This is a genomic window from Actinopolyspora alba (genome assembly GCF_900112765.1).
In the GTDB taxonomy this organism is placed as follows: Bacteria; Actinomycetota; Actinomycetes; order Mycobacteriales; family Pseudonocardiaceae; genus Actinopolyspora; species Actinopolyspora alba.
Window position 1 is genome coordinate 56,299 of sequence record NZ_FOMZ01000009.1, and the last position, 183,087, is coordinate 239,385.

A 183,087-nucleotide genomic window follows, 5' to 3' on the forward strand; every position below is an offset into this window, starting at 1 on the left:
TGATCGGCTCGCTGACTCCGCAACCAGATTGCAACAGGTACCGGGGTTGGGCGACTACCTCTCGGGACAGCAGCTGGCGAACAAGTTCTGGCAGAAGGCAGCTAACGGTTCCACCGGAGCGGCGGATCTGCTGGGACAGTTCGCGGATGAGCTGCGGCGTAAGGCGGAGCTGTTTCGGCAGGCCAAGCAGCACTACATTGCCACCGACGAACAGATCAGTCGAGACTTGAATCGGGGTATGCAGCAGTGAACAGGTTGTCACGGTCTTTGGTGGCCACTGTTGCCGGTGTCGTGTTGCTCGGTGTGACCGGTTGCTCGCCCGGTGGTCTTGCCGATGATTCATCCGAGACGACTGGTGCCAAGCCTTCTGACGAGGTACTCGCTGGGGTAGATCCATGTGGTTTGTTGTCGGATGAGGAATTGAAATCATTCGGTTTGGAAACGCAAGGGGGGACCAGGAATGAACTGCCGTGGGCTCCGGGGTGCTACTACGCCGGAGAGCCGGTTTCTGCTCGGTTGGAAAAGAACACGCGTCAGACTGTGGCTTCCTCGGAGAAGAGATCTACATGGGCCAGGTTCGATCGAACTCAGGTGAACGGCCGCGATGCTGCGAGTGCTATTCCCAAGGGTGCCACTAAAGCTCGGGCTTGTGTTCTCATGTTCGATGCTGGGCAAGGATTGATCCAGATCCAGACTCGTGAAATCCGTCTCCCCGATGACGTCGACGAGTGCGCCAAGGCGTTGGAGATCGCGAAGAAGGTAGAGCCGAACGTTCCGGAACCGGCGTAAGGGGGCGCTGTCATGGGATTCGGATCCTGGTTGGACGAGAAGATGGGGTCGGCGGACGAGGCCATCGGCGACGTGATGAAGGACCTTCCCGGGGCCATCAATGACATCCCGGGAACGGTGCGCGACGACGTCGGCAAGTTGCTCGGCTACGACACGCGTGCCGAGAACCGGCAGCAGGAACAGGCCGAGGCCGCCGAGCAGCAGGGCGAGCAGCAGCGGCAGGAGCTCGAAGAGCGCAATCGGAAGCTGGACGCCCCGGCCGGGTACGACCCGCCGTCCATCAAGCAGCACGAGAACTGGCAGTCCTACGATCACAAGAAGATCTACGACACCAATCAGAACACGCTGAGTCACTCCGATGCGAAGGCAGTGGGCGAGGCCTGGCGCGATATCGGCGACAAGCTGAACGAGCTCGGTGGAAGGCTGCATGATGACTCCGCCAAGGCGATCGACAGCGGCTGGTCCGGGCAGGCAGCCGAGACGGCCAAGCGGTCCGCGCTGCCACTGGCCACCTGGGCCAGTGGCAGCGGCGAGTGCTTCCGGATGACCGGTAACAAGATCGAGCAGGCCGGTACGGCAGCGGGCCAGGTCAAGGAGATGGTGCCGCCGCCGCGCGACTACAACGTGAGTCGGTCCGTGATCGCGGGTATAGCGGGCGGGCCCGGTGGCGCGGGGCAGGACGCGAAGCGCCAGCAGCAGGAACGCCAGCAGGAGGAGCGCCACGCCCAGGAGACGATGAACCGGGTGCTGAGCGCGACCTACCAGGACGTGGACTCCACCGTTCCCACCTACCGGCAGCTGAACGGCGATCCCGCCACCCCGCCCTCGACTCCCTCCGGCAACGAACCACCGGCGGTGCCGCCCGCCGTGCCACCGGGGCGTACCGGCCAGGGCAACGTGCCCGGTGGTTATTCCGGTGCCGGTCCGGCCAACGGCGGTTCCGGCGGGGGCGTTGGATCCGGTTCCGGGGGAACCGGCAACGGCGGTTCACTGCCGGGCCAGAACGGGAGCGGCTTCGGACCGGGACAGTCCCCGGGCTCGGGTGACTACTCCAACGGATCCGCCGGCAGCGAGTCGGCATGGACCTCCGGACCCGGTGGCTCCGCGACCCCGGGCGGCCCGGGAGCCGCCGGCGGTACCGGTGCGGGTGGTGGCGCCGGACGAGGCGCGGGCGGCGTCGGAGGTGTCGGCGGAGTCGGCGGCTACGTCGGTGGGGGAGCGGGTGGCGGAACGCCCTCCACCTCGGGACGTGGCGGCAGCACGCCGGGCTCGGGGGGCCGTGCGGGGAGTTCCCCGGTCCGGGGTGGCTCGTCGGCCCCCGGAACCGCGGCGACCGGCGCCACCTCGGGGCGTGCCGGAGGCGGACGCGCGCCGATGGCGGGCGCGCCCGGCGGGCGCGGTCAGGGCAGCGAGGAGGACCAGGAACACGAGCGTCCCAGCTGGCTGGAGGAGTGGGAGGACGTGTGGTTCAACGACATGCCCAGAACCGCCCCACCGGTCATCGAGTGACAACAGCGACGGTGCGCCCGGACCGCCACGGAATCCGGGCGCACCCTGGCAAGAGAGGAACACCGTGGCCGTCTCCGGCCGTTGGCAGCTGCACCCGCTGCACCTGTACTTCTTGCACAGCTATCTCGGGCTGGACGATCTGACGCTGCCGCTGGAAGTGGAGCCCTTCACCCACACCCGGCAGCAGTTCGCCGAGGTGGGCAAGCGTGAGTACGAAACCATGCGTTCCGAAGGGCTGATCGTCGACGACGAGGTGGAGCCCGGCCTCGCGCACGCGTTGGCCGTGCTGGCGAAGCCCTACCTGTGGGTCGACTCGATGTGGTTGCCGAGGTTCGGCGAGCACCCGATGTGGCGCGCGGTCGCCGCGGTGACCGTTGGCAATCGGGTGGTGCTCGGCGTACAACCGCCGGGGGAGACCGAACGCTACGGTGGTCCGCTCACCGTCGAACTCCACGACCGAGTGAGCCTGTCCCAGGCGCTGCTGCCCACGCTTCCCCCGGCGCCGCCCGGTAACCAGGGGCCGGTGCGAGTCCCCGAGAGTTCCTTCCCCAGGCAGGACTCCGAAGCGGACTCCGAGTCGCACGGTTTGCTCCGTCCCGCCGCGGGTTCCTCCGGTGGTGGCAGCGGCGACCGGCAGTTGGCGCTCTACCGCGCGCTCGGTGCGGCCGAACACCTCCGGGCGGGACAGCTCGCCGCGAACGTCCGGGACCGCAACGGCCGTGTCACCCGCTCCCGGGTGGTGCGCTGGTTCGACAACGCCGAACCGGACGGACGGTATCTCGACCACAACGAGCGGGGCAACACCGGGGAGCGGGTATACGCGCTCACCCCGGTGGACGCGCGGGCACTCGGCGGCAAGATCGAGGAGCTGGTGGCCGAGATCCGGTGAGCCGTTCGGCCCCTACGAGCCGTCACCACGGGAGTCCTCATCGCTGGAGCCGTGGCCACCGGAGCGCGCGGTGCACGGGTTCGTTCAGTGCTTGCCACCAGGTAGCAGCTCGTTGAGAAACTCGGTCGTCCGGCGGTAGTTCTCGTATGCCTCGGGATCCTCCGGCCCGCCAGCCTCGATCATCTCCTCATAGGCACGTGCCCGGGCGGAGATGGTGCTGTGCAGCAGCAGCGCCTGCTGACGGAACCCGTCGAGGAGATCACGCAACAGGGTGCTGCCCATGCCGATCTCGTCCAGTCTGTCCAGCTCGGGCTGTTGCTCCGGGTGCATCCGCTCGGCCAGCAGCCGCCAACCCGCCGAATGGCTGCGCAGCATCTCGCCGTAGTCGCGGTTACCGGCGTCCTGCGCTTCACCGGCATCGGTACCGGAAGGCGTGATGTCGTCCTGTTCATCCCCACCGGCTGCCTCGTCCATTCCCCGATCGTGCCACGGAATACGGCTGCGCGGCGATCGTGGTTGTCCGCGAATCCTTCCGCGCTCCGGCCTCGCCATGGTTCGGACGATGAAGCCTCGCTACCAGGTGAGGCGTTCGAGCAGTTCCGCGGCCAGTAACAGGGCCAGTCCGAAACCGGCGCACGGCAGCGCCATCAGCACGATCCTGCCGAACTGCCGCTTCGACACCACCGCCAGCAACAGGATCACCAGCACGACCAGCATGGTGCACACCAGAAATACCGGATCGGCGCTGAGCGTGGGATAGAGCTCCCGCGCGGCGTCGCCGAACAACAGCCCGATGGCGGTGGTAGTGGCGATCGCGGCCGACCAGCCCTCCCGTCCGATGTGTCGGAAGACCGTCCCGCAGGCGACACCCGCCAGTACCGCGACAGCCAGCCAGGCGGCCATTCGTTTCGGATCGACCGAGTACTCCGCCCCGGCGTACTCCAGCACGTACACCCACTGCTTGCCGAGATAGAACACCAGCACACCGCTAAGCAGCGCGGTCGACGCCCGGCGGACCGCCGTTCGCAGCGTGTGCCCCGCAGTGGTCGTCACTCCCAGCACGATCCAGATCAGGAAGCCGTGCGCCAACCACTCCAACCCGGCCACGTAGTAGGAAACCGCGGCCAACCCGCCGGAGAACATTCCCGACACCACGATTCCCAACTGGACACCCGTCGATTTCGCGAGCGAACGATCGGAATGCGTTTCTTCGCGTTCCGCGACTGTGGCTGGCACTGCTCACTCTCTCGGACGACCGGCACCGAACAGCAACGAATGCTACCGGATAGCGGGAACCGAGGCCGTGACCAGTCACTTCCGCGCGGGCGACACGCCGTCGCCGCACGGTCCGGTGTCCGACCGATCGCGCGAGTCCGCCACGGGACAACCGGTAGGCACCCGGCACAGCTCGATCGCTCCAGTCGCGCGCCGTATGCGATCACTCACTTCGGAGTGACGATCTCGTGGGACGTCGGTAATTTCCCGGGCCGCAACAGCGCTGTGTCGTTTTTCCTGGGGGCGCGATATGGGGAGTTCCGCGGGTGGTGGTCGTTACGCCGTCCATCCCGAGGAGTTGACGAAGATCGGCGGGAGATCCGCGGATCTGGGTGAGAGGTTGCTCGAACTGAAGCGTGCCACGGCCGAGGACTCCGCCGCGGCCGTTCGGACCCACGGTGGCTGGGCGTTCGCGGCCGCGCTGGAACGGGTGCAGTCCAGCTGTGAGCACAACGTCGAGGGGCTCGGCCGCTGGCTCGACGACATGGGGGACAGGCTGGCGGCCGCGGCCCGGAACTACGAGGAGACCGACGAGTGGGCGGTCGCGAAGCTCCGAGGGGTGGGTGTCTGAGCGCCGTGGACTACCGACAGCTGACGAAAGCCGAGCCTTCGGCGATCAGCCGAGCCGCCGAGGCGTGGAGATCGCTGGTCGAGAAGTACGACAAGGTTCTCGGTGACTTCGACGCCGAGGTGCGGGACCCGCTCGACAACGAGGAGGCCTGGCACGGTGAGGCCAAGAACGCCGCAACCGGCCACGCCGAGCACATCCGCGAGAAGATGCGCGAGTACCTCGACAGGATCGAGTCGGTCCCCGAGACGCTGGAACGGGCGTCATCCGAGATCGAGACCTGCCGGGCGCGCCTGGAGCGGCTGTCCGACGAGATCAACGAGGGCGAGCACTGGACGATCCACCCTGACGGTCGGATCGAATATCCCGATGACCAACAGGCCCGCTACGAGTCCTACGCCGCCGAGATCGAAGGGTTGCTGTCCAAGGCGGAACAGGCGGATCAGGACGCGGCAGGCGCGCTCGGCGAAGCCGACGACTCACTCGGCTATCTCGATGAAGTGCTGCGCGAGGAACGTGCCGAACAGGAACAGGCCGCCAAGCAGGCGGCCAAACTGGCCGCGAAGCCGCCGGACGAACTGGACTTCGCGGAAGGCGAGCGACTCGCCCGCCTGCTGCGGGAGAACGGGCAGGACCCCGCGTTCGCGGGCGAGTTCCTGGAGCGGGTGCGGCCGAAGCAGCTGCTCAAGCTGACCGATCACCTGCAGGACATGGGGATGACCCACTGGGACGGCCACCACGGGGAATCCGGCCCGAACCGCTCCGAGCTGATCGGCGAGCTGCAGCGGAACCTCGGCGAAACGCTGGCGGCCGGTACGAGTGAGAGCGGCAGACGGTATCTCGGCGAGGACCTGCACGGTGACGGGGCGGGTGACGAGCTCGAGAACCGTGCCGAGACCTACGGCAAGCGGCTCGTGCGGGCGTCGGAGAACTGGGACACCGGTTTTCTCGGCTTCGGGGACCACGAGGACACCGGCTACCGCGCGCTGGGGATGCTGCTGCACAGCGGCGAGTACTCCGCTGACTTCCTGAACCCGGTAGGGGACGCGATGATCGAGTCCGACAAGGAGGACACCTTCGACCGCGTCCAGAGCAACGACCTCAACCACGTCGACGATCGCGGCCGAGGCGGTGACCCGCTCGTGGGGCTGATGACGGCGATGGAGCACAGCCCCGACGCCGCCGGTTCGTTCTTCGACCCCGCGCGGGACACCGGGCACATGAGTTATCTGATCGAGCGGGACTGGCCGGTCGACACCTACGACCACGCCGAAGGCCCGGGCAGCGACTACACACCCAACGAGCGGGAAAAAGGACTGGGGCACGACGTGCTGGGCAAGGCACTGGAGTCGGCGACCCTCGGCGAGCAGCAGGGCACCGCGGAAGGGGCCCGCGTGATGTCGGGGTTGGTGCACGAGTTGGCCAACACCGAGCAGTCGATGGAGAACCCCGGCAAGGGAACGGTGCCGGACTCGATGCGTGACAGCGTCGGCCGCATGCTCGCGCACAACATGGACGCGGTGCACGACTCCGGGGCCGTGTCCCCCAACAGCAGTGGTTCGCTGGACCTGGACGGTGACGACCCGAAGTGGGCGAAGGGCACGACCGGGGAGATGAGTCCCCGGTTCAGCCAGGGCGAGGTGTACAAGGTGATGGGGTCGGCTGCCTACGATCCCGAGGCTTACGCGCGGATGCGCGACGCCAACATGGTGCACACCGGACAGCGGCTCGACGAGATCGCGGGCGATGACGGTCGGTCGATGGGTGATCGGCGGGACCACATGGCAACGGTGGCGAAGGAGTCCGCATCCGTGTTCGGCGCGCTGGACGAGGCGCGTACCTACGCGGTGGACGAGGTCTACGACGGCAAGGACGCCGACTACAACGCGAAGATCGACGCGGGCGGCACGCTGGCCTCCTGGGCCGTCACCGGAGCCGGCAGTGCCGTGGCTGGGCCCGCGGGTTCGATCGGTGGCGCGGCGGGTGGTGAGGCCGTCAACCAGATCACCGAGCAGCTCAAGCAGGACAGCTCCAACATCGTGACCAGGGAAACCGCCGAGATCAAAGAAGACGGTCCCAGTGATGCGAGCGACTTGCTGAACCAGTCCTTGTGGCAGCACCGGATGTGGCTGGAGAGTGAGTCGCCGCCGCCCGTCAGTCCCGAGTCACCCGAGCAGAGCGGCAATCCGCAGCGGATCATCGATTCCGACGGAAAGATGTCGGATGGCTACGAAGATTGGGTAAGACAGGAAAGACCTTACGAAATCGATCACAAGGGCGTGCAGAACACTTACCAAGCCGGGGCCGGAATCTACGCCGATGCCACGGGTAACCGCCAGGTACGGGTGAGCGAGACAGAATGACGATTGGTCGGATGTGCTGGTTGCGATGGTTGGCCGGTTCGCTCGCCTGCTTGGTGGTGCTTGCTGGTTGTTCGGGGGCGGGTGCGGACGAGAGTGCGCCGCCGACGTGGGTGAGCACTCCGCCGCAGCACCTGTCCTGTGACGGGTTGGCCGATCCAAGGTTGATGGTGGATGTGATCCAGGCCGCGGACCTGGGTGAACCCGACCCCGATGACTCCTTCGCCGAGGTGAAAGCCGAGGAGCCTTCCCTGAGCTGCGACGCGGTTGATCACGATGATCTACAGCTCAGTATGTACCAGGCAAAGAAAGTCTATCTGGCCAGTTGGTTCGATCCGCCGAATCCATTGCTGATTCCCATCGGTGATTTACCGGGTTTCGTTACGCACGACTACGCAAGACTGTATATTCCGTGTACTCGTGATTCAGAGACGGTCACGTTGAACAGTTGGGTCAGGATCTCGAACTCCGAGCTGGACAACCCTGATGCGCGGTTGGCGATGGCGCGGTTGTTGGTGGACATGACGAACAAGGCGCGTGCGCGGTTCGGGTGTGCGGAGTCGGCGAACGCGCTGTCGTTGCCGAGTGAACTGCCGGATATCCCTGAATTCGGGATGGACAATGCGAAACCGGTGAGTGAGAAGTGGGACAGTGACACGGCATGTCCCCCCGCGATGCGGTCGTTTCTGCCTTCCTACGGCAGTGCTCACAAGAAAGTCTGGGCAATGGGGACGCCGCTGCCCAGTAAGTTGATCAGTGTTTGCGACGTCCGAGTCGGGGAAGGGGATTATCTGACCGTCGATGAAGTGTCCGGTCGCCCCAAGGTGGCGTTCGTGACTTACAAGGGAATCTTTGCGAAGATGCGGCATGAGCTGCCCGAGTATTCCCGAGCGGAGTACGACGTGATGTGCCACGGCGAGCCGGTGTCGTATCGGATTTATTCCCCCAGCGAGGACGATTCCAGCCGGTGGAGTGAACAGCTTTCCGATAAGCAGGGGAACAATGTTCTGCTGGACCACTTCGCCCGCGCTGCCGCCGAGCGGGCCGGGTGCCCGCTGCCGGAGTGACGCGATCGCAACCTCGAAACCGTTCGTTTGGCGGCGCGACTCCACTCGCGGGCTCCCGGCTCGGGAGCCCGCGAAGTCCTGACCGGTGAGTCGCTATCCCCGTTCCGGGGAGTTCCCTCCCCGGCGGTCGCGTTCTCCCGCGATCGCCACCTGTCCGAGGCAGATGCCGCCGTCGTTGGTGGGAACGTTGGAGTGCAGCAGCACGCGGAAACCGCGTCGCCGCAGCGCGTCCACGGCCCGCCGCAGCAGCAGCGTGTTCTGGAACACCCCACCCGACAGCGCCACCTCGCCGACACCGGTGGCATCCCGCAGTCGCTCGCACAGCCGCGCGATCAACTCGGCGACTCCGTTGTGGAACCTGCCGGCGATGACCTCGCCACGCTGCCCCGCACGCAGTTCGTCGACCACCGCACGGACCAGTTGTCCCGCGGGAACCGAAAGCGGCGGACTCGCGGCACCGGCAGCCACCGGATCCGGCAGCGTCCCGGAAGCCGGCAGCGCCACGGGGTAGTGGCCACGCTCCTCCCGGTCCGCGAGCTGTTCCAGCTCGATGGCCGCCTGCCCCTCGTAGCTGACCGCGTCCCGGATTCCCAGGATCGCGGCGACCGCGTCGAACAGCCGACCCGCGCTGGAGGTCCGCGGCGCGTTCACCCCGCCCTCGCACATCCGGGTGATGACCGAGAGCTGTGGTTCGTTGCGTCGCAGCACCTCCAGCCCGCCCGGCGGTTCGGTTCCGTAGCACGACAGCAACTGCGACACCGCCATCCGCCACGGTTGTTTCACGGCTCGGTCCCCGCCCGGCATCGGTACCCGCTCCAGGTGTGCCAGTCGCCGGAAGTCCGCCAGATCGGCGAGCAGGAACTCCCCGCCCCAGATCGTCCCGTCGGTGCCGAACCCGAGCCCGTCGAAGGCCACCCCAAGCACCGGACCGCTCTCACCGTTGTCGGCCAGGCAGGAGGCGATGTGCGCGTGGTGGTGCTGCACCCCCACCAGCTCCACGTCCTCCCGCTCCGCGGCGTACTTGGTGGACAGGTACTCCGGGTGCAGGTCGTGGGCCACCACTTCCGGGGCGATGTCGAACAGCCGCTCGAAGTGCTCGATCCCCTCGGTGAACGACCGCAGCGTCTCGTAGTTCTCCAGGTCACCGATGTGGTGCGAGACGAAGGCGTTCGACCCCTTGGCCACGCAGAACGTGTTCTTCAGTTCGGCACCGCAGGCCAGCACCGGGCGCGGGAGTTCCCGCCGCAGCCGCACCGGCTCCGGGACCAGGCCCCGGGAGCGCCGCACCGGCAGCTCCCGCCCATCGAAGGAACGCACCACCGAGTCGTCGGTGCGCATGTGAATCCCTCGGTCGTGGCCGAGGAACACGTCCGCGATCTCGGCCAGCCGTTCCCGCGCCTCGGCGTCGCGGTAGGCGATCGGTTCGTCGGAAAGGTTCGCGCTGGTCAGCACGATCGGCCCCGTGGCCGCCAGCAGCAGGTGGTGCAGTGGGGTGTAGGGCAGCATGACCCCCAGCTGCCGATTGCCGGGAGCCACCGCCTCGGCCACGGCGGCGTCCGGACGCCTGTCGAGCAGCACGATCGCTCCGCGTCGTGACTCCAACAGCTCCCGCTCGTGCTCGTCGATCTCGCACAGTGTGCGTGCCCACGCCACATCGGGGGCCATGACGGCGAAGGGCTTCTCCTCGCGGTGCTTGCGCTTGCGCAACGTCGCCGCGGCGTCCGGGTTCGCCGCGTCCACCGCGAGGTGATAGCCCCCCAGCCCCTTGAGCGCCACGATCTCGCCGTCGCGCAGCGCGGCAACGGTTCGGTCCAGCGGATCGCCGGGCAGCACGGCTCCGGTCGAGTCGGTCAACCGGAGTTCGGGCCCGCAGGCCGGACAGCACACCGGCTGCGCGTGGAACCGCCGATTGGTCGGGTCGTGGTACTCGGCCGCGCAGTCGGCGCACATCTCGAACGGGGCCATCGTGGTCAGCGGCCTGTCGTAGGGCACGTCGGTCACGATGGTGAACCTGGGGCCACAGTTCGTGCAGTTCAGGAACGGGTAGCGGTAGCGGCGGTCGCCCGGGTCACCCAGCTCGGCCAGACAGTCCACACAGGTCGCGCTGTCGGCGGAGACCAGGGTGGCCCGCTGCCCCGAGGAGTCGCTGAGCGCGATCTCGAACGTCTCGTCGCCACGAGGCTCGATCGCGGTGGCGGTGATCTCGTCTACCACAGCCAGCGGCGGTGCCTGCTCCGACAGCGCCGTGCGGAATCGCTCCAGGAGCGAAGGCGGTCCCTCGGCGAACACGAACACCCCGTGCACGTCGTTTCCCACGAAACCGGTCAGCCCCAGCTCGCGGGCCAATGTGTACACGAAGGGACGAAATCCGACACCCTGCACCACACCCGCTACCCGGATGCGCTCGCGAACTCGATCGTCCACTCGTTCAGTCTGCGCGTCCGGCGGGTGCGCGGCTACTCGAACTGCCCCGCGTGTCCGCACCCGTTCGGGCGCCGGTTCCGCCGCCTACGTGCCGTGCCGCGGGCCGGGGCCGGTGCCGAACCGGACGGGCCGGTGCGGAACCAACGGTGGAAACCGGGTCCGCGACGCCCGTCCTCGTCGGATGTGTGACACATCTCCTCCCCAGTGGGGTGACCGGCCGGTAGGGTCTGGCGCATGGTGGCGCCGTCGTTACTCGCGACCAGCGATCTGCACGTATCGCACCGCGACAATCGCCCGGTACTGGACGAGATTCGGCCTCACACCGACGAGGACTGGCTGATCGTGGCGGGCGATGTCGCCGAGACGACCGAAACGATCGGCTGGGCGCTGGGCAAGCTGCGGGAACGGTTCTCCCGCGTGATCTGGGTCCCGGGCAACCACGAGCTGTGGACTCCGCCCGGTGACGATGTGCGTGCCAGGGGAGTGGAGCGCTACGACCACTTGGTGCGGATGTGCCGGGAGCTCGACGTCACCACGCCGGAGGACCCCTACCCGGTGTGGCGCGACGAGCAGCGCTCGGTGGTGGTCGCGCCGCTGTTCGTGCTCTACGACTACAGCTTCCGGGCGCCCGAGTTCGACGCCGAGCAGGCCCTGGCACACGCCTACGACACTCACGTGGTCTGCACCGACGAGGTGATGCTGCACCCCGATCCGTACGAGTCGCGCACCGAGTGGTGCCACGAGCGGGTGAGGCAGACCCTGCCGAGGCTGGAGGCCATCCCGGAGCACCTGCCCACGGTGTTGATCTCCCACTGGCCGCTGCACCGCGATCCCACCAGGCGGTTGTACTACCCCCAGTTCGGCATCTGGTGCGGCACCGAGCTCACCGCCGACTGGCACCTGCGGTTCCGCGCCGTGGCCGAGGTGCACGGCCACCTGCACATTCCGGTGACCGACCGCATCGACGGTGTCCCCTTCGAAGAGGTCTCACTGGGTTACCCCCGGGAGTGGCGCAGGCGCGGTGGCCCGGGCGATCCGTTGCACAGCATCCTGCCCGCCGCGCCCGAGCGGACCTTCGAGGAACTGGTGAGGGCCCACCGGTGATCGAACGAATCCTGCCGGAAGCGGCCGCTTCCTCCGAGGTCTTCGGCGACGACCCCCACGCGCGACTGTTGCCGGCGGAGGAGCAGTACGTCGCCAGGGCGGTGGAGAAGCGCAGACGCGAGTTCACCCTCGCCCGGAGCTGCGCTCGGCGCGCGCTCGGCGAACTCGGTCACCCCGACTTCGCGGTGCACAGTGGCGAGCGGCGCGAACCGTTGTGGCCGCGGGGCGTGGTCGGCAGCATCACGCACTGCGAGGGCTACTGTGCCGCCGCCGTGGCACCGGCCACCGAGGTGTGCTCGTTGGGCATCGACGCGGAGACCGACGAGGTGCTGCCCGATGGCGTGCTCGGGCAGGTCACCGTGGAGCGGGAACGCGAGTTGCTGGCCGGGTTGCCCGCCGGGGCCAACTGGGACCGGTTGCTGTTCAGCGCGAAGGAGAGCGTCTACAAGGCGTGGTTCCCGTTGACCGGCCGCTGGCTCGGCTTCGAGGACGCCTTCGTGCGGATCGATCCCTCGGGGGAGTTCAGCGCCGAGCTGATCGAAGCACCCGCACCGAGCTCGGCGGGTGAGCTCACCGGCTTCTCCGGCCGGTTCCGCTTCGAATCCGGCCTGGTGATCACCGCCGTCACCGTCTTCCCCGGCTGATCCGTCGGCGTCGATTTCTCGCGAAATCGCCGCGCCATCGACGCGGGCCGAACACCCACCACCTCGGAATCGGCACCGTCGCTGGTTCTCCCGCGCGGCTCTCGCGAGGAAGGCCCGACGTGGCGTAGGTGCCTACTCGATGTCGGGCCTCCCGCAGCGAGAGCCGCGCGAGAGGTTCCGCCAGGTGACCATCCGGGCGAGTCCCCTGCAAATTTCCCAACGAAAGGAGTGGAAATGACTTCTACCGCTGACCTGGCCGACCGCGACGGCGACGAGGTGCGCAGCTGCGACCTGCAGTTTCGGAGCTTCGGCAACCACGAGGTGTTCTCCGGGCCGATTCGCACGGTGCGGTGCTTCCAGGACAACGCGCTGCTCAAGAAGATTCTCTCGGGGCCCGGTGCGGGCGGGGTGCTGGTGATCGACGGAGCGGGTTCGGTGCACACCGCGCTGGTCGGTGACCTGATCGCCGAACTGGGGCGCTCCAACGGATGGAACGGGCTCGTCGTCAACGGCGCGATCCGGGACTCCGCCGTGATCGACGGGATGGAGTTCGGGGTCAAGGCGCTGGGGACCAACCCGCGCAAGAGCTCCAAGTCCGGCACCGGTGAGTCCGACGTCGTCGTCGAGTTCGGCGGGATCGACTTCGTACCCGGCGAGTACCTGCTCAGCGACCACGACGGGGTGGTGGTCAGCCGGACCCCGCTGGATTGACCGGGTTCGTGCGGTTCGGTCCTCGACGCTGCCCGGTCGACGGACCCCTCGCGGGCCTCTCGTTCCGGGCGCCCCGACATCGGAGCGGTCGCTCCGGCTGCCCGAACCGACTGGTGATCTCGGGGAAAACTCGTACCGTGATTCGAGGGGCCGTCTCAAGGCCGTTCGGGAGCCGAGGCTCGACCGAAACCGGTTCCGTGACCCGGGGCCCTCGACATCGCCGGCGGGACGCGAGGTGCCCGATGATCACGAATCCCAAGTTCGTGGTGCTCTACGTGACCGACCAGCAGACCGTGCTCGACTTCTGCACCCAGAAGCTGGGGTTCGAGGTCAGGACCGACGTGCCCTACGGGGATGGCCACCGTTGGATAGAGGTGAGCGTGCCGGGTGCCGAGACCTACCTGGTGCTCGCCGAGGGGGATCCGCGGGTGCGTGATCTCGTGTTGCAGCGGTTGGGCGAACTCAGCCACGTCTGGTTCGACTGCGACGACCTCGACGCCACCTTCGACGAGTTGAAGGCCAGGGGAGTGCGGTTCCCGACCGAACCGCGCACGGCGCCGTGGGATCCCGAAGGCAGAACCCGCTGGGCGCAGTTCGCCGATCCGGAGGGAACGCTCTACGGGCTCACCGAACGCGGGGCGTGATTCGACGCCGACAGTGCTCGGCCGCTGCCCCCGGCGGGCGCCCGCCGCCCCGGCGGTGCCGGGGCGGCGACGCGTGCTCGAAAGCCACGACGGAGCCCGCGGGGACGAGTTCTCGTCACGCGCTCTCAGTCGCCCAGAGCGGAGTCCTTGGCCGCTTCGCGGTCCAACAACCACAGCGTCCGGTCCCGCCCCCGGGCACCCGCCGCCGGGATGTCGACCGGATCAGCCCCGCTCAGTGCCCGTGACACCGCCTCGGCCTTGCCCGCTCCCGTGGTCATCAGCCACACCTCGGAGGCGGACGCGATCGCGGGCAGGGTCAGTGAGATCCGCGTCGGCGGTGGTTTCGGGCAGTCCCGAACAGCCACCGCGGTGCGCTCGCGTTCGCGCACGTAGGGCGTGTCGGGAAACAGCGAGGCGGTGTGCCCCTCCTCGCCTACACCCAGCAGCAGCACGTCGAACCGGGGGACCCCATTGTCCGAATCCGTGCCCGCCAGGGTGCGCAGCACCTCGGCGTAGTGGTCCGCCGCCGACTCGGCATCAGCGCCGAACCGGCCGTCGGACGGGGCCATCGGGTGTACGCGCCGCGGGTCGAGCGGCACGTGATCCAGCAGTGCCGCACGCGCCTGGGTCTCGTTGCGCTCGCCGTCGCCGTCGGTCAGGAACCGCTCGTCACCCCAGAACAGGTTCACCGCGGACCAGTCCACGGCCGAGCGGGCGGTCGAGTCCCGCACCCGTTCCAGCACGCCGATCCCGGTGCGCCCGCCGGTCAGCACCACCGAGGCGACACCGCGGGCCGCCTGGGCGTCCACGATGCTGGTGAGCAGCCTGGCGGCCGTCGCCTCAGCGAGCACCTCCGCGTCCGGGTGGACGATCATCTCGTTGTCACTCATCATTGTTGCCCCGCCGAGACCGGTTCCGCCTGTTCCTCGTTCTCGGAGCCCTCGCCCCGCACCACGTTCGAGAGCCCCCGTAACGTGCTCTCGTAGATCTCGTCCGGGCCGAGTCTGCGCAGCTCCTCGGCCAGGCAGTCGCGTACCGCCCTGCGGTGCAGCGTCACCCTGCGGTCCTGCTGGCCGGGTTGGGTGAGGTAGCCGATCTTGCCGTCGGGCCGGACCACCTCCACGTTCCCGCTCGGACGTTCCAACACCGCGGAGACGATGCCCGGACCCCGGTGGACCTCCCGGCGCACCGGGATACCGAGACTGGCCGCCAGCCAGCCCGCCAGCAGATCCGTCGAGGGCGAGTCGGACTCGCCGCTGACGACCGCTCCCTCGATCGGCTCGAACGGTGGCAGGTCCAGCGAGGCAGCCAGCAGGGCACGCCACGAGGTGAGCCGGGTCCACGCCAGATCGGTGTCGCCGTCCACGTAGGAGCGCACCCTGGTGCGCAGCGCCTCGATCGGGTCCGGTTCGGCGGCGGCGTCGGTGATCCGCCGATGCGCCAGTTCCCCGATCGGGTCCTTGGCCGGGAACTCGGGGGCGTCGTTGGGCCACCACACCACTACCGGGGCGTCCGGCAGCAGCAGCGGCACGACGGAGCCCGCGCCCTCCTCGGCGAGCGGGCCGTACAACCGCAGCACCACCACTTCCGAGGCCCCGGCGTCGCCGCCGATGCGGATCTGGGCGTCCAGCCGGGCCGCGGCCTGCCTGGCACCCTTGGCGACCACGATCACCCGCGCCGGGTGCTCCCGGCTGGCCTCGTTGGCCTCCTGGATCGCCTCCTCGGTCTCTGTTCCGTCCCCGGTGACGATTACCAGCGTCAGCACCCTGCCGAGCGCGACGGCACCACCGGACTCGCGCAGCTCGACCATTTTCTTGTTGACCTGCGAAGTGGTGGTGGAGGGCAGATCGACGATCACGGCCGCCTCCAGACGCGTCCAGTGCGGGCCAGCATCGACTCCGCCGACGGTGGCCCCCAGCTTCCTGCCTTGTACTTCTCCGGATATCCGTGCTCGGCCCAGTAGTCCAGGATCGGGTCCAGGATCTGCCAGGACTTCTCCACTTCCTCGTTGACCGGGAACAGCGACGGCTCACCGAGCAGCACGTCCAGCAACAGCCGTTCGTAAGCCTCCGGGGAGGACTCGGTGAAGGAGTGGCCGTAGCCGAAGTCCATCGTCACGTCCCGCACCTCCATCGAGGTGCCGGGAATCTTCGCGCCGAACCGCATCGTGATGCCCTCGTCCGGCTGCACCCGGATCACCAGGGCGTTCTGGCCGAGTTCCTCGGTCATGGTGTCGTCGAAGGGCTGATGCGGCGCCCGCTTGAACACCACGGCGATCTCGGTGACCCGCCTGCCGAGGCGTTTGCCCGTGCGCAGGTAGAACGGCACACCGGCCCAGCGGCGGTTCTCGATCTCCAGCGTGATCGCGGCGAAGGTCTCCGTCTTGGAGTCCGCGGCGAAACCGCCCTCCTCGTGCAGCCCGGGAACCTGCTGGCCGCCCTGCCAACCGCCGGTGTACTGCCCTCGGGAGGTGGTGTCGGCGAACGGGCCGACCGGCTTGGTGGCCGAGAGCACCTTGCTCTTCTCGGCGCGCAGGTCGCTCGGCGCGAAGGACAGCGGTTCCTCCATGGCCGTCAGCGCCAGCAGCTGCAGCAGGTGGTTCTGGATCACGTCCCGGGCCGCGCCGATGCCGTCGTAGTAGCCGGCACGACCGCCGAGCCCGATGTCCTCGGACATGGTGATCTGCACGTGGTCGACGTAGTGGGCGTTCCACAACGGCTCGAACAGCTGGTTGGCGAACCGCAGCGCCAGGATGTTCTGCACCGTCTCCTTGCCGAGGTAGTGGTCGATGCGGAACACCGAGTCCTCGGGGAAGACCTCGTTGACGATCCGGTTGAGCTCCTGGGCGCTCTCCAGGTCGTGCCCGAAGGGCTTCTCGATGACCACCCGTCGCCACTGGTCCTCGGTCTGCTCGGCGAGCCCCGAGTTGGACAGGTGGGTCAGCACCGTCGGGAACATCGAGGGCGGTACCGAGAGGTAGAACGCGTGGTTGCCACCTGTGCCGCGCTCCGCGTCGAGCTGTTTGACCGTCGTGGTCAGTCGTTCGAAGGTGTTCGGATCGTCGAAACTGCCGGAGACGAACCGGATCCCCTCGGCCAGCCGGTCCCAGACGGCCTGGTGGAACGGCGTGCGCGCGTTCTCCTTGACCGCCTCGTAGACCACCTCGCCGAAGTCCTGGTTCTCCCAGTCGCGCCTGGCCACTCCCGTCAGGGCGAATCCCGGCGGCAACAGCCCCCGGTTGGCCAGGTCGTAGATGGCGGGCATCAGCTTCTTGCGGGACAGATCCCCGGTGACGCCGAAGATCGTCAGCCCAGCCGGACCCGCGATGCGCGGCAACCGCTTGTCACGCGGATCGCGCAGTGGATTGTGCTCGGGGGAGCTCACGTGTTTTCCTTTCCTGCCGCTCGCGCCTCAGCCCGCCGTACGCAGATCCTGCACCGCTTTGACCAGCTCCACCAGTCCGGTGGTGCGGTCCGTGAGGTGCAGCCGGAGCACCGGCCGGTTCCGCTGTGCGAGAACCTGGCCGTCCCCGAGGGCCTGGGCACGTTGCAGCCCCGAGAGGGTGTACGGGCGTCCCGGAACCTCCATGTCCTCACCGACCGCGCCGGTCACCTGCAAAAACACCCCGTTCTGGTGACCGCCCTTGTGGTACTGGCCGGTGGAGTGCAGGAAGCGGGGACCCCAGCCGAAAGTCGTCTGCAGCCCGCTGCGGCGAGCCAGTTCGGGACGCAGCACGCTGATCGAGGCGTCGTCGAGCCGATCGAGGTAGGCCTGTACCGCGAGGTAGCCGTTCGCGGGGGCCGCGTTGATCAGCGCCCGCAGCGCCTCGGCGACACTGCCGACGCCGGGGGAGAGCCACTCACCGGTCGCGTGGATCTCGATGGACCCGTCCACGGCGGCCGGGGTGGCCACGGGGCCTCCCGACGGCCCGTCCAGCAGGCCGCGTGCCGCCTGCTTGGCGGCCTCGACGTCGGGCTGGTCGAACGGGTTGATGCCGAGCAGCCTGCCCGCCAGTGCCGTGGCGAACTCCCACAGCAGCATCAGGCCACCCAGCGAGCCGTGCGTGCCCACCGCCGCGGCACCGGCCGCGGGGCCGATGGCCACCGGTGTGGCGTCGTCGCCCGCCGTGGTGAAACCGGGCGCTTCCACGTTCTCCACCGGCACGGGGAGCAGCCCGATCCCGGACTTGCCGGTGGACTCGGCGATCAGCTGTTCGACCCAGTCGGCGAAGCCCACTATCCCGGATCCGCTGTCGGCGAGTACCACCTTCTCCGCTCCCGACCGGTGGGCGGCCGACAGTGCGGCGGCCAGGCGGATCGCGGGGTTCGACTCGTCGTCGGCACTCACCGAGGGGAAGACCGATTCGGCGTCGTCCAGCAAACCGGCGACGTCGGCACCCGCCAACCCGGCGGGCACCAGGCCGAAGGCGCTCAGCGCCGAGTAGCGTCCGCCGACGTTCGGGTCCGCGGTGAACACCTTGCGGTAGCCGGACTCCTCCCCGGTGGTCTGCAGCGGGGATTCCGGGTCGGTGACCACGATCATGCGCCGCGCGGGGTCGATGCCCTCATCGGAGAACGCCCGCTCGAAGATGCGCCGGTGGCTGTCGGTCTCCACCGTGGTGCCGGACTTGGAGGAGACCACCACCACGGTGCGCTCCAGTTCGCCCTCCAGGGCGTCGCGCACCTGGGCCGGATCGGTGGTGTCCAGCACGACCAGCGCGGTGCCGGCCGTGGCCGTGATCACCTCCGGAGCCAGCGAGGAGCCGCCCATGCCCGCCAGCACGACCCGGGTCAGCCCTTCCTCGTAGAGCTCGGCGCGCAGTGCGTCGATCTCGGCGACCAGGCCGCGCGAGGTTTCGTGCAGAGTGGTCCACGACAGCCGGATCGATGCCTCCGACTCGGCCTCCGGGCCCCACAGCGTCGGATTCTGCGCGGCGAGTTCGCTCGCGGCACGGTCGTTGACCAGCCGCTGGACCAGGGGCTCGGCCTCCCGTGCCAGCGAAGGATCGGCGATCTCGGCTGAGGTTTCAGTCGTCATATGGTTCCTTCGCGTTCGATCGTCAACACACGACGAGACGGATGGTGCACACGTTTACAGGCGGCCGCCGGTTCGTGAGGCCCTTTCACGAGCGAGGGTGTGGTTCGGGAGGGGATTCCCGGCACCACCGCCGTGTTCCGGCCGGTCGTCCGTGCCGAACACCCACTCGTCAGGATTCCTCGATCCGACCGGGCGGCCGCCTGCGTTCGCGTGGTTTTCACCCGTGCGGGGAGTGGTCCTCACACGGGTGAGGCACCGTTACCGAGCCTGCTCGAGCTGCTGCGAAACCGTCCGCAGCAACTCGTCCCAGGACTTCTCGAACTTCTCCACGCCTTCGCGCTCCAGCACGGTGTAGACGTCGTCGAGGTCGATGCCGATCTCGGACAGCGAGTCGAACACCTGCTGCGAGGCCCCGGCGGTGCCGCTGACCGTGTCGCCCAGGATGTTGCCGTGGTCGGCGACCGCTTCCAGGGTGGACTCGGGCATGGTGTTGACCGTGTTCGGCGCCACCAGCTCGTCGACGTAGCGGGTGTCGGAGTAGGCGGGTTCCTTGACACCGGTCGAGGCCCACAGCGGCCGCTGCCGGTGTGCTCCGGCCTGTTCGAGGGCCTGCCAGCGCTGGCCGGTGAAGACCTCCTCGTAGGCCGCGTAGGCCAGCCGGGCGTTGGCGATGGCCGCCTTGCCGTACAGGTGTTCCGGTCCGTCCAGCTGCTTCAGTCGCTTGTCGATCTCCGAGTCCACGCGGGAGACGAAGAACGAGGCGACCGAGAAGATCCGGCTGATGTCGTGCCCGTTCTCCCTGGCCCGCTCCAGACCGGTGATGAAGGCGTCCATGACCTCGCGGTAGCGCTGCACCGAGAAGATCAGCGTGACGTTGACGCTGATGCCCTCAGCCAGCGTGCGCGTGATCGCGGGCAGTCCCTCCACCGTGGCCGGGATCTTGACGAACAGGTTGGGGCGGTCCACCGCCTTGGCCAGTTCCAGGGCCTCCTTGACCGTGCTCTCGGTGTCGTGGGCCAGCCTCGGGTCGACCTCCAGCGAGATGCGACCGTCCTCACCACCGGTGGCGGTGTGCACCTCGCGGAAGACGTCCGCCGCGTCGCGGATGTCCTTGGTCATCAACTCGCGGACGGCCTCTTCCACCCCGGCACCCCGGCCGGCGAGTTCACGTACCTGGTCGTTGTAGTCCGCCGCGTTGGACAGCGCGCTCGCGAAGATCGTGGGGTTGCTGGTGACCCCGACCAGGTTCTTGTTCGCGATCAGCTCGGCCAGATTGCCCGAGTTGATCCGCTGCCTGGACAGGTCGTCCAGCCAGATGGCCACGCCGGCGTCGCTGAGTGCCTGCAGATTGCTGTTGCCGCTCACTAGTTACCTCCGTCGTTCGCAGCGGTTGCGGTTCGGCCGGGTGCGACCGGTCTCAGTTCGACCGCGCGCTGCTCAGGCTCCGTCGGGCTGCGGCGACCACGGCTTCGGTGGTGATGCCGAACTTCTCGAACAACGTCTTGTAGTCGGCCGAAGCACCGAAGTGCTCCAGCGAGACGATCTCGCCGCTGTCACCCGTGAAGCGGTACCAGGGTTGCGCGATGCCGGCTTCGACAGCGACCCGCGCGCGCACCGCGGCCGGCAGCACCCGCTCCCGGTAGCTCTCCTCCTGCGCGTCGAACCACTCGACGCACGGCATCGAGACCACGCGAGTGGGGACGCCCTCGTTCTCCAGGATCCCGCGGGCCTCCACAGCCAGCTGCACCTCGGAGCCGGTGGCGATGAGTACCAGCTCCGGTGTACCCGAGGAGGCATCGGCCAACACGTAGCCACCCCGTGCGACACCCTCGCTGTCGGTGCCCTCCAGCGTCGGCACGCCCTGGCGGGTCAGCGCCAGCCCGGCCGGTCCCTCGGGCCGTTCCAGCACGCTCTTCCAAGCGGCGGCGGTCTCGTTGGCGTCGGCCGGGCGCACCATCGACAGGCCGGGGATACCGCGCAGGCTCGCCAGCTGCTCCACCGGCTGGTGGGTCGGTCCGTCCTCGCCCAGTCCGATCGAGTCGTGGGTCCAGACGTAGATGGTGGGAACCCGCATCAGCGCCGCGAGCCGCACCGCGGGCCGCATGTAGTCGGAGAAGATCAGGAAGGTGCCGCCGTACGGCCGGGTGCCGCCGTGCAGCGCGATCCCGTTGAGCAGCGAGCCCATGGCGTGCTCCCGGACGCCGAAGTGCAGCGTGCGGCCGTGGGGCTGCGCCTGGAACATCTCCGTGGAGATGCTCTCGGGGCCGAACGAGTCGGCGCCCTTCATCGTGGTGTTGTTGCTCTCGGCCAGGTCGGCCGAACCGCCCCACAGCTCGGGGAGCACGTCCTTGAGCGAGGCCAGCACCTCGGCGGACGCCTTGCGGGTGGCGATGCCCTTGGCGTCCGGTTCCCAGCTGGGCAGCGCGTCCGCCCAGTCGGCGGGCAGCTCACGGGAGCTCAGCCGGTCGAGCAGCGCCTTGCGCTGCGGGTTCTCCGCCGCCCACGAGTCGAAGGCGATCTGCCACTTCTGGTGCGCGGCCCTGCCCTGCTCGGCGACCGTGCGGGTGTGGGCGATCACCTCGTCGGCCACCTCGAAGGACTTGTCCGGGTCGAAGCCCAGCGCCTTCTTGACCTCGGCGACCTCCTCGCCGCCCAGCGCGGCGCCGTGGGACTTGCCGCTGTTCATCTTGTTCGGGGCCGGGTAGCCGATCACCGTGCGCAGCACGATCAGGCTCGGGCGGTCGGTCTCGGCGCGCGCGGCTTCCACCGCGTCCAGGAAGCCTCGCACGTCCTCGCCGCCGTCGACGGTGACCACGTGCCAGCCGTAGGCCTCGTAACGCTTGGCCGTGTCCTCCGACAGGGCGATGTGCGTGTCGTCCTCGATGGAGATCTCGTTGGAGTCGTAGATCACCGTGAGGTTGCCCAGCCGCTGGGTCCCGGCCAGGGAGGACGCCTCGGAAGTGACACCTTCCTCGATGTCACCGTCGGAGGCCAGCGCGTAGATCTGGTGGTCGAAAACGCTCTCGCCCGGCTCGGCGTCCGGGTCGAACAGGCCGCGCTCGCGCCGGGCGGCCATCGCCATGCCGACCGCGTTGGCCAGTCCCTGGCCCAGCGGGCCGGTGGTGGTCTCGACACCGGTGGTGTGGCCGTACTCCGGGTGTCCGGGTGTGGCCGAGTCCCAGGTGCGCAGCGCCTTGATGTCTTCCAGCTCCATCCCGTATCCGCACAGGTAGAGCTGCAGGTACAGCGTCAGGCTCGAGTGCCCGGCGGAGAGCACGAAGCGGTCCCGGCCGATCCAGCTCGCATCGTTGGGATCGTGGCGCAGTACCCGCTGGAACAGCGCGTACACGGCCGGGGCCAGGCTCATCGCGGTACCGGGGTGGCCGTTGCCGCACTTCTCGACCGCGTCGGCGGCCAGCACGCGGATCGTGTCCACGGCGCGTTGGTCCAGCTCGGTCCAGTCCTCGGGAACTCGTTTGGTGGTCAAACGGGCAAGGTCGTCTGTGACGGACACTCCTCGCGGCTCCAGTTTCCCTCGCGCGGTGAATCCGGTCGAACTTGACCGATTCGTTCCGCTGTTATCCCTCGTCCAACGTGCAGCGTAATCCTGTTGCGTGCTCGGTGTCGCGACCCGTCCGCCTCGTGGATGCGTTCGATGCCTCACCCCCGTCCGTGTGAACACGCGAAACGTGCTATCCGTGTTCGGATTATCACTCGGAGTGATTAATTGATGGGGTGTCTTCGTCAGGTAAACCGGTGGAGCACGGATTCGTTCACCGCGAACAGGACGCGGGTGCCGCGGTTCGGGCGAACTCACTCCGCTTCGGCTGAGCACTCCGCTTCGGGGCAGTACTCCGGTTCTTCCCGCTGCTGCCTGCGCGCGCGGGCCCGTCGAACGAGCACGAGCCCCGCGATCCCGACGGCCAGCACGCCGAACACCACCCAGCTGGCGTTGCCGAGTATCGCCCCCACACGTTCCAGCGAGGCTCTGGCCAGCGCACCCGTGGACACGTAGACCAGCGACCACAGCGCCGCCGCGGACAACGAGGCCAGCAGAAAGCGGTTGTAGCGCAGTTGCGAGACCCCCGCCGCCGCGGGTGTGAAGGTCCTGACTATCGGCACCAACCTGGTCAGAAAGATCGCCAGCCCCCCGTGCCGGTCCAGCGTGGCGGTGGCCTGGTCCCAGCGTCGCACTCCCATGCGTCGCACGATCGAGGTGGAGCGCATCGCCGGGCCGTAGCGTCTGCCCAGCAGGTAACCCACGTGGTCACCGCCGGAGCCGCACACGGTGACCACCAGCAGCATCACACCGAGCAGTGCCCGGTTGTCCACGGAGGCACCGGCGATCAGCACGCCGGTTTCGCCGGGGATGAACATCCCCATCCCCAGGCCGGACTCCGCGAACGCCATGGCCCCCGCGACGGTGAGGAGCAGCTCGTCGGGAAGTGACGAAAGCGTGTCCAACACGTCGGAGACCAGCGGCATACGTGTGCTCCAGAACTACGTAGTGATCGCGCGGGAGTTTCCCGCACGATCCTACACAGCCGCTCTTTCGATTCAGTTTTTCAGTAGGGGTTCGCTGTCCCGGTTTTCGTGGCCGTTTCCGTGACGGAACCCCGCGCGGGGTAGCGGGGTCGACTGCGCCGGCAGCAGATGCGTCCCCGTCCGGTCCGTGGTGACGCACAACGAGCAGACGACGTCCTCGTGCGTCGGGCAGGCCAGCACGTCGGGCCGTTCGAAGTCCTGCTCGCACACGTGGCAGCGGTACGCGGTCGCCACGGGGGTGCCCGTACTGTCGAACCTGGGTTCGGGGATCCCGTCGTCGGTGCGCCGCAGGTAGAACCTCCCCCTGGTGGCGATGGCGATCACCGGGGGCAGCACCAGTGCGAGCAGCACCGCCGCGATCGGCGAGTAGGGCTGCAAGGCGGAGCCCAACGCCCCGAAGTACATCGCGATCGAGATCGCGCTCGCTGTCGAGAACGAGATCACTCCGACCGGGTTGATCGGGTGCAGCATCCCCCTGCGGTACTCCGGCACCCGCGGCGAGAGACGCAGCAGGTACTTGTTCAGCACGATGTCCGAGGCGACCGTGACCACCCACGCGATCGCGGTGTTGGCGTAGAAGCTCAGCACCGAGTTCAGGAACGCGAACATGTTCGCCTCCATCAGCACCAGTGCCACGGCGAGGTTGCCGAACACGAACACGTTGCGTCCCGGATAGCGACGCGTGAGCCTGGTCGCCGAGTTCGTCCAGGTCAGCGAGCCGGAGTAGGCGTTGGTGACGTTGATCTTGATCTGGCTGACCACGACCAGCACCACGGCCAGCGCCACCGCCAGCCATCCGGGCAGGAACAGCCCGTAGACGCCGAGGAACTGCTCCACGGGTTCGGTCGCCGCGGAACCGGCCAACCCCAGCACGAAGAACGCCAGAAAAGCCCCGGTCGCCTGTTTGAGCGCGCCGAGCACCACCCAGCCCGGCCCGGCCGCGACCACCGAGATCCACCAACGCCGCGAGTTCTCCCGGGTCTTGGGTGGCATGAAGCGCAGGTAGTCGACCTGCTCGCCGATCTGGGCCATCAGCGACAGCGCCACCCCGGCACCGAGCAGCACCGCGGCGACGCTCACGCCGCCCGAGCCGTCCCGTCCCGCGAAGGCCAGCCATTCCCCCAGGGAACCGGGATCACTGAGCACCAGGTAGACCATCGGAGCGACCATCAGCAGCAACCACACCGGCGTCGTCCAGACCTGCAGTTTGCTCAGGGCCGACATGCCGTAAACCACCAGTGGGATCACGATCAGCGTGGTGATCAGGTAGCCGAGCCACAGCGGGATCCCGAGTCCCACCCGCAGCCCCTGCGCCATGATCGCACCCTCGGTGGCGAAGAAGATGAAGGTGAAGCTCCCGAAGATGACGCTGGTCAGCACCGAGCCGTAGTAGCCGAACCCGGATCCGCGAGTGACCAGGTCGAGGTCGATGTTGTAGCGCGCGCAGTAGTACGCGATGGGCAGCCCGGTGGTGAATATGATCAGCGCGGCCACCGCTATGCCCAGCAGCGCGTTGCTGGTGCCGTGCGTGAGCCCGATGCCGGCTCCGATGGAGAAGTCGGCGAGGTAGGCGATGCCGCCGAGCGCCGTGGTCGCGACCACGGGAGGACTCCATCGCCGATAACCGCGCGGGGCGAACCGCAGGGTGTAGTCCTCGAGCGTTTCGTCGGCCGCTCGGGTGGTCGTGCTCGCGTCGCTGGTCTGCCGCGGCAATACGCACTCCTCTCACCGTTTCGTCTTCCCGGCGGGCTGAGCCGGGTGCGGCGGGATTCTGGTGCGTTTCTGTTGCGTGGTGACTCCGAACGTGTTTCCGGAGTGTTTTCCCGTCGCGTTCCCCCGCGCGAACGCACGGTGTGCGTACTCGGGAGCTCCGGAACGGTCGGCCGGTGTTCGTCGGCAGGGCCGTGAAGTTACTTCCGGTGTTTACGCGGCAATTACGTCCCGGAAAAGCGAGCAGGATTCACTCGGGGGTGACGTCGAATTCCCAGTTCCGGAGGCAGTGATGACCACTATTCACGAGCAGCTCGGCGGCGAGCCCCTCATGCGCGAAGTCGTCTTCCGGTTCTACGAGAAGGCACTGGCCGATTCCCGGCTGGCCGGGTACTTCCACCGGGTGGATCTGAGCCTGCTGCGGGAGCACCAGGTCCGGTTGTTCACCGCCGCGCTCGGTGGTTCCGGAGCGGTCGTCGAGTCGGACACCACCTCGGAGGAGGGGATCCACCACGACGAGTACGACCTGGTGATCGGGCATCTCGCGGATGCGCTGCGGGAGAGTTCCGTGCCGGAGCCGCTGCTCACCGGAACCCTGTTCGCCCTCGCGCCGTTGGCCAGGGATGTGATCACCGTTCCCGCGGTGACCACGTGAGAGCTCCGTCCGGTTCCGCCGAGCGGAGCGTTGCCCATGGGTGAGACGGCGTCCGCCGGGACGGGTCCGCCCCCGTCCCGGCGGGAACGCGATCATGGTTCCAACAGGACCTTTCCGGTGGTCCGGCGCCCTTCCAGCGCCTCGTGGGCGTCCGCCGCATCGGCCAGCGGATAACTGCCCCCGATGCGGATCCGCAGTTCGCCGCGTGCGATCAGGTCGAACAGCTCACCGACCCGCCAGTCCAGCTCCGCGCGGTCCAGCATGTGGTGCGCCAACGTCGGCCTGGTGAGAAAAACCGAACCCGCCGAGTTGAGCCGCTGCGGATCCACCGGCGGCACCGGGCCGCTGGCGGCGCCGAACAGCGCCAGCGTGCCGCGCGGACGCAGCGAGGCCAGGCTCGCGTCGAAGGTGTCCCTTCCCACCCCGTCGTAGGCGACGTGCACCCCGACTCCGCCGGTCAGTTCCCGCACCCGCGAGGTCACGTCCTGCTCGGTGTAGCGAATGATGTCCTCGGCCCCCGCCTCGCGTGCCAGCCGTTCCTTCTCCGGAGTGGAGACCGTGCCGATCACGTGGCCGCCGCGCAGCGTGATCAGTTGCGTCAGCAGCAGCCCCATCCCGCCTGCCGCCGCGTGTACCAGCGCGATCGTGCCCGGCTTCACCACGTGTGTGGAGGCGGTGAGGTAGTGCGCGGTCAGGCCCTGCAACATCGCGGCCGCGGCGGTGCGCTCCCCGAGCGTGGTGGGCAGTGCCACCGCTTTGTTCGCGGGTACCACAGCGCGCTCGGCGTAGCTGCCCGGAACCATGGCCCACGCCACCCGGTCGCCGATCTCGAATCCGTTCACACCGGACCCCACGGACAGCACGGTCCCGGCGCCCTCGGAGCCCGGCGTGAACGGCAACGACACCTGGTAGATCCCACCGCGCTGATAGGTGTCGATGAAGTTCACCCCGCTGGCGGTGATCCCGACCAGCAGCTCTTCCGGGCCGGGGTCGGGGTCCGCCACGTCGACGGTGTGCAGCACTTCTGGGCCGCCGTGCTCGGTGACCTGGACAGCGCGCATGTGCCGGCCTCCTGATCCGTGGTTTCGCCTGGCAGTTCCGTGGCGTTCGATCATGCCACGAGAACTCCGTTCGGCACCGCTCAAGTTGATTTCGGCGGCATGTCCCGACCATTCGCCGGGTGGTGTGGCTCACGCGTCGCTCCGTCATCGGCCGGGCTACCGTTACGATCAGCCTCGTGACTACGCAGCAGACTGGTGAGACCGCGCCGACGCGGCCCCCGAAACGTGCCGTGGCCACCGCCGCCGAGTTCGTCTCCCGACACGGCGGTTCGGCACGTGCCGTGGTGGAGAACCTCGGCAAGGGCGGGGCACGGATAGTGCTCATCGGCCAGGACGGCGCGCTCGGCGACGTGCTGGTTCCCGACCCGACATCGGGTGAGTCGGTCGTCGAGGCCGTGGAAGGTCTGGAAAGCGGTGACTGGGACTCCGACACCGCGGCGGCGTTGACGATCGGACCCGCCCACCGCAGGAAGATGGCGGGGGCGCGCGCGAGGTGACCACCGATCCGCACCGCGCCGGTGGCCGTCCTCGCGTGCTGCTGGCGACCTACTCCGACATGCCCGAGTCCCACGAGGACGAGCGGTCGTTGTCCGCCGCGCTCGACGAACTGGGAATCGACAGCCGCTGGGCGGTGTGGGACTCCCCGGCCGAATCCTTCGAGACCGCGGACCTGGTGGTGCTGCGCAGCACCTGGGACTACACCTCGCGGATGAAGGAGTTCGTGGACTGGTGCGAGTCCGTACCGACGTTGGCGAACCCGGCGCGGGTGGTGCGCTGGAACAGCGACAAGCGGTACCTGGCGGAGCTCGCCGAGGCCGGGGTGCCGGTCACTCCCACCCGGGTCGTGGAGCCCGGTGATCGTGCGCGGGGCGACAACAACCCCGAGCTGCCGGATCGGGAGTTCGTCGTCAAACCCACGGTGGGCGCCGGTTCGTGGGGCGCGGCGCGGTTCCTGCCCGAGCAGCGCGAACGGGCTCTGCTGCATCTGCGTTCGTTGCACGATGAGGGCATCCCGGCGCTGGTGCAGCCCTATCAGCCCGTGGTCGATCGAGAGGGTGAGACCGCGCTGGTCTTCTTCGGCGGGGTGTACTCGCACGGCTTCGTGAAGGGACCGCTGCTGGACCCGGCCGATGACGCGACCGGTTCGGCGGGCCTCGGCAAGGGGCCGTTCGCCACCGATCCCGCTCCCGAGCTGCGGCGGGTCGCCGAGGACGTGCTCGACGCCACCGGAGAGCTGTTGGGCGTGGCGCGGTACGAGTTCCTCTACGCGCGCGTGGACCTGGTGCGTGGCGAGGACGGCGAGCCCATGCTGCTGGAGCTGGAGCTGATCGAGCCGCGGCTCAATTTCCTGCTCGCCGACCGGGCGGCTCCGCTGCGCTTCGCCTCGGCCGTGCGCGCCGAGCTCGCGCGCCGTGCTGCCTGACCCGCACCGGGCCGCCTGACCCGCGCACTCCGTCCGGATCGTCACGGGATCGGGGGCCTCTCACCCCGGTCCCGCGTAAATTTCTCGCGAAATCGCCGTGCCGGGAGGTGTCTTGCCTCGTGTGTCGGTTCCACCTAAGGTTTCAGTGTCGAGCGAAACCGATCACGGTGCTTCCGTGGTCCGGATCCGGAGGCGAGCAGACCAGTGGTCGAGTACACCCAGCGCACGGACCGCCCCGCCATGTCGGAGTGGATCGAGCAGATGGCGGCCTACTTCGAGTCCACCGAAGGGATGCCGCTGATCGCCGGGCGAGTCCTCGCCTTCCTGCTGATCTGTGATCCGCCGGAACGCACCGCCGCGGAACTCTCGCACGCGCTCAGTGCCAGTACCGGCTCGATCAGCACCAACGTTCGGTTCCTGGTGCGGCTGGGGATCGTCTCCAAAACCACCCGGCAGGGCCGAGAGGCCGCGCTCTACCGGGTGGAGGAGCATCGCTGGCCGGAGCTGGTCAGCGCCCGGATGCACCGTATGGTCGAGCTGGAGGGCCTGATCGACTCCGGGCTGCGCATGTTCAGCGGACAGGGGGAACGCGCCCGCAGACTGCGGGCGGTACACGAGTTCTACCAGTGGCTGTCCGAGGAGATCCCGGAGCTGTGGCGCCGCTGGGAACGGGACTCCCGCAGGCGGAGCTGATCCGACAGGCTTCCGGACCTCACCACCGCGACGCGTCAACCCCGCGACAGCAGGGTCGTTCAACCACCCACCGGTTCGCTCGCGACGTGGACCGAGCGCGGCTGCCGCCGGTTGGGGGCCGGACCCCGGTAGCGGGACTCCGCCCAGAGCAGGGAGACCGTCGCGATCACGACCGTGGCCCCGAGGACGTGGGCCACCACCAGTCCCTCGGGGACGCCGGTGACGTACTGCACCGAGCCGATCACTCCCTGCGCGAGCACCACGAGGCAGGCGGTGGCGTAGGCACGCAGCAGGCCACGAGTCGGCGAGGTGCCGCGCAGCCAGAACCCGAACACCGCCAGCAGGCAGAGATAGGCCATCACCAGCAGCCCGTGCAGCTGGGTCAGCAGCGGAATGGACATCGGCAGCCGCGGCGTGCTCGGGTCACCGGCGTGCGGACCCGCCGCCGTGACCAGCGTGCCCGCGAACAACATCGCGGCCGCGACCGCTGTCAGCGCCACCAGAACGCCGCGCATCCTGCCGATGACGACCGGATACGGTTTCTCGTCACCCTCGCCCGCTGCCTTGACCAGCAGCCCGGAGATCCAGATCAGTACCGCCGATGCCATGAAGTGCAGCGATACGCTCCACCAGCGCAGATCCAGCAGCACCGTCATACCGCCGATCACGGCCTGCACCGGAACGCCGATCAGCACCAACCCGGCCAGCAGTCGTAGTCTCGGTCGGACCGGGCGCACTCGCCACGCCAGCAGCAGACAGATCAGTGCCGTGGCCGCGACGACCCAGGTCAGCAGTCGGTTGCCGAACTCGACGGCTTGGTGCAGCGGCGCGATATCGGCGTGCGATACCGGCACCATGCTGCCGGGGAAACACTGCGGCCACGTCGGACAGCCCAGTCCCGAGCCGGTGACACGCACGACCGCGCCGGTTACCGCGATCATCATCTGGGTGACCAGTACCGCGACGGCCGAGGCGCGAACCAACCGGGCGGAGGGACGGGTTATTCGTTCTGGCAACGACAGGGTCGGCACGGAACGATGGTAGGCACACCAGGGCGTCGCCCGACGCGGGGGACCGCGCGTCGGTGTCGCACGCCACGGTGGTGACTCCCGCCGGACGGGGGCCACCACCGCGAGAGTGCGGAGCCCCGCGGAGTCAGTGCTCGAAGAGCCGCTTCGGCACCGCGCCTGCCTCGTGGAGCCGTTTGCTCAGTGCGCCGCCGTGTTCGAGCAGCTTGGAGAACTCCGAGGTGTCGAGCGCGCGCCACGGTTCCAGCGAGGCCACGTCGGTGGTGTCCTCGATCTCGTCGAGCAGTCGCTCACCGGCCGTTGTCACCGCTCCGGAGGAGTCCAGCAGGCCCCGGTCGGCCAGTTCCAGTTGTGCGTCGGTCCACTGTTCCTCGGACCAGGCCCGGGTCTGTTTCAACGTCGCGGCGTTCATCCCTCGTCCGGCGGCGCTCTGCAGCACGGGTGCCTGCAGCGGGCCGAGTCCCGCCTGTTGCAGTACGGCGATGTGCGCGTCGCCCCGGAACTCCCGTAACAGTGTCAGGGCGTGCCACAGGCGCAGGTGCGGTTCGTCCGGGTACTCGATCTCCGCGTGTCCGGCGAACAGTGGTTTGCCGGCGGGCGAGCACCTCTCGGCGGCCTTGGCGGCGAGCCGTCCGGCTTCGTCGACCGCCTCCGAACGGACCGCTTCCTGTCCCAGCATTCGTTCCAGGGCTCCGGAGACCGCGCGGAACCGTGCGGCGACGATGTCCTCCGGATCGGCGATCGACCAGGCGGCGGGAATGTGCTGCCGCACCAGTTCGGGGTTGAAGTTGTAGAAGGTGGCGGCCACCAGGTTCGCCCCGACGGCGCCCATCGGGGCGGCGCGGCTCGCGAAGTAGGCCCTGCTCCAGGAGTCGATCCCGAGCTCGGACATTTCCCGTTCCAGCTCGGGAGCGAAGTAGATCATGGCGTGCGGTAGGTCGAGCGCCTTTTTGGCCCGGCGTGCGTGTTGGGTTTCCATGGCCCGCACTCTAGTGATCTCCGGACCGGAGCTGGGATCAACTGAGGCGGGTGGTGCGCACCGCCAGGGCTCCGGCGACGGCTCCCCAGCACAGCAGGACCAGCAGTGATCCGGCGGTGGGCGCCGTCCCGTCGGCGAGGCAGGCGCCGAGCGCTTCGGCCAGGGCGCCGGAGGGCAGGTACTCGGCGAGCGAGCTCATGAAGCCGGGCAGGTGCCGGGCGGGGATCGCGAGTCCGCCCGCCAGCAGCAGCGCGAACCAGACAGTGTTGGCCACGGCGAGCACCGTCTCGGCCCGCAGCGCGCCACCCACGAGCACTCCGCCCGCACCGAAGACGAGTGTTCCCAGGATCAGCACCGGGACCGCCGTCGCCACGCCGGCCCCGGAGGGGTGCCAACCGAGCACGAGGGCGGTACCGCCGAGGACCACGGTTTGCAGTGCCACGACCAGCAGGGCGGCGAGCACGCGGCCCGCGATCAGCACCCAGCGGGGGAGGGCGGTGGCGCTGAGGCGTTTGATCACGCCGTAGCGGCGGTCGAATCCCAGTGCGATGGCCTGCCCGGTGAATCCGGTGGACATCACGGCCAGCGCGAGTATCCGCGGGGTGACCGAGTCGACGCGTGGCTGTTCCACCAGACCGATGTCGAGGGTACTCATCCCGATCAGCAGCACGAGCGGGATCAGCAGGGTCAGCAGTGCCTGTTCCGGGTGCCGCAGCGTCAGCAGCGATTCCGCCCGCGTCTGGGTGAGCAGCATCCGCAACGGATTGGCCCGTCCCGGGGAGGGGCGGAAGGTTCCCGGCGCGAAGGTGGGTGTCCGGGTGGTCCGTTCCGGTGTGTTCGCGAGTCCCTCGTACGCGCTGTCGGAGCTTTCCTGTCGTGTCAAGCGCGCAACTCCCGTCCGGTCAGTTCGAGGAAGACGTCCTCCAGGCTGCGTCTGCCGATCCGCAGTTCGTCGGCCATCGCGCCGTGCCGGGCACACCACGCCGTCACGGTGGAGACGGTCTGCGGGTCGATGTGACCCCGTACCAGGTACTGTCCCGGCCGCACTTCCAGGGCGGAGCACCCCTCCGGCAGCGCGGTCAGCAGCGGTTCGAGGTCCAGTCCGGGGCGGGACCGGAAGTGCAGTTCGCGGTGTTCCTCGTCGCCGGAGGTGAGTTCTTCGGGGGTGCCCCGTGCGAGCACGCGGCCGTGATCGATGATCATTACCCGGTCGGAGAGGGTCTCGGCCTCGTCCATCAGGTGGGTGGTCAGCAGCACACCGACCCCGTCGGCGCGGAGCGCCGACATCAGTTCCCAGACCAGGTTGCGCGCGTGGGCGTCCATTCCCGCGGTCGGTTCGTCGAGGAAGACCAGTTCCGGTCTGCCGACCAGCGCGCACGCCAGTGACAGTCGTTGTTGCTGTCCGCCGGACAACCGCTTGTAGGGGGTCGTGCGCACTCCGTCGAGTCCGAGAATGTCCAACAGCCAGGACGGATCGAGCGGTTCGGCGCAGCAGGCGGCCACCAGGCGCAACATCTCCTCGGTGCGCACACCGGGGTAGGCACCGCCGCCCTGGGGCATCACCCCGATGCGGGGGCGGAGTCGGGCACTCTGGTCGACCGGATCGAGTCCGAGCACTCTGACCTGCCCGGCGTCGGGACGCAGGAAGCCTTCGCAGATCTCCACGGTGGTGGTCTTGCCGGCGCCGTTCGGGCCGAGCAGGGCCAGCATCTCACCGCGCGCCAGGTGCAGGTCGATCTCGGACACGGCGGTGTTGCCGCCGAATCGTTTGGTCAGCCCCCGTGCCCGCACAGCGGCGGAGTCGACGTCTGGGTTCACGCTCCATCAGCGTAGTAGGGGCTGTCCGCTCCGGTTCCGTAGGTGCTCGTTTGGCGGGAGAACCGGCAGCGGTGTGAGTGGAGAGAGCGGCCGTTTCGGCGCCCGCGGCGCCGAAGGGCTTCCTCCCCGGTGTGATCGGGTTCTAGTGGGATTCCACCGTGGCCCGGTTGCGGCGGGTGGGCAGCAGCCGCGGCACCCTGCCGCGGGTGAGCGGCAGGATCACGGCGAACGCGATCAGGGCGGCGATGACGGCGAACGGGATCATGTAGTAGCGCAGTACGTACCCGGCGCCCGTCGGGGGTACCAGCAGCGCGACCGAGGCGCTGATGGCGATGGTGACCACCCGGAACCGCGAGTCGTTCGTGGACACCGCCAGCGGGGCGAGCGCCCACAGCAGGTACCAGGGGTGCAGCACCGGGCCGAGCAGCGCCACGGCTCCCAGGGTTATCCCCAACCCGGTCAGGGGTTCGATCCGGCCGCGGAAGGAGGTCCACAGCAGTCGTAGGCACACCAGTGCGCTGATCCCGTAGCCGATCACCTTGGTGATGCTCAGCATCGCGTCGGTGTGGTTGCCGAGCCGCAGCAGCATGCTCACGCCGCCGCCGCCGAACATGCCGACCGCGGTCATCGGTGCCAGCCATGTCTTGATGCGGTTCGGCACGTCGAAAGTTTCGAGCCAGCCCAGGCCCCAGCCGCTGGTCACCGTGATGACTGTCATGGTCGCGAGGAACACGGCGACCATCGCCGCGGCCACGAGCAGCAGGTCGGTGAGTCGGCCGCCGCGTCGGCGCGCCAGATACATCCCGAGGAAACCGAGGGCGATGAAGGCAGGGGGTTTCACGGCTCCCGCCACGACTATCACCACCGACCCGACGACGAGTCCCACCGGGCGCGGCAGCCGCAGTCCCAGCTCGATGCCCGCCAGCATCAGGCCCATCAGCAGTGCCTCGTTGTGCATACCGCTGACCACGTGGAACAGCACGATCGGGTTGGCCGCGCACAGCCACAGCGCGCACACGGGTGGCACGCCGCAACGCCTGGCGAGGTGGGGAATGGCCCAGACGGCCAGCGCCAGCGACAGCAGCATCACCACTCGCCACAGCAGCACGCCGAACACGATGTTCTCCCCGACGATCGCCGCGATGCCCCTGCCGAACATCAGGAACAACGGCCCGTAGGGGGCGGGGGTGTCCCGCCAGATGTTGGGGACGTTGCCGGTCAGTGGGTTGTCCACGCCCAGCGCCTCGGAGGGGCCGAACTCGTAGGGGTCGGCGCCGCTGGCCGCCACCGCGCTCTGCGCGAGGTAGGCGTACATGTCGCGGCTGAACAGCGGTGGGGCTATCGCCAGCGGAAAGCCCCACATGACTATGGTGCGGCCGAGCTGGGTGTGCGAGACGAGGCGGCTCCGCCCCGGCAGCGCGAGCCTGCCCAGCCACAGCCAGCCGATCACGACCATCAGCATGCCCAGCCAGGCGCAGGCCATCGCCACGGTGGGCATGCGGGCGGGCAGGCTCAGCACGCGGATTCCGGAGATCGGGTTGTCCACCGGTGCCGCTCCCGCTCCGAGCGCGGCGAACGCGAGCAGCAGGGCACCTGTGGTGCCGAAGCGGCGTACGAGTGCCAACTGGCGGCGTTCGCTCCGGTCGAGTGGCCCCGGGACGTCGTTCGTCGTCGGTGTGATCGTGGTCGTTCCGGCGTCCTCCCGTGTTCGGTCCCGCCGGCCGGAGTCGCTCCTGTCCGAGTCGCCTGTGTCGGTCGCTTCGCCTGCCGCCATGTTGACCGAGCCTAGCCACTCGACCGACGGGTGCGTGGCAAGGGCGAGTGGTGCGTTCGGGCAACCGGGTTGTGAGACAACTCATGTGCTCGGACCTGCCCGCTGCCTTGCCGCTCCAAATTAGGTAACATCAGTGTTGTGAAAAACGTCGGAACCTCCCCAGCGGGCGCGGCGGTCGAGTGGGCCGCCGGCGAGCCGGACTCTGCGCGGCAGGGTGCGGCTCCGAGCGCCGGTGACGGGCGGACCCGGCAGCTGGTCGCCCGGACAGTGCTCGAGCAGGGCCCCGTCACGGCGGCCGGGATCGCCGAGCGGCTCGGCCTGAGTCCGGCGGCGGTGCGCAGGCATCTCGACGCGCTGGTCGCCGATGGTGAGGCGTGGATCAGGGAGTCCTCGTCTCGCGGCCGTCGGGGGAGGGGACGTCCGGCTAAGCTGTTCCTGTTGACCGAGAGCGGCCGGGCACGGTTCGGCCACGCCTACGACGATCTCGCCGTCTCGGCCTTGCGGTTTCTGGCCGAACAGTCCGGCGAGCAGGCGATTCGCTCGTTCGCCGAACGGCGGATGGCCGCTCTGGTCGAGCACCACCGTGACGCGTTGGCAGCGAGTGGGACCGTCGCCGAACGGGCCCAGGTATTGGCTGACGCGCTCACGCGGGAGGGCTATGCCGCTTCCGCGCGAACCGTCGGGTCAGGGGAGCAGCTTTGCCAGCACCACTGCCCGGTGGCGCATGTCGCTGCGGATTTTCCGCAGTTGTGTGAGGCCGAGACGGAGGCGTTCGCCGAAGTTCTCGGCACCCACGTGCAGCGGCTGGCCACGATCGCCAACGGCGACGCGGCCTGCACCACGCACGTTCCGCACGCACGATCGGACGACCGTACGGCGAGCCGTCCGGAAACCGATCACAACGCTGTCGCTTCGGGGTCCGCGCCGCGGAGTCCGGACCGACAGGACACTGCCCCGAGTCCTCATGGAGGGGAGCCCGTATGACTGCCGCTGCGGAGCAGCGCACACCCACCACGGTGCCCAGTTCCGAACCAATGTCGCAGGAAGAGACCATTGCCACGCTCGGCAACTACGAGTACGGCTGGTCCGACCCGGACGTCGCGGGCGCGAACGCGCAACGCGGCCTCAACGAGGACGTCGTCCGGGAGATCTCGGAGCGGAAGGGCGAGCCCGACTGGATGCTGCAGGCTCGGCTGAAGGCGCTCGGCCTGTTCGAGCGCAAGCCCACGCCTGCCTGGGGCGCCGATCTCTCGGATATCGATTTCGACAACATCAAGTACTTCGTGCGTTCCACCGAGGAGCAGGCCCAGACCTGGGACGATCTGCCCGAGGACATCAAGAACACCTACGACAGGCTGGGTATCCCCGAGGCGGAGAAGCAGCGGCTGGTCGCCGGTGTCGCCGCGCAGTACGAGTCCGAGGTGGTCTACCACAAGATCCGCGAGGACCTCGAGGAAAAGGGTGTCAAGTTCCTCGACACCGATACCGCGCTGCGGGAGCACCCCGAGATCTTCGAGGAGTACTTCGGCTCGGTCATCCCGGCCGGTGACAACAAGTTCTCCGCGCTCAACACGGCGGTGTGGTCCGGCGGCTCGTTCATCTACGTGCCCAAGGGCGTGCACGTCGACATTCCGCTGCAGGCCTACTTCCGGATCAACACCGAGAACATGGGCCAGTTCGAGCGCACCCTGATCGTGGTCGACGAGGGTGCCTACGTGCACTACGTCGAGGGCTGCACCGCGCCGATCTACTCCACCGACTCGCTGCACTCGGCCGTGGTGGAGATCGTCGTCAAGCGCAACGCCCGTTGCCGCTACACGACCATCCAGAACTGGTCCAACAACGTCTACAACCTGGTCACCAAGCGTGCCAAGGCCGAAGAGGGCGCCACCATGGAGTGGGTCGACGGCAACCTGGGCTCCAAGGTGACCATGAAGTACCCGTCGGTGTTCCTGATGGGCGAGCACGCCAAGGGCGAGGTGCTCTCGGTGGCCTTCGCCGGTGAGAACCAGCACCAGGACGCGGGCGCGAAGATGGAGCACATGGCGCCGCACACCTCCTCCTCGATCGTCTCCAAGTCGATCGCGCGCGGCGGTGGGCGCACCTCCTACCGCGGGCTGGTCAAGGTGGCCAAGCGCGCCAACCACTCCGCGTCCAACGTCAAGTGCGACGCCCTGCTGGTGGACAACATCAGTCAGTCGGACACATACCCGTACGTGGACGTCCGGGTCGACGACGTGACGATGGGCCACGAGGCCACCGTGTCCAAGGTCAGTGACGATCAGCTGTTCTACCTGATGCAGCGGGGGCTGACCGAGGACGAGGCGATGGCCATGGTGGTGCGCGGGTTCGTCGAACCGATCGCCCGCGAACTCCCCATGGAGTACGCCCTGGAACTGAACCGTCTGATCGAGCTGCAAATGGAAGGGGCCGTCGGCTGATGACGGAGTCGACTCTCGAAACGTCCGGCCGGAACGGCCTCGACGAGCGCGATCCGCAGAACTCCGCGGTGCCGCCGCGGAGTTCCCGCGGGCACCGCTTCACCTCCTACGACGTGCGTGCCTTCGAGGTGCCCGGTGGACGTGAGGAGGACTGGCGCTTCACGCCCATGAAGCGGTTGCGCGGACTGCACGACGGCTCGGCCGAGGCCACCGGTTCGCTCGATGTGGAGGTCAGCGGGGACTCCGCCGTGAAGGTGGAGACCGTGGACCGCTCCGACGAGCGGCTGGGCACGGCCGGAGCTCCCGCCGATCGGATCGCCGCCCAGGCGTGGAGCTCGTTCACCGAGGCCACCGTGGTCACGATCCCGAAGGACACGCAGGCCGCCGGCCCGGTCACCGTCACCGTGCACGGCCCGGGCCAGGATCGGATCGCCTACGGACACCTGCAGATCCGGGCCGAACCGCTGTCCGAGGCCGTGGTCGTGCTGGACTACCGCGGTTCCGGGATCATCGGCGACAACATCGAGATGATCGCCGAGGACTCGGCACAGCTGTCGGTGGTGACCATCCACGACTTCGCCGACGACGCCACCCAGGTCTCCTCCGAGCACGCCTACCTCGGCAAGGACGCGGTGTTCCGCCACTTCGCCGCCTCGCTGGGCGGCGACCTCGTGCGGGTCAACACCAAGGTGACCTTCGGTGACCGCGGCGGCGACGCCGACGTGCTGGGGGTGTACTTCGCCGACAGCGGTCAGCACCTGGAGCACCGGCTGTTGATGGACCACGCGCAGCCGAACTGCCGCAGCAACGTCACCTACAAGGGGGCGCTGCAGGGCGATTCGGCCCGCTCGGTCTGGATCGGTGACGTGCTCATCCAGGCGGCGGCCGAAGGGACCGAGACGTTCGAGCTGAACCGCAACCTGGTGCTCACCGAGGGAGCGCGTGCCGACTCGGTGCCCAACCTGGAGATCGAGACCGGTGAGATCGCCGGGGCGGGTCATGCCAGCGCGATCGGGCGTTTCGACGACGACCAGCTGTTCTACCTGCAGGCCAGGGGGATTCCGTACGACCAGGCACGCAGGCTGGTGGTACGCGGCTTCTTCGGCGAGCTCCTGCAGAAGATCACGGTCGACGAGGTCCGCGAGCGGCTGGAAGCCGCGATCGACAAGGAACTGGCGGCGGTCGGAGCATGAGCCGGCCACGGCCGGAACGCTCGGCGTTTCGGCCGCCCGCCCACCGCCGCTGACGCGGCAGCAAGACACAGCTTTTCGCGCAACCACCTGGAGAAGACGAACACGATGGCCACCCTGGAGATCAAGGACCTGCACGCCGAGGTCGAAACGGAGGAGGGCTCGAAGGAGATCCTCACCGGCGTGAACCTCACCGTGCGCTCGGGCGAGATCCACGCCTTCATGGGACCGAACGGTTCCGGCAAGTCCACCCTGGCCTACGCGATCGCCGGACACCCCAAGTACAACGTCACCTCGGGCTCGGTGCTGCTCGACGGTGAGGAGGTCCTGGAGATGAGCGTCGACGAGCGCGCTCGCGCGGGCCTGTTCCTCGCCATGCAGTACCCGGTCGAGGTTCCGGGCGTTTCCATGTCGAACTTCCTGCGCAGTGCTGCCACCGCCACCCGGGGCGAGGCCCCGCAGGTTCGGCACTGGGTCAAGGAGGTCAAGCAGGCGATGAGCGACCTCGAGATCGACGAGTCGTTCTCGGAGCGCAGCGTCAACGAGGGTTTCTCCGGCGGTGAGAAGAAGCGTCACGAGATCCTGCAGCTCGACCTGCTCAAGCCGAAGTTCGCGATCCTCGACGAGACCGACTCCGGTCTGGACGTGGACGCGCTGCGCGTGGTTTCCGACGGCATCAACCGCTACACCGAGAGCGGTGACAAAGGTGTCTTGCTCATCACCCACTACACGCGCATCCTCAAGCACATCAAGCCCGACTACGTGCACGTGTTCGTCAAGGGCCAGGTCGCCGAGTCCGGCGGTCCCGAGCTGGCCGACGAGCTCGAGGAGTCCGGCTACGTCCGCTTCACGGAGAAGAAGGAGGCAGCCGCGCAGTCATGACCGTTGAGCCTCCCGGTGTCCGGGGGTCGGACACCACGCAGACAGGTGCGGGCACCGCACCGGCACCGCTGGACGTGGCGGCGCTGCGCGCCGACTTCCCGATCCTGCGGCGCACGGTGCGCGACGAGCGTCCCCTGGTGTACCTGGACTCCGGGGCGACGTCGCAACGCCCCACCCAGGTGCTCGACGCGGAGCGCTCCTTCGTGGAGACCTCCAACGCGGCGGTGCATCGTGGTGCTCACCAGCTGGCCGAGGAGGCCACGGACGCCTACGAGGGTGCGCGTGCCAAGATCGCCAGGTTCGTCGGTGTGGCGACGAACGAGATCGTGTTCACCAAGAACGCCACGGAGGGTGTCAACCTCGTCGCCTACGCCATGAGCAACGCGGCGACCGCCGGTCCGGAGGCCGAACGGTTCCGGATCGGCCCCGGTGACGAGGTCGTGGTCAGCGAGATGGAGCACCACGCCAACCTCGTGCCGTGGCAGCAGCTGTGCCAGCGGACCGGTGCGACGCTGCGCTGGTTCGGGGTCACCGACGAGGGCCGGTTGGACCTGTCGGAGCTGGACGCCCTGATCAACGAGCGCACCAGGGTGGTGGCGGTGACTCACCAGTCGAACGTGCTCGGCACGGTCAACCCCCTGGAAGCCATCGTGGATCGGGCGCACCGCGTCGGCGCGTTCGTGGTGCTCGACGCGTGTCAGTCCGTCCCGCACGGGCCGGTCGACTTCGCCGCGGCCGGTGTCGACTTCGCGGTGTTCTCCGGGCACAAGATGCTCGGCCCGTCGGGCATCGGGGTGCTCTACGGCAGGCACGAGCTGCTTCGGGCCATGCCGCCGTTCCTCACCGGCGGATCCATGATCGAACTCGTGCACATCGACCGTTCGACCTTCGCCGAACCGCCGCAGCGCTTCGAGGCGGGCGTTCCGATGACCTCGCAGGTGGTCGGCCTCGGCGCTGCCGTGGACTATCTGTCCGTGGTGGGAATGCAGCGGGTGTCCGCGCACGAGCACCGGCTGGTCGAGCGTGCGCTGCGCGAGCTGTCCGCCGTGGAAGGGGTACGCATCATCGGCCCCGTGGACACCGAGAACCGTGGTGGTGCCGTGTCCTTCGTCATAGACGGGGTGCATCCGCACGACGCCAGCCAGGTGATGGACGACCAGGGCGTCGAGATACGAGTGGGCCATCACTGCGCCTGGCCGCTGCACCGCAGGATGGGTGTGCCCGCCACGATCAGGGCCAGTTTCTACCTCTACAACGAGTTGGACGAGGTGACCGCTCTGGTGGATGCTGTCCGCGAGGCCCAGCGTTTCTTCGCGGTGACACCGACGGCAGGCTGAGGATGTGGTGATGCAGCTCGAACAGATGTACCAGGAGATAATCCTGGATCACTACCGGAATCCGCACCGGCACGGCCTGCGGGAACCGTTCGACGCCGAGTCGTTCCAGGTCAACCCGACCTGTGGTGACGAGGTGACGTTGCGGGTGCGGTTGGTCGGCAGTGGTACGGAGGCGACGGTGGCCGACGTCTCCTACGCCGGACAGGGCTGCTCGATCAGTCAGGCTGCCACCTCGGTGCTGACCGACCTGGTGGTGGGCCGTCCGTTGCAAGAGGCACTGGACAAGCAAGCGGTCTTCACCGAGTTGATGGAAGGCCGCGGCCAGGTCGAACCCGACGAGGACGTCCTGGAGGACGGAGTCGCCTTCGCAGGGGTCGCCAAGTACCCGATGCGGGTCAAGTGTGCACTGCTGGGTTGGATGGCATTCCGGGACGCTGTATCGCGTGTTGTCGATGAGGTGGGAGCGTCATGACCAGTACCGAGAAACAGACGCAGGAGCAGCGGGGCACCGCCGCCCCCGAGGACGGTACCGAGGTGGTGCGCGGAGTCGAAGGCATGCCGGAGCCCCCGGCCGCCACGGCCGAACTGGCTGCCGTCGAGGACGTCGAAGAGGCCATGCGGGACGTCGTCGACCCCGAGTTGGGGATCAACGTGGTCGACCTCGGCCTGGTCTACGGTGTCCAGGTCGAGCAGGACAACTCGGCTTCGATCGACATGACGTTGACCTCGCCGGCGTGCCCGCTCACCGACGTGATCGAGGAGCAGGCACGTTCGGTGCTGACCGGCGGTCCCAACGGTGGTCTCGTCAACGATTTCCGGATCAACTGGGTGTGGATCCCGCCGTGGGGTCCGGAGAAGATCACCGAGGAGGGGCGTGAGCAGCTCAGGGCACTGGGCTTCACCCTCTGATCGAGGTTTTCCGGTCGGGGTGCTCGCTTGGCGGAACCTCCCGCCGGCTCTCGCTCCGGGACCCGAGCGCTCCGGGACGACTCCGGAGCGGTGGTCCTGCGGACGTACATCGGGGACGTCGGTTCACGGGTCGGATCCCGTCGAACCGGCGTCCTTCGTTCGTGTGGTCGGCCTTCGTTCTCGTGGTCGGCCGGGGGCTGCAGCGGGAGTCGGGCGGGACTCCGTCACGACCCGCCGCGGGGCTCGGAGGAAGCGGTCCTACCGGCCGGACGAGCCGGTGCCTTCCGCCTCGTGGGCCGTCAGTGGCTTGGCCAGGTTCTCCAGGCTGGAGCGTTCGGCGCGTACGCCGAGCGTCAGCTCGGCGATCCCGCCCAGCAACATCACGGCGGCACCGATCAGGAATGCCAGGGTCACGTTCCCCACCCGCTCGGTTTCGATGAGCTGGCCGAACAGCAGCGGCCCCGTGATTCCGCCGACCGCGGTGCCGACCGCGTAGAAGAACGCGATCGCCAGTGCACGGGTCTCCATCGGAAACACCTCGCTGACGGTGAGATAGGCGGCGCTGGCACCGGCGGAGGCGAGGAAGAAGATCCCCACCAGCAGCGCCAGGAACGTCCAGCGGTTCAACATCCCGTAGAGCAGCAGCATCGCCAGCGGCACCGTCAGCAGTGCCGAGCCGATGTAGGATCCCGCGATCATGGGAATCCGGCCCACCGTGTCGAACAGCCGGGACAGCAGCACCGGGCCGGTGAAGTTGCTCAGCGCGTAGATGACGATGAACACCGGCACGATCGTCGAGGAGACGCCGAAGAACGTGCTCAGCAGGGTTCCGAGGTTGAAGGTGAGACCGTTGTACAGGAACGCCTGGCCGATGAACAACGCGAGGCCCAGCACCGCACGGCGGGGGTAGCGCCGGTAGGCGGTCTCGGCGATCGTGCGGAACGGGATGGATCGCCGCTGCCTAATGGTGATCGATTCGCCGGGTTCTTCCAACCGGCTGCCGCTCCGTTCGGCCACGTCCCGCTCGATGCGGTCCACGATCCGTTCCGCCTGTTCCTGGTAGCCGTGGATGAACAGCCAGCGCGGGCTCTCCGGGACGTTTCTGCGTACCAGCAGAATGCCCAGGCCCAGCACCGCCCCCACACCGAAAGCCACTCGCCAGCCGACGGCGGCGTCGAACACGGCCCGGTTGAGGAAGAAGACCGCTGTTGCCGCACCGCCTGCCGCGCCGAGCCAGTAAGACCCGTTGATGATCAGGTCGATTCGGCCGCGTACTCGTGCCGGGATGAGTTCGTCGATGGCGGAGTTGATCGCGGCGTACTCGCCGCCTATTCCAGCTCCGGTGACGAACCGGGCCAGGTAGAAGTACCAGGGGGCGAAGGCGAACGCGGTGGCCACCGTGGCGATCAGATACACCAGGAGAGTCAGCAGAAACAACTTCTTGCGGCCGAACCGGTCGGTGAGCTGGCCGAAGAACAGCGCCCCCAGACAGGCCCCGAGGACGTAGATCGCGGCGGCGATGCCGATCTGTCCGGAACTGATGGGGATACCGCTGTCGGACTCGGTCAGCCGGGACGCCACGGATCCGACCATGGTGACCTCGAGACCGTCGAGGATCCACACGGTTCCCAGCCCGATCACCACCCGCCAGTGGAATCGGGACCAGGGCAGCCGGTCCAGCCGTGCCGGGATGTGAGTTCGGATCGTCCCCAGTTCGATCGCCATCGCCCACGGGGATTACCCGCGCAGGTCGCCGGGTATGCCTCCCACATGATCGGATGTCGAGTGCTGGGGCATCGCTATCGTTTCCGCGCGGTCGACGCGGAGTTGAGGTGGTACTGCGAGCGCGGCTGCGGAGCCGGCGCGAGCAAGCGGTACCCCACAGCCGAGCTGGCCGCGCGTTATGCCACCGCGTTGGACCGGGAGGATCGCGCCGCTCTCGGTGAACGCGCTCCGTTGCTCGGGCTGTTGCCGCTGCGGTTGTGGCGGTCACTCGGCCGGAAGCGGCAGGGGAGTCGTTCTCCGACCGCGCGGAGCTGATCAGTGGCCGTCCCGGTGACGGGCCCCGGGGGCACCCGGACGTGGTGGAGGTGGGTCCGGATCGCGGGTGGGAAATCCCGGCTCGCCCTGCTCGGGGATGTCCTCGCGGGAACCGCGCAACACGTCGACCCGGTCCGAACCGATCCGCGACATCACCCAGCTGGAGCCGGTCAGCGACTTCGCGTGCTTCTTCAGCGGGACCAGCAGCCGCGAGGCGTCCTGGTAGGAGGTGGTTCCGGTCTGCGTGCACACCAGCGTGGAAAGCGAGAGGGTGACGTCGATGCCTCCGGCGCGTCTGGGCGGGTCCAGCACCATCCGCGCCAGGTTCACCAGATCGTCCAGATCGGCTACCAGCAGGAAGTCGTCCCCTCCCACGTGCCCCACCCGCACCGAGCCCAATGAGGTCGCCGCGTCGGTGAGCGTTCTGCCGACCGAGCGGATCAGCTCGTCACCGGCGGAGAACCCGGCGGTGTCGTTGACCGTCTTGAACCCGTCGATGTCCAGCCAGCTCAGTGCGAACACCTCGCCCGCGGCGATGCGGCCGTCCACGTCGCGTTGGATCGCGTCGCTGCCCGGAAGTCTGGTCAGCGGATTCAGCGCCGCCGCCTGCTCCGCCTTGAACTCCGCCATGCCGCGGATCAGATGCACCGCGCGCACGGTTCCCAGGCACCTGCCCGCCTCGTCCACCACGATCGCGTCGTCGTGCACCCGGGTGTGGTCGGCCCCACTGACCAGGGTCAGTGCTTCCATCGCCGTGGTGGCCGTGTTCACCAGCCTGGGTTCGTCGGCCAGGCGTGCCGCCGGGCGTTGCGCGTGCAGCGCGTGACCGTAGGGGCCGGTTACCGCCAGCAGGAACCGGTTGCGGTCTATCGAGTACTCGGGGCGGTTGTGCTCGTCCACCAGCACCACCCCGCTGATCTCGGGATGGTCCGCCAGCACGCCGCGTACCGAGTCCGCCGTGGCGTCCCGGGAGAGCATCGTCGCGGGGGACAGGAATTCGGTCACCCGGGGGCCCGCGGGGGTCGGTTTCGAGCCGCCGTACGACTCGTCGCTCTCGGCCACTGCCTCGGGGATCTGCAGTGAGGTCGGTGGACGCCGTGCCGCCGAGGCCAGCAGGTTGCCCTGGACCACTCGCACACCCGCCGCGCGCAGCGCTGCCAGCTGCTCCTCCCGCTCCGCTCCCTCGGCGATCAGAATGGCGCCGGTGGCGTTGCACAGTCCCTGCAGCGATTCCAGCAGCGCGGCCTGCCCCGCGTTGTCGGGAAGCCCCTCGATGACCCCCTTGTCGAGTTTGATCGCGTCCGGTGCCAGCTCGGCCAGCAGCGTCAGCGGTATGTCGCCGTCGCCGACGCCGTCCACCGCTATCCGGTAGCCGTGCGAACGCAGGTTCGCCACCTCCGAACGCAGTTTCCGCCCGTCGAGTCGGGAGAACGGCGGCGCGAGCTCAAGCGTGATCTCCGTGGCGCGTCGCCCCACCTCGGCCAGTTTGTCGTGCAGCGCGCGCAGTCGGTGCGACTCGTGCGTCACGGTTCCGCCGAAGAGGTTCAGGTGCAGCGGCAGCAGCGACTGCTGCTCGTGCGCACGGTCCACGGCGGAGACCGCCAGATCCACGTCCAGCTCTCCGACCCGTTTCTGCCGGGCGGCCTCTCGGAAGAAGTCCGTGATGTGTCCGTCGGCGGGGCGGGCGAGCGCCTCCACGGCGACCACCGCGCCCGTACGGATGTTGATCAGCGGCTGGAAGGCGAACCGCACATCGTTGGCCGGTCCTAGCACGTGATCGATGTTGCCGGGATTCATGTCGTCTCGGCGAGCCCGTTCACCAGCTGTTCAATGACATGTAAGCGCTCCTGTCCGTCGTCCTTCGACAACATAGCGCGTTCGCTCGTGTCGTGGCAGCAAGCGCGAGCTGAGAATGTGGTAACCGGCACAACACGATGACCAGGGGTGGGCACGCGGCGTAGCGAACTGCTCCGTTCGGCTGGCGGAACGTGTCCGCCAGGTGCGGCGTCGTGCTTGGTCGAAGGTGAGGGGCTCCCGTGGTGAGACCGCTCGCGAGGCGAAACCAGCCACGCGGCCGATTCCGCGCGGGCGCCGGCTTCGTGCGAGCGACTGGGCGTGCCGAACACCGCTCCGGGGTTGGGCCCGTCAGGAAGCCGGACCGGCCAGCCCGCCCACGACCAGTCGTCGTCGCAGCCACCAGGGGGATCGTTTGAACAGCTCGGTCATGGCCTCGCGGCACTCCCGGGGTGAGGCCAGTGGCGTCAGGAACGCCCGCTGTTTCCGGGGCGGCATGTCGAAGAACACGTCGAAGAAGCCCGGAACCATTCGCGGCGGCATCGCCAACAGTCCCTCGGCCGCGCACAACCGCAGCCGCCGTGTGGTCAGTGCCGGAAGTGGCCACAACACCGCGCGGGCGGCACGAGCCGCTGTGACCGGATCCCGCTCCAGACCGTCGCTCAGGGCCGCGGCCACGAGCGGCGCCAGCTGTAGCACACCGGCGACGCTGAAACCCGTGGTCGGGTGTATCAGGCCCGCGGCGGCGCCGAACGGCACCGTCGCGAACGGGACGGTGCGCCGCCGCTCGGGCACCGGATCGTCCAGTCGGAACCGCACTCGTTCCTCGGGCGTCCGGCCGGGTGCGGTCACCCCCGCCGCCCGCAGCCGGGCCCACAGCCGTCGACGCAGCGTCGCCAACGGAAGCCCCGGACGACGTGCCAGGGCGGTCTCCTCCAGCAGCGTTCGGTCACCCGGCAGCGGGACGGCGTAGAGGAAGCTCGGCCACGGATCGTCGTTCGAGGGTGGCTGTCGCCAGTCCATGAACACGCCCCGGTCCACACCGACCAGTCGCTCGGCGTGCTCGTTGGGAAGCACCGCGCCCACGGCGGTCTGTTCGCTGGCCAACCGGTCCACACGTCCACCCGACAGGACCCGGTTGCTGCCCGACGCGTCCACCAGTACCGCCGCGCGCAGTTCGCGCCCGTCCCGCAGCCGCACCGTGCGTCCCGCTGTGTCGTGCTCCACCTCGCCGACCGTGCCGGTGACCTCGCGGATCCCGTCGCGGTGCAGCAGCCGCCGCAGCGCCGGGTTGTCCAGCACGCAGTACTCGCCGTGCAGCAGATGCGGTCGCGTTCCCACCGCGGTCGTCCTGCTCGTGGTGCGGGCCAGCGCGGTTTCCGCTACCGCGGTGGGCAGCTCGTCCCGCCAGCAGGCATAGGTGTTCGGCCACGGTCGTCGCGGCGCGGGGTCGACGAGCGTGACCCGCAGTCCGGTGTCGGCGCAAGCCGCGGCCAGCGCTCTGCCCGCCGGGCCACCTCCAACCACCAGCACGTCCACCATGCGTCCATCAGATCACGGCGATTCGCGACGGGGCAGCCGGTGGTGGGCGCGCTAGCGTTGCGGTATGGAGCCCCAGCCGCCGTCCGGGCGAACCGCGCGGAGCGGCCACCTCGTTCGCACCGCGGCGGAGCCCGCTCACGTCGCCCAGCCGTACGATCTCGCGGCGAGCCCGTTCCGGGCCGACCGGGACCGCATATCCGGCTCGGCGTTCTTCGCCCGCCTCGGCGGCGTGACCCAGGTCGTCAGTCCGAGCGGATCCGGACTGTTGCTGCACAACAGGTTGACGCACAGTCTCAAGGTCGCCCAGGTGGCCAGGGCCGTCGGGGAGAGCCTGTTGGGTGATCCGGAGAGTCGGGCCGCCGTGACGCGGCTCGGCGGATGTGATCTCGACGTGGTGGAAAGCGCGGGCCTGGCGCACGATCTGGGGCATCCGCCGTTCGGCCATCTCGGCGAGCGGGTGCTGGATCGGATCGCGCGGGAGCGCTTCGGGCTCGTCGACGGTTTCGAGGGCAACGCGCAGACCTTCCGGATCGTCAGCAGCATCGACGTGCGCGGTGGCGGCGGGGACGGTCTCGACCTGACAGCCGCGGTGCGGGCGGCGCTGCTGAAGTACCCCTGGACCCGGCTCGCGGCACCCGATCCGCGTTCGCTGCCGTTACCGCCTCGGGGCGCGTCCGAACCGGAGGACGCGCCCGGCACCGGTGCCGCCAAGTTCTCCGCCTACATCACCGAGCTCGACGACATGCTGGACTGCCGGGCCCCGTTCGCAGCGGCGCTGGCGGGCTGGCAGCAGACCGTCGAGGCATCGGTCATGGACACCGCCGACGACATCGCCTACGCCATCCACGACCTGGAGGACTTTCACCGGGTGGGGATCCTGCAGCACGCGACGGTCTCCACCGAACTGACCGAATGGCTCGGCAGGGCGGCGGAACTGGCGAGGTTCGACGACGCCGAGTTGCGAAGCCGATCCGAATCTCCGGGGTACTCGCTGGAGAGCCTGCGCAGGCGCCTGCATGTCAAGGACTCCTGGATCGCCGCCGACGACGCCTTCGTCGGGGCGGTCAAGAAGGTGCAGTCCGACCTGGTCACCAAACTGCTGGAACAGCCGTTCGACCGTTCCAAGCAGGCCGAGCGTGCCGTCGCGGCCTTCTCCGGAACCTGGACGCGTCGACTGGTGCGTGGCGTGCGGGTGGAGCCCGATCCGACCACGCGTTCCGGCCACGTCGTGCTGGACCGCGAGCAGTGGCACGAGGTGCAGATACTCAAGTTCGTGCATCGCCGGTTCGTGCTGCAGCGCCCCGATCTCGCGCTGCACCAGCGCGGTCAGGACCGGTTGTTGAGCAAACTGGTGCAGGCGCTGGACGAGTGGCTGATCGACCGTAGCGAGTCCGCGAGGCTGCCGCACCGGTTGCGCGATCTGTTCGAGCACGCCGCCGTCGAGCTCGACGCGGTCCGGCGTGACGATCCCACCTCGCTGCTCCCGCACTCCGAGCGGTCCTCGTCCGAGTCCCCCGACCGGGAGCAGCTCGAACGGATGGCTCGGGGGCGGGCCGTCATCGACTTCGTCGCCTCGCTCACCGACGAGCAGGCAGCCGCCCTGCTGGAATCGCTGTCCGGCCGCACCACGCAGCTGTGGTCCGACACCTTCGTGCTCTGAGTGGCCCGTTCTCGGACTCCTCGGTTCCGGGAAGGCACGAGTGGACAGTATGATCCCCGAACCGTGAGCAGCAGGGTGCGGCAACTACCCGGCGGCGGTAGAGCGGTGGAGGTGGAACCGGATCGGCTGGCCGGTTGGTTCGAGCGGTTCGGGCGGCGCCACGAGGGGGTGGCCCGGACCTCGGAAGCGGCCGACGTCGTACGAGTGAGCGCCGTCGACGGTGCGGAGGCCGTGGTGCGGGTTCCGTTCGGCGGACTGGCAGAGCCGGGTGGTGCGGCCGAGGGGCTCGCGATATCCGGACTGCTCGAACACGTCTCGCGTTCACGACGGCTCGGCCTGATCCTGGTGCGGCACGGTGCCCACAGCATCGGTGTGGTGCTGGACGGCGAGGTCGTGTCCTCGACCACCGATCGCCACTACGTGCAGGGGCGGACCAAGGCCGGTGGCTGGTCGCAGAAGCGCTACGCGCGCAGGCGGGCCGGGCAGTCGCGCAAGGCGGTGAGTTCGGCCGCCGACGCCGCGGCGGAACTGCTGCTTCCGGTGCGGCGGGAATTGGACGGCGTCGTGCTCGGTGGCGACCGCGCGGCGCTGGACGAGCTGGCAGCTGATTCCCGCCTGGCCGAAATGCTGGCCGCGGCCGAGCCGCGCGTGCTGGACACTCCCGAGCCGAGGCTGGCGGTGTTGCGCGAGGCCGCCGAACGTGCGGTCTCGGTCGAGGTGGAGGTCCGGGAACCGCGGTAGTGGGTCTCCGCCGCCGGGCGGGCTCGGCAACGCGGGTGAACAACCAGAGCAGCTGTCGAAACCCCGTCGCCCGGCCGGTATGATTGCGGTGGTTTGTGATCGCTTTCCGTCGCGGCGCGTGTGGTGGACGGACATCGGTCGTCGTGCCCGGTGTGCCGAGGTCGATGGGGAGTTCCCGCCGCGTGACCGGATGGTTGCGGTCCCGTGGGCCGTGGCTTGCCCGTGGTGCGCCCCACACACGTGGGCGCCGCCGCGTGCCGTTCGCGCCGTGAAGTTTTCCGCTGTCGTGGGGAGTCGTCCCGCGCGGAAGCGACCGAGGCGGTTCACGGTCGCGTGGCCGCCGGAAGACGGTGCGCACTGACAAGCACGTTCGTCGATATGTCTCGATCCGGAGTTTGCGTTGATCTCTGCCAGTGGCCTCGAACTCAGGGCCGGTTCCCGTATCCTCCTCGCGGATACCTCACTGCGTGTTCAGCCCGGTGATCGAGTCGGTCTGGTCGGTCGGAACGGCGCCGGCAAAACCACCACGTTGCGCGTGCTGGCCGGTGAGGGCGAGCCCTACGGCGGCGAGATCACCAGCCACGGCGAGATCGGTTACCTGCCGCAGGATCCCCGGGAGGGGGATCTGTCGGTCACGGCCAAGGATCGGGTGCTCTCGGCTCGCGGGCTGGACCGGATCCTGCGCGACATGGAGAAGACGCAGTCCGAGATGGCCGAGTTCGTCGACGACTCCGCGCGGGACAAGGCCATCCGCAAGTACGGCAAGCTGGAGGAGCGGTTCGCCGCCCGTGGGGGTTACGCCGCGGAGGGCGAGGCCGGGCGCATCTGCAGCAATCTCGGCTTGCCCGACGGTGTGCTGCAACAGCCGCTGAGCACGTTGTCCGGTGGGCAGCGCAGGCGTGTCGAGCTGGCCAGAATCCTGTTCGCCGCTTCGGAAACCGGTCCCGGCGGTGCCTCCAACACCACGCTGCTGCTCGACGAACCCACCAACCACCTCGACGCGGACTCGATCAACTGGCTGCGGGACTTCCTCAAGGTCCACGACGGTGGCCTGGTGGTCATCAGCCACGACGTTGAGCTCATCGACGCCGTGGTCAACAAGGTCTGGTACCTGGACGCGGCGCGCGGCGTCGCCGATGTCTACAACATGAGCTGGCAGCGTTACCAGGAGGCCCGCGCCGACGACGAGAAGCGCAGGCGCCGGGAGCGGGCCAACGCCGAGAAGAAGGCGGCCACCCTCAAGGCGCAGGCGGACAAACTGGGGGCCAAGGCGACCAAGGCCGTGGCCGCGAAGAACATGGCGCGGCGTGCCGACCAGATGATCGCCGAGCTGGACGAGGACCAGCCCACCGAGCGGACCGCCAAGATCAGGTTCCCTTCGCCCGCGCCCTGCGGCAGTACACCGATGACGGCGCGGGGACTGTCAAAGTCGTACGGCTCGCTGGAGATCTTCAGCGGGGTCGACCTCGCGGTGGACCGCGGGTCCAAGGTGGTGGTGCTCGGGTTCAACGGTGCGGGCAAGACCACGTTGCTGCGGCTGCTGGCAGGCATGGAGACGCCGGACGCGGGCGAGGTCCAACCCGGCTACGGCCTGCGGATCGGCTACTACGCGCAGGAGCACGAGACGCTGGACACGAACGCGACCGTCTGGGAGAACATCCGCGCGGTCGCGCCCGACACCTCCGAACAGGAGCTGCGCACCTTGCTCGGCGCGTTCCTGTTCGCGGGTGAACAGTTGCAGCAGCCGGCCGGAACCCTCTCCGGCGGGGAGAAGACGCGGCTCGCGCTCGCCGGGCTGGTCTCCAGCGCCGCCAACGTGCTGCTGCTGGACGAGCCGACCAACAACCTCGATCCGGCCAGCCGGGAGCAGGTGCTCGACGCGCTGCGCAGCTTCACCGGTTCGGTGGTGCTGGTCACACACGATCCGGGAGCCGTGCAGGCGCTGGAGCCGGAGCGGGTGATCCTGCTTCCCGACGGCAGTGAGGACCACTGGTCCGAGGAGTACATGGACTTCGTGCAACTCGCCTGAAGGCGGCTCTCCGCGCGGGTCGCCGGGGCGGAGCGCAGGGGCTCTCCCGTTCCGCTCCGGGCGCACGCACGAGGTCGGTCACGGTTCGGGGCATCCGCCGCGACTCGGGCTCGGCCGACGGGGTTCGCTCACGCGCCGTCCCGTTCGATCATTCGGACTGTACCGATTCGGTTCGGTGAATGCCGGACGTGGCGCGGTTCATTCTCGTGTCCGCGCTCTCACTGAACGGAAGCGCGTGTGTCGGAAACGAAATGTTGATCTTGTTTTGTGTCCCGCAATACCTGATTTCCATGATCAATAGGAATATATCCGCCCGTTGGGCGGGATCTGTTGGCAAGGTCGTCTGGCGTTTCCGGCTTTCCTGTTCGATCATTGGCCTGACAGGGGTCGCGAGCGGCCCGACCTGTTCTACGGGGAAGGCGGGGACACAGTGGTTGATCTGAAGAAGGGTGCGCGAATCACCGGAAGCGCACGAGACAAACTGGCCAGTGACCTCAAGAAGAAGTACGAGAAGGGGGCGAGCATTCGTTCCCTGGCGGAGGCGACCGGTCGTTCATACGGTTTCGTGCACCGCGTACTGGTCGAGTCCGGAGTGCAATTGCGGGGGCGCGGTGGTGCGACCCGCTCCAAGAAGAAATAGGTATCCACGGCTGCGGCGTGCCCGGCACGCTGTCGGCACCGGGCACGCCGTGTCCGAACGGTCCGTACCACGCGGCCTCCGATCGCGGCACCATGATCGGTCTTCTAGGGTGGTTGTCATCCCGACCGCTGGTGTGTAGCGACGGAGGACCCGTTTGACGGAATCGGCAATTGATCCCGGTGTACTGGATCGTGGGCACGTTCGACTGATGTTGCGCGGTTCCCGCGCGACGATCGTTCTCGATCGACCGGATCAACTCAACGCGCAGACGCCGGACACCTGGAAGGCGTTACGCGAAATCGGACAGAACCTCGCACCCGAGGTGCGCGTCGTCGTTGTCCGGGGGGAGGGGAGGGCGTTCTCCGCCGGGTTGGATCGGCGACTGTTCGAATCCGAACAGGTCGACGGTGCACCCGGGCTGTTGTCGCTGGCCTCCAGCCCGGTTGAGCAGGGTGACGCCGAGATAGCCGCGTTCCAACAGGGATTCAGTTGGTTGCGTGATCCCGAGCGGGTGACGATCGCGGCGGTTCGGGGGCACGCCATCGGCGCGGGTTTCCAACTGGCACTGGCCTGTGACATGCGTGTGCTGGCCACCGACGCCAAGCTGCGCATGGCCGAGACCAGTCTCGGTCTGGTTCCCGACCTCGGGGGCACGTTGCCGCTGGTTCGGGCCGTCGGTTACTCCAGAGCCGTCGAGATGTGCCTGACCGGGCGGGAAGTGGACGCCGATGAGGCCTCCCGGATCGGGTTGGCCAACTCGGTGGTCGAACCCGAGCATCTGGAGGACGCGACCGATCAGCTCGTCGAGGCGATCATCCGGTCGCCCACCGGGGCGGTACGCGAGACCCTCGCGCTGTTGTCCCAGGCGGAGGAGGCCGAGGATCCCGAGCAGCAGTTCGCCGCGGAACGAGCGGCCCAGCTGCGCAGGCTGCGGGAGCTGATGGGTGGTTCCGGCGGCGAGTAGAGCTCCGGCGGAATCAGCTGTTCGGACGGTGCGGGCCGTGGAAAGGGAGTCGGGCACGGGCCGCACCGGGCCGCGCCTCGGGTTGAGCGCGCCCACAGCGGCGACCGGCTCCACCGGGGCGGCACCGGGTCGCGACGGTCCTGCCCGTTTCGGTCTAGACCAGTCGCGACACCGGTGGGGAGTCGATTCATGACCACTCCCGGCGTGCTCGCCGGTTCAGCGCAGCCGCGGTACGCGCTTGCCGTAGTGCTCCAGCCGCTCGGCGTTGGCCTCGTCACCGCCGGGAACGTTGGAACTGCGCCACCACGGCAGCGAGATGCCGGCCTCACTGGCACGTTCGTACGTCTCGACCATGAGCAGATTCCACAGGAACACGTTGGCCAGTGACGACCCCGGTGCCGTCGCCGGTCGCTGCTCCGGGTGTGTGATGTCGCCCGCGGGCACCATGGTGTCCAGCACGACCGTGGCCTGATCCGCCAGTGTGCCCGCCTCCGTGCGTCGCGGGGCTCCCGCTGCCGCGGCGGGTGAGGTCACCGCGATGACCTGTGATCCCTCACGGCGTGCCGTGGCCGCCAGTTCCACCGGATAGGGGTTGATCCCCGAGTTGGAAAACACCACGAGCACATCGGTGCCGCCGCGCAACCCCGATTCCCGGAGCACGTCTTCGGCGAGTCCCTCGCGCCGTTCGGTGGTCGTGCTGGTCGCTGCGCCGTGCAGCGGGAGCAGATCGGGGTGGTACAGCGGGCGAACCGCGGCCAGTCCTCCTGCTCGGTAGAAGCTTTCCAGTACACCGGCAAGGGAGTGCCCCGCACCCGCGGTGAACACGAGACCGTCTGCCTCGACGCAGTCGATCAGCGTTTTCGCCGCCTCACCCAGTGCGGCCCTGTTGTGCTCGGCCGCTCGATCCAGGTCCTGCAGGCTCCGTTCGGCGTGCTTGCGTGCGTGCGAACCGTCCGTCATGCCGTCCTCTCGGCTGGATTCTGGTGTCGTGAGCCGATAATCGCAGCGGAATCCCCGAGGCTGTGCCATGTGTGACAGATCACTCCTAGCTGGGTGCCTCGGGATGTGTGCCGCGAACCCGGCGCCGGTCGTCGGAAACCGGGAGCCGAGCCGTGCGCGGCGTTGTCCACCGTTCGGTGATTTCCGCCGGTGCCGTATCGGATCACTGCGTGTACCCACGGTAATCTCTCGAGCGGCCCCGGAGCCGACCGACATCGCTTTCGATCACCGGCCCGTTCGGTCGTACCCCGAGGCTGGCAGCATGATCGCAACAGCTTGGTGGGTTCTAACGGGTGCCACCAGGGAAACGGGTACACGGATTGGAACACGGAAGGCATGTCGAATCCGCCGTCACACGACGAGCCGACCGCGCCGGGGAACCTCGCGGAGATCTTCGCCCGCTTGACGGACGTGCCGTTGGACCACGTGGACAAGCTGCTCGACACCACCGAGTCCGTCTACGCGGACCTCAACAGGGTGATGGAACATCCGTACTGGGCGGATCTGGTGTTCCACCAAGGGGCCGCGCTGCGGGCGTTGCGAGAGGCCCGGGCCGAGCTCGACGCCTTCCGCGCCGAAGCCGTCGGAGCGCGCAACACCGAACTCGGGATCACGGTCGCCACCGGTGTGATCGGTGACGAACGGGAGTACGCCGAACGCGACGAGCGCAAGCGTGAACTGGTGGAAAAGTTGCTTCGGCCACCGCGACAGGGCCGAGCCTGCCAGCTCTACGTCTGGGACCGTCCGTACGAGAACGAGGAGGAGCCCGGCCCCTACAGCGGGATTCGGGTCGTGACCTCGGCCGACGACGAGATGGGAGTGCTCAACTACACCGAGGAGGACGAGGAGGGGCAGCTCTCCTCCTGGCAGACCCGTAGCAGTGATCCCGATCCACAGGCCCCCGTGCTGCGTTTCGACCTCGGTAGCCCGCTGGCCTTTCCCGCCGACTCGGTGCTGGGGTTCGCCGAGCTCCGCGCGGCGCTGGACGAGTTCGTCAGCACCGGTGCCCGTCCCGAGTCGGTCCACTGGCAACAGGCTCGCTGGGGACGGTAGTTGGCTCCGGTCGTCACTACCCGTTGTCGGACCTCCCGGAGCGAGAGCACTCGGGAGGCTCCGCCGGGCGAGTAGCTCGACAACCCGGCCGGAAGACTCCGATCAGCCGTAGAGCTCCTGCACGGCTCGGGAGGCCACGGTCGTGATCACCTTGAACGTTTTCATCGCCGTGGTCATGTCGGCTGCCTCGAAGTCCACCGCACGAGCGCCGGTTCGTTCCACAGTGGGAATCAGTTCGACGGCATCGGCGAGGTGCGTACCGGTGAACTCGAGTTCGATCCGGTGGGCCGAGGTTTTCGGGGTGCCGCGTCCCGCCTGCCGCATGGACAGCTCGGCGGCGGAGCTGATGTCGGCGGCGGTGCGTTCCGGCGGCGAGCAGACCGCCGCGTACCTGCTCACGCACTCCTTGACCGCGACCGTGTGGCTGCCCGGGGTGTATTCCCGCGCGTCCGAGCAGGTCAGATCATCGCCGGTGACCAGCAGTACCGGCACCCCGTACTCGGCGGCCAGCGCCGCGTTGAGCCTGCCCTCGCTCGCGTGCGCGCCGTTCAGCCACACCCCGAGCAGTCCGTTCTCCATGTAGGTGTGTGAGAGGACGCCGTCGGCACCCGCGCCGGTGTGGTAGCCGAGGAACACCACTCCGTCCACGCCCGAGTCGATTCCTTCCATCATCGACAGTGGTTTGTGGCGTCCGGTCAGCATGCGCGCACGCGTGTCGAGTCGCTCCAGCAGCAGGTGCCGTTGGATCGAGTGCGCCTCGTTGACCAGCGTCGCGTTCGCGCCACCGGCCGCGAGCCCGGCCACGCAGGCGTTGACGTCGCCGGTGAACAGCTCTCGGAACCGTTGCCAGGCTTCGGTGCCCGCCACCACGTCGTCCGTGCCGGTGACACCGGTGGCGCCTTCCATGTCCGCAGAGATCAGGATCCGCACGGTCGTCCACCCTAGACGCCCGGCGCCGTCCCGGGCACTCCCGAACCGCGCGTGGCGTTTCGGCGTGCTCGCCACGCCGAACCGGTGAATCATTGACCGGGAACCGTTTCGAGTGGTTCGTTCGTCACGAAGAGCGAAAGGGTGATCACAGTGGGTGTGAGATCTTCAGGGGCTCGGAGAGCGGCCCCACGCGCCCTGCTGCTGATCCTCACGCTGCTCCTCGCGGCGCTGGTGCCCGCCTTCGGGAAGCACGAGCCCGCTACCGCCGCTGATTCCCCGAACGGGGGAGGGGTCACCCTTCGGGTCGGTATCCAGCAGGAATTCGACTCGCTCAACCCGTTCCTCGGGTTCAGCCTCGCCTCGACCGACGTGTTCCGGTTGATCTACCCCACTCTGACCACCTACAGCGCCGAGGACTTCTCGGTCGTACCGGAACTCGCCACCGACTGGAAGTCCTCCGAGGACAAGCTCACCTGGACGTTCCACATCAGGCGGGGAGTGCACTGGTCCGACGGAAGGCCGGTGACCGCCCACGACGTGGCCTACACCTTCAAGCGGATGATGAACGACCCCGCCGCGGCCACGGCCAACGGCAACTACGTGGACAACTTCAGCTCGGTGACCGCTCCCGACGATCGCACCGTGGTGATCCGCACCGAGAGTCCACAGGCCACCATGCGCTCCATCGCCGCCCCGATAGTCCCCCGCCACGTCTGGTCGAGGATCGACAACGTGGCCGAGTTCGCCAACCAGCGGATGCCCGTCGTGGGAAGCGGTCCGTTCGTGGCCACCGAGTACCGTCCCCAGCAGTATCTGACGCTGCGCGCCAACGAGGACTTCTGGCGTGGCGCTCCCACGGTCGACCGGCTGCGGTTCGTCAACTTCGAGAACAGCGACGCCGCCGTGCAGGCGCTGCGCAAGGGCGAGATCGACGTGGTCCGCGATCTCACGCCCACCCAGTTCGACGCGCTGCGCGGCACCGACGACATCCGCCGGGTACGCGGCAAGGGGCGGCGGTTCTTCGAGATCGTGCTCAACCCGGGTGCCGCCAACAGCGCGGGCGATCCCATCGGGACCGGGCATCCCGCGTTGCGCGACGCCCGTGTGCGCAGGGCCATCGATCGGGCCATCGACCGTGAACGCCTCGTCGAGCGGGTGCTCGGCGGTTACGGAACCGTCGGCGCGGGGTACCTGCCCCCGATATTCGAGGACTACTACTGGACCCCTCCGCCGGAGGCGAGACGCCCGTTCTCGATCGAAGCGGCCAACCGGGCGCTGAACGAGGCGGGCTATCCCCGCGGTCCCGACGGGGTTCGCCGCGGCCCCTCCGGGAGGGCCCTGGACTTCGAGTTCGTGCTGCACGGTGACTCGCCCACCGACGCGCTGGTCGGGAAGTTCGTCAAGGAGTGGCTGTCCCGGTTGGGAATCCGGGTGAGGCCACAACCGGTTTCGGACAACCAGGTCAACCAGCGCACCACCGCCGGTGACTTCGACATGGTGGTCAGCGGGTGGTCGGTCAATCCGGACCCGGACTACGTGCTGCGACTGCAGACCTGCGGTGCCAGGCCCAAGCCTGGTGGCGGCGGTCTGCCCGACAGTTTCCTCTGCGACCGGCGCTATGACGAGCTCTACGCCCAACAGCTCGCCGAGTTCGACCACTCCCGACGGGTCGACCTGATCCGAAAGGCGCAGCGCCGGTTCCACCGGATGGCCACCGGGTTGATCCTGTTCTACCCCAACACGCTGGAGGCGTACCGCTCCGACCGTTTCGCGGGATTCGAGCGGCAGCCGTCCGAAGGCGGGGTCATCACCGCGCAGCAGGGCTACTGGGGCTACTACGGAGCCCGTCCCACCGAACAGGCGCGAACGGCCTCGGGTGGTGCCGGATATCGCTCGGCGGCCTTCGTCGTCGTCGGAGTGCTACTGCTCGGCGCGATCGTGGTCGTGTCCGTGGCGGCGCGTCGTCGACGTACAGCGGAACACCGGGAATAGGCCATGACGGACACTCGTGACGAACTCGAGACCCGCGGCCCCGCGAGTGGGCCGCCACCACTGCTGCGGTTCGTGGCCGCGAAGGTCGGCGGGGGTGTGGTGAGCCTGTTCCTGGTGGCAGTGCTCGGTTTCTTCCTGTTCCGGGTACTGCCGGGCGATCCGGCTCGCACCATGACCAGGTCCACACCGGTCAGCGCCGAACAGCTGGCGGCGCTGCGCCACCGCTTCGGCCTGGACCAGCCGTTGTACCTGCAGTTCCGCGACTTTCTGCTGAACCTGCTGCACGGCGACCTGGGGACGTCCTACATCTACAACCGCCCCGTCGCGGAACTGATCGTCGAGCGGATCGGTCCCACCGTGCTGTTGGTGGGCACCGCCACCGTGCTGGCGGTGCTGGTCGGGCTCTGGATGGGAACCCGTGCCGCCTGGCGGCAGGGCGGTGCGGTGGACCGGTGGTTCACCTCGGTGGGGTTGACGTTGTGGTCGGTACCCACCTTCTGGCTCGGACTGCTGCTGCTGATGGCCTTCGGGGTCGGCGTCGGTCCGCTTCCCGGGTTGTTCCCCGTGGCCGGCATGTCCTCTCCCGACGTTCCGCCGGGCGTGGTCGCCCGGGTGCTGGACGTGGCCCACCACCTGGTGCTGCCGTGCCTGACGCTCGTGGCGGTGATCTACGCGCAGTTCATGATGGTCATGCGCACCTCGCTGCTAGAGGAGATGGGTGCCGAGTACCTGACCACCGCCCGTGCCAAGGGACTGCGCGAGGATCTGGTGCGGCGCAGGCACGCCGTGCCGAACGCCCTGCTTCCCACCGTGACGCTGATCTTTCTGCACCTCGGGCTGGTGGTGGCCGGGGCGATCACGGTGGAGACCGTCTTCTCCTGGCCCGGACTCGGGTTGCTGACCTACGAGGCGCTGCGGGTGCCCGATCTGCCGTTGTTGCAGGGAACGTTCATTGTGCTGGCAGGGAGCGTGATCGTGATGAACGTGCTGGCCGAGCTGATCTACCGACTCCTCGACCCGAGGGTGCGTGACTCGTGAGCGCCCCGCCGAACCCCACCGGAGTGACGGGGCGTCGGGTGGCCGCCCTGGCCGAGGGATGGCGTGTCTACCGCGCCGACCGGGGCGGGCTGTTCGGCCTGGCCGTGCTGCTGTTGGTCGTGGGGCTGGCCCTGCTGGCGCCGGTGCTCACCCGGTCCGAGGGGCTCGACGTCACCAGGGTGCGGGGGGAGCCGCTGCGACCGCCGAGCGCGACGAACTGGTTGGGAACCGACGAGTCGGGGCGTTCGGTGCTGCTGCTGACCTGGTGGGGAGCCCGGATGTCGCTGCTGGTCGGGTTGTCCGCGGCGGCGCTGTCGATGGTGATCGGAACAGTGGTTGGGTTGCTGGCCGCCCACTTCGGTGGCTGGGTCGCCACACTGCTGCTGCGGGTGACCGATTTTTTCCTGGTACTGCCCGCGCTGGTGCTGGCCATAGCCCTGTCCACCGTGCTGTCGAGGGGAGTGTTCACCATCGTGCTCGCCATCGGGGTGACCTCCTGGCCGCAGACCGCCCGACTGGTGCGGGCACAGACGCTCACGGTGGAAACGCGTCCCTACATCGAGCGAGCCAGAGCACTCGGCGGGGGACATCGGCATCTGCTCGGAAAGCACGTGCTGCCCGCTGTGCTGCCGCTGGTGTTCGCCACCACCACGCTCACCGTGGCCAGCGCGATCATCGCCGAGTCGACGCTCTCCTTCCTGGGGCTGGGGGATCCGTCCATGATCTCGTGGGGATCGATGCTCAAGTCCGCCATGGACACCGGAGCCGTGACGGCGGGTGCCTGGTGGTACCTGCTACCACCCGGTCTGGGCATCGCGATCGTGGTGCTGAGCTTCACGTTGTGCGGCCGTGCGCTGGAAACCGTGCTGAATCCGAGACTGCGGGGAACACGCCGATGAATCCGATACTGCGTATGGACGGGGTTTCGGTCACCTATCGCGGTTCCGTACGGCCGCGACAGGCCGTGATCGACGCGAACCTGACGTTGGAACCCGGCGCCACGCTGGGACTGGCGGGCGAGTCCGGTTGCGGCAAGACGAGCCTCGCGCTGGCGGTGCTGCGGCTGTTGCCGCGTTCGGCCGACGTCGACGGCACGATTCTGCTCGACGGTCAGGACATCGAGCGACTCACCTGGGGCGGGTTGCGCGCCGCGCGGTGGGCGAGTGCCTCGGTGGTTTTCCAGGGGGCCATGCACGCGCTCAATCCGGTTCGCACCATCGCCGACCAGATAGCCGAACCGATCCGGTTGCACTCCTCCGAGCGTCTCTCGGCGGCGGTGTCGCGCGCCAGGGTGGTCGAGCTGTTGGAGCGGGTCGAGATTCCCGCTCGGCGTCGCGACGCCTATCCGCACGAGCTGTCCGGTGGGCAGCGACAGCGTGTGATGATCGCGATGGCCCTTGCCTGCGAGCCGCGCCTGATCATCGCGGACGAGCCCACGACCGCGCTGGACGTGGTGGTCCAGTCGCAGGTGCTGTCCCTGTTGCGGCGCCTGGTCGCCGAGCGCGGCATCGCGTTGTTGATGATCAGTCACGACCTCTCGGTACTGGCGGCGAGCTGTCGGCGGCTGGCGGTGATGTATCGGGGACGGCTGGTGGAGGAAGGTCCCGCTCACAGGCTCGCGAGCGCTCCGGAGCACGAGCACACCGGAGAGCTGGCGGCGGCGTTTCCCACGATCGGTGATACCGCCTCCCGCTATCAGGGGGCCGGTGAGCCCGTCGGGGCGGCCGGTTCCACCCGGCGACCGCTGCTGTCGGCCGAAGGGGTGAGCGTGGAGTTCACGGACCGCCATCGCAACCGGGTACCGGCGGTGCGCGAGGTCGATCTGGACGTCACCGGTGACGAGATACTCGCACTGGTCGGTCAGTCCGGTTCCGGGAAAACCACGCTGGCCCGCACCCTGCTCGGACTGCGGCGCCCCGATACCGGGGTGGTCCACTACGACGGGCGCCCGATTCCCACTTCCGGGCGGCGACTGCGGGACTTTCGGGGCAACGTGCAGCTGGTGCTGCAGGATCCCACGGGCGCGTTGAACCCCCGTCACACCGTTTACGAGGCGGTGGCGGAGGGATTGCGGGTGCACGGCGGAGCGGCCGACGAGGCGGCCCGTGTGCACGAGGCGCTGGAAGCGGCCGAGCTGCGGCCCGCCGAGGAGTTCGCCGGGCGGTTCCCGCACGAGCTGTCCGGTGGGCAACGGCAGCGTGTCGTCATCGCGGGTGCGTTGGTGCTGTGTCCGCGGGTGCTGGTCGCCGACGAGCCGGTCGCCTCGTTGGACGCCACGGTGCGCGGTGAGATCCTGGCGCTGCTGCTGCGGCTGCGGCGCGAGCGAGGTGTGTCCAGCCTGGTCATCACGCACGATCTCGGGCTGGCGTGGAACATAGCCGATCGGGTGGCGGTGATGCGGGCAGGTGCGATAGTGGAGACGGGACCGGTTGAGCGGGTTCTGATCGATCCCGAGCACGAGTACACCACGGAGCTGCTCGCGGCGGTTCCCTCGTTCGAGCGAAGTGTTTCTTGAACGCTCGTTTCCGGCATTCCCCCGGTCGCGGTGTACCTGTCTTCGAAGTGCTCGACCGAAGGACGAGCGGGTCAGCGTGTTCGTCGTGCGCTCTCAGCCCAACGAGTCCACTATCGCGGGACGTTCCGGACGGTCCATCCGGACCAGTCGATCCGCCAGCAGGTCGGGGCGGATCTCCCGCTGGTAGTCGTCGAAGGCGGGCAGCTGCCACTCGTTTTCCGCGGCGACCCGTCGCAGCAGTACCTTCTCGGACATCCACAGGTGTACCGCGAAATCCGTTTCGAGTCCGCCGCCGAGCAGGAACGGGCCGTCGACGACCACCACACCGCCCTCGGTGAGGCGCACGCGCTCCATGCGCGGGGAACGGTCCAGTTCCGCATCCCACAGGGCGGGGAGGACGAGACCGCTGCCTCCCGGCCGCAGCGGCGTGAGGACCTCCCTGGTCAGGGCGCCGAAGTCGAACCAGTCGAACCGGAAGGAGTCCGGGTCCCCGCGCCCCCGCTCCAGCCGAAGCGAGGCCGGACGGACGTAGTCCCACAGGCGTACCCGCAGGACGTGCCTTCCCCGCAGCCGCAGCTGTTCGGCGAGCGAATCGGCCAGCTCATTCGTGCCGGTGAGGGGATGTCCGTCGAGCGCCACCCTGCACCAGGGTTGTCGGGTGCCCTCGTGCAGCACCTCGCTCAGCTCGACGGCCAACAGCTCCCGACTGGTGGAACGTACCCGCATTCCTCGTACCACCGCCCCTCGCGAGGTCGGCCCGCCGCCGGGCCACGATTCAGCCGGTTCCGGTCCCGTCGAGCGTGAGGGTGCCCGCCTCGGCGTCGAGCTCGGCGCTCACCCCGAGCGGCACCGTGAGCTGGCCGTCGCAGTGACCGAATCCCAGTTCCCACAACACCGGTACACCGAGATCACCCAGGATGTCGAGCAGCGTCGCACGTACGCCCTCGACCGGTCCGCAGTCCTGCCAGGAGCCCAACACCACCCCGGTGGTCGTCTCGAACCACCCCGCCCGTTTCAGCTGGGTGAGGTACCGGTCGAGTTGGTAGGGCTGCTCGGTCACGTCCTCCAGCAGTGCCAGCCCGGGATTCGGTGGTTCGGGCAGCTCTCCGGAGCCGAGCAGTCCGGCCAGCACGCTCAGGTTGCCGCCGTGGGTCACCCCTGCCGCGCGCCCACTCCGCAGCGCAGCCGAGTGCGGGCCGCTCAGACGCGTCCCCGCCGGCTCGAACAGGGCGCGACGCAGGTGCTCGCGGGCGGTGGCGTCCTCGGTGAAGGCCCTCGTGGCGATCATCGGCCCGAACAGCCCGGCCATTCCCAGCCGCGGGCCGATCGTTTCGTGCAGCGCCGTCGCGTCGCTGGAGCCCACCAGAAGCTTGCCCGGGGCCCGTTCCATGGCTGGCCAGTCGAGCCGCGGCAGGATCCGCACACTGCCGTAGCCACCGCGTGCGCACAACACCGCGCTGATCTCGGGGTCGCACCACGCTCGTTCCAGGTCCGCTGCCCGATCGGCGTCCGAACCGGCCAGGTAGGCCAGCCGGGGATGCCGGTCCCTCACGTGATCGCCGACTCTGACCCGCAGCCCCCACGATTCGAGCAGCTCGACACCGGTTCGCAGTTGCTCCTCCGGCACGGGGCCCGCGGGGGCGACCACCGCGACCGTGTCCCCGACGCGGGGAGGGGGAGGAATGATGCGTGCTGCTGTGATCGTCGGCATGACCTCATGGTGCACCGCTCGGGGCGTGGCGAGGTGTGCACGGCCACGTCACTTTCGGTCCCGGTTTTGCTACGTTTGGTGACAGATACCTCTCGGGGTGTGTCCGAGCGCCGTTCGGTTCGTGGCCGTGCGGAACGGTGACTGTTGTTCGCGGGCGGCGAACATCGTCCCGGTGGGGTGGTCGCGGGCCGATCCGCCCGGCGGGTGAGATCGATATCGACGCTGCCAGGGACGATCCCCTTTCGTGCGAGAGGGGAAGGGGCTGCATGATCAGCAGCGCTGTGACTTAGTGTCGAGGGTGTCATGGCTCGTGTCATCCACGTATTCCGTCAGCCCGACCGTTTCATCGTGGGAACGGTCGGTGAGCCCGGCGATCGCACCTTCTATCTGCAGGCCACCGAGGACTTGCGGACGGTGAGCGTTCAACTGGAAAAACAGCAGGTCTCGGTGCTGACAGAACGCATCGACGCCCTGCTGGAAGAGGTGCAGCGCCGGTTCGACACCGAACTGCCCTCCGAACCACCGGACGAACTGGTCGACTCCGGCCCGCTGGAGGTGCCGGTAGAGGAGGAGTTCCGGGTCGGCACCATGGGGCTCGGTTGGGATGCCGAGACCGAGGCGGTCGTCGTGGAACTGCTCGCGGTCACCGAGGAGGAGGTCGACGAGTCCGTCGTGCTCGACGACACCGACGAAGGACCGGACGCGGTTCGGGTGTTCCTCAGCGCGGCGCACGCGCGCGCCTTCGCGGAGCGCGCGCAGCGAGTGATCGAGGCGGGCCGGAAACCGTGCCCGCTCTGCTCGGAGCCGCTCGATCCGGAGGGCCACATCTGCCCACGGCAGAACGGTTACCGCCGTTCGGAAGAGGAGTAGCGGGTCGTGCTCGCCGACGACGTCGCTGTCGAGCTGCTGCGCGAGGGGAGCCTGGAGGTCCGGGGCCGTCTCGTCGAGGCCTCCAACGCCACCCTGCTGTGCACGGTGGAGAACGACGGGTTGCGAGCCGATTGCGTCTACAAGCCGGTGCGTGGTGAACGGCCGCTGTGGGACTTTCCGGACGGCACACTGGCCGGTCGTGAGGTCGCCGCCTATCTGCTTTCCGAAGTGCTCGGATGGCATCTGGTGCCGCCGACGCTGTTACGGGACGGCCCCCACGGGCCGGGCATGGTGCAACTGTGGGTGGACACCGAGCAGGAGTCCGAGCTGGTCGACATCCGCACTCCCGAGGAAGTGCCCTCGAACTGGCTGACCGTGCTGCACGCGCGGGACGACCAGGGGGAGCCGGTCGTGCTCGCCCACTCCGACCACGACGAGCTGCGTAAGCTGACCCTGTTCGACGTGGTGCTCAACAACGCGGACCGGAAGGGCGGTCACGTGTTGTGCACCTCGCGGGGGCGGGTGCTCGGTATCGATCACGGTGTGAGTCTCAACGCCGATGACAAGCTGCGCACCGTGTTGTGGGGTTGGCTCGGGCAAGCCCTCCACGGGACGGAGGTCCGCTCCCTGGAACGGTTGCGCGCTGAGCTGGACGGCGAGTTCGCCGCCGGATTGGTCGAGCACATAACCCCGAAGGAAGTTCAGGCCCTGCGGGACCGGATCGACCGGTTGCTGCGGGACGGGGTGTTCCCGGCGCCCTCCGGCGAGTGGCCCGCCATACCCTGGCCCCCCTTCTGAGGACAGCGACAGCGGTTGCGTGCCTGGTCGGGTAGCCGGCACGTGAGTGGGCGCCTCGCGGCGATTTCGCGAGAAATTGACGCCGACCCTGCCGCACCGCCGTACTGGCGCGGCGATTTCGCGAGAAATTGACGTCGGAGGCCCCTGGGCGGGAAAGCTCCGGCCCGTCACGGGTCACTCAACCGTGGCGGCTAGGGTCGGACACATGCAACCCTGGTCATCGGTTTCCGTGCCCAGCCTGCCCGGTACTGCGCATCCGTTGCGACTGTTCGATACTGCCACCGGCGAAGTGAGACCGGTCGGTACCGGTTCTGGGGTGCGGATGTACGTCTGCGGCATCACTCCCTACGATGCGACCCATCTCGGTCACGCCGCCACATACATCGCCTACGACCTGGTGCACCGCATCTGGTTGGACAACGGCAGTGATGTGCACTACGTGCAGAACGTCACGGACATCGACGATCCGCTGCTGGAGCGTGCCACGCACGACAACGAGGACTGGATCGTGCTCGGGATGCGCGAGACCGCGCTGTTCCGCGAGGACATGGCCGCCCTGCGCGTACTGCCACCGCGGGACTTCGTCGGAGCGGTGGAGTCGATCCCGGAGATCGAGCAAGCCGTGACCAAACTGCTTTCCTCCGGTGCGGCCTACCGGGTCGACGACGAGTTCCCGGACGTCTACTTCCGGCACGACGCCACCGGCAGGCTCGGGTACGAGTCCCGTTACAGCGGAGCCGAGATGACAGAGGTGTTCCCGGACCGGGGTGGCGATCCGGACCGCCCGGGCAAGGAGCACCCGCTCGACGCTCTGCTGTGGCGCATGGCTCGCCCGGACGAACCCTCCTGGGACTCCGAGCTCGGTGCGGGTCGTCCCGGCTGGCACCTGGAGTGCTCGGTGATCGCGCTGAACAGGCTCGGGATCGGGTTCGACCTGCAGGGCGGCGGCTCGGACCTGGCCTTTCCGCACCACGAGTTCAGCGCCGCGCACGCGGAAGCGCTGACCGGACAACACCCCTTCGCGGGCCACTACTCGCACGCCGGGATGGTGGGACTGGACGGGCAGAAGATGTCCAAGTCCAAGGGCAACCTCGTGTTCGTCTCCCGGCTGCGTGGCGATCGAGTGGATCCGATGGCCATCAGGTTGGCGTTGTTGAGCGGTCACTACCGTGCCGATCGTTCGTGGAACGCCGATCTGCTCACCACCGGCGCTGCCAGGCTTTCCCGCTGGAAGCAGGCGGTGGGGCTGTCGGAGGGGCCCGCCGCCGACTCGACTCTCGACCGGTTGCGGGAACGGCTCAGCGACGACCTCGACACCGAAGGGGCGCTGCGAGCCGTGGACGCCTGGGTCGACGAGGCGCTGTACGAGGGGGGCGAGGACACGACCGCGCCCTCGACGATTCGCCGTGCGGTGGACGCCCTGCTGGGCGTGGCCCTGTAACCCCGCCGTCCTCGGAACCGGGGAACGGAAGTACGTTCGGCGCCCCCGCCGCGGGGGCGCCGCTTCCGGCTCCGGTTCGGAAATCCCGTCGGGCGCGGTGGCCGGCGCGGATATCCACGACTGGCGGATTTTCGTCGCCGGGCGGCATTCTCCGTTTCCGGCGGCAATAGGAACCCGCTCCGTGGCCCCTTCCTGCGATTCTCACGGCATTCCGCGGTTGTCGACTTCGGCGTGTGCGACACGTTTCCGAGAGTTTCCTCGGTCTCGCCCCGGTTGCCCTGTACCGCGACGGTACCGCGTGTCGTGGTGCGGGTGTGCGATGTTTTCGCCGCTCACGCCGGTACTTCTCCCGACAGGTCGGGTCGGGCCGGGCGAAGAGATGGTGGTAGCGACATTCGACTCGGGTTTTTGTTCCGGTGAGCTGGGAAAATGCTCTTGACCGTCGAATTTTCGGTAATATGCGACAACCACCGGCCACCCCGACCGGCCAATAGGAACACAACGTAGACTTCCGCCAACCGATCTGATTGGATCTCGTGACACGAGTCCGCACGAAGCCCGGATCGGTAATAGGTGCTTTGGTTGCGAGGTGGGATGGTGAGTCGGGTATGGGAGATGCTCGAACGCTCGCGCAGATCGTTACGGGACGGTGCGGCGAGACAGCGGTTGGAGGGATCGACCAGACAACTGCTGCAGCGTTCACGGGACACCGTGGCGCAGATTATCGGCCCTTCGCCTTCGCGTGAGCCGAGTTCGCAGGATGTGTTGGCGGGGGTCTGCTCCAGTGTCGCCCTGCGTGATCTGAACCTTGTGGACTCGCTGCTCGAACAACTGGAACAGATGGAGTCCGAAGAGGACGACCCGGAGTCGTTGGACCGTCTCTACCGGCTCGACCACCTGGCCACCCGGCTGCGGCGCAACGGTGAGAATCTCCGTGTGCTGGCCGGGCGGGACGCCGGTGGTGCTAAGCCGGAGACGGCTTCACTGGTCGACGTGATCCGTGCGGGTATGTCCTCCATCGAGCACTACAACAGGGTGGAACTCGGCAGGGTGACCGAGCTCGGCGTGGTCGGGTTCGCCGCGGACGACGTCAGCAGGTTGCTGGCGGAATTGCTGGACAACGCCACGGCGCATTCCCCGCCGAATTCGTCCGTGACCATCAGCGCGCATCTGACCGAACAGGGCAGCATGATGGTGCGTGTCGAGGACGCCGGTATCGGCCTCCCCGCCGCGAGGCTCTCCGCGCTCAACGAGCGGCTCGCGAGTGCCCCGGTGCTCGACCGCAACGCGGTGCGCCACATGGGGCTGGCCGTGGTGCGCAGAATCTCGGGCAAACACGGTATTCGGGTCTGGTTGGCGCGTCGTGCGCCAAACGGGACGACCGCTTCGGTGCTGCTGCCGCACTCCCTGGTGCACGAGAACGCGACGCCCGATACCGGCGTGTCACGGCAGGTTCCGGTGTCCGAGGAACCGGCGATCCCGAACATGCGTTCCGCACGGGCGAACGCGGAGCCGCGGGCGAACGCGGTCGCCGAAACCCCGTCCGAAACCACGGAGGCCGGTGTGGAGACTCCGGCGGTGGCGGCCGAACCCGTCTGGCCCTCCGAGGAGCAGGCCGCGGCGCAGCAGGACCAGTCACAGCCCGCCACCACGGCCAACGGGTTGCCACGCAGGGTTTCGCAGAGTCTGAAGGGCTCCTCCGGCGGAAGCAGCGGCTCCGCCGTGCCCGCCCCGGAACCCCACTCCGACGACACGGAACGCGACATCCGCGAGAGCCATCAGCAACTGCTCGCGGACCTGGGAGATTTCGCCGAAGGCGAGCTGGAAGCCAGGCAGCACAACGAAAACGACGATGCCGAGAGGCCACAGCAGTGACGGCTGCAGAAAACAATGCCCAGTCCGCGAATTTCGACTGGCTGGTCGACGATTTCGTGCACCGGGTGCACGGCGCCACCCACGCGTTGATCCTGTCGGCGGATGGCTTGCCACTGGCCGCTTCCTCATCGGTCACCTCCGATGAGGCCGAGCAGCTCGCGGCGATCTCCAGCGGCATGCTCAGCCTGGCGCACCACGGTTCCTCGTTGTTCGAGAAGGGTGATTGCGAACAGATCATTCTCCGGCTGCGGCACGGATACTTTCTGTTCATGGGGATCGGTTCCGGCGCCGGACTCGCCGTACTGACCTCGGCCGAGGCGCAGATGCGCGTAGTCGCCTACGAGATGACCCAGTTCGTGGAAAACACCGGGCACGCGTTGACACCGGAGGTCCGTGCCGACTTAAGGCGCGTCGTAACCGCGCGAAGGCCGCGTGACTGATCGGTTAAAGGAAGACCCATGGTCACACACTCACAGAACCAGCGGGAAAGCCGCAGTAGCCGGGTGCGGCCCTACGCGCTCACGCACGGACGGACCCGAACCCGGCACCAGCTTCTCGTGGAAACGATGATTTCGGCGTCGGACTACGACACCGAGCTCGCCGAGAAGTTGCTTCCGGAATCCCGGTCGGTTTACGAGCACGCCCGACGGCCGATATCGCTGGCCGAACTCTCCGCCTCGCTGAACATCCCGCTCGGGGTGATACGAGTGCTGGTCAGCGACTTGGCGACGGAAGGGGCGATCGTCATTCATCCCACCGGACAGGCTTACAGTTACGATCACAATATCCTCGAGAGGATTCTCGATGGCCTCAACAAGCTCTCCGCGTGACCACTCCGAGCTGATGCTCTCGGCGAAGATCGTGGTCGCGGGTGGATTCGGAGTCGGCAAGACCACATTCGTATCGTCGGTCTCCGAGGTCGCTCCCCTGAACACCGAGGCGTGGATGACCGAGGCCAGCGAAGGCGTGGACGATCTCGATCCCGCCGGGGAGAAGACGACCACCACCGTGGCGATGGATTTCGGGCGTATTCAGCTGCACCCGGATCTGATGCTCTACCTGTTCGGGACCCCCGGACAGTCCCGTTTCTGGTTCCTCTGGGACGACCTGGCCAGAGGCGCGCTGGGCGCGGTCGTGCTGGTCGACACCAGACGGATAGCGGAGTCGTTCGCCGCGATCAACTACTTCGAGCACGACTCGGACATCCCGTTCGTAGTGGCCGTCAACCTCTTCGAGGGAACGTTGACCCACGAGCTGGAGGAGATCCGCGAAGCACTCGCGATCGCTCCGGACGTCCCATTGATCACCTGCGACGCACGTGATTCATTGTCCACTGTAGATGCTTTACGGACGCTGGTTACCCACACGATGCGGTTGAACGTGACGCACGGCGCCGCGTGATTCGTCGCCGTGTCCCGTGTGGACCGGTGTCGTCGTGGAGGGGTCTCGTCGGGTGAAAGGAAGGGTGCGATGCGCAAGATCCTCATAGTCGGAGCCGGCCAGGCCGGGTTACAGACCGGTCTGTGCCTGCTGGAACACGGCTATGACGTCACGATCATGTCCGCGCGAACGCCGGAGGAGATCCGTGGTGGTCGTGTCATGTCGACACAGGCCATGTTCCACACCGCGTTACAGCACGAACGGGACTACAAGCTCAACCTGTGGGAGGGACGCGCACCGCGGATCCAGGGATTGGGCGTCTCCATCGCGGCCGAGGACGGCACCAGGGCACTGGACTGGGTCGGCATGCTGGACGACTACGGGCAGTCGGTCGACCAGCGGGTCAAGATGGCAGGTTGGTTGGAGCTGTTCGAGGACAACGGCGGCAAGGTCATCTTCCACGGGGTGACGACCTCGGATCTGGACTCGCTGACCAGGCACTACGAACTGGTGCTCGTCGCGGCGGGCAAGGGTGAACTCGTCCAGCTGTTCGGACGAGATCCCGACCGCTCGCCCTACAACACCCCGCAGCGCGTGCTCTCGGTCAGCTATGTCTACGGTGCGGATCGTCGGCCGGAGCACCCGGACACGGACGCGGTGCGGTTCAACGTGGTCCCCGGCGTGGGTGAGCTGTTCGTCATTCCCGGCCTGACGCTGAGCGGGCCCTGCGAGATCCCGTTCTTCGAGGGCATACCGGGTGGCCCCTTGGACTGCTGGTCGGACAGACCGGCCCCGGGCGAGCACTGGAAGCGCATGCTGGAGCTGATGCGACAGTACGTCCCCTGGGAGTACGAGCGCTTCAAGCACGCCGAGCTCACCGATTCGCAGGCGACCCTCTCCGGAGGTTACGCACCGGTGGTGCGTAACCCCGTGGGCGAACTGCCGTCGGGAGGCGTCGTTCTCGGTATGGCCGACGTCGTGGTGGCCAACGACCCCATCACCGGTCAGGGATCCAACAACGCGAGCAAGTGCGCCGCGTCCTACCTCGAGAGCATCCTGGAACGGGGCGGCGAACCGTTCGACAGCGACTGGATGAGGCGAACCTTCGAACGCTACTGGTCCGTGGTCGAACCGGCCACCACCTGGACCAACGCGATGCTGCAGCCCCCGCCGGCGCACGTGCTCGACATCTTCTCCCGTGCCGAGCGCAACGCGACCATCCGGAAGCGATTCGTCAACGGCTTCGACGATCCGGCCGACTTCGGCAACTGGTTCCTCGATCCGGAACTGGCCGAGCAGTACCTGCGCGAGGTCGACGGCTGAGCGGTCCCCGCTCCCGATGCGACGGCTCGGCCGGGCCCCACCCGGCCGAGCACGCGGGGCCCGCTCCGGCTACGGGTTCTTGCTCGGTCCGGCGGGACCCTTACCGCGTCCTCCACCTTCCCCGGGGCCGCCGGGGCCCCTGCGGCGAAGGTAGCGCTCGAACTCCGCCGCGATCGTCTCACCGCTGGTCTCGCTCAGCGTGTTCTCGGCGTCGCCACGTTCCTCCAACGCCCGCACGTAGTTGCGAACGTCCTCGTCCTCCTCGGCCATCTCGCTGACGGTGTTCTCCCACTCCTCGGCCTGCTCGGGCAGATTGTTGAGCGGGACCTCCAGGTCCAGCGCCTCCTCCACGCGGTGCAGCAGCGCCAGGGTGGCCTTCGGCGAGGGTGGTTGCGAAACGTAGTGCGGAACCGCGGCCCAGAACGAGATGGCCGGGATACCGGCCTGTACGCAGGCGTCCTGGAAGATGCCGAGGATGCCGGTGGGGCCCTCGTAGCGGGAACGTTCCAAGCCGAACCGACTCGCGGACTCGGCGTCGTAGGCGCTGCCGGTCACCGGGATCGGCCGGGTGTGCGGGGCGTCGGCCAGCAGTGCCCCGAGGCTGACCACGGTGCTGGCGCCCGCCTGCTCGATGTGGGAGAGCAGTTCGGTACAGAACGCGTTCCAACGCATGTTCGGTTCGATGCCGTGTATCAACACCACGTCCCTGCTGCAACCGGGTGGACGGCACACCGAGAGCCTCGTGGTCGGCCAGGAGACCTCTCGCGTCACACCGTCGACCAGTTTGACGGTGGGCCGGGACACCTGAAAGTCGTAGTAAGGATCCGGATCGATCTCCGTCCAGCTGGTAGCGTCCCAGGTGAGCTGGAGGTGTTCCACGGCTGTACTGGCGGCGTCGCCGCCGTCGTTCCAGCCCTCGAAAGCACAGATTATGATGCTGTTCTCGAGGGTGAAACCGGCAGGTGGGGCAGGTACGGACACATGGCGAGGGTACTACCCACCTCGTGCGCTGTCGGAGATGATGGACACCGAGTGCTGTACCCGCTCGGTAACCGCCCTCGTGGCTGTGCTCACATCGCGTACTGCGCACCGTGAACGAGCCAGTAGGCTGGACGCATGTGTAACGATCTTCGACGGTCGTCCTGCCCGGGCCGTCCCGGAGCCTGGTCCCGGGAACGGGCGGGAGGCCCGCTTCGATGACCGAAACCGATCCTCGCGCCGCCGAGTCCCAGCGGTCCGCTGTTCCGGAGTTCCCCGCCGCCGTGCTCTTCGACATGGACGGCACCCTGGTCGACTCCGAGAAGCTCTGGACGGTCGCCATGGACGACTACGCGGCGGCCAACGGCGCCGAGATCAGCGATGCCGCGCGTGCGCGCATGGTCGGTTCCAACATGTCCCGCAGCATGCGGTTGCTGCTCGCCGACATCGGCATGTCCACCGGCCCGGCCGACATCGAGGCGGCGGGGCAACAGGTGATCGAGCGGATGGCCGAGATGCTCGACAACGATCTCACCTGGCGTCCCGGCGCCGAACAGGCACTCCGTCGGGTCAGTACCGACGGTGTTCCGGTCGCGCTGGTGACCTCCACCATCCGGTCGCTGACCGATATCGCGCTGCGAACCATCGGTGCCGAGATGTTCGACGTCACCGTCTGCGGTGACGAGGTGGACGGCTACAACAAGCCCGATCCGGAGCCCTATCTGCGCGCGTGTCGCGAACTGGGCGTGGACCCGGCACACTGCGTCGCGATCGAGGACTCCCCCACCGGGGTGAGCTCTGCCGTGTCGGCGGGGTGCGCGGTGCTCGGAGTGAGCTGCGAGGTCCCACTGGAGCCCGAACTCGGGTGCATCATCCGGGACTCCCTGGAAGGGCTCGACACCGCTGAGCTCGGTACGTTGTTGCATCGCGGCTGAGCTCGCCGCGTCCGGCACGCCGGGCGGTGTTCGGCCGAGCGTGGCGGGATGCAAGGATCACCGGTCGTGAAGACCTTCGACGAGCTGTTCAGTCAGCTTCAGCAGCGCGCGCACAGCCGGCCCGAGGGATCCGCCACGGTTGCCGCCCTCGACGCGGGGATCCACTCGCAGGGCAAGAAAGTCCTGGAGGAGGCGGGGGAAGTCTGGTTGGCCGCCGAACACGAGTCCGACGAGCAGCTCGCCGAGGAAGCCTCCCAGCTGCTCTACCGGCTGCAGGTGATCCTGCTGGCGCGGGGCCTCTCCCCCGAGGACGTCTACCGCTATCTGTGATCGAGGTTTCCCGCCCGGGTGCCGAGGGTGCTCGGGGTGGCGGAACCTCTGGCACGTCTCGTGAGCGGGTGCCCCGACATCGGGTAGCGGTGCGTTCCGGTGAGGTGATCGGATCGTGATTCGAACAGCACATACAGCGCGTGTCGCGGCGGATAATGGTGTCCGGAAGACGCCAAGTACTAGCGGGAGGACCCATGGGTGTGGTCCCGGTGGACTCCGCGCCGCCGAAATGGCAGCTGTACGCGGGGATGCCCTGCTGGATCGAGTTGATAACTCCGGATCTCGACCGGGCATGCGAGTTCTACACGGCACTGTTCGGCTGGCGGTACGAACAGCGCCGGGCATCGGACGGCAGTGAGCATCTGATCGCCACGCACGACGACTTTCCCGTCGCGAGCCTGCGCGCGGCGGGTGAGGACGTGGCCGGATGGCGGTTGTTCCTGGCCACAGGGGACTGTCGAACAGCCTGCGAGCAGGCCGAGAGCAACGGTGCCACCGTGACCGTGCCGCCCGGCCATCTCAGCGGTATCGGCACCAAGGCCGTGCTCACCGATCCCTCCGACGTCGAGTTCGGACTGCTCGAACCGGAGGACTCCTGGCAGTTCGACGTGGGACTGCCCGCCACCCTCATGTGGGCGGAGCTGCTCACCATCAAGGCGCAGACGGCCGATCTGTTCTTCCAGGAGCTGTTCGGCTACACCGCCACGCAGTTCGGCACCGAGAACCAACTCGACTACTCGGTCTGGTACCTGGGTGAGGAGTCGGTGATGGCTCGCGTCAGCATGCTCCGTGATCACATCAACGGCGAGACCGAGCCGCACTGGTTGATCTATCTCGGTGTCGACTCGAACATCGGCACCGACGAGACGGTCCGGCGTGCCATCGCCGCGCACGGCAGGGTGCGGGCCAACCCGTACGACTCTTCCCTGGGCAGAATGGCTGTGTTGCGTGATCCCACCGGGGCGAGGTTCGCGCTGGTGGACGCTTCGGAGGCGTCACGCGGCCACGGGATTCCCGGCAACTACGATCCCTACGAGGACTGACCGGGCTTTCCGGCTCCGGATGCCGAGCGGTTCCAGCCGCGGAAGGCCCGACACCGAGCGCCCGCACGATGTCGGGCCTTCCGCGCGGAAACGCACTCGGGCGAGGATGAGTCGCGTTCGCGCTCCCGGTCGGACTCGGGCCCGCCGGACTCGGGCGGGAATCTCAGAGTCGAGTGGGAAGCAGGGCCTGCGCACTTTGTCCGACGGGTCCGGCGGCGTCGTGCAGCGTGGTCCGGGTCAGCCCCGCGCCGTCCGGACCGAGCGTCATGCGCGCGTCGAGCCCCACCCACTCGCCGTGTGGTTGCCGGGCCAGGTGCACCGTGAGATCGGTGTTGGCGAACGCCCACCGTTCGAACGGCAGACTGCTCGATACGCCGCTGGCGCAGTCGGCCACGGCGAACAGTCGCTGCAACGGGCTCGGCTCCTCGCCCGCCACCAGCGGCATGCGCTGCCTCGCCCACACCTCCGCGTGGCCCGGTTCCGGTGTCGCGGTGCTCGCCGTACGCCACTCCAGTGCGTCGGCGTAGCCGCCCGCCCAGCCTGCCGGTAACGGCATCGCGGGGCACTCGGCCGGATCCGTGAGCCGCCGCGCGTCGTCGCGGGCTACGTCGGCGGTGTCGGAGCGCAGCATCCGCCAGGCCCGTGCCGTGGCCGCGATCCGCCCCGAGGCCGCGATCTCGGCGGTGACCAGCTCCACGGAGCGTCCCGGACGCGCGACCTCCGCCCGTACCGTCACCTCGTCCACCGGCACCGGCCCGAGCACGTCCACACTCACCCTCCGGACGGAGCGGCGTTCGTCGGGTTCACAGCACTCGATGCCGCGTACCAGCAGTGCCGCCACCGGCCCCAGATGCTGAGCCTTGTCCGACCAGGGCCCGACGGTGTGCTCCGTGGCGCGGAAGACACCGTGGTCGAGCTGTTCGTAGAACACTTCCTCCGTCGCTGCCAACGCGGTTCCCTTCGCCGTTTCGTCATCCCGCCGTGTGATCCGTTTCGCACGGCCGTTCTCGCTCGGACTGCTGCCGGAGTTCAGGCGCCGTGTTCGGCGGAAGCGGCGGTTCGTCGTTCCGGTTCCGGCCAACCGGGGTAGGGCGGAGCCGTCCCACCGTGTGCGGGGCACAGCGGTTTGAAGTCGCAGAAGTCGCACAACCGGGACGGCGTGGGGCGGAAGTCGCCGCTGCGTCCCGCGCGCAGGATGGCCTGCCAGATGGCCTCCAGCGTCCGCTCGAACCGACGCAGCTCCGCCTCGTCGGGCGTGTAGGCCAGCGACTGTCGGTCCTTCAGATACATCAGCAGCAGCTGTCGGGGCAGCTCTCCTCGGGTTCGCCACAGCACCAGGGCGTAGAACTTCATCTGGAACAGCGCCTTGTTCTCGCCTATCTGCCGGGGCGCGGCACCGGTCTTGTAATCGACCAGCCGCACCTCCCCGGTGGGGGCGACATCGACCCGGTCGATGAATCCCCGCAGCAGTACACCGCTGTCCAGCTCGGTCTCCACCCGCATCTCGCACGCCTCGGGGTCGAGCCGCCGCGGGTCCTCCAGCTCGAAGTACGACTCGAGCAGCTCGCCGGTGGATTCCAGCCACTCGGTCAACTCGTGCTCGTCGGCGAACAGCTCGGCCAGCTCGGGCTGCTCGGCGCGCAGTTCCCGCCAGGCGGGCGTGAGGAGTTCGGCTGCCGTGGCACGGTCCCGCCGCGCGGCGGGCAGCTGGAACAGCCGTTCCAACACCGAGTGCACCACGGTGCCGCGTGCCTGCGCCTTCGTGGGGGTTTCCGGAAGTCGGTCCACCGCGCGGAACCGGTACAGCAGCGGGCACTGCTTGAAATCGCTCGCGCGGGACGGTGAGAGCGCCGGACGACGCCCACCGGATCCCCCGCGCGCGGAACTCGCGAGCTCGCCGCCTGTTTCGTTCCGGGCAGATTCCGCCATGACCGGCAACCCTAGTAGGGCTTCGTGGTCCCGGTTCGCCGAGGTGCTCACGTGGTGGGACTCCTTCCCGCTCTCCGCACGGCAGGATCCGTGCCGGGAACCCGGCCGGTAAGCCGGTCCTGCCACACCGGAGCGTTCGCATCGGAGACGGCTCTCGGAGGAGTACCGGGAACCACGACACGCCGCGTTCCCGGCACCGTGATCCGCTCGTTGTCGTCGCGGCGTTCTAGGCTGCTCGTATGGCCACCACCGAGGAGAGGCGAGCGGGTTCCGGCGGTGCGGGGCTGCGGCTCTGCCGGGTCGTCGGGGTTCCGGTACTGCTGTCCCCGTCCTGGTGGTTGGGCGCCGTCCTCATCGTGCTGCTCTACACCCCGCTGGTGCGCGGTCTGCTGCCGCACGCGGGGATATGGGCGAGCGCGTTCGTCGCTGCCGCGTTCACCGTGTTCCTGGCCGGTTCGGTGCTGCTGCACGAGCTCGGGCACTGTCTCGTGGCGCTGCGCCTGGGCCTGCCGGTGCGGCGGGTGCGGCTGTTCCTGCTCGGCGGGATATCCGAGATCGCCCGCAGCCCTCCCACCGCGTTCCGCGAGGGGCTGATCGCGGCGGCGGGCCCCGTGGTGTCGCTGGTGCTCGCCGGTTTCACCGGGATCGGCTGGTTCGCGCTGCAGCCGCACGGTGCGGTGTGGCTGCTGGTGGCGCAGACCTGCGTGGCCAACCTCGCGGTCGGGGTGTTCAACCTGCTCCCCGGGCTGCCGCTGGACGGCGGCAGGATGCTGCGTGCGGTCACCTGGCGGCTGACCTCCGATCGGCACCGCGGAACCGTCGCGGGGGCTCTGGGGGCGGTGGTCGTCGCGCTCGGGCTGCTCGGGTGGGCGGTCGGTGGTGCGCTGAGCGACGCTCCCGGGCGGTGGTTGCGGCTGGCGGTGTGTGCGCTGATGGCCTGGTTCGTGCTCGCAGGGGCGTACTCGGAGTACACCGCCGGGCGGGGAGAGCGCTGGCCCAGCGGGGCGGTGTTGGCGGACCTGTTGCGGCCCGTGCTGCAACTGCCCGCGGAGAGCCCGGTGGGCGACGCGCTGTCGGCCGCCGCGGGACGTGGCGTGGTGCTGGTGCGGGCCGACGGGGTGGCGGTGGGCCTGCTGGACCAGTCGCGTGCCGCCCAGCTGGCCGCGACCTCTCCCGGAGAGCCCGCCGAACGGGCGTCCGAGGAGGTGCTGCCCGAGACCGTGCTGCTGCACGACGAGTCCCCTGAACAGGTGTTGCACCGGCTGCGCACTGTGTCGGCGGAGCAGCTCCTGGTGGTCGACTCCGAGGGCAGACCCTGCGGCGTGTTGCGCCGTACCGCCGTACGGGACGCGGCACGGCGCTACGGGCCGCAGTCCTGACCCCCGGCCCGGTGCTGTTCCGCCGCGGGGCCTCAGCGGCAGGGGCGCAGCTGTAGGGACGTACGGCGCGTCTGGCAGGATGAGCCGCCGTGTCCGCATCGGTCCAGTGGACGCATTCGCGGGAGGTTCGCACAGGTGAGCAGTGTCAGCGGTCCGTTCGAGGCGGGAGACCGCGTTCAATTGACCGATCCCAAGGGTCGGCGTAAGACGATCGTGTTGCAGTCCGGCGGCGAGTACCACACCCAGCACGGTGTGCTGCCGCACGACGAGATCATCGGTCGCGACGAGGGGTCGGTCGTCAGCTCCAACGGCGGAACCTCCTATCTGGCGGTCCGCCCGTTGCTGTCCGACTACGTGCTGTCCATGCCGCGCGGGGCGCAGGTCATCTACCCCAAGGACGCCGCGCAGATCCTGATGTGGGGCGACATCCGGCCCGGAGCCAGGGTGCTGGAGGCCGGTGCCGGTTCGGGCGCGTTGACCTGTTCGCTGCTGCGCGCGGTGGGCGACGGCGGTTCGGTGGACTCCTGGGAGGTGCGCCAGGACCACGCCGACCACGCGGAGCGCAACGTCGAGCGGTTCTTCGGCGAGCGGCCGGACAACTGGACGCTGCGGGTCGGCGACGTCACCGAGTACGACGGCGGCGAGGTGGACCGGGTCGTGCTCGACATGGTCTCGCCGTGGGAGGCCCTGGAGACGGTGCACCGCGCTCTCGTGCCCGGTGGTGTGCTCGTGGTGTACGTGGCCACCACCACCCAGCTGTCCACGGTCACCGAGGCGCTGCGCGAGCAGCAGGGCTGGACCGAGCCGCAGTCCTGGGAGACGCTGCTGCGGCCGTGGCACGCGGTGGGCATGGCGGTGCGCCCCGAGCACCGCATGGTCGCCCACACAGCGTTTCTGCTGGTGACGCGCAGACTGGCCGACGGGGTCACGCCGCTGCGGGTGCACCGCAGGCCGAGCAAGGGCTGACCCCCACCCGAGTGGCCTTCGTGTGGTCACCGGGTGACCAGCTCCGACTTCCCGGTCCTGGCTTATCGGCTGGGAAGTCGGAGCGGGGTCGCGGTTTCAGCCGGTGGGCTGGGCGGCGCCGTCGCACATCTTCCACTCGCCGTCCTCGACCACCATGTCCATCTCACCGCCGATGTTCTCTTCGGTCGACCGCGTGCCCGTCGGCCCCTCGACCTTGATCACCATGTTTCCGGTCATGCTGGCCACTGCCGTGGTGTCGGACTTTCTGGTGACCTTTTCGAGCTCGACGTTGAACTCCATCTCGTTGAAGACCTGGGTCGCTTGCTCCTGGCTGAGCCCTCGATTCTTGAACGACTTGATCAGGTCTTCCCTGTTGACGTCGTTGAAGGGGTTGTCCTGATCACTTAGTGTGTTTTCACAGGTCATCGAGGCCAGTGCGGGGAAGTCCTTCCCCTTGATCTTGTTCACGTACTCCTGCGCCACGTCCTCCGGGTCGCCGGGGCCGCCGAGCACCACGAACAGCAGGGCGACGATCCCGCCGATGACGACGACTCCCACCCCGGCGCCGCCGAGGATCCAGGGGAGCTTGGACTTCCGCTGCGGCGGTGGGTACGGACCGCCAGGCTGCGCGTAGGGCGGGTAGGCGTTGGGATCGCCCGGGAAGCCCTGCTGCGGCTGTCCCCACGCCTGCTGCTGTCCCCAAGCTTGTTGCTGCCCCCATGCCTGCTGCGGACCGCTCTGCGGATACTGCCCACCGGGCTGTTGGCCCCACACGGGCTGCCCGCCGGTCTGGGGGTACTGCCCGCCGGTCTGGGGATGCTGGCCACCCGGTTGCTGCCCGTAGGGATCCTGGCCGTACTGCTGTCCCCAGGCCGGTTGCCCGCCGCTCTGGGGGTACTGCCCGCCCGGCTGCTGTCCCCAGGCCGGTTGCTGGCCGAGCTCGGGGTGGTAGCCGCCCTGCTGCCCCTGGTTCTGCTGCCAGGGGTCGTTCGGATCGGGATGCTGCGGTGGGTGGGTCATTTCTCCTCGCCTTTCGAAATCGTTACTCCTCGTGGAGCGGTGCGGTCACTGTTCACCGCTTCGGGAACGTCGCACCGTTGCCGTCTCAGTCGTCGTTCCGCGTCAACGGGTCAGGTCGCAGAGTCGCCATCGGCCGTCCTCCCATCGCAGGCCGAGCGGTTGATCGACCCGATAGGACGCACTGCCCGCGGAGTAGGTTCCGGTGACCCGGACCGTCGCGCTGTCGCCTCGTGCACTGATCTCCCCCAGGTTCAGGTCGAACTCGCCCGCGCTGAGCTGTTCGAGCTGCCGGAGCAGCTTCGCGCGGTTCGCCGAACACAGTTCCGGTTCGAGCGATTCGAATCGGCCGTCGTTGATTCTGTCCAACAGGTTCGCGGCGGCGGGGCGGGGGTCGTCCGGCCCGGTGAAGAACAGGAAGTAGCCGCCCGTGGCGGCCCCGGCGAGCAGCGCGCCGAGCAGCGCCGGAAGTACCCATCGCCGTCGTGAGCGGTGTTCGGTCGGCGGAGCGGTCTCGAACGGTTCCGGGGACTCGTTCCGGGGCAGACCGCGGTTGAACGCGGGATCGCCCCAGTCCGGCGGTGGTGGTGGAGTGCCGGGAACGTGTCGTTCCGAGGGAGGTGGTCCCCGATGGCCCCGGGGCAACGGTTGCCCGACGGGTGGTTCTCCCGGGGCGGAGTGTTGCCACGAGGCGGACGGCTCGGCCCGGTGATCTCCGGTTCCGTTCTCCGGTCGCCGGGCCTCTCCACCGGGTCCGGATCTTCGTGGCGGCTGGGTCATCGGGGCCTCCCGAGGCACGTGCCCTTCCGTGCGGTTCCGAAACAGGCTCCTGCGGCGGGTACTCGCGCAGCAGCGGTACTCAAGTAGATCAGAGCAGGCCGCTTCGGAGTCGGGTAGTGGTCGGCGGTTGTCCGTGGCTCGTTCCTCCCGAGCAGTGGGACTCCCGTGGTTGGCCGCACGATCGTGTCGGGATCACGAATCGGTTACCACACGGATGCCCGTGTGCGCTCCGTGCGGTGCGGTGATCGCGACAGTAGGTGTGCGAACAGGCCACGCGATCGGCGTCGACGAGGAAAGTCTCTCCCGAACGGACCAACGGGACGAAACGCACCGTGGTCATCCGGCGAACCGCGTAACGAATCGCAACAATGCCGGAGTGGCTCAGTTCATGTGATGCGGCCGATTCGTGTGGCACGCTGGGCCGTCTAGCGGGATTCGACGACCTCGCGTTGTCGTTGATCGCCGGTACCGTGGTGGTACGAACACGGGAGGAGGGTGCCGATATGCAGCACGACCGTCCCGACAACCGGCCTGAAGAGGGCGTTGGCCAGGGAGCCCGCGGCAGTGCGGAAACGAACAAGCAGATCCGCGAGCTGGAGGACGAGGTCGCCTCGCTTCGAGACAGGCTCAACGAGTCCCCGCAACAGGTGCGGTTGTTGGAGCAGCGGCTTGCCGAGGCATCCGAGAGAGTGAGCCAACTCACCGAACGGAACGCCAAGCTCACCGAGACCCTCAAGGAAGCGCGGAGCCAGCTGACCGCGCTGCGCGAGGAAGTTGACCGACTCGCTCAGCCACCGAGTGGGTACGGCGTTTTCCTCAGCCGTTACGAGGACGGCACGGTCGACGTGTTCACTTCCGGCAGGAAGATGCGTGTGGCCGTGTCACCCAACGTGAATGTGGAGGAGTTGCAACTCGGCCAGTCGGTGCGCCTCAACGAGGCGTTGACTGTGGTCGAGGAGGGAACGTTCGAACGTACCGGCGAGGTTTGCACCTTCCGTGAGATGCTTCCGACCGCCGAAACGGATCAGCCTCGACGGGCACTGGTGACCGGCCACAGCGACGAGGAACGCGTGGTGTGGCTGACGCCGCCCATGGTCGAGTCCGGCCTGAAGTCCGGTGACTCGGTCCTGGTGGACAGCAAGGTCGGCTACGCCTACGACACGGTTCCCAAGGCCGATGTCGAGGATCTCACGCTGGAGGAGGTGCCCGATGTCGGTTACCAGGACATCGGTGGCCTCGGTGGTCAGATCGAGGAGATCCGGGACGCCGTCGAGCTGCCGTTCCTGCATTCGGAGCTCTACATCCAGTACAAGCTGGCACCTCCCAAGGGTGTGCTGCTGTACGGACCACCCGGTTGCGGCAAGACCCTGATCGCCAAGGCGGTGGCCAACTCGTTGGCCAAGAAGGTCGCCTCGTCCCGAGGCGACGAGGACGGTCAGGCCAAGTCGTACTTCCTCAACATCAAGGGTCCCGAACTGCTGAACAAGTTCGTGGGCGAGACCGAGCGCCACATCCGGCTGATCTTCCAGCGTGCTCGGGAGAAGGCGTCCGAGGGCACACCGGTGATCGTGTTCTTCGACGAGATGGACTCGATCTTCCGCACCAGGGGGAGTGGAGTCTCCTCCGATGTGGAGACCACCATCGTTCCCCAGCTGCTCAGCGAGATCGACGGTGTGGAGGGCCTGGAGAACGTCATCGTCATCGGTGCCTCCAACCGGGAGGACATGATCGATCCGGCGATCCTGCGTCCCGGCAGGCTCGACGTCAAGATCAAGATCGAGCGGCCCGACGCCGAATCGGCCAAGGACATCTTCTCCAAGTACCTCACCAGCGACCTGCCGATCCACGAGGAGGATCTGCGGGAGTTCGGTGGCGATCAGCCGTCCTGTGTGGACGCGATGATCCAGACCACGGTGGAGCGGATGTACGCCGAGACCGACGAGAACCGCTTCCTGGAGGTCACCTACGCCAACGGGGACAAGGAGATCCTGTACTTCAAGGACTTCAACTCCGGTGCCATGATTCAGAACATCGTGGACCGTGCGAAGAAGGCGGCGATCAAGTCCGCCATCGACACGGGGCAGCCCGGCTTGCGGGTGCAGAACCTGCAGGACGCCATCGTCGACGAGTTCGCCGAGAACGAGGACCTGCCCAACACCACCAACCCGGATGACTGGGCACGTATCTCGGGGAAGAAGGGTGAGCGCATCGTCTACATCCGCACCCTGGTCAGCGGTAAGAACCAGGAGTCGGGCAAGGCGATCGACACCGCCACCAACACCGGCCAGTACCTGTAGTCGTACCGGTTCCTCCGGTCGTCCGAGTACCCGCAGTCGGCAGTACCAGCGGTCGACGGTCAGCCGTGTCACCGTGTCGGAGGGCCGGTCTTCGACACCTGGCCGGTGATCAAGCGGGCCACTTGACCAACCTGGCCATTGACCCAAACGGGGCGTCACTCGTTCGAGTGGCGCCCCGTAGCTGTGTCACGGCGCGGTCGGCGTCACCGGTGTCGTCATCGACGCGGGGCCGATAGGTTACGGCGCATGACGGATGCCTCGACCGGTCCGGTGGACCGTTTCGGTGTCGGATTGGCCGCCCTGGGCAGGCCCGCCTACATCAACGTGGGACGTGTCGACGTGCTGCCCGAGAATCGCACCGTCGATGCCATGCGTACCCGGACCAGGCAGGTGCTGGACGAGGCGTACGAGGCGGGGATCCGCCGGGTGGACACGGCACGTTCCTACGGCAGCGCCGAGCAGTTCCTGGCCGAGTGGCTGCGCGACCGCGGCCACGAGGACGTGGTCGTGTCCAGCAAGTGGGGCTACGCCTACGTCGCCGAATGGCGTGTCGAGACCGAGGTCCACGAGATCAAGGAACACTCGTTGGAGCGCTTCCGGCAGCAGTGGCCCGCCAGCCGTGAAGCGCTGGGTGAGAACCTGAAGCTGTACCAGGTGCACTCGTTGACCACCGACAGCCCACTGTTCGAGGACACCGAGTTGCAGCGGGAGCTGGCCCGGCTGCGGGACAGCGGAGTGCTGCTGGGAATCTCCACGACAGGAGCTGACCAGGCTGCCGCGATCGAGGCGGCCTGGGAGTTGCGGGTGGGCGGTGAACAGCTGTTCGGTGCCGTGCAGGCCACGTGGAACTCCTTGGAACCGTCGGCGGGCAGGGCGCTGTCGCACGCCCACGAGGGTGGTTGGCGGGTGCTGGTCAAGGAGACCCTGGCCAACGGCAGGCTGGCCTCGCGGCCGCCGGAGCCGCTGGCCGCGGTGGCGGGCAGGCACGGTGCCGGTGCCGACGCGGTCGCCCTCGCGCATGTGCTGGCTCAGCCGTGGGCGGACACGGTGCTGCTCGGTGCGGCGAGCGTGGGGCAGCTGCGCAGCAACCTGGCCGCCCGCTCGGTCTCGCTGAACAGGCGTGATCTCGACGAGCTGGCGGCCGTCGCCGGGGACCCGGCGACCTACTGGGGAGAGCGTTCCGCCCTACCCTGGGACTAGGAACTTACACGCGATCGAGTTGCTCGAGCGGTTGCTTGGCGGAACCTCTCGCACGGCTCTCGTTGCGGGTGCCCCGACTTCGGGTAGCGGCCTACACAACGTCGGGGCCGTCCTCACGAGAGCCGCACGGGAGAACCCGCTGGTGGTCGGGCTGCGTGCGTGGTCGTTTCGGTGCTGTCGCACCGAGGGCGCGTCGATTTCTCGCGAAATCGCCGGGCCGCTTCGGCGCCCCTGGAGGTTCCGCCACCCGCACCTCTCGCGGGCCGAGGTGGCTGCGCCTACTGGCCGGTCACTTCAAGAGGAGTTCTTGCGGGGTTGGGCCCGCAAGTGGGCGCGCTCGCCCTGCTTGCCGAACAGGCTGAGGAATTCCACGGAATCCTCGGTGGCGCTGCCGAACCAGTGCGGTGTGCGGGTGTCGAACTCGGCGGCCTCGCCGGGGGAGAGCTCCAGGTCGTGCTCGCCGAGCACGAGCCGGAGGCGCCCGTTGAGCACGTAGAGCCATTCGTAGCCCTCGTGGCTCCGCGGATCGGGAACGGCGGGGCTGCGGCTGGCAGGGATCACGAGCTTGTACGCCTGGATGCCGCCCGCGCGGCGGGTCAGCGGCAGCATGGTCATGCCGTGCCGGTTGACCGGCCGCAGGTGCACGCGCGGGTCGCCGGTGGGCGGGGCGTCCACGAGTTCGTCGAGCGTCACACCGTGCGCCCTCGCCAGCGGGAGCAGTAGTTCGAGGGCCGGTCTGCGCTCGCCCGATTCCAGGCGGGACAGCGTGCTCACCGATATACCGGTCGTCTCCGACAGCTCGTTGAGCGTGGTTTCGCGCTGTCTGCGGAGCGCTCGCAGCCGGGGACCGACCGTGTCGAGCGTCTGATCGAGGTCGTCGTCCATACCCGCAGTTTGCCATTGCGGCAACAAAATTTGCAGATGTTGCCCGTGGATTCGCATGGTGGTCGCGGAGGTGGTGGTAATGACCGACGAATCGGGTAAGCGCTACGAGGTGGCGGTGATCGGGGGCGGAGCCGCCGGTTTGAACGGGGCGCTGACGCTCTCGCGGGCGCGGCGCTCAGTGGTGGTGATCGACTCGGGCGAGCCGCGCAACGCCCCGGCCTCCGGGGTTCACGGGTTGCTCGGGCGCGAGGGGATCCCTCCTGCGGAGCTGCTGGAACGCGGCCGGGAGGAGGTGCGCGATCACGGTGGTCACCTGCTCGCGGGCGAGGTGGGGTCAGTGGTTCGGGACGGCGCCGGATTCGACGTGACACTGCTCGACGGTTCTCGGCTCAGTGCCCACCGGTTGCTGGTGACCACGGGCCTGGTCGACGAGCTGCCCGAGGTGGCCGGGCTGCGGGAACGCTGGGGCAGGGACGTGGTGCACTGCCCGTACTGCCACGGCTGGGAGGTTCGGGACCGGGCCATCGGCGTGCTGGCCACCGGACCGATGTCGGTGCACCAGGCGTTGCTGTTCCGCCAGTGGAGCTTGGACGTCAAGTTCTTCTCCCACACTCGGCCCGCGCCCACCGGCGAGGAGGCGGAACGGCTCGCGGCACGCGGCATCGAGGTGATCGAGGGCGCTGTCGACTCGTTGGAGCTCGGTGAGCGTGGGATCAGCGGGGTGCGACTCGTCGGCGGCACCGTGGTCGGCCGCGAAGTGCTCGCGGTCGCGCCACGGATGACCGCGCGTGCCGCGTTCCTGGCCGAGCTCGGGCTGGGTGCGGTGGAGCACCCGGCCGGGGTCGGGGAGTACGTTCCGTCCGACGCGGCCGGTGCCACCGATGTCGACGGAGTGTGGGTCGCGGGCAATGTCACCGATCCGTCGGCCCAGGTCGGTCCCGCTGCCGCGGCGGGAGCCAACGCGGCGGCACGCATCAACGCCGACCTGGTCGAGGAGGAGATCACCCGTGCGGTCGCCGTTCGCGGGGACCCGTTCTCCCCGGAGTCCGAGGCCCGTGGCTGTGAAGTGGTAATGGGCGAACGCCGCCACGGTCTGTGAGGTGGGGGAGTCCTGTGAACCGGGAAAACCTCGTGAATCGGGAACGGGGCCTCGTGGTCGAGCGGTTCTAAGCGGGCGCGCCGGGAAGAGCGTTGCCGGCGGCATCGTCGGGGGCATCCCGGCTGATCGTCGGGAGGACCTCGCGCAACGCCGCACGCAGCACAGTGCCGGCCCGCTCCGGTCCGGGGGAGTGCTCGGCGGTGTGCTCCACGGCCACCCGCAGCGCCGTGTTGACCATCGCTGCCTCCGTCTTCACGCGCAGCTCGTCGGCCCGCCTGCCGGTTCGGTGGGCGATACCCGCGGCGAACGCGGGTTCCGCGTCCCGGTGGGCCTGCAGCCACACCGTCCTGATCTCCGGCTCGTCCTCGGTCAGTCGGACCAGCGCCAGCATGGTGTCCACGTCCGCGTTCTCGTCTGCCCCGGCGTGCCCGCGCAGTCGGTCGGGCAGTGCTTCGCCGGGTGCCCAGTCGGCCAACGCTCGGGCGACGTCGTCGATCCCGTTGGTCAGCAGTGGGCGTATGAAGCTCTCCTTGCCCGGACCAGGGCAGTAGCGCCACAGCGTCCGAATCGACAACCCGGCCGCTTCAGCTATCTCATCTGCCGAGGTCTCGGCGACCCCTTTGCTCGTGAACAGCCGCACCGCCTCGCGTGCGATGTCCATACGCGTCGCCGCCTTGCGGCGCTCGGTCAGCGGCGGGCGTCCGGTGCGCCTGTTGGACGTCTCCTGCTCGCTCGACATCCTGAGTTTCCTCCTCGTGCGGCGGTCAGCCGATTCTAGGCCGTTCATTTTTCGGCGCGTAATGTAAATCTGGCACAATGTGCCTAGAAGTATCGAACGGTTCGGGCCGCGTCGGTCGTTCGGCGGGCCCGGAACGGGCTGGAAAAGGAGTTCGGGATGAGTGGAACCGGCCTGGAAGGGCGTTGCGTCGTGGTCACCGGCGCCGGATCGGGTATCGGGCGCGCCGCCGCGCTGCGGTTCGCCTCGGAGGGAGCGCGGATACTCATCGCGGACCTCGATGCCGAGGGTGCCTCGGCCACCGAGCAGCTGATCCGGGAACAGGAGGGCACCGCGACCACCGTGATCGGCGACCTGGGCGATCGGACCGTGGTCGACGAGATCGTCTCCACCGCGGTGGAACGGTTCGGCGGTCCGGACGTGCTGGTCAACAACGCGGGCATCATGGACAGCTTCGCGGCGGTGGCCGATCTGACCGACGCCGAGTGGGAACGAGTCCTGCGGGTCAACCTGAGCGCTCCCTTCCTGCTCACCCGCGCGGCGCTGCCGCACATGCTGGCCAAGGGCAGCGGCGTCGTGGTCAACACGGCCTCGGAGGCTTCCCTGCGGGGCAGCGCGGCGGGGGCCGCCTACACCTCCGCCAAGCACGGAATCGTCGGACTCACGAAGTCACTGGCCGTCATGTACCGCGACAGCGGTATCCGAGCCAACGCGATCGCACCCGGCGGTACCGCGACCGGCATCACCGTCGACGCCGATCCCGAGGCGCTCGGCCCCAACGTTCTCGGCAGCTACGGCAAGAACATCGGTCGCGTCGCCGAGGCCGACGAGCAGGCATCCGCCATCGTCTTCCTGGCCTCGACGGCCGCCAGCAACATCAACGGAGTGGTGCTGCCGGTGGACAACGGGTGGTCCGCCGTCTGACGTGGGCTCTCGAAGCTCGCTACTCGATGTCGGACGTCCCGGGGTGAGGGCAAGCGGGAGGTTCCGCCAAGCGAGTAGCTCGACAACCCGACCGGAAAACTTCGATCAACTTTCCCGGAAGTCGAACCACTCGATGAGGAACTGCCTGCCGTCCGGGACGAACGGCCATTCCGGATCACGGGTGTATTCCCACAGCTCGGTCAGCGGCATCCACCAACCAGCGGCTATTTCCTCCGGTTGGTGGATCACCGGCCCGTCCCAGCGGATCTCGTACACGAAGGCGTGAAATCGCACCGGCCCTCGTTCGTGGCTGGTCCGGAACAGGAAACGCGGCTCCGCGTGGATTCCCAGCTCCTCGGCCAACTCCCGCCGGGCTGCCTCGTCCGGAGCCTCACCGGCCGCCACGACGCCACCCGCCCAGCAGTCGTACATGGCCGGGTAGACGTCCTTGTCCGCGGTGCGGCGGTGCACGTAGACCTTCGTCAGGTCCGTGGAACGCACCAGCACCGAGGTGGCCGCGTGCCACAGCCCCTCGGAGCGCATCCGCGCTCGTGGGGCCGAACCGACCACCGAGCCGTTTCGGTCGTAGACGGCGACTCGTTCCGTTCCGAGGGTCACCACCCGAGGATGTCAGTTCCGCTGTCGGCGCCGGGCGAACGTCCTCTCGCGGTGACCGCATCGAGCCGGTGGCGGCAGTGAGCGAGCCGGTACCGACAGCGGGCGCGGTCCCACCGTCGTTGCCCGCACACGGCACCGGAATGTGACCGCTACAGGGAGTCGTACACCGCGTTGAACCCGTAGGCTGAACACCATGCGTCGGATCATGGGAACCGAGGTGGAGTACGGGATCACCGTGCCGGGAGACGCGACCGCGAACCCGGTGCTGACCTCCACCCACATCGTGCTGGCCTACGCGGCGGCGGCCGACATCCCCCGAGCGCGGCGCGCTCGGTGGGACTACGAGGTGGAATCGCCGTTGCGCGACGCCCGCGGCTTCGACATGGGCGCCTCGACGGCACCGTCGAACGGTTCGGAGGGTGACGATCTCGGTGCGGCCAACGTCATTCTCACCAACGGTGCGCGACTCTACGTCGACCACGCCCACCCGGAGTACTCCGCTCCCGAGGTGACCAATCCGCGTGACGCCGTGCTCTGGGACAAGGCCGGGGAGCGGGTGATGGAGGAGGCCGCGCTGCGCGCCGCCAGCGTACCGGGGACCACCCCGATCCAGCTGTACAAGAACAACATCGACGGCAAGGGTGCCAGCTACGGCACCCACGAGAACTACCTGTGTGCCCGCGACACCCCGTTCACGGCCGTCATCGCCGGACTCACTCCCTTCTTCGTCTCCAGGCAGATCATCTGCGGTTCCGGTCGGGTGGGCATCGGCCAGGTGGGGGAGAAACCGGGCTTCCAGCTCTCGCAGCGCGCCGATTACGTCGAGGTCGAGGTGGGCCTGGAGACCACCCTCAAACGCGGCATCATCAACACCAGGGACGAACCCCACGCCGATGCCGACAAGTACCGCAGGTTGCACGTGATCCTCGGCGACGCCAACCTCGCCGAGACGGCCACCTACCTCAAGCTCGGCACGACCGCCCTGGTCCTGGACATGATCGAGTCCGGACGTCGTTTCGACGATCTCCGGTTGGCCGATCCGGTCAAGGCGGTGCACCAGATCAGCCACGACCCGAGCCTCAATCAGAAGGTCGAACTCGCCGACGGACGACATTTCACCGGTCTTGACCTGCAGCGGGCCTATCACGAGCGGGCGGTGGAGTACGTCGAGGCGCACGGCAGCCACACCTCGGGCGAGGTGGTGCGCACCTGGGGAGAGGTCCTCGACCTGCTCGCGCGCGATCCGATGGAGTGCGCCGACCGGCTCGACTGGCCCGCCAAGTTGAAACTGATGGAGAACTACCGCAGCCGGGACAACCTCGGCTGGGGCTCGCCGCGGTTGCACATGATCGACCTGCAGTACGCCGACGTGCGCATGGACAAGGGACTCTACAACCGGCTGGTCAGCCGTGGTGCGATGCGTCGCATCCTCGCCGAGGAGGAAGTCCGCGAGGCCGTCACGACACCGCCGGAGGACACCAGGGCCTACTTCCGCGGTCGGTGTCTGGAGCGCTATCCGAACGAGGTCGCCGCCGCCTCCTGGGACTCGGTGATCTTCGACCTGGGGCGCGAGTCGTTGGTGCGTATCCCGACCCTGGAGCCGCTGCGGGGTACGAAGGCACACGTGGGTGAACTGCTGGAGGCTGCTTCCAGCGCGGAGGAGCTGGTGGACTCCCTCACCGGCGGGTGATGTCGGGGCACCCGGTCCGATGACCACTCGGTCGCGGGAGCTTCGGAGCGCGACAGATCCAAAACGGCCACCTTTGGATCTGGGCGTGCGGCCGATTGACTAGGTAGTGTTCACACCAGGATGTTTTGTTGCCCGTCCGGCCCGGGGTGTTGTCGGGTCCGCCCGGTGGAAGCCGCGGTGCCGGTTTCGGGCAGGCATCCTCGATGAGACCACCGGGAGGCGAGATGTCCCAGGAAAAGGTTGAGCGGCACGGCGGCGGAGACGAAGGCGACGAGGAACAGAACGGTGCCGAATCCGCTGGTCAGGAGCGTCGGGAGAAGCTCGGCGAGGACGTGGACACCATTCTGGACGAGATCGACGACGTCCTGGAGGAGAACGCCGAGGACTTCGTCCGGGCCTACGTCCAGAAGGGTGGCCAGTAACCCGGAAGGGTGGCCAGTAACGGGGTCCCGCGGGACGGTTCGCCCGGCCGCTCCCGGCTGACGCCGGGACAGTCCGAACCGCCCCGGTGGGACTCCCGCTTCGCGGTCAGCGTCGGCCGGCACCGGGCCGACCGGCGCGACCGTGCACGGCCTAGAGTGTGCACAACCGATCATGTGACGCCAGTTACTTCGAGCAGGAGACGATGTCGCCCATGGAATCCAGCTCGACTCGGAGCCATCCGGGTCAGGCGCTGCCCCCCGAGTACTTCACTCCCGGATCCTCCTCGTTCACGGACTTCCTCCGAGCCGCGGCCCCCGAGATGCTGCCGCGGGCCGCGGACAGCACCGAGGGCTCGATGGACGTGCCGCACGGGACGACCATCGTCGCGCTGACCTTCCGGGGAGGTGTGCTGCTCGCGGGAGATCGTCGTTCCACGATGGGCAACATCATCGCCCAGCGGGACATGGACAAGCTCTACGTGACCGACGACTACTCCGCGGTGGGTATCGCGGGTACCGCCGGTATCGCGCTCGAGATGGTGCGGCTGTACGCCGTCGAACTCGAGCACTACGAGAAGATCGAGGCTGTTCCGCTCTCGTTGGACGGTAAGGCCAACAAGCTCGCGACCATGTTGCGCGGCAACCTGCAGGGGGCGATGGCCGGGCTCGCGGTGGTCCCACTGTTCGTCGGTTTCGACACCGCTGCCGAGGACCCCGAGCGGGCGGGGCGCATCGTCACCTACGACATCACCGGCGGACGCTACGACGAGAGCGCGGGCTACAACGCCGTCGGCTCTGGCTCGCTGTTCGCCAAGTCGGCGTTGAAGAAACGCCACGATCCTGATGCCGATGTCGACTCGGCCGTGCGCAACGCGATCGAGGCGCTCTACGACGCGGCCGACGACGACAGCGCGACGGGTGGGCCGGACGTGGCCAGGAAGATCTATCCCACGGTGGTCACGATCACCGGTGCGGAGGGGGCTGTCCGGATGTCCGAGGAACGCACCGCCGCCGTCGCCGAGGAGGTCGTCGCGGGCAGGCAGCAGAATCCCGGAGGCTGAGGCCGAGAGCCCGCGCGGGGCAGGATCGCCACGACCGGGGGCACGGTGTATTCCGGCCGGCCCGGTGTCCGTCGCCGCGTGCGAAGCAAGCGCCATGTGCCAAGTCGGTACAGCACGATTCGAGCCAGGAGTGCACAACCGTGACGATGCCCTTCTACACCTCGCCAGAGCAGCTGATGCGCGAACGCTCCGAGCTCGCCCGCAAGGGTATCGCTCGGGGGCGTAGCGTGGTGGTGCTCAAGTACGCGGGCGGGGTGCTGTTCGTGGCCGAGAACCCCTCGACCACCCTGCACAAGATTTCCGAGATCTACGATCGCATCGGCTTCGCCGCGGTGGGGCGGTACAGCGAGTTCGAGAACCTGCGCATGGCAGGTATCAGGATGGCCGATGTCAAGGGGTACTCCTACGACCGGCGTGACGTCACCGGTCGGGCACTGGCCAACTCCTACGCGCAGACGCTGGGGGCCATCTTCACCGAACAGGTCAAGCCTTTCGAGGTGGAGATCTGTGTAGCCGAGGTGGGGAGCACACCGGAGGCGGACCAGCTGTACCGGTTGACCTACGACGGTTCCATCGTCGACGAACCGCAGTACGTGGCGATGGGTGGGCAGGCCGAGACCGTCACGTCCGCGTTGAAGGACTCCTTCACCGACGGCATGGAACTCGAACCCGCCGTTCGTGAGGCGGTGCGCGCCCTGATGGCCGGCGGCGAGGGATCCCGCGAGTTGGGAGTCGGGCAGTTGGAGGTGGCGGTACTGGAACGGTCCAGGCCGCACCGCACGTTCCGTCGCATCACCGGTGCGGCACTGCGTCAGCTGCTTCCCGACGAGTCCGAGCAGTCCGGCTCGGGAGCGGACTCGGAGCAGTCGGAAAACGGCGGCTCACCCGAGTGACGGGCCGGTCCCGGGCGGCCCGAGCCGGGGACTCGGCAGTGTCGTGACGAGCGGAACCGGTGGTTTCGGTGTTCGGTCCCCGAGCGCCGGAACCCCGCTTCCGGCTCGCGTGCGGCCACGTTGTGTGGTGGTTTCGGCCGAATTTTTTCGCGTCCGACCCCGAACGGCGGACCGCCGAGTTCGACGAAGACGCCTACTGTGGAGGCATGCAGCGGAGGATCTTCGGCATCGAGACCGAGTTCGGGGTGACCTGTACCTTTCACGGGCAACGCAGGCTCTCCCCGGACGAGGTTGCCAGATACCTGTTCCGGAAGGTCGTTTCGTGGGGCCGTTCCTCGAACGTTTTCCTGCGCAACGGCGCGAGACTCTATCTGGACGTTGGTTCGCACCCCGAGTACGCGACGGCCGAGTGCGACGACCTCGTCCAGCTCGTCACCCATGACAAGGCGGGTGAGCGCATACTGGAGGATCTGCTCACCGATGCCGAGCGGAGGCTGGCCGACGAGGGCATCGGCGGGGACATCTTCCTGTTCAAGAACAACACCGACTCGGCGGGCAACTCCTACGGTTGCCACGAGAACTACCTCGTGGGGCGTTCGGGGGAGTTCTCCCGCATCGCCGACGTGCTGTTGCCCTTCCTCGTCACCCGACAGTTGATCTGCGGCGCGGGCAAGGTGCTGCAAACCCCCCGCGGCGCGGTCTACTGCCTGTCCCAGCGGGCGGAGCACATCTGGGAGGGGGTGTCCAGTGCCACCACCCGTTCCCGCCCGATCATCAACACCAGGGACGAGCCGCACGCCGACGCGGAGCGCTACCGCAGGCTGCACGTGATCGTGGGCGACTCGAACATGTCCGAGGTCACCACCCTGCTGAAGGTGGGCACCGTCAACCTGGTGCTGGAGATGATCGAGCAGGGTGTGCAGTTCCACGACTTCAGTCTGGACAATCCGATCCGTGCGATCCGGGAGATCAGCCACGATCTCACCGGAAGGCGCCCCGTGCGGCTGGCCGGTGGCCGCGAGGCGTCCGCGCTCGACATCCAGCGGGAGTACTACGGCCGCGCGGTCGAGTACGTGGCTCGTCGCGGTTCCGACCCCATGACGGACCGGATCATGGACCTGTGGGGCAGGGCGCTGGACGCCGTGGAGTACCAGGACTACTCGCTGATCGACCGGGAGGTCGACTGGGCCATCAAGCATCGCCTGTTGGAGCGCTATCGCGACAAGCACGGACTGGAGCTGTCCAGCCCGCGCATCGCGCAGCTCGACCTGGCCTACCACGATCTGCGACGCAACCGGGGTCTGTTCGAGATGTTGCAGCGCAAGGACCTGGTGGACCGTGCCACCAACGACGGTGACATCGAGGCGGCCAAGGACACCCCACCGCAGAGCACCAGGGCCAAGCTCCGCGGTGACTTCATCGCGGCCGCCCAGACGGCCGGCAGGGACTTCACCGTCGACTGGGTGCACCTCAAGCTCAACGACCAGGCGCAACGGACTGTGCTGTGCAAGGACCCGTTCCGCGCGGTGGACGAGAGGGTGGAACGTCTGATCAGCTCGTTGTGATTCGTTCGTGTCCGATCCGCGTGGCCGGACGCGTCGAGGTCGCCGCGACGGAAGGGTGGGCATGGACTATTCGGAGTACCGCGAACACGACGGGGTGGGGTTGGCCGAGCTGGTCGCCGGCGGTGAGGTTTCCGCGACCGAGCTGCTCGACGCCGCCTTCGACCGCTACGAGAAGGTCAACGACCGCATCAACGCGGTGGTTCGCACCGATCGGGTGGCCGCGGATGAACTGGCGAGCGGGCTGCCCGCCGGTGGTCCGCTCGCGGGGGTTCCGTTCCTGCTCAAGGACCTGAACCAGGAGTTGGCAGGGCACCCCTCCAGCGCGGGGACAGCCGCGCTGGCGCGGGTGGCGGCACCGGAGACCGCCGAGGTGGTGCGCCGTTGGCTGAACGCGGGGCTGCTGCCGTTCGGACGTACCAACACCCCCGAGTTCGGCGCCAAACCGGTCACCGAGCCCGAAGCCTTCGGCCCCTCCCGCAACCCGTGGTCGGCGGATCGTACTCCGGGTGGTTCCTCGGGCGGTTCGGCGGCCGCGGTCGCCGCCGGAATCGTGCCCGTGGCCGGGGCCAGTGACGGAGGCGGATCCATCCGGATCCCGGCCGCGTGCTGCGGTGTCTTCGGGCTCAAGCCGGGGCGTGGCCTGGTGCCCGCCGGCCCCGTGCGTGCGGAGAACTTTCACGGTGCCGCCTCGGACGGTGTGCTCTCGCGCACGGTTCGGGACAGCGCCGCCGCGCTGGACGCGATCGTGGGAGCCGATCCGGCCGGTCCGTACTCACCCGCTGTGCCCCACAGGGACTTCACCACCGAGATCGCATCCGAACCCCCTCGGCTACGTGTCGGTTTCACCTCGCAGTCGGCACTGGGACGGCCGCACCCCCACGCGACCGAGGCGTTGAGCGACGCCGCCCGGCTGTTGGAGTCGCTGGGGCACCACGTGGAGCCGGTGAGCTCACCGGTGGATCTCGATTCGCTGGCCGTGGACTTCCTGCGTGCCTGGTCGGTGAAGCTGGCCGCCTCGATCGACGACGCGGTGGCCGCCACCGGAGCATCCGAAAACTCGTTCGAGCTGGACAGCAGACTGCTCGCCGCGGTGGGGCGCACCATCAGTGGCCCCGAGTACGGTGCGCTGCTCGATCGTTGGCACGGCTACACGCGCAGGCTGGCCGAGTTCCACCGCGACTACGACCTGCTGTTGACTCCCGGACTCGCCGGGCCGCCGGTACGCGTGGGTGAGCTCGCGACCGGTGAGCCGCTGCGCGCGGCAGGCAGAGCCGTGCTCGGGCTGGGGCTGGGGCGAATGCTGCGCGCCAGCGGCATGGTGGACCGAGTGGCCCGGGAGAACCTGCGCCACGTGCCCTACACCCAGCTGGCCAACATCACCGGCAGACCGGCCATGTCCGTTCCGCTGTACTGGGATCCCGACGGTCTGCCGCTCGGTGTGCAGTTCGTGGGGCCGTTGGCGGGCGAGGGGATGCTGTTCCGACTGGCTGCGCAGCTGGAGCGCGCGCGGCCCTGGGCGCGGCGCGAACCACCGCTGTGACCGGAGGGCCGTACGTGCCTCGGTCGTGCGAGAGGGCAAGCGATCGCACCGCGTGATCTGGAATGTATCCAGATTTCTCGGTGGAGGTTCGGGCTCGCCGTTTCGTCAGGTCACGACGTCGGCCCGCCAACGTGACCGCCGTTACCGTCGCTAGACTCGGGACAGTGGGCATTCCGCGCGCAGAACGCCTGGTCAACCTGGTGCTGTGTCTGCTGTCGACTCGCCAGTACCTCACCGCGGAGCGAATCAGGGGGATCGTTCCCGGTTATTCCGACGCTGCCAGTGACGAGGCGTTCTACCGAACATTCGAACGTGACAAGGCCGAACTCCGCGACCTGGGTATCCCGCTCGAGACCGGGCGCAACTCGGCCTTCGACGGTATCGACGGCTATCGGATAGCGCGTCGTGACTACGAGATCGGTGACATCGCGCTCGAGTCCGACGAGGCCGCCGCCGTGGCACTGGCCTCCCGACTCTGGGAGGCGCCCGAATTCGGCACCGCCGCGCGCGGTGCCCTGCGCAAGCTGCGCGCCGCCGGTATCGATGTCGACGACAGCGCCGCCGGACCGATCGAACCCAAGGTGCGGGCGGACGAACCGGCCTTCTCCCCGCTGCTGATCGCCGTGCGCGAAGGGCGGCCGGTGACCTTCGACTACCGCAGACCCGCCAGCAGTTCCGCGCAGCCGCGAACCGTGGAACCGTGGGGAGTGGTGTCCTGGTGCGGCCGGTGGTACGTGGTCGGCCACGACAGGGACCGGCAGGCCGCGCGTTGTTTTCGGCTCTCCCGCATCACCGGGGAGGTGTGCGCCTTCGGCGCGCGGGGGCAGGTGAACCGCCCCGAGGACGTTGACCTGATGAGCCTGGTCACCGGTTTCGAGTCGACACCACCACCGCGAACTCCGGTGCGTCTGTGGGCGGCGAGCGGACGGGCCCAGGGGGTGCGGCGGGACGCGGAAGTCGTCGCCGAGCGTGAGCTGGACGGCGTCGCGGGCGAGGAGCTGCGTCTCGAACTGAGCTATCCCGAATCGGCGACGGGATGGCTCGCGGGCTACGGCCCCGATGTGGTGGTCCTGGAACCGGAAACGTTGCGAAAGTCCGTCCGCGAGGCGCACCTGGCGACGTTGCAGACCCTTCGGGAGGGAGATCGGTGAGCAGCACGAGTGAGCGGCTGCCTCGGTTGCTCGCGATGATTCCGTACCTGGTCAACAGGCCGGGAATCGAGGTGACCGAGGTCGCGGCCGATTTCGGTGTCAACGCGCAGCAGATTCGTCGGGATCTCGAGCTGCTCTGGATGTGCGGCCTGCCGGGATACGGCCCAGGGGATCTGATCGATCTTTCGTTCAGCGGGGACACCGTCACGGTGGTCTACGACGCGGGGATGCGCAGACCGCTGCGCCTGACCGGTCAGGAGGCCACCTCGCTGCAGGTGGCGTTGCGTGCGCTGTCCGAGACACCGGGCATCGCCGACACCGACGCGGTGCGCAGGGCGTTGGCGAAGGTCGAGAACGCCGTGGGCGCCGCGCGGCGCCAAGGTGTCGTGGTCGGGTTGGCCGACGAGTCCCGACCGGTGGCCACCGAGGTGGGATCGACCGTCGAGGAAGGCACCAGACTGGGCAACGCGCTGCACATCAGGTACTACACCGCCTCCAGGGACGAGATCACCGAACGTACGGTCGACCCGATGCGGCTGGTGCTCGTGCAGGGGCACAGCTACCTGGAGGCCTGGTGCCGGCGCGCGGGCGGGGTACGGCTGTTCCGGCTGGACCGGATCGACGACGCCGAGGTTCTCGACGAGCCCACGCGCCCCCCGGCAGAGGCGACCAGCACCGACCTCTCGGGAGGACCGTTCCGCCCCGCGGAGCCGCAGCCGAGCGTCGAACTCGAACTGCGCCCCGAGGCCCGCTGGGTGGCCGAGTACTACGCCGTCGACGAGCTCACCGATCTGCCGGACGGATCCACCAGGGTGACGCTGCGCTACTCCGACCGCGCGTGGTTGGTGCGGCTGGTGCTCGGACTGGGCGGGGGAGGACGGATCCTCGCACCCCCGGAACTGGCCACCGAGGTTCGACAGCGCGCGGACGAAGCATTGGAACGGTCGCTTCACCCGCTGTCCACCTGAGGGCGATACGGTGTCACCGTGCCGTACGCGTTGATGGTGGGACTTGTGCTGGTGGCCCTGATCGCCCTGAGCCCCGTGGTGCTGACCACGCTCCGCTCGGTTCGCCGCGCGCGGTCCGCATACAGCCGGGTGTCCGGTGAGCTGTCCGACCGGATCGGTCTGCTGCGGGCACGCGGTGCCGGAATCGGAATCGCCCTGAAGCGTCATTGATCCGATCGAACCTGTCGAAACCGGCCTCGTGCGGCGTAATATCCCCGTTGCAGCAGGCTTGAGAAGAGGTGTACAAGCATGAGTTTCCCCGGTGGTTGGGAGCTGGTCCTCATCGTCGGTGTGTTGGTGTTGCTCTTCGGAGCCGCCAAACTGCCGCAGCTGGCCAGGTCGCTCGGTCAGTCCGCACGGGTCTTCAAGGCGGAGACGCGTGGTATGAAGCAGGACGAGCAGGCCGCCTCCTCCCAAGACGATTCCGAACGGAGCGAGCCGCAACAGCTCACCACGGGTGAGCAGCACTCGACCGGGTTCACGGCGACCAGCGCGGAGCGGTTGAACGGCGAACGGCCGGCCGAGGACAAGCACCGCAACGACGCCACGAACTGACGCGGGGGCTGTGACGGTGGAAGGCAGTCGGCTTCGCCGCCTCAACCCGTTCGGACGTGATCGCACCAAGTACAGTCGCCGCCGGAACCCCGACGGCACCATGACACTGGTCGATCACCTCTACGAACTGCGCTACCGGTTCGGGGTGGCCCTGCTGGCGGTGATCAGCGGCGGGATCTTCGGTTTCTGGTGGTTCTCCCACCAACTGTTCGGGCTACCGAGTCTCGGTGACTTCGTGACCGGCCCTTACTGCTCGTTGCCCTCCGACATGCGGCTGAGTCCGAACGACAAGTGCCAGCTCATGCAGACCCGTCCCTTCGAGGTCTTCATGATCCAGCTCAAGGTCGGCCTGTCGCTGGGTGCGGTGTTGCTGAGCCCGATCTGGTTGTACCAGTTCTGGGCGTTCATCGCGCCCGGGCTGCATGCCAGGGAGCGCAAGTTCGCCAGGGTTTTCGTGGGCATCGGCAGTCTGCTTTTCGTGGCGGGTGCCGCGCTGGCCTACTTCGTCGCCCCGAAGGGGCTCGCCTTCATGTCGGGCTTCGGCGGCGGCTCGTTCTTCACCGCGCTGACCGGCGGGGAGTACATCAACTTCGTGCTGCTGATGTTGTTGTTCTTCGGCATCAGCTTCGAACTGCCGCTGGTCATGGTGATGCTGAACCGGGCCGGTGTCGTGAGCTACGCCAAGCTGCGCAGTTGGTGGCGTGGCAGCGTGTTCGCGTTGTTCGTCTTCGCCGCCATCGCCACGCCGGGGCAGGATCCGCTGTCCATGCTGGTGCTGGCCGCTGCCCTGTGCATGCTGTACGGACTGGCCCTGCTGATCTGCCGGGCCCACGACAACTCCAAGGCGCGCAAGCAGGCCTCGGCGCAGCAGGTCGATCCCGATCAACCGTCCGAGCTGGATACCCGGCCCTCCGAGGTCGACGTCGGTGGTCCGGCCAGATCCGGTGTCGAGGAGGACGACGCGACCTGACCGCTCCCCCGGGCGGCCTCGGTGTCAGCATGGTGGACACGTTCACGGCCGAGATATGAAAGTCTGGGAGAGTGGCTGACAGCCGTATTGAAACCACGGAGACGAGCGCCGGGCCCGTTGATCCCGCGGGTGCGTACGCCGCGCACCAGGCGCGCAGTGCGCATCCGAGACTGCGGGCCTTCACGATCGACCTGTCCTTCGAGCTGGATCCGTTCCAGCGGACCGCTTGCCAGGCGCTCGAGGACGGGCACGGGGTGCTCGTCTGTGCGCCCACCGGCGCGGGCAAGACCGTTGTCGGGGAGTTCGCCGTCAACCTCGCCCTCGCCGGTGGGCGCAAATGCTTCTACACCACGCCGATCAAGGCGCTTTCCAACCAGAAGTACACCGACCTGTGCGAGCGTTACGGCACGGGTTCGGTCGGGCTGCTGACGGGCGACACCTCGATCAACGGCAACGCCCAGGTGGTCGTGATGACCACCGAGGTGCTGCGCAACATGCTCTACGCGGGTTCCAGCAGCCTGGACGCGCTCGGCTACGTCGTCATGGACGAGGTGCACTACCTCGCCGACCGTTTCCGGGGTGCGGTCTGGGAGGAAGTGATTCTGCACCTGCCGCAGCAGGTGCAGGTCGCCAGCCTCTCAGCCACGGTGAGCAACGCCGAGGAGTTCGGCGAGTGGCTGGTGGAGGTGCGCGGCGACACCACGGTGGTCGTCGACGAGCACCGACCTGTCCCGTTGTGGCAGCACATGCTGGTGGGCAACCGCATGTTCGACCTGTTCGGCGGCGAGGACGAGAACCGCGAACTCAAGATCAATCCCAACCTGCTGCGGCACACCCGTGAACTGGGGCGTACCAGGGAGCCACCCGGCAAGGTGCGTCGTGGCCGGGACGGTAAGCGGCGCGTGCAGAATCGGGGTGGGAAGTTCTTCCAGCCCTCGCGGGTGGACGTGCTCAGCCAGCTCGACGAGGCCGAGCTGCTGCCCGTGATCGTGTTCATCTTCAGCCGCGCCGGGTGCGACGCCGCCGTCGACCAGTGCGTTCGGTCCGGCCTGCGGCTGACCAGCGAGGAGGAGCTGGACGAGATTCGCGCGGTGATCGACGAGTACACCAGTACCCTGCCCGAGAGCGATCTGGACGTGCTCGGGTACTGGGAGTGGCGGGAGGCCCTCGAACGGGGCGTCGCCGCCCACCACGCGGGACTGCTCCCCGCGTTCAAGGAAACCGTCGAGGAACTGTTCGTCCGAGGTCTGGTCAAGGCGGTGTTCGCCACCGAGACACTGGCGCTGGGCATCAACATGCCCGCCCGCACCGTGGTGCTGGAGCGGCTGGTGAAGTTCAACGGGGAGTCGCACGTCGATCTGACTCCCGGCGAGTACACCCAGCTCACCGGGCGTGCCGGGCGTCGGGGTATCGACGTGGACGGGCACGCCGTGGTGATCTGGCAGTCGGGTATGGATCCCGAGCAGGTGGCGGGACTGGCCTCCACGCGCACCTATCCGCTGCGTTCCTCGTTCCGGCCCGGGTACAACATGGCCGTCAACCTGGTCGGACGCCTCGGTACCGAGTCGGCCCGGGAACTGCTGGAGCAGTCGTTCGCCCAGTTCCAGGCGGATCGTTCCGTGGTGGGGCAGTCCAGACGGGTCGAACGCAACACGGCCGCTCTCGACGGCTATGCCGAAGCCATGCACTGCGACCAGGGTGATTTCGCCGAGTACTTCGATCTGCGGCGCCGTATCTCCGATCGGGAGAAGGAACTCGCGAAGCAGAACAAGGCCGCCAAGCGTGCCGAGGCGGCCGAGTCGCTCGAGAAGTTGCGCAAGGGCGACGTGATCACGATTCCGTCCGGCAAGCGCTCCGGGCTGGCCGTGGTGGTGGATCCGGGGCTGGATCCGATGGGCGAGGCACGACCGCTGGTGGTCACGGAGGACCGTTGGGCAGGAAGGGTCTCGGTCGCCGACTTCACCAATCCCGTCGAGCCCCAGGACAGGATCAGGCTGCCCAAGTACGTCGACGTCCGCTCGCCCAAGTCGCGGCGCCAGCTCGCGAACACGCTGCGGGACAGCGGTCTCGCGCCTGCGGGCAAGCGTCGTGGCGGCAAGGGGTCCTCGGCCGGTGACGACCGGGAACTGGCCAGCCTGCGCCGGGCGATGCGGTCGCATCCCTGCCACGGCTGCGACGAGCGCGAGAACCACGCCAGGTGGGCGGAGCGCCACGAGCGACTGCGCCGCGAGACCGAACAGATCAGGAACAAGGTGGCCGCCACGACGAACTCGTTGGTGCGTTCCTTCGACCGGATCACCGCGTTGCTCGGGGAGCGTCACTACCTGGATCCGCACAGTCCGAACGACCCGGTCACCGATCACGGCAAGCGGCTGGCGCGGCTCTACAGCGAGTCGGACCTGCTGCTCGCCGAGTGCCTGCGCGTGGGTAAGTGGCGTGCGCTGCAACCGGCACAGCTCGCCGCGGTGGTCTCGTCGCTGGTCTACGAGTCCAGAGGTGACGCGCCGCTGGTTCCGGAGGTCCCGCCGGGGGCGGTGTCCGAAGCCGTTTCGGCGACCTGGGAACTCTGGGCGGAGCTGGAGGACGACGAGCGCAGGCACAAGCTGGACCGCACCCGGGAACCCGACGCGGGATTCGCCTGGCCGGTGTACCGCTGGGCCAGAGGGGACTCGCTGGAGAAGGTGCTGACCGCGTCCGCCTCCGCGGGGCACGAACTCTCCGCGGGGGACTTCGTGCGCTGGTGCAGGCAGGTGATCGACCTGCTGGACCAGATCCGCGAGGTTCTCGGCCGGGAGGACCCGGTCGGTTCGGCCGCGAGCAAGGCGATCAACGGGATTCGACGGGGCGTGGTGGCCGCGGGCTCCGTGTGACCTGCCGCGAGGAACCGCGACCGGGGGCCTGCGGTCGGTGAACCGCGGTCTCCCGGAGCGGGCCGCTCCGGGACGAGCCCACCCCGATCAGTCTTCTTCGGTTGTGGTTGGATCGGATCCCGACGTCGGCCGAGCCGATGCGAGTCGACCTCCGTCGAAAGGCGCAAATGAGCAACCCCTACGGCTCGTCGCCGCACAGGCAGCCGGACGAACGGCATCGCTACGGGTTGTCCGGTTCACCCGGCGTCGGTTCCGAGCAGTGGGCTGCATCCCCGGCGAGGTCCTTCGGCGGGGACCTGCGGGGTTCTCCGGGAGACCGCTCGGGCAGTGGGGGCGGCGGTACCGGTGCCGCTGCGGGGCGGCGTCGACGTCGCGCGTGGCCCTGGTTACTCGGCTCCGTGATTCTGCTGCCCGCGCTGGTGGTGGCCGTACTGGGATTCGTCACCCCCGGCTGGTTCCACCGCACCGTGCTGGAGGCCGATTCGGTGCAGCAGGGGGTGCGCCAGATCGCGCGGGACTCCTACGGCGTGGACGGCATCGAGTCGGTCACCTGCCCGGAGGGGGAGCCGGTGCGCGCCGGACACAGTTTCACCTGCGAGATGCGGGTCGGCGGCGTCAGCAAGAACGTTCGGGTCGTGATCCGGGACGAGAAGGGGACCTACGCGGTCGGCAGACCCGACTGATTGTTCCCGCACGTCCCCGCTCGTTCGAGTGCGTGCTCCTCGAACAGGCATGCGGTACTCCGTGAGCCTTCTCAAATCATTCGACCGGGCGGAGCATCGGCGGCATCATGAAGGCGTGATCGAGCACGATGTCAGGCTGTTGGCGGAATCCGAGTATCGCGCCGCTCATGACCTCTTCCGAGCCGCGCTGCACATGCCCGCCGCGAGCGATGCCGCTTGGCGGCGGATGGCGCCCCCGTACGAGGTCGGCCGCGTCTGGGGGGATCACCTCGACGGTGAGCTGGCCGGAACCGCGATAGCGTTCCCCGCTTCGGTGGTGCTGCCGGGTGGGGCCGAGTTGTCCGCCGCGGCCGTGACGGCCGTCGGTGTGCGAGCGGACCGGACCCGGCGGGGTGTGCTGACCCAGCTGATGCGTGCCCAGCTGCACGAGGCGTGGCAACTCGGTGAGCCGTTCGCGATGTTGCACGCCTCGGAGACGGCCATCTACGGGCGCTTCGGTTACGGGATCGCCACCAGGGCACGCACGGTTCGCCTGGAGAAGACCGCCGCGAAGCTGCGTGACAGTGCTCCCGGCGGTGGCGACGTGCGGCTGGTCGACTCCGAAACGGCCGGTCGACTACTCCCCGAGATCTACCGGAACCTGCCCGCCGGGCCGGGGGCGATCGCTCGTCCGTGGGCCTGGTGGCGGACCCAGTTGTGGCGGGACGGTATGAGTGAGGAACACGCCTCGACGGCTGTGCACCGCGATCCGGCGGGCAACGACGACGGGTTCGTTTGCTGGACGACGCACAGCAACGACTACAGGTTCGGTGACGGACGCACCACGCTACGGGTGCTGGACATGCGGGCGGCCGACTCGGCCGCTGCCTGTGAGCTGTGGCGGTTCCTGCTCGGCATCGATCTGGTGGACGAGGTGGTGGCGATCGAACGACCGCTCGACGAGCCGTTGGAGTGGTGGTTGACCGACAGCAGACAGTGCCGGGTACGAGACGTCTACGACGATCTGTGGGTTCGCCCGGTGGACGTCGACGCCGCGCTGCGGGCACGTGACTACGCCGGATCCGGCGCCGTGGTGCTCGAGGTGCACGACGCCACGCTGCCGCACAACGAGGGCCGGTATCTGGTCGGTCCCGAAGAGGTCGAACGCGGTACCCGCGAAGCGCAGCTGAGTCTTGACGTCGCCCAGCTGGCGCCGCTGCTGTTCGGCGAGGTCGAGCCCTCCACCCTCGCGGACGCGAATCTGCTCACCGTGCACGATCCCGCAGCGCTGCCGGTGGCCGACGCGCTGTTCGCGACGCGAGGGCACGCCTGGTGCGGCACGCGCTTCTGATCGAAGTTTTCCGGTCGGTTCGTCGGGTCGGCTCGGTCCCGCGGGGTGGGACTCACCCCCGCAACGCGTCGAGCAGCCGGTCCACGGTGCTGCCGAGCCCCCATTCCTGTTGCAGTCCGCGAACCCGATCGAGGTCGACGGCCGTAGCGAGTCCAGCGCTGGAGGGGCTCGTACCCCGGGGCAGGGCGTCGGAGGGCAGGCTGTGGGTCACCGGGGCTTCGGACACGGTGTTGACCACCGTCGGTGCGGCGTCGAGGTAGTCCGCGGCCTCCGACAGCTTCTCCCGATTGCGTTTCGTCAATCCCTGGTCCCCGGCATCGACCGCCGCGCGCAGTTCGGTCAGCGAGCCGAACCGCGTGATCAGTTTGGCCGCCGTCTTCTCCCCGATCCCGGCCACGCCGGGCAACCCGTCCGAGGGATCTCCGCGCAGCATCGCCATCTCGGCGTAGGCTCGTCCCGCGTTCTCGGTGGGCAGCTCGTACCGCGCTGCCAGCTCGACCGGACCGTAGTCCTGCGCCTTGGCCAGTCCGCCACCGATGTAGACGACCCGACAGGTGGTGGGGGACTCCCGCACGAGCTGGAACAGATCGCGGTCGCCCGTGATCACCTCGATCGGATCGGTGTCCTCCCGCGCCACCAGCGTCGCGATCACGTCGTCGGCCTCGTGGCCCTCGGCCTCGGCGGTGTCGATGCCCAGCGCGGCGAGCAGGTCCAGAATCACCGGAACCTGCGGTTCCAGCGTGTCGGGAACCGCTTCCTCCGATGCGTCCGTCCCCGCCGTCCCGTCCGCCGTTGTTCCGGTTTCCGGGGCGGGTTCGGCCACCCGGTGTGCCTTGTACGAGGGCAGCGCGCGCACCCGGAAGTCGGGGCGCCAGTCGTTGTCCAGACACGCCACGATCCGGCCAGGCGTGCGCTCGGTGAGCAGTTTCGCGAGCATGTCGCAGAATCCGCGTACCGCGTTCACCGGAGTTCCGTCCGGAGCGGTCAGCGACTCCGGCAGCGCGTAGTAGGAACGGAACCAGATTCCGGCCGAGTCGAGCAGCATCACCGATGACTTCACGGCGCCCAGCTTGTCACGTTTCCGGTGCGGCACGCCGTCCGGCACGGTCAAACCACCAAGAAAACTTGGCAGAGTTTTCTTGGTGATTTACGGTGTGCCGGGTGACCGAAGGACACAGCTACGAGCTCGACGCGGCCGGACTGCGGGCGCTGGCTCACCCGCTGCGCATCCGCATCCTCGGCGAGCTGCGTGCCGAGGGCCCCGCGACGGCCACCCAGCTGGCCGAGCGCTTCGAGCAGCGCTCGGGAACCACCAGCTGGCACCTGCGACAGCTCGCCGAACACGGCTTCGTCGAACAGGACACCGAACGCGGTAATCGCAGGGAACGCTGGTGGCGGGCCACGCACGCCGAAACCGCGTTTCACCCCGAGAGGTTCAGTACCGACGCCGAACTCGGTCCCGCCCTGAGCACCCTGCTGCACGAGGTGGCCGCCAACCACCACCGCGAACTCACCGGGTTCCTGGCGAGCCTGCCCGAGTGGTCCGAGGAGTGGATCCAGGCCTCGGAACTGTCGGACTGGCAGCTCTCCCTCTCGCGGGACGAACTGGCCGAGCTCACCGCCGAAGTCGGTCGACTCGTGGAACGCTACCGCCGCGACCCCGCGGCGGGTGACGAACCGGTGATGGTGCAGCTGCGCGCCTTCCCGCGGGGGGAGCGGCGGGGGTGAACCGCTTACGGTTACTGGTGCTGTGGTTGTCGACCGGCACCGTCAGCGCCGCCAGCGCGGCCGGATTCGTGGCGATCCCGTGGTTCGTGCTCATGACGACCGGAAGCGCCGCGAACGTGGGCGTGGTCACCGCGGCCGAGCTCGTGGGGATGCTGCTCGCCACCGCGCTCAGCGGCCCGCTGATCGACCGCGTCGGGCCGGCACGGACCGCGCCGCTGGCCGATCTGGCCGCCGCGCTGTGCATCGGCGCGATTCCGCTGGCAGAAGCCACCACCGGTCTCACGCTCTGGTCGTTGATGTCGCTGGCAGGTGCGTTCGGAGCGTTCCGCGAACCCGGCCAGACCGCTCGCCGGGTGGCTGTCCCGGAACTGGTCGGCAACGCCGGGGTGGCGATGGAACGCGGGGCGGGAGGGATGGACGCCGCACTGCGGGCGGGGCACCTCTCGGGGGCGCCGCTGGCGGGTGGAGCGCTCGCGCTGTTCGATCCGCCGGGTGTGCTGTGGATCGCCACCGCTGTGATGGGGATGTCCGCGCTGCTGGTCGCCTACGCCGCGCGCGGAGTGAGCACATCGGAATCAGAGGGGACGGACACATCCGAGGGATTCGCGCGCCGATTCGCCGCCGGGATCGGTTATCTCCGTCGCGACCGGCTGATCACCTGGATCGTGGTACTGCTGTTGCTGACGAACACCCTCGACCTGGCGTTGACGGGAGTGCTGCTCCCGACCTACTCGGCGCGGATACTGCACGACTCGCTGGCGCTCGGGGTGCTGGTCGGCGCGTTGGGCGGCGCCGCGCTCACGGGGAACCTGCTGTTCACCTGGCTCGGCGCACGGGTGCGACGTCGGAGGATGCTGTTCACGTTCGCGTTCGCGCTGGGACCGATCCCGCCCCACCTCGCGATGGCCGCGGGGGCCGGATTCGCGGTGCTTTTCTGCGTGGTGGTCGGGTGCGGACTGGTCGCCGGAATGATCAACCCGATCCTGGCCGCCGTGAGCTACGAGCGCATCCCGGCCGAGCTGCGCGGACGCGTGCTGAGCCTGACGACCCTCGTGGCGCAGGGCGGTACCCCGCTCGGCGTGTTGTTCGGTGGCCTGGCGGTGGAGGGACTCGGGCTGCGTACCACCCTGACCTGCACGGCCCTGCTCTATCTGGTCGCGTTGGCGATACCGCTCCTCGGTGGTGGTTGGCGGGAGATGAACCGTCCTCGAACTCGGTCGACGGTCGAGGATGTGGTCGGGGGAAGTACACCGCACGGCGGACAGGAGTTGGTGGATTCGTCATCTCCGGGTTGTGGTCGGCAGGCCTAGAACCGGGGATGGTGAGAGTGTCGGTTCCGGAGCGCTTCTCTCCCTCCCGTTGTGCGCTCCGGAACCGTCACGCCTTTCTCGTGTCGTCGCAGACCTGGCGCCCGTGGTACGAGTCGCCGGGAGTTTCCGCGTCGGTGCGGTTTTCTCGGCACCCCGGCCAGCTGACCTCCACGTGACCGGGGCACTTAGAGTTGGGCCATGTCCACCGTTGCAACGAAGCAGGACCCCACAGTGCTCTCGGCGCGGCTACAGCACGCGGCCGAGAAGGCCGCAGGCGCGGACATCGACGCGCTGCTGATCTCGCCCGGATCCGACCTCGGTTACCTCATCGGGGTGAACGGTGAGTCCTTCGAACGCCTCAGCTGCCTGGTGCTACCCGCTGCGGGCAGCACGGCTTCGCCCGTGCTGGTCGTTCCCAAACTCGAGGAACTCGGTTACTCCGAGGTGCCCGCGCGGGAACTCGGGCTGGAGATCGTCACCTGGGTGGACGGTCAGGATCCGCACGGCATCGTCGCGGATCTGCTGCGTCGTGACGGTGCCACCCCTTCCCGGGTGGGTGTGGCGGACGTGATGCCCGCCCTGCACACCCTGCCGCTGCGCACCGCCCTGCCGGAGACCGAGCAGGTGCTGGCCAACCCGGTGCTGCGCGCCCTGCGGATGCGCAAGGATCCCGCCGAGATCGGCGCCCTGCGCGAGGCCGGTGCCGCCATCGACCGGGTACACGCCCGGATGGGCGAGTTCCTGCGAGTCGGTCGCACCGAGGCCGAGGTGGGCGCCGACATCAGCAGGGCGATCCTCGAGGAGGGGCACGCCGAGGCGGAGTTCGTGATCGTCGGTTCCGGCCCGAACGGGGCGAGCCCGCACCACGCGCTTTCCGACCGGGTGATCCGGGAGGGCGACGTGGTCGTGGTGGATATCGGTGGCCCCATGCCCAGCGGCTACAACTCGGACTGCACCCGCACCTATTCGCTGGGCGAGCCGAGGGACTCCGACGTGCGTGACACCTACGAGGTGCTGCACGCCGCGCAGCGGGCCGCTGTGGAGCGGGTGCGACCCGGAGCCACGCCCGCCGAGGTCGACGCCGCCGCCAGGGAACCGATCGCCGCTGCCGGCTTCGGTGACTACTTCGTGCACCGCACCGGGCACGGCATCGGTCTGGACGTGCACGAGGAGCCCTACATCATGGGGGGCAACGAGATCGCGCTCGAACCGGGAATGGCGTTCAGCATCGAGCCGGGCATCTACCAACAGGGACACTGGGGTGCCAGGATCGAGGACATCGTCGTGGTCACCGAGCACGGCGTCGAGAGCGTGAACAACCAGCCGCACGAGTTGGTGGTGCTGCCGACGTGACAGACCGGAATGCCGCGCAGAGTTCCGAACTCGAGGCGACCGATCGGGCCATTCTCCGTGAACTGCTCAGGGACGGGCGGTGCAGTTTCACCGACCTCGGCGAACGGGTCGGGCTCAGTGTCTCGGCGGTGCACCAACGTGTCCGGAGGCTGGAACAACGCGGAGCGCTGCGCGGCTACACGGCCAGGGTGGACGGCGAGCAGATCGGGCTGCCGCTGACGGCGTTCATCTCGCTCACCCCGATCGACCCGGCGGCTCCGGACGACTATCCACAGCGGTTGGAGCATCTGTCGGAGATCGAGTCCTGCTTCTCGGTGGCCGGTGACGAATCCTACATCCTGCAGGTTCGGGTGGCTTCGCCGCTGGCGCTGGAGGATCTGCTGCGGCAGATCCGCGAGTCGGCGAAGGTCTCCACCCGGACCACCGTGGTCCTGTCCACCCCCTTCGAGAATCGCGCCCCGGAACTTTGATCGAAATTCTTCTCGGCTTTCGGGGGCCTCGCTTGGCGGAACCTCTCGTGCGGCTCTCGCTCCGGGAGGCCCGACATCGGGTAGCGACCTACACAACGTCGGGCCTTCCTCGCGAGAGCCGCACGAGAGAACCCGCGGCGGTGCCGACTGCCAGGGTGGTGGGGGTTCGGCCTGCGAGGGTGCTCGGAATGCTGCCTGCGGGAGGGTTGGGGTCGGCGCTAGTGGTGCCGAAGAGCTAACGGAATTCGCGTTCGGGTGAGTACAAGTGCGACACGCCGTTCTCCGGCGTGTCGCACGGTAGGAAGATCGCCGGAAATTCCACTACCGTAATCGGGTGGCGCGCAATACGATCTACGATCAGTTCGCGGAAGCCTACGCCCTGCACTCCGAACACAGCCCGGCCAACGCCTACTACGACCGTCCGGCCGTACTGGACCTCGCCGGCGACGTAGCCGGCAAGCGAGTGCTCGAACTCGGATGTGCCGCCGGTGTGCTCTCCGAGCAGCTCGTCGAACGTGGTGCCGCGGTGTTCGGAGTGGACCGCGAGCCCAGGATGGTCGAACTCGCCCGTCGCAGACTCGACGGTCGCGCCGAGTTCGACGTGGCGGATCTGTCCGAACCACTCGATCTCGTCACCGATTCCAGCACCGACCTGGTGGTGGCCTCCCTGGTGCTGCACTACCTGGCGGACTGGGAACCGTTGTTGACCGAACTCAACCGCTGCCTGGTGGCCGATGGCGAGCTGGTGTTCTCGGTACATCATCCCGCCGCCGACTGGCAGTGGTTCGGACGTCCCGACTACCTGCGTACCGAACTGGTCACCGAGACGTGGCCGGTGGGCGGGCAGGAGGTTTCGGTGTCCTTCTACCGCAGACCCCTCTCGGCGGTGTTCGACCAACTGCACCGCTCCGGCTTCGTGGTCGACACCATCGGTGAACCGCGTCCGCTGCCCGAGCTCAACGAACTCTCCCCGGACGCGTACGTGGAACTGAGCAGTAAGCCCGTGTTCCTGTTCGTCAAGGCCTTCAAGGTGGGGTGACGGTGGCCGAACTCTCCCCTTGGGGCGGTTCGGCGCTGTTTCCGTCGAGCGGAGCCACGCGCAGGGATCCGTCGCCGGTGGTGACGCACTCGGCCTGTTGCCTACCGGACGGCAGGAAGTCCTCGAGGCAACCCGCTATGCGCTCGTATCCGGCCGCGTTGGGGTGAAACGACTCCTGCATCGCGTGCGAGGCGCGTTCGTCGTGCTCCAGATCCCGCCAGTCGACGGCGAGGCGGCGGAACCATTCCGTGTCCGCCGATTCGCTCGGTGCGGTACAGGCCTCGTGCCCGTACCCGGCGCGCGCGAGATCGAGGAACCGCACGTCCTGTTGCTCGGCCACCTCGCGCAGTCCCTCCGAGAGCTGGGGGACGGCGGTGTCGCGGACCCAACGCACGTCGACGGTGCGTAACGGACAGCCGGACAGTCCTCGCAGATCCGGGCGAATGCCCGGCGCGACCGGGGAGGCGTAGGACTGCAGCACCAGCGAGTAGCTGTCCCGCGAGTAGCCGGCGCGGCGCATGACGTTTTTGATGTCGGCCAGTGCGTCGGCGACCTTGGGCCGCATCTCCGCCACGCGGTCGGGCCACTCGTTTTGCAGCCGCCGCGAGCAGCCGCCCGAACTCTTGGTGAACCACGCGCGGACACAGGAGTTCAGCACACCCACGAAATTGGGCTCGTTGTTCGCACCGACAGCCACCACGATGTCGGTGATGCGGTATCGCTCGGCTAGCCGTGCGAGCTGGCCCGCCTGCGAGGGCCTACCGCCGTCCGAGGCGGAGTCGAGGCCGACGGTACCCGCTTTCGCGCCGGAACAGGCCAGGTTGAAGCGTTTCACATCGGCCGGCAGCCGCAGTTGGTGCACCATGGCTTCGGAGGAGCGGTGACACCAGTTGCCGTCGCGCCCGTCGGTACCGGGGAGGTAGTCGCCCGCACCCTCGCCGGAGATCGTGCTGTCGCCCATGGTGACCACCGCACGGGGCAGCTCCGGCTCCGGCGGTTGTGGCACCTGCACCGGTCTGTCGCTGACGAGCAGTACCAGTGCGAACACGCTTCCGACCAGGAACAGGGTGATCAGTTTGGCTGTGCGTGTTCGCATCACCTCCGAAGTCTATGGCCCCGTGGGTGGTGGGTGGCACGGTGCCCGACCCGAGTTCGGGTAACGTTTCGGACACCACCGTCTCGAGTCGTCGCCGGCCGGTTCCGGAGGTGGGGCGGCGTGGGACGAACCGGGCCTCGGGAGTAATTCGGTTTGCTCGCGCGTTGTTGTCTGCAGAAGGTTCTGTTAGCGGAGGTGCCAGCGCGACGTGCCGATACTGATCCTGCTGCTCGTCGGGTTCGCCGTCGAGGTCAGCGTACTTGTTCTGGTCGGTCAGCTCATCGGGGTTTTCCCCACTATCGGGTTACTGCTCGCCGGTGCGCTGATCGGATCCTGGCTGCTGCGCCGCGAGGGGCGCAGGACGCTGCGCGAGTTCTCCGAAGCGGCCCGATCGCGCCGACCTCCCGAGCGGGAGATCTCGGACGGCGTGCTCGTGAGTGGCAGCGGGTTCCTGATCATGATCCCCGGCCTGATCAGCGATCTGTTCGGTCTGCTGTTGCTGCTGCCTCCGGTCCGTGCGGTACTGCGAACCCGGATGCGGCGCAGCGCCGAACGCAGGCAGCGGTTGATGCGGGAACGCATGGCCGGTTTCGGTCCTGCCGGTTTCGGCTCCGCGGCGTTCGGCCCGGACGCGTTCACCGCTCCCGGCTTCGGAACCGGTCGTGGGCAGTCGACCGGTACCGGTGACGAGGACGTGATCGACGGCGAGGTCATATCCGTCTCGGAGGACGACGATCACGAGCGGTACGATCACGGTTCCAATCCGCTCCGCCGGGGTGGAACTGACGAGGAAGACGGCCAGGACCGGCGACAGTCCTGAGTGGGTCGGCTGTGGTCGGGCGAGTACAAGCAGCGGGTTAAGCTACTCGGGGGCGACCGCGACCGACGGCCACGAGCCGTGACGGTAGTGCCGCACAGCGGTACGGCCGGATACGCGACTCGGAACACGCCGAGTGACGGTCGGGCGGTTCGCGCAGGTTGCACACGCGAGGGTGAACTACAGGGGCCAGGTCCGATACATGTCCGACACCACGCTCTTGCTCGGCGGGCGAATCCATTCGCCGGGCAATCCGGACGCCACCGCGATGGCCGTCAAGGACGGCACCATCGCCTGGGTTGGTACCGACACGGTTGGCCGTGCGTTGCATCCGGACGCCGACATCGTCGAGCTGGACGGCGCGTTCGTGGCGCCCGCCTTCGTGGATTCGCACGTGCACGCGACCTCGAGTGGTCTGTTGCTCAACGGACTCGACCTCACGGGGTGCGCCTCGCTGACCGAGTTCCTGCACGCGCTGCGGGACTACGTGGCCGAGCACCCCGGCAGGCTCGTCTGGGGGCACGGCTGGGACGAGAGCTGGTGGCCCGAACAGCGTCCTCCCACCAGGGTCGAGGTGGACGAGGCCGCCCGCGGGGCTCCGGTCTACCTGTCCCGCATCGACGTGCACTCGGCGCTCGTCTCCAGCGCGCTGCTCGACCGGGCGCCGCTGGCGAAGGGCGCCGAGGGCTGGGACGAGCAGGGACCACTCACACGCGTCGCACACCACCACGCCCGCAGCGCCGCGCGGGAATCGCTCAGCCCGCTGCAGCGCAGGGAGGCCCAGGCCGCTTTCCTGCGTCACGCGGCCTCGCAGGGCATAGCCAGTGTTCACGAATGCGCGGGACCGGACATCTCGGGTGCCGACGACCTCGCGGATCTGATGATGCTCTCCAGGCAGGGTGGGGTTCCCGAGGTCGTCGGCTACTGGGGGGAGCTGGGGGCGCTGGAGACCGGGCGAGAGCTCGGGGCCAAAGGGCTCGGGGGCGATCTGTTCGTGGACGGTGCGCTGGGGTCGCGCACCGCGGCGCTGCGGGAGCCCTACACCGACTCGCCCACCACATCGGGAGTGCTCTACCTCGATGCCGACGCCATCGCCGAGCACCTCGTGGACTGCACCCGCAACGGTGTGCAGGCCGGTTTCCACGTCATCGGCGATGCCGGGGTCGCCGAGGTGGGTGAGGGGTTCCGACGTGCCGCCCGAGTGGTCGGCACCCCGGAACTGGCGGGCAGCCGGCATCGACTGGAACACCTGGAGATGATCGACGGTGAGCTCGCCGGCGAATTGGCGGGCTACGGGGTGGTGGCCTCGGTACAGCCCTGCTTCGACTCCTCGTGGGGCGGCACCTCGCGGATGTACGCCAGCAGGCTCGGCCCGCGGCGGGGTGCGAGGTTGAACCCGTTCTCCGAGCTGGCCTCCAGTGGGCTGGTGCTCGCGTTCGGTTCCGACGCGCCGGTCACCCCCCTCGGCCCGTGGGAGGCGATCCGAGCCGCCGTGCACCACCGGACCGAGGGCTTCGGCATCTCCCCGCGGGCCGCGTTCAACGCGCACACCAGGGGCGGTTGGCGAGCCGCGGGAGTCGACGACGGCGTGACCGGAACCCTTGTTCCGGGAGCCACGGCCACCTACGCGGTGTGGAACGTCGACGAGTTCGTCTCACCGGTGCAGGACTCGCGCGTACGCCGCTGGTCGACCGATTCCCGTTCCGGCGTTCCCGACCTGCCGGACGTGTCCCCCGAGGCGAGACTGCCGCGTTGCCTGCGCACCGTGCTGCGCGGTGAAACCATTCACCAGCGCGATCCCGGGGACGAGGACCAGTGAGCCGTCGGGATCACCGGCCGGGCAGGACCGGAGCCGGGGAGCCCGCCGCCCTGTCGCCGTGAGCGTCGCCACCACCACGCGTGCTAGGGGGCGTGTACCGGCGGAGTAGATTCGCCCCCGTGTGCCGCCGATGGCGGTGGCCGAATTGCTCGTCGTCGGCGAAGGTTGATCGGTTGGTTGTCCCCAGGGTGAGTTCGGGAGGCGAACGGCATTCCGGCCTCCGGGCCGGAATCCGTTCGAAACGTGCTCGCTTCTCGGTACCGGTGCGGCTCGTGTTGGCCGTGCTCGCCGGGATCCTGCTGTACTGGTCGGGACCACCGCGTGACCTGTGGTGGCTCTCCCCGGTGGCGGTGGCCGGTTTCGTGCTCGCCGTGCGCGGAGGCCGTGCCCGGGCCGGCTTCTGGTACGGGTTGCTGTTCGGGCTGGCCTACACCCTCCCGCTGCTCGGCTGGCTGCTGGATTTCCTCGGTGCGCAGTTCGGTCCGTGGCCGTGGCTCGGGGTGTGTCTGGTCCAAGCGCTGTTCTTCGGCCTCGCCGGAGCGGGTACGGCCCGGGTCACCCGGCTGCCCGCAGCTCCCGTCTGGCAGGCGGCTGTTTTCCTGGCGGCCGAGGTGCTGCGTTCCGCGCTGCCTTTCGGCGGCTTCCCGTGGGGGCGGCTGGCGTTCACCCAGACCGATGGTGTGCTGCTGCCGCTCGCTTCGGTCGGTGGCACCGCGATGGTCGGCTTCGCCGTGGCACTGATCGGGGCGGGGCTGGCCGAGTCGGTGAGCCGGTCGCCGTGGCCGCGAGGTGGTGTCGAGCGCGGCCACGGGGGGATCCGTGGCACGGTTCGGCTGTTCGTCGTGCCGGTCTGCGCGGTCCTGGTGCCCGTCATGGCGGGGCTGTCGGTGCTTCCCACCGTCGGTGCGGGCACTCGATCCGGGACCGCCACGGTGGCCGTCGTACAGGGCGATGCCCCCAACGTCGGCCTGGATCTGCTGTATCGGGACGAGCAGCTGCGGGCGAACCACATCCGTGCCGCTCGCCGGTTGGCCGCGGACGTGGCCGCCGGGCGGGTTCGACGCCCCGACTTCGTGCTGCTGCCCGAACAGGTCGGCTCCTGGGGGCCACAGCGGCGGGACCCGGCGTTGCGGCGTGTCGCCGAGCGGATCGGTGCGCCGGTGATCGTCGGTGGTCTCGCTTACGGTCCGGACGGTGGGCTCAGCAATCGCATCGTGCGCTGGGGACCGGACAACGGGGCCACCGGGGAATACGTCAAGCAGCACCTGGTGCCGTTCGCCGAGAAGATCCCGCTGCGCTCGGTGGCGGGTGCGGTGAGTCCCTTCGTTCAGAGGTTCCAGCAGGACATGACCGCGGGGGACGAGCCGGGTGTGCTGGCCGCCGGACCCGCACGGCTGGGAGTGGGGATTTGTTACGACGTGGCCTACGACGACGTGTTCCGGGAAGCGGCGCGTGCCGGGGCCGATCTGTTCGCGTTACCCACCAACAACGCGTGGTACGGCCGTTCGGGGATGAGTCATCAGCAGCTGGCCATGGCTCGGCTGCGTGCGGTCGAACACGATCGCGCGGCGCTCGTGGCAGCCACCTCCGGGGTCAGTGCCGTGGTGCGGCCGGACGGGAGCGTGCGGCGGAGCACGGAGCAGTTCACCGCCGAGACGGTCGTGGCCGACGTGCCGCTGCGTTCGTCGAACACCGTGGCCACCTTCCTGGGCCGCTACGTCACCTGGTTGGTGACCGCCCTCGGCGCGGGGGCTGTGCTGTCGACCTCACTGCGGCGCTACCGCGACCGTGCGCCGAGGCGGGGCCGGTGATACGACCTACCGTTGCGGGCCGTTCGACCTCTTCGGCCGGAGGACGTGCCGCCGGCCGGCCGGATGTCGACGGCGGTGAGTGTGCGAGGGGAAAGCGATGACGAATCCGCGGCAGTCGGCGAACTCCACCGCGTCCTCGGTGCTCGTGGTGATTCCGACCTTCAACGAGCGGGAGAATCTGCGAACCATCGTGCGGCGGCTGACCACGGCCGTGCCCACCACGCACGTCCTGATCGTCGATGACAACAGCCCGGACGGGACCGGTGCGCTGGCGGACGAGATCGCCGCGGCCGACGAGCGGATCCACGTGCTGCACCGTGTCGCCAAGGCCGGGCTCGGTGCCGCTTACGTCGCGGGCTTCGACTGGGCACTCCGGCGCGGTTACGAGGCGATCGTGGAGATGGACGCCGACGGTTCGCACGCCCCGGAGCAGCTGACCACCATGCTCGAAGTGCTCCCCCGGGCGGGCATGGTGCTGGGGTCGCGATACGTCCCGGGTGGGACCGTGCTGAACTGGCCCTGGTACCGATCCCTGTTGTCGCGGGGCGGAAACGTCTACTCCAAGTGGGCGCTCGGTGTGGCGATCAACGATCTCACCGGTGGCTTCCGGGTTTACCGGGGCGAGGTGCTGCGCGAGCTGGATCTGCACACCGTGGCTTCGCAGGGTTACTGCTTCCAGGTGGATCTGGCGATGCGCGTCGTGGAGACGGGCAGCACCGTGGCGGAGGTGCCCATCACCTTCGTGGAGCGGGAGAGCGGCGAGTCGAAGATGAACGGCTCGATCGTGCGGGAGGCACTGCTCCGGGTGACCAAGTGGGGACTGCGCCGCAGGGGGCGTCGACTGCTTGCCTGGCTGAGCGGCTGGAGACCACCGCTGCGACGCGGTCGGTGACATCGGCGCGCGGGAGCACGCGGGCTGTCGGGGAGGGGCCGGGCCAAACCGAACGGGCGCCCGTTCACCCGGTGGAACGGACGCCCGTGTGCGGTCGCACGGTCAGTTCGTGCTCTCGGTGGGCCGGTTACGGCGTGCGCGCAACTCCTCCAGCCGCTCGTTGAGCAGTTCCTCGAGCTCGGGAACGCTGCGGCGCTCCAGCAGCATGTCCCAGTGGGTGCGCGGCGGCTTGGCCTTCTTCTGCTCCGGCTGGCTGCCGTCGATGATCTTCGACTCGGTGCCGTGCAGGCGACATTCCCAGGTCGACGGGATCTCGGCGTCGTCGGAGAAAGGCACCTCGAACTCGTGGTCCTTGGAGCAGGCGTAGCGCACCGTCCGGCGCGGTGCGAGGTCGTGGTTACGATCCGTCTCGTAGCTCACCGCTCCGAGCCGGCTGCCACGCAGAACGCGGTCGGCCATGACGGTTCCTTTCGCTTCGGGGCCCGGGGTCCGGGCGGCTGTGCTCACCGAGTGCAACGACGTGGGCCTCGTCGTCTGTTCCCGGTATGAGGTTCCTGGTTGCCGTCGGTGACGACATTCACTCGTCAACTAGGTCGACTACCCGTGAGATGCACGGTTGCGGCGTTCGTGACGCGTTTTCCCTCTCGTAACCCACAGGTGCGTCTGAACGGGTGATAGTGCCAGAACACCCGTCACTCGGACCAAATACCAACCCGGACATATTTCGGAATGCGACCGATCTCACTTCCTCTTTCGTGTTGATGAGCAAGCGTATCGTTACTCTTCGTGATTAATGCTGCCCTCGACCCGATAGTGACGCAAGGTACTGGAATATGCCAACACACGGATGAGCGGGGGGACAGTGTCACCGATTTGGAGCAGTGTTGCTCGCAGCGACGTGCCGGGAACCCGTACGAATACCTTTCCGGGCGATCGTCGACCCACGCCGGAGCCGCTCGACCTCGTTACCCGATGTCGGGTCTCCCGGAGCGAGAGCCGGAGGCTCCGCCGAGCGAGCACCCCGCCGACCCGGCCGGAGAACTTCGATCAGAGCACTCCGGGAGCGGGGTTGCCCGCCTGCCGGATCGCTCGACGTACCGGCACCATCGAGACCAGCAGCAGGCCCAGCACGAAGAAACCGAGCAACGACAGGATCGCCAGTCGGAACGAGCCGGTCGCCTGCCCCACCGCCGCGAAAAGCAGCGGTCCCACCCACGAAGTGGAGCGCTCACCGATCTGGTAGAGCGAGAAGTACTCGGCCTCACTCCCGGCCGGGATCATCTGGCTGAACAACGAACGCGACAACGCGTTCGTTCCGCCGAGCACCAGGCCGATCCCGGCCGCGACCCCGTAGAACTGCAACGGTTCCCCCTGCTGGGTGAAGAACGCCCCGAACAGCACCACGATCCAAACCGTCAGGCTGAGCATGATCGTGCGCTTGGCTCCCAGCCTGCGGGCCACCCAGCCGTGCAGCATCCCACCCAGAAACGCTATGAACTGCACGATCAGGATCGTGGTGATCAGAACCCGCCGGTCGAGACCGAGCTCCAGCTCACCGTACTGTGCCGACACCTTGAACACCGTGCTGATGCCGTCGGTGAAGACCATGTACGCGCCGAGAAAGGCCAGGGTCAACGGGAGCCGCCGTGCCTGCCGCAGCGTGGCACCCAGCTGCCGGAAACCGGCACGCAGCACCGGCCCCTCGGAACTCGCGCCCGGCCGCCTACCCGGCAGTCGCCGCAGTGGCAGTACGGTGAACACGGCCCACCACACCCCGGCGGAGACGAATACCAGCCGTACCGCCGTGTCCTCACCGATCCCGAGCGCGTCGTGACCGACGTAGAGCATCAGGTGCAGTGCGAGAGCCACCCCGCCACCCAGGTAGCCGAACGCCCAGCCACGCGCCGACAGTCCGTCGCGTTCGTCGGCGTGCGCGATCTCCGGCAGCAGCGAGTAGTAGACCACCACGGCCGCCCCGAAACACAGGTTCGCCAGCAGGAAGAGCACGGCGCCCAACAGCCAGTTCTGTCCACCCACCAGAGCCAGCAACGCGGTGGTTCCCGCCCCGCAGAAGGCGAAGGTCCCCAGCATTTTCCGCTTGTCGCGGGTCCGGTCGGCGACAGCTCCCGCGATCGGCAGGACCAGCACCTGAATCACCGCGGCCAACGCGAGCAGATAGCCCCACAGCGAACCGGCCGGGAACGACCAGCCCAGCACCGCGATGTCACAGCGCTGCAGCGCGTCACCGCCCGGGCAGGCCGCCGCGCCGTTGCGTGCGGTGTCGGACTCCGCGGCCCGGGTCGCCACCGTGGTCAGGTACAGCGACAGGAACACCGTCGTGATCGAGGTGGGAAACACCGAGTTGGCCCAGTCGTACCAGCACCAACCGCTGTGCTCGCGCCGCCGGGCCGTTTCCGGCGTGAACTCCGCGTGTGTGGCGGCCATGCGCTCCGTCCTCGAGATCGGTCATCGCGTCGACTACTTCGAGGACCTTTCTCGTCCGAACCGGGTGTGGCAATGCGTAGTTCCACTCAGAAGTGGCGAACCCCCTGGTTCGTCCGGCGGAGAACGATGCGCTACCGGGCCGTGTGCCACTGCTCCCGCCCGCGCAGGACGTCCCGCAGCAGATCCGGACGGTCGGTCAACACCCCGTCGACACCCACGTCCAGCAGCTCGGCCATTTCCCCCGGATCGTCCACGGTCCACACGTGCACCTCGGTGCTTCGGGCGTGTGCTCGTTCGACGAACCGCCGGTCCACGACGTGCACCCCACGATGCCTGCGCGGCACCTGGGCCGCGACCCCGACGGGTAGCGAGGCGCGGCCCACCGCCCCCGCGAGAGCGGATGCCCGCGAGCCCAACCAGAGTCCACCGATCTCCATCGGTCCCATGGAGGTGAGCAGCCGAGCGTCCCCGTGTGCCCGCAGCACCCCCAGTCTCCGGTCGGAGAAACCCGCCAGACACACCCGGTGCCAGGCGTTGTGCCGCCGGATCGTCCGCAGCGTCGCCACCACCGCCGAATCCGCCTTGACGTCGATGTTGAGCAGCGCCCCGGGCAGTTCTTCCAGCAACTGGTCCAACGAGCACACCGGTTCACGTCCTCCGACGCGCGCGTCGGAGACGCTCGACCAGCGCCTGCGACGGATCTCACCGGTGCTGTCGGTGGTCCGGCGCAGGTCGGGGTCGTGATGCACCACCGCGACACCGTCCGAAGTGGCGTGCACGTCCGTCTCCAGGTAGTGGAACCCCTCGCGAACCGCACGCCGGAAGGCACTGAGCGAGTTCTCCATGCCCGCCAGCTCGCCGATGTGCCAACCCCGGTGCGCGAACGCGCGGGGACGGAGCTCAGGACTCAGGAACGGGTGCTGCCGGGAGGCAGCCGGAAACGAGCCGTACATCGCACCACTGTGCAACGAGTCCCGCGGCGAGCCCGCGAGGGGTGCCCGATGACTGTCGGTGCCGTTACCCCGTTCGGCCGGTGCGGAAGGATTTTTCGGCGTGCCTGCCCGCAAATGAGCCTGATTCGGACTAGCGTGGTCAACCGTGGAGACAACATCCGATATCGAATCGCTCGAACCACGCACCCGAACACCGCGGCACTGTTCGTGGTGCGGTCGTCGGATACCGGGCGCAGGCAGTGTCGGTCGCCCACGGATGTACTGCGCGCAGTCCTGCAGACAGCGGGCCTACGAGCGTCGCGCGGCGGTACAGCGCGGTGGACTGCCGGAGGACGCGGTGGTGCTTTCCGGGGCGGAACTCGACGATCTGCAGGACAGACTGTTCCAGCTGCGGTGCGCCGCCGAGGACGTCGCCACGGCGGCGGGTGAGGGGGCGGAACAGGCGGAGGTGCGAAGTCTGGCGCAGCAGCTGCTGGACAGCGCGCGTGACTTGGAACGTATCCGCTAGCGCGATGAACGGTCCTCTCCGTTGCTCCGAACGGAGCATTGCCAACAGCGGCGTGGTTGGCCAAGATGATACGCCGAACGCTGCCCCAAGCGAGTGATCGCCGCGACGACACCGCGATCGTCGCAGCCCGGTCGCTCCGGTACCGGCTAGGAAGCTACAACGTTGCCCCCAAACTCAGCGGTTTGCGGCCTGCGCCGCGCCGAGCTGCGTACTGCCGATCCCGCCGCCACCGCAGGCTTCTACCGGAAACTGCTGGACTGGACGGTGTTGCGATCCGAGGAAGGTTTCGAGTGCTGGGTCGGTGAGCGCAAGTGCGCCACGCTCCGCACGAACCGTTCCCGCCGAACCCCGCAGTGGCAACTCGTGTTCGCGGGTGCCACCACCGACGGTGATCTCTCGGGCCCGGAGGACACCTGCGCGAGCATGGTCAGAGGCCGTGCACAGCACGGCCCGTGGGCGCCACCGCCTCGCAAGGGCGAGCCGTGCTGGGTCGAACTGCGCACCGCGCAGGCGGAGTCCGCCGACAGCTTCTGGAGCGAGTCGTTGATCTGGACGGTGCGGACGGACTCGCCGAGGACGAGTTACACGGTGGGGGAACGCGCGGTGGCGGCCCGGACCGGTCCGCGCGGTGCGGCGGAGAGCACCGGTTGGCTGTGCTACTTCGTGGTGGGCGCACTGGACGAGGCCGCCGAACGCGTCACGGAACTCGGGGGATCGGTGCTGGAACGCGCGCCGCACGACGTACTGGGGGAATCCGTCGTGATCGCCGACTCCGACGGGGTCGTCTCCGCGCTGGTGGGGGAGACGGGACGCTGGGGCGGCTGAACCGTTCACCGCGGGTGGCGGTCACTCGGACTCGGAACCCCCGGACAGTTCGCCCAGTACCCGGTGCGTTCGGTTCGCCCGCACGGACAGCCGCTGTTCGCGGGCCGTCACGTCTATGTAGGCCTGGCTCGAATTGATCGAGGCGTGCCCCAGCAGTTTCGCGATCTCGGTGGCGTTCGCGCCGTCCTCGGCGAGCCGGGTCGCGAAGGTGTGACGCAGCGCGTGCACCATGGCGCCGCGCTGCACCCGGTCGGAAACCCCCGCGGCACGCAGCGACTGCCGAACCAGGTACTGCAGCCCGCCGCGCCGCAGCGGCTCACCTCGATGGTTGACGAACAGCGGCTCCCCACCGGGAAGTCGCCGCCCGAACCGCAGCCTGCGGCTTTCCAGGTAGTCCTCCAGCACCCCCTCCAGGGACTCGTCGATCGGTATCGACCGGTTGGAACCGCCCTTGCCGCGGACGTGCAGCCGACGTTCGCCACTTCGGCCCGCCAGCGCCGAGACGGTCAGATCCAGCAGTTCCGCCGAGCGCAGTCCCGTGCACAGCAGAGTGGACAGTATCGCCAGATCCCGCTCCGGCCAGGGGTTCCGTGCCTTGCGGGCGCCCTGGGCGATCAGCCGCAGCAACCGCTCCGGGGTTTCCTCGCCGTTGAGCGGTTTCGGGGTGGCGGCGGCCAGCCGCGGTTTGGGCACCACGGGCATCGGGTTCCCCGAGGCCGCGCCCTCCACGACCAGGAACCGGAAGAACCCGTTCCAGCTCGACCACGCGCGGGTGACCGACGAAGCCGAACGACTGGCGGCGTGCCGGGCGAACGCCGAACGCAGCGTTTGAGCCGTCACGGAGTCCACGGGCAGTCGCTCGCCGTCCGTTCCCGTCGTCTCCGCCAGCTCAGCGGTGATCGATTCGAGGTCGCGCCGGTAGGCGCGCAGTGAGTTCTCGGCCAGTTTCCGTGCCTGCAGGTGCTCCAGGTATGCCTCGACCCAGTCGGTGAGGGGCTGCCGGCCCGGCGCGTCCCGCGTACCCGTTGGCACCGTGACACCTCCCGACGTGGTTGGTTGCCGGAACGATCCGGCGTCGCCGTCCGGAGTCGATCATACGAGAACGCGCGGCGGTCGGCGCGTTCCGTGCGGACTTCCCCGGTGACCGGCACCGTTTCGCGCCGGTCACCGTGTCGTGGGACATGCGTCCGGATCAGGAGGTGCGCAGGAAGTGGTCCAGCACCCGGGTGCCGAACCGCAGCGAGTCCACCGGGACACGTTCATCCACCCCGTGGAACAGTGCGGAGAAGTCCAGATCCGCGGGAAGGCGCAGCGGGGCGAAGCCGAAGCAGTTCATGCCCAGCCTGCTGAACGACTTCGCGTCGGTGCCGCCCGACATCATGTACGGCAGGGTGCGGGCCGCCGGGTCCTCGGTGAGCAGGGAACGACTCATGGACTCGACGATCTCGCCCTCGAACCGGGTCTCCACCGGCGGCAGGCCGACCCACTCGCGTTCGACGTCCGGGCCCAGGACCTCGGCCAGCTCGCGGTCGAAATCCTCCTCGCGGCCGGGAAGAATGCGGCAGTCGACCGAGGCCTCCGCTACCGAGGGGATCACGTTGGCCTTGTAACCGGCGTTGAGCATCGTCGGATTGGCGATGTCGCGGACGGTGGCTCCGATGATGCGGGAGAGGTTGCCCAGCTTGGCGATGGCGCCGTCGAGGTCGTCCTCCGGGAAGCTCCAGCCGGTGAGCTCGCTGACGCCGTCGAGGAACTCCCGCACGCTGTCGTTGAGCACGATCGGGAAGCGGTGTTGCCCGAGCTTCGCGACGGCTTGGGCGAGCTGGGTCACCGCGTTGTCCTCGTGCACCATCGATCCGTGCCCCGCGCGGGCGCGGACCCGCAGCTTGAGCCAGCGGATTCCCTTCTCCGCCGTCTGGATCAGATAGGCCCGGACGCCGTCGCCGAAGGTCACCGAGTAGCCGCCGACCTCGCTGATCGCCTCGGTGCAGCCCTCGAACAGCTCCGGGCGATGATCCACCAGCCACTGCGCGCCCTGCAGGCCGCCCGCCTCCTCGTCGGCGAGGAAGGCGAACACGATGTCGCGTGGTGGCGTGATGCCGTCACGGCCGAGTCGGCGGGCCGTGGCCAGCGTCATGGCGACCATGTCCTTCATGTCGACCGCGCCGCGGCCCCACAGGTAGTCGTCCTGCACCGCTCCGGAGAACGGGTGCACCGACCATTCGGTCGGGTCGGCGGGGACCACGTCCAGGTGGCCGTGCACCAGCAGGCCGCCGCGCTGTCGGTCGGCGCCGGGCAGACGGGCGATGACGTTGCCACGTCCGGGGGTGTCCCCGGATTCCACGTAGGTGGTCTCGAATCCGACCTCGCCGAGTTTCTCGGCCACGTACTCGGCCGCCGGGCGTTCCGGGCTCAGGGTGGCCGGATCACCGGTGTTGGTGGTGTCGAACCGGATCAGCTCGCTCGCCAGCGTGACGACCTCGTCCTCGGCCCGGCGTAGTCCCGGATCCGTGCTCGACCGGTCGTCGTTCTCGGGATCAACATGTGCGCTCACCTGGCCTTTCTACCACTTCCGGATCAAAAGAGGGGGGTGGTTGGCGGGCCGCTGTGTCGATCGGTTATCGTAGTATCACAACGCAATGAGGGGCTCGGAAGAAACCGAGTCGATGTTGCCGCGTCGGAGTGGCGGAAACGGTAGACGCGCTAGCTTGAGGTGCTAGTGACCTATTAATGGTCGTGGGGGTTCAAGTCCCCCCTCCGACACACTTTCAGGGGAAATTTCCCCGATGCGCTAGGTTCGAAGGTCTGTTGTCGCGGCACCATCGGTGCCGCCTTTTCTCATGTCTTGACGCGCTGGCTGTGCGTGGGCCGTGCTGTGGCCGCCGGGGTGGTGGTCGGCATGGCTGAGTCGATCCTGTCCGCGGTGGTTCCCGGTGCCGGGCGTGGTGAGTCCGCCCGGAGTCCGGTGGCTGGTGGGGTGTCGCCGCGTGCGTTTCCGCTGGCCGAGGTGCCGGAGTCCGCCGGGGTGTCGTCGTGGGTGTTCGGCATGGGTCGGGTGGATGCCTCGGGTCGGGTCGGTGATCGTGCGGTGGTGGCCGCGTTGGGCTGGGGTCGTGATCAGTGCTGCGAGCTCGGTGTGGTCGCGGGTTCGGTGCTGCTGCGGGCCCATCCGGACGGGCTCTACGGGCTCTCCGGGCCGGGGTATGTGGTGGTTCCGGCGCGGGCGCGTTCGCGCTGCGGGATCAGCTCGGGTGATCGTGTGCTGCTGGCGGGATCGCCGCGGCGGGGGGTGCTGCTGGTGCACCCGCCGGTGGTGGTGGAAGCGGCGCTGGCCGAGCGGCACGCGGCCGTGCTGGGGGTGAGCCCCGATGAGTGATCGAGTGGAACGCTCCGGCAGTACCGGTCCCGCTCCGTCGGAGCTGGAGGCGGCTCGGTTGGTGTTGGCGCGGATGGGGGTGGCGCCGGAGGATCTGGTCGGGTCCGCGGCGGGTTCGTGTGTGGTGCCGACGTTTGCCGAGTACGTCCCGGTGGTGCAGCAGGCGGTGTCGGCGGGCACCAGGCGGGTGTATGGCTCGTACTGGAAGCGCGTGCTGGAATTCTGGGGTTCTCGGCGGTTGGACGAGCCCACTGCGTCGGAGATCAAGCAGTTGGCCGAGCGGGTGCGGTCTCAGCGGGTGGTGCGGCGCAACGCCCGGGGCGGCCGGAGCGCGGTGGAGCACTGTATCGCGGCGTTGCGGTGTGTGTATCGGCACGCGGTGGCTGACGGGATTGTGTCGGAGTCGCAGGATCCGGCCCGGCGGGTGGCGATGCCGCGTCGGTTGCCGAGTACGCGGCGGGGGTTGGGTGAGCAGCCGGTGGCGGAGTTGAACCGGGTGGCCGCTTCGACGGGTAACGATCCTGCGTTGGACACGTTGCTGTTGCGGTTGCACACCGAGACGGCCTGCCGCCGCGGGGGTGCCCTGGCGTTGCGGGTGGCTGATCTGGATCCGCATCAGTGTGTGATCCTGTTGCGGGAGAAGAACGACACGGTGCGGTGGCAGCCGGTCTCGCCGACGTTGATGCGGCATTTGCGGGAGCACGCCGACCAGCGGGGCGCGCATGTGGCTGGTGACGGGAGGGTGCTGCGCTACCGAGGTGGTAACCCGTTGACGCATCGGCGGTATGACCACTTGTGGCACCGGCTCGGGCGGCACGTGTCGTGGGTGGCCACGCAGCAGGTCAGCACGCACTGGCTGCGGTATACCACCCTGACGTGGGTGGAGCGCCACTTCGGTTACGCGGTGGCCCGGGCCTACGCCGGCCACACCGACAGCGCGGGCGAGAGCGGAGTCACTGCCACCTACGTCCGCGCCGGGCTCCCCGAAATCGCCACGGCGTTGAGCGCCCTGACCGGAGAAGACCACCCACTGGCCCCGGCGGGCTAGTTAGTCACGTTCCTGTCCGCGGTCCTTTTCCGGACAACGGTATTCCTCTTCCCTTCCGAGGTCTGCCCGCCGCCAAGCGGGCAGACCTCGTTCTCGGGTGGCAGGAGGAACCGCGTGGAGGGTGCTCGTTTTATGCGGTCGTTGTGCTGGTGTGGATGTTGGCCAGCTGGGTGTATTCGTGGGCGAGGGCGAGGAGGTGGTGGGTGTCGGCGTGGGTGTCGTGGGTGGTTGGTGCCGCGATGATCGAGGGGAGGGCTGCCTGGGTGCGTGTGGTGGTGGTGAGGGCGGTGTGGACGAGTTGTGCTTGGTGTGCGGGGGTGTGGTTGGGGTGGATGGGTTCGGGGAGGTAGGGGCTGAGGCAGACGAGTCCGTCGCGGCATTCGATGATGCGTCGGTAGTAGCGCAGTCGCATGTGGCGCAGTTGCCAGGCTTCGCGGCGTGGGGTGGTGGGGGCGAACAGGGCGATGTTGGGGAAGTGCTGGTACAGCGCAGCCCAGAGTGGGCGGAGTTGCCGGTGGTGGCGGCGCATGGTGATCCACAGGCGGGCTTTGATGATGCCGGTGCGCAGTCCGGGGTAGCCGATGCCGAGGAAGAAGAGCCCGATTCCGAGGGCCAGCAGGGGTGGTGTCCAGTGTGCTGTTCCGGGAACGGGATCGGTGCCCAGCAGTAGTCGGCCGGTGGTCGACAGCACGCGCGGCAGGTGTGTTCCCAGCAAACACACGGTGAGCCCGAGGGCGGCCACGGTCAGGCTCTGACGGGCACCGGAGTAGGTCTGCCTCGCCGAGGCTCGGCACAGCCAGGCACCGCGAGCGGTGGCGTAGCTCATGTAGAGATTGCCGATGAGATAGAAAGCCAGCACACCGGAGTGCTGGCTCGTTTCGGGATAACTGGCCCCGCGCCACTCCGCACTGGTCGCGGCAAACGCCAGCATTAGTCCGAAGCTGGCCAGAGACGCTAGCGCGATCTCCACATAGCTTCTCCACACAGCGACATTCGGGAGAAGAGCGGAGCGCAGCAGCACGATCAGCAGCGCGAAGAAGAACGTCAGCAGCACGTTCTGCAGCAACTTCGGCGACTGGCTGGGAAACATCCCGGCAAGGCCGGGAATGCTGACGGCCAGCTGTGTCGACAGGGCCACGGCGACCAGGACCGTGCACAGGGTGACCACCCGCAAGCCCCGATCGTGTGGGAGGCGGATCAGCTGGGAGAGCTTCCATGCTGCGGCGATCACGGCCGCGGCCCACATGAGCAGATTGGGAGCAAGCATCACAGCCACCCCTGGTGGTCGTCGAACGCGCGGCTCAATCGGTCCCGTTTCCCCTGTGGAAACCGGAGGTGGTCGAGCAGGGTCGCCCACTCCTTGATCACGGTGGCGACCATCTCGGCTTCCCGTTCGGCGGCGGGTCCGTAACCGTCCCGACGAAGCGCACGTCGAATCATCTCAGGAGGAATGTCCGGGAACAGGTGGTTCCACACATCCTCGTCGTTGTTGCCGCTACCGTGCTCGGAGATGATGTGACCGATTTCGTGCAGGATGATGTGCTCTTGATGAGCGGGCGTGGTCTCGCGCTGGTAGAGGATGTAGTCGGTATCGGCCGTGCCGACCCACAGCCCGAACACCCCCGGGGCGGGCAGGGGATAGGGCACCAGTTCGAGGGGACGCTGTCTGCGTTGAGCCAGTCGGTCACACAGCAGGTTGATGTCCAGCGGCGTGTCGAGATGCAGCTCTTGCAGCAGGGTACGGACCCCGCGCCGCAGATGGAGATCGTTGCGCCAGCTACGAGCATCGCCGGTCATATCTCGTGCTCCGTGAACAGCTTGCGGAGTGCGGCCGCGCTGGCCCAGGGATGGCTGACCAGGCCGTTGTGCCCACCGGGTAGTTCGACGAGCCGCCGTGGCAGGTGTCGGGCGAGCTGTTCGGCGCAGCGGTATTCCCACCGCTCGCGCCCGTCGTCCCCGCCAGTAGGGATGACCGGTACCGGAGTGGACGACAGCTGCTCGATGTCGAGACTGGCGTGTCGGGCAGCGGGGAAATCGTGGGTAAAAAACCACCGTAGATTCGCCTCGGCATCACCGACCTGCGCCCCTGCCCGGGCTCCCATCTCACACGCGGACGATTCGTTACCACTGAACGTGACGAAGTGCTGGATCGCGGCGTGAACATCCCGTTCGGCGAGAGCGGCAACCTCGGCCAGCCCGGTTTCCTGATCCGGATCCCGCACCAGTGAGAGCATCGGCGGTTCGTGAGCGACCAGCATCGCCACACGCTCGGGATGCCGGAGAGCCAGAAACAGCCCGATGACCGCACCAATACTCGGCCCCACCACATAAGCGGGCTGTTCCGTCACCGTAGCCAACAGCGCTGCCGCATCATCGGCATGAGTCCCCATCGTGACCGGTGCCTGCGCCTGCCCGTCCGGAAGGGAACTGCGCGACAGTCCACGACGATCATAGGAGATCACCTGATAGTGCTCGGCCAACTCCGCAGCGATCTGTTCCGTGGTCCCCGCTTCGCTCAATCCCCCCTGAATGATCAGCAGCGGAGTACCGTTACCGCGGATCTCGTAATAGAGCTCGGCGTCGCCGACCGTGACCATTCCCCGATGTGCTTGCACCGTTCCCGCTTTCCCCATCGAACCAAATATGAGCAGTAACGTGGCATGGTCACAGAAAAGGACCACCGATGCGTGTCTGGTTGTCTAGACCAAGGATAGCCTCACGATAAAACACCGAGAAGCGACACGTCAGCGAAAAGAGGTTCACTCGGACGAGTGTTCTTCTCCGGGGCGGCCAGCTTGGAAGTCGATGAAGTCCATGACGCTGCGCAGTTGATCCGTTGAGAGCTGGCTGGCACGCGTCGCGATCTGGCGTACGTTCTGCTCGCCAAGCTTCGCCAACAGATCATGTTGCTGGTTGAGGTCGCGGCCACGTTCGGTGTTGGCGAAGTACTCCAGCTCGACTCCGAAGAACTCGGCGAGCTTGACCACGACGGAGTGGCTCGGCTCGTTCTTACCTTTCAGTAGGTCGTAGAGATACCCGCGCGACACACCGATGAACTCGGCTACCTCCGGCTTACCGTAAGAGGTACCGTCTTCACGTTTTACGCTGCTGAAAAGCCGGTTCAACTTGGTGGCGAACGTGTCACCCGTCGCGTTTGCTCCGGGGTCGGTCACTGTCCTCACCACCTCTCGCGAGAGTGTCGTAAAAGCCTGACCAGCAATATCAACTGTCGACTAAACTTGACAGCGTTGTTGTTGGTACCTACTCTCAAGGTTGCGCTGTCAAGGATACCGGACAAGAGCCATCGACGATATAGGCCATCCGGGGTGGTGCTCCCCTGGGCGCGGACGCACAGCAGTGGACGCCAGGGCTGACTGCTGCGCGGCTAATCCGAGAGATGGCCAACAGAAGGTGCTTCGATCATCAGGTCGATCGAACACGGCGTAGGAACCAATCGACGCTCTGCTCGACGAGAGGAGAAAAGAGCGAATAACCGCACCACTGGTTCGTTCATGGTGCCTGTCTGATCATGATCACCGCATTCGCAGGATCAGGGCAGGTACATGTCGTGGCAGGAAATTTTTGTGGTTTGTGTCGCTCGTGAAATCGGAACGGCTCTGGTCAAGATGATGTTTTCTTGGTCGGTGCTGTTCGATGGCACTTGGTGCCGCGTTTTTCTGCCATGTCTTCCTGTGAGTCCCGTGCGTTCTGAGTCCGGGTAGGGAGCGATCCGTCTTCTGTGGAGTAGTATGTCGTTGCGTGATCTCATGAAACTGGTCAGCCAATACGGGGTCTGCGTGTCGGCGGACAATGCTGACGCGTGGTTTCGGGAGCAGCCACGAGGTCCGTCGGCCCGTGAAATCCAGCGTAGGCAGGCGCGTGAGGCCTGCACCGGCTGTCCGGTGCAAACCGAGTGTCTTACTGTCGGAGTCACTCATGAGTTGTGTACCGAGATGTGCTGGGGAATCTGGGGCGGAGTGTGTGCCGCCGATCGGCAAGAGCTGATCGACAAAGGTATTGGCGTTACATGCTGCGGAAGCTACCCTGTCGAAGACATGGTGGCCAAGCTGCTCTCGACCTCCCGTTTCAGTGAGTGACAGCATTTTCTGCTTTCTTGTTTTTGATTCGAATTCTTTTTTGTTTTGGGAAGTTGCTGCTTGGATTGAACCTGATCTCATGTCCTGATGAGGGGATGACTTCATGAACACCGAATGGGTCGATCACGATTCCGAAAGTTCTACTGGCGGGGTTGAGCAGCGCGACCGGACGTTGACAAGGCTGGCTTGCCGAAGCTGGCAGGACCTGCCCACAGCCGATGTGGTCGCTGCGGTGGAATCCGGAGAGCTCACTACGGCTAACCACGGTGCTGCGGCAGGGCAGCGGGTCACCGCGGCGACGGCGGCGAGTGCCGCTGCGGTGCAACGGCAAGGGGTGGCACCGGTCAGCGACGCGGTAGCCGACTGGTCCGGCTTCGGTGCGGTGATTCCGGTGCTGGCGGGATCGCCCGGCGCGGGCGCTTCGCTTGTGGCGGCAGTGCTCTCCGATGCTCTGAGCAGTTTGCGGCAACGGGTGCTGCTGGTTGACACCGCCGAGCCTGTTCGATCGGGGTTGGCCACGGCCGCGCCTGTGGAGGGGGCAGCGGAGGCCGGTCCGCACGAATCGGTGCGCGTTCGGCATTCCTGGCGTGACGAGTCCACGGTGCTGGCGCGGCTGGAGACCGAGTTGCCGGTGTTTACGCCGGGGATGGTGCCGCCGCCCCGGTTCTTCAAACCCACCAACGGGGCGCTCGATGTCACCGTTGTCGATATCGGACACGACGCGTGGCGGATGGCCGCGCATCCCTTGTCCGGGCCCGGTGCGTGGTTACGGAGCGGGAGCCCGCCCGTTCGTCCGCTTCTGGCGTGTCGGGCGAGTCGTCCGAGCCTGTCGCAGGCCGAACAGGTGCTGGCCCGGCTGGAGGCGTGGAACGAGGCCGGGGTGATCACATTTCCGATCCAGTTGGTGGTGGTCGGGGCGTCGTCGTGGCCCGCCGGGGTGACCGGGGCTGCCGGACGGCGTGTGGCGGCGCTGCTCGAGGAGGCGGTGTTCCTGCCGCACGACTCGACCGTGGCGGTGGAGGGCATCACCGCTGAACCCGTGCCGAAGCGAGTCCGCGCGGCGATCATGCCGCTGCTGAGCCGGTGGGGACTCGTTGCTTCTTCGCCGGTGACCTCGCGGCGTGCTGTTCGCCGCCGGAACAGAAAGGACTCCCCAGCATGATCCAGGAATCCCTGATGTCGATTCTCGCGCAAATTCCGAATCCGGAACCGCAGGCCCCACCTGGGGCCGAGCAGATCCTCGGGGTGGTGGGCAACATCAAATGGGGTGCCGGGGTGGCCCTGCTGGTGGGGTTTTTCGTCGGAGTGCTGGTCTGGGCCGGCGGCCGGTGGGTTGATCATCACCGGGCGGGCAAGGTCGGCGTGGTCATGATGCTGTGCGCCCTCGGGGGCGGAATCTTGTACGGCATCGGATATCAACTGCTCACGCATTTCGCGGGGGTCTGACGATGCAGGAGACCCCACCACAGCAACGAGTTCGGCAGCGGCGTGCCCAGTTGGGACTGTCGGCGTCGTTGGGGGTGCTGGCGGTACTGGTGCTGCTCGCGGCACTGGTGACCGCTCGCGCGTTCACCGAGGATCGGTCGGCGCCGGGGCCGTCCACGGCGCCGCCCACCCCCGCTCTGACGACGGAGAAGGGGAGCGGTTCCTGGGAGGTGGACGCCCAGCATCGACTGGCCCGGCGGGAGATGGCGCAACTACCACCTGCGGCGGCACGCCCCCATGCGGTGAGCACCGAGACGGCGGGCCCGCCGATCTCGCTGCCTGCGCCAGACAGCAGTCGGAGAGGGTGGATCCCCACCGGATTTCCCGCCACCCCGCAGGGGGCGCTGGCCCAGCTGGCCGCGCTGGATGAGACAGCGATGCGCGGGGCGAATCCGGCCACCTATGCCCGCGGTTACCGCGAGCTCGCCCTCGCCGGTGCTCCGAACCCGGAAACCACGGGGCTGTTTGCGGTGCTCACCTCGATGCGTGACAGCGCGGGGCTGCGGCCCACCGGCTCGGTGGCGGGGCTGCGGGCCGACTACGAGATCACTCACGCCCAGATCAAGGGCACCACCGACCAGGGCCGTTACGTCGTGGCCTGCGTGCTGGGTCAGTTCTCGGTGACATACCACGGCCGGACCGTCTCGGCCGGGGTGGGCGATTGCCAAGCACTGCGCCGTGTCGAGGGGCGCTGGCGACTCTCGCCGGGCCCGTTGCCTGCGGCCGCACCGAGCGCGTGGCCGGGCAGCGTCGAAGCGGTCCGCGCCGGATACCGACCGATCGAGGAGGCCTGATGCGCTGGCCACTGTGGGCATGGCCGTTCGACGACATCGGCAACGGTCTCGGAAACAAGCTGGGCGAGCTGCTGGTCTCATCCGTCGAAAAGGCGATGTACGGGATATGGCAAGCCAGTCTGGCGCTGCTGCGGGGAGCGTTCACCGTCGCCGACTGGTTTTCGGTGTTCACGGTGGATCCTCGCACTGAACCGGTATCGGTGTTGTGGCCGATCATGCTCTGGCTGTCCGGAGCGTTGGCGCTGGGGCTGTTTTGCTGGCAGCTGGTCATGACCAGCCTGCGCGGTGGCAGTGGATTCCTGCGCCTGGTTACGGGGCCGTTGCAGTACGGACTCGCGCTGGCGGTGACCACGGGCATGGTCGGTGGGTTTCTGGCCGCCGCCGACGGGGTCACCAGAGGCATTCTCGACTACGGGCTGGATGTGTCGAATTTCCAGGACGCGCTGGAGGCGAGCTCGTTTCTCGACACCGCCTTGGATACGGAAAAAGCGTATCTGCTCTGGATATGCGCCGTGATGGGAGTGATCCCCGCCGGGATCGGGTTGGTGCTGGAGATGCTGTTTCGCGAGGCCGCGATCTACGTGCTGGTGATCACGATCCCGATCACGGCGGCCGGACTGTTGGCCAATGTCAGCAAGAACTGGTTTTGGACCACCACTCGCTGGATGCTGGCTTGCATCGCCATGAAACCCGTGCTCGCGTTGACGCTGGTACTCGGCATCGCCATCCACGCCGGCTCGAACGGGGTGTCCGGGCTGCTGGCCGGTGTCGGGGTTCTGATGATCTCACTGGTCGCTCCGTGGCCGTTGTTCAAGCTGTTCGCGTTCGTCGACCCGAACGCCGATGCCGGGGCGGCGTTTCGCCGTGGGTTGTCCTCGACCGGTCTGGACTCCTACGGGGCCAACAGCCCCGCGTTCAAGGCCGCCTCGATGGCCTACGACAAGCTCACCGGCGGAACCAGCAGCGGTGGCGACAACGACATGTCCGGCGGTGACGGTGATGGACCGCTGGAGAACGCGACCACGCAGCGGTTCGACCAGGCCCTGGCCACCGCCGGGGCGGATGCTGCCGGAGCTGGCGGTGTGGTCGCGGGTACCGCTGGCGCGGCCAGCGGAGTGGGGCTGGCAGCAGCGGCAGCTGGGCAGGCACTTTCCTCCGGCGGAAGCGGTGGATCCTCGGCCTCCTCGCTGACAGACTCGGCCAACCGTGGCGCGATCACCGCTTCGGACGGGCACGGCCCCCAAGGGGCCACACCGGAGAGCCAGCCCGATGTCGAGCCGAGTTCGGGATCGTCGACCGGTGACGATTCCGCCCCGTCCGCGGGGGTGCGCTCCGAACCCACTACCGAGGCAGCGGGGGCGGGAGATGGCCCCACCTCGGAGAACGAGCCGGCCGGGGAGGCCGACCAGGCGAGTGAGGGCGATGCGGTCGCCCCTGCCGGTGCGGCAGAACCGGAGGGCGCCCCCACCCCGCCTGATACCGGTGGGGGCGAACCCCCACCGTCGCCGGGCTCGGTTGACGAGCACTCCTTCCCAGCAGAGCCACCCGGTTCGGTCGATCCCGGGCCGCCGGAGACAGGTCCCAGTGATGACGACGGTGACGAGGATCCGGGTGGTGGGGGAGTACCTCCCAGCGGCGACGGCCCCCGGGGTGGTCCCCGTGGCGGAGGCGGAGCCAGTGGCGGCGGTGCCGAACAGTCAACGGATACGGCGGTGATCACCTGATGAGCAGCGTACGGATTTATCGAGGCCTGGCCCGGCGGGAAAAACCCGGCTGGATCATGGGGCTGTCCCCCGCGCAGGCGCTAGCCTGCCTTGTCCTGGCAGTGCCGGTGCTGTGGACCGTCTCAGCCGGACAGTTCCTGCGGGCATTGATTCTGGCCGGAGTGTGCGGGCTCGCAGCGGCACTGGTGGTGGTGCCGGTACGGGGCCGCCCGGCGCTGCGGTGGCTGACCCATGTGTTGCTGTACCAGCTCGGGGCGGCCTTGGGGTGGTCACGGTGGCAGTCCCGCGCTGCTGCCGGTGAGTTGGATGATCCGAACGAACCGGATTTGCCCGGTGTGCTTCAACGAGTGTCGTTTCCGGACGGTCCGGTTTTTCAGCACCACGGAAGAGTATGCCTGATCCACGACACCGGTGAAGGACGATGGGGCGCTACCGCCCGAGTGACCCACACCGGGGTGGGGCTGCTCTCGGCCGAGGAGTGTGACCGGTTGGCGTCTCGGCTGGGCAGCATGTTGCTCTCGATCGGGCACCGCGACGTCGTCGACCGGCTGTCGCTGCTGGTGCGCACCGTGCCCGACGACGGCACCGAGTACGAGGTGTGGCGTTCCCGCCACGATGTGGCCGAGGCGCCGGATCTGGCCCGCCGCGCGGTCGACGAACTCGACCGCACCATCGGGGCGGTCTCGGTGCGCCACGAGGTCTTCGTGACGGTGTCCGGCCCGGAGGACGCACTACGCAAACCCGCCGCCGCGGCCGGAGGCGGAGTCGAGGGCCGCGCACGGGTGCTCTACCGCGTGCTCGACGGGCTCGAAGACCCGCTCAAAGCCCTCGGCGCCGACAGTGTGGAGTGGCTGTCCGGCAGCGGGTTGGCCGAGGCGATCCGCACCGGGTTCAACCCCGACAGTTCGGCTGTGTTGCGGGCCGGGCAGCTGACCGGATCGGAAACCGACGAGGTGGGGGTGCCCCTGGCCGCGGCGGGACCGACCCAGGCCCCCACGCCGGGATGGCGGCGCTACGACCACGACGCCTACTCCACGGTCTCCTACAGCGTGCTCATGCCCGAAGCCGGCACCGTATTCGGATCACTCGCCCCGCTGCTTGCGGTCAAATCCGCCGGAGAACGCCGGTGCCTGGCGATGCACTACGAGGTGTTGGGCTCGCGTGCTGCCTCCCGCTCGGTGCAGGGGTACCGGTTCCGCTCCGGAGTGATGCGCGACTACAAAGCGTCGAAAGGATTCTCGGCCAGCGCCGCCGACGACCGCGAAGCAGGTGGAGCCCGAGCCCAGGAACAAGCCGTGGCCGCCGGGCACTCGCTCGTGCGCTACGCCGCGGCCGCGGCGGTGACCGTGCCCGCTGACCGGTCGGTGGAGGATCACGCCGCCCGGCTGGAAAACGACGCCGCCGGCCGGTTCCGCCTACTACGACTCGATCTCGCCCAGGACAGCGCATTCGTGGCCGCCTGCCTGCCACTCGGCATCGGACTTCCGAACGCCCGAGGAGGTCTGCTGTGACCCGCACACCCCCACGCGGTGCCGCTCAACTGTTCCGCGACACCGGCCAGACCCTGCCGCACATTCCCTCACCAGCACACCCCACACCGCCGCCTTCGAGGGGTGAGCGGATCAACCGGCCGCGGGCTCCCCGTCGCGGCCGCTCCCGCGCCGGGCACGGGTGGTCCCCGGTCGCCGCGCCGATGACGGTGTATCAGGCCACCACCAGCGAGATAGGCGGACTGTTCCCGCTGCTGGCGGCCAACGGCATTCCGGCCGTGGGTGCCCGCATCGGTTACGACACGTTGTCCGGCAGCGCGTTCTACGCCCATCCCGTCGACTGGGTACTGCGCGGGCTGACCACCAACCCGAACCTGGTCGTCTTCGGCGAACCAGGACGGGGCAAAAGCAGCACCGTGGTTGCTTTTCTGCTGCGCATGATGCTGTTCGGCACCAAAACACTGATCTCCGGCGATGTGAAAGGCGAGTACTCACCTCTGCTGCGCGCACTGGGCATCAGTCCGATCGCGCTGGGGCGGGGACTGTCCACCCGCCTCAACGCGCTGGACCTGGGGCCGATCGCCACCCGGTGGGACTCGTGGTCAGCCCAGCGGCAGCGCGACGAACTCGACGCGCTGCTGGCCCGGTGGGTCAAGCTCCTCGTCGCGTTGGCCGAAGCCCAGGGCTACGCACCCACCGTGACCGACGAGGCCGTACTGGCCCAGGTACTGCGGCGACTGCTCGGCACGACCGACGGCGCCAGGCGGCTGCGTCCGGTCACCATTCCCGACGTGCAGCGCGAACTGGCCGATCCGGACGAACAGCTCTGGCGTGGGACCCGCTTCGCCGACCGGCGCCAGTTCCTCGATACGTTGCGGCCGATCACCGACGCGCTGGCCAACCTCATCACCGGCCCGCTGTCCGGACTGTTCGACGAACCCACCAATTTCGACATGGACTGGCAGGCCCCGATCCAGTCCATGGACCTCTCCCGACTGCGCGGCCGCGGTGACCAGGCCGTGGCGGTGGCGTTGACCTGCTTGGGCTCGTGGTCGTCGATGATCACCGACCTGCAGGACGACGGCGAGATCCGCATCGTCGTGCGCGACGAAGTCTGGCGCCAAATGCGGCTGGGCTCGAAAGCCGTGCAAGCCGTCGACTCGGACCTGCGGCTCTCCCGCGCCGAGCAGAAAATCCAGATCCTCGTCGGGCACAAGCCCAGCGATTTCCTCTCCGTCGGCAGCGCAGGCTCCCAAGAGGTCGCCATCGCCAAAGACCTGCTGGCCCTGTGCAGCACGCGGATCCTGTTCGGACAATCCACCCGGGTCGCCGACGAGCTGGCCGGAGACTTCGCTCTGTCAACCAAAGAATCCGAGGTCACCACCGGCTGGTGCATGGAACGCACCGGCCGGGCGTTGTGGAAGCTGGAAAACAGCCCCGGCTACAAAGTCCAAACCGTGCTCTCCCGCGTCGAACAGAACGCCTTCGACACCAACGCCCACCTGCGCGAAAACGGTGGAGAGAGACGATGAACGGCAAACTCGGCCTGATCGCGGTCCCACTGGTGCTCCTGTTCGTGCTGCCGATGGTCCTGATCGGCCTCACTTTCCTGTCGGTCACCGGCGGCGCGGCCGTCGCACTCGGAACGTGCGCCGCCGTCGGTGGACCGGGCGGCCCGCCCCAGCAGATCGGCCAGCGACACTGGACCTCCGCGCAGCTGACCAACGCCCGCACCATCACCACCGTGGTGATGCGCCATGAACTGCCCCAGCGCGCGGCGGTGCTGGCCCTGTCCACCGCCATCGTCGAAAGTCGTCTACGCAACCTCGACCACGGTGACCGCGACAGCCTCGGGCTCTTCCAACAGCGCCCCAGCCAGGGTTGGGGAAGCCGTGAACAGATCCTCAACCCCGTCTACGCCACCAACGAGTTCCTCGACCACCTCCTCGCTCTCGACGGGTGGTATTCCATGCCGCCGGGCCGGGCCCAGCAGGCAGTGCAGCACAGCGCCTACCCCGACCGCTACGCCCCGCAGGAACCACCCGCTCGGGCGCTGATGCGGCGGTTCTGGACCGGGCCGAACAACCCACCCCCCAGCGCCGGCGAGCTCCTTGACACCGGCGAGGAGCACCGGGCCGCGCTGGGCTGTACCAACCGGGGCGGCTCCGACCTGCCGCTGGATCCGCAGAAGATCCCGGACGATTTCACCCTGCCCGACGATCCGCGCCGCCGCGCGGCCGTGAAATACGCACTGAGCAAACTCGGCGCGCCGTACGTGTGGGGTGCGAAAGGACCCAACGCGTTCGACTGCTCCGGGCTCACCCAGGCCGCCTGGGCACATGCCGGTGTGGGCATCTCGGCAGGCACCACCAACCAGGTCCACGACGGACGTGCGGTCGGCTCCATCGCCCAACTGGCCCCAGGCGATCTCGTGTTCATCCCCGGCTCGCTCGGCTCTCCGGCCAACCCCCGACACGTGGGGCTGTACGCCGGGCACGGACTCATCGTCAACGCCTACGACACAGACACCGGCGTCATCCTCGAGAAACTCTCCGCCTGGAGCGACGACATCGTCGCCATCCGCCGCGTTACCGAACCCACTGCGCCACAAGGGAATCGGACATGAGCACACATCGTCGACTGTCACCGGCCACCGATCGCGACCTCGCGCTGATGGGATTGCTGGTCGCGGTGCTCGGCACGCTGCTGGCCCTGGCCGCCGCCTTGATGACCGGTGCCGCCGTGGCCACCACGCTGACCGGCGGCCCCTGGGCCGTCCCCGGCTTCGACACGTGGGTCCACGGAACACTCGACGTGCTCACCCACCCCACCGAGCCGACCGCCGGACTCGGTGCCCCGTGGGAAACGGCACTGGCCGATCGGGCTGACCTGTACTGGATTGTCACCGTGACAATACTTGCCACAGGAACTGCCGCGATAACCACAGGGATCGTGGTGGCTTGGCGCCGATTCGGACCCTCCACACCGGGGCATGCCTCCCGGGAGGACATCCGCCGCGAACTCTCACCGGAGGCCGCCCGCCGAACCGCCCGCTGGACCCGCCCCGGACTCAGCCCCCGCGAGCGACGCCGCGCCCCGCTGGAGGAGCTGGCCGTCCCGCTGCACCGCGGGCCGAATCGCCAGCGTTTGTGCGTCCCACTGGAAAACCCCACCGGCGCGTTCGCTCCCACCCAGTCGGGCAAATCCCGCACCGACCTGGTGCACAAAGCCTTGTCCGCCCCGGGCGCACTGTTGTGCTCGACGACCAAACCGGACCTGGTCGAATTCGCCGCGCTGGCCCGCACCCGCCGCGAGCAGGCCGGGCCGGTGCTGGTGTTCGACACCACTGGCGAGGTCTCCTGGCCCGCGAGGGTGCGCTATTCCCCGATCACCGGCTGCACCGAGTTCACCGTCGCCCGCCGACGGGCCGAAACCCTCGTCGATGCCGCCGCCGTCGGACTGGAAAACATCGGTGGCAACGACAAGGTCTTCCGTGAACGCGCCAAAACCGTGGTGCAGAGCTATCTCATCGCCGCCGCCCACGACGGCCGCAGCGTGGGGGACCTGGTCACCTGGGCCATCACCAAACCGCCCGACCAGGAACCGGTCGAACTGCTGCGCCACTACGGATTCCCCGAACTGGCCGACAACCTACGAGCCGAGATCGGCATGGTCGCCGAAACCTCGGATGCGGTGTGGTTGAGCGTACGCCGCGTCATCGAACCCTGGCTGGACCCGCAGCTGCGACAACTGTGCACCCCCGAACCGGGTCAGGAATTCGATGTCGGCAGCTTCATCGACAACCATGGCTCCCTGTTCCTCATCGCCGGCGAACATCAGGCCGCCCAGGTCCGCCCGATCCTCACTGCCCTGGTCGAAGACATCCTGACCACCGAACAAGACATGGCCCTCTCCTACCCGCACCGGCGGCTGGACCCACCGGCCACCAACGTGCTCGATGAACTCTTCGACGCTACCCCGATCCCACGACTGCCCGAGATCCTGGCCGACTCCGCCGGACGCGGGGTCCGCATCGACTGGGCCGCCCAGTCCCTGGCGCACCTGGAGATCCTCTACGAGGAAACCGGGCGGCGGCAACTACTCGACAACACCACCACACTCACCCTCTGGGGAGGAATCAAAGACCCCCAAACCCTGGAGTGGGTCTCCACCCTGACCGGCCACCACGAGCGACGGCGCTACCAGCAGCAGTCCGACGGCTTGCTGGGCACCTCCCGCACCTCCATCGGAACCGAGACCGTGCCCACCTACCGCCCCGGTGCCGTGCGCACCCTCGACCGCGGCCGTGTCTTGGTGTTCCACCGCCACCTCGACCCCATCCTCGCCCAGACCGTCGATGTCACCCGGCGCCGTGACTGGACTCAGCTACGCGCCGACGTCGAAACCATCCGTCGCGGTCAGCCGCCCGTCTCACTCGGTGGTTACCCCCTGCCCACCGCGCCACAACCCGGCAACACACCCACTGTGGCCGAGGAGGACGGAAAACCGTGACCGACGACGAGAGCATCACCCCCGCCCGCTTTCGCCAGTCCGACACCGACCGCACACTGCGAGACCTGCAGGTCCAGGTCAACACCCTCACCGATGTGGTCAGCAGCCTCTCCACGCGTCTCAACGCCCTCGACAACCGGCTCGAAGCTCTCGAAAACACCGAGGACAACGACCCCGTCGAAGACCAGCCAGCCCCCTGGGTGCTCTACACCCCACCCGCAGCCGCCGAAGACCGCCAACACCGCGACGAGGAGCACAGTCCCCTCTGGACTGTAGAGAACTTCGTGGCCTGGCACAACACAACCTACGTCGGCATCCCAGGCGGACCCTCCCGTCCGATACCACCCTGCTGGCGCCACCATCCAGGCCTGGCGCTGGAGATCGCCACGCTGGCCTACACCTGGCGCCGCGCCAACATCGGCGCCACCGCCAACGTCCGCGACGCCCAGTACTGGCACCACCAATGGCGGCCCGGATTCGCCGCGCGACTGACCGACTGGGCCCATCCCCACTGCCTGGACGGCCGCCACCGCGACAGCGGAGCGCCAGCCCGCACCGACCGGTTCTCGACGGACACGGACACGATCCCGACCGGGGACAACGAGGCCCAGCAGCACAACGTCTAAATCGTCGAAAGGCAACCGTCATGCACCTCTGCGAATGGATGTCGACCTCGACCCCTTTGACCCGCCGATCATCACGCTCGGCGGCCACCTTGGGCACGGCAACCGTGGCCGCGGCCGCGGGATGGGCCGCTACCGCCTACCGCCTACGAATGCGCACCCGCCAGCTCGCACGTGCCCACCGCGACCCGGTCACCGGACTGCTGACGCGGACAGGATTCGAAGCAGCCGCCGCCAGAACACTGACCAAGGCCAATGCTGTCGGCCTGCTCGACCTCGACGGCTTCAAACCGATCAACGACACCCACGGCCACCACACCGGCGACCGTGTACTGCGCACCATCGCCAGGCGTTTAGACGCCGAACTCGGCACCACGGCGATTACCGGACGGCTCGGCGGGGACGAGCTGGCCTTCGTCGCCCGACTGTCCGACCTCGATCAGCTGGATCGACTGCTGAGCGCGCTTACCGCACCGATCACGCTGCCCGACCTCGGCAGGCCGCTGCACGTTGGCGTCTCACTGGGCATCACGACGGTGACCACTCCGGCCCCGCCCCTGAACGAGGCTCTGGACGGTGCCGATCTCGCCATGTACGAGGCGAAAACCCACCGCGTCGGATGGCGCATCTACACCCCACAGCCCATCGAACTTCCACAACAGACTGTTCACCCAGCATTTCCCCACTATAACGTCTCCTCGTTCGTTCCCGAAAAGATGCCAAAACGGTGAACACTATGCTCAACACCACCACCGCAACGACAGCATGGGAACAACACGCCACTTGTGCCGGAACACCAATCGAACTCTGGTACGGCCCTGACGAACGCCCCGAATCCGGCCATGAGGCCTACTGGCGCCGTCGCCACGCGAAAACCCTCTGCACCCAATGCCCCGTACGCACCCAATGCCTGGCCGACGAACTCATCCAACCCCGCGCCGACCAACACGGCATCCGCGGCGGCATGACACCCCGCGAACGAGAACAACTACTCGCCACGTGGCGACGGGACGGGCTCATCCCCGCCGACAAACCTGCCAGTTCCGAGACCGTGCGAAGGTTGCTCATTCAAAAGTTCCCTACCGCCTCAGCTTCGTGAAACTTCTGCGGCAGATCCCAAGAAAAATGCGTTAGAGATTCTTAGCGCTCGCGGTGTCCGATTGCGACGTATCATGCTGACCGGGGGATGATGTGGACTAAATGGTAAGCTGGTAGGCTGCTGGTGAACCGTTGGAGCGGGTAGGTTCCCGCTTTGGCTTCTCAGCTGGTGCAGTCCGTTACTGGCCGAGGACAAGAGCAGTGCCGATACGTGACTTTCACGGATGCGAGTGTTAGCGCTGCCTACTCCTGTAGTGATCTTAGGATCCCACAGCATCAAGTGTGCATCGAACGCGACCTACGCGGTCCAGCGCGCGACACGTCCGGTAGTGATTTCAAGGTCGGGAACAACTAGTTGCTCGGAATAGATGACCGCTTCGGTGCCAACGTGTTGGCGGTGGGCTGTGTGTGAGATATCGAAAGTAGCGCATCGACCCCCGCTGTAGAGCAGGTTTGTGATCCGTGGATCGTCGTCGTAGGTGAGGATCCAAGGGAAATCAGCGCTCGCGAGGAATCTCGCTAGTCGGAGGTGTGCTTCTGCGTCGAAGGCGTGGAGGTATAGGCCTTCGCCTTGGACTAGGTAGGGCGGGTCTGCATAGACGAGCACGTCCTTGGCGATGTCCTGGATGGTGTTGAGGAAGGCGAGCGCGTCGTACTCAGTAACGTAGATGCGGTGTCGCAGGTCGGCGATGGCCTGAATGCGAGTGCAGAGTGATTCGCGGTTGAAACGTGCGTCGATCTTCCAGTGTCCGAGTTGCTCGAAGCCTCCGATAGGACGTGCGTCAAGGATACCTGAGCGATTAGTGCGATTGAGGTAGAAGGTGGCAAAGCCGAGTTCGAAGTCGTCGTGTCCGGATGGATTTGCATAGATTTCTGCCTGGCGGTGCCATTCGTCGATTGTGAGCGGTACGGTTCGGACTTGATGGCAGAACTGATTGGGGACGTCGAGTGATGCTCGCCAGAAGGCAGCGATGCCAGGGTTGAGGTCGTTGAGGTGGATACGTTCGACGCTGTCGTTCCGAAGAAGATGGAGCGCGGCACCGGCGCCTCCGGCGAACGGTTCCGCGTACTGGCGTGGCTGCGGGCCTTGGGCTTCGAGTAGCCGTGCCAAATAGGGGGCAAGGCGTGCCTTGCCCCCAGGGTAACGCAGAGGTGAGAGGTACCTCATTGGATCGGTGTGCTCCCCATGTTGGCGTTCATCTCTTCTAGGAGAGGAGCATACCGGTCAGCCAAGGTCAATACCTCGGACGGCGTGCGTCCGCTGTGAATATCATGCACTGCGTAATGTGTGAGGCGGACGCTGTCGGCTGTCGTGCTGTGGAACGCCTTGCGTAGAGGAGAGGTTTCTTCAGCAGCGCCAAGGGCATCGGAGGCATTGGGTTCGATCACCTTGATGGCTTCTTTAAGGCTTCTTTCCAGGTTTCTCGGGACGTCCCGGCCGCGAGACATGAGGAACTGGTATGTGGTCATCTCCAGAATGACGCGCAGCATCACTGCTACGATATCGTTCTGTCGTTTGACGTTCAGCAGAGACGTCTGGCGCACAATATCTTGAATGCGGCGAGTGAACTTGTCGAGCACGAGGCCGCGGAAGATGTACTCGCGAGCCGGGGTTGGCCGAGGTGGACGCTCATCTTCGCTTTCGATTCCCTCTAATGTGTTCTCTTTAAGATCGACTCTGTCTCCCTGTTTACTCGGCGTGCTGTCAGCATGCGGTGATCCTGGCGAATTTTCACTGGTACGTTGATCGTCATTTTTGTCGGGAGTATGCGGCTCCGATTCGTTGCTTGGTAGCAATTCAGTGTAACGGTTGAGGTAGTTCTTGAAATCGTCGACGGTATCGAGTTCGCGCGCCCAGGTCTTTCCGGACTCAGCTTTGGGTCTTGCGAAGTCATTCAGAACCTGGCGGACGATGGGCATCGTCGATCGCGGCCCGTATTCGAAAGTCATCTTTCCTTCGGAAAAATCCAGACCAAGCATCTTGCGGACCACGCTGCGATCAACGAAGCGCTGGATCATGGTGTAACGCTTGCTACGGACCGTTTCGAGTGCAATCTGAATGTCACGCTCATCCTCGTATTCACGAGAAACGAGGTCTACGAACGCCATCGCGCGGGAGGCCTTCGTCGGATCATTCCGCGCCCGCCTACGATCCTTCATGGCCGCATCCCACTCGACGGTGCCCGCGCCTCCAGCGCCTCCTGTGTGCTTGCGCTCGACCCACACATCAGCATCGGCTTCGCTAGGCGCAACGGCGACCCGCAACTCGGCCGGTGGGCTGTAGGCGCTGTCATCGACCATGCGCTGTGCCCGCGAGAAAAATTGCTTCTCCAGCGACTCGGTTCTGTTCAGAAGCTCGGTGTCACTCCACAGGCGCAGGCATGTGAGGCGTCGGTTGCCCTCCATCATGATGTAGCGCCCATCGCGAGTTACCACGATGGGGAGGTCGGAGCTGTTCATCTGACCAGTCCGGGTGAGATCTCGCAGGAGGTCGAGGCAGTCGTCGCCTGCGGTTGTGATCATCAGCTCGAACGCGTCCGTTTGGGACTGGGCGTCGCGAGCGAAGCGGGAATTGCGCAGGTCAAGGTCGATGAGTTCGAGAGGGACGCTTTCAACTGGGAAGGGGGGTCTCATCGGCTGCTTCGACGACGCTTTTGCCATGCAGTCCTCACCTTTCTTGCCTTTTCTAGGCTACTCCCGAGAACGCAGCCCTCATCCGGAGGACTTCCGCAGAGGACAAGGATAGTTCCTTTGCGATCGACGGCGAATGTTCCTCGTGACAAACCAGCCGACCGATTTGCCACGACTAGTCGTGTCTCGTACGAGGGCTGCCCTGCCTAGGCTATCTTCTCACAGCCAGTGGGCGACCTACGAGCCGCATCACGGAAAAGGAGGGACAATCACCACTTCCGTCTTCCCTTGTCCTTGACGCGCGTAGCCCTGTTGATAGGCGGCCGCTACCTACTACGTCACCACCGCATGTGGTGGTACGACCAGACGATTTGGGCTGGACAGTCCTTACAGTTTTTGCCACCCGAGATCCGGAGAGGACTGTCGACATGTTTGGCTTTATCTGGCCCTTTAGCGTTTACACTTGCTAATTCCTGAGCTGACCCATGCTCAGCAACATGGTGCTGGATGCGATCAGTACCCGCCGCAGGATGCGGTGGCGAGTGCTGACGATGCTGCTGACCGGCCCCTACCTGCACGCGGCGCTCGTACTACCGACCGGAAGGGCCCGGACCCGCGGACCATGGTGCGATCCATCTTCGCGGTCACAGAGGCGATGTTGGAGCACAGAGATCCCGATCCAGAGCGAACTACAAATATACCTTCCACTGCCCGGTGGCTTGGTGACGATGGCCATCCTCAATGAGAATTTTTAACGCCTGGCCATCCGCTGGGAACGCCGTACCGATCTCCACCACGACTTCCTGGCCCTGGCCACCAACCTCATCTGCTGGCGCCGACACCGCCACCACCGAACCTGTTAGGAGCCGCTGAACGCAGGCGCATCCGAAGCGTCTCAGCTGCCCCTCTTCTCGCTTGAGGCGGATAGATCCACTGGGGGCTTCCTGATGGCCGCTGATCGCCGTGGTCCTCTAAAGCCCCAGACCGGACTGCAGCTCGTTGTCCTCGTTGAGTTCGTCATCGTCGTCATAGCGGTAGTGCTCGTCGGAGTTTTCGTCGTCCCGGTCATCGGCACGCCACGTGCGCTGTTCGTCGTGGGAGGCTTCGCTGTTGTTGAGCACAGCGTCCCGGAGGGCTTCGAGGCGGGCGAGTGTGTCGTCCTGGTGGCCGTTGTCGTTCGGGAAGCTCATGCTCTGCCTCCATGTCTCGGTGATGACTCGCCAGGCTTCGGCCTTGGCGCTCTGCCCGCCGGGTTCCGGACCCAGCGGCGTCTCGGGGTCGGTGCTGGGGATGTTGTAGGTCTCGCGGTAGGCGGCGGCCAGGCCCGCGAGCTCGTCCCACTTCTCGGCGGCGGTCGGCTCCTCGGGCCGCGGCCCCAGTCCGGAGGTCCAGTCAGGAGGTTCGACCGCGACCTGCTCGCGTAGTTCGGCCAGACGGGCGTGTGCGGCCTCGGTGACCTGTGCGAGCTGGTCGGCGAGGTCGGAATCGGCGGCGCGCACGGTGTGGTGCGGGGCGGCCAACCAGGGCAGCACCGGCACGTCGGTGGCGTTCTGCTCGCGTTGCTCATCCAGCTGGTCGACCACGAGCTGGACGGCGTAGCGGTGTGCCTCGGTGGGGTCGCCGTCGGCCCGGTAGGTCAGTTGTTCGGCGACGGTGGAGACGGCGGTGTCGGCGTCGAGTCCGTCGGCGGCTCCTGCGGCGGCGTGGCGCCACACCAGCTGCCAAACAGGGTCGGTGACCGTCAGATCAGGGTTGGTGTGGGCGGTCACGGTTTGCCACCGGCGGACCTGCTCCTCGTCGGGTTCGGTCATACGGGCTGGAGGAAGGCGGTCGCCGATGTGGGACTCGATACGGCGCGCCAGCACAGCGGCCGGATCGGCGACCACGTCGAGATCTCCTTGGGCGGTGGTCGTGTCGACGAGTCGGTCGGCGTCCCACCCGTCGCGTTGGGCGCGGCGCAGCACCGCTCGGAGTGCGGGTTCGGCGGGTTGCTCCAGGGTCGTGGGGGCGTGCTCGACGAGGGCGTGCTGCCCGGCGGTGTCGAACAGTGCGTTGGTGAGGTGGTGGTGGCGTTCGCTCAGCACCGCCAGCGAGTCCTCGGTACGCGGTGTCGTGCTGACGGTGTCGGTCTCGGCGACGGCGTTGAACAGCTCGTCGGCGTCGAATTCGGCGCGGATCCGCTCGATCGGGTCGAGTTCGGCGGTGTCGTGGGCGGACTCGCTGGGAGTGCGGGAGCCGACAGGGTGCCACTGGTCGATGAGCGCGCGCCAAGCGCGGGCGCGTGGTCCCTGGCTCTCGGGTTCGGGGCCCAGTGGTTGGGCGGGATCGCGGGTGGTGATGCTGTAGGTCTCGCGGTAGGCGGCGGCCATGCCCACCAGTTCGTCCCAGTGCTCGGCGGCGACCGGATCGTCGGGTCGTGGGCCGAGTGCGGTGGTCCAGCGTGGCGGGTAGGCGATGATCTGTTCGCGTAGTTCGTGGTGGCGGTGTTCGATGGCGGTGTTGAGTTGACGTGTGTAGTTGGTCAGCTCCTCGGTGAGCGTGGGGAAGTCGGGTCGGGCCAGCCAGGGAAGCGCGGGGTGGTGTCCGGCTTTGTCGGCGCGTTGTTCGTCCAACGCGGTGGTGAGCACACTGGCCGCGTAATCGGGGGCGGGCAGCGGGTCGTGGGTGGGTCGGTGGGCGAGTTGAAAGGCGGCGGTGTCCAGGGCGGCGTCCGCGTCGAGTCCGTCCGCGGTGGCCGCGGCCGCCTGGCGCCACACCGGCATCCACGAGGGGTCCTCGATATCGGCGGTGGGTACGTAGGTCGCGATGAGTTCGCGCCAGTGGGGAATCTGCGTGTTGGTGGGTTCGAGACCGCGCGGGGGCGGCTGCTCGTACAGCAGGCGCTGTTCGAGGCGCCACCGCAGCAACGCGGCCGGGTCGTCTGCGGCGTCCAGCGGGCCTTGATCCAGGACGGCGGGGATGAGGTGCTCGGGTTGCCAGCCGAGATCGCAGGCGGTGCGCGCGGTTTGCTGCAGCGCGGGTGTGGCCTGCAGCTCCAGTAGCTGGGGAACGTGTTCGTTGAGGACGGCCTCGATGCGCTTGTCGGTGCCGAGGTGGGCGACGTGATCGTGCTGGGTGACCAGGGTGCGCAGCGATTCGGTGGTGTGCAGGGCGGCGCGCAGTTCCTCGGTGGCCGAGGTCTCGGCTGAGGAGCGTTGCAGCGCGGCCTCGAGAACCCCACGGGCGGTGCGATCGGGTGGGGTTTCCTGGTGGGAGTCGATGGTGTGCTGGGTGGTTTCGACGTAGAGCCGGTTGTCGTGTTCGGCGCGGGTGATCTGGGTGTAGAGCTGCTCGCGGGAGAGCCCTTGGGGCACGAGGCTGTGTGAGGTGCCGCCGGTGACCGACATGCCCTGGCTGCGGTTGACGGTGGCGGCGTAGGCGAGTTCGACGTGTTCGACGACGTACTCGGCCGGCAGCAGGACGGTGCCGCCGCTGGCCTGGTGGTGAACCTTGAGCGCCCCGCTTTCGCGCACGGTCCGCACCTGCCAGGTGTCGCCGTTTTTGACGAAGTCCTTGCCGCCGAACAGGGTTTTGAGTCGGTCGTTGCGGCGGGTGACCACCAGATCGCCGGCGCTGGCCGCGGTGCCGTCGTGCAGCCGCACCGCGCGAGCGTCGTCGACGTCGCCGCGCTGCAGGCGTAGTTCGCGGGCTTGGCGGTTCAGGGCGGTGACGTCGTCGGTGGCGGGCACGATCAGCAGCGAGGGGCGACCGGTGTCGAGGTCGCCGCGCCAGGCGTGGTGGGCGGCCTCGCGCATCGTCTCTCGGCTGCCTTCCCGCACCCAGTTCTGCTCGACGTAGTAGTCCAGCCCGGACGGATCGCCGGAGTGCAGCTTCACCGAGGCCGCCGCCTGCTGCGGGTCGGCGAAACGCACGACCTCGCGCAGGTGCAGCGCCCCGTTGGTGTGGGCGAACCAGCGCACCGCCCCACCGGCCTCGACGGCCGCGAGCTGTTTGTCGTCACCGACCAGCCGCACGTCGGCGCCACGGTTGAGGGCGTAGCGCACCACGTCGTGCAGCGTGTGCGTGCCGGACATGGCGGCCTCGTCGATGACGAGTACGTCACCACGGGTGAACGGAAACACCGTCTCGGCCGTGCCGAGCCGCAGCGCCGTGGTGACCTGATGCAACGTGTGCGGGCGTGCCTGCAGGGACCGACCCAGTTCCTGAGCCGCCCGGGCCGAGGGGCCGAACGCGTACACTTCGCCGGCCTCGGCCCGCCACGCGTCGGCGAAGACCCGCATGGTGGTGGTTTTGCCCGCACCGGCCGGGGCATACAGCAGCTGCACTCGACGTCCGGAGGTGGCGAACCCGCTCACTGCGCGCTGCTGCCCGGCATTGAGCCGCGCGCGGTCGAGCGCGCGCCGCACCGTCCCGTCGCTGAGGCGCACCCCGTCACCCCGTCGTCCCCATGCGGCCAACGCCGACTCCTCGCGCAGCGTGCGGTGGGTGGTCAACCGCTGCGCGTTGTGCTCGGTGAACACGCTCTCGCCGCTGGCCCGGCGCAGCTCGGACGGTTCCTCGACTGCGGGCGGGGGCTGCAGCGAAACCGTGTCGGGATCCGCCAGGACCGCCTCGACCACCCTGTCCACGAGCTGCTCGCGGCTGCCGTCTTCCACCCGCAGATGCGCACTCTGCCGATGCGCCTCGGCCTCCAGATTCCACCGATTGAAATGGCTGTAGTGGTCGGAGACCACCGCCAGCGTGCCCTGAGCCAGCTCGGCGACATCGACCTCGTCGGGCTCGCGTCCTGGGGTGGTGAACACCCGTGTGCCGAGCTGTTCGAGCTCGGCGGCATCGAGCATCTCGCGGGCCTGCCTCTGCCACCGGTGTAGATGCTGAGCCAGGGTGTGTGGTTCCTGCTTGGGATCGCGCGTGCCGTACTGCGCGCGGCGGCTGATCTCGAGCATGTCGGTCGGGCCGGGTTCGCGGCCGTGTTCGCGACGGAAGTCGACGATGCGCGTTGCACGATTGGCCTCCACATCAGAGGCCCGCTGGGAAAACCCGGTCAGCAGCTCAGTGGGCACCCCGTCGAGCTCCCACACCGGGCGTTTCAGATCGATCCCGCCCTGGGGACGTTCACTCCAACTCGCCCCGTGTTCGCGGAACAGGTCCCGCAGCCGCGAGTTGTAGTACTCGCTGGTGGTCACCGACGCGGCCAGCACACTGCGCCCGTCCAAGCTGGTCCATTTTCCGTCCGGGCCCTGCACTTTGGCACTGATCGGCACGTGGGTGTGCAGATGCGGATCCCCGGCACGCGAATCCCAGTGCTCGAACAGCGCGGCGGTAATGCCGCGCACATCGTGCTGGGCGTAGCCGCCGTCTCCTTTACGGGTGAACGCGGCGTTGTTCTCGAACCAGGTCAGCGTGTCGCGTACCGCTTGGCGGTGCAGCCCGGCGATGTGCTCACGGGTGTCTTCGTCGGAGAGTGCCCAGGCCACGCTGACGCTCTTGGGTGGGGCGAACACGAGCTCGTAGCCGGCTGTGGCGTCTTTCTGCTGCCGGTTCTGCTCGGCCAACCACCGGCGCAGCTGCTCCTCACTCGGCTGTGCTCCGCCGTGGGCCTCGGCGTAGGCCTCGGACTGCACCTGGTGCCGAATCCGCGCGCGAGTGTCCGCATCGATCGCCGCCCCAGCAGGCCGACCGTGCTCCTCGTTGTACGCCCGGTAGGCCTCGGCGACCTTACGGCGCAGCTCGTCGGCACCACTGTGCTGCCGGAACCGGTAGCCCAACTTGGTTTCGGCCAGCGCATCGTCCTTCGACGCACCATCGGCGATTTTCTCCGCCTCGATGCGGTCGGCATCCGGATGTCGCCCCTCGCCGAACAACGCATTCATCTGCGCCGCGGTCACCTCGCCGGAGACTCCCAGCGCGGCCGTGCCGGAACCGAACCACTCACCGGCTGGGTATCCGTGGGCGGCGTAGTAGTCGAACAACGCTTCGCCGGGTTCGAGGTCGCGATCGCCGCACGCGACGCTGCCGGTCAGGTACTCGTGCCCGCTGGGCGAGAGCTTGCGCACCGCGATCACGACACACCCCACCAGTCGAGCTGTCCACGTCAGCTGTCTTCGTCACGTTAAGCCGCCGCAGCCGTTACCCCGGCCGCACCTGTCGCGATTCAGAACCGGGTTCGGAGGGAAATGCAAGAGGTGCTGTCCGGCTGGCCGGAGGTACCGGGAGGTCCGGAGGGGCCGGGTCGGTATGTCGGGCGCGCAGGCTGGGCAGGTCCGGGGCGGGGCCCGGTACAGGCGGGGAAGTGGGCGAGCGGGGGTGCGATGCGGGATCGGTTGTGCGGTGGGGCGGGTGGGCATGACAAACGGTCCCCCGGTCGGTGACCGGGGGACCGTGGCGGCGGGTGCGGGGTGGTTAGACGGTGGCAGCGGTGAGCTGCTCGGCGTCGGTGCGGCAGGCTCGGCACTCGCCATCGTCGGTGTTCACGCGGGCCAGATCACGCGGGTTGCGGCGGGTGCCGCATTGCTCGCACGGGGTGAGCTCGCTCGGCGCGGCGGCCTGCTCGGTGGGCAGGTTGGTCGTGACCCATTGTGCGATCGTGTCGCGGTCGGCCTGGTTGGCCTGCTGCCACAGCGTACGCAGATGCTTTGTCGGGTACGGGTAGTACTCGGCGAGGTAGGCGCACCTCGCCTCGATCATCTGGGTGTGGCTGGCCGTGGCGGACACGTCCAGTCCGGGGCGGCCGACGTCGCGGCACTCTTCGCACAGTCCGTCACCGACACGAATGTCAGCGTGGCTCGTGATGAGCTGACATCCCAGCGCGATACAGCATTGACCGTCCCGCGCTGGGGTGGCGCGGGGATCGCGACGTTCGGTGTCGCGGGCGTCGGGGTAGACGGCCATGTCTTCGTAATTGATGGCGTAGCCGTCGGGCTGGGCGCCTCGTGCGGGGGCGTCGTCAACTCCGGCGCGGGCGTCGAGGTAGTCGTGGGTGGTGGCGGCTTCCTCGCGCATGACACGGCGAGCACGGGCGCGGTTCTGGGGCGGGGTGCTGCGGCGTTGCGGGTCGGTGGTGGTGCGCACCGTGCCACCGGTGCGGCGTTGGGCGCGGGCGCCTTCGATGGCTCGGCGGTCCCACCGGGGGGAACGGTCGGGCTGCGGCTCGGTCTGTTTGCGGTGCTCTTCGGGAGTCGGGGCGCATGCTTCGATGACAGCGCGGGTACGTTCGTCGGCCTGTCGCCAGTAGGCGCGCAACCGTGTCAGCGCGGTGCGGGGGTAGTGGGCCAGGATGCGGGCGCACTCGGTCAGGGCGGCGCGTTCGTCCTGCTCGGCGCTGCTCATGGTCTCGGACCACTGGCGGCGCGCGTCACGCACGTTGCCCGTGCGCAGCAAAGCGGCGACGGCGGACACAGAGTCGGAAATCGTGCCAGACTGTGGCATGAAAGAAAATCCTTCGGTAGTGGTTTAGCGTGATCGCCGGGCTTGGCGTTCCCGGCTTTCCTTGCAATTCCTAGTGTAGCTCCTTTTTGGAATAATTGCAAGTTGTGGGAGGTATCTCGCCCTTCGTTTTTGGCGATTGTTCGATCATGGGCAAGTAGCCATTGCGCTGCTGTTTCTGTAGTGAAAAAGAAAATAAACTCGCCACGGTAAAGCGAGAGAAATCGTGCCTGCGCGTTCTTTCCTCGTCCCTTCGTGTAGGCCCCCTTCGTCGTGCGGGGTTGTCGGGTCAAGGGCGGGCCCCGCAATTTTTTTCTGAGCGTGTCTGCACCAATGTCGGTGTCGGGAGCGAAAAAAATTGTGGGTACCTTGACGCGACGTTCCCGCACGCCACGACAATTCGGCCCCGAAGGGTCGAGGAAACAACGCGCAGCCTCTGCCTGCTACGGCGCCCCATCCTCCTCAGGGAGCTTGACGTCGGGCGAAGCCCGACCTTGATGGGTCTGGGGCAGGGACGGGCGCCCTGCGGGACGAACAACCCGCTCAGCGGCGAAGCCGCCCTCTTCACCGGGGGCAGGTGGGACGGCATAACTCACCGTCCGGCTCGAATCCGGTGGATACCGGAGCGCTACACTGGATCACACGCGTCCGGCGGGACAGGCCGTAGTGGGCCTTGCGTGACGTCGGGCGTTCGTCGACGCGGTCTTGGCGGAGCCATCGTCCGCGGTGGTAAGCCTTCCGGGGCTTCCGCGTCGACGCGGGGTGTGTCCGGCTGCGGCCGGGCACACCCTCCGCGTCTCCGAGCCCTCGTGTCGGGCTGCCGCGCCAGAAGGTGGCTTCCCGAAGATCGGGCGACCTTGCTTGCGGTGCTGGCTAGCCTGTCGCTGACGTCGCACCGTTCGGGAGGGGCACGGTCATGACCGAATCCAGCACAGGCAAAGCTCGTCGTCGCTCCAGCAGAGTCAGCCAGCAGCTGGAGCGGGCCCGGCAGCGCAACGCGGAACAACTCGCCGAACAGCGCGCGAGGGAACAGCGGGTGGAGGCCGCGCTGCGGCAGTACGTCGAGGCAGGCGAAACGATCGCGGCCGAACACGCCCGTTGCGAGGAGAAGGTCGCCGTCTACCAACGCAAGATCGACAAACTGCGCGCCGATTCTCAGGAGAAGGTCGCCGACCAGCACACTAGGCAGGCCCAGGCGGCGCTATCTCTCCACGAGGGTGGTGGCCGCACGGTGGAGCAGGTGGCCGAGCTGCTCGAACTCGACTCGGAGAAACAGGCCCGACGACTGATCGCCACTGGCCGGGAGGCCGTCGCCCCGACTACGGACACCGAGTCGCTACCCGACGACGGCCAGCGGGAAGGGGGCCCGCTCCGGCAGGAAACCCCGTCCGCCAACGCGACGTCAGCGGACGGCTCGGGGGAACAGGTGGAGCCAGTCGGGGATGTTGGTCAGCAGCACGGTGCACAGACCGGCCTCGTCCCAGTTCCTACCGCGCATGACGACGGACAGGGTACGTAACCGTTCGATACGTTCGTGCCGGCCCGGTCCAATTGCCTGTCAGCTCCACCGTCTCGATCCACCGCGATATTGAGGTCCATGCGAGTGTCGCCGAACGAAGCGTCCGTACCGGAGCGCTTGACCTGGGGCGACTTCCCGGCGGAAGCCGCGCTGCCACAGCATCACGGTCGTGAGCCCGCCGATGGCGATGATCGGGAAGACTACCGCGTTGCTCGTCTCTCCTTGGCCGACAGCGGTGGCCAGCGGTAGGGCGAGCAGACCGGCGGCGGTGAAGAACAGCCAACGGCGGGGTGTCGCAGGGAGGAACCAGCGGCGGGTCAGCCATGCGACGACGGCTCCGAGGGGCATTCCGAACACGGCGAGTATGGGCACACCGGCCAACCATTCGGTGCCGTCGGCGAAGGCGCGGCCGGTGACGATCCCGACCAGCCCCGCGATAGCCAGACCGAGAAACACCCCGAATCCGGCGGCTCCGCACAGCCGGAGGAACACCACGTGCGGGTGGACCCTCGTGGTCGAGGAGGCTATGCCACCACGGCGGCGTTGTCGGCCCCTGTTGCTTCGATACCGTCCGGCCGGAAGCTGGCCTCGCTGTTTCATGCCGATGCGGTGACCTCCACGCTCTCCCGGCAGGGTCGGTGGTGAGCACGGTAGGCGGCGGTCCGGGGAGTCCGTGGTGGGATCGTCCCGGAGCCGCCGCCGGGCGGCGGGTGCCGCGTCCCATCGGTCGTCGGGACGTGCACCTGCGTCCCCTTCCCGGCAGTGGGGGACCCGCCTCGGTATCCGTACTTCAGAGAGTCCCCAGACACGCTCTCGATCGTCAGGCCTGCGTTCAGGCGGTGAAGGGGTTCGTGCCCCACCCGAGCTCCTCGAGGATGCCGTGGGCCGCGTCGTTGACGAGTGTGATCAGTTCAGCGGGTGGGATGCCTTGATCGAGAGCCTGGTGGAGCAGGGCGCCCAACCGGTGGTCGGGCTGGGACTGTTCGAGGTTTTCCAACACGACCCTGGCCAGGGGGCCATCGCCACACAGGTAGGCATGGACAGCCAACAAGGAGGCGACTTCGCCTCTCTCCGGGATGGGGGCTTTGCGGATCAGCGTTCGCCAGAGTTCGTCGGCGGCCTGGCTCCAGTCACCGAGTGCCGCACTCAAGGCGAGGTCGCGAACGCTGGTGTCGGCGACCGCGATCAGCACACGCAGCAGCTGTTCCTCGGACAGCGACTTGCCGTCGGCGGTGGCTTGAAGCGCTTCCCGGACGGTGTGGATGCGGTGGGGCAGTGTCTCGGACGGAGCGGGGATGGTCTCTGACCGCAGCGCGGCGAGTTTCGCGGACAGCACCTGCTCGGAATCCTCAGCGGCGATGAGGGCGTGCAGGTCCTGCCTGCTCGGGCGGGTGGTCGAGCCGCGGACTGCCTGCGCTGCGGCCAGTGGGGATATCGCCGGGTTGGGAAGTGTGCCGGAGCGGGTGGGGTCGAGATACGACCGCCACGGAGCTCCTTCCCGGATCGCGGGGGCCCACAGCGCGTCGAGCGTGCTGATGCTGGCCTGGTTGAGCGTGTCGCGGAGCGTGGTAACCAGCTCGGTATGCGGCAAGCCGGGACTGACGCTGTCGGTGATCAGGAGCATGATCACCGCATCGACGGGGTGTTGCTCGAAAGGCCCTGTGAGCAGATAGTCGGCGAACTCCTGAGCGTACGTCGGGCTGGGGAGATCGACGCGTAGGGTCATTCCCAGCTGCGTTGTGCTTTCTCGGCGGTGCAGTGTGCTGAGGACCAGCGACTCGGTTGGGTAGAACCCCAGCATGTGGGGAGTCGCTGCTAGCAGTTCAGCGGGGGTGGACAGTGAGATGGTGTTGAGCATGTCCATGGCATCTCCTTGCTTCGGATTGTTGAGGCAAGAACCACGCCGGGGAGGTCTCACGGCGTGGGGAGCTGTGTGATCAGCGGAGTGAGCATGAAAAACCGGGCCCGGTTTGGTCCGGGCCCGGCAGGTGGACGTGTGGGGTCAGGTCACGTCCAGGCCGCAGCGGCGACAGGCGAGGACGGTGGCTTCGCCTTCGGTGTGGGAGCCGTACCACTCGTTGGCGAGTGGATCGTCATTGGTGCACCGTTCCGGGGAATCCGGCCACGGTCGGCCTGGCAGCATCAGTACCGCCCGTCCGGGGTGGACGTACCCACCGGCGTGGTGGGCCGGGGCGTGTCCCCAGCTGGCTCCTTCCGATAGCGGGGGCCGTTCGTAACTGTGCGGGTACGGGGTGTCGTCAGCGCCCGGTGTCGTCGCCATCAGCATCGTCATCGTTCTCCTGGAGTGGGCGAGTGCGTTCTCGGCTGATGTCGCAGGGTCAGGATCGTGTGGTCACTGCCCTGGGGTGCTCGAGTCGGCAGTGGGCACACGCAGGTCTCGGCGTTGCCGCCTGGGTGGCGTGCCGGGCGACCAGGGAGGTGAAGTCGCTGCCGCCGGGGTAGGGGGCGAGGTCGAGGGCCAGCCACCCCGGCACGGTTGGGCCGACGATCCGCAGTGCCCAGCAGGCGGCCTGTTCCCAGTACGGCAACGGCGGCTCGGCATACGGGGCACCGTCGTCCCACGGGAAGAGAATGTCTCCGAGCGCATCACAGAACCACGTCACGAAGCGTTCCCGGTAGTACGCCGGTGCTGTCGGCGAGCACGCGCGGGTATAGGCAACCCGGGCCAGCTGATCACGAGTGAGGAACTGGCCGGTCGAGATCTGGGTGACCGCGAACACGGTCTCGGTGGCGAGTATGCCGCGGCAGGATCGGTCGATGAGTTCGAGCGCCTGCAGCGCTCCCACGTTCCGATGGGTTTCCTGCCAGAGCGGGGTGGCGTCGGGATCGCAGAGGACGTCGTCGAAGCGGGTGATGAACACATGAAGCGACACGGTTTTCCTCCGAGCAGAAGCGGCACGAAAGCACAACGGGCAGACCCGGACTTATGGAGCCGGGCCTGCCCGTTAGGAAGGGACACGCGCTCTCCGGGCCTGGAGACTTCCCCGAAGCCCGGGCAGAACGTCAGAAGGGGATCTCCTTGTCCGCTTCTGTATCCGCGGGAACCGAGCCTGCCGCTGTCTCCTCGGGAAAGACGCTGGAGGATCGGGACACCTTGGCCACTCGGGCTATGCCGACTCCCGCGAGTTCGTTCCGGGGTTGCGGACGCTGTCGGGCCTGGGACAAGGCATGTTGGCTGATCATGGCTTCTATGTGGATTCTTGACGCCACTTCATGAATCCTGACGTAACCATGATATTTATGACTAGTGCAGCGTTTTGATGAACTCAGGTGTGGGCGATGAGCCTCGCTGTTGTCCGTTCGATTGGGTTCTCGCAGACCTTGCGAACGAGGCAGGACGAGGAAGACTTCGAACAAGAGCTGGTCGACCAGTACGCGCTGGCGCAGCTCGGTGCCGGAGTGACAGATCAGTGGGTCGGCTCCGAACGCTCGGTGGTGTTCGAGTTCGCCCGTTTCTTGGGACGGCCGCTGTGGTCTGCTTCGCCTTCGGACGGAGACCGGTTCCTGACGCACCTGCGGCAGGAACGCGGTCAGGCCAGGGCTACCCGGGAAAGCAAGGCCGGGACGCTGGCTCGGTTCTTCGACTTCTTGGTCGCGCGGTATCAAGGCGACATTCAGGAACTGACCGGATATGTGCTCACCCAGCCAATCGACGAGTTCAACCGGCCGAGCAACTCGACCTCGCCCGCGTCCCGCGTGCCTCCGTCGGATCCAGAGGTCGAGGCGCTGTTTGCCGGATGGCGCGATGCGCTGCCCTCGGCACGTAAGTACCTTCCGGCTGCGCGAAACTACCTGGCCGCGTCGTTGTGGCGCCGGGCCGGGCTGCGGATTACCGAGGCAAGGATGCTCGACATCAAGGACTGGCGTCCCGACCTTGGCCAGCACGGAAAGCTGCATGTCCGGTTCGGCAAGGGCAGTCGCGGACGGGGACCGAAACCGCGGCTGGTGCCCGCGATCAACTCGGTCGACGCGCTGATGAACTGGTGGCTGACCGATGTGCGCCATCAGTTCGGCGACGACTACCTCGACCCGGATGCCCCGCTGCTGCCAAGCGAACGACGCGACCAGCATACCGACGGATGCGGCCGGGTCGGCGATGACGCCCTGCGTTCCGGTTTGGCCAGTGCGGTCAAGCTGTGGCTGCCGACCTGGCAAGGGCGGCTTACCCCACACGCCCTGCGCCATTACTGTGCCTCCTCATTGTATGCACGCAAGATGGATCTGAAGGCGGTCCAGGAGCTGCTGGGCCATGAATGGCTGTCGACCACGACGCGCTACATCCACGTCCATGCCGACCACATCGACCACGCCTGGGCAGTCGCGAACGAACGAGTCGCGGCCCGGCTGACGGGAGGGTGACCCGATGCGCTGGAATCTGCGAATGGTGGCCGCCGAGCGCGGCATTTGGAAGTCGAGCGAGCTGCGCCGCCAACTCGCCGACGCGGGCCTGGAAATCAGCGCGGGCAAGATGTCCGGTCTCTGGACCGGAACTCCGACCACCATCCGGCTCGAGGATCTCGACGTGATCTGCGCAGTGCTCAACTGCGCTCCGTCTGACCTGTTGATCAGAGAGCCCGACAAGGTCGCCGCCCGCGTTCCCCAGGAGAGCAAGGTGTCCACGGCTGAATCGTCGACACCGCCGGCCGTGACACCCCGGCTCGGGAACCGACGTTCCACTCCTCCGGCATGAGCGGCGCTCACCCCCCGCGTCCATGCACCGTGTGCGGTCTGCGGCCTGTCGCGTGGAGCACTCCTCGACCGACACGGTACTGCTACGACTGCATGCCCGGCGGACCGCACGTCCCGCCGCCGTGCCGACGCTGCGGACGCGCTGAAGGCTACTACTCCGCCGGTCTGTGCAACCGGTGTCATCGGCACGCGCCGCAGGCCGTGACGGCCTGCCGGGATTGCCATGCCTGGGGGGTAACCCGCACTCACCAGTGGCTGTGCTCTGCCTGCCGGTTCTGGCGCAAGCAACATCCAGTAGGCAACTGCACGGTCTGCACCGCCATCATCGCGGTCAACTCCGAGCAGACGTGTCGGCTGTGCTGGACCCAATTCCTCGCCAGCGGAGGGAGGAAAGGCGGCGCCGACCTGCTGGAGGCCAACCGCTTCGGCCAGCAGCTGACCCTGGCAAACCTGCATCACGCCAACGCCGGGCGGAAACGCGGCAGCAGTCGTCACGATCACACAACGGACCCAGGACTCGAACGCCGGGCTGTACCGCCGCCATTTCGCTCTGTTGTTCACCGTCAACTGGTCTTGTTCGAGGCCGAGCGCGACTTGCGCCGCGGGCGGGTCTGCGGGTTCCCCGCTCCCGCCGATCCCCAGATGGCCGCCTTCCTCGACCAGGCCCTCCTCGACCACGCCGCTGACCACGGCTGGAGCCGGTCGACGATCAAACGAGCCCGCCAGGGAATGGCGATCGTGCTCGGCCTGCAAGACACCCCGGGCGCGCCCTTGCAGGCCACCGAAATCCTGCAACTGCAACAGATCCAGCTCTCCCCGCTGCGGTTGCTGGACGTATGCGCTGCTGCGGGGCTACTCGACGACGACCGCGAACCCGCTGTCGCCCGGTGGTTCAGCGACGCTATAGCCGACTTGCCCGAGCCTATGAGGCGTGAACTGCGCCACTGGTACAGCGTCATGGCCCTCGGCAGCACAGCCCCACCACGCAGTAAGCCCCGCTCGGAAACCACCATCCGCCTGTACTTGCGCTGGTCGTTGCCCGCACTGAAGTTCTGGGTAGCCGCCGGACACACTTCCCTGCGGGAGATCGCTCCCGAGAACGTCAAAGCAGTCCTACCCGAATCCGGCAATCCCCGCGCCACCATGGGGCAAGGACTACGATGCGTGTTCCGCGTCCTCAAAGCCCACCGAGTCGTGTTCCTCAACCCGCTGAACCGAATCCGAACCGGTACCCACCCACCCCACCCTCCGATGCCGTTGCCAGCAGGCGCGCTCCACGACGCGTTCCATTCACCAGACCCCGCCCAGGCCGCGCTCAGCGCGCTGGTCGCCTTCCACGCGTTGCGGTCCGGCCAACTACGCAACCTGCTGCTGACCGACATCCACAGCGGCCGCCTGCACCTGGACAACCGCACGATCCCGCTCGCACAGCCTGTCCGGGAACGCATCACTACGTGGTTGTCCTACCGGGACCAACGATGGCCACACACAGCCAATCCACACCTGTTCATCAGCAAGCGGAGCGCGCTCGACACCGACCCCGTCGGGGTGGAATGGATCACGCGGTCGATCGGCATCACCACCCAGGCCATCCGCGAAGACCGCATCATCGACGAGTTGTTCGCCAGCGAGGGCGACCTTCGCCGCATCTGCGACCTGTTCGGACTCACCATCTCCGGGGCGAAGCGGTACGCCACCACCCTGGGACATCCTGGCCTCTCCACACACTGACCGACCTGGTGCCACCTCCAGCAACCGCAGCGCGCTACTGGACGCGATCACCAATCCCACACGTCCCGAACCCAGGGGCCCAAAACGATCAGAACGGGACCTCTACACTTGGGTTCTCCTTGGAGGACCCTTCAGATTCCGTGAACACACGGCGGAAGGTGGCATAGCGCAGTGAGGGACCGATCTCGTCGACCTCCATCTCTACCACGGTGCGCTTGGCTCCGTCCCTCGTTTCGAAGGAGCGTTGCCGCAACCGTCCCTGCACGATCACCCGCATCCCGCGGGTGAGCGTTTCGGCGGCGTTCTCCGCGGCCTGTCGCCACAGGGTGCAGCGCAGGAAGAGGGATTCACCGTCTTTCCATTCCCCGCTGCGACGGTCGAAGAAGTAGGGATTGTTGGCCACGGTGAAGTTGACCACCGCATCGCCGCTGGGGGTGAACCGCAACTCGGGGTCGGCGGTCAGGTTGCCGATGACGGTGGTCTGGGTCTCTCCGGCCATGATGGGACGCTCCTTCGTGATGGGGACGAGCTGTCGAAACCAACCGAGCCCCTCGGCGGGCCGCTACCCCGATACGGGATCGGGTTCGTGCCCGGATGGGCTGTCGATCTGCGGCCCTCGGATCAGGAGGTGGCTGCTGGGGCACGGGTGCGCGCAGCGCATCGCGTCAGCGACGCCGAAGGCGCCCGTGCGTCAGCAGCCACCTCCTGATGGACTCCGCGGTGATCGACAACCGGCCGGGCACGAACCCCGCCCCTCCTAGTTCTTCATCGCTCTTGTCTGGAAACGCGGCTGGTGGGAGAGCACGCGATCACATCGGCCGATTCGGGGAGTAGCGGTGCAGTTCCTGCTCGCGCCGGTAGTAGCGGCGCTCCTCCGTTGATGGGTTCAGGACGCGGGTGTGGTGCGCCCAGCCCGGCGTTATCAGGAGCGGGGTCGGCAGGTCGTCGGCGAAGCAGAGTTGCCACCAGCTGCCCGGATCGTGCATCGAGCCAAGGGGTGCGCTGCTCTCCACGCGGCGGGTGGTCCACTCCGCACACGGGTCGCGGTAGCTCCGCCGGACGCGGAGGTACACGGTCTCGGTCGGCAGCGTGTTGTAGATGTCGAGGGGACGCACGAGTTCGTCTCCGTTTCTGTGAACACACGGGGGTGCAGAGCGTGCTGCTGCGGGCCCGGAACGCTCGACGGGCGAGCGGACTGTGCGGGGGTGGTCTCACTCGGCCCGGCTGGTGATGTGGCGGGGACGGTTCCTGCCCCAGAGCAGCCCGTCGCGGATGGTGTTGGTGGCTTCGCGGGTGGTGAACCCGTCGTGGCCGATGTGCACGGCGGCGGCGGTGTGCAGGGCCTGCTGGGCGGTGTGCTCGTCGAGGTCACCGCTGCCGACCAGTTGGCCGAGCCGCCCGGCGGCGCGCAGCAGGGTGTCGTGGCGCTGTCCCGGCAGGGCCTGGGAGACGGCCCTGGTCTCGCCGTCGACGATGGCGGCCACGTAGGCCCCGGCGCGGCCGTTCGGCAGATTCAGCTCCACCGGTTCCGGCGGAGGTGGTGGTTTCACCGCGTCGACCAGCCAGGCCGGCAGCGGCGCGATCGCGACGGAACTGGCCACGCGGTAGGCCCCGCCAGTCAGCACGGATCCGGCGGCGACGATGTATCCCCCGGTTCCGCGGGTGTCGATCCGCCACCCGAGCCTGGCGACGGTGGAGCGCAGTTCCGGTTCGGCCGGAGCGCGGAAGTACAGATGCTGCCCACCGCTGGGGGTGGTCACGGTGTAGGTGTGACTCGGGTAGGGCTGCCCGGCGGTCGTGGCGAGACGGGCGAGCACTTCCTGCCCATCGCGAGCACCGGACCATGCCAGTGGCGGCTCGTGCTCGTGAGCCTGGTCGAGGTCGAGCACGTACAGTCCGCTGGGGCCGCAGGCGATACCGATGTTGTACGGTCGCTGCGACCACCAGGAGCGGATCGCACGGGGCTCGGTGGTGGCCGCCGATTCCCAGTCGGGGAGCACGGCCGTTTTGCTGCGCGGACACAGCGGGATCACATGATGCCCGGCGTGGGCGGCCCGCAGCGCGTGGCGCATCAGCCGCGGTTCCTGCCCCCGTCCGCGGCCCGAAGCCGGGGCGGATCTCGATGACGCCATGAGACTCCTCCTTCGCGGTCGTAGTGTGCGCTGAGCAGCGCTGGTTTGCGAGTAAGGTCGTGCCGCACACGAGCCCGGCTGTCTCCGGTAGCAAGGGCCAGGACGTCCACTTCGTCGCTGTCGGCGCGGAGTGCGCCGGGTGGCAGCTGTCGAGGGGATTCGCGGATCCGTGGGGCGGCGTAGCGGTGGCAGAACCCGCCGACCAGATCGCAGGCTGCGCGGTCGAATCGTTCGCGCCGACTCAGGGGTAATAGCGGCCGAGCCCTTCGCGCTGGCATTCACCACCGACGGCTCGGCCACCGAGTACCGGGCGCCCGGTAAGTCACCACACGACGGGCGGTGACCAGGATCGTGCGGCTGGTGCCGGTTTTCCGCCGGGCTCGGCGTGTCTAATCGTTGTCGCTGTCGTCGCGGTGGATGCGGTCGAGGAGGGCTTCGAGATAGTCGGGGAGATAGATCAGCACCCACATCAGGGCGCCCAGCAACACCATGGCCAGCACCAGCTCCAGTTCGGTGCACATACGACTCTCCACAACGGAATTGGCAACAGGGGAAGGTCACTCCGGCCGCGCACCTACCGCCCCCGTGGTCGGGGAGGGATCGACCACGGGGCGACAGGCCACGGCATATCGGGGTTAGTGCCTGGGGGTGCGCATCGGCATCAGCAGATGTCGGAACAGGCCGTCGTCGTCGGAGAACACGGCCGGTGTGTACGAACCGGTCACCGTCAGTGCAACGGTGGAGGTGTGCAGGGTGCTCAGCGCATCGGCCAGTCGTTCGGCGTGAAACCGCATCCGCATCGGCTGCTCAATAGTGCCGCTGCGCAGCGGGTACCAGGGGGCGGCGACGGTCTCGGGATCGTCGTCGACGACCGGGGCGAGCGCGACGCGGTCACCGGCCAGACGCAGCACCACCGCATCGGAGTCTGTGGCCGTGGTCAGGGCTGCGGCTGTGTTGGCCGCCCGTGCCAGCGGGTCCCGTTCGAACCGCACCGTGGTGCCGCCGGTGGGCATCATCCGTTCCCACTTGGGGTAACGGGAGTGCTCGTCCGGGGCAGTGGCTATCACGGTGGTGGTCTCGGTGGTCAGCGTTGTCATCCCGGATTCGGTGAGCCCGATGTGCAGACGCTGCCCTGTCAGGCGTGTGATCACCGAGGCCAGCAGTCCGGCCGGGATCAGCACCGTCTGCTCCGTGTCGTGAGTGGTGGTGGCGGGGCAGTCGGCGATGGCCAGTCGGTAGCGGTCGGTGGCGACCAGCCGTAGCTGGTTCGGGGTGATGGTCACCGACACTCCGCTCAGAGCGGGCATCGCCGGTTCGCGGTCCGTGTCGGCGGCCACCAGTACCCGCTGGGCCTGGTGGGTGAAGGTGGTCCAGTCCAGCTCGGCGCAGCTGGCTTCCGCGCGGGGGAGGTCCGGGAACTCCTCGGGTGCGTAGTTGGTCACCGGCAGGTGATAGCCGTGGGCGCTGAGTTGGCCGGTACCGTCGTCGGTGGCCCGTAGCCGCACCGACATGTCCTCGGCCTCGCGGGTGCGCAGTCCTTTGCCCAGGCCGGTCAGCAGTTTGGTGAGCTCGTGGTGGTTGAGCAGCATCCGTCCCGGCGTAGTGATCCGGGCGGGCAGGCGGGTGGTTACCGTGCACTGGTAGTCGGTGCTGCTCACGCGGAGACTGTGTTCGTCGGTTTCAAGGAGCACCCCGCACAGCGCCGGTATCGGCGAGGTACGTGCGACGGTCATCCCGACGGTGTGCAGCGCTTGCCGCAGGCTCTTTCGGTCGGTGTGGATCTGCAGGCCGGTCACGCTGGGGCTGTCCACAGTAGTCATGTGCGAACTCCTTGTCCTTCGGGCTGATAGGGGCGTGCGGGCCCGTACCGGTCGGTGGTTACGCAAAAAGCCCCGGCCAGCACGCTGGCCGGGGCGAGGGTGTGGGGTGGTGTCACCACGACGGTTCGTTTCCGGTCGGTGTCCGCGAGCCTGCGGTGTGCCGACGGCACGACGGTCGGTGCGCGGCCAACTCGGCTTCGTGCCGGGCGATCATGGTGCTCAGGGCGGTGCCGTAGGCGGTGGCTACGGCGTGGTCGAGCCACTCGTCGATCGGGTCGAGCAGGGGAGCGGCCCAGCAGGCCACGTCGGACCAGTACGGCCGCGAACCGGGCGGGGTCGACGGGGTCTCCTCGTCGGGCAGCAGCATGCGGCGCACCTGCGCGAGAAACCACTCCAGGAATCGTTCCCGAACGCTCGGGGTGCTGCGTCCGTGAGCATAGGCACGGCGGACCAGTTCCTCGACCGAGAGCGGTGCGAGATCGTCGGCCGCTTCGAACAGCGTGTCCGCGGCGTGGGGCCCGTCGCAGTGGCCTTGGTGCAGTTCCAACGCCGTGAGCTCGTCGATGCCGTGATAGGTGGCTTCCCACAACACCTCGGCACGGGGTGCGCTGATCGCGGTGGCGTAGCGGGTCACGGCAACATGAATCGAACACACAACGACCTCCTGGAGGCGGAGTAGGAGCGCCCCGCCCGGGCCCGGCAGGCGGTAGTGACCACACCGGGTGCGAGAGCACTGTTGCGTCGGGCTGGGTGCGGGCAGTGGGCTGCTGGGTTCGGTGGTGAGTACGTTGCGGTGCTTGACGTGCCGAGTGAGGTTCACGTCGACCAGGGGGACAGGAGCGGCTGGTCGCGGGTCCACAGCCAGGCGTGTTCGGGGTGTTTTTTCGCGCGGTACATGGCCACGTCGGCCGCGCGCAGCGCATTCGACAGCACCCGGGCGGCAGACTGGCCCCCTCGCGGGGCCGCAGACGCCATTCCCAGCGCGACCCCCACGCGCACCGTGGTGTCCTGCTCGGACAGCCGGATCGGGCGAGTCAGCTCGGTCACGAGCGCGTTGAGCTGCCGGTGCGTGGGAGTGGTGGGGGACAAAAGCACGAACTCGTCCCCGCCGAGACGGCCGAGGACCGCATCCTTGCCGAGTTCGGTAGTCAGCCGGGTGGCGAGGATGCGCAGCACCTCGTCGCCGGCGTGGTGGCCGTGCAGGTCGTTGATGGTTTTGAGTCCATCGACATCCAGCAGCCCGAGCGTGGCCGTGGGGCCGAGACACCGGCGGGCGTGAGCGTGCCAGGCGGCGCGGGTCAACACCCCGGTCAACGCGTCATGCCGGGCCTGGTGCAGACGCCGCAGCGTCACGCACAGCCACACGCTGGTGAACAGCCATCCCACCAGCGCGGCTGTCGCCAGCAGCCGGTATGTGCTAATCCAGGACATGATCTCTCCTTCGCAGGGGGATCACCCCGGCGCGGGCGCAGGCTGGGCACGCACGGCCCGCGCCGGGAGCTCCTCGAAACATCGGGCAGGACCAGGCCCGCCCACGGAAGATTCAGTCGTCGAGGTGGTCGAGCTCGGCCAGACGCCGCAGCTGAATAACCACGCGCTCGATCTCGTCGGCCGACCATTCGGGCGGACGGTGCGAGGCATAGGGCGTGGTCAGCAGCCGGTCGAGCTGATTGCGCTGGTGATGTTCGATCCGGCACAGCAGTTCCCCGACCGGGGTGTGCAGATGCAGCACCGGGCGGAAGGGGCCACCGGCGGTGTAGGCCGGGCACAGACGTGCCAACTCGGCCAACACCAACTCCCGCCGGTCTTTGCCGGCGAGGCGTTGTTCACGGTGGACCGAATTCGCGGGAGGCGTCACCGGGGACACGGGCGGATCGGAGCAGCGGCGGCAACGACGGAACAGTCGCAACACACATCACCTCCAGAGGTGTGAACACACAGCGCCCCGCCATCCGGGCAGGGATGACGGGGCGCGCACTCGGGTGTGGGACGGATACGTGGGGTTAGTGCCGGTGGGGCTCGTCGCAGTCGTTCTGGTGGACGTCCAACCAGCAGCGGGCACCCTCATGACGGTGAAATGACTCCAACAGGCCCGCCAAGACATTGACTTCGTCGCAGGTGAATAACGTCGCGAGATGGTTGGCCAGCATTCCGTCGTCGAACGTCTCGGCAAAGACCGCCACCGGGTCGTAGTGGTTGGGTAGGTCGGTAGTGGTCATTCGAAGTTCTCCAAGCAGAACGGACACACTCCCGACCCCGGCTCGGCCTGGGCCGGGAGAGGCCCGAGACGGGGGATCAGTACACGCGGAACCCGTCGCACTGCGCGGCGGTGCGCAAAAACGGGACCACGTCGCCCTCCAACTCGTTCGGGTGCGGAGTCCCGGCTGTCCTCGCCCGGTCATAGGCGGTCACCGCGGCGGCGCATTCAACGGCGGTGACATGCCACCCGTCGTTGGAACCGAACTTGTGCAGCGGAATCCCCGCTCCGTCGCCGCCGTGGGCGGACAGCGTCTCGTCCAGTTGGGCCAGATACGTACGGGCCTGCTCAGTGACCGGTTCCCCCTGGTTGGTGAACTCCTCCTGGGAGAGATGCCCTGACTCGGGAAACGCGGGCATGTCACTGGTAAACGCCATGCCCAGGCGAACCATCTCCTGGGCGGTGATCATCATGCCGAAAACACCGCGGCGCAGATAGCGATGCGAGTGCTGGCTCGGAGCGCCCTGCACGACCATGTCGAATCCCATGAAATGTCCTCTTTCACTCGGATGGATACGGCGGGGTGGTCGGTGCCCGCCCGCGCGTCGACGGCACGCGTCCGTCCACGCGCGGCCGGGTCGGCAGACACCGCTGTGTACTGCCGACCCCGCCGGTCGAAAAGGTTCAGGTGTGCTGGTCAGCGACCAGAGCCTCCACGAGATCGGGTGGGATGAGAGCCCACTGGCGGGCGGTATTGACCACGGTCCGCGGGTCGGTGATCCGGTCGTAGAGATCGCCCCGGTTGACCACAGTCGCGTGGTTGGGGCCGTGGACGTGGATGACGAACGTGGACAACAGGCGGTGCCACCCCACGGTGACGGTGCTGGCGCCGGTGTGTTTCCGGACGGGCAGGCTGTAGCGCGTGTGCATAGTGACCTCTCGTTTTCGGCCGGGACGGACAACGAAAGCCCCACCGCGCCGAAGCGCGGGTGTTGCCGTGCCTCGGTGGGGCGCACTCGCCACGCCCCGCTGTCGGTGCCGGGACAAGCGCGCTCTGTTCAGCGCTTGTCCCGGCACCGGCGGTGGGGCAGAGTGCGCACCGCCCCACCGAGCACACCGGCACACCCGCCCCGAGACGACGTGTTCCCCGCAGCTGCACACCGAGAGCCAGTTAAGCCGCCGCTCGATGAGCAAACGCCGTCGCCGCGATCGGCGCCCCTGGCTGCGGTGCCGACCTCGACGGCGGCCGTGCCTCGGTGACAGCTGGAGCGGGACCGGCGTAGAACAGCGAGAGCGCCCAGCCGTCAGACCGTCCGGGCAGTCCTTGACCCACTGGCCGTGCTCATCGTTGTCCTGGGGTCGCGGAAGGTGCGTGGTATTCGCTGGTGACGATGTGGTGGAGCCAGTCGTCGAACCAGCGGGGTTTCGTAGCGCTGCTCGGATTCCGCGGAATCGGGGCGTGGAGATCGGCGGCACGGAGGTTCTCGGCAATCGAGTGCCACCAGGGATGTCCGTAGACATGTTCGAACACCGCGTAGCGGTCGGTGTCGCCGTCCTGGCGGCTGCGTACGACGACTCGGTCACCGAACACCGTGGTGGAACGAGTGGGGGCACAGTCCACGGATCGTTCGATACGCACCACGGTCAGCACCGCCGGACCATCCGGGGTGGTGATCTCGACGGCGTGGTGCCATTCCCACACCGCCCGGATCACGTCGCCATCTCCGGCGACGTGCTGGTGTCCCAGATGTCGCGTGGTGCGGGTGCAGCGAGACCCGTCCTGGTTGACGGCGGCGCAGCGTGTGTCGTCGCGCCGCCCGATACCACCGCCGGTGGGGTCGAGCATGCCCGGTCTGCCCACATCCTCCAGTGCCGAACCGCACCCGTCGCAGAGGTGTCGTCGGCGTGGATTGTCGGTTCGGCAGCGGCAGCCCCACAGCAGTCGGGCGTGGTGGGCCGCGCGACGGATGACCGGCTCGTCGTGTTCATCAGCGGCGGTCAGCAGAGCGGCCAGTGTGCTCGTGACAGCGTGCATCGGGGGCTCCTGAAAACAGTCAACGCTGGGGGCGCCCGCCGGGGCGCCCCCAGCGCATAACGGGAGGTGTGAATTCGGGCTGCACCAGCACGAGCTCGTGGTGCTGGGCTAGCCTGGCCGGTGGAAGAGGTGTGTCTCTTTCACCCGGAAATCAGCGGCCGGTGGATGCTTTGGTCGGCCGCAGCCTCGTGTGTTGGCTGCGGATCCCTGCACAGGGGTGGTTCACCGGCTGCGCCGGCCCACCCGGAGACATCTCCGGGTGGGCCCTGGCGCTTTCACAGCGCCAGCAGCTCGTAGGCGCGCTGTTTGCGGTCGGCGATCGCGTCGCTGGTCACGACTCGTTTGGCGCGCACGGTGGTATCCGCGGCCGGCGAGTAGTGGTCCAGGTACTCGGTGATTGCCTGCACTCCGGCCCACCGGGTGCCGCGGATCGACTGTTGGGTGTCGGCCTCGCGCCACAACCGCAGCAACGCGGTGGTACGACGTTCGGCATTGTTGCGGGTCCGACTCGAGGGATTGTTCTCGAGCGGCCATACCTGGTCGATGACCTCCCGGAACCCGTTGGTGGACAACTCGGCGTTGATCATCCGTTCGGCCTCGTTCTCGAAGGCCTCACAGTAGTCCCACATCAAGCCCAACTTCTGGCGAACTTCAGCGATCTTGATCCTGGCGGACTTGGTGTGGCGGATAGCATGCGAAGCGCGCGCTGTGTGCAGCGCCATGTGCTGGGTGTTGGCGCAGACCACCCGCACCGGCGTGATCACCACCCGAAACGAACTCGACCCGTCGTGGCTGTTGAGTACCACCAGATACAGGTCGATCTCGTCGGTGCCGGCCAGCCGCATCGCCTCCGGCAGCTTCATGGTCACGAACGTCTGCGTGCCACCCCGCAGGCTGCCCGCGGTCTCGAAATGCGCCCCGGACTCGTCGACCAACGCGTCCAGCAGCTCGACCTGCTGCTCGTTCTGCCTGATCTCGTAGTCCTTACCTACCGTGCCCAGGTAGTCCAGCTCACCGGTGACCGGATGCGTTCGCACCGTGGCGAACCGGTCGGGAACCGCGAGGCTGGTCACCCCCTCGTCAGTGAGCTCGGTGGCGGTCAATCCGAGCTTGCGCACGTTCCACCCACCCAGTCGGGCCAGCCGCAGTACCTCCTGGCCGGTCATGGCCTCGCGAGTGACCGTGCCCAGCTGGTGCCACGCGTCCAGGCGGGCACTGGCGAAAGCGGCACTGCCGTCGGCGAAGCGTTCGATGTGATGTGACATGACAATCGTGTTCCTTTCACAGGGAAATTGGTCGTGATGCGCACAGGGGTTTGGTCGGTGCCTGCTCACCCATCACGCAGGAAGAATTCGCTCGTCTCGGTGAGGCTCACTCAACAAGCCCCGCTGCCGCGGTGAGGGCCTCAAGCACGTCCGGTTCAGCCCTCGACTCCCGCTGCTGATGGAGGGGAGCGTGCCCCACTTCCCACCGACACCGCAGCAGAGCATCTACTCCCGAAGATTTCTGACTGGGAAGTCGGAGAGCAGCGCGATCGACTCACTCGTCGCGGGCGGATTCGAACAGTTCGTACGCGAGTCGTTCAGCCTCGTCCGCGTCCTCGGCGGTTACCGTGTCGACGACCCGCTGGTACCCGCCCTCGTCGCCGGGTTCGCTGTCCCGACAGAAGTGCTGACCAGCGAACACCGCGGCGATCAACGTTTCACCAGGTGAGGACTGGTTGCGCAGGCCTGCCACTGTCCACAACGCTTCCTTCGTTTCTGCCATGGTTTCTAGCCGAGATCGGGCGTTATCGAGTTCCTCGTCAGGATCCAGTCCGACCTCGACCAGCCACTCGTTGAGCACCTCGACGAGGTCCCCGCCAGACCAAGAGCCGTCCGGCTCCTCGACGAGGACTTTGATCCGGCGGAACAGACCAAAGATCGCCGCTCCCTCCGGAGTGCGCGGGTCGATCCGCCCAGACGGGTTCATCAGACCGACCTGGGAAGGCGAATCATCACCGGCGCCGAGGTGGGAAACCGTCTCTTGCTGGGACACGCGGTTTTCCTTCCATTCGAGTACGACACCGCACAACGAGATAATCAGCCCACTGTGCGGCATTGAGATAACCGGACGACGAATTACTGTCCATCGCCGGGCAGAAATATCAGATGATTTCTGTGAAGAACCCAGATGAGTGATCTGATCTACAAGAGAAGTGAGCGCGGAAATCCTGTTCTGACATGGTGATCCATCGAGAGCTACACAGTCGACGGATACTGTCGTCACCGGTGAGATCGACGAGTGAAACTCGCCGCGGATCCCCGCCCCCGAGCCCCACCCGAATACTAGGCGGTGTCTGGTGATCTTGTGGTGAGGTCGTGGAGCCAGGTGCGGATGCTGGCTACGGTCAGGGTGCCTTGGTAGACGTAGTCGCGTTTGTCGTATCTGGTGGCCACGGCGCGGTGTTGCTTGAGCTTGTTGAAGCAGCGTTCGGCGGTGTTGCGGTCTCGGTAGGCCTTGCGGTCGAAGGCGGGTGGGCGCCCGCCACGCGGGCCTTTCCGGGCGCGGTTGGCACGCTGGTCACGGCGCTCGGGGATGATCGCGGTGATGTGGCGGCGACGCGGTTCGACGCGGATGGCCCGGCTGGAGTAAGCCTTGTCAGCCAGGATCCGGCCAGGCCGTGTTCGAGGCCGTCCCGGGCCAGAGGTCGGGAATCGCATCATACGAAGGACCTCAGGAAACACCACTGAGTCGGCCCGCTGCCCCGGACTGGTGGCCGTCACGATCGGGCGGCACCGCAGGTCGGCGGCCAGGTGGATCTTCGTGGTCAGTCCGCCCCGGGAACGGCCCAGGGCTTCCCACCCGTCCGAATCCAGCCGGCTCAGCGAGCCCCCTTTGGGGGCTGTTCGGCCGGAGGCTCGTGCGGGGCACCGGCAGCATGCTGATGGGCCCGCACGCTGCTGGAATCCACCCCGACCGTGGGCGGGGCCACCGTCTCGCCGGTATCGGCATCAATACGCAACGCCTCAGCGATACGCTCCCACGTGCCATCAGCTGACCAGCGACGATGCCGATCGTAGACGGATTTCCAGGTACCGTAGCGCTCCGGCAGGTCCCGCCACGGTGCCCCGGTACGGACCTTCCACAAGATCCCGTTGATTGTCCGACGGTGATCGTTCCACTGGTGCCCCTGAACCGGATTGCCCGGCATCAACGGCGCCAACAGTGCCCACTCCGCGTCCGTGAGCTCATGCCGCTTGACCACACCACAGGCCTACCAACGCCCAACATCAAGATCTACCAGACAGACCCTAGGGGGCCCAACACACGGACAATGGGTCACCGTGTTGCCCATGTGGGGCACGAGGAGCTCTCGTCGATAGAGGGAGTCTGCGGGGCGTAGGAACACGTGACTCGTTCACCGTGATGCCGCCCGTGGCACTCGATCTTCGCCAGCGTAAGTGCCCGACTAGCCACGCTTGTTTTGCTGCGCATCACGGATTCGGCATCGTCGATCCGGTCGTTGTACAGCGTTTCACGGTGAGAGCGATACAGATCGATGTCCTGCTGGTCGGGAAACGCCTCGGCCCACAGGCGGAAGAGCACGCCCTCGGCCGCCGTGGTGATCGGAGTGGCCTTGGCGACCTCGCACAGGGCGATGACGATTTCGGTCGCCGTGCCGGGGCGTGTGTCCTCACCGGCCGCGACCCGCTCGAGGATTTCGCGACAGTGGCTGCGGTAGACGAATTCGGTGTTCATCCGCGCGCTAGTGGGGTGGAGGAGTGTCCATGAGTGATACAGCGTGTCCGCTGCGTGCGGGTGACGCCGTTGTGCTGCCTGGATCTCGTCCTCGCACCAGGCCATCTGATCGAATACCGGGGCACAAGCACCGGATGTGGTCTCCAGGATGTCGGTGAGTGTCCTCGAGTCGAGAGGCATGATGATCTCCTCAGTCATTCGATGTCGTTGTCATGGGGCAGTACCTCCGGCCGTGTCGCGGCCGGAAACGAGCAGTGCTCAGCAAAAAGACCCGGCCCGTTCGGTCGGGGCGACCACAACGGAGCCGGGTCCGGGACGGGCGGCATGCGCCCGTTGGCACTCAAATTCCCGGCGGTATCGCCGAGAACAGTGATGGCTGGTCACACTGAAACTGTTTCCGTCGGCCGTGCCGGTGGGGCGCACTCGGCAAGCACCGCCGTCGGTGGCAAAGGAGTCAAGCGCGCTCGGTTCAGCGCTTGACTCCCGCCGACGGCGGTGCAGAGTGCCCACGCCCCACCGACGCGGCGTGGACTACACGTCGTTAATGCCGGGCGTCGTTGGTGACATGTCCGGATACAGGAAATGTCTGGCCCCCTCAGCCACACAGCACCCCGTCGTCGACGCGGTGCTGACATAGCTGGGGAAGAGACTGCGCTGGCCGGTGCCGTGCACGATGCTTTCAGCTAAAAGAGGTATCGAGGTCACGGGCGTTTGGCCACGAACGTGGTGCGGCGGTTACGCACATCCACACGGAGGATCGGGCGATGCTGGTCCCAGGCACGACGCATCGTCGACAGGCTTCCTCCGCTGCGGCGGCAGGGATCGTGGGCGGCGACTACGGCCTCGCTGTCAGCGACGAGCCGGGCGTTGCGCTCGTGCAGCAGCTGCACGCAGTAGCGCGTGCCGAGCATGACCACTCGGTCCGCCCTCTCGACGGCTGCGGCCAACCGGTTCCGCCATGGCCGCGGCCAACGAGTATCCAGGTCTGGGCAGGGAAGGTAGAGCCACGTCGTCAACCCAGCCTCCTCAGCGGCCTCGGCCCACAGCAGATCCGTTCCCGCCGCTCCACCGCTGAGGGCGATCGTGGTGCCATACTCCTCCCGCAACCGCACCGCGATCCGGATGAACTCGCCGAACAGCCACTGCTGACTGCCGGTCGGCAAATGCTGTGGTCGGTGCCCAGTACAGGCAACCCGACCCCATGGCGGGCAATGTTCCATCCCGCTCCTCCTCGTGGTTCTGCCCGAACCTCTCCGGGAGTCCCTGCCTGGTTGGCAGAGTTGTGTCCTGTCCGCGACTACTCGCACCACAGAAACGCGAACAGACCAGCGTCGGTGTTACTCGTCGCTGATTCCGAGGTAGATCTCCGACCAGCGTTCACCAGTATCGGCGAGCCCAACTTCGGAAACGGGCAGCAGGCTGGCCTCATGGCAGGCCCGGCAGCGCCCGTTGACCCTGATCGTCATGGCTTCCCCACAGGAAGGGCAGTACTCCCGGAAGATAGGCATCCCCTCCTCATCGGCACCCTCATAGGAAAACCAGGCACGCCCAGTCCATTCCGCGTGTTCAGGGACCGTATGAGGACGCGACGGAGAATTCATCGGTGCTCCTTCCAAGCAGAGACCGAGCTGGTGTGGCCGGTCATTGTGTTCTCGGCTGATGCCGACTCGACGCGGAGCGGGAGGCGGCAGCAAGCCCCGAAGAACGCGATGTTTCGCAGCGAGGAACGAGCGAAGAAACTCGCGTGAGGGCTTGCGGCCAACGACTGGTCCGCGTAGGCATCAACACAGCCGAGAACGCACCGGCAACAGCCGGTGCCCGACACAATGTGACGTCACGCTTGGAAATAGTATTCGCGGAGCTGTTTTCTCATGACGAGGCTTTTCCACAACCAAACAGAAGCCATGGATTGGGGTCTTCCGGTGTTTTCGGTGTTGTGGGGTTATGGGCGGGTGGCGATGAGGGCTTCGGTGTGGATGATGTCGGTGAAATCGCCGTGGGGGAATTGTGTGGCGAGTTCTGTGCGTAGGTCGTGCTCGAATCGTGCTCGGATGTTTTCATCGTCGAATTGGGCGGGTGCGAAGTAGGAGTAGCTGAATTGCAGGCCGACGATCGCGTCGAGGTCGCGGGGGAGGTGCCAGGTCCAGGTCACGGTGTCGACGTGGCTGAAGGGGCTGCGGGCGAGCACCTCGGCGTGGCTTTCTTTCGGATGTGTGTAGGTGCTGGATCCCGCCCGGCGGGCCGGGCCCAGGTACCGGGTGCGGATGTCGGTGATGGTCTCCTCCCAGGGGGCTGGGGTGTGCTCGCCGGGAGCGCCGCCGCTGAGTACGACCACCGCGCCGTGTGCGGCGATGAGTGTGTCGAGTTCAGCTAGTAGCGCGTCGCGGTCGGTCCAGTGGAACGAGGCGCCCATCGTGGCCAGGTCCAGCGTGGGCAGAGTGAGTTCGTGCAGGTGGTGTGAGTCGCCGTGGCGCCAGTCGATGGTATCGGCGCCGTGTTCGGCGGCGAGGCGTCGTCCTTCGTCGAGCATGCTGGGTTCGGGATCGACGGCGATCACTCGGGCTACGTGGGGGGCGAGCGGGATCGCGATCTGGCCGGTGCCGCAGCCGAGGTCGAGCACGGTCTGGGCGCCGTTCAGAGCGAAGCGGTCTGCGAGGTAGGAGAAGAATTCCGGTGGGTAGCCGGGGCGGTAGCGGGCGTAGTAGGGGGCGGTCGAAGCGAACAGCTCGGCGGGGTCGTAGTGGATGTTCAACAGCCCTCCAGTCACGAAGGAATGTGTGGGTCAGCAGCTCGGAGAGCGTGTTGTTTGTCGGCTCGCCGCGGCACCCTGAGAACTATGCCGTGTAGGGGCCTCCGTGCCAGTGGTCGGTCAGTGGTGGGAGTGGGTGGCTGGTGGCGTTGTCGTGGGGGTGGTAGTCCAGGTCGGTCCAGTGGTCGTGGGGCCACCATCGCGGGGTGTTGTCGCTGGTGCCGTAGAGGAGGGTGAAGGGGTGTGGGAGTGGTTTGGTGGCTGCGGCGGTGAACAGGGTGATGGCGTCGCGGGGGCTGAGCCAGGTGGCGGCATGGCGGGCCTTGGTCGGGGTGGTGCGGAGGCTGCCGATGCGGATGGCGGCGATGTCGAGATGGTGTTTGTGGGCGTACAGCGAGGCGAGTGCTTCGTCGGTGATTTTGCCGACGCCGTAGATGCTGTCGGGGTTGGGTGCGGTGTCGGTGCTGGTGATGGTCTGGTCGGTGGGGGTGAAGCCGATGGTGTGGTGGCTGCTGGCCAGCACGACGCGGGAGGTGTGGTGTTCGCGGGCGGCTTCGAGGACGTGGTAGGTCGGCAGCAGGTTGTGTTCGTAGATGGCGGGAAGTGGGGCGTCGGTGTGGGTGATTCCGGCGGCCGTGTGGATGATCACGTCGGTGTGGTGGGTGGCGTTCCTGGTGGCATCGGGGGCGCGTAGGTCGATGTTGTGGTAGTCGCACCCTGTGGGCAGGGTGCTGGGTGGGTGTTTGTCGAGAATGGTGACGGTGTGTCCGGCTGCGGCGAAGGCGGGGGCGAGGTGGCTGCCGAGTGTGCCGGATCCTCCGGTGAGTGTGATGTTCATCGTTGCTGCCCGTGGTGCAGGACGCTGCCGATTCCGGCGTCGCTGTGGTGGTAGTGCAGACCGCGCAGCACTGTGACGGGGGCGCCGCGGCCGCGTTGTCCGAGGGTGATTCCGGCGGCGCCTGCGGCGAGGTCGGTCAGGGTTTCGTGGTGCGTTTTCCCGGCATGTTCCGTGGTGCGCAGGGGGTGGATGCCCGCGGCTCCGAGGGCGATCACCGTGGAGCCGTGCCGGTCGGGTCGCCCGTCGGAGTCGGCCACGATCACGGCCAGCCGTACTCCGGTGGCTGCTGTCAGCGTGTCGCGCAGTGCGCGGGCTGAGGCGTCGGGGTTGGTGGGCAACAGCCAGGCCTGGCGTGTGGTGCGGTCGCGGTCCACTCCGGCGGAGGTGAGTTCGTAGCCGAGTCGGTGGCGGGCGATGATCGGCCCTGTCGGGGTGGCCAGGTGATAGTCCACGGATTCGTCGAGGATCACTTGGATGATCTCGGGGGGTTTGCCGGTGGCCTGCGACAGCTCGTGCGCGCGGGCCGTGGGGGTGACGGTGTCGAGGTCGACCGCGCGGTGTTCCGACAGGGACACGACTTTGCTGGCGACGACGAGGATGTCGTCGTCGGCCAGGGTGAGGTTTTGGATGTTCAGGGTGGTGGTGATGGCGTGGGTGAGGTCGTCACCGGCGGTGATGGTGGGAAACGATTCCAGGGCGGTGACGGTGACCTGCCGGGTGGGTGGTGTGCTCATGGGGTGTGCCGATTCCGGGTGAGGGCGGTCAGGACATCATGCATGGCGAGTTGTAGCAGGTGGGGGCCGGCGGGGGTTGTGGTGCTGGCGTGGGCGAGCCAGCCGCGACCCCGGGTGAGGTAGTGCGGCAACAGGCCGCCAGCGGTCCTACTCGTCGGTGAGCACGGGGGAGAGAACCGAGAAGCATTGTCGTAGAGCGGTCGTTCCGACTCCGCCGGATCCTTCGTAGGCAACCAGGTAGTCCCAGTGCGTTTCATGTGTGCGGTGACCGCAGGGGCGCCTCGACCTGCATGCTTTGGTGCTTTTTCTCAGCAGTGACCCGGTCGACGCCTGTGTTCTCGACTGATACAGACTCGAGGCGGAAGAAAAGCTCAACCACTCCAGAACTCGACGTTGTCGGTACCGAGGACAGCGACAACGACAACTCGTGTGAGGGCCTGAAACCAACCACTTGCCCGTGTCTTCATCATCACAGCTGAGAAGGTACTGGCTACAACAGTTCGATCCACTCCACATGCTCTGGTTTTCCCTCATGGAGACATACCAGCGCCTCGTGCGGTTGTCGAAGCGCTTGTGAGAGCAAGTAACACGTGGGCGCTGAAGGCGGGTCAGAGTTTTGGCAGCGGGAGACAAGAACCCCATGCGGGTTTTCAAGAGCATTCGGTAGAGGTATGCCGCCCTCAGTCACGGAACCTTGAGCTGGGTTGTCTCGGCGCCTCCACGGTATTTTCGGGAGTGTTGTCACGGATGTGGCGGAGCTCGTCGAATCGCCATGCCTGGTCGAGATCACAGTTGTCAAGTGGGCTCAGACCGATTTCACTGCGCCAGAGATTGACTCGTTCCCGGTCGGCGAGCGGCCAGAGACGGCTGGTCTGGTTCCCGATACCGAACCGTTGGGTGCCGTATCGCTGCGGGAGGTTCTGGTGCAGAAGTACGCGGTCATCGAGATACGCCAGATCACGTTCGGTGGCTTCTTGACGATCTACCGCTTCACGGAGCAGGTCGATCCAGGCCTGCTGGTAATCGGGGGTGGCATGTTGTGCCAACAGCCAGGCCGCGTGTGCACCATCGGTGCCGACCAGTGTGTGTCCCGGCCATCCATGCTCATCGATAATCTCGGCCAGCCGAGCGGTGTTGTCGGCGTCGACCTCGCGGACGGTGATGCTGTCCACTGTCTGCTGCTCGAGCCATTGGTGACGGACCTGTTGATCCCGAGCGGACCGTCGTAACAACTCGTCGCGTAGCTGATCACCCATGTAAACGACTGTCCCTGAGTCGCCATGTTCCGCGCACTGCGGCATCGTCAAAATCACCTGGTTGCCTGGAACTCTGCCTTTCGAGAAAGTACAGGATTGAGAAGTCGTTCCGCGGTTCCATTCCCGAAGGTGTCGGTGAATGTTGGCGGCGTGGGCTGTTGTTTGATCGCGGCTGGTGTCTTGTGCTCACGGTGCGGGCCAGGACAGAGCGAGGCGGTGCACACTCGAACCGGTGAACCTGGGGCAGTGCCTGGTCCGCAGTCGGGGTGGTGCGGTAGGACCGGTCTTGACCATGTGGTGGCAGCGGAGGGACAGGGTTTCGGTTGAGCAAGGCGCGACGGGGCAGTACGGGCCGTGAGGACAAGCAGCGGCGGCGTCAGCACCGCCTCGCTCCCTCGGCCCTGCAGAACGCCTTCGCCCGCCACGCCGGGCACGCGGCAGTGAGGGGAGCCCGGGATGGATGTTGAGTCGGAAGGGGTGCGGATCGTGAGGGAAGCCGAAGCCCGCCACCGCCATGCATTCGGCCGGTGGCGCGATGACCCCCAGCCCCGGGATGAGCAGCTCGCGCTGCTCATCGACTTCGAGAACCTGGTGCTCGGCGCGCACGCCAGCCTTCCGGACCGCCAGGATCCGGTCCCGGAGACGGCGCTGCGGTGGCTGTGCCGCGCCTACGGAGTCACCACCACCCGCCGGGCCTACGGCAACTGGGCCGACTCCCGCTTCCAGCGATACCAGCCCGCGTTGGAACGCAACGGTGTCGACCTTGTCCAGATCGGCCACGGCCTAGGACGCAAAAACGGTGCGGATATCCGCATGGCCGTCGACGCGATGGAGACCCTGATCATTCACCCCGAGGTGGCGGCGTTCGTGCTGGTCTCCGGTGACTCCGATTTCTCCCCGCTGGTGGCCAAGTTGCGGGAGTTCGGCCGCCACATCATCGGTGTCGGCGCGGAATCCGCGGTCAGCGCCCGGCTCGTGTCGGTGTGCTCGGAGTACAAGCTCTGGGGATCGATCGTGGCCCGCGCGGACAACACGCCCGCGGAGACAGCACCTGCACCGGCACCTGTGCAACCCGGGTTCCGGCTTGCCGACGGCGAAGCACTCCTGGTCGCCGCGATGGACCAGCTCAGCACCCGCAGACCTACCGCGTCACAGCTCAAAGCGAAGATGCTCGTGTTGGACCCGTCGTTCGACGAAGCCGCCTACGGATGCCGCAACTTCCGGGCGTTCCTGGCCCAGCTCTCCCACCAAGTGCGGGCCGTCGGCCATTCCGGGCACGACATCATCCTCACCCGCACCGCCAACGCCGCGGACGAGACCACCACCGCCCCGTAAGTCAGAATCCTGGCTGGCCCCGGCGGGATACAGGGCGCGGTCAAGGTCGCGCGGCGTTGGCGGGGTGTGCGTAGCGTGATCGGCATGGGATTCTTCTGACGCACCGCTTCGCCACGACAGCCGCCGCAACCCGATGTGCTCAACGCCGACGATGACACCGACACCGCCGAGCGGATCCGGCATCAGCTCGCCGCGATCGAGCTGGCCGACGCCGTCGCCGAGCACGACAAGGCCCACCTGGTCGCGTTGCCACCAGGCAGAGCGGATTGCCCAGATCCAGGCGCGCGGCGCTGTATGCCCACGTCGATGACATCTGGGGCGACCTCAAACGCCGTGGCCTGCGCGCGGCTGATCACGCCGAATACAACGGGGGCGCCGCGTTACGGGACCTGACCAGTGAGCTGCACGCCCACGCCGAGAACGTCGCTTGCCAACAGGACGACGATACCGACTGAACCGGAAGGGGCGGGCCCACTGGCCCGGAGCATCCCGTGTCCCGCCCCGCCACGTCGTCGCCTGAACCCCACCGTCGTGAACGCAACCCACCCGCACCAGCACGGACCCGCTACCGGTGAAATGCTCGTCATTGTCCTCGGCCTCAGCACTGCGGTCTGGAGCGTGAAGACCGGATAGGTCCGAATCCAGCAGCGACAGCCACGTCGCCGTCGCTGGTCACGACCTACGGGCAGACCGCTCGAAGTAGGTCAACTCGTTGTCGGAAACCAGCGTCAGACTGCACACGTAGAACACCGTGTTGCCCTGTGCGTCGCGACCATCTGCCCAGCCAGGGCCGGTGGCCCAAGTGAGCGCGCCGGGGTTGTCAGGTTGCTGTGCACGGAACGCGTCGACATGCTTGATCGCCTTCTCAGCGGACTCGAACGCCATCGTAAGGATGCCGGGCTTTGCGGACGTGGTGCGATCTTGCACCACGTACACGATTCGCTCACTGCTTGCCATGGACGCCATATTGCCAGCCGCCCTGCCAAGGGACGCCCGAGTCCTTGTGGAGATCAAGCGATCTCGTCTTCGTCGGGTTCGGACTAGTTACGTACGTCGTGGGCTGTGGATGCGGGCTATCGTGGGCACCGTGGATCTCAGGACACAGTCGCTGGCGGAGTTGATCGTGTGTGCCGAGCGAGCACTCGGAACCCAGTTGATGCAGGAACGGGCAGTGTGCAAGCGGCGGTCGCTGGGTCTGCCGAGCGGCCGGGACACGTGGGTGCGGATCTCGGTATCGCCAGCCGAGGCCGCGGCCGAGCGTGGTGGGCTGGAGGCCACGACCGCTCTGCCGAGTGCGTGTCGGCATCCGCAGTGGCATCAGGGTGCGTGTTGGCACGACGGGGAGCTGCTGTGGCGGGTGGAGGAGACCGAGTTGGTCACCGAACCGGTGATCTGCTCGGGCGGGATGCTCGCCACCGAGCCCGAGTTGGGGCAGGGGTGGTGGCAGCACCTGGCTAAGAGCCCCTAACACATTGGTGATACCGGGCTGGGATGATCTTGGGTGATGGCTGCACCGTGGGTGGTCTCGGACGAGTTGTGGGAGCGGGTCGAGCCGTTGTTGCCGGTGCGTCCGGCGAGTCGGACGGGTCCGAAGCCGTTGCCGGATCGGCAGGTGGTGCAGCCCATCCTGTTCGTGCTGATCACCGGCATCGGGTGGGAAGACCTGCCGCAGGAGCTGGGGTTCGGATCGGGGATGACGTGCTGGCGGCGCCTGCGGGACTGGCAGGAGGCAGGGGGTGTCGAGCGGCTCCATGAGGTGTTGCTGGCCGAGCTCAACGCGGCCGGGCAGATCGACTGGTCCCGGGCGTGTGTGGATGCTTCCCACCTTCGCACGAAAAGGGGGGAACGGCCACCGGGCCAAGCCCGGTGGATCGAGGCAAAACAGGCTCGAAGCACCACCTGATCTGCGACGGCGGCGGAGTTTTCCTCGCCACGACGCTCACCGGCGGCAACCGCAACGACATCACCCAACTATTGCCGCTGGTCGAGAAGGTCCCGCCCGTACGCGGCCGACGCGGACGGCCCCGCCGCAAGCCCGAGGTCCTCGTTGCTGACCGCGGCTACGATCACGACACCTACCGTGCTCATCTGCGCCAACGCGGCATCCGGCCGTTCATCAACCGGCGCAAAACCCGCGACACCAACCAGGCCGTGCGCTGGATTGTCGAAGCAAACCTTGGCCCTGCTGCATCAGTTTCGGCGTCTGGCCATCCGCTGGGAGCGTCGTGCTGACATCCATCACGGCTTCCTCGCCCTGGCTACCAGCCTCATTTGCTGGCGCCGTCTCCCGAACGCAATACGTTAGGAGCTCTTAGTAGCGAGGTATCCCTCGCGGCGCTGCCTCTGTCGTGTCTCCCGGCCCGGCCAGGTCATCGCCGAGTTCGCCCGGTGGCTGTGGGGCAGTCGTGCTGGGGCAGTTCCTTCGGGGCTGGTCGTGAGCTGACTGTTGTCGTGTGAGTGCGTGAGCCAGGCTGGTTTCGCTTGCGGCTATTGCGTCGGTGAGTTCGGTGAGGGGCTCGGCTGGTGCTTCCTCGCCGTGGTGGAGGCCGGCGGTGGTGATGATGTGGGTGAGCGCGTGCTGGTCGGTGTCGGACATGTTCTGCGCGCAGGCTGGGTGGGTGAGCACGTCGTGGGCGGCGTAGGCGTCTGCCGCGGCGATGGCTTGTCGGGTGATGTCGGTGGTGATCGGTGTGTGAGGTGTGTGGTTGGTGAGGTCGAGTACGCCTAGACCGAGGCGGCAGCGAAACACCAGTGGTGTGGACTGGTGGGGGAGTGCGAGGTAGCGCTCGACCATCTCTGTGTCAGCTGGCTGGGTCTCGCGTTCTGCGGTGGTCAGGCACAGCGTGGTGAGATAGGACGCGACGGCTTGTTCCCACATGTCCGTGGTGGAGCTGTGCTCGAGCAGGTCGAGGGCGTGCTCGTGGTCGTCGTTGATGATGCGGGTGAGGATGGCGACTTGTCTGCCGTCGAGCATGCGGTCGCCGATGCCTTTGTGGCGTTCGAGGTGTTCGAGCGCGTCGTTCCATCGTCCGGCTCGGGTCAGGGCTCGGGTGCCGTCGGCCAGCAGCACTGTCCAGAGGAATCGGACGAGGTCGCCTCGTGCTGCGCTGTGATCGTCGGTGAGGTCGGTGAGGTCGATGTTCCGACCGTCGATCGTGGTCGCCGTTCTCGTGCGCAGGGCCTGGTAGGCGTGGGTGAGCAGCTGGTGCGCACGGTTGCCGTGGCCGTTGCGGATGTGCAGTCGGCCGAGGTTGACCAGGGGTTGCAGGGCGAGTTTGGCCGTTGTCGGTGCCAGCGGCCGGTGGGCGTGGAAGAGGTCGAATTATCGCTGGCACAGCTGGTGGGCGCGGTCGGGCAGGCGCTGAGCTTGCTCGATCACCACGAGATCAGCCCCGAGCTCACGCCGTGCCTGTCCTTCGAACCGTACGGCTATGCCCGCCTGGCCGCGAACGCGGCGACGGCGTACGTGCCCTTGGGGGACACGGAACGTGTGCTGCACTACACCGGCGATGTTGATACCGCCGTGGAACAGGCCGATTCCGACTGGAGTCGAGCTCTGGTGCGGCTCGATGTTGCCACGGCGCTGTTGCACCAGCCGGATCCGGACTTGGAACACGCACTTGCCTTGGGCACCGAGTCGGTGCGGATCTGTGCCGATTACCCTATTCGTTCGGTATGGCAACGTGCCCACACCCTGTACGGACTTGCTCAACGTTGGGCAGGCGACGCACGCGTGACCGAGTTCACCGAGGTGCTGCGCACCTGGTGGAGCCGTCCTCAAGTGCGCGACGTCGCTGGGGGACCAACCCGGTGACGGATGAGCAGCGGGTGCGGGTCAGGCTGGTCGGTGTGGGTAGTTCGTACAGTTCGATGTTCCCGGCCGATCCACCGGATGATCACGAGGATCCGGTGGGTATCGCGGTCCACGATCAGGCCGCGTTCGAGCGGGTTGAGCGGATGCTGTGTCACTGGGACCGTCCACACCGGCGTTCCTATCACTGGATGATCACCCTGGACGAGCACGAACCGGCCCATGCGTTGAGCCGGCGTTGTCAGCAGCTGCTGCCCGCGGAGGGGCTCGATCTGGTTCCGCCGGAGAGTCTGCACCTGACCGTGCGCCGTCTGGGCTATGTCGATGAGGTGCCCGTGCCGACGTTGCGGGCCGCGGCCAGGGCCGTGGGGGAACACTGCCGTGGGATCGAGCCGTTTCGTCTGCAACTGATCCCGTTGGCCGGTTCTCCGGGGGCTGTGCGGTTCAGCGTTGCTCCGTGGTCTCCGCTGCTTGGGGTGTATCGCGCGGTGTCGACGGCCTCGGGCTATGCCGACATCGACCCGCTGCGGATGTACCGACCCCATGTGGGTATTGCCTACAGCAATCGGGTGCAGTCACCGGAGGAGATCATTCGCGCTGTGCGGCGGGCACGGGAACTGACTCCTGTCGAGGTCACCATCACTGAGCTGCGCCTGGTCGAACTCACCCGCGCCGATCACCACTACACCTGGCACGTCCTCGAGCGGTTTCCCACCACGGGAAACTGCTAGCTGCAGCGCCCGATGAGTCTAGTTGCCCCGCGCGAGCGGGGAAACCTTCGGGCGGGACCCAGCGGAGCCAGGGGATCAGCGGCTCACCCCCGCGCGATCGGGGACTTCCGGCATTTCCTGGACGAGGACCCCGTGCCCCTGGGCTCACCCCCGCTCGCGCGGGGAAATCCGACGCGGCCTGCCACGACAGCGATCCCAGCATGGCTCACCCCCGCTCGCGCGGGGAAATCGTGCGGAGCCCGCGACAGCGAGGACACGATGGAGGCTCACCCCCGCTCGCGCGGGGAAATCCGACGCGGCCTGCCACGACAGCGATCCCAGCATGGCTCACCCCCGCTCGCGCGGGGAAATCGTGCGGAGCCCGCGACAGCGAGGACACGATGGAGGCTCACCCCCGCTCGCGCGGGGAAATCCGGCGTAGTCGTCGGCGCGGGTGGCCTGGGGAGGGCTCACCCCCGCTCGCGCGGGGAAATCATGTGCCACGACCAGGTGGACGGGCCGTGGGCGGGCTCACCCCCGCTCGCGCGGGGAAATCGCCTTGTCCCGGCGGCGCAGCTTCACCCGCGACTGGCTCACCCCCGCTCGCGCGGGGAAATCGTCACTGACCACGCCGGGCATCCGGTCGCGTGTGGCTCACCCCCGCTCGCGCGGGGAAATCCGGTGGCGTGACCGTCGAGTGGGGCTTCGGTGGGGCTCACCCCCGCTCGCGCGGGGAAATCGCGGAC

The 183,087-nt window shown here is 67.6% G+C and carries 174 protein-coding genes, 1 tRNA gene, 1 pseudogene and 1 CRISPR repeat array (1 of these 177 only partly in view); of the genes and pseudogenes, 100 read left to right on the plus strand and 76 right to left on the minus strand.

The annotated features are described in order from the left end of the window. From BM150_RS14725 to BM150_RS14740, 4 genes are all read left to right on the plus strand, one after another. On the plus strand, positions 1-250 hold the 3' portion of the coding sequence (locus tag BM150_RS14725; protein ID WP_092928039.1) for a hypothetical protein. The gene continues 164 nt to the left of window position 1, outside the view; the window shows 250 of its 414 coding nt (coding positions 165-414); its start codon lies off the left edge, out of view; the stop codon is at positions 248-250. Between the two features lie 20 nt (positions 251-270). Then, the gene (locus tag BM150_RS14730) at positions 271-789 is read left to right on the plus strand and encodes a DUF3558 family protein (RefSeq protein WP_092928040.1); all 519 of its coding nucleotides are present in this window, start codon (positions 271-273) and stop codon (positions 787-789) included. Between the two features lie 12 nt (positions 790-801). Then, on the plus strand, positions 802-2,298 hold the full coding sequence (locus BM150_RS24940; RefSeq protein ID WP_092927851.1) for a hypothetical protein: 1,497 nt from the start codon (positions 802-804) through the stop codon (positions 2,296-2,298). A 64-nt stretch (positions 2,299-2,362) separates the two neighbouring features. Further along, positions 2,363-3,187: an ESX secretion-associated protein EspG gene (locus tag BM150_RS14740; RefSeq protein WP_092927852.1), complete on the plus strand. Its 825-nt coding sequence runs from the start codon at positions 2,363-2,365 to the stop codon at positions 3,185-3,187. Between the two features lie 84 nt (positions 3,188-3,271). Here the strand turns inward: BM150_RS14740 and BM150_RS14745 are convergent, their stop codons facing one another. Together BM150_RS14745 and BM150_RS14750 are read right to left on the minus strand one after the other, a co-directional pair. Continuing rightward, positions 3,272-3,661, minus strand: coding sequence for a hypothetical protein (locus tag BM150_RS14745; protein ID WP_092927853.1), 390 nt, complete (start codon positions 3,659-3,661; stop codon positions 3,272-3,274). 99 nt (positions 3,662-3,760) lie between these two features. Continuing rightward, entirely contained in the window at positions 3,761-4,342 is a 582-nt protein-coding gene (locus BM150_RS14750) for a DUF6518 family protein (protein ID WP_245755516.1), read from the minus strand. Between the two features lie 370 nt (positions 4,343-4,712). Between BM150_RS14750 and BM150_RS14755 the strand changes: the two genes are divergently transcribed. The 3 genes from BM150_RS14755 to BM150_RS14765 are packed head-to-tail and all read left to right on the plus strand — an operon-like array spanning position 4,713 to position 8,457. After that, the gene (locus tag BM150_RS14755; protein ID WP_092927855.1) at positions 4,713-5,033 is read left to right on the plus strand and encodes a type VII secretion target; all 321 of its coding nucleotides are present in this window, start codon (positions 4,713-4,715) and stop codon (positions 5,031-5,033) included. A 5-nt stretch (positions 5,034-5,038) separates the two neighbouring features. Next, entirely contained in the window at positions 5,039-7,393 is a 2,355-nt protein-coding gene (locus BM150_RS14760) for a coiled-coil domain-containing protein (protein ID WP_092927856.1), read from the plus strand. Then, positions 7,390-8,457: a hypothetical protein gene (locus BM150_RS14765; protein WP_139219542.1), complete on the plus strand. Its 1,068-nt coding sequence runs from the start codon at positions 7,390-7,392 to the stop codon at positions 8,455-8,457. The genes BM150_RS14760 and BM150_RS14765 overlap by 4 nt, the downstream gene beginning before the upstream one ends. A 93-nt stretch (positions 8,458-8,550) precedes the next feature. Here the strand turns inward: BM150_RS14765 and hypF are convergent, their stop codons facing one another. After that, positions 8,551-10,881, minus strand: coding sequence for a carbamoyltransferase HypF (gene hypF, locus BM150_RS14770; RefSeq protein WP_092927858.1), 2,331 nt, complete (start codon positions 10,879-10,881; stop codon positions 8,551-8,553). A 234-nt stretch (positions 10,882-11,115) separates the two neighbouring features. Between hypF and BM150_RS14775 the strand changes: the two genes are divergently transcribed. The 4 genes from BM150_RS14775 (at position 11,116) to BM150_RS14790 (ending at position 13,984) form a co-directional block, all read left to right on the plus strand. Beyond that, the gene (locus tag BM150_RS14775) at positions 11,116-11,985 is read left to right on the plus strand and encodes a metallophosphoesterase family protein (protein WP_175496840.1); all 870 of its coding nucleotides are present in this window, start codon (positions 11,116-11,118) and stop codon (positions 11,983-11,985) included. Further along, on the plus strand, positions 11,982-12,629 hold the full coding sequence (locus tag BM150_RS14780) for a 4'-phosphopantetheinyl transferase family protein (protein WP_092927859.1): 648 nt from the start codon (positions 11,982-11,984) through the stop codon (positions 12,627-12,629). Before BM150_RS14775 ends, BM150_RS14780 begins: the two co-directional genes overlap by 4 nt. Positions 12,630-12,863: 234 nt before the next feature. Next, on the plus strand, positions 12,864-13,340 hold the full coding sequence (gene rraA, locus BM150_RS14785) for a ribonuclease E activity regulator RraA (protein ID WP_092927860.1): 477 nt from the start codon (positions 12,864-12,866) through the stop codon (positions 13,338-13,340). A 242-nt stretch (positions 13,341-13,582) separates the two neighbouring features. Then, a complete protein-coding gene (locus BM150_RS14790) occupies positions 13,583-13,984 on the plus strand; it encodes a VOC family protein (RefSeq protein WP_092927861.1) in 402 nt (133 codons plus the stop codon). 125 nt (positions 13,985-14,109) lie between these two features. Here BM150_RS14790 and pgl read toward each other — a convergent pair whose 3' ends face one another. The 8 genes from pgl to BM150_RS14830 form a co-directional block, all read right to left on the minus strand. Beyond that, a complete protein-coding gene (gene pgl, locus BM150_RS14795; protein WP_092927862.1) occupies positions 14,110-14,874 on the minus strand; it encodes a 6-phosphogluconolactonase in 765 nt (254 codons plus the stop codon). Continuing rightward, positions 14,874-15,842 carry a glucose-6-phosphate dehydrogenase assembly protein OpcA gene (opcA, locus tag BM150_RS14800; RefSeq protein WP_092927863.1) on the minus strand — a complete coding sequence of 323 codons (969 nt, stop codon included), beginning with the start codon at positions 15,840-15,842 and terminating at the stop codon, positions 14,874-14,876. Before opcA ends, pgl begins: the two co-directional genes overlap by 1 nt. Then, positions 15,839-17,368: a glucose-6-phosphate dehydrogenase gene (gene zwf, locus BM150_RS14805; RefSeq protein ID WP_092927864.1), complete on the minus strand. Its 1,530-nt coding sequence runs from the start codon at positions 17,366-17,368 to the stop codon at positions 15,839-15,841. The genes opcA and zwf overlap by 4 nt, the downstream gene beginning before the upstream one ends. A 27-nt stretch (positions 17,369-17,395) precedes the next feature. Next, positions 17,396-19,021 (minus strand): glucose-6-phosphate isomerase, encoded by a 1,626-nt coding sequence (locus BM150_RS14810; protein ID WP_092927865.1) that lies wholly within the window; start codon positions 19,019-19,021, stop codon positions 17,396-17,398. A 258-nt stretch (positions 19,022-19,279) separates the two neighbouring features. Next, positions 19,280-20,386, minus strand: a complete 1,107-nt coding sequence (tal, locus tag BM150_RS14815; protein WP_092927866.1) for a transaldolase — start codon at positions 20,384-20,386, stop codon at positions 19,280-19,282. Positions 20,387-20,438: 52 nt separating this feature from the next. After that, entirely contained in the window at positions 20,439-22,508 is a 2,070-nt protein-coding gene (gene tkt, locus BM150_RS14820) for a transketolase (protein ID WP_092927867.1), read from the minus strand. 326 nt (positions 22,509-22,834) lie between these two features. Further along, positions 22,835-23,506: a DedA family protein gene (locus BM150_RS14825; RefSeq protein ID WP_092927868.1), complete on the minus strand. Its 672-nt coding sequence runs from the start codon at positions 23,504-23,506 to the stop codon at positions 22,835-22,837. 72 nt (positions 23,507-23,578) lie between these two features. Beyond that, positions 23,579-25,279, minus strand: coding sequence for a purine-cytosine permease family protein (locus BM150_RS14830; protein ID WP_092927869.1), 1,701 nt, complete (start codon positions 25,277-25,279; stop codon positions 23,579-23,581). 289 nt (positions 25,280-25,568) lie between these two features. Between BM150_RS14830 and BM150_RS14835 the strand changes: the two genes are divergently transcribed. Next, positions 25,569-25,931: a group I truncated hemoglobin gene (locus BM150_RS14835; RefSeq protein ID WP_092927870.1), complete on the plus strand. Its 363-nt coding sequence runs from the start codon at positions 25,569-25,571 to the stop codon at positions 25,929-25,931. A gap of 92 nt (positions 25,932-26,023) precedes the next feature. Here BM150_RS14835 and BM150_RS14840 read toward each other — a convergent pair whose 3' ends face one another. After that, a complete protein-coding gene (locus BM150_RS14840) occupies positions 26,024-26,992 on the minus strand; it encodes a quinone oxidoreductase family protein (protein WP_092927871.1) in 969 nt (322 codons plus the stop codon). Positions 26,993-27,168: 176 nt separating this feature from the next. On the opposite strand from BM150_RS14840, the gene BM150_RS14845 reads away from it, so the two are divergent. From BM150_RS14845 to BM150_RS14855, 3 genes are all read left to right on the plus strand, one after another. Next, a complete protein-coding gene (locus tag BM150_RS14845; RefSeq protein ID WP_092927872.1) occupies positions 27,169-27,489 on the plus strand; it encodes a hypothetical protein in 321 nt (106 codons plus the stop codon). A 59-nt stretch (positions 27,490-27,548) separates the two neighbouring features. After that, on the plus strand, positions 27,549-28,415 hold the full coding sequence (locus tag BM150_RS14850; RefSeq protein ID WP_092928042.1) for an ATP-grasp domain-containing protein: 867 nt from the start codon (positions 27,549-27,551) through the stop codon (positions 28,413-28,415). Between the two features lie 204 nt (positions 28,416-28,619). Beyond that, positions 28,620-29,108 (plus strand): GbsR/MarR family transcriptional regulator, encoded by a 489-nt coding sequence (locus BM150_RS14855; RefSeq protein WP_092927873.1) that lies wholly within the window; start codon positions 28,620-28,622, stop codon positions 29,106-29,108. A gap of 59 nt (positions 29,109-29,167) precedes the next feature. On the opposite strand, the gene BM150_RS14860 is transcribed toward BM150_RS14855, so the two are convergent. The 5 genes from BM150_RS14860 to mptB form a co-directional block, all read right to left on the minus strand. After that, positions 29,168-30,139 (minus strand): COX15/CtaA family protein, encoded by a 972-nt coding sequence (locus BM150_RS14860; RefSeq protein WP_092927874.1) that lies wholly within the window; start codon positions 30,137-30,139, stop codon positions 29,168-29,170. A 124-nt stretch (positions 30,140-30,263) separates the two neighbouring features. Beyond that, entirely contained in the window at positions 30,264-31,115 is an 852-nt protein-coding gene (locus BM150_RS14865; RefSeq protein WP_092927875.1) for an SCO6745 family protein, read from the minus strand. A gap of 37 nt (positions 31,116-31,152) precedes the next feature. Further along, complete coding sequence (locus tag BM150_RS14870) at positions 31,153-31,869, minus strand: ABC transporter permease (RefSeq protein WP_092928043.1); 717 nt, start codon at positions 31,867-31,869, stop codon at positions 31,153-31,155. A gap of 125 nt (positions 31,870-31,994) precedes the next feature. Continuing rightward, the gene (locus BM150_RS14875; protein ID WP_092927876.1) at positions 31,995-32,933 is read right to left on the minus strand and encodes an ABC transporter ATP-binding protein; all 939 of its coding nucleotides are present in this window, start codon (positions 32,931-32,933) and stop codon (positions 31,995-31,997) included. Between the two features lie 142 nt (positions 32,934-33,075). Beyond that, positions 33,076-34,707 (minus strand): polyprenol phosphomannose-dependent alpha 1,6 mannosyltransferase MptB, encoded by a 1,632-nt coding sequence (mptB, locus tag BM150_RS14880; protein ID WP_092927877.1) that lies wholly within the window; start codon positions 34,705-34,707, stop codon positions 33,076-33,078. Between the two features lie 138 nt (positions 34,708-34,845). On the opposite strand from mptB, the gene BM150_RS14885 reads away from it, so the two are divergent. From BM150_RS14885 to BM150_RS14915, 7 genes are all read left to right on the plus strand, one after another. Continuing rightward, entirely contained in the window at positions 34,846-35,691 is an 846-nt protein-coding gene (locus BM150_RS14885) for a helix-turn-helix transcriptional regulator (protein ID WP_092927878.1), read from the plus strand. 50 nt (positions 35,692-35,741) lie between these two features. Then, positions 35,742-37,148, plus strand: coding sequence for a Fe-S cluster assembly protein SufB (gene sufB / locus BM150_RS14890; protein ID WP_175496854.1), 1,407 nt, complete (start codon positions 35,742-35,744; stop codon positions 37,146-37,148). Beyond that, the gene (gene sufD, locus BM150_RS14895; RefSeq protein WP_092927880.1) at positions 37,148-38,341 is read left to right on the plus strand and encodes a Fe-S cluster assembly protein SufD; all 1,194 of its coding nucleotides are present in this window, start codon (positions 37,148-37,150) and stop codon (positions 38,339-38,341) included. Before sufB ends, sufD begins: the two co-directional genes overlap by 1 nt. A 105-nt stretch (positions 38,342-38,446) precedes the next feature. Beyond that, on the plus strand, positions 38,447-39,220 hold the full coding sequence (gene sufC, locus BM150_RS14900; protein ID WP_092627699.1) for a Fe-S cluster assembly ATPase SufC: 774 nt from the start codon (positions 38,447-38,449) through the stop codon (positions 39,218-39,220). Continuing rightward, entirely contained in the window at positions 39,217-40,557 is a 1,341-nt protein-coding gene (locus tag BM150_RS14905) for a cysteine desulfurase (protein ID WP_175496841.1), read from the plus strand. Before sufC ends, BM150_RS14905 begins: the two co-directional genes overlap by 4 nt. A 10-nt stretch (positions 40,558-40,567) precedes the next feature. Next, positions 40,568-41,029 (plus strand): Fe-S cluster assembly sulfur transfer protein SufU, encoded by a 462-nt coding sequence (gene sufU, locus BM150_RS14910; RefSeq protein WP_092927881.1) that lies wholly within the window; start codon positions 40,568-40,570, stop codon positions 41,027-41,029. A gap of 83 nt (positions 41,030-41,112) precedes the next feature. Further along, positions 41,113-41,466 (plus strand): metal-sulfur cluster assembly factor, encoded by a 354-nt coding sequence (locus BM150_RS14915; RefSeq protein ID WP_207227649.1) that lies wholly within the window; start codon positions 41,113-41,115, stop codon positions 41,464-41,466. 258 nt (positions 41,467-41,724) lie between these two features. On the opposite strand, the gene BM150_RS14920 is transcribed toward BM150_RS14915, so the two are convergent. Next, positions 41,725-43,191, minus strand: a complete 1,467-nt coding sequence (locus BM150_RS14920; protein ID WP_092927883.1) for an MFS transporter — start codon at positions 43,189-43,191, stop codon at positions 41,725-41,727. 45 nt (positions 43,192-43,236) lie between these two features. Here BM150_RS14920 and BM150_RS14925 point away from each other — a divergent pair, with 45 nt between their 5' ends. Continuing rightward, entirely contained in the window at positions 43,237-43,506 is a 270-nt protein-coding gene (locus BM150_RS14925; RefSeq protein ID WP_092927884.1) for a hypothetical protein, read from the plus strand. On the opposite strand, the gene BM150_RS14930 is transcribed toward BM150_RS14925, so the two are convergent. Together BM150_RS14930 and BM150_RS14935 are read right to left on the minus strand one after the other, a co-directional pair. Next, positions 43,507-45,303, minus strand: a complete 1,797-nt coding sequence (locus tag BM150_RS14930) for a GGDEF domain-containing protein (RefSeq protein WP_092927885.1) — start codon at positions 45,301-45,303, stop codon at positions 43,507-43,509. 348 nt (positions 45,304-45,651) lie between these two features. Further along, positions 45,652-46,842 carry a lycopene cyclase family protein gene (locus BM150_RS14935; RefSeq protein ID WP_092927886.1) on the minus strand — a complete coding sequence of 397 codons (1,191 nt, stop codon included), beginning with the start codon at positions 46,840-46,842 and terminating at the stop codon, positions 45,652-45,654. A gap of 64 nt (positions 46,843-46,906) precedes the next feature. On the opposite strand from BM150_RS14935, the gene BM150_RS14940 reads away from it, so the two are divergent. The 5 genes from BM150_RS14940 to BM150_RS14960 all read left to right on the plus strand — a co-directional run bounded on the left by BM150_RS14940 (position 46,907) and on the right by BM150_RS14960 (position 52,876). Continuing rightward, positions 46,907-48,502, plus strand: coding sequence for a deoxyguanosinetriphosphate triphosphohydrolase family protein (locus BM150_RS14940; protein WP_092927887.1), 1,596 nt, complete (start codon positions 46,907-46,909; stop codon positions 48,500-48,502). Between the two features lie 63 nt (positions 48,503-48,565). Beyond that, positions 48,566-49,243: an acVLRF1 family peptidyl-tRNA hydrolase gene (locus BM150_RS14945; RefSeq protein ID WP_092927888.1), complete on the plus strand. Its 678-nt coding sequence runs from the start codon at positions 48,566-48,568 to the stop codon at positions 49,241-49,243. A gap of 400 nt (positions 49,244-49,643) precedes the next feature. Beyond that, positions 49,644-51,272 carry an ABC-F family ATP-binding cassette domain-containing protein gene (locus tag BM150_RS14950; RefSeq protein ID WP_092927889.1) on the plus strand — a complete coding sequence of 543 codons (1,629 nt, stop codon included), beginning with the start codon at positions 49,644-49,646 and terminating at the stop codon, positions 51,270-51,272. Between the two features lie 430 nt (positions 51,273-51,702). Next, on the plus strand, positions 51,703-51,912 hold the full coding sequence (locus BM150_RS14955; protein ID WP_017975887.1) for a helix-turn-helix domain-containing protein: 210 nt from the start codon (positions 51,703-51,705) through the stop codon (positions 51,910-51,912). Positions 51,913-52,066: 154 nt separating this feature from the next. Then, on the plus strand, positions 52,067-52,876 hold the full coding sequence (locus BM150_RS14960; RefSeq protein ID WP_092927890.1) for an enoyl-CoA hydratase/isomerase family protein: 810 nt from the start codon (positions 52,067-52,069) through the stop codon (positions 52,874-52,876). Positions 52,877-53,092: 216 nt separating this feature from the next. Here BM150_RS14960 and BM150_RS14965 read toward each other — a convergent pair whose 3' ends face one another. Next, positions 53,093-53,836 (minus strand): sugar isomerase domain-containing protein, encoded by a 744-nt coding sequence (locus BM150_RS14965; protein ID WP_092927891.1) that lies wholly within the window; start codon positions 53,834-53,836, stop codon positions 53,093-53,095. A 375-nt stretch (positions 53,837-54,211) separates the two neighbouring features. Between BM150_RS14965 and BM150_RS14970 the strand changes: the two genes are divergently transcribed. Next, positions 54,212-54,928 carry an Imm1 family immunity protein gene (locus tag BM150_RS14970; RefSeq protein WP_092927892.1) on the plus strand — a complete coding sequence of 239 codons (717 nt, stop codon included), beginning with the start codon at positions 54,212-54,214 and terminating at the stop codon, positions 54,926-54,928. 102 nt (positions 54,929-55,030) lie between these two features. Here BM150_RS14970 and BM150_RS14975 read toward each other — a convergent pair whose 3' ends face one another. Continuing rightward, positions 55,031-55,858 carry a M55 family metallopeptidase gene (locus BM150_RS14975; RefSeq protein WP_175496842.1) on the minus strand — a complete coding sequence of 276 codons (828 nt, stop codon included), beginning with the start codon at positions 55,856-55,858 and terminating at the stop codon, positions 55,031-55,033. 156 nt (positions 55,859-56,014) lie between these two features. Between BM150_RS14975 and BM150_RS14980 the strand changes: the two genes are divergently transcribed. From BM150_RS14980 to nikE, 4 genes are read left to right on the plus strand one after another with little or no spacing between them, the layout of a single operon-like run. Further along, complete coding sequence (locus BM150_RS14980) at positions 56,015-57,850, plus strand: ABC transporter substrate-binding protein (protein WP_245755504.1); 1,836 nt, start codon at positions 56,015-56,017, stop codon at positions 57,848-57,850. Positions 57,851-57,853: 3 nt separating this feature from the next. After that, complete coding sequence (locus tag BM150_RS14985; protein WP_092927893.1) at positions 57,854-58,888, plus strand: ABC transporter permease; 1,035 nt, start codon at positions 57,854-57,856, stop codon at positions 58,886-58,888. Continuing rightward, a complete protein-coding gene (locus tag BM150_RS14990; protein WP_217641662.1) occupies positions 58,885-59,787 on the plus strand; it encodes an ABC transporter permease in 903 nt (300 codons plus the stop codon). The genes BM150_RS14985 and BM150_RS14990 overlap by 4 nt, the downstream gene beginning before the upstream one ends. Beyond that, complete coding sequence (gene nikE / locus BM150_RS14995; protein ID WP_092927895.1) at positions 59,784-61,403, plus strand: nickel ABC transporter ATP-binding protein NikE; 1,620 nt, start codon at positions 59,784-59,786, stop codon at positions 61,401-61,403. Before BM150_RS14990 ends, nikE begins: the two co-directional genes overlap by 4 nt. Positions 61,404-61,496: 93 nt before the next feature. Here nikE and BM150_RS15000 read toward each other — a convergent pair whose 3' ends face one another. Together BM150_RS15000 and BM150_RS15005 are read right to left on the minus strand one after the other, a co-directional pair. Beyond that, positions 61,497-62,129: a nucleoside/nucleotide kinase family protein gene (locus BM150_RS15000; protein ID WP_092927896.1), complete on the minus strand. Its 633-nt coding sequence runs from the start codon at positions 62,127-62,129 to the stop codon at positions 61,497-61,499. A gap of 49 nt (positions 62,130-62,178) precedes the next feature. Next, positions 62,179-63,114 carry a S66 peptidase family protein gene (locus BM150_RS15005; RefSeq protein ID WP_092927897.1) on the minus strand — a complete coding sequence of 312 codons (936 nt, stop codon included), beginning with the start codon at positions 63,112-63,114 and terminating at the stop codon, positions 62,179-62,181. Between the two features lie 303 nt (positions 63,115-63,417). Between BM150_RS15005 and BM150_RS15010 the strand changes: the two genes are divergently transcribed. From BM150_RS15010 to BM150_RS15045, 8 genes are all read left to right on the plus strand, one after another. Then, on the plus strand, positions 63,418-63,984 hold the full coding sequence (locus tag BM150_RS15010) for a DUF3090 domain-containing protein (protein ID WP_092927898.1): 567 nt from the start codon (positions 63,418-63,420) through the stop codon (positions 63,982-63,984). 6 nt (positions 63,985-63,990) lie between these two features. Then, positions 63,991-64,782 carry an SCO1664 family protein gene (locus BM150_RS15015; protein ID WP_092927899.1) on the plus strand — a complete coding sequence of 264 codons (792 nt, stop codon included), beginning with the start codon at positions 63,991-63,993 and terminating at the stop codon, positions 64,780-64,782. A 205-nt stretch (positions 64,783-64,987) separates the two neighbouring features. Beyond that, complete coding sequence (gene mshC / locus BM150_RS15020; protein ID WP_092927900.1) at positions 64,988-66,223, plus strand: cysteine--1-D-myo-inosityl 2-amino-2-deoxy-alpha-D-glucopyranoside ligase; 1,236 nt, start codon at positions 64,988-64,990, stop codon at positions 66,221-66,223. 594 nt (positions 66,224-66,817) lie between these two features. Continuing rightward, on the plus strand, positions 66,818-68,098 hold the full coding sequence (locus tag BM150_RS15025; protein ID WP_092927901.1) for a sensor histidine kinase: 1,281 nt from the start codon (positions 66,818-66,820) through the stop codon (positions 68,096-68,098). Then, positions 68,095-68,538, plus strand: a complete 444-nt coding sequence (locus BM150_RS15030; protein ID WP_092927902.1) for a roadblock/LC7 domain-containing protein — start codon at positions 68,095-68,097, stop codon at positions 68,536-68,538. The genes BM150_RS15025 and BM150_RS15030 overlap by 4 nt, the downstream gene beginning before the upstream one ends. An 18-nt stretch (positions 68,539-68,556) precedes the next feature. After that, positions 68,557-68,928, plus strand: coding sequence for a DUF742 domain-containing protein (locus BM150_RS15035; protein ID WP_092927903.1), 372 nt, complete (start codon positions 68,557-68,559; stop codon positions 68,926-68,928). After that, the gene (locus tag BM150_RS15040; RefSeq protein WP_175496843.1) at positions 68,903-69,499 is read left to right on the plus strand and encodes a GTP-binding protein; all 597 of its coding nucleotides are present in this window, start codon (positions 68,903-68,905) and stop codon (positions 69,497-69,499) included. Before BM150_RS15035 ends, BM150_RS15040 begins: the two co-directional genes overlap by 26 nt. A 69-nt stretch (positions 69,500-69,568) precedes the next feature. Further along, the gene (locus BM150_RS15045) at positions 69,569-70,801 is read left to right on the plus strand and encodes a styrene monooxygenase/indole monooxygenase family protein (RefSeq protein ID WP_092927905.1); all 1,233 of its coding nucleotides are present in this window, start codon (positions 69,569-69,571) and stop codon (positions 70,799-70,801) included. A 69-nt stretch (positions 70,802-70,870) separates the two neighbouring features. Here BM150_RS15045 and BM150_RS15050 read toward each other — a convergent pair whose 3' ends face one another. Next, positions 70,871-71,782: a PAC2 family protein gene (locus BM150_RS15050; RefSeq protein WP_092927906.1), complete on the minus strand. Its 912-nt coding sequence runs from the start codon at positions 71,780-71,782 to the stop codon at positions 70,871-70,873. Positions 71,783-71,997: 215 nt separating this feature from the next. On the opposite strand from BM150_RS15050, the gene BM150_RS15055 reads away from it, so the two are divergent. The 3 genes from BM150_RS15055 (at position 71,998) to BM150_RS15065 (ending at position 74,087) form a co-directional block, all read left to right on the plus strand. Further along, positions 71,998-72,714, plus strand: coding sequence for an HAD family hydrolase (locus BM150_RS15055; RefSeq protein WP_245755505.1), 717 nt, complete (start codon positions 71,998-72,000; stop codon positions 72,712-72,714). Positions 72,715-72,780: 66 nt separating this feature from the next. After that, positions 72,781-73,044, plus strand: coding sequence for a phosphoribosyl-ATP diphosphatase (locus tag BM150_RS15060; RefSeq protein ID WP_092928048.1), 264 nt, complete (start codon positions 72,781-72,783; stop codon positions 73,042-73,044). 194 nt (positions 73,045-73,238) lie between these two features. Then, positions 73,239-74,087 (plus strand): VOC family protein, encoded by an 849-nt coding sequence (locus BM150_RS15065; RefSeq protein ID WP_092927907.1) that lies wholly within the window; start codon positions 73,239-73,241, stop codon positions 74,085-74,087. Between the two features lie 163 nt (positions 74,088-74,250). Here BM150_RS15065 and BM150_RS15070 read toward each other — a convergent pair whose 3' ends face one another. Next, positions 74,251-75,036, minus strand: a complete 786-nt coding sequence (locus BM150_RS15070; RefSeq protein WP_092928049.1) for a thioesterase family protein — start codon at positions 75,034-75,036, stop codon at positions 74,251-74,253. A gap of 80 nt (positions 75,037-75,116) precedes the next feature. Next, positions 75,117-76,016, minus strand: a complete 900-nt coding sequence (locus BM150_RS15075; protein ID WP_092927908.1) for a RecB family exonuclease — start codon at positions 76,014-76,016, stop codon at positions 75,117-75,119. Between the two features lie 239 nt (positions 76,017-76,255). On the opposite strand from BM150_RS15075, the gene BM150_RS15080 reads away from it, so the two are divergent. Together BM150_RS15080 and BM150_RS15085 are read left to right on the plus strand one after the other, a co-directional pair. Next, positions 76,256-77,395 carry a site-2 protease family protein gene (locus BM150_RS15080; RefSeq protein WP_092927909.1) on the plus strand — a complete coding sequence of 380 codons (1,140 nt, stop codon included), beginning with the start codon at positions 76,256-76,258 and terminating at the stop codon, positions 77,393-77,395. 135 nt (positions 77,396-77,530) lie between these two features. Further along, on the plus strand, positions 77,531-78,361 hold the full coding sequence (locus BM150_RS15085) for a tRNA (adenine-N1)-methyltransferase (RefSeq protein ID WP_092927910.1): 831 nt from the start codon (positions 77,531-77,533) through the stop codon (positions 78,359-78,361). A 96-nt stretch (positions 78,362-78,457) separates the two neighbouring features. On the opposite strand, the gene BM150_RS15090 is transcribed toward BM150_RS15085, so the two are convergent. Together BM150_RS15090 and BM150_RS15095 are read right to left on the minus strand one after the other, a co-directional pair. Continuing rightward, positions 78,458-79,381, minus strand: a complete 924-nt coding sequence (locus BM150_RS15090; protein WP_092927911.1) for an Rv0361 family membrane protein — start codon at positions 79,379-79,381, stop codon at positions 78,458-78,460. 102 nt (positions 79,382-79,483) lie between these two features. Then, on the minus strand, positions 79,484-80,158 hold the full coding sequence (locus BM150_RS15095; protein ID WP_092927912.1) for a hypothetical protein: 675 nt from the start codon (positions 80,156-80,158) through the stop codon (positions 79,484-79,486). 503 nt (positions 80,159-80,661) lie between these two features. On the opposite strand from BM150_RS15095, the gene arc reads away from it, so the two are divergent. Together arc and BM150_RS15105 are read left to right on the plus strand one after the other, a co-directional pair. Further along, complete coding sequence (arc, locus tag BM150_RS15100; RefSeq protein WP_092928050.1) at positions 80,662-82,455, plus strand: proteasome ATPase; 1,794 nt, start codon at positions 80,662-80,664, stop codon at positions 82,453-82,455. 246 nt (positions 82,456-82,701) lie between these two features. Continuing rightward, complete coding sequence (locus tag BM150_RS15105; protein WP_092927913.1) at positions 82,702-83,655, plus strand: aldo/keto reductase; 954 nt, start codon at positions 82,702-82,704, stop codon at positions 83,653-83,655. Between the two features lie 294 nt (positions 83,656-83,949). Here BM150_RS15105 and BM150_RS15110 read toward each other — a convergent pair whose 3' ends face one another. Next, positions 83,950-84,540 (minus strand): helix-turn-helix domain-containing protein, encoded by a 591-nt coding sequence (locus BM150_RS15110; RefSeq protein WP_092927914.1) that lies wholly within the window; start codon positions 84,538-84,540, stop codon positions 83,950-83,952. Positions 84,541-84,619: 79 nt separating this feature from the next. On the opposite strand from BM150_RS15110, the gene BM150_RS15115 reads away from it, so the two are divergent. After that, positions 84,620-85,639: an NAD(P)/FAD-dependent oxidoreductase gene (locus BM150_RS15115; protein WP_217641663.1), complete on the plus strand. Its 1,020-nt coding sequence runs from the start codon at positions 84,620-84,622 to the stop codon at positions 85,637-85,639. A 67-nt stretch (positions 85,640-85,706) separates the two neighbouring features. Here BM150_RS15115 and BM150_RS15120 read toward each other — a convergent pair whose 3' ends face one another. Continuing rightward, positions 85,707-86,378 carry a TetR/AcrR family transcriptional regulator gene (locus BM150_RS15120; protein ID WP_092927916.1) on the minus strand — a complete coding sequence of 224 codons (672 nt, stop codon included), beginning with the start codon at positions 86,376-86,378 and terminating at the stop codon, positions 85,707-85,709. Between the two features lie 156 nt (positions 86,379-86,534). Between BM150_RS15120 and BM150_RS15125 the strand changes: the two genes are divergently transcribed. Then, positions 86,535-87,299, plus strand: a complete 765-nt coding sequence (locus BM150_RS15125) for an SDR family NAD(P)-dependent oxidoreductase (RefSeq protein ID WP_092927917.1) — start codon at positions 86,535-86,537, stop codon at positions 87,297-87,299. 105 nt (positions 87,300-87,404) lie between these two features. On the opposite strand, the gene BM150_RS15130 is transcribed toward BM150_RS15125, so the two are convergent. Beyond that, positions 87,405-87,917, minus strand: a complete 513-nt coding sequence (locus tag BM150_RS15130; protein WP_245755506.1) for an NUDIX hydrolase — start codon at positions 87,915-87,917, stop codon at positions 87,405-87,407. Between the two features lie 193 nt (positions 87,918-88,110). On the opposite strand from BM150_RS15130, the gene dop reads away from it, so the two are divergent. The 14 genes from dop (at position 88,111) to BM150_RS15200 (ending at position 103,654) form a co-directional block, all read left to right on the plus strand. Then, positions 88,111-89,607: a depupylase/deamidase Dop gene (gene dop, locus BM150_RS15135; RefSeq protein ID WP_092927918.1), complete on the plus strand. Its 1,497-nt coding sequence runs from the start codon at positions 88,111-88,113 to the stop codon at positions 89,605-89,607. 224 nt (positions 89,608-89,831) lie between these two features. Then, the gene (locus BM150_RS15140) at positions 89,832-90,029 is read left to right on the plus strand and encodes a ubiquitin-like protein Pup (protein ID WP_092927919.1); all 198 of its coding nucleotides are present in this window, start codon (positions 89,832-89,834) and stop codon (positions 90,027-90,029) included. A 212-nt stretch (positions 90,030-90,241) separates the two neighbouring features. Next, complete coding sequence (prcB, locus tag BM150_RS15145) at positions 90,242-91,090, plus strand: proteasome subunit beta (RefSeq protein ID WP_092927920.1); 849 nt, start codon at positions 90,242-90,244, stop codon at positions 91,088-91,090. Between the two features lie 140 nt (positions 91,091-91,230). Beyond that, a complete protein-coding gene (gene prcA, locus BM150_RS15150; RefSeq protein WP_092927921.1) occupies positions 91,231-91,983 on the plus strand; it encodes a proteasome subunit alpha in 753 nt (250 codons plus the stop codon). 206 nt (positions 91,984-92,189) lie between these two features. Next, complete coding sequence (pafA, locus tag BM150_RS15155; protein ID WP_043574844.1) at positions 92,190-93,548, plus strand: Pup--protein ligase; 1,359 nt, start codon at positions 92,190-92,192, stop codon at positions 93,546-93,548. A 61-nt stretch (positions 93,549-93,609) separates the two neighbouring features. Beyond that, positions 93,610-95,088, plus strand: a complete 1,479-nt coding sequence (locus BM150_RS15160; protein WP_092927922.1) for an amidase — start codon at positions 93,610-93,612, stop codon at positions 95,086-95,088. Between the two features lie 164 nt (positions 95,089-95,252). Next, complete coding sequence (locus tag BM150_RS15165) at positions 95,253-96,239, plus strand: helix-turn-helix transcriptional regulator (protein ID WP_092927923.1); 987 nt, start codon at positions 95,253-95,255, stop codon at positions 96,237-96,239. Beyond that, complete coding sequence (locus BM150_RS15170) at positions 96,236-97,207, plus strand: helix-turn-helix transcriptional regulator (protein ID WP_092927924.1); 972 nt, start codon at positions 96,236-96,238, stop codon at positions 97,205-97,207. Before BM150_RS15165 ends, BM150_RS15170 begins: the two co-directional genes overlap by 4 nt. A gap of 18 nt (positions 97,208-97,225) precedes the next feature. Continuing rightward, a complete protein-coding gene (locus BM150_RS15175) occupies positions 97,226-97,417 on the plus strand; it encodes a bacteriophage holin (protein ID WP_092927925.1) in 192 nt (63 codons plus the stop codon). A gap of 78 nt (positions 97,418-97,495) precedes the next feature. Next, positions 97,496-97,801: a Sec-independent protein translocase subunit TatA gene (tatA, locus tag BM150_RS15180; protein WP_092927926.1), complete on the plus strand. Its 306-nt coding sequence runs from the start codon at positions 97,496-97,498 to the stop codon at positions 97,799-97,801. Between the two features lie 100 nt (positions 97,802-97,901). Beyond that, complete coding sequence (gene tatC, locus BM150_RS15185; protein ID WP_175496844.1) at positions 97,902-98,771, plus strand: twin-arginine translocase subunit TatC; 870 nt, start codon at positions 97,902-97,904, stop codon at positions 98,769-98,771. A gap of 71 nt (positions 98,772-98,842) precedes the next feature. Then, positions 98,843-101,641 (plus strand): DEAD/DEAH box helicase, encoded by a 2,799-nt coding sequence (locus BM150_RS15190; RefSeq protein WP_175496845.1) that lies wholly within the window; start codon positions 98,843-98,845, stop codon positions 101,639-101,641. A gap of 167 nt (positions 101,642-101,808) precedes the next feature. After that, the gene (locus tag BM150_RS15195; protein ID WP_175496846.1) at positions 101,809-102,324 is read left to right on the plus strand and encodes a DUF4333 domain-containing protein; all 516 of its coding nucleotides are present in this window, start codon (positions 101,809-101,811) and stop codon (positions 102,322-102,324) included. 115 nt (positions 102,325-102,439) lie between these two features. Further along, positions 102,440-103,654 (plus strand): GNAT family N-acetyltransferase, encoded by a 1,215-nt coding sequence (locus BM150_RS15200; RefSeq protein WP_092927928.1) that lies wholly within the window; start codon positions 102,440-102,442, stop codon positions 103,652-103,654. 52 nt (positions 103,655-103,706) lie between these two features. Here the strand turns inward: BM150_RS15200 and BM150_RS15205 are convergent, their stop codons facing one another. Then, a complete protein-coding gene (locus tag BM150_RS15205; RefSeq protein ID WP_092928054.1) occupies positions 103,707-104,699 on the minus strand; it encodes a 5'-3' exonuclease H3TH domain-containing protein in 993 nt (330 codons plus the stop codon). A 116-nt stretch (positions 104,700-104,815) separates the two neighbouring features. On the opposite strand from BM150_RS15205, the gene BM150_RS15210 reads away from it, so the two are divergent. From BM150_RS15210 to BM150_RS15230, 5 genes are all read left to right on the plus strand, one after another. After that, positions 104,816-105,382, plus strand: a complete 567-nt coding sequence (locus BM150_RS15210; protein WP_092927929.1) for an ArsR/SmtB family transcription factor — start codon at positions 104,816-104,818, stop codon at positions 105,380-105,382. Further along, positions 105,379-106,692: an MFS transporter gene (locus BM150_RS15215; RefSeq protein WP_092927930.1), complete on the plus strand. Its 1,314-nt coding sequence runs from the start codon at positions 105,379-105,381 to the stop codon at positions 106,690-106,692. Before BM150_RS15210 ends, BM150_RS15215 begins: the two co-directional genes overlap by 4 nt. Positions 106,693-106,890: 198 nt before the next feature. Beyond that, a complete protein-coding gene (locus BM150_RS15220) occupies positions 106,891-108,045 on the plus strand; it encodes a M24 family metallopeptidase (RefSeq protein WP_092927931.1) in 1,155 nt (384 codons plus the stop codon). Beyond that, a complete protein-coding gene (locus tag BM150_RS15225) occupies positions 108,042-108,515 on the plus strand; it encodes an Lrp/AsnC family transcriptional regulator (protein WP_092927932.1) in 474 nt (157 codons plus the stop codon). The genes BM150_RS15220 and BM150_RS15225 overlap by 4 nt, the downstream gene beginning before the upstream one ends. Before the next feature lie 334 nt (positions 108,516-108,849). After that, positions 108,850-109,554, plus strand: a complete 705-nt coding sequence (locus tag BM150_RS15230; RefSeq protein WP_175496847.1) for a class I SAM-dependent DNA methyltransferase — start codon at positions 108,850-108,852, stop codon at positions 109,552-109,554. On the opposite strand, the gene BM150_RS15235 is transcribed toward BM150_RS15230, so the two are convergent. Next, a complete protein-coding gene (locus tag BM150_RS15235; RefSeq protein WP_092927933.1) occupies positions 109,541-110,650 on the minus strand; it encodes a GDSL-type esterase/lipase family protein in 1,110 nt (369 codons plus the stop codon). The two genes, BM150_RS15230 and BM150_RS15235, sit on opposite strands and share 14 nt — an antisense overlap. Before the next feature lie 208 nt (positions 110,651-110,858). Here BM150_RS15235 and BM150_RS15240 point away from each other — a divergent pair, with 208 nt between their 5' ends. The 4 genes from BM150_RS15240 to BM150_RS15255 all read left to right on the plus strand — a co-directional run bounded on the left by BM150_RS15240 (position 110,859) and on the right by BM150_RS15255 (position 115,989). Further along, entirely contained in the window at positions 110,859-111,470 is a 612-nt protein-coding gene (locus BM150_RS15240; protein ID WP_092927934.1) for an FxsA family protein, read from the plus strand. 199 nt (positions 111,471-111,669) lie between these two features. Beyond that, a complete protein-coding gene (locus tag BM150_RS15245; RefSeq protein ID WP_092928056.1) occupies positions 111,670-113,286 on the plus strand; it encodes an amidohydrolase in 1,617 nt (538 codons plus the stop codon). Between the two features lie 263 nt (positions 113,287-113,549). Next, positions 113,550-115,097, plus strand: coding sequence for an apolipoprotein N-acyltransferase (lnt, locus tag BM150_RS15250; protein ID WP_245755507.1), 1,548 nt, complete (start codon positions 113,550-113,552; stop codon positions 115,095-115,097). A gap of 97 nt (positions 115,098-115,194) precedes the next feature. Next, positions 115,195-115,989, plus strand: coding sequence for a polyprenol monophosphomannose synthase (locus tag BM150_RS15255; protein WP_092927936.1), 795 nt, complete (start codon positions 115,195-115,197; stop codon positions 115,987-115,989). 102 nt (positions 115,990-116,091) lie between these two features. Here BM150_RS15255 and BM150_RS15260 read toward each other — a convergent pair whose 3' ends face one another. From BM150_RS15260 to BM150_RS15270, 3 genes are all read right to left on the minus strand, one after another. After that, positions 116,092-116,448: an RNA polymerase-binding protein RbpA gene (locus BM150_RS15260; RefSeq protein ID WP_092927937.1), complete on the minus strand. Its 357-nt coding sequence runs from the start codon at positions 116,446-116,448 to the stop codon at positions 116,092-116,094. 588 nt (positions 116,449-117,036) lie between these two features. Then, positions 117,037-118,434 carry an MFS transporter gene (locus BM150_RS15265; RefSeq protein ID WP_092927938.1) on the minus strand — a complete coding sequence of 466 codons (1,398 nt, stop codon included), beginning with the start codon at positions 118,432-118,434 and terminating at the stop codon, positions 117,037-117,039. A gap of 131 nt (positions 118,435-118,565) precedes the next feature. Next, positions 118,566-119,387: a glycerophosphodiester phosphodiesterase family protein gene (locus BM150_RS15270; RefSeq protein ID WP_092927939.1), complete on the minus strand. Its 822-nt coding sequence runs from the start codon at positions 119,385-119,387 to the stop codon at positions 118,566-118,568. Positions 119,388-119,532: 145 nt separating this feature from the next. On the opposite strand from BM150_RS15270, the gene BM150_RS15275 reads away from it, so the two are divergent. Together BM150_RS15275 and BM150_RS15280 are read left to right on the plus strand one after the other, a co-directional pair. Continuing rightward, positions 119,533-119,895 (plus strand): hypothetical protein, encoded by a 363-nt coding sequence (locus tag BM150_RS15275; protein WP_342752583.1) that lies wholly within the window; start codon positions 119,533-119,535, stop codon positions 119,893-119,895. 162 nt (positions 119,896-120,057) lie between these two features. After that, on the plus strand, positions 120,058-120,720 hold the full coding sequence (locus tag BM150_RS15280; RefSeq protein WP_092927940.1) for a VOC family protein: 663 nt from the start codon (positions 120,058-120,060) through the stop codon (positions 120,718-120,720). 21 nt (positions 120,721-120,741) lie between these two features. On the opposite strand, the gene BM150_RS15285 is transcribed toward BM150_RS15280, so the two are convergent. Together BM150_RS15285 and BM150_RS15290 are read right to left on the minus strand one after the other, a co-directional pair. Beyond that, entirely contained in the window at positions 120,742-121,752 is a 1,011-nt protein-coding gene (locus BM150_RS15285) for a tyrosine-type recombinase/integrase (protein WP_092927941.1), read from the minus strand. 160 nt (positions 121,753-121,912) lie between these two features. Then, complete coding sequence (locus tag BM150_RS15290) at positions 121,913-123,274, minus strand: M20/M25/M40 family metallo-hydrolase (RefSeq protein WP_092927942.1); 1,362 nt, start codon at positions 123,272-123,274, stop codon at positions 121,913-121,915. A gap of 122 nt (positions 123,275-123,396) precedes the next feature. On the opposite strand from BM150_RS15290, the gene BM150_RS15295 reads away from it, so the two are divergent. The 3 genes from BM150_RS15295 (at position 123,397) to BM150_RS15305 (ending at position 125,144) form a co-directional block, all read left to right on the plus strand. Continuing rightward, positions 123,397-123,483 (plus strand) — tRNA-Leu (locus BM150_RS15295). 82 nt (positions 123,484-123,565) lie between these two features. Continuing rightward, entirely contained in the window at positions 123,566-124,096 is a 531-nt protein-coding gene (locus tag BM150_RS15300) for a hypothetical protein (protein WP_139219544.1), read from the plus strand. Next, positions 124,089-125,144, plus strand: a complete 1,056-nt coding sequence (locus BM150_RS15305) for a tyrosine-type recombinase/integrase (RefSeq protein ID WP_175496848.1) — start codon at positions 124,089-124,091, stop codon at positions 125,142-125,144. The genes BM150_RS15300 and BM150_RS15305 overlap by 8 nt, the downstream gene beginning before the upstream one ends. A 130-nt stretch (positions 125,145-125,274) precedes the next feature. Here the strand turns inward: BM150_RS15305 and BM150_RS15310 are convergent, their stop codons facing one another. The 4 genes from BM150_RS15310 to BM150_RS15325 all read right to left on the minus strand — a co-directional run bounded on the left by BM150_RS15310 (position 125,275) and on the right by BM150_RS15325 (position 128,317). Next, complete coding sequence (locus BM150_RS15310; protein WP_245755508.1) at positions 125,275-126,411, minus strand: MAB_1171c family putative transporter; 1,137 nt, start codon at positions 126,409-126,411, stop codon at positions 125,275-125,277. After that, positions 126,411-126,941 carry a hypothetical protein gene (locus BM150_RS15315; protein ID WP_092927945.1) on the minus strand — a complete coding sequence of 177 codons (531 nt, stop codon included), beginning with the start codon at positions 126,939-126,941 and terminating at the stop codon, positions 126,411-126,413. The genes BM150_RS15310 and BM150_RS15315 overlap by 1 nt, the downstream gene beginning before the upstream one ends. Beyond that, entirely contained in the window at positions 126,938-127,777 is an 840-nt protein-coding gene (locus BM150_RS15320) for an alpha/beta fold hydrolase (protein WP_245755509.1), read from the minus strand. The genes BM150_RS15315 and BM150_RS15320 overlap by 4 nt, the downstream gene beginning before the upstream one ends. A 126-nt stretch (positions 127,778-127,903) precedes the next feature. Continuing rightward, positions 127,904-128,317 carry a helix-turn-helix domain-containing protein gene (locus BM150_RS15325; RefSeq protein WP_092927947.1) on the minus strand — a complete coding sequence of 138 codons (414 nt, stop codon included), beginning with the start codon at positions 128,315-128,317 and terminating at the stop codon, positions 127,904-127,906. 594 nt (positions 128,318-128,911) lie between these two features. Here BM150_RS15325 and BM150_RS25270 point away from each other — a divergent pair. The 12 genes from BM150_RS25270 to BM150_RS25110 all read left to right on the plus strand — a co-directional run bounded on the left by BM150_RS25270 (position 128,912) and on the right by BM150_RS25110 (position 140,968). Further along, on the plus strand, positions 128,912-129,241 hold the full coding sequence (locus BM150_RS25270) for a WhiB family transcriptional regulator (protein ID WP_425427423.1): 330 nt from the start codon (positions 128,912-128,914) through the stop codon (positions 129,239-129,241). A gap of 103 nt (positions 129,242-129,344) precedes the next feature. Then, positions 129,345-130,403 (plus strand): hypothetical protein, encoded by a 1,059-nt coding sequence (locus BM150_RS15335; protein ID WP_217641666.1) that lies wholly within the window; start codon positions 129,345-129,347, stop codon positions 130,401-130,403. Then, positions 130,400-130,687 (plus strand): hypothetical protein, encoded by a 288-nt coding sequence (locus BM150_RS15340; protein ID WP_092927949.1) that lies wholly within the window; start codon positions 130,400-130,402, stop codon positions 130,685-130,687. Before BM150_RS15335 ends, BM150_RS15340 begins: the two co-directional genes overlap by 4 nt. A gap of 2 nt (positions 130,688-130,689) precedes the next feature. Continuing rightward, entirely contained in the window at positions 130,690-131,520 is an 831-nt protein-coding gene (locus BM150_RS15345) for a hypothetical protein (RefSeq protein WP_245755510.1), read from the plus strand. Beyond that, positions 131,520-133,244: a TrbL/VirB6 family protein gene (locus BM150_RS15350; protein WP_092927950.1), complete on the plus strand. Its 1,725-nt coding sequence runs from the start codon at positions 131,520-131,522 to the stop codon at positions 133,242-133,244. Before BM150_RS15345 ends, BM150_RS15350 begins: the two co-directional genes overlap by 1 nt. Continuing rightward, entirely contained in the window at positions 133,244-134,755 is a 1,512-nt protein-coding gene (locus BM150_RS15355) for an SCO6880 family protein (RefSeq protein ID WP_092927951.1), read from the plus strand. The genes BM150_RS15350 and BM150_RS15355 overlap by 1 nt, the downstream gene beginning before the upstream one ends. Next, positions 134,752-136,266: an ATP-binding protein gene (locus BM150_RS15360; protein ID WP_245755511.1), complete on the plus strand. Its 1,515-nt coding sequence runs from the start codon at positions 134,752-134,754 to the stop codon at positions 136,264-136,266. Before BM150_RS15355 ends, BM150_RS15360 begins: the two co-directional genes overlap by 4 nt. Then, the gene (locus tag BM150_RS15365) at positions 136,263-137,360 is read left to right on the plus strand and encodes a C40 family peptidase (RefSeq protein WP_092927953.1); all 1,098 of its coding nucleotides are present in this window, start codon (positions 136,263-136,265) and stop codon (positions 137,358-137,360) included. The genes BM150_RS15360 and BM150_RS15365 overlap by 4 nt, the downstream gene beginning before the upstream one ends. After that, a complete protein-coding gene (locus tag BM150_RS15370; RefSeq protein WP_092927954.1) occupies positions 137,357-139,246 on the plus strand; it encodes a type IV secretory system conjugative DNA transfer family protein in 1,890 nt (629 codons plus the stop codon). Before BM150_RS15365 ends, BM150_RS15370 begins: the two co-directional genes overlap by 4 nt. Further along, positions 139,243-139,872, plus strand: a complete 630-nt coding sequence (locus tag BM150_RS24525; protein ID WP_217641667.1) for a hypothetical protein — start codon at positions 139,243-139,245, stop codon at positions 139,870-139,872. Before BM150_RS15370 ends, BM150_RS24525 begins: the two co-directional genes overlap by 4 nt. Positions 139,873-139,961: 89 nt before the next feature. After that, positions 139,962-140,600, plus strand: a complete 639-nt coding sequence (locus BM150_RS15375; RefSeq protein WP_217641668.1) for a GGDEF domain-containing protein — start codon at positions 139,962-139,964, stop codon at positions 140,598-140,600. Positions 140,601-140,605: 5 nt separating this feature from the next. Further along, positions 140,606-140,968 (plus strand): WhiB family transcriptional regulator, encoded by a 363-nt coding sequence (locus BM150_RS25110; protein WP_092927956.1) that lies wholly within the window; start codon positions 140,606-140,608, stop codon positions 140,966-140,968. Positions 140,969-141,265: 297 nt separating this feature from the next. Here the strand turns inward: BM150_RS25110 and BM150_RS15385 are convergent, their stop codons facing one another. The 4 genes from BM150_RS15385 to BM150_RS15400 form a co-directional block, all read right to left on the minus strand. Then, on the minus strand, positions 141,266-142,135 hold the full coding sequence (locus BM150_RS15385; RefSeq protein WP_092927957.1) for a DNA adenine methylase: 870 nt from the start codon (positions 142,133-142,135) through the stop codon (positions 141,266-141,268). Beyond that, positions 142,132-143,628 carry a hypothetical protein gene (locus BM150_RS15390; protein WP_139219545.1) on the minus strand — a complete coding sequence of 499 codons (1,497 nt, stop codon included), beginning with the start codon at positions 143,626-143,628 and terminating at the stop codon, positions 142,132-142,134. Before BM150_RS15390 ends, BM150_RS15385 begins: the two co-directional genes overlap by 4 nt. 941 nt (positions 143,629-144,569) lie before the next feature. After that, positions 144,570-149,675: a MobF family relaxase gene (gene mobF, locus BM150_RS15395; protein ID WP_092927959.1), complete on the minus strand. Its 5,106-nt coding sequence runs from the start codon at positions 149,673-149,675 to the stop codon at positions 144,570-144,572. A 325-nt stretch (positions 149,676-150,000) separates the two neighbouring features. Further along, a complete protein-coding gene (locus BM150_RS15400; RefSeq protein ID WP_139219546.1) occupies positions 150,001-151,026 on the minus strand; it encodes a hypothetical protein in 1,026 nt (341 codons plus the stop codon). 913 nt (positions 151,027-151,939) lie between these two features. Here BM150_RS15400 and BM150_RS15405 point away from each other — a divergent pair. Next, positions 151,940-152,542: a hypothetical protein gene (locus tag BM150_RS15405; RefSeq protein WP_092927961.1), complete on the plus strand. Its 603-nt coding sequence runs from the start codon at positions 151,940-151,942 to the stop codon at positions 152,540-152,542. Between the two features lie 39 nt (positions 152,543-152,581). On the opposite strand, the gene BM150_RS15410 is transcribed toward BM150_RS15405, so the two are convergent. From BM150_RS15410 to BM150_RS23795, 5 genes are all read right to left on the minus strand, one after another. Then, positions 152,582-153,037, minus strand: a complete 456-nt coding sequence (locus BM150_RS15410; protein ID WP_092927962.1) for a hypothetical protein — start codon at positions 153,035-153,037, stop codon at positions 152,582-152,584. A gap of 337 nt (positions 153,038-153,374) precedes the next feature. Then, on the minus strand, positions 153,375-154,406 hold the full coding sequence (locus BM150_RS15415; RefSeq protein WP_092927963.1) for a DUF4192 domain-containing protein: 1,032 nt from the start codon (positions 154,404-154,406) through the stop codon (positions 153,375-153,377). Positions 154,407-154,544: 138 nt separating this feature from the next. Then, entirely contained in the window at positions 154,545-154,835 is a 291-nt protein-coding gene (locus BM150_RS15420) for a hypothetical protein (protein WP_092927964.1), read from the minus strand. 46 nt (positions 154,836-154,881) lie between these two features. Continuing rightward, a complete protein-coding gene (locus BM150_RS15425; RefSeq protein ID WP_139219547.1) occupies positions 154,882-155,436 on the minus strand; it encodes a hypothetical protein in 555 nt (184 codons plus the stop codon). A gap of 130 nt (positions 155,437-155,566) precedes the next feature. Next, on the minus strand, positions 155,567-155,773 hold the full coding sequence (locus tag BM150_RS23795; protein WP_139219548.1) for a hypothetical protein: 207 nt from the start codon (positions 155,771-155,773) through the stop codon (positions 155,567-155,569). A 69-nt stretch (positions 155,774-155,842) separates the two neighbouring features. Between BM150_RS23795 and BM150_RS15430 the strand changes: the two genes are divergently transcribed. From BM150_RS15430 to BM150_RS24170, 3 genes are all read left to right on the plus strand, one after another. Further along, on the plus strand, positions 155,843-156,922 hold the full coding sequence (locus BM150_RS15430; RefSeq protein ID WP_092927966.1) for a tyrosine-type recombinase/integrase: 1,080 nt from the start codon (positions 155,843-155,845) through the stop codon (positions 156,920-156,922). A gap of 4 nt (positions 156,923-156,926) precedes the next feature. Next, positions 156,927-157,253 carry a helix-turn-helix domain-containing protein gene (locus tag BM150_RS15435; RefSeq protein WP_092927967.1) on the plus strand — a complete coding sequence of 109 codons (327 nt, stop codon included), beginning with the start codon at positions 156,927-156,929 and terminating at the stop codon, positions 157,251-157,253. Between the two features lie 572 nt (positions 157,254-157,825). Continuing rightward, positions 157,826-158,983, plus strand: a complete 1,158-nt coding sequence (locus tag BM150_RS24170; RefSeq protein ID WP_092927968.1) for a hypothetical protein — start codon at positions 157,826-157,828, stop codon at positions 158,981-158,983. 88 nt (positions 158,984-159,071) lie between these two features. Here BM150_RS24170 and BM150_RS15445 read toward each other — a convergent pair whose 3' ends face one another. The 22 genes from BM150_RS15445 to BM150_RS15550 all read right to left on the minus strand — a co-directional run bounded on the left by BM150_RS15445 (position 159,072) and on the right by BM150_RS15550 (position 176,530). After that, positions 159,072-159,482 carry a single-stranded DNA-binding protein gene (locus tag BM150_RS15445; RefSeq protein ID WP_092927969.1) on the minus strand — a complete coding sequence of 137 codons (411 nt, stop codon included), beginning with the start codon at positions 159,480-159,482 and terminating at the stop codon, positions 159,072-159,074. A 310-nt stretch (positions 159,483-159,792) separates the two neighbouring features. Next, positions 159,793-160,098, minus strand: coding sequence for a nucleoside hydrolase (locus tag BM150_RS15450; RefSeq protein ID WP_092927970.1), 306 nt, complete (start codon positions 160,096-160,098; stop codon positions 159,793-159,795). A gap of 96 nt (positions 160,099-160,194) precedes the next feature. Continuing rightward, complete coding sequence (locus BM150_RS15455; protein ID WP_217641669.1) at positions 160,195-161,115, minus strand: bifunctional DNA primase/polymerase; 921 nt, start codon at positions 161,113-161,115, stop codon at positions 160,195-160,197. Positions 161,116-161,504: 389 nt separating this feature from the next. Further along, the gene (locus tag BM150_RS24945; protein WP_281243711.1) at positions 161,505-161,636 is read right to left on the minus strand and encodes a hypothetical protein; all 132 of its coding nucleotides are present in this window, start codon (positions 161,634-161,636) and stop codon (positions 161,505-161,507) included. A gap of 114 nt (positions 161,637-161,750) precedes the next feature. Next, positions 161,751-162,935, minus strand: a complete 1,185-nt coding sequence (locus BM150_RS15465) for a DNA polymerase III subunit beta (protein ID WP_092927973.1) — start codon at positions 162,933-162,935, stop codon at positions 161,751-161,753. A 112-nt stretch (positions 162,936-163,047) separates the two neighbouring features. Further along, positions 163,048-163,569, minus strand: coding sequence for a hypothetical protein (locus BM150_RS15470; protein WP_092927974.1), 522 nt, complete (start codon positions 163,567-163,569; stop codon positions 163,048-163,050). Positions 163,570-163,751: 182 nt separating this feature from the next. Then, a complete protein-coding gene (locus BM150_RS15475; RefSeq protein ID WP_092927975.1) occupies positions 163,752-164,366 on the minus strand; it encodes a GGDEF domain-containing protein in 615 nt (204 codons plus the stop codon). A gap of 112 nt (positions 164,367-164,478) precedes the next feature. Beyond that, positions 164,479-164,724: a hypothetical protein gene (locus tag BM150_RS15480; RefSeq protein WP_139219549.1), complete on the minus strand. Its 246-nt coding sequence runs from the start codon at positions 164,722-164,724 to the stop codon at positions 164,479-164,481. Positions 164,725-164,938: 214 nt separating this feature from the next. Next, positions 164,939-165,154, minus strand: a complete 216-nt coding sequence (locus tag BM150_RS15485) for a hypothetical protein (protein WP_092927977.1) — start codon at positions 165,152-165,154, stop codon at positions 164,939-164,941. A gap of 76 nt (positions 165,155-165,230) precedes the next feature. Continuing rightward, the gene (locus BM150_RS15490; protein ID WP_092927978.1) at positions 165,231-165,680 is read right to left on the minus strand and encodes a hypothetical protein; all 450 of its coding nucleotides are present in this window, start codon (positions 165,678-165,680) and stop codon (positions 165,231-165,233) included. A gap of 136 nt (positions 165,681-165,816) precedes the next feature. After that, the gene (locus tag BM150_RS15495; protein ID WP_092927979.1) at positions 165,817-166,062 is read right to left on the minus strand and encodes a hypothetical protein; all 246 of its coding nucleotides are present in this window, start codon (positions 166,060-166,062) and stop codon (positions 165,817-165,819) included. 412 nt (positions 166,063-166,474) lie between these two features. Next, positions 166,475-167,167 (minus strand): hypothetical protein, encoded by a 693-nt coding sequence (locus BM150_RS15500; protein WP_092927980.1) that lies wholly within the window; start codon positions 167,165-167,167, stop codon positions 166,475-166,477. Positions 167,168-167,442: 275 nt separating this feature from the next. Continuing rightward, positions 167,443-168,432: a DUF932 domain-containing protein gene (locus BM150_RS15505; RefSeq protein WP_092927981.1), complete on the minus strand. Its 990-nt coding sequence runs from the start codon at positions 168,430-168,432 to the stop codon at positions 167,443-167,445. Positions 168,433-168,706: 274 nt separating this feature from the next. Then, a complete protein-coding gene (locus tag BM150_RS15510; RefSeq protein ID WP_139219550.1) occupies positions 168,707-169,267 on the minus strand; it encodes a hypothetical protein in 561 nt (186 codons plus the stop codon). A 227-nt stretch (positions 169,268-169,494) separates the two neighbouring features. Then, positions 169,495-170,360 (minus strand): IS5 family transposase gene (locus BM150_RS15515; RefSeq protein WP_425427424.1). Its coding sequence is split into 2 segments (ribosomal slippage): positions 169,495-170,073 and positions 170,076-170,360, totalling 864 coding nucleotides; the frame shifts between segments, so codons are not numbered across the junction. A 128-nt stretch (positions 170,361-170,488) separates the two neighbouring features. Then, a complete protein-coding gene (locus BM150_RS15520; protein ID WP_139219551.1) occupies positions 170,489-171,088 on the minus strand; it encodes a hypothetical protein in 600 nt (199 codons plus the stop codon). Positions 171,089-171,609: 521 nt separating this feature from the next. Further along, positions 171,610-172,071 (minus strand): LOG family protein, encoded by a 462-nt coding sequence (locus BM150_RS15525; protein ID WP_245755512.1) that lies wholly within the window; start codon positions 172,069-172,071, stop codon positions 171,610-171,612. A gap of 174 nt (positions 172,072-172,245) precedes the next feature. Beyond that, positions 172,246-172,416, minus strand: coding sequence for a hypothetical protein (locus BM150_RS24175; protein ID WP_175496849.1), 171 nt, complete (start codon positions 172,414-172,416; stop codon positions 172,246-172,248). Between the two features lie 434 nt (positions 172,417-172,850). After that, positions 172,851-173,675 (minus strand): class I SAM-dependent methyltransferase, encoded by an 825-nt coding sequence (locus tag BM150_RS15535; RefSeq protein ID WP_217641670.1) that lies wholly within the window; start codon positions 173,673-173,675, stop codon positions 172,851-172,853. Positions 173,676-173,742: 67 nt separating this feature from the next. Further along, entirely contained in the window at positions 173,743-174,495 is a 753-nt protein-coding gene (locus tag BM150_RS15540) for an NAD-dependent epimerase/dehydratase family protein (RefSeq protein ID WP_092927986.1), read from the minus strand. Next, positions 174,492-175,229 carry a coenzyme F420-0:L-glutamate ligase gene (locus tag BM150_RS15545; protein ID WP_092927987.1) on the minus strand — a complete coding sequence of 246 codons (738 nt, stop codon included), beginning with the start codon at positions 175,227-175,229 and terminating at the stop codon, positions 174,492-174,494. The genes BM150_RS15540 and BM150_RS15545 overlap by 4 nt, the downstream gene beginning before the upstream one ends. Before the next feature lie 680 nt (positions 175,230-175,909). Next, entirely contained in the window at positions 175,910-176,530 is a 621-nt protein-coding gene (locus BM150_RS15550) for a DUF6624 domain-containing protein (RefSeq protein ID WP_342752586.1), read from the minus strand. Positions 176,531-176,941: 411 nt separating this feature from the next. Here BM150_RS15550 and BM150_RS15555 point away from each other — a divergent pair, with 411 nt between their 5' ends. Both BM150_RS15555 and BM150_RS23805 read left to right on the plus strand, forming a co-directional pair. Then, positions 176,942-177,820 carry an NYN domain-containing protein gene (locus tag BM150_RS15555; RefSeq protein WP_092927989.1) on the plus strand — a complete coding sequence of 293 codons (879 nt, stop codon included), beginning with the start codon at positions 176,942-176,944 and terminating at the stop codon, positions 177,818-177,820. A gap of 266 nt (positions 177,821-178,086) precedes the next feature. Next, positions 178,087-178,275, plus strand: a complete 189-nt coding sequence (locus tag BM150_RS23805; protein ID WP_139219553.1) for a hypothetical protein — start codon at positions 178,087-178,089, stop codon at positions 178,273-178,275. A 217-nt stretch (positions 178,276-178,492) separates the two neighbouring features. Here BM150_RS23805 and BM150_RS15565 read toward each other — a convergent pair whose 3' ends face one another. Next, positions 178,493-178,777, minus strand: coding sequence for a hypothetical protein (locus BM150_RS15565; protein WP_139219554.1), 285 nt, complete (start codon positions 178,775-178,777; stop codon positions 178,493-178,495). A 130-nt stretch (positions 178,778-178,907) separates the two neighbouring features. Between BM150_RS15565 and BM150_RS15570 the strand changes: the two genes are divergently transcribed. Next, positions 178,908-179,288: a hypothetical protein gene (locus BM150_RS15570; protein ID WP_139219555.1), complete on the plus strand. Its 381-nt coding sequence runs from the start codon at positions 178,908-178,910 to the stop codon at positions 179,286-179,288. 36 nt (positions 179,289-179,324) lie between these two features. Next, a pseudogene (locus BM150_RS15575) lies at positions 179,325-180,125 on the plus strand (IS5 family transposase). A 6-nt stretch (positions 180,126-180,131) separates the two neighbouring features. Here the strand turns inward: BM150_RS15575 and BM150_RS24180 are convergent. Next, the gene (locus BM150_RS24180) at positions 180,132-180,794 is read right to left on the minus strand and encodes a hypothetical protein (RefSeq protein WP_175496850.1); all 663 of its coding nucleotides are present in this window, start codon (positions 180,792-180,794) and stop codon (positions 180,132-180,134) included. Between BM150_RS24180 and BM150_RS24185 the strand changes: the two genes are divergently transcribed. Together BM150_RS24185 and BM150_RS15590 are read left to right on the plus strand one after the other, a co-directional pair. Beyond that, a complete protein-coding gene (locus BM150_RS24185; RefSeq protein ID WP_175496851.1) occupies positions 180,777-181,634 on the plus strand; it encodes a hypothetical protein in 858 nt (285 codons plus the stop codon). The two genes, BM150_RS24180 and BM150_RS24185, sit on opposite strands and share 18 nt — an antisense overlap. Further along, positions 181,631-182,362 (plus strand): 2'-5' RNA ligase family protein, encoded by a 732-nt coding sequence (locus BM150_RS15590; protein WP_092927994.1) that lies wholly within the window; start codon positions 181,631-181,633, stop codon positions 182,360-182,362. Before BM150_RS24185 ends, BM150_RS15590 begins: the two co-directional genes overlap by 4 nt. 80 nt (positions 182,363-182,442) lie before the next feature. Then, positions 182,443-183,081: a CRISPR direct-repeat array (repeat unit 28 nt; unit sequence GGCTCACCCCCGCTCGCGCGGGGAAATC). Positions 183,082-183,087: the final 6 nt, after the last annotated feature.

Bases quoted from the DNA above. Each gene is read 5' to 3' on its own strand.
- BM150_RS14850 (WP_092928042.1), top strand. From the start codon at position 27,549: ATGCCCGAGTCCCACGAGGACGAGCGGTCGTTGTCCGCCGCGCTCGAC.
- BM150_RS15005 (WP_092927897.1), bottom strand. From the start codon at position 63,114: ATGCCGACGATCACAGCAGCACGCATCATTCCTCCCCCTCCCCGCGTC.
- BM150_RS15140 (WP_092927919.1), top strand. From the start codon at position 89,832: ATGTCCCAGGAAAAGGTTGAGCGGCACGGCGGCGGAGACGAAGGCGAC.
- BM150_RS15505 (WP_092927981.1), bottom strand. From the start codon at position 168,432: ATGTCACATCACATCGAACGCTTCGCCGACGGCAGTGCCGCTTTCGCC.
- mshC (WP_092927900.1), top strand. From the start codon at position 64,988: ATGCAACCCTGGTCATCGGTTTCCGTGCCCAGCCTGCCCGGTACTGCG.
- BM150_RS15435 (WP_092927967.1), top strand. From the start codon at position 156,927: ATGCGCTGGAATCTGCGAATGGTGGCCGCCGAGCGCGGCATTTGGAAG.
- BM150_RS24180 (WP_175496850.1), bottom strand. From the start codon at position 180,794: ATGCTCGACGGCAGACAAGTCGCCATCCTCACCCGCATCATCAACGAC.
- BM150_RS15195 (WP_175496846.1), top strand. From the start codon at position 101,809: ATGAGCAACCCCTACGGCTCGTCGCCGCACAGGCAGCCGGACGAACGG.
- BM150_RS15510 (WP_139219550.1), bottom strand. From the start codon at position 169,267: ATGCCGCACAGTGGGCTGATTATCTCGTTGTGCGGTGTCGTACTCGAA.
- BM150_RS15340 (WP_092927949.1), top strand. From the start codon at position 130,400: ATGATCCAGGAATCCCTGATGTCGATTCTCGCGCAAATTCCGAATCCG.
- BM150_RS14865 (WP_092927875.1), bottom strand. From the start codon at position 31,115: ATGGAAACCCAACACGCACGCCGGGCCAAAAAGGCGCTCGACCTACCG.
- BM150_RS14810 (WP_092927865.1), bottom strand. From the start codon at position 19,021: ATGACGACTGAAACCTCAGCCGAGATCGCCGATCCTTCGCTGGCACGG.
- BM150_RS14940 (WP_092927887.1), top strand. From the start codon at position 46,907: ATGGAGCCCCAGCCGCCGTCCGGGCGAACCGCGCGGAGCGGCCACCTC.
- BM150_RS15405 (WP_092927961.1), top strand. From the start codon at position 151,940: ATGACCGAATCCAGCACAGGCAAAGCTCGTCGTCGCTCCAGCAGAGTC.
- BM150_RS15255 (WP_092927936.1), top strand. From the start codon at position 115,195: ATGACGAATCCGCGGCAGTCGGCGAACTCCACCGCGTCCTCGGTGCTC.
- BM150_RS15555 (WP_092927989.1), top strand. From the start codon at position 176,942: ATGGATGTTGAGTCGGAAGGGGTGCGGATCGTGAGGGAAGCCGAAGCC.
- BM150_RS15035 (WP_092927903.1), top strand. From the start codon at position 68,557: ATGGTCACACACTCACAGAACCAGCGGGAAAGCCGCAGTAGCCGGGTG.
- BM150_RS15320 (WP_245755509.1), bottom strand. From the start codon at position 127,777: ATGGGGAAAGCGGGAACGGTGCAAGCACATCGGGGAATGGTCACGGTC.
- BM150_RS15220 (WP_092927931.1), top strand. From the start codon at position 106,891: ATGTCCACCGTTGCAACGAAGCAGGACCCCACAGTGCTCTCGGCGCGG.
- BM150_RS14920 (WP_092927883.1), bottom strand. From the start codon at position 43,191: ATGGCGATCGAACTGGGGACGATCCGAACTCACATCCCGGCACGGCTG.
- nikE (WP_092927895.1), top strand. From the start codon at position 59,784: ATGAATCCGATACTGCGTATGGACGGGGTTTCGGTCACCTATCGCGGT.
- BM150_RS14915 (WP_207227649.1), top strand. From the start codon at position 41,113: ATGCCGGAGCCCCCGGCCGCCACGGCCGAACTGGCTGCCGTCGAGGAC.
- BM150_RS15010 (WP_092927898.1), top strand. From the start codon at position 63,418: ATGGCTCGTGTCATCCACGTATTCCGTCAGCCCGACCGTTTCATCGTG.
- arc (WP_092928050.1), top strand. From the start codon at position 80,662: ATGCAGCACGACCGTCCCGACAACCGGCCTGAAGAGGGCGTTGGCCAG.
- BM150_RS15385 (WP_092927957.1), bottom strand. From the start codon at position 142,135: ATGAGGTACCTCTCACCTCTGCGTTACCCTGGGGGCAAGGCACGCCTT.
- BM150_RS14985 (WP_092927893.1), top strand. From the start codon at position 57,854: ATGACGGACACTCGTGACGAACTCGAGACCCGCGGCCCCGCGAGTGGG.
- BM150_RS15260 (WP_092927937.1), bottom strand. From the start codon at position 116,448: ATGGCCGACCGCGTTCTGCGTGGCAGCCGGCTCGGAGCGGTGAGCTAC.
- rraA (WP_092927860.1), top strand. From the start codon at position 12,864: ATGACTTCTACCGCTGACCTGGCCGACCGCGACGGCGACGAGGTGCGC.
- BM150_RS15495 (WP_092927979.1), bottom strand. From the start codon at position 166,062: ATGCACACGCGCTACAGCCTGCCCGTCCGGAAACACACCGGCGCCAGC.
- prcB (WP_092927920.1), top strand. From the start codon at position 90,242: ATGGAATCCAGCTCGACTCGGAGCCATCCGGGTCAGGCGCTGCCCCCC.
- BM150_RS15455 (WP_217641669.1), bottom strand. From the start codon at position 161,115: ATGGCGTCATCGAGATCCGCCCCGGCTTCGGGCCGCGGACGGGGGCAG.
- BM150_RS15345 (WP_245755510.1), top strand. From the start codon at position 130,690: ATGCAGGAGACCCCACCACAGCAACGAGTTCGGCAGCGGCGTGCCCAG.
- BM150_RS15400 (WP_139219546.1), bottom strand. From the start codon at position 151,026: ATGCCACAGTCTGGCACGATTTCCGACTCTGTGTCCGCCGTCGCCGCT.
- BM150_RS15040 (WP_175496843.1), top strand. From the start codon at position 68,903: ATGGCCTCAACAAGCTCTCCGCGTGACCACTCCGAGCTGATGCTCTCG.
- BM150_RS24940 (WP_092927851.1), top strand. From the start codon at position 802: ATGGGATTCGGATCCTGGTTGGACGAGAAGATGGGGTCGGCGGACGAG.
- BM150_RS14935 (WP_092927886.1), bottom strand. From the start codon at position 46,842: ATGGTGGACGTGCTGGTGGTTGGAGGTGGCCCGGCGGGCAGAGCGCTG.
- BM150_RS15485 (WP_092927977.1), bottom strand. From the start codon at position 165,154: ATGACCACTACCGACCTACCCAACCACTACGACCCGGTGGCGGTCTTT.
- BM150_RS25110 (WP_092927956.1), top strand. From the start codon at position 140,606: ATGCTCAACACCACCACCGCAACGACAGCATGGGAACAACACGCCACT.
- BM150_RS14790 (WP_092927861.1), top strand. From the start codon at position 13,583: ATGATCACGAATCCCAAGTTCGTGGTGCTCTACGTGACCGACCAGCAG.
- BM150_RS15565 (WP_139219554.1), bottom strand. From the start codon at position 178,777: ATGGCAAGCAGTGAGCGAATCGTGTACGTGGTGCAAGATCGCACCACG.
- BM150_RS15125 (WP_092927917.1), top strand. From the start codon at position 86,535: ATGAGTGGAACCGGCCTGGAAGGGCGTTGCGTCGTGGTCACCGGCGCC.
- BM150_RS15365 (WP_092927953.1), top strand. From the start codon at position 136,263: ATGAACGGCAAACTCGGCCTGATCGCGGTCCCACTGGTGCTCCTGTTC.
- sufB (WP_175496854.1), top strand. From the start codon at position 35,742: ATGTCGCAGGAAGAGACCATTGCCACGCTCGGCAACTACGAGTACGGC.
- BM150_RS14965 (WP_092927891.1), bottom strand. From the start codon at position 53,836: ATGACGGACGGTTCGCACGCACGCAAGCACGCCGAACGGAGCCTGCAG.
- BM150_RS15115 (WP_217641663.1), top strand. From the start codon at position 84,620: ATGACCGACGAATCGGGTAAGCGCTACGAGGTGGCGGTGATCGGGGGC.
- BM150_RS15520 (WP_139219551.1), bottom strand. From the start codon at position 171,088: ATGCCTCTCGACTCGAGGACACTCACCGACATCCTGGAGACCACATCC.
- BM150_RS15540 (WP_092927986.1), bottom strand. From the start codon at position 174,495: ATGAACATCACACTCACCGGAGGATCCGGCACACTCGGCAGCCACCTC.
- dop (WP_092927918.1), top strand. From the start codon at position 88,111: ATGCGTCGGATCATGGGAACCGAGGTGGAGTACGGGATCACCGTGCCG.
- BM150_RS15160 (WP_092927922.1), top strand. From the start codon at position 93,610: ATGGACTATTCGGAGTACCGCGAACACGACGGGGTGGGGTTGGCCGAG.
- BM150_RS24175 (WP_175496849.1), bottom strand. From the start codon at position 172,416: ATGCCTATCTTCCGGGAGTACTGCCCTTCCTGTGGGGAAGCCATGACG.
- BM150_RS15310 (WP_245755508.1), bottom strand. From the start codon at position 126,411: ATGCTTGCTCCCAATCTGCTCATGTGGGCCGCGGCCGTGATCGCCGCA.
- BM150_RS14925 (WP_092927884.1), top strand. From the start codon at position 43,237: ATGATCGGATGTCGAGTGCTGGGGCATCGCTATCGTTTCCGCGCGGTC.
- BM150_RS15465 (WP_092927973.1), bottom strand. From the start codon at position 162,935: ATGACTACTGTGGACAGCCCCAGCGTGACCGGCCTGCAGATCCACACC.
- tatC (WP_175496844.1), top strand. From the start codon at position 97,902: ATGACACTGGTCGATCACCTCTACGAACTGCGCTACCGGTTCGGGGTG.
- BM150_RS15205 (WP_092928054.1), bottom strand. From the start codon at position 104,699: ATGCTGCTCGACTCGGCCGGAATCTGGTTCCGTTCCTACTACGCGCTG.
- BM150_RS15500 (WP_092927980.1), bottom strand. From the start codon at position 167,167: ATGCACGCTGTCACGAGCACACTGGCCGCTCTGCTGACCGCCGCTGAT.
- BM150_RS15235 (WP_092927933.1), bottom strand. From the start codon at position 110,650: ATGCGAACACGCACAGCCAAACTGATCACCCTGTTCCTGGTCGGAAGC.
- BM150_RS15000 (WP_092927896.1), bottom strand. From the start codon at position 62,129: ATGCGGGTACGTTCCACCAGTCGGGAGCTGTTGGCCGTCGAGCTGAGC.
- BM150_RS14905 (WP_175496841.1), top strand. From the start codon at position 39,217: ATGACCGTTGAGCCTCCCGGTGTCCGGGGGTCGGACACCACGCAGACA.
- BM150_RS15355 (WP_092927951.1), top strand. From the start codon at position 133,244: ATGAGCAGCGTACGGATTTATCGAGGCCTGGCCCGGCGGGAAAAACCC.
- BM150_RS14765 (WP_139219542.1), top strand. From the start codon at position 7,390: ATGACGATTGGTCGGATGTGCTGGTTGCGATGGTTGGCCGGTTCGCTC.
- BM150_RS15055 (WP_245755505.1), top strand. From the start codon at position 71,998: ATGACCGAAACCGATCCTCGCGCCGCCGAGTCCCAGCGGTCCGCTGTT.
- BM150_RS14840 (WP_092927871.1), bottom strand. From the start codon at position 26,992: ATGCGCGCTGTCCAGGTCACCGAGCACGGCGGCCCAGAAGTGCTGCAC.
- BM150_RS15315 (WP_092927945.1), bottom strand. From the start codon at position 126,941: ATGACCGGCGATGCTCGTAGCTGGCGCAACGATCTCCATCTGCGGCGC.
- BM150_RS15045 (WP_092927905.1), top strand. From the start codon at position 69,569: ATGCGCAAGATCCTCATAGTCGGAGCCGGCCAGGCCGGGTTACAGACC.
- BM150_RS15110 (WP_092927914.1), bottom strand. From the start codon at position 84,540: ATGGACGACGACCTCGATCAGACGCTCGACACGGTCGGTCCCCGGCTG.
- sufD (WP_092927880.1), top strand. From the start codon at position 37,148: ATGACGGAGTCGACTCTCGAAACGTCCGGCCGGAACGGCCTCGACGAG.
- BM150_RS15545 (WP_092927987.1), bottom strand. From the start codon at position 175,229: ATGAGCACACCACCCACCCGGCAGGTCACCGTCACCGCCCTGGAATCG.
- BM150_RS14745 (WP_092927853.1), bottom strand. From the start codon at position 3,661: ATGGACGAGGCAGCCGGTGGGGATGAACAGGACGACATCACGCCTTCC.
- BM150_RS14970 (WP_092927892.1), top strand. From the start codon at position 54,212: ATGTCGAATCCGCCGTCACACGACGAGCCGACCGCGCCGGGGAACCTC.
- BM150_RS15025 (WP_092927901.1), top strand. From the start codon at position 66,818: ATGGTGAGTCGGGTATGGGAGATGCTCGAACGCTCGCGCAGATCGTTA.
- BM150_RS15305 (WP_175496848.1), top strand. From the start codon at position 124,089: ATGAGTGATCGAGTGGAACGCTCCGGCAGTACCGGTCCCGCTCCGTCG.
- BM150_RS24945 (WP_281243711.1), bottom strand. From the start codon at position 161,636: ATGTGCACCGAACTGGAGCTGGTGCTGGCCATGGTGTTGCTGGGCGCC.
- BM150_RS15445 (WP_092927969.1), bottom strand. From the start codon at position 159,482: ATGGCCGGAGAGACCCAGACCACCGTCATCGGCAACCTGACCGCCGAC.
- BM150_RS15095 (WP_092927912.1), bottom strand. From the start codon at position 80,158: ATGACCCAGCCGCCACGAAGATCCGGACCCGGTGGAGAGGCCCGGCGA.
- BM150_RS15390 (WP_139219545.1), bottom strand. From the start codon at position 143,628: ATGGCAAAAGCGTCGTCGAAGCAGCCGATGAGACCCCCCTTCCCAGTT.
- pafA (WP_043574844.1), top strand. From the start codon at position 92,190: ATGCAGCGGAGGATCTTCGGCATCGAGACCGAGTTCGGGGTGACCTGT.
- tatA (WP_092927926.1), top strand. From the start codon at position 97,496: ATGAGTTTCCCCGGTGGTTGGGAGCTGGTCCTCATCGTCGGTGTGTTG.
- BM150_RS14825 (WP_092927868.1), bottom strand. From the start codon at position 23,506: ATGCCGCTGGTCTCCGACGTGTTGGACACGCTTTCGTCACTTCCCGAC.
- BM150_RS15350 (WP_092927950.1), top strand. From the start codon at position 131,520: ATGCGCTGGCCACTGTGGGCATGGCCGTTCGACGACATCGGCAACGGT.
- BM150_RS15080 (WP_092927909.1), top strand. From the start codon at position 76,256: ATGGCCACCACCGAGGAGAGGCGAGCGGGTTCCGGCGGTGCGGGGCTG.
- sufC (WP_092627699.1), top strand. From the start codon at position 38,447: ATGGCCACCCTGGAGATCAAGGACCTGCACGCCGAGGTCGAAACGGAG.
- BM150_RS14870 (WP_092928043.1), bottom strand. From the start codon at position 31,869: ATGCTGCTCACCCAGACGCGGGCGGAATCGCTGCTGACGCTGCGGCAC.
- BM150_RS15415 (WP_092927963.1), bottom strand. From the start codon at position 154,406: ATGGACATGCTCAACACCATCTCACTGTCCACCCCCGCTGAACTGCTA.
- pgl (WP_092927862.1), bottom strand. From the start codon at position 14,874: ATGAGTGACAACGAGATGATCGTCCACCCGGACGCGGAGGTGCTCGCT.
- BM150_RS14930 (WP_092927885.1), bottom strand. From the start codon at position 45,303: ATGAATCCCGGCAACATCGATCACGTGCTAGGACCGGCCAACGATGTG.
- BM150_RS15420 (WP_092927964.1), bottom strand. From the start codon at position 154,835: ATGACGATGCTGATGGCGACGACACCGGGCGCTGACGACACCCCGTAC.
- mptB (WP_092927877.1), bottom strand. From the start codon at position 34,707: ATGGCGGCAGGCGAAGCGACCGACACAGGCGACTCGGACAGGAGCGAC.
- BM150_RS15475 (WP_092927975.1), bottom strand. From the start codon at position 164,366: ATGTCCTGGATTAGCACATACCGGCTGCTGGCGACAGCCGCGCTGGTG.
- BM150_RS14755 (WP_092927855.1), top strand. From the start codon at position 4,713: ATGGGGAGTTCCGCGGGTGGTGGTCGTTACGCCGTCCATCCCGAGGAG.
- BM150_RS15370 (WP_092927954.1), top strand. From the start codon at position 137,357: ATGAGCACACATCGTCGACTGTCACCGGCCACCGATCGCGACCTCGCG.
- BM150_RS15105 (WP_092927913.1), top strand. From the start codon at position 82,702: ATGACGGATGCCTCGACCGGTCCGGTGGACCGTTTCGGTGTCGGATTG.
- BM150_RS15075 (WP_092927908.1), bottom strand. From the start codon at position 76,016: ATGGCGGAATCTGCCCGGAACGAAACAGGCGGCGAGCTCGCGAGTTCC.
- BM150_RS15090 (WP_092927911.1), bottom strand. From the start codon at position 79,381: ATGACCCACCCACCGCAGCATCCCGATCCGAACGACCCCTGGCAGCAG.
- BM150_RS15335 (WP_217641666.1), top strand. From the start codon at position 129,345: ATGAACACCGAATGGGTCGATCACGATTCCGAAAGTTCTACTGGCGGG.
- BM150_RS15265 (WP_092927938.1), bottom strand. From the start codon at position 118,434: ATGGCCGCCACACACGCGGAGTTCACGCCGGAAACGGCCCGGCGGCGC.
- BM150_RS15550 (WP_342752586.1), bottom strand. From the start codon at position 176,530: ATGCCGCAGTGCGCGGAACATGGCGACTCAGGGACAGTCGTTTACATG.
- BM150_RS15490 (WP_092927978.1), bottom strand. From the start codon at position 165,680: ATGGGATTCGACATGGTCGTGCAGGGCGCTCCGAGCCAGCACTCGCAT.
- BM150_RS15120 (WP_092927916.1), bottom strand. From the start codon at position 86,378: ATGTCGAGCGAGCAGGAGACGTCCAACAGGCGCACCGGACGCCCGCCG.
- BM150_RS14775 (WP_175496840.1), top strand. From the start codon at position 11,116: ATGGTGGCGCCGTCGTTACTCGCGACCAGCGATCTGCACGTATCGCAC.
- BM150_RS15065 (WP_092927907.1), top strand. From the start codon at position 73,239: ATGGGTGTGGTCCCGGTGGACTCCGCGCCGCCGAAATGGCAGCTGTAC.
- BM150_RS15270 (WP_092927939.1), bottom strand. From the start codon at position 119,387: ATGTACGGCTCGTTTCCGGCTGCCTCCCGGCAGCACCCGTTCCTGAGT.
- BM150_RS14835 (WP_092927870.1), top strand. From the start codon at position 25,569: ATGACCACTATTCACGAGCAGCTCGGCGGCGAGCCCCTCATGCGCGAA.
- BM150_RS25270 (WP_425427423.1), top strand. From the start codon at position 128,912: ATGAAACTGGTCAGCCAATACGGGGTCTGCGTGTCGGCGGACAATGCT.
- sufU (WP_092927881.1), top strand. From the start codon at position 40,568: ATGCAGCTCGAACAGATGTACCAGGAGATAATCCTGGATCACTACCGG.
- BM150_RS15430 (WP_092927966.1), top strand. From the start codon at position 155,843: ATGAGCCTCGCTGTTGTCCGTTCGATTGGGTTCTCGCAGACCTTGCGA.
- BM150_RS15245 (WP_092928056.1), top strand. From the start codon at position 111,670: ATGTCCGACACCACGCTCTTGCTCGGCGGGCGAATCCATTCGCCGGGC.